Annotated in this window: 224 protein-coding genes and 1 tRNA gene (2 of these 225 running past the window's edge); 119 read left to right on the top strand and 106 right to left on the bottom strand. The window is 64.3% G+C overall.

The genetic code is table 11. The features are described 5' to 3' along the window. The 5 genes in view from BMX43_RS01900 to BMX43_RS01875 are tightly spaced (at most 58 nt apart) and all read right to left on the bottom strand, a layout consistent with a single transcriptional unit that may run on beyond the window. Nucleotides 1-1,321, bottom strand: partial view of a tetratricopeptide repeat protein gene (locus tag BMX43_RS01900; RefSeq protein WP_139201505.1) — the 5' portion only. 794 nt of this gene lie to the left of the window's left edge; the window shows 1,321 of its 2,115 coding nt (coding positions 1-1,321); its start codon is at nt 1,319-1,321; its stop codon lies beyond the left edge, outside the window. Continuing rightward, complete coding sequence (gene motA / locus BMX43_RS01890; RefSeq protein WP_091295962.1) at nt 1,318-2,187, bottom strand: flagellar motor stator protein MotA; 870 nt, start codon at nt 2,185-2,187, stop codon at nt 1,318-1,320. Before motA ends, BMX43_RS01900 begins: the two co-directional genes overlap by 4 nt. Before the next feature lie 58 nt (nt 2,188-2,245). Further along, nucleotides 2,246-2,812: a MotE family protein gene (locus BMX43_RS01885; RefSeq protein WP_091295959.1), complete on the bottom strand. Its 567-nt coding sequence runs from the start codon at nt 2,810-2,812 to the stop codon at nt 2,246-2,248. After that, the gene (locus BMX43_RS01880) at nt 2,809-3,186 is read right to left on the bottom strand and encodes a hypothetical protein (protein WP_091295956.1); all 378 of its coding nucleotides are present in this window, start codon (nt 3,184-3,186) and stop codon (nt 2,809-2,811) included. Before BMX43_RS01880 ends, BMX43_RS01885 begins: the two co-directional genes overlap by 4 nt. A gap of 12 nt (nt 3,187-3,198) precedes the next feature. After that, nucleotides 3,199-3,696: a flagellar basal body-associated FliL family protein gene (locus BMX43_RS01875; protein WP_425431765.1), complete on the bottom strand. Its 498-nt coding sequence runs from the start codon at nt 3,694-3,696 to the stop codon at nt 3,199-3,201. A gap of 103 nt (nt 3,697-3,799) precedes the next feature. On the opposite strand from BMX43_RS01875, the gene fliF reads away from it, so the two are divergent. The 7 genes from fliF to BMX43_RS01840 all read left to right on the top strand — a co-directional run bounded on the left by fliF (nt 3,800) and on the right by BMX43_RS01840 (nt 10,307). Further along, a complete protein-coding gene (gene fliF / locus BMX43_RS01870; RefSeq protein ID WP_091295952.1) occupies nt 3,800-5,407 on the top strand; it encodes a flagellar basal-body MS-ring/collar protein FliF in 1,608 nt (535 codons plus the stop codon). Next, entirely contained in the window at nt 5,407-5,985 is a 579-nt protein-coding gene (locus tag BMX43_RS01865; protein WP_091295949.1) for a FliH/SctL family protein, read from the top strand. The genes fliF and BMX43_RS01865 overlap by 1 nt, the downstream gene beginning before the upstream one ends. Nucleotides 5,986-5,996: 11 nt before the next feature. Then, entirely contained in the window at nt 5,997-6,263 is a 267-nt protein-coding gene (locus BMX43_RS01860) for a FliM/FliN family flagellar motor switch protein (protein WP_091295946.1), read from the top strand. Further along, nucleotides 6,263-6,982: a flagellar type III secretion system pore protein FliP gene (gene fliP / locus BMX43_RS01855; protein ID WP_091295943.1), complete on the top strand. Its 720-nt coding sequence runs from the start codon at nt 6,263-6,265 to the stop codon at nt 6,980-6,982. Before BMX43_RS01860 ends, fliP begins: the two co-directional genes overlap by 1 nt. 173 nt (nt 6,983-7,155) lie before the next feature. Beyond that, nucleotides 7,156-7,443 (top strand): ribbon-helix-helix domain-containing protein, encoded by a 288-nt coding sequence (locus BMX43_RS01850; protein ID WP_091295940.1) that lies wholly within the window; start codon nt 7,156-7,158, stop codon nt 7,441-7,443. Nucleotides 7,444-7,682: 239 nt separating this feature from the next. Further along, a complete protein-coding gene (locus BMX43_RS01845; RefSeq protein WP_091295937.1) occupies nt 7,683-8,174 on the top strand; it encodes a hypothetical protein in 492 nt (163 codons plus the stop codon). A gap of 129 nt (nt 8,175-8,303) precedes the next feature. Next, on the top strand, nt 8,304-10,307 hold the full coding sequence (locus BMX43_RS01840) for a sigma-54-dependent Fis family transcriptional regulator (RefSeq protein ID WP_217643921.1): 2,004 nt from the start codon (nt 8,304-8,306) through the stop codon (nt 10,305-10,307). A gap of 78 nt (nt 10,308-10,385) precedes the next feature. On the opposite strand, the gene BMX43_RS01835 is transcribed toward BMX43_RS01840, so the two are convergent. From BMX43_RS01835 to BMX43_RS01800, 8 genes are all read right to left on the bottom strand, one after another. Continuing rightward, on the bottom strand, nt 10,386-11,429 hold the full coding sequence (locus tag BMX43_RS01835; protein WP_091295933.1) for an NAD(P)-dependent alcohol dehydrogenase: 1,044 nt from the start codon (nt 11,427-11,429) through the stop codon (nt 10,386-10,388). 66 nt (nt 11,430-11,495) lie between these two features. Further along, nucleotides 11,496-13,130: a molecular chaperone GroEL gene (gene groEL, locus BMX43_RS01830; protein ID WP_091295930.1), complete on the bottom strand. Its 1,635-nt coding sequence runs from the start codon at nt 13,128-13,130 to the stop codon at nt 11,496-11,498. A 68-nt stretch (nt 13,131-13,198) separates the two neighbouring features. Continuing rightward, a complete protein-coding gene (locus BMX43_RS01825; RefSeq protein WP_091295926.1) occupies nt 13,199-14,002 on the bottom strand; it encodes an iron-sulfur cluster assembly protein in 804 nt (267 codons plus the stop codon). Nucleotides 14,003-14,007: 5 nt separating this feature from the next. Then, the gene (locus tag BMX43_RS01820) at nt 14,008-15,030 is read right to left on the bottom strand and encodes an amidohydrolase family protein (RefSeq protein ID WP_091295923.1); all 1,023 of its coding nucleotides are present in this window, start codon (nt 15,028-15,030) and stop codon (nt 14,008-14,010) included. Between the two features lie 87 nt (nt 15,031-15,117). Then, entirely contained in the window at nt 15,118-15,489 is a 372-nt protein-coding gene (locus BMX43_RS01815) for an MmoB/DmpM family protein (RefSeq protein ID WP_091295921.1), read from the bottom strand. 12 nt (nt 15,490-15,501) lie between these two features. Next, nucleotides 15,502-16,560 (bottom strand): aromatic/alkene monooxygenase hydroxylase subunit beta, encoded by a 1,059-nt coding sequence (locus tag BMX43_RS01810; protein ID WP_091295918.1) that lies wholly within the window; start codon nt 16,558-16,560, stop codon nt 15,502-15,504. Between the two features lie 52 nt (nt 16,561-16,612). Further along, nucleotides 16,613-17,671, bottom strand: coding sequence for an NADH:ubiquinone reductase (Na(+)-transporting) subunit F (locus tag BMX43_RS01805; RefSeq protein WP_091295915.1), 1,059 nt, complete (start codon nt 17,669-17,671; stop codon nt 16,613-16,615). 103 nt (nt 17,672-17,774) lie between these two features. Next, nucleotides 17,775-19,442, bottom strand: a complete 1,668-nt coding sequence (locus BMX43_RS01800) for an aromatic/alkene/methane monooxygenase hydroxylase/oxygenase subunit alpha (protein ID WP_091295912.1) — start codon at nt 19,440-19,442, stop codon at nt 17,775-17,777. A gap of 761 nt (nt 19,443-20,203) precedes the next feature. On the opposite strand from BMX43_RS01800, the gene BMX43_RS01795 reads away from it, so the two are divergent. Next, nucleotides 20,204-20,650 carry a hypothetical protein gene (locus BMX43_RS01795; protein ID WP_091295909.1) on the top strand — a complete coding sequence of 149 codons (447 nt, stop codon included), beginning with the start codon at nt 20,204-20,206 and terminating at the stop codon, nt 20,648-20,650. A 5-nt stretch (nt 20,651-20,655) separates the two neighbouring features. Here BMX43_RS01795 and BMX43_RS01790 read toward each other — a convergent pair whose 3' ends face one another. After that, nucleotides 20,656-20,928 (bottom strand): hypothetical protein, encoded by a 273-nt coding sequence (locus BMX43_RS01790; RefSeq protein WP_091295906.1) that lies wholly within the window; start codon nt 20,926-20,928, stop codon nt 20,656-20,658. Between the two features lie 37 nt (nt 20,929-20,965). Here BMX43_RS01790 and BMX43_RS01785 point away from each other — a divergent pair, with 37 nt between their 5' ends. From BMX43_RS01785 to BMX43_RS01775, 3 genes are read left to right on the top strand one after another with little or no spacing between them, the layout of a single operon-like run. After that, nucleotides 20,966-21,247, top strand: a complete 282-nt coding sequence (locus BMX43_RS01785; RefSeq protein WP_091295903.1) for a hypothetical protein — start codon at nt 20,966-20,968, stop codon at nt 21,245-21,247. An 11-nt stretch (nt 21,248-21,258) separates the two neighbouring features. Beyond that, nucleotides 21,259-22,383, top strand: a complete 1,125-nt coding sequence (locus BMX43_RS01780; RefSeq protein WP_091295899.1) for a WD40 repeat domain-containing protein — start codon at nt 21,259-21,261, stop codon at nt 22,381-22,383. A 22-nt stretch (nt 22,384-22,405) separates the two neighbouring features. Continuing rightward, nucleotides 22,406-22,588, top strand: a complete 183-nt coding sequence (locus tag BMX43_RS01775) for a hypothetical protein (RefSeq protein WP_091295895.1) — start codon at nt 22,406-22,408, stop codon at nt 22,586-22,588. 11 nt (nt 22,589-22,599) lie between these two features. On the opposite strand, the gene BMX43_RS01770 is transcribed toward BMX43_RS01775, so the two are convergent. Beyond that, nucleotides 22,600-23,565, bottom strand: a complete 966-nt coding sequence (locus BMX43_RS01770; RefSeq protein WP_091295892.1) for a hypothetical protein — start codon at nt 23,563-23,565, stop codon at nt 22,600-22,602. An 86-nt stretch (nt 23,566-23,651) separates the two neighbouring features. Between BMX43_RS01770 and rpoN the strand changes: the two genes are divergently transcribed. Beyond that, nucleotides 23,652-24,923, top strand: coding sequence for an RNA polymerase factor sigma-54 (gene rpoN / locus BMX43_RS01765; RefSeq protein WP_175481994.1), 1,272 nt, complete (start codon nt 23,652-23,654; stop codon nt 24,921-24,923). Nucleotides 24,924-24,950: 27 nt separating this feature from the next. Here rpoN and BMX43_RS01760 read toward each other — a convergent pair whose 3' ends face one another. Continuing rightward, entirely contained in the window at nt 24,951-25,346 is a 396-nt protein-coding gene (locus BMX43_RS01760; RefSeq protein ID WP_091295887.1) for a VOC family protein, read from the bottom strand. 182 nt (nt 25,347-25,528) lie between these two features. On the opposite strand from BMX43_RS01760, the gene BMX43_RS01755 reads away from it, so the two are divergent. Then, nucleotides 25,529-26,482 carry a hydrogen peroxide-inducible genes activator gene (locus BMX43_RS01755; protein WP_091295884.1) on the top strand — a complete coding sequence of 318 codons (954 nt, stop codon included), beginning with the start codon at nt 25,529-25,531 and terminating at the stop codon, nt 26,480-26,482. A gap of 25 nt (nt 26,483-26,507) precedes the next feature. Here the strand turns inward: BMX43_RS01755 and BMX43_RS01750 are convergent. The 4 genes from BMX43_RS01750 to BMX43_RS01735 form a co-directional block, all read right to left on the bottom strand. Continuing rightward, nucleotides 26,508-26,583 (bottom strand) — tRNA-Thr (locus BMX43_RS01750). A gap of 43 nt (nt 26,584-26,626) precedes the next feature. Then, nucleotides 26,627-28,084 carry a heme biosynthesis protein HemY gene (locus tag BMX43_RS01745; protein ID WP_091295880.1) on the bottom strand — a complete coding sequence of 486 codons (1,458 nt, stop codon included), beginning with the start codon at nt 28,082-28,084 and terminating at the stop codon, nt 26,627-26,629. A 13-nt stretch (nt 28,085-28,097) separates the two neighbouring features. After that, entirely contained in the window at nt 28,098-29,165 is a 1,068-nt protein-coding gene (locus BMX43_RS01740; protein WP_091295877.1) for a hypothetical protein, read from the bottom strand. Nucleotides 29,166-29,217: 52 nt separating this feature from the next. Then, nucleotides 29,218-29,958 (bottom strand): uroporphyrinogen-III synthase, encoded by a 741-nt coding sequence (locus tag BMX43_RS01735; RefSeq protein ID WP_091295874.1) that lies wholly within the window; start codon nt 29,956-29,958, stop codon nt 29,218-29,220. A 45-nt stretch (nt 29,959-30,003) separates the two neighbouring features. Here BMX43_RS01735 and tsaD point away from each other — a divergent pair, with 45 nt between their 5' ends. Genes tsaD through BMX43_RS01715 form a run of 4 tightly spaced genes read left to right on the top strand, consistent with a single transcriptional unit; the run spans nt 30,004 to nt 32,711 of the window. Continuing rightward, entirely contained in the window at nt 30,004-31,083 is a 1,080-nt protein-coding gene (gene tsaD / locus BMX43_RS01730) for a tRNA (adenosine(37)-N6)-threonylcarbamoyltransferase complex transferase subunit TsaD (RefSeq protein ID WP_091295870.1), read from the top strand. After that, nucleotides 31,080-32,015: an NAD(P)H-dependent glycerol-3-phosphate dehydrogenase gene (locus BMX43_RS01725; RefSeq protein ID WP_091295866.1), complete on the top strand. Its 936-nt coding sequence runs from the start codon at nt 31,080-31,082 to the stop codon at nt 32,013-32,015. The genes tsaD and BMX43_RS01725 overlap by 4 nt, the downstream gene beginning before the upstream one ends. Before the next feature lie 4 nt (nt 32,016-32,019). Further along, complete coding sequence (locus tag BMX43_RS01720; protein WP_091295863.1) at nt 32,020-32,292, top strand: YciI family protein; 273 nt, start codon at nt 32,020-32,022, stop codon at nt 32,290-32,292. Continuing rightward, the gene (locus BMX43_RS01715; protein WP_091297064.1) at nt 32,292-32,711 is read left to right on the top strand and encodes an EVE domain-containing protein; all 420 of its coding nucleotides are present in this window, start codon (nt 32,292-32,294) and stop codon (nt 32,709-32,711) included. The genes BMX43_RS01720 and BMX43_RS01715 overlap by 1 nt, the downstream gene beginning before the upstream one ends. Nucleotides 32,712-32,919: 208 nt before the next feature. Here the strand turns inward: BMX43_RS01715 and BMX43_RS01710 are convergent, their stop codons facing one another. The 3 genes from BMX43_RS01710 to ahcY form a co-directional block, all read right to left on the bottom strand. After that, nucleotides 32,920-33,261, bottom strand: coding sequence for a DUF2853 family protein (locus BMX43_RS01710; protein WP_091295860.1), 342 nt, complete (start codon nt 33,259-33,261; stop codon nt 32,920-32,922). 107 nt (nt 33,262-33,368) lie between these two features. Beyond that, nucleotides 33,369-33,944, bottom strand: a complete 576-nt coding sequence (locus tag BMX43_RS01705; RefSeq protein WP_091295857.1) for a class I SAM-dependent methyltransferase — start codon at nt 33,942-33,944, stop codon at nt 33,369-33,371. Between the two features lie 135 nt (nt 33,945-34,079). Further along, on the bottom strand, nt 34,080-35,480 hold the full coding sequence (ahcY, locus tag BMX43_RS01700; protein WP_091295855.1) for an adenosylhomocysteinase: 1,401 nt from the start codon (nt 35,478-35,480) through the stop codon (nt 34,080-34,082). Between the two features lie 136 nt (nt 35,481-35,616). Between ahcY and BMX43_RS01695 the strand changes: the two genes are divergently transcribed. Continuing rightward, nucleotides 35,617-36,186, top strand: coding sequence for an HD domain-containing protein (locus tag BMX43_RS01695; RefSeq protein WP_245749342.1), 570 nt, complete (start codon nt 35,617-35,619; stop codon nt 36,184-36,186). Here the strand turns inward: BMX43_RS01695 and BMX43_RS01690 are convergent. From BMX43_RS01690 to BMX43_RS01680, 3 genes are all read right to left on the bottom strand, one after another. Continuing rightward, the gene (locus BMX43_RS01690) at nt 36,183-36,491 is read right to left on the bottom strand and encodes an H-NS histone family protein (protein WP_091295848.1); all 309 of its coding nucleotides are present in this window, start codon (nt 36,489-36,491) and stop codon (nt 36,183-36,185) included. The two genes, BMX43_RS01695 and BMX43_RS01690, sit on opposite strands and share 4 nt — an antisense overlap. A 112-nt stretch (nt 36,492-36,603) precedes the next feature. Next, nucleotides 36,604-37,158: an ActR/PrrA/RegA family redox response regulator transcription factor gene (locus BMX43_RS01685; protein WP_091295845.1), complete on the bottom strand. Its 555-nt coding sequence runs from the start codon at nt 37,156-37,158 to the stop codon at nt 36,604-36,606. A 57-nt stretch (nt 37,159-37,215) separates the two neighbouring features. Beyond that, nucleotides 37,216-37,848 (bottom strand): SCO family protein, encoded by a 633-nt coding sequence (locus BMX43_RS01680; RefSeq protein WP_091295841.1) that lies wholly within the window; start codon nt 37,846-37,848, stop codon nt 37,216-37,218. Nucleotides 37,849-37,941: 93 nt separating this feature from the next. Between BMX43_RS01680 and regB the strand changes: the two genes are divergently transcribed. The 7 genes from regB (at nt 37,942) to addA (ending at nt 49,438) form a co-directional block, all read left to right on the top strand. Then, nucleotides 37,942-39,306, top strand: a complete 1,365-nt coding sequence (regB, locus tag BMX43_RS01675) for a sensor histidine kinase RegB (RefSeq protein ID WP_091295838.1) — start codon at nt 37,942-37,944, stop codon at nt 39,304-39,306. Nucleotides 39,307-39,430: 124 nt separating this feature from the next. Next, nucleotides 39,431-41,002 (top strand): PAS-domain containing protein, encoded by a 1,572-nt coding sequence (locus BMX43_RS01670; protein WP_091295834.1) that lies wholly within the window; start codon nt 39,431-39,433, stop codon nt 41,000-41,002. Between the two features lie 47 nt (nt 41,003-41,049). Continuing rightward, a complete protein-coding gene (gene tsaE, locus BMX43_RS01665) occupies nt 41,050-41,532 on the top strand; it encodes a tRNA (adenosine(37)-N6)-threonylcarbamoyltransferase complex ATPase subunit type 1 TsaE (protein ID WP_091295831.1) in 483 nt (160 codons plus the stop codon). Further along, nucleotides 41,529-42,536: an aminoglycoside phosphotransferase family protein gene (locus tag BMX43_RS01660; RefSeq protein ID WP_091295827.1), complete on the top strand. Its 1,008-nt coding sequence runs from the start codon at nt 41,529-41,531 to the stop codon at nt 42,534-42,536. Before tsaE ends, BMX43_RS01660 begins: the two co-directional genes overlap by 4 nt. Next, nucleotides 42,521-43,213: a nucleotidyltransferase family protein gene (locus tag BMX43_RS01655; RefSeq protein WP_091295823.1), complete on the top strand. Its 693-nt coding sequence runs from the start codon at nt 42,521-42,523 to the stop codon at nt 43,211-43,213. The genes BMX43_RS01660 and BMX43_RS01655 overlap by 16 nt, the downstream gene beginning before the upstream one ends. After that, nucleotides 43,206-46,133, top strand: a complete 2,928-nt coding sequence (gene addB, locus BMX43_RS01650) for a double-strand break repair protein AddB (RefSeq protein WP_091295819.1) — start codon at nt 43,206-43,208, stop codon at nt 46,131-46,133. Before BMX43_RS01655 ends, addB begins: the two co-directional genes overlap by 8 nt. Further along, nucleotides 46,130-49,438 carry a double-strand break repair helicase AddA gene (addA, locus tag BMX43_RS01645; RefSeq protein WP_091295815.1) on the top strand — a complete coding sequence of 1,103 codons (3,309 nt, stop codon included), beginning with the start codon at nt 46,130-46,132 and terminating at the stop codon, nt 49,436-49,438. Before addB ends, addA begins: the two co-directional genes overlap by 4 nt. 9 nt (nt 49,439-49,447) lie before the next feature. Here addA and BMX43_RS01640 read toward each other — a convergent pair whose 3' ends face one another. Together BMX43_RS01640 and BMX43_RS01635 are read right to left on the bottom strand one after the other, a co-directional pair. Then, nucleotides 49,448-50,308 carry a ribokinase gene (locus tag BMX43_RS01640; protein ID WP_091295812.1) on the bottom strand — a complete coding sequence of 287 codons (861 nt, stop codon included), beginning with the start codon at nt 50,306-50,308 and terminating at the stop codon, nt 49,448-49,450. Between the two features lie 15 nt (nt 50,309-50,323). Further along, nucleotides 50,324-52,579 (bottom strand): NADP-dependent malic enzyme, encoded by a 2,256-nt coding sequence (locus BMX43_RS01635; protein ID WP_091297061.1) that lies wholly within the window; start codon nt 52,577-52,579, stop codon nt 50,324-50,326. Nucleotides 52,580-52,732: 153 nt separating this feature from the next. On the opposite strand from BMX43_RS01635, the gene mutS reads away from it, so the two are divergent. Then, complete coding sequence (gene mutS / locus BMX43_RS01630; protein WP_175482011.1) at nt 52,733-55,348, top strand: DNA mismatch repair protein MutS; 2,616 nt, start codon at nt 52,733-52,735, stop codon at nt 55,346-55,348. A 30-nt stretch (nt 55,349-55,378) separates the two neighbouring features. Here mutS and BMX43_RS01625 read toward each other — a convergent pair whose 3' ends face one another. Further along, nucleotides 55,379-55,912 carry a nucleotide exchange factor GrpE gene (locus tag BMX43_RS01625; protein ID WP_091297055.1) on the bottom strand — a complete coding sequence of 178 codons (534 nt, stop codon included), beginning with the start codon at nt 55,910-55,912 and terminating at the stop codon, nt 55,379-55,381. Between the two features lie 26 nt (nt 55,913-55,938). After that, nucleotides 55,939-57,012, bottom strand: a complete 1,074-nt coding sequence (gene hrcA / locus BMX43_RS01620; protein WP_091297052.1) for a heat-inducible transcriptional repressor HrcA — start codon at nt 57,010-57,012, stop codon at nt 55,939-55,941. A gap of 120 nt (nt 57,013-57,132) precedes the next feature. Between hrcA and rph the strand changes: the two genes are divergently transcribed. From rph to BMX43_RS01600, 4 genes are all read left to right on the top strand, one after another. Next, nucleotides 57,133-57,846, top strand: coding sequence for a ribonuclease PH (rph, locus tag BMX43_RS01615; protein WP_091295809.1), 714 nt, complete (start codon nt 57,133-57,135; stop codon nt 57,844-57,846). Beyond that, a complete protein-coding gene (gene rdgB, locus BMX43_RS01610; RefSeq protein ID WP_091295806.1) occupies nt 57,846-58,454 on the top strand; it encodes an RdgB/HAM1 family non-canonical purine NTP pyrophosphatase in 609 nt (202 codons plus the stop codon). Before rph ends, rdgB begins: the two co-directional genes overlap by 1 nt. Nucleotides 58,455-58,519: 65 nt before the next feature. Then, complete coding sequence (gene hemW, locus BMX43_RS01605) at nt 58,520-59,680, top strand: radical SAM family heme chaperone HemW (protein ID WP_091295803.1); 1,161 nt, start codon at nt 58,520-58,522, stop codon at nt 59,678-59,680. A 1-nt stretch (nt 59,681) separates the two neighbouring features. Further along, on the top strand, nt 59,682-60,035 hold the full coding sequence (locus tag BMX43_RS01600) for a YbaN family protein (protein WP_091295800.1): 354 nt from the start codon (nt 59,682-59,684) through the stop codon (nt 60,033-60,035). Here the strand turns inward: BMX43_RS01600 and BMX43_RS01595 are convergent. The 7 genes from BMX43_RS01595 to hemJ all read right to left on the bottom strand — a co-directional run bounded on the left by BMX43_RS01595 (nt 60,010) and on the right by hemJ (nt 67,445). Beyond that, on the bottom strand, nt 60,010-60,927 hold the full coding sequence (locus BMX43_RS01595; protein ID WP_091295797.1) for a ParB/RepB/Spo0J family partition protein: 918 nt from the start codon (nt 60,925-60,927) through the stop codon (nt 60,010-60,012). The genes BMX43_RS01600 and BMX43_RS01595 overlap by 26 nt on opposite strands. 2 nt (nt 60,928-60,929) lie before the next feature. Beyond that, nucleotides 60,930-61,754 (bottom strand): ParA family protein, encoded by an 825-nt coding sequence (locus BMX43_RS01590; RefSeq protein ID WP_091295793.1) that lies wholly within the window; start codon nt 61,752-61,754, stop codon nt 60,930-60,932. Further along, the gene (gene rsmG / locus BMX43_RS01585) at nt 61,747-62,361 is read right to left on the bottom strand and encodes a 16S rRNA (guanine(527)-N(7))-methyltransferase RsmG (protein WP_091295791.1); all 615 of its coding nucleotides are present in this window, start codon (nt 62,359-62,361) and stop codon (nt 61,747-61,749) included. Before rsmG ends, BMX43_RS01590 begins: the two co-directional genes overlap by 8 nt. Further along, a complete protein-coding gene (mnmG, locus tag BMX43_RS01580) occupies nt 62,358-64,226 on the bottom strand; it encodes a tRNA uridine-5-carboxymethylaminomethyl(34) synthesis enzyme MnmG (protein WP_175481992.1) in 1,869 nt (622 codons plus the stop codon). Before mnmG ends, rsmG begins: the two co-directional genes overlap by 4 nt. Nucleotides 64,227-64,237: 11 nt before the next feature. Continuing rightward, nucleotides 64,238-65,530, bottom strand: coding sequence for a tRNA uridine-5-carboxymethylaminomethyl(34) synthesis GTPase MnmE (gene mnmE / locus BMX43_RS01575; protein WP_091295786.1), 1,293 nt, complete (start codon nt 65,528-65,530; stop codon nt 64,238-64,240). 24 nt (nt 65,531-65,554) lie between these two features. Then, nucleotides 65,555-66,826 carry a transcription termination factor Rho gene (gene rho / locus BMX43_RS01570; protein WP_091297049.1) on the bottom strand — a complete coding sequence of 424 codons (1,272 nt, stop codon included), beginning with the start codon at nt 66,824-66,826 and terminating at the stop codon, nt 65,555-65,557. Nucleotides 66,827-66,995: 169 nt separating this feature from the next. Further along, complete coding sequence (hemJ, locus tag BMX43_RS01565) at nt 66,996-67,445, bottom strand: protoporphyrinogen oxidase HemJ (RefSeq protein ID WP_091295785.1); 450 nt, start codon at nt 67,443-67,445, stop codon at nt 66,996-66,998. Between the two features lie 405 nt (nt 67,446-67,850). Here hemJ and BMX43_RS01560 point away from each other — a divergent pair, with 405 nt between their 5' ends. Genes BMX43_RS01560 through dnaQ form a run of 4 tightly spaced genes read left to right on the top strand, consistent with a single transcriptional unit; the run spans nt 67,851 to nt 70,579 of the window. Continuing rightward, nucleotides 67,851-68,462, top strand: a complete 612-nt coding sequence (locus tag BMX43_RS01560) for a Maf family protein (protein WP_425431761.1) — start codon at nt 67,851-67,853, stop codon at nt 68,460-68,462. Then, on the top strand, nt 68,459-69,298 hold the full coding sequence (locus BMX43_RS01555) for a shikimate dehydrogenase (RefSeq protein ID WP_091295783.1): 840 nt from the start codon (nt 68,459-68,461) through the stop codon (nt 69,296-69,298). Before BMX43_RS01560 ends, BMX43_RS01555 begins: the two co-directional genes overlap by 4 nt. Beyond that, complete coding sequence (gene coaE, locus BMX43_RS01550; RefSeq protein ID WP_091295781.1) at nt 69,295-69,888, top strand: dephospho-CoA kinase; 594 nt, start codon at nt 69,295-69,297, stop codon at nt 69,886-69,888. Before BMX43_RS01555 ends, coaE begins: the two co-directional genes overlap by 4 nt. Further along, complete coding sequence (dnaQ, locus tag BMX43_RS01545; RefSeq protein ID WP_091295779.1) at nt 69,881-70,579, top strand: DNA polymerase III subunit epsilon; 699 nt, start codon at nt 69,881-69,883, stop codon at nt 70,577-70,579. Before coaE ends, dnaQ begins: the two co-directional genes overlap by 8 nt. On the opposite strand, the gene secB is transcribed toward dnaQ, so the two are convergent. Together secB and BMX43_RS01535 are read right to left on the bottom strand one after the other, a co-directional pair. Next, entirely contained in the window at nt 70,580-71,059 is a 480-nt protein-coding gene (gene secB, locus BMX43_RS01540; RefSeq protein ID WP_091295777.1) for a protein-export chaperone SecB, read from the bottom strand. A gap of 74 nt (nt 71,060-71,133) precedes the next feature. Further along, nucleotides 71,134-71,616 carry an FxsA family protein gene (locus BMX43_RS01535; protein WP_091295775.1) on the bottom strand — a complete coding sequence of 161 codons (483 nt, stop codon included), beginning with the start codon at nt 71,614-71,616 and terminating at the stop codon, nt 71,134-71,136. Between the two features lie 106 nt (nt 71,617-71,722). On the opposite strand from BMX43_RS01535, the gene BMX43_RS01530 reads away from it, so the two are divergent. The 3 genes from BMX43_RS01530 to BMX43_RS01520 are packed head-to-tail and all read left to right on the top strand — an operon-like array spanning nt 71,723 to nt 74,023. Further along, entirely contained in the window at nt 71,723-72,385 is a 663-nt protein-coding gene (locus BMX43_RS01530; protein WP_091295772.1) for a Tim44/TimA family putative adaptor protein, read from the top strand. Beyond that, nucleotides 72,385-73,416: a murein transglycosylase A gene (mltA, locus tag BMX43_RS01525; RefSeq protein WP_091297043.1), complete on the top strand. Its 1,032-nt coding sequence runs from the start codon at nt 72,385-72,387 to the stop codon at nt 73,414-73,416. Before BMX43_RS01530 ends, mltA begins: the two co-directional genes overlap by 1 nt. 4 nt (nt 73,417-73,420) lie before the next feature. Beyond that, the gene (locus tag BMX43_RS01520; RefSeq protein ID WP_091295770.1) at nt 73,421-74,023 is read left to right on the top strand and encodes a Smr/MutS family protein; all 603 of its coding nucleotides are present in this window, start codon (nt 73,421-73,423) and stop codon (nt 74,021-74,023) included. Between the two features lies 1 nt (nt 74,024). Here BMX43_RS01520 and BMX43_RS01515 read toward each other — a convergent pair whose 3' ends face one another. Continuing rightward, entirely contained in the window at nt 74,025-75,143 is a 1,119-nt protein-coding gene (locus BMX43_RS01515) for an alpha/beta hydrolase (protein ID WP_245749341.1), read from the bottom strand. 58 nt (nt 75,144-75,201) lie between these two features. After that, nucleotides 75,202-76,497, bottom strand: coding sequence for an ATP-dependent protease ATPase subunit HslU (gene hslU, locus BMX43_RS01510; RefSeq protein WP_091295768.1), 1,296 nt, complete (start codon nt 76,495-76,497; stop codon nt 75,202-75,204). A gap of 123 nt (nt 76,498-76,620) precedes the next feature. On the opposite strand from hslU, the gene BMX43_RS01505 reads away from it, so the two are divergent. Further along, entirely contained in the window at nt 76,621-77,226 is a 606-nt protein-coding gene (locus BMX43_RS01505) for a WYL domain-containing protein (RefSeq protein ID WP_139201504.1), read from the top strand. A 4-nt stretch (nt 77,227-77,230) separates the two neighbouring features. On the opposite strand, the gene hslV is transcribed toward BMX43_RS01505, so the two are convergent. Beyond that, complete coding sequence (gene hslV / locus BMX43_RS01500) at nt 77,231-77,788, bottom strand: ATP-dependent protease subunit HslV (RefSeq protein WP_091297037.1); 558 nt, start codon at nt 77,786-77,788, stop codon at nt 77,231-77,233. A gap of 171 nt (nt 77,789-77,959) precedes the next feature. On the opposite strand from hslV, the gene glf reads away from it, so the two are divergent. Together glf and BMX43_RS01490 are read left to right on the top strand one after the other, a co-directional pair. Next, nucleotides 77,960-79,111: a UDP-galactopyranose mutase gene (gene glf, locus BMX43_RS01495; RefSeq protein ID WP_091295764.1), complete on the top strand. Its 1,152-nt coding sequence runs from the start codon at nt 77,960-77,962 to the stop codon at nt 79,109-79,111. Further along, a complete protein-coding gene (locus BMX43_RS01490; RefSeq protein ID WP_091295762.1) occupies nt 79,108-80,103 on the top strand; it encodes a glycosyltransferase in 996 nt (331 codons plus the stop codon). Before glf ends, BMX43_RS01490 begins: the two co-directional genes overlap by 4 nt. Here BMX43_RS01490 and nagA read toward each other — a convergent pair. Both nagA and BMX43_RS01480 read right to left on the bottom strand, forming a co-directional pair. Further along, nucleotides 80,100-81,218, bottom strand: coding sequence for an N-acetylglucosamine-6-phosphate deacetylase (gene nagA / locus BMX43_RS01485; RefSeq protein WP_091295760.1), 1,119 nt, complete (start codon nt 81,216-81,218; stop codon nt 80,100-80,102). The two genes, BMX43_RS01490 and nagA, sit on opposite strands and share 4 nt — an antisense overlap. Continuing rightward, nucleotides 81,215-82,042, bottom strand: a complete 828-nt coding sequence (locus tag BMX43_RS01480) for a glucosamine kinase nucleotide-binding domain-containing protein (protein WP_091295758.1) — start codon at nt 82,040-82,042, stop codon at nt 81,215-81,217. Before BMX43_RS01480 ends, nagA begins: the two co-directional genes overlap by 4 nt. A 161-nt stretch (nt 82,043-82,203) precedes the next feature. Between BMX43_RS01480 and BMX43_RS01475 the strand changes: the two genes are divergently transcribed. The 13 genes from BMX43_RS01475 (at nt 82,204) to ureC (ending at nt 95,340) form a co-directional block, all read left to right on the top strand. Further along, a complete protein-coding gene (locus BMX43_RS01475) occupies nt 82,204-83,391 on the top strand; it encodes an ABC transporter substrate-binding protein (RefSeq protein ID WP_091295756.1) in 1,188 nt (395 codons plus the stop codon). Further along, nucleotides 83,388-85,061 carry an ABC transporter permease gene (locus tag BMX43_RS01470; RefSeq protein WP_091295754.1) on the top strand — a complete coding sequence of 558 codons (1,674 nt, stop codon included), beginning with the start codon at nt 83,388-83,390 and terminating at the stop codon, nt 85,059-85,061. The genes BMX43_RS01475 and BMX43_RS01470 overlap by 4 nt, the downstream gene beginning before the upstream one ends. Then, on the top strand, nt 85,054-85,686 hold the full coding sequence (locus BMX43_RS01465) for an ATP-binding cassette domain-containing protein (protein WP_091295752.1): 633 nt from the start codon (nt 85,054-85,056) through the stop codon (nt 85,684-85,686). The genes BMX43_RS01470 and BMX43_RS01465 overlap by 8 nt, the downstream gene beginning before the upstream one ends. Nucleotides 85,687-85,772: 86 nt before the next feature. Further along, nucleotides 85,773-86,573, top strand: a complete 801-nt coding sequence (locus BMX43_RS01460) for a flagellar motor protein MotB (protein WP_091295749.1) — start codon at nt 85,773-85,775, stop codon at nt 86,571-86,573. Between the two features lie 96 nt (nt 86,574-86,669). Continuing rightward, nucleotides 86,670-87,974, top strand: coding sequence for a flagellar hook protein FlgE (locus tag BMX43_RS01455; RefSeq protein WP_091295746.1), 1,305 nt, complete (start codon nt 86,670-86,672; stop codon nt 87,972-87,974). Between the two features lie 9 nt (nt 87,975-87,983). Next, nucleotides 87,984-89,393 carry a flagellar hook-associated protein FlgK gene (gene flgK / locus BMX43_RS01450; RefSeq protein WP_091295743.1) on the top strand — a complete coding sequence of 470 codons (1,410 nt, stop codon included), beginning with the start codon at nt 87,984-87,986 and terminating at the stop codon, nt 89,391-89,393. Nucleotide 89,394: 1 nt separating this feature from the next. Further along, nucleotides 89,395-90,393 (top strand): flagellin, encoded by a 999-nt coding sequence (locus tag BMX43_RS01445; protein WP_091295740.1) that lies wholly within the window; start codon nt 89,395-89,397, stop codon nt 90,391-90,393. After that, nucleotides 90,390-91,484: a flagellar basal body P-ring protein FlgI gene (locus BMX43_RS01440; protein WP_091295737.1), complete on the top strand. Its 1,095-nt coding sequence runs from the start codon at nt 90,390-90,392 to the stop codon at nt 91,482-91,484. Before BMX43_RS01445 ends, BMX43_RS01440 begins: the two co-directional genes overlap by 4 nt. 143 nt (nt 91,485-91,627) lie before the next feature. Further along, a complete protein-coding gene (locus tag BMX43_RS01435; RefSeq protein ID WP_091295734.1) occupies nt 91,628-92,467 on the top strand; it encodes an urease accessory protein UreD in 840 nt (279 codons plus the stop codon). Further along, on the top strand, nt 92,464-92,766 hold the full coding sequence (locus tag BMX43_RS01430) for an urease subunit gamma (protein WP_091295731.1): 303 nt from the start codon (nt 92,464-92,466) through the stop codon (nt 92,764-92,766). Before BMX43_RS01435 ends, BMX43_RS01430 begins: the two co-directional genes overlap by 4 nt. A gap of 9 nt (nt 92,767-92,775) precedes the next feature. Further along, nucleotides 92,776-93,321 carry a HupE/UreJ family protein gene (locus tag BMX43_RS01425; RefSeq protein WP_091295729.1) on the top strand — a complete coding sequence of 182 codons (546 nt, stop codon included), beginning with the start codon at nt 92,776-92,778 and terminating at the stop codon, nt 93,319-93,321. Between the two features lie 7 nt (nt 93,322-93,328). Further along, nucleotides 93,329-93,634 (top strand): urease subunit beta, encoded by a 306-nt coding sequence (locus BMX43_RS01420; protein ID WP_091295727.1) that lies wholly within the window; start codon nt 93,329-93,331, stop codon nt 93,632-93,634. Then, a complete protein-coding gene (gene ureC / locus BMX43_RS01415; protein WP_091295724.1) occupies nt 93,634-95,340 on the top strand; it encodes an urease subunit alpha in 1,707 nt (568 codons plus the stop codon). The genes BMX43_RS01420 and ureC overlap by 1 nt, the downstream gene beginning before the upstream one ends. On the opposite strand, the gene BMX43_RS19675 is transcribed toward ureC, so the two are convergent. Further along, complete coding sequence (locus tag BMX43_RS19675) at nt 95,337-95,504, bottom strand: hypothetical protein (RefSeq protein ID WP_175481991.1); 168 nt, start codon at nt 95,502-95,504, stop codon at nt 95,337-95,339. The two genes, ureC and BMX43_RS19675, sit on opposite strands and share 4 nt — an antisense overlap. 54 nt (nt 95,505-95,558) lie before the next feature. On the opposite strand from BMX43_RS19675, the gene BMX43_RS01410 reads away from it, so the two are divergent. From BMX43_RS01410 to BMX43_RS01395, 4 genes are all read left to right on the top strand, one after another. Then, nucleotides 95,559-96,032 (top strand): urease accessory protein UreE, encoded by a 474-nt coding sequence (locus tag BMX43_RS01410; protein ID WP_091295722.1) that lies wholly within the window; start codon nt 95,559-95,561, stop codon nt 96,030-96,032. Next, nucleotides 96,025-96,657 carry an urease accessory UreF family protein gene (locus tag BMX43_RS01405; RefSeq protein ID WP_091295719.1) on the top strand — a complete coding sequence of 211 codons (633 nt, stop codon included), beginning with the start codon at nt 96,025-96,027 and terminating at the stop codon, nt 96,655-96,657. The genes BMX43_RS01410 and BMX43_RS01405 overlap by 8 nt, the downstream gene beginning before the upstream one ends. Continuing rightward, complete coding sequence (gene ureG, locus BMX43_RS01400) at nt 96,654-97,274, top strand: urease accessory protein UreG (RefSeq protein ID WP_091295717.1); 621 nt, start codon at nt 96,654-96,656, stop codon at nt 97,272-97,274. The genes BMX43_RS01405 and ureG overlap by 4 nt, the downstream gene beginning before the upstream one ends. A gap of 126 nt (nt 97,275-97,400) precedes the next feature. Continuing rightward, the gene (locus tag BMX43_RS01395) at nt 97,401-97,712 is read left to right on the top strand and encodes a hypothetical protein (RefSeq protein WP_091295715.1); all 312 of its coding nucleotides are present in this window, start codon (nt 97,401-97,403) and stop codon (nt 97,710-97,712) included. Between the two features lie 6 nt (nt 97,713-97,718). Here BMX43_RS01395 and msrA read toward each other — a convergent pair whose 3' ends face one another. After that, nucleotides 97,719-98,345, bottom strand: coding sequence for a peptide-methionine (S)-S-oxide reductase MsrA (gene msrA, locus BMX43_RS01390; RefSeq protein WP_091297034.1), 627 nt, complete (start codon nt 98,343-98,345; stop codon nt 97,719-97,721). A gap of 129 nt (nt 98,346-98,474) precedes the next feature. Between msrA and BMX43_RS01385 the strand changes: the two genes are divergently transcribed. Beyond that, on the top strand, nt 98,475-99,374 hold the full coding sequence (locus tag BMX43_RS01385; RefSeq protein ID WP_091295712.1) for a D-amino acid aminotransferase: 900 nt from the start codon (nt 98,475-98,477) through the stop codon (nt 99,372-99,374). 61 nt (nt 99,375-99,435) lie between these two features. Then, a complete protein-coding gene (locus BMX43_RS01380; protein WP_091297029.1) occupies nt 99,436-100,140 on the top strand; it encodes a sulfotransferase-like domain-containing protein in 705 nt (234 codons plus the stop codon). A gap of 7 nt (nt 100,141-100,147) precedes the next feature. Here the strand turns inward: BMX43_RS01380 and BMX43_RS01375 are convergent, their stop codons facing one another. Both BMX43_RS01375 and BMX43_RS01370 read right to left on the bottom strand, forming a co-directional pair. Then, nucleotides 100,148-100,429, bottom strand: coding sequence for an SCP2 sterol-binding domain-containing protein (locus BMX43_RS01375; RefSeq protein ID WP_091295710.1), 282 nt, complete (start codon nt 100,427-100,429; stop codon nt 100,148-100,150). A gap of 128 nt (nt 100,430-100,557) precedes the next feature. Continuing rightward, nucleotides 100,558-101,787 (bottom strand): argininosuccinate synthase, encoded by a 1,230-nt coding sequence (locus BMX43_RS01370; protein ID WP_091295707.1) that lies wholly within the window; start codon nt 101,785-101,787, stop codon nt 100,558-100,560. A 123-nt stretch (nt 101,788-101,910) separates the two neighbouring features. On the opposite strand from BMX43_RS01370, the gene BMX43_RS01365 reads away from it, so the two are divergent. Together BMX43_RS01365 and ilvA are read left to right on the top strand one after the other, a co-directional pair. Next, on the top strand, nt 101,911-102,651 hold the full coding sequence (locus BMX43_RS01365) for a hypothetical protein (RefSeq protein ID WP_139201503.1): 741 nt from the start codon (nt 101,911-101,913) through the stop codon (nt 102,649-102,651). 36 nt (nt 102,652-102,687) lie between these two features. Beyond that, nucleotides 102,688-103,935, top strand: coding sequence for a threonine ammonia-lyase IlvA (ilvA, locus tag BMX43_RS01360; protein WP_091295701.1), 1,248 nt, complete (start codon nt 102,688-102,690; stop codon nt 103,933-103,935). A gap of 3 nt (nt 103,936-103,938) precedes the next feature. On the opposite strand, the gene BMX43_RS01355 is transcribed toward ilvA, so the two are convergent. Beyond that, a complete protein-coding gene (locus BMX43_RS01355) occupies nt 103,939-104,253 on the bottom strand; it encodes an Hpt domain-containing protein (protein ID WP_342711036.1) in 315 nt (104 codons plus the stop codon). A 208-nt stretch (nt 104,254-104,461) separates the two neighbouring features. Between BMX43_RS01355 and BMX43_RS01350 the strand changes: the two genes are divergently transcribed. Then, nucleotides 104,462-105,694 carry a PP2C family protein-serine/threonine phosphatase gene (locus tag BMX43_RS01350; protein ID WP_281243102.1) on the top strand — a complete coding sequence of 411 codons (1,233 nt, stop codon included), beginning with the start codon at nt 104,462-104,464 and terminating at the stop codon, nt 105,692-105,694. Here BMX43_RS01350 and BMX43_RS01345 read toward each other — a convergent pair. Beyond that, a complete protein-coding gene (locus tag BMX43_RS01345; RefSeq protein ID WP_091295698.1) occupies nt 105,682-106,128 on the bottom strand; it encodes an NUDIX hydrolase in 447 nt (148 codons plus the stop codon). The genes BMX43_RS01350 and BMX43_RS01345 overlap by 13 nt on opposite strands. Nucleotides 106,129-106,200: 72 nt before the next feature. Between BMX43_RS01345 and hslO the strand changes: the two genes are divergently transcribed. The 7 genes from hslO to BMX43_RS01310 all read left to right on the top strand — a co-directional run bounded on the left by hslO (nt 106,201) and on the right by BMX43_RS01310 (nt 114,508). Beyond that, nucleotides 106,201-107,202: an Hsp33 family molecular chaperone HslO gene (hslO, locus tag BMX43_RS01340; protein ID WP_091295694.1), complete on the top strand. Its 1,002-nt coding sequence runs from the start codon at nt 106,201-106,203 to the stop codon at nt 107,200-107,202. After that, entirely contained in the window at nt 107,192-107,782 is a 591-nt protein-coding gene (locus BMX43_RS01335) for a CoA pyrophosphatase (RefSeq protein ID WP_091295691.1), read from the top strand. Before hslO ends, BMX43_RS01335 begins: the two co-directional genes overlap by 11 nt. Further along, nucleotides 107,779-108,921: a CCA tRNA nucleotidyltransferase gene (locus BMX43_RS01330; RefSeq protein ID WP_091295687.1), complete on the top strand. Its 1,143-nt coding sequence runs from the start codon at nt 107,779-107,781 to the stop codon at nt 108,919-108,921. The genes BMX43_RS01335 and BMX43_RS01330 overlap by 4 nt, the downstream gene beginning before the upstream one ends. Nucleotides 108,922-108,984: 63 nt before the next feature. Then, nucleotides 108,985-110,826, top strand: a complete 1,842-nt coding sequence (locus BMX43_RS01325) for an ABC transporter ATP-binding protein (protein ID WP_091297022.1) — start codon at nt 108,985-108,987, stop codon at nt 110,824-110,826. Continuing rightward, the gene (locus BMX43_RS01320; protein WP_175481990.1) at nt 110,823-112,673 is read left to right on the top strand and encodes an ABC transporter ATP-binding protein; all 1,851 of its coding nucleotides are present in this window, start codon (nt 110,823-110,825) and stop codon (nt 112,671-112,673) included. Before BMX43_RS01325 ends, BMX43_RS01320 begins: the two co-directional genes overlap by 4 nt. Beyond that, nucleotides 112,670-113,893 carry a class I SAM-dependent RNA methyltransferase gene (locus BMX43_RS01315; RefSeq protein WP_091295684.1) on the top strand — a complete coding sequence of 408 codons (1,224 nt, stop codon included), beginning with the start codon at nt 112,670-112,672 and terminating at the stop codon, nt 113,891-113,893. The genes BMX43_RS01320 and BMX43_RS01315 overlap by 4 nt, the downstream gene beginning before the upstream one ends. 114 nt (nt 113,894-114,007) lie before the next feature. Continuing rightward, the gene (locus tag BMX43_RS01310; RefSeq protein WP_091295682.1) at nt 114,008-114,508 is read left to right on the top strand and encodes a L,D-transpeptidase family protein; all 501 of its coding nucleotides are present in this window, start codon (nt 114,008-114,010) and stop codon (nt 114,506-114,508) included. A gap of 59 nt (nt 114,509-114,567) precedes the next feature. Here the strand turns inward: BMX43_RS01310 and dalA are convergent, their stop codons facing one another. Continuing rightward, a complete protein-coding gene (gene dalA, locus BMX43_RS01305) occupies nt 114,568-115,167 on the bottom strand; it encodes a divisome-associated lipoprotein DalA (protein WP_091295679.1) in 600 nt (199 codons plus the stop codon). A 163-nt stretch (nt 115,168-115,330) separates the two neighbouring features. Here dalA and BMX43_RS01300 point away from each other — a divergent pair, with 163 nt between their 5' ends. Together BMX43_RS01300 and BMX43_RS01295 are read left to right on the top strand one after the other, a co-directional pair. Continuing rightward, the gene (locus BMX43_RS01300) at nt 115,331-115,903 is read left to right on the top strand and encodes a L,D-transpeptidase (RefSeq protein WP_091295676.1); all 573 of its coding nucleotides are present in this window, start codon (nt 115,331-115,333) and stop codon (nt 115,901-115,903) included. Nucleotides 115,904-116,050: 147 nt separating this feature from the next. After that, nucleotides 116,051-116,230 carry a hypothetical protein gene (locus tag BMX43_RS01295; RefSeq protein WP_091297015.1) on the top strand — a complete coding sequence of 60 codons (180 nt, stop codon included), beginning with the start codon at nt 116,051-116,053 and terminating at the stop codon, nt 116,228-116,230. A gap of 69 nt (nt 116,231-116,299) precedes the next feature. Here BMX43_RS01295 and hemH read toward each other — a convergent pair whose 3' ends face one another. Then, nucleotides 116,300-117,376, bottom strand: a complete 1,077-nt coding sequence (gene hemH, locus BMX43_RS01290; RefSeq protein ID WP_175481989.1) for a ferrochelatase — start codon at nt 117,374-117,376, stop codon at nt 116,300-116,302. Between the two features lie 52 nt (nt 117,377-117,428). Next, on the bottom strand, nt 117,429-118,241 hold the full coding sequence (locus BMX43_RS01285; RefSeq protein ID WP_091297012.1) for a methyltransferase domain-containing protein: 813 nt from the start codon (nt 118,239-118,241) through the stop codon (nt 117,429-117,431). A 35-nt stretch (nt 118,242-118,276) separates the two neighbouring features. Between BMX43_RS01285 and BMX43_RS01280 the strand changes: the two genes are divergently transcribed. From BMX43_RS01280 to BMX43_RS01265, 4 genes are read left to right on the top strand one after another with little or no spacing between them, the layout of a single operon-like run. After that, nucleotides 118,277-118,999 (top strand): ComF family protein, encoded by a 723-nt coding sequence (locus BMX43_RS01280; RefSeq protein WP_091295669.1) that lies wholly within the window; start codon nt 118,277-118,279, stop codon nt 118,997-118,999. A 48-nt stretch (nt 119,000-119,047) separates the two neighbouring features. Then, complete coding sequence (grxC, locus tag BMX43_RS01275; protein ID WP_091295667.1) at nt 119,048-119,305, top strand: glutaredoxin 3; 258 nt, start codon at nt 119,048-119,050, stop codon at nt 119,303-119,305. Between the two features lie 4 nt (nt 119,306-119,309). Beyond that, nucleotides 119,310-120,140 (top strand): carbon-nitrogen hydrolase family protein, encoded by an 831-nt coding sequence (locus tag BMX43_RS01270; protein WP_091295664.1) that lies wholly within the window; start codon nt 119,310-119,312, stop codon nt 120,138-120,140. Continuing rightward, nucleotides 120,140-120,583, top strand: a complete 444-nt coding sequence (locus tag BMX43_RS01265; RefSeq protein ID WP_091295661.1) for a MarR family winged helix-turn-helix transcriptional regulator — start codon at nt 120,140-120,142, stop codon at nt 120,581-120,583. The genes BMX43_RS01270 and BMX43_RS01265 overlap by 1 nt, the downstream gene beginning before the upstream one ends. A gap of 13 nt (nt 120,584-120,596) precedes the next feature. On the opposite strand, the gene BMX43_RS19670 is transcribed toward BMX43_RS01265, so the two are convergent. Then, nucleotides 120,597-121,652, bottom strand: coding sequence for a polysaccharide biosynthesis/export family protein (locus tag BMX43_RS19670; RefSeq protein ID WP_281243106.1), 1,056 nt, complete (start codon nt 121,650-121,652; stop codon nt 120,597-120,599). Nucleotides 121,653-121,833: 181 nt separating this feature from the next. Here BMX43_RS19670 and BMX43_RS01255 point away from each other — a divergent pair, with 181 nt between their 5' ends. The 7 genes from BMX43_RS01255 to BMX43_RS01225 all read left to right on the top strand — a co-directional run bounded on the left by BMX43_RS01255 (nt 121,834) and on the right by BMX43_RS01225 (nt 129,604). Then, complete coding sequence (locus tag BMX43_RS01255) at nt 121,834-122,700, top strand: NAD-dependent epimerase/dehydratase family protein (protein ID WP_175481987.1); 867 nt, start codon at nt 121,834-121,836, stop codon at nt 122,698-122,700. Further along, complete coding sequence (locus tag BMX43_RS01250) at nt 122,697-123,320, top strand: sugar transferase (RefSeq protein ID WP_091295654.1); 624 nt, start codon at nt 122,697-122,699, stop codon at nt 123,318-123,320. Before BMX43_RS01255 ends, BMX43_RS01250 begins: the two co-directional genes overlap by 4 nt. Nucleotides 123,321-123,462: 142 nt before the next feature. Beyond that, nucleotides 123,463-125,373: a polysaccharide biosynthesis protein gene (locus BMX43_RS01245; protein ID WP_091295650.1), complete on the top strand. Its 1,911-nt coding sequence runs from the start codon at nt 123,463-123,465 to the stop codon at nt 125,371-125,373. Nucleotides 125,374-125,467: 94 nt separating this feature from the next. After that, entirely contained in the window at nt 125,468-127,690 is a 2,223-nt protein-coding gene (locus BMX43_RS01240) for a YjbH domain-containing protein (RefSeq protein WP_091295646.1), read from the top strand. Next, nucleotides 127,669-128,340: a YjbF family lipoprotein gene (locus BMX43_RS01235; RefSeq protein WP_091295642.1), complete on the top strand. Its 672-nt coding sequence runs from the start codon at nt 127,669-127,671 to the stop codon at nt 128,338-128,340. Before BMX43_RS01240 ends, BMX43_RS01235 begins: the two co-directional genes overlap by 22 nt. Nucleotides 128,341-128,421: 81 nt before the next feature. Continuing rightward, complete coding sequence (locus BMX43_RS01230) at nt 128,422-128,646, top strand: hypothetical protein (protein ID WP_091297005.1); 225 nt, start codon at nt 128,422-128,424, stop codon at nt 128,644-128,646. 97 nt (nt 128,647-128,743) lie between these two features. Continuing rightward, nucleotides 128,744-129,604, top strand: coding sequence for a YihY/virulence factor BrkB family protein (locus BMX43_RS01225; RefSeq protein ID WP_091295638.1), 861 nt, complete (start codon nt 128,744-128,746; stop codon nt 129,602-129,604). Here BMX43_RS01225 and BMX43_RS01220 read toward each other — a convergent pair. The 3 genes from BMX43_RS01220 to BMX43_RS01210 all read right to left on the bottom strand — a co-directional run bounded on the left by BMX43_RS01220 (nt 129,598) and on the right by BMX43_RS01210 (nt 136,619). Further along, nucleotides 129,598-133,431 (bottom strand): translocation/assembly module TamB domain-containing protein, encoded by a 3,834-nt coding sequence (locus tag BMX43_RS01220; protein ID WP_091297001.1) that lies wholly within the window; start codon nt 133,429-133,431, stop codon nt 129,598-129,600. The two genes, BMX43_RS01225 and BMX43_RS01220, sit on opposite strands and share 7 nt — an antisense overlap. 2 nt (nt 133,432-133,433) lie before the next feature. After that, complete coding sequence (locus BMX43_RS01215) at nt 133,434-135,260, bottom strand: autotransporter assembly complex protein TamA (RefSeq protein WP_091295634.1); 1,827 nt, start codon at nt 135,258-135,260, stop codon at nt 133,434-133,436. 81 nt (nt 135,261-135,341) lie between these two features. Next, a complete protein-coding gene (locus BMX43_RS01210; protein WP_091295631.1) occupies nt 135,342-136,619 on the bottom strand; it encodes an ROK family transcriptional regulator in 1,278 nt (425 codons plus the stop codon). 213 nt (nt 136,620-136,832) lie between these two features. Between BMX43_RS01210 and xylF the strand changes: the two genes are divergently transcribed. The 11 genes from xylF to BMX43_RS01155 all read left to right on the top strand — a co-directional run bounded on the left by xylF (nt 136,833) and on the right by BMX43_RS01155 (nt 148,374). After that, a complete protein-coding gene (xylF, locus tag BMX43_RS01205; RefSeq protein ID WP_091295628.1) occupies nt 136,833-137,858 on the top strand; it encodes a D-xylose ABC transporter substrate-binding protein in 1,026 nt (341 codons plus the stop codon). 143 nt (nt 137,859-138,001) lie between these two features. Next, entirely contained in the window at nt 138,002-139,321 is a 1,320-nt protein-coding gene (locus BMX43_RS01200) for a sugar ABC transporter permease (protein WP_091295625.1), read from the top strand. 13 nt (nt 139,322-139,334) lie between these two features. After that, the gene (locus tag BMX43_RS01195) at nt 139,335-140,093 is read left to right on the top strand and encodes an ATP-binding cassette domain-containing protein (protein ID WP_091295616.1); all 759 of its coding nucleotides are present in this window, start codon (nt 139,335-139,337) and stop codon (nt 140,091-140,093) included. Nucleotide 140,094: 1 nt separating this feature from the next. Further along, nucleotides 140,095-141,534, top strand: a complete 1,440-nt coding sequence (gene xylB / locus BMX43_RS01190) for a xylulokinase (protein ID WP_091295611.1) — start codon at nt 140,095-140,097, stop codon at nt 141,532-141,534. Then, nucleotides 141,531-142,832 carry a xylose isomerase gene (gene xylA, locus BMX43_RS01185; RefSeq protein WP_091295608.1) on the top strand — a complete coding sequence of 434 codons (1,302 nt, stop codon included), beginning with the start codon at nt 141,531-141,533 and terminating at the stop codon, nt 142,830-142,832. Before xylB ends, xylA begins: the two co-directional genes overlap by 4 nt. A gap of 111 nt (nt 142,833-142,943) precedes the next feature. Next, nucleotides 142,944-143,381, top strand: a complete 438-nt coding sequence (locus tag BMX43_RS01180) for an SRPBCC family protein (RefSeq protein ID WP_175481986.1) — start codon at nt 142,944-142,946, stop codon at nt 143,379-143,381. Between the two features lie 86 nt (nt 143,382-143,467). Then, nucleotides 143,468-144,148, top strand: a complete 681-nt coding sequence (locus tag BMX43_RS01175) for a transglycosylase SLT domain-containing protein (RefSeq protein ID WP_091295602.1) — start codon at nt 143,468-143,470, stop codon at nt 144,146-144,148. Continuing rightward, nucleotides 144,145-146,208 (top strand): flagellar biosynthesis protein FlhA, encoded by a 2,064-nt coding sequence (gene flhA / locus BMX43_RS01170; RefSeq protein ID WP_425431760.1) that lies wholly within the window; start codon nt 144,145-144,147, stop codon nt 146,206-146,208. The genes BMX43_RS01175 and flhA overlap by 4 nt, the downstream gene beginning before the upstream one ends. Further along, the gene (locus BMX43_RS01165) at nt 146,205-146,975 is read left to right on the top strand and encodes a flagellar biosynthetic protein FliR (protein ID WP_091295598.1); all 771 of its coding nucleotides are present in this window, start codon (nt 146,205-146,207) and stop codon (nt 146,973-146,975) included. The genes flhA and BMX43_RS01165 overlap by 4 nt, the downstream gene beginning before the upstream one ends. Then, nucleotides 146,972-148,045, top strand: a complete 1,074-nt coding sequence (locus tag BMX43_RS01160) for an EscU/YscU/HrcU family type III secretion system export apparatus switch protein (protein ID WP_091295595.1) — start codon at nt 146,972-146,974, stop codon at nt 148,043-148,045. The genes BMX43_RS01165 and BMX43_RS01160 overlap by 4 nt, the downstream gene beginning before the upstream one ends. Next, the gene (locus BMX43_RS01155; RefSeq protein WP_091295592.1) at nt 148,045-148,374 is read left to right on the top strand and encodes a hypothetical protein; all 330 of its coding nucleotides are present in this window, start codon (nt 148,045-148,047) and stop codon (nt 148,372-148,374) included. The genes BMX43_RS01160 and BMX43_RS01155 overlap by 1 nt, the downstream gene beginning before the upstream one ends. 9 nt (nt 148,375-148,383) lie before the next feature. Here BMX43_RS01155 and BMX43_RS01150 read toward each other — a convergent pair whose 3' ends face one another. From BMX43_RS01150 to BMX43_RS01110, 9 genes are read right to left on the bottom strand one after another with little or no spacing between them, the layout of a single operon-like run. Then, nucleotides 148,384-148,866 carry a flagellar basal body-associated FliL family protein gene (locus BMX43_RS01150; RefSeq protein WP_091295589.1) on the bottom strand — a complete coding sequence of 161 codons (483 nt, stop codon included), beginning with the start codon at nt 148,864-148,866 and terminating at the stop codon, nt 148,384-148,386. Between the two features lie 6 nt (nt 148,867-148,872). Then, entirely contained in the window at nt 148,873-149,592 is a 720-nt protein-coding gene (gene flgH / locus BMX43_RS01145) for a flagellar basal body L-ring protein FlgH (protein ID WP_091295586.1), read from the bottom strand. 7 nt (nt 149,593-149,599) lie between these two features. Continuing rightward, nucleotides 149,600-150,022 (bottom strand): flagellar basal body P-ring formation chaperone FlgA, encoded by a 423-nt coding sequence (gene flgA / locus BMX43_RS01140; RefSeq protein WP_091295582.1) that lies wholly within the window; start codon nt 150,020-150,022, stop codon nt 149,600-149,602. Continuing rightward, nucleotides 150,022-150,807, bottom strand: a complete 786-nt coding sequence (flgG, locus tag BMX43_RS01135; RefSeq protein ID WP_091295579.1) for a flagellar basal-body rod protein FlgG — start codon at nt 150,805-150,807, stop codon at nt 150,022-150,024. Before flgG ends, flgA begins: the two co-directional genes overlap by 1 nt. Nucleotides 150,808-150,816: 9 nt before the next feature. Then, nucleotides 150,817-151,530 (bottom strand): flagellar hook-basal body complex protein, encoded by a 714-nt coding sequence (locus BMX43_RS01130; RefSeq protein WP_091295576.1) that lies wholly within the window; start codon nt 151,528-151,530, stop codon nt 150,817-150,819. Between the two features lies 1 nt (nt 151,531). Continuing rightward, nucleotides 151,532-151,798: a flagellar biosynthetic protein FliQ gene (locus BMX43_RS01125; RefSeq protein WP_091295573.1), complete on the bottom strand. Its 267-nt coding sequence runs from the start codon at nt 151,796-151,798 to the stop codon at nt 151,532-151,534. Beyond that, nucleotides 151,795-152,085 carry a flagellar hook-basal body complex protein FliE gene (gene fliE / locus BMX43_RS01120; protein WP_091295569.1) on the bottom strand — a complete coding sequence of 97 codons (291 nt, stop codon included), beginning with the start codon at nt 152,083-152,085 and terminating at the stop codon, nt 151,795-151,797. Before fliE ends, BMX43_RS01125 begins: the two co-directional genes overlap by 4 nt. 11 nt (nt 152,086-152,096) lie before the next feature. Further along, complete coding sequence (gene flgC / locus BMX43_RS01115; RefSeq protein WP_091295565.1) at nt 152,097-152,477, bottom strand: flagellar basal body rod protein FlgC; 381 nt, start codon at nt 152,475-152,477, stop codon at nt 152,097-152,099. 3 nt (nt 152,478-152,480) lie between these two features. Then, entirely contained in the window at nt 152,481-152,864 is a 384-nt protein-coding gene (locus BMX43_RS01110) for a FlgB family protein (protein WP_091296995.1), read from the bottom strand. An 84-nt stretch (nt 152,865-152,948) separates the two neighbouring features. On the opposite strand from BMX43_RS01110, the gene BMX43_RS01105 reads away from it, so the two are divergent. Further along, nucleotides 152,949-154,259 (top strand): FliI/YscN family ATPase, encoded by a 1,311-nt coding sequence (locus tag BMX43_RS01105; protein ID WP_091295563.1) that lies wholly within the window; start codon nt 152,949-152,951, stop codon nt 154,257-154,259. On the opposite strand, the gene BMX43_RS01100 is transcribed toward BMX43_RS01105, so the two are convergent. From BMX43_RS01100 to BMX43_RS01075, 6 genes are all read right to left on the bottom strand, one after another. Beyond that, nucleotides 154,260-155,096: a DUF1217 domain-containing protein gene (locus BMX43_RS01100; RefSeq protein WP_091295558.1), complete on the bottom strand. Its 837-nt coding sequence runs from the start codon at nt 155,094-155,096 to the stop codon at nt 154,260-154,262. Then, on the bottom strand, nt 155,093-155,497 hold the full coding sequence (gene flbT / locus BMX43_RS01095; RefSeq protein WP_091295555.1) for a flagellar biosynthesis repressor FlbT: 405 nt from the start codon (nt 155,495-155,497) through the stop codon (nt 155,093-155,095). Before flbT ends, BMX43_RS01100 begins: the two co-directional genes overlap by 4 nt. Beyond that, nucleotides 155,494-155,871, bottom strand: a complete 378-nt coding sequence (flaF, locus tag BMX43_RS01090) for a flagellar biosynthesis regulator FlaF (RefSeq protein WP_091295552.1) — start codon at nt 155,869-155,871, stop codon at nt 155,494-155,496. Before flaF ends, flbT begins: the two co-directional genes overlap by 4 nt. A gap of 73 nt (nt 155,872-155,944) precedes the next feature. Further along, a complete protein-coding gene (locus BMX43_RS20335; RefSeq protein WP_091295549.1) occupies nt 155,945-157,162 on the bottom strand; it encodes a flagellin N-terminal helical domain-containing protein in 1,218 nt (405 codons plus the stop codon). A gap of 208 nt (nt 157,163-157,370) precedes the next feature. Then, on the bottom strand, nt 157,371-157,706 hold the full coding sequence (locus tag BMX43_RS01080) for a hypothetical protein (RefSeq protein WP_091295545.1): 336 nt from the start codon (nt 157,704-157,706) through the stop codon (nt 157,371-157,373). Continuing rightward, on the bottom strand, nt 157,696-157,983 hold the full coding sequence (locus tag BMX43_RS01075; protein WP_091295540.1) for a rod-binding protein: 288 nt from the start codon (nt 157,981-157,983) through the stop codon (nt 157,696-157,698). Before BMX43_RS01075 ends, BMX43_RS01080 begins: the two co-directional genes overlap by 11 nt. Before the next feature lie 148 nt (nt 157,984-158,131). Here BMX43_RS01075 and BMX43_RS01070 point away from each other — a divergent pair, with 148 nt between their 5' ends. The 3 genes from BMX43_RS01070 to BMX43_RS01060 are packed head-to-tail and all read left to right on the top strand — an operon-like array spanning nt 158,132 to nt 160,577. Beyond that, nucleotides 158,132-159,058: a flagellar hook-length control protein FliK gene (locus BMX43_RS01070; protein WP_175481985.1), complete on the top strand. Its 927-nt coding sequence runs from the start codon at nt 158,132-158,134 to the stop codon at nt 159,056-159,058. An 11-nt stretch (nt 159,059-159,069) separates the two neighbouring features. Next, the gene (locus BMX43_RS01065; protein ID WP_091295531.1) at nt 159,070-159,717 is read left to right on the top strand and encodes a flagellar hook capping FlgD N-terminal domain-containing protein; all 648 of its coding nucleotides are present in this window, start codon (nt 159,070-159,072) and stop codon (nt 159,715-159,717) included. A gap of 41 nt (nt 159,718-159,758) precedes the next feature. Next, nucleotides 159,759-160,577 (top strand): phosphotransferase family protein, encoded by an 819-nt coding sequence (locus BMX43_RS01060; RefSeq protein WP_091295527.1) that lies wholly within the window; start codon nt 159,759-159,761, stop codon nt 160,575-160,577. A gap of 1 nt (nt 160,578) precedes the next feature. Here the strand turns inward: BMX43_RS01060 and ubiB are convergent, their stop codons facing one another. Both ubiB and ubiE read right to left on the bottom strand, forming a co-directional pair. Next, nucleotides 160,579-162,102, bottom strand: a complete 1,524-nt coding sequence (ubiB, locus tag BMX43_RS01055) for a 2-polyprenylphenol 6-hydroxylase (RefSeq protein ID WP_091295525.1) — start codon at nt 162,100-162,102, stop codon at nt 160,579-160,581. Then, entirely contained in the window at nt 162,103-162,852 is a 750-nt protein-coding gene (gene ubiE / locus BMX43_RS01050; protein ID WP_091295522.1) for a bifunctional demethylmenaquinone methyltransferase/2-methoxy-6-polyprenyl-1,4-benzoquinol methylase UbiE, read from the bottom strand. A 96-nt stretch (nt 162,853-162,948) separates the two neighbouring features. Here ubiE and mutM point away from each other — a divergent pair, with 96 nt between their 5' ends. The 9 genes from mutM to gyrB all read left to right on the top strand — a co-directional run bounded on the left by mutM (nt 162,949) and on the right by gyrB (nt 172,954). Further along, nucleotides 162,949-163,800 (top strand): bifunctional DNA-formamidopyrimidine glycosylase/DNA-(apurinic or apyrimidinic site) lyase, encoded by an 852-nt coding sequence (gene mutM, locus BMX43_RS01045; RefSeq protein ID WP_091295519.1) that lies wholly within the window; start codon nt 162,949-162,951, stop codon nt 163,798-163,800. Between the two features lie 71 nt (nt 163,801-163,871). Next, complete coding sequence (locus BMX43_RS01040) at nt 163,872-164,648, top strand: enoyl-CoA hydratase (protein WP_091295516.1); 777 nt, start codon at nt 163,872-163,874, stop codon at nt 164,646-164,648. A 152-nt stretch (nt 164,649-164,800) separates the two neighbouring features. Continuing rightward, on the top strand, nt 164,801-165,070 hold the full coding sequence (rpsT, locus tag BMX43_RS01035) for a 30S ribosomal protein S20 (protein ID WP_091295513.1): 270 nt from the start codon (nt 164,801-164,803) through the stop codon (nt 165,068-165,070). A gap of 512 nt (nt 165,071-165,582) precedes the next feature. Next, nucleotides 165,583-166,947 (top strand): chromosomal replication initiator protein DnaA, encoded by a 1,365-nt coding sequence (gene dnaA, locus BMX43_RS01030; protein WP_091295510.1) that lies wholly within the window; start codon nt 165,583-165,585, stop codon nt 166,945-166,947. Between the two features lie 142 nt (nt 166,948-167,089). After that, nucleotides 167,090-168,208: a DNA polymerase III subunit beta gene (dnaN, locus tag BMX43_RS01025; RefSeq protein WP_091296991.1), complete on the top strand. Its 1,119-nt coding sequence runs from the start codon at nt 167,090-167,092 to the stop codon at nt 168,206-168,208. 67 nt (nt 168,209-168,275) lie between these two features. Next, nucleotides 168,276-169,373: a DNA replication/repair protein RecF gene (recF, locus tag BMX43_RS01020; protein WP_091295507.1), complete on the top strand. Its 1,098-nt coding sequence runs from the start codon at nt 168,276-168,278 to the stop codon at nt 169,371-169,373. After that, complete coding sequence (locus tag BMX43_RS01015; protein ID WP_091295504.1) at nt 169,370-169,798, top strand: VOC family protein; 429 nt, start codon at nt 169,370-169,372, stop codon at nt 169,796-169,798. The genes recF and BMX43_RS01015 overlap by 4 nt, the downstream gene beginning before the upstream one ends. A gap of 4 nt (nt 169,799-169,802) precedes the next feature. Next, a complete protein-coding gene (locus BMX43_RS01010) occupies nt 169,803-170,423 on the top strand; it encodes a LysE family translocator (RefSeq protein WP_091295502.1) in 621 nt (206 codons plus the stop codon). Nucleotides 170,424-170,503: 80 nt separating this feature from the next. Continuing rightward, the gene (gene gyrB, locus BMX43_RS01005) at nt 170,504-172,954 is read left to right on the top strand and encodes a DNA topoisomerase (ATP-hydrolyzing) subunit B (RefSeq protein WP_091295500.1); all 2,451 of its coding nucleotides are present in this window, start codon (nt 170,504-170,506) and stop codon (nt 172,952-172,954) included. A 33-nt stretch (nt 172,955-172,987) separates the two neighbouring features. Here the strand turns inward: gyrB and BMX43_RS01000 are convergent, their stop codons facing one another. The 14 genes from BMX43_RS01000 to BMX43_RS00935 form a co-directional block, all read right to left on the bottom strand. After that, on the bottom strand, nt 172,988-174,646 hold the full coding sequence (locus BMX43_RS01000) for an amidohydrolase (RefSeq protein ID WP_091295497.1): 1,659 nt from the start codon (nt 174,644-174,646) through the stop codon (nt 172,988-172,990). Nucleotides 174,647-174,698: 52 nt separating this feature from the next. Further along, complete coding sequence (locus BMX43_RS00995) at nt 174,699-175,727, bottom strand: extracellular solute-binding protein (RefSeq protein WP_091295494.1); 1,029 nt, start codon at nt 175,725-175,727, stop codon at nt 174,699-174,701. Between the two features lie 39 nt (nt 175,728-175,766). Next, nucleotides 175,767-176,567, bottom strand: a complete 801-nt coding sequence (locus BMX43_RS00990) for an ABC transporter permease (RefSeq protein ID WP_091295490.1) — start codon at nt 176,565-176,567, stop codon at nt 175,767-175,769. After that, a complete protein-coding gene (locus BMX43_RS00985; RefSeq protein ID WP_091295486.1) occupies nt 176,560-177,471 on the bottom strand; it encodes an ABC transporter permease in 912 nt (303 codons plus the stop codon). The genes BMX43_RS00990 and BMX43_RS00985 overlap by 8 nt, the downstream gene beginning before the upstream one ends. A 5-nt stretch (nt 177,472-177,476) precedes the next feature. Further along, a complete protein-coding gene (locus BMX43_RS00980; RefSeq protein WP_091295483.1) occupies nt 177,477-178,532 on the bottom strand; it encodes an ABC transporter ATP-binding protein in 1,056 nt (351 codons plus the stop codon). Nucleotides 178,533-178,601: 69 nt separating this feature from the next. Continuing rightward, the gene (locus BMX43_RS00975; RefSeq protein ID WP_091295480.1) at nt 178,602-180,056 is read right to left on the bottom strand and encodes an amidase; all 1,455 of its coding nucleotides are present in this window, start codon (nt 180,054-180,056) and stop codon (nt 178,602-178,604) included. A 98-nt stretch (nt 180,057-180,154) separates the two neighbouring features. Beyond that, nucleotides 180,155-181,960 (bottom strand): allophanate hydrolase, encoded by a 1,806-nt coding sequence (atzF, locus tag BMX43_RS00970; protein ID WP_091295475.1) that lies wholly within the window; start codon nt 181,958-181,960, stop codon nt 180,155-180,157. A 12-nt stretch (nt 181,961-181,972) separates the two neighbouring features. After that, nucleotides 181,973-182,320, bottom strand: coding sequence for a cupin domain-containing protein (locus BMX43_RS00965; RefSeq protein WP_091295471.1), 348 nt, complete (start codon nt 182,318-182,320; stop codon nt 181,973-181,975). Further along, nucleotides 182,313-182,981 (bottom strand): cysteine hydrolase family protein, encoded by a 669-nt coding sequence (locus tag BMX43_RS00960; protein ID WP_091295468.1) that lies wholly within the window; start codon nt 182,979-182,981, stop codon nt 182,313-182,315. Before BMX43_RS00960 ends, BMX43_RS00965 begins: the two co-directional genes overlap by 8 nt. Beyond that, nucleotides 182,981-184,516, bottom strand: a complete 1,536-nt coding sequence (locus BMX43_RS00955) for an ABC transporter ATP-binding protein (RefSeq protein WP_091295465.1) — start codon at nt 184,514-184,516, stop codon at nt 182,981-182,983. The genes BMX43_RS00960 and BMX43_RS00955 overlap by 1 nt, the downstream gene beginning before the upstream one ends. After that, on the bottom strand, nt 184,513-185,190 hold the full coding sequence (biuH, locus tag BMX43_RS00950; RefSeq protein WP_091295461.1) for a biuret amidohydrolase: 678 nt from the start codon (nt 185,188-185,190) through the stop codon (nt 184,513-184,515). The genes BMX43_RS00955 and biuH overlap by 4 nt, the downstream gene beginning before the upstream one ends. 7 nt (nt 185,191-185,197) lie before the next feature. Then, nucleotides 185,198-186,121 (bottom strand): ABC transporter permease, encoded by a 924-nt coding sequence (locus BMX43_RS00945; RefSeq protein ID WP_175481984.1) that lies wholly within the window; start codon nt 186,119-186,121, stop codon nt 185,198-185,200. Further along, nucleotides 186,121-187,224 carry an ABC transporter permease gene (locus BMX43_RS00940; RefSeq protein ID WP_091295455.1) on the bottom strand — a complete coding sequence of 368 codons (1,104 nt, stop codon included), beginning with the start codon at nt 187,222-187,224 and terminating at the stop codon, nt 186,121-186,123. Before BMX43_RS00940 ends, BMX43_RS00945 begins: the two co-directional genes overlap by 1 nt. 12 nt (nt 187,225-187,236) lie before the next feature. After that, entirely contained in the window at nt 187,237-188,370 is a 1,134-nt protein-coding gene (locus BMX43_RS00935) for a BMP family ABC transporter substrate-binding protein (RefSeq protein WP_091295450.1), read from the bottom strand. A gap of 167 nt (nt 188,371-188,537) precedes the next feature. On the opposite strand from BMX43_RS00935, the gene BMX43_RS00930 reads away from it, so the two are divergent. From BMX43_RS00930 to BMX43_RS20085, 5 genes are all read left to right on the top strand, one after another. Then, nucleotides 188,538-189,443: a LysR family transcriptional regulator gene (locus BMX43_RS00930; protein ID WP_091295445.1), complete on the top strand. Its 906-nt coding sequence runs from the start codon at nt 188,538-188,540 to the stop codon at nt 189,441-189,443. A gap of 320 nt (nt 189,444-189,763) precedes the next feature. Beyond that, nucleotides 189,764-190,789 carry a DUF1254 domain-containing protein gene (locus tag BMX43_RS00925; protein ID WP_091295443.1) on the top strand — a complete coding sequence of 342 codons (1,026 nt, stop codon included), beginning with the start codon at nt 189,764-189,766 and terminating at the stop codon, nt 190,787-190,789. Nucleotides 190,790-190,998: 209 nt separating this feature from the next. Further along, entirely contained in the window at nt 190,999-192,201 is a 1,203-nt protein-coding gene (locus BMX43_RS00920; protein ID WP_091295439.1) for an efflux RND transporter periplasmic adaptor subunit, read from the top strand. A 5-nt stretch (nt 192,202-192,206) separates the two neighbouring features. Next, the gene (locus tag BMX43_RS00915) at nt 192,207-195,314 is read left to right on the top strand and encodes an efflux RND transporter permease subunit (protein ID WP_091295436.1); all 3,108 of its coding nucleotides are present in this window, start codon (nt 192,207-192,209) and stop codon (nt 195,312-195,314) included. A 238-nt stretch (nt 195,315-195,552) separates the two neighbouring features. Next, nucleotides 195,553-196,473: a transporter gene (locus BMX43_RS20085; RefSeq protein ID WP_245749338.1), complete on the top strand. Its 921-nt coding sequence runs from the start codon at nt 195,553-195,555 to the stop codon at nt 196,471-196,473. Nucleotides 196,474-196,543: 70 nt separating this feature from the next. Here BMX43_RS20085 and BMX43_RS00905 read toward each other — a convergent pair whose 3' ends face one another. The 6 genes from BMX43_RS00905 to BMX43_RS00880 form a co-directional block, all read right to left on the bottom strand. Continuing rightward, nucleotides 196,544-197,812, bottom strand: coding sequence for an anaerobic sulfatase maturase (locus BMX43_RS00905; protein WP_091295432.1), 1,269 nt, complete (start codon nt 197,810-197,812; stop codon nt 196,544-196,546). Nucleotides 197,813-197,887: 75 nt separating this feature from the next. Beyond that, on the bottom strand, nt 197,888-198,277 hold the full coding sequence (locus BMX43_RS00900) for a hypothetical protein (protein WP_091295428.1): 390 nt from the start codon (nt 198,275-198,277) through the stop codon (nt 197,888-197,890). A gap of 59 nt (nt 198,278-198,336) precedes the next feature. Then, nucleotides 198,337-199,050: a hypothetical protein gene (locus tag BMX43_RS00895; protein ID WP_139201502.1), complete on the bottom strand. Its 714-nt coding sequence runs from the start codon at nt 199,048-199,050 to the stop codon at nt 198,337-198,339. A 20-nt stretch (nt 199,051-199,070) separates the two neighbouring features. Then, nucleotides 199,071-199,397: a YidH family protein gene (locus BMX43_RS19665; RefSeq protein ID WP_175481983.1), complete on the bottom strand. Its 327-nt coding sequence runs from the start codon at nt 199,395-199,397 to the stop codon at nt 199,071-199,073. A 131-nt stretch (nt 199,398-199,528) separates the two neighbouring features. Continuing rightward, nucleotides 199,529-200,713, bottom strand: coding sequence for a hypothetical protein (locus BMX43_RS00885; protein ID WP_139201500.1), 1,185 nt, complete (start codon nt 200,711-200,713; stop codon nt 199,529-199,531). A 91-nt stretch (nt 200,714-200,804) separates the two neighbouring features. Then, nucleotides 200,805-203,111, bottom strand: coding sequence for an arylsulfatase (locus BMX43_RS00880; RefSeq protein WP_281243101.1), 2,307 nt, complete (start codon nt 203,109-203,111; stop codon nt 200,805-200,807). A 482-nt stretch (nt 203,112-203,593) separates the two neighbouring features. Here BMX43_RS00880 and BMX43_RS00875 point away from each other — a divergent pair, with 482 nt between their 5' ends. Further along, complete coding sequence (locus BMX43_RS00875) at nt 203,594-204,328, top strand: outer membrane protein (protein ID WP_091295409.1); 735 nt, start codon at nt 203,594-203,596, stop codon at nt 204,326-204,328. Nucleotides 204,329-204,489: 161 nt separating this feature from the next. Here the strand turns inward: BMX43_RS00875 and BMX43_RS00870 are convergent, their stop codons facing one another. From BMX43_RS00870 to BMX43_RS00855, 4 genes are all read right to left on the bottom strand, one after another. Beyond that, nucleotides 204,490-205,956 (bottom strand): mechanosensitive ion channel family protein, encoded by a 1,467-nt coding sequence (locus BMX43_RS00870; RefSeq protein WP_139201499.1) that lies wholly within the window; start codon nt 205,954-205,956, stop codon nt 204,490-204,492. A 65-nt stretch (nt 205,957-206,021) separates the two neighbouring features. Continuing rightward, nucleotides 206,022-207,158, bottom strand: a complete 1,137-nt coding sequence (locus tag BMX43_RS00865; protein WP_091295400.1) for an alpha/beta hydrolase — start codon at nt 207,156-207,158, stop codon at nt 206,022-206,024. A 119-nt stretch (nt 207,159-207,277) separates the two neighbouring features. After that, nucleotides 207,278-207,604 (bottom strand): hypothetical protein, encoded by a 327-nt coding sequence (locus BMX43_RS00860; protein ID WP_091295398.1) that lies wholly within the window; start codon nt 207,602-207,604, stop codon nt 207,278-207,280. 5 nt (nt 207,605-207,609) lie between these two features. Then, on the bottom strand, nt 207,610-208,404 hold the full coding sequence (locus BMX43_RS00855; RefSeq protein ID WP_175481982.1) for a DUF2092 domain-containing protein: 795 nt from the start codon (nt 208,402-208,404) through the stop codon (nt 207,610-207,612). Nucleotides 208,405-208,856: 452 nt separating this feature from the next. On the opposite strand from BMX43_RS00855, the gene BMX43_RS00850 reads away from it, so the two are divergent. Continuing rightward, nucleotides 208,857-209,048 (top strand): hypothetical protein, encoded by a 192-nt coding sequence (locus tag BMX43_RS00850; RefSeq protein ID WP_245749337.1) that lies wholly within the window; start codon nt 208,857-208,859, stop codon nt 209,046-209,048. A gap of 51 nt (nt 209,049-209,099) precedes the next feature. Here BMX43_RS00850 and BMX43_RS00845 read toward each other — a convergent pair whose 3' ends face one another. Next, the gene (locus BMX43_RS00845; protein ID WP_091295392.1) at nt 209,100-209,852 is read right to left on the bottom strand and encodes a Crp/Fnr family transcriptional regulator; all 753 of its coding nucleotides are present in this window, start codon (nt 209,850-209,852) and stop codon (nt 209,100-209,102) included. A gap of 184 nt (nt 209,853-210,036) precedes the next feature. Between BMX43_RS00845 and BMX43_RS00840 the strand changes: the two genes are divergently transcribed. Continuing rightward, on the top strand, nt 210,037-210,273 hold the full coding sequence (locus BMX43_RS00840) for a hypothetical protein (protein WP_091295389.1): 237 nt from the start codon (nt 210,037-210,039) through the stop codon (nt 210,271-210,273). A gap of 2 nt (nt 210,274-210,275) precedes the next feature. On the opposite strand, the gene BMX43_RS00835 is transcribed toward BMX43_RS00840, so the two are convergent. From BMX43_RS00835 to BMX43_RS00825, 3 genes are all read right to left on the bottom strand, one after another. After that, nucleotides 210,276-210,431, bottom strand: a complete 156-nt coding sequence (locus tag BMX43_RS00835) for a DUF3309 domain-containing protein (RefSeq protein WP_091295384.1) — start codon at nt 210,429-210,431, stop codon at nt 210,276-210,278. 301 nt (nt 210,432-210,732) lie between these two features. Further along, nucleotides 210,733-211,968 (bottom strand): saccharopine dehydrogenase family protein, encoded by a 1,236-nt coding sequence (locus BMX43_RS00830; protein WP_091295381.1) that lies wholly within the window; start codon nt 211,966-211,968, stop codon nt 210,733-210,735. 40 nt (nt 211,969-212,008) lie between these two features. Beyond that, nucleotides 212,009-213,103 carry a carboxynorspermidine decarboxylase gene (locus BMX43_RS00825; protein WP_091295377.1) on the bottom strand — a complete coding sequence of 365 codons (1,095 nt, stop codon included), beginning with the start codon at nt 213,101-213,103 and terminating at the stop codon, nt 212,009-212,011. A gap of 194 nt (nt 213,104-213,297) precedes the next feature. On the opposite strand from BMX43_RS00825, the gene mgrA reads away from it, so the two are divergent. Next, nucleotides 213,298-214,344: an L-glyceraldehyde 3-phosphate reductase gene (gene mgrA / locus BMX43_RS00820; protein ID WP_091295374.1), complete on the top strand. Its 1,047-nt coding sequence runs from the start codon at nt 213,298-213,300 to the stop codon at nt 214,342-214,344. Between the two features lie 295 nt (nt 214,345-214,639). Here the strand turns inward: mgrA and BMX43_RS00815 are convergent, their stop codons facing one another. Then, complete coding sequence (locus BMX43_RS00815) at nt 214,640-215,581, bottom strand: Lnb N-terminal periplasmic domain-containing protein (RefSeq protein WP_245749336.1); 942 nt, start codon at nt 215,579-215,581, stop codon at nt 214,640-214,642. A 5-nt stretch (nt 215,582-215,586) separates the two neighbouring features. Continuing rightward, nucleotides 215,587-216,321: a bifunctional 2-polyprenyl-6-hydroxyphenol methylase/3-demethylubiquinol 3-O-methyltransferase UbiG gene (gene ubiG, locus BMX43_RS00810; protein WP_091295369.1), complete on the bottom strand. Its 735-nt coding sequence runs from the start codon at nt 216,319-216,321 to the stop codon at nt 215,587-215,589. A 57-nt stretch (nt 216,322-216,378) separates the two neighbouring features. Here ubiG and pip point away from each other — a divergent pair, with 57 nt between their 5' ends. Together pip and tspO are read left to right on the top strand one after the other, a co-directional pair. Next, nucleotides 216,379-217,362: a prolyl aminopeptidase gene (pip, locus tag BMX43_RS00805; protein ID WP_091295366.1), complete on the top strand. Its 984-nt coding sequence runs from the start codon at nt 216,379-216,381 to the stop codon at nt 217,360-217,362. Nucleotides 217,363-217,365: 3 nt separating this feature from the next. Next, a complete protein-coding gene (gene tspO, locus BMX43_RS00800) occupies nt 217,366-217,863 on the top strand; it encodes a tryptophan-rich sensory protein TspO (RefSeq protein WP_091295363.1) in 498 nt (165 codons plus the stop codon). On the opposite strand, the gene BMX43_RS00795 is transcribed toward tspO, so the two are convergent. After that, nucleotides 217,860-218,540 (bottom strand): response regulator transcription factor, encoded by a 681-nt coding sequence (locus BMX43_RS00795; protein ID WP_091295360.1) that lies wholly within the window; start codon nt 218,538-218,540, stop codon nt 217,860-217,862. The genes tspO and BMX43_RS00795 overlap by 4 nt on opposite strands. Nucleotides 218,541-218,632: 92 nt before the next feature. On the opposite strand from BMX43_RS00795, the gene BMX43_RS00790 reads away from it, so the two are divergent. Both BMX43_RS00790 and BMX43_RS00785 read left to right on the top strand, forming a co-directional pair. Continuing rightward, a complete protein-coding gene (locus BMX43_RS00790) occupies nt 218,633-219,355 on the top strand; it encodes a response regulator (RefSeq protein ID WP_091295356.1) in 723 nt (240 codons plus the stop codon). After that, complete coding sequence (locus BMX43_RS00785) at nt 219,352-222,477, top strand: sensor histidine kinase (RefSeq protein ID WP_091295353.1); 3,126 nt, start codon at nt 219,352-219,354, stop codon at nt 222,475-222,477. Before BMX43_RS00790 ends, BMX43_RS00785 begins: the two co-directional genes overlap by 4 nt. Nucleotides 222,478-222,483: 6 nt before the next feature. Here the strand turns inward: BMX43_RS00785 and BMX43_RS00780 are convergent, their stop codons facing one another. Then, nucleotides 222,484-223,235, bottom strand: partial view of a gamma-aminobutyraldehyde dehydrogenase gene (locus BMX43_RS00780; RefSeq protein ID WP_091296982.1) — the 3' portion only. It continues 673 nt past the right edge of the window; the window shows 752 of its 1,425 coding nt (coding positions 674-1,425); its start codon lies beyond the right edge, outside the window; its stop codon occupies nt 222,484-222,486.

The following is a 223,235-nucleotide window of genomic DNA, read 5'->3' as shown; positions in this document are numbered from 1 at the left end:
CCTCCGGTTCGAGCGCCCCCCGTTCACCGGCAATTGCCAGCAGCTTTTTCTGCGCCTTGGCCGTCTCTCCCCCGCGCATAAGCAGTTCCGCATCTATCAGGGCAGCCCCCGTCACGCCCTGCGGCGACACGCGGTCTGCCGCATCGCTTATTCGCCGGGCAGCTTCGAGATCTCCTTGCTCCAGCAACCGTTCGCCAAGCGGCAATACGAGGGACCGGCGTAACCAAGGCGGCAAGACGGAAAATGCGCGGACGATCGCCGCAGCGTTGATCCTTTCTGACGGTCGCAAATGTGGTCGCGCCAAGACGGACCACATTGCAGCGGCAGTATCACAATTCTCCATACCGCCGAACGTATCCGCAGGATCGTGCTCTCCATCGACAAGTGCGCCAAGAGACATCAAAAGTGGCGCTGAAGTCATTTCCGGCGCAAATTGTGCAATGAGTTGTCGCGCCTCCAGGCCGAAGCCAAGAGACAGATAGCTCTGCGCCGCCTTTTCAACGGCGCCGACATCCGGCTTGTCGAACTCTTTGAGCAAACCCTCGCGCAGACCCGCAATCTCTACCTGCGGGCTTTCTGATCGAGTCCAATCCTGCATCGCAAGCTGCGCGTCCTCGATGCATATGTCAGACTGCGCTGGCATGGGCGCGATCCCACCCCCCTGATGCGGGTCGAAGCCGATGTCGTCGCCGATGCGAATCTGTCCCGTCATCTGCCCGGCCCCGTCGAAGCCAGAAGCTGCAATTGGTTTCATGTCGACAAGGCCGCGCGCGGCACCCAAACTCAGTTCCCGCAAAAGCGACTCGCGCATCATGCTTGTTTGCAGCGCAGCGGCAGGCCCTTCGGCTGCAGCGCCCGGCTTTACCATCGGCTGCGCGTCCGACCAGCCGTAAGCCATTTCAGAACCATGATTTTCCGGAACACTGTCCTCCAGAGCAGTTTCAAACCCGGAGCCATCGGCGGGCGTGCCATCTTTCAAGTCAATCACAAAGATTCCAGGCCGGAACTCGAAGAATTCGGCATGGCATGCACAACTTGCCGTCACAGTCAGGCGGCTTTCACCTGCAGATGCCACTGCGCCGATCCGTGTTTTCGGGATTCGGGTGAATACATGTTCAAGATCGAAGACGATCCCGGCTCGATCAAGACGCAACTCGTATCCATCTTCTGACCGGCCGAACTTCCAACGCGTCGGCTCTGCCAATGTGATCACAAGGCGCGAAAATCCTGCATGCTCCCCTGATCGCACTTTGGCAATTTCTGCCCAGGCAAGCCCCGGCGCAAAAAGCACTACTGCAAGCAGAAGCGCCCGAAGCATCATGCGGCCTCCGGCTTTAACGCGCGCAACGCCTCATCAAGATCGGAAAAACTGGGACGAACGCTATGAGGGGTATTCTGTCGCCCAACCTCGATACAAATGTTGGCGGGGTGATTGTGCAAGTTTGCCACCAGAACCTCTCGGATAAGCTGATAGAAATGCGCATCCTCCTCGACCACCGCCTTCATGCGCGTGGCAAAGGGACCAACGATCCCATAGGCGAGAAACACACCCAGAAAGGTGCCCACAAGCGCGCCGCCAATCATCTTTCCCAGAACCTCGGGGGGTTGATCAATGGCTCCCATAGTCTTGATCACGCCCAAAACGGCAGCCACGATCCCCAAGGCGGGAAGCCCGTCGGCAACAGTCTGCAACGCGTGGCTCGGGTGCATCGCATGGTGCTGCGCCGTCTCCATCCGCTTGTCGAGCACCTCCTCCACCTGATGCGGATCGTCATAGTTCATCGAGGCCGCGCGCAGGGTGTCGCAGATCAGATCGACCGCGTCATGGTCGTTCTGAATCTTGGGATAGCGCGCGAAGATCGCGGAATCGTTCGGCTTTTCGATATGTTCCTCAAGCGCGACGGGGTTGGACCGTGCGACCTTGATCAGTTCGAACAGCAGGCACAGCAAATCACGATAGTCCACCGGTTTCCACTTCGCCCCTTTGAAGACTTTGCCGATGTCCTTCACGGCATGTTTGACCTCGCTCAAGTCATTCGACAGCAGGAAAGCGCCCACCGCCGCCCCCCCGATCATTGCCATCTCGTAAGGCAGCGATTTCAGGATGATCCCGAGCTTGCCGCCCGCCATGACATAGCCGCCAAAGACCATCACAAAGATCACGACGATTCCGATAAGCCCGAACATTGTGGTCTCCTGCCTCTGCCATCCGCCCCCACCCTCGCAGGCGTTTCTTAAGATTCCCTCACTCCTTTGGCGCCAAAGCATTCCGCCCCGCCAGAAGGACGCTGATCATATAGGCCTTGTCCGGCGCCATGCCCGACAGCACGGCCGCTGCGGATTCGGGCCGCATCCGGCCCAGGAAACCGGCGGCAAACTGCGCGTCCATCTTCTCGAATACGGCGGCGGCGTCCTTGGGTTTCATCGCCTGATAAACCTCGGTCAACTGCGCGAGGTCGCCTTCGGCCGCACCATCCGCTATCGCAAGCGTGGCGCGCAGTTTTTCCTCGGCCTCCCTGAGCTTTGCAAGCCGCGATTCGATCACCTTGTCGGCCAGTGCCAGTGCTGCCAGACGCTCTTCGACCGCCGTTTCCTGCGTGCGCACCCGCGCCTCGCGCGCGGACAGGGCTTCGGCAAGGGCAAGAGGAGGTTGCGGGCAGACAAGCGGGGCAGACCCTGCCTCGGTCTTGCTGCCTTCGGCCGCGATCGCCTGGCCGATATTCGCGCCGAGTCGCAGGGCCGCGCTGGCAAGCAAGAGCACAGAGAGCAGGAAAAGTGTCCCCCGTCCGGCACGTTTGCGCCCGATCTTCATTCGGCCGCCTCCAGATCATCACGCAGCGTGCGGCGGCGGACAAAGCGGATGCGCCGGTCTCCCATATCCGGCTCCGGCTCCCGCTTCGGTTCCGGCAGATCGTGCATGGTGGCGAGCAGTACCTCCAGCCGGGCGGCAACCGTCTCTGCACGCACCGTCAGCGACTCGAGTGTTGCCGCCGAAGCGGAGGCCGTTCCGCGCGCCTTTTCCAGCGCGCGGGTCAGGTCATCCACCTGCGCCGAAAGCACGGCAATCGCCCCGCCCATTCCTGATTCAAGGGTTGAAAACCGTTTGAGACGCGCCGCGAGGACGTAGCAGTAAACCGCGACACCGACGGTGCCCGCGATCATGAGAATATTGGCGATCAGATCCATCCGCAGCCTCCGTCAGTTCATCAGAAATTCGGTGATCAGAAGATCACGCACCCGGCCTTCGCCGGTCACGACCTGGATTCGCCGCAGAATCTGCGCCCTGATCCGCACCAGGGCCGCGGGATCCTGCAACTGCGCGATCTCGACCGCCCTGAGATAGCTGTTCAGCACATCCAGAATACGCGGCATCATCGCCGTCACCTCACCGGCATGAGCCGGAGACACCTCCAGATTCGCGACAAGGCGCAGGTTCTGGTTTCGCCCTGCGGGGCCAAGTTGCACAACCACCGGCTCGATCGGCACGAAGGCCACGGCGGGCAGCGGCTGTGCAGTGGCCGCATCACTGTGCTGGGCCGTTTCATGACCGAAAATCAGTCCCTTGTAGGTCGCAAAGAACCCGACACCCCCAAGAACGAGGGCAAGCCCCCCGCCAATCAGCACCGGCATCCTGGATTTCTTTTTCGGCGCCGCATCCTGCGGCTGGGCAGCTTCTGCCATGGTGACCTCCGGCAACTCTCTGACGAAATCTATAGCCGGAAGGTCACTAACCGATTGTTAAGCCCCATCCGCCAAGACTGGGCCCAGACGGGGAGAATCCCTGAATCGGAGGCGTGCCGTGAAAAATCTCGTTTCGCTCTGGGCCAAGCTCGATCTGCGTCGGCGGATCATTGTGATTGGCACCACTTTGGCGATGTTTGTGGCCGTATTCGGCCTGTCGCGCCTGGCGAGCGCGCAGGATATGGCACTGCTTTACGCGGGGCTTGAAAGCGCTGCGGCTGGTGAGGTGATTGCCGCGCTGGACCAGAGGGGAGTTGCTTATGAGGTGAAAGGCGACTCGATTCTGGTTGACGCCTCGGCACGCGATAGCATCCGCATGGCGCTTGCGACCGAAGGCCTGCCCGCCACCGGGCCAAGCGGGTATGAGCTTCTGGATGGCCTGTCCGGCTTCGGCACCACCTCGCAAATGTTCGACGCCGCCTATTGGCGCGCGAAAGAGGGGGAGCTGGCGCGCACCATCCTTTCAAATCCGGGAATCAAGGCTGCCCGGGTCCACATCGCCCATGCCCCGGCGCAGCCGTTCCGCCAGGATAACCAGGCGACGGCCTCTGTCACCGTGACCTCGGCGGCGGGAACTCTGCCAAAAGCCCAGGTCAGGGCGCTGCAACATCTGGTCGCCGCAGCCGTCACCGGCCTGCAACCTGCAGATGTTTCAGTGATCGATTCGGTGGGCGGACTGATCTCGGAAGCCGACGACGCCGATCTTTCGAATATCGCGGGGGCGGATCGGGCAGCGGAACTACGCCGCAATGTGGAACGTCTGCTGGAAGCGCGCGTCGGCGCGGGACATGCCGTTGTCGAGGTGAGTGTCGATCTTGTGACAGACCGGGAACAGATCACCGAACGCATCTTCGACCCCCAGGGTCGGGTGGCCATCAGCTCGGAAACGCAGCAGAAATCCGGCACGTCGCGGGATGGCGAGTCGGATGTTACCGTCGCCTCTAATCTGCCGGAAGGCGATGCAGCGGCGGGTAATACCCGGCAAAGCCAGAACAGCGAAACGCGCGAGCGGGTGAATTTCGAAGTGTCGGAAACACAGCGCGAAGTGCTGCGCGCACCGGGCAGCGTTCGGCGTCTGAGCGTTGCGGTTCTGGTGGACGGAGTTGAGAAAACCGCGCCAGACGGCACGGTGACATGGGAAGCGCGGCCTGAGGAAGAGCTGGTCGTGCTGCGCGAACTGGTCGGATCTGCCGTGGGCTTCGATGCGGCGCGGGGGGATGTGCTGACGCTGAAATCGCTGCCCTTCGAGCCGGTGGGGGCGGAAGGCACATTGGCCGAGGTGGGAATTTTTTCGGAGCTTGGCCAGATCGACGTAATGTCGGTGATCCAGATGGCCGTTCTCGCGCTCGTGACGCTTGTGCTGGGCCTGTTTGTGCTGCGCCCGATTCTGGCAGGCAGCGGGCGCAGTGCCGCAATCGGCCAGGATAGGGCGCCGCTTGCCCTGCCCCCGGCCCTGATGGACGAAGCTGACCCAAGCGGAATCCGTGTGGTCAGCGGAGAGATTCAGGACATCGGCGATCTGCCTGACATGCCGTTTGTCACAACCGATGGCTTTGCGGTTGCGGAGGACCCGATGAACCGGCTGCGCCGCCTGATCGAAGAACGGCAGGCGGAATCGGTCGAAATCCTGCGCGGCTGGCTTGAAGCGGAAGAGGAGCCGGCGTGATGGCGGGGCTGAAGCTTGAAGTCTTTGCAACCGGCGCCACACCGACCGCGGATGTCGTGGTGACGGATCAGGCCGCAATGGAAGACGCCCGCCTGCACGCCTACGAACAAGGGTATACCGCCGGTTGGGAAGATGCCACCGCAGCCCAAGTAAAAGAGCAGGCGCAGTTGCGCGCGGATGCCACCCGAAACATCCAGGCGCTCGGCTTCACCTTTCAAGAGGCACAGGCGCATGTTCTCAAGGCGCTGGCCCCCCTGCTGCAAGAAGTTGTCGGACATCTCTTGCCTGAACTGGCCCGTGAATCGCTAGGCCCGACGGTACTGGAAAGCCTGATGCCGCTGGCTGAGGAAATGGCTGAAACGCCGGTCACACTGGTGCTGAATCCCGTCGCGCGCCCGGCGATCGAGGCCTTGCTGGAACAGGCCACCGGGCTGCCCATAGCCATCGTGGAAGAGCCGACGCTGAGCGAGGGTCAAGTTTACCTGCGCCTTGGCGACAGCGAAACGCATATCGACCTTGACCGCGCCACAGCACAGATCACTGCCGCAGTGCGCGGCTTTTTCGGTATTACAGAGTAGGAAGCCCGCCCATGGACGATATTTCGGATACGCCGTTCAGCCACGTCCCGATCGAGATCACCATCTCCGTCGGCAAGGCCCGTCCGCAGGTCAAGGATCTGCTGAAACTGCAGCGCGATGCGGTGCTGGCGCTGGACCGGCGGGTGGATGACCCGGTGGAGCTTTACGTCGGCGACCGGCTGATCGCGCGCGGCGAATTGCAGGAACTGGAGGGCGATCAGGCGGGTCAGCTTGCCGTGCGCCTGACCGAGGTTGCCAATCTGCGCGGAGGTCTGTAATGCGGCTTCTGGCGCTCGCCGCTCTGGCGGGTCTTTGGCTGGCCGGGCCGGTTGCGGCGCAGGATCTGGGTCTTGATCTGGGGGACAGCGGCGCACTCGGCGCACGGTCGATCCAGTTGATCGCCCTGATCACGGTGCTGAGCATCGTGCCCGGCCTTGCCATCATGGTGACCTGCTTTCCATTCATCGTCACGGTGCTGTCGATCCTGCGGCAGGCCATCGGGCTGCAGCAGGCCCCACCGAACATGCTGATCGTCAGCCTGGCGATATTTTTGACCTGGTTCGTCATGGACCCGGTGCTGACGGCAGCCTGGGACAAGGGCGCCGGGCCGCTGAGCCGCGGCGAAATCGCGCTGACCGAGGCCATTCCCCTGACACTGGCGCCGTTTCGGGCGTTCATGGCAGGCCGCGTTGACCCCGACAGCTTTGCCGCGCTGCAAGCCCTGCGCCCGGGCGAGACGAGCACGCCACCCGACGCGCCGCTTTCGCTGCTCGTACCCTCGTTCCTGCTGTCAGAAATCCAGCGCGCCTTTGAAATCGGCTTTCTGATCTTCCTGCCTTTCCTGATCATAGATCTGGTCGTAGCGGCCATTCTGATGTCGATGGGGATGATGATGGTGCCCCCTTCCGTCGTGTCCTTGCCATTCAAACTGGCGTTCTTCGTCGTCGCAGACGGCTGGAGCCTGATTTCCGGCGCCTTGGTCAGAAGTTACGTCTGACGCCCCCCTGTCGCACAAGCGGCACTGAAATGATGGCTGCGAAGCAGGGGGCGCACGATCCGCAAGCCGGTTCAGTGCCCTTGCACGTGGCGTGCCAAGGGCACTCTGTCGGTGACAGGCGTTTGGATTGACCTATAATGAGGTGACTTTCATAGCGTGAAAGGGGCCAGCGGATGTGCCGCATCCTTGCCAGCGACGACCCGTCCTGCCACGAACGCCAGACCCGCTCGATCCGGATGAACGGTCAAAGCACGTCGATCCGGCTGGAGCGGGCCTTCTGGGATATTCTTGATGCCATGGCCCTCCACCAAGGCTACACCACACCACAGCTTCTTTCAGAGCTGCAAACCGAAATTCTGGAACTCAGGGGAGAGGTGAACAACTTTACTTCGCTTTTAAGATGTACCTGCCTGCGCAGTCAAAGCCTGCTTGGGCAAATCCCGCAACAGGTAGTAAAGTGATACCACCCGGGATCCGAAGTCCGGCTATAGTCTTCGGGATCGAATCAAGATGCCATGGGGCGTTGTGCCAGTGTGACGGTTGGTGTTTGAAGCGCGTTCACCTGTGTCCTGCACACCTTGTGAATCGGAGGAAAAGAGACTGCTATTTGCCCAACTGATCGGGGAGGATCGGAAGAGGCACTTCAAAAGGGCGCAGCAGACAGCCCGGAAACGACATCAGGACATCGGGGAGGATGACTATGGTCGATATCATTTCAAGAAAAGATGGTCCGCGCCGCGAAGATGCTGCGGCGAAACGGCTGATCGAAAACAACCGCGCCACCATCACCCATCTGGCGGACCGGCTGACTCAGGGGGGATACAGCGCCGGAATAGCTGCCAAACGGGCCGCCGCAGCCCCGCCGCCCCTGTCCGGTCGCCTGATCCATGATCTTGCCCCCGGCGACCGGCGCCGCGCTGAGGGCGGCAAACCGCAGATCAAGATCAGCCTGAATGACCGCGTTGTGGCCTATGATGGGGATTCAGGCCGCCAGTTGCACCTGCTGGGCATGATCCGCCACGAGGCACAAACGCGGTATTTTGCCTTGGCCACCAAGGAAAACGGCTTCATTTCGGCGCTGCCTGACGATGTTCTTGCACCCTTGGCGGAGTTGGATGGCCAGATCATCGACAAGGCCTGCCCGGAGTCCCTGCTGGCCGAAGAAATCGCCGAACGTCTGGGATACGCCTGAAGGGCACCCGCAGGCTTTCACGCGGCACCTGCTTGGGCGTAGGCTAGGCATCGGTACCGTGACAATCTTCGGTTGCACATCAAACTTCAGCCTGGGCCTGGGGCCCGAAAGCCAGAATAGATGCCTCGGATGACAGAAACGATCTCAGAGTATTGCGCGCCGGTCGGCCTGCCAGACACTTGGTTCGACCAGCGCACAACCATGCGTGCATGGGAGGATCTGCTCACCTATCGTGATCTGGAACGCACCCGCTCGTCGGGTATTCGTCACGAGATTCTCGAATCCTGGAGCCGCAGTCTGGAGCTGGGGATCGACGCGCTTGCGGATTTCGCCCCGCTCGACATCACCGAAGAACGGCTCGCCCAGGCCCGGCAGGACAGCGCCGCGTTGCGTGCGGCATCGCATATGCCGTTTTCCAAGATCGGCCCACTTTTGGTGGATGCCGATGCCCTGCTGATCCTGACGGATGCCAATGGCCTTATCCTCGACCAGATCGGCGACTGCCGGACGCGGGATGCCGCAGAGGCCATTCACCTGATTCAGGGCGGCACCTGGGATGAGGCAGCGATCGGCACCAATGGCATCGGCACGGCGCTACGTTCGGCCCAGCCAGTCGTTGTGCACGCGTCAGAGCATTTCTGTCAGGGAATTAAAGCCTGGACATGTGCGGCTGCACCGATCCGCGATCCGGTGGATCAGCGGGTTCTGGGCGCGGTGGATCTGTCCGGCCCGCCCGGAATTTTCAGGCCACACAACCTTGCCCTCGCTGCCGCCGTGGCGCGCGAGATCGAGATCGCACTGGCAGAGCGGCATGAGGTGGAACGAGGTCGCCTGCTGGAGGCCTTTCTGGATACTGACAGCGCCCGCATGAAGAATGACAGTGTCATCATCCTCGACCGGATTGGCCGGGTCATGTACCACCGCCCCGCCCCGGCGGCGCGCAGCGCCTGCGATTTCCAGATCGGGCGACAGTTGCTGACCCTGTCGGACAAGATGAGCGATGGCGACATCCTCAAGGCAATGCCGCCGCATATGCGGCCAACCGGCGTGAACCGGCTGTTGCTGGACGGTCGGTTCAGCGGCGCCGTGCTGACTCTGCCGGGCAAGACACATGTCGCAGCCACGACGCCCCCAACCCCGGCGCGGATCGAACCCCGCGCCGGTACCGGAGAAGAAGCCCTCCTGATGATCGGCAATGCACCGAAGTTTCTGGAGGCGATGGCGCTGGCCCGGCGTGCGGCGGCGGCAGGCGCGCCCGTGCTGATTCAGGGGGAAACCGGGGTCGGGAAAGAGCTGTTCGCGCGGCTTGTCCACGCCGAGGCCGGGCGCAAACCGGGTTCGCCTTTCGTAACGGTGAATTGCGGCGCAATTTCCGCCGATCTGTTCGGGTCAGAATTGTTCGGCCATATCGCCGGGGCCTTTACCGGCGCCTCGCGCGAGGGCAAGCCGGGCAAGTTTGAACTGGCGGATGGCGGCGTGCTGTGCCTGGACGAGATCGGGGAAATGCCGCTGGATCTGCAGCCTTATCTGCTGCGCGTTCTGGAACAGCGGGCGATCTACCGCGTCGGCTGTTCGCGCAGGCGGCCTGTCGATGTGCAACTCGTCGCCATGACCAACCGCGATCTGGGCTGTGAGGTGGAGACCGGGCGCTTTCGTCGCGATCTGTTCTATCGCATCGGCACGGTGACGATTGAAGTGCCGCCGCTGCGCGAGCGGATCTGCGATATTCCCCTGTTGGCCGATCACTACAACCAGCGCGTTGCAACGCGACTGCGCCGCGAGCCTTTGGTCCTGGATGCGGCCGCGATGGATTGCCTGATGGCCTATCGCTGGCCCGGCAATGTGCGCGAACTCCGTAACCTGTTTGAACGGTTGCATCTGATGGTGACGGATGGGCGCGTGACACGTGATGATCTGTCCGCACCGATGCGCGCCCAGCCCGAACCGACGCCCAGCGCCCAGATGGCCGAGGCCGATCCGGTCAGCCTGACCGATATGGAATGTCAGGCGATCAAACGGGCACTGGCCAGCGAAGGTGGCAACATGACCCGCGTTGCAGCCGCGCTCGGCATTTCGCGGCCGACACTGTATCGCAAGCTGAAGCTGTACGGCATCCGCCGCGTGTATGAATAGGCGCAAGCCTGTGGGCAGACAGAAACAGCCCCCCGGATCAGCCGGGGGGCGGTTGTGAGCTGATCAGGATCGCGGCTGTTATGGCACGATCACACCGCGCCCGGTGAAGCGGCGGTTCTTGAAATCGTCGATGGCGGTGTTGATGTCGTCCAGCTTGTACTGGGTGTAGTGCATCGTCACCTTGCCGTCGGCATTCAGTTCCATCAGTTCAACCAATTCGGTGTAGTCGCCCACCAGGCTGCCGCCGATCTTGATCTCGTTCGCCACCAGATCCAGCGTCGGCACCTGAATCGTGCCACCATAGCCGACCACGATCACCTCACCACCCTTGCGCAGCAGGCGCCAGCAGATGTTTTCCACCCCCAACTCGCCCACAAAGTCGATGACGACATGGGCGCCGCCGCCGGTGATCGACTTCAACTCTTCGATCAGGTCAGGCCCGCCATCCAGCACGAAATCGGCGCCCAGCTGTTTGGCCAGCAGCCGCGCACCCGGCTCGCGGTCAATGGCGATGGTGCGGCAGCCCGACATTTCGCGCAGCACCTGCAGCGCGATGTGGCCCAACCCGCCGACCCCCAGCACCGCGCAATAGCTGCCGGGGGGCAGCATCTTGGCCGCTCGTTTGGCGGCGCGATAGGCGGTGATCCCGGCATCCGCCATCGGGGCCACATCCAGCGGCGCGATATTGGTGTTCAGCTTGATCAGCGAGCGTTCGTTGGTCAGGAAATATTCGGCAAAGCCACCATTCAGGCCAAGGCCGGGGAACTGGCTGTGCTCGCAATGCATGTCATGGCCGTGGTGGCAGTTCAGGCAGATGCCGCAGGTGCGCAGCGGGTGGCAGATCACCGCATCGCCAGGCTTGACCGAGGTCACAGCGCTGCCCACATCCTCCACCCAGCCCGCGTTTTCGTGTCCCATGACATAGGGCAGCAGCGCGCCATGCGGGTCCATGATGCCCTGCCACACACCTTCGATGATATGCAGATCGGTGCGGCACAGACCCGCAGCGCCGACCTTGACGATCACCTCGTCCGGTTTGGTGATGGTGGGGGATGGAATATCCTCGATCCGCAGTTTCACGTTCATGGCGGGATCGTATTCGTAAAGTCTCGCGGCCTTCATGGGGCACTCCTTTGTTGTTGGCGGAGATTGCGATGGGAAAGGGGGCCGCCTGTCGGCCCCCGCTGGTCAGGGGCGGCCCAGCCGTTCGGCCCCGCCGCCAAGGGCGGCACCGGCCGTCGGATCGACATATTCCTCGCTATGGCCGATCAGCGTTTCGGTGGTCAGGATCAGCGCCGCGACCGAGGCCGCATTGGCCAGCGCCGAACAGGTGACCCGCACGGGATCGACGATCCCCGCCTCGATCATGTTGCAGAAGGTGCCCGTCGCGGCATCAAAGCCATGACCCTCGCCCGAGCGGATCACCTCGGCGATGACCGAATTCGGGTCGCAGCCCGCGTTGATCGCTATCCGCGCCAAGGGGCGCGTCAGCACCGAACGGACGAGTTCAACCCCAGCCGCCACATCGCCGGTCAGCCCCGCCGACAGCGGGCCAAGCAGCGGCACCACATGGGCCAGCGCCGAACCACCGCCGGGCACCACGCCTTCCTCGACTGCGGCACGGATCGCGTGCAGCGAATCCTCGATCAACTGGATTTTGCGCTTCTGTTCAACCGGGGTCAGGCCGCCGGCATGGATCACCGCCGTGCCGCCCGAAAGCTTGGCCAGACGCTCGCGCAGCTTGTCCTGTTCGATATTCGGCGGGGCGATGTCGTATTGGCGCTGCACCTGCGCGCGCCGGGCAGAAATGGCCCCCGGATCGCCCTCGCCCTTGATGACAGTGGTCTGGTTGGCCGAAGACCGCACCTGCCGCGCCGCGCCAAGCTGTGCGCGCGTCACGTTTTCCAGCTTGCGGCCCAGATCGCGGGCCAGCACCTCGCCCCCCGTCAGGATCGCCAGATCATCCATCTGCGCCTTGCGCCAATGGCCATATTCCGGCGGATGCACGATCAGGTATTTGCCGGGCGGGGCCGCTTCCAGCAGGGTCACCACCACTTCGGGTGCAACCTCTTCAGCGACGATCAGCAGCGGGCGGCCTTCGGCATCTGCGATACCCCGCGCGGTATCCAGCGCCGAGGGGTGCAGGATCTTCTGGTCGGTCAGCAGGATCAGAGGGCGCTCCAGATGCACCTCCATCTCGTCCTGATGGGTGACCATGTGATGCGACAGATAACCCCGCTCGAAGGACATGCCTTCGACCACTTCCAGATGCGTTTCGACCGTGACGGAAAACTCCGCCGCGATGATGCCGTCCTTGCCCACCCGCTCATGCGCCTCGGCGACAATGGCGCCCAGCCGCGGATCGGTGGCGGCGATATTGGCCACGGCGGCCAAGATGCGCGGATTGCCCGCAGCGGGCACGGCGCTGGCCTTCAGCGCAGTCACCACCGCTTCGACCGCCAGTTCGATGCCGCGACACAGATCCACCGCCCGTGCGCCGCGTTCGGCCTGCACGACCCCCTGCTGGATCATCGCATTGGCCAGCACGATCGCTGTGGTGGTGCCGTCGCCTGCAACCTCATTGGTCTGCATCGACACTTCGCGCACCACCTGCGCACCCATGTTTTCAAAGCGGTCGGGCAGTTCGATCTCGGTGGCGATGGACACCCCGTCGCGGGTGACAAGCGGTGTGCCCACAGGCCGGTCGATCATCGCATTCATGCCCTTGGGGCCCAGCGTGGGTTCGACGGCAGCAGCCAGACGGGCGACGCCCCGCGCCAGGGCGCGGCGGGCTTCGGCGCTGTGAAGAAGCATATTCGGCATGGTATCCTCCCTGTACCGGCGGCAGATGCCCCGGCCTTCTTGTCGTAATGGTGGGTTTCGCGCGTGCCTCAGCCCTGCGGCGCGCGGTGGGGGGCGGGCGGCACCCGCCCCAGAATGAAGTCGATCAGTTCCGGCTCGCCCGAGCTGAGATCGACCTCCTTATAGCGTGAAGCCTGAAGCCCACGGCACAGCGCGCCATTGAACTCCATGTTGATGCGCACCGACCTCAGGCTCGCCAGATGATCGGCCAGCCCCTCGGCCACGATGCGCTCGCCCTGCCAGGTGACAAAAACCGGATCTTCGGGCAGGCAGGCAAGCCCTTCCTCGATCAGGATTTCGCGGTAGCGCGGCTTTTGCGCGGCAGCTTCGGGCGCGCGGATCAGGCCCAGCGTATCGTAATCCTGCAACGTCATTGCGGTGATGCGGGCGGGCGTCATGCCCACCGCCTTCAGCGCCAGAAGCACCGCTTCCTGCCGCCGCTGAAACGCCTTTTCGCGGAATTTCTCGCGCACTTCGCTCAGGTTGCTGCCATCGGTCAGATCGGCAAACACAGCCTCGAAATTGCGTGCACCGTTCACGCCTTCATTCACCTGATCGGCAAAGCAGTGGTCCTGCAACCGCACCGTTGCCCGTTGCACCCAAGGCAAAGACAGGGCGGCACGGCGGATACCGTCGGCCATCAGAAAGGCGAAATTCGGTGAACACCAATAGGTCGGCAGGCGAAAGTCGATCTCCACCTCGGACCCGGCCACAATGTCCAGCCGTTCGACAAAGCCCATATCGGTGATCGGCTCGTCCAGCTCGGGGTCGGTGACGGCGGAAAGCCGCCGCCACACGTCCCGTGCCAATGCGCCGCGAATTTGCACGGCCATGGCGCTTACTCCGCTGCGATGCGGACGGGGCTTTGCGCAAGCTCTGCGCGCTTGGCCGCCACGTCGATGCCGTAAAGCCGCGCCGCGTTCAGACCGAGGATCTTTTCCTTGATCTCATCGGTCAGCTGCACGCCGCGCTCTGCCGCGATGTCTTCGGGAAGCTGGAAGTTCCAGAACTTTTCGACCAGCCATTTCGGCGTCCAGATCGCATAATCCGACCCGAACAGGATCTTGTCCGGCCCGATCCAGAACAGCAGTTCGGCAATCACCTCGGCAAAGTAGCGCGGGCGGGTGTGGATGAAGGGCAGCGCCACGGCCAGCCCGCCATAGACGTTGGTTTCCTGCGTGGCGATCCAGCAGAAATCATCCAGACGCGGCAGGCCGCAATGTTCGACGATCCAGTTCAGGTTCTGGAAATCGGTCGCGGCGCCATCCACATCCTCGACGCTGAAAGCGTCTTTCGACAGCGGGATGATGGTCGGACCCTTGTGGACATGGATGTTCTTGATGCCCAGCTTCTCGCACAGCTCGAAGCAGCGATAGGCATCGGGGTCGGTCAGCTTCCAGCCCTTGGACGCGCCGTTCCATTCGGCGGTGTACATCTTCACCCCCTGAATGTCGTAGGTTTCCTTCATGTAGTGGATGTATTCCAACGCCTTTTCCCCATCGCGCGGATCGAAGGATCCGTTGACGATGAAGCGCCCCGGATGCCGCTTGGCCATCTGGGTGGACCGTTCGATGCAACCGAAGCCGTTCTTGTAGAAATCCTTCAGCACGGTGGTCTGGATGATCGCCATGTCATCGGGGCCGTTCACGAACAGATCGCGGTAGATGTCATCCTCCGAATACTTCTCGAAACGCGACTTCTCCCACAGCTCTTCCTTGGGGCTGAGGTTGGTGTGATAGGCATAGAAGCATTCCACGAATTGCTTGCCATGCACATTCGCCTGATTGGCCGGGCTGCCGTCCCAGAAATGGGTATGGCAATCCAGCACGAAGACTTCCTTGCCGTCGGGGGTCTTGTACATCTCTCTCTCCCTTGTCGCGCGGGCCATGCCTGCCCGTGATGGTTCAGACGGAAGGGCGGGCCGCGCCGGGTGCGGCCCGCCGGACGGTCAGATGTATTCGAACACTTCGTCCATGTTGCCGAACAGGATCACGGTGTTGTCGTCGATCCGCACCATCCGGCCATAGTGGGTGGAGGTGTTCACCTCGAAGATCTCGGCGGTCATCTCGCGGCCCAGATATTCGCTGATGTCATCCATCTTGAAGATCAGCTTGCCTTCGCCGTCGATGCGGATGGTGGCGGGGTTGTAGGTCACCGTCACCTTCGGATCCTGATCCATGTATTCGGCGATGGCGCGGGCCTCGACCGAGTCATTCATGGTGACGCCGCATTCATGCGAGATCTCGCGGCTGCTCAGGTCGATGTCCTTCATCGACTTGAAGATGTTGCTTTTCGTGCTGTCACGCGCTGTGGTGGACATTCTGAGTTCCTTTCAACGGCTCAGGCCGAGTTCGCCAAGGATCCGACCCACGCGCTCTTGCGAGACGGCACGGGCATCCGCGAAGGACACGGGCTTGGAATGGGGTTGCGACCAGATGGGTTGCAGGGCAGTGGCGGCCTTGTCGGCCAGATCGCCATGCTTCTTGATCCACGCCTGGAACAGGCCGCGGTTGTGGCTTCCATGTTCCGCGTCGTTCACCAGCAGATACATCAGGTCGATGGTGTTCGCGAGATTGCGCTCGTAATCAGCCTCGGCCGCAGAAATCACCGGCGGGGTGATGAAATCGCCATTGGCCGCCGCCGCCTGCATGAAGAAGCCCGAGCGGATGAGTTCGCCCACCATCGGTTCGAAGATGAGGTTGATGGCGAAGTACTGTTCCAGATAGTCCTCGGCGCCCATGATCGCCTCGATGGCGTGACGGGTTCCCTGCCAGATCGGGTCTTCCAGCCAGGCGCGTTTGCCGGCCTCGTCATCCCAGCCTTCGATGTCCATGCCGATTTCGGCCAGATACAGCGTGATGTCCTGCGCCAGCCGCATCTTGTAGGAAGAATTGGTCAGCGTGGCGTTGTTGATCATCTGGGTGTAGCCATAGCGCTGCGCCTGCATGAGCGAGGTGCCGAGGCCGAATTCCGCATGTTTCCACGCGCCCAGATGCACCTGCAGGATGCGCTGCCACGCCTTGTCGAACACCAGATGCGCGCCAGCCTTGCGGGCATTGTTGATGACCGACTGCACCATGTTTTCGATCTTGGCCTGACGCTGGTAATGGGTGCGTTCCCATTCCTGATCCGGCGCCCGGAAGGCGTGCCAGTTCGACGACAGCGCGCGGGTATTGTCCTTGGTATAGGCGCCCTTGCCGTTGCCGAAGCTGATGATCCAGTCCTGGATCAGATAGCGTTCGGGATCGGGCTGCACATCCACCGTGACATCTTCGTAATGGGTGGCCCGTTTGCCGCGCGGTTCGAAGTAGTTGTATTTGCGGCTGGTCGATCCGGCGAAGATCGCGGCGCCGGCGGCACCCGACCTGACCGGGGTGGCAGTTGCTGTCATGGTCTCTCTCCCTGTGTTGTAGTCCGCTTCCCGGACGAGCGATCGGGCCGCCTTAATGGCCCGATGAACCGGACGTCGTGGTGAAACGGTCGAAGAAAATCCGCTCGCTGTCGAAATCGAGCATGAAAAGCGTGGGCTGCAGCGCGTCGATCATCGGCGGCGGGCCGCAGGCATACACATCCCCCTGCCCGGCGATACCCAGCGCCTTCAGGCGACGCGAAACCGCCTCGTGAACGAAGCCACGCTCGCCGGTCCACCCCGAGTCTTCCGGCGCATGGGACAGGACCGGGATGAAGGTGATTTCGGGATGGGCGTCAGTGATGGCCGCGATCTCGTCCAGCAGGAACAGGTCGCTTTCACTGCGCGCGCCATAGAAGAACAGAACGTCGCGCTGTTCACCGCTGGCCACATGATCCTGCAGGATCGACCAGACCGGCGACATGCCGGACCCGGCACCGACCAGGATCACCGGCCCTTGCCGGTCTTCCCGCCGGAAGCACATCCCGAAGGGCCCGTTGACCCGGACGGAGGCTCCGGCGCGGATTCCGCCGCTGTCGAGCTCGTTGGAGAATTTTCCGTCGGGGTACTTTTTGATGATGAAGGAGAGCTTTTGGGTTTCGCTCGGCGGATTTGCCATGGAGAACGAACGCGTGATCGTCTCCCCTTCTTCCGTGGTAACTGTGATATCGACATACTGGCCCGCCCAGAATTTCAGCGGAGCGTCCAGCTCGATCTGCACGCCGCGAATGTCATGCGTCAGCTTTTGGAAATCGGTGATCCGGCCTGCGAATTCCTTGACGGGGATCGACTTCGACAGAACCTCTTCATCATAGTTCAAGAGGTCGATCGTCAGGTTGTCATAGGGCAGCGCCCGGCACATCAGAATCTGCCCGCCGTCGCGATCACTTTCGTTGAGCGCGAAGGTGGAATATTTCAGCATCTCCACCTCGCCGTCGATCAGCACGCATTTGCAGGCCGAACACTGACCCTCCTTGCAGCCATGCGGCAGCGAGATGCCCTGGCGGAACGCGGCATCGAGAACGGTCTCGTTCTCGTTCACCTCGAATTCCACGCCGACAGGCTCCAGCCTTACGTTGTAAACCTCGCCCATTCTGTCCGGCCTCCCTTGCCGTCAGTCCGGCGACCGCGCGGGCCGCCCCTTCGTCATGTGGTTGGGGATGCGGGGGCCGAACCGGCCGGCCCCCGCCCCTGCGTCAGTTGCAGGGATTGATGGTGAAGCCGCGGCGGTATTCGGCCAGATGCGCTTCGCGCGCCTCGGGCGACATTTCGCGCAGCAGGGTCAGCGGCGACATCAGGGTGTGGCCGCGCACGTCGTCGAGCGTCCACATGTCCTTGTTATCGAAGCGCAGGTGCGGTTGCGGGACCAGCGTCTTGCCGTCTTCACGGACAAAGTTCAGATCCTTGATCGCATCGGCCAGATCCCAGCCGTGATACAGGGTTTCCCATTCACGCTTGCCCGAGAACTTGCCCATCGCCGGGGTCGGACGGCCCTGATACTCGCTCGAGAAGGCCTCGACGGCGGTCCAGCGGTCCAGCTCATGGGCGAAGGTGTGCACCTGACCGTCGATCGTGTCGGTCACGATGTCTTCGCGGATGAGGCAGGGCACAAGGCACGACCAGCAGCGATGCGGATAGACGTAGCCGACTTCCTCGTTGAAGGTGATGACCTTCTGACCCGGCTTCGACAGTTTCGCATACCATTTCCAGAACTCGCCGAATTCGGCATACCAGCCCGGATACTTGTGCTCGAACCATTCGAAGTCCTTGTCGGTCTGGGCTTCGATCCGCCAGAAGTTCACCGGCCAGCCCACGGCAAAGAACTGGGCCACCTTGTGGACGTAGTTCTTCTTGGTGATGCGGTTCCAGGCTTCCTGCACGTCGTCGTGGTGCACCTTGATGCCGTATTTTTCCAGCGGCAGCATGTAGGTGCGGTAGTAGTCTTCAAAGATCCAGCGGTGCCACATTTCCGCGTAGGATTCCTTTTCCTTGTCGCGGTTGGTGGTGCCGTATTCGATCAGCGTGCCGATGGCGGCATCGACGATGGCGTGGTTCTGCCAGAACGCATAACGCAGGTCGCGTTCCAGAAGCAGGTGGTTTTCCGGCTCTTTCAGCGCGGCCATCAGCAGCGAGTGGCCGTTGCCGATGTGGCGGCTTTCATCCGACTGCACCGACAGGAACACGGTGGGCAGCGCATAGTCGCCGTTGCGGGCGGCTTCGGACGGCATGGCCACGAACAGCGTGTTGGTGAAGGCGGTTTCGGCAACCACGGTCAGATACATGCAGGCAGAGGTCATCACGTCGCCGGTGATGAAGCCTTCGCCGAACTGACGGCCGATGGTGGTGGCATAGCACTTGCCGAACGCTTCTTCGGTAATGTCGAAGCCCGCCGGGTCGATGTAGTTTTCCATGTACCACTTCTTCAGGTTCATCTGAATGGTGGAGTGGCGGAATTCATCGACCATCTGCATGGTGAAGCCGGTGCGCAGGTCTTCGCCGGGGGCGATGCGCGCCACCATGGCCATCGAGCGCGCCGCCGAGATTTCCGGGAACGGAATGATCGCCAGGAACAGCTTCATCCATTCCACCCAGCGCGGCTGCACGTTGCGGAACATGTCGCCGCGCAGCGCGGCGTCGAGTGCGCCGTAAACCCGGTTGTCCTTTTCTTCCTGCATCGGGAAGTAGGAGCGCAGAACCTGTTTCATCGGGTCGCGCGGGGCCTTGTTGATCTTGTAATCGGTCGGGAAGGTTGCCGCTTCCTGAACATAGGTCGGGTTCCAGCCGAGGTCCGAAATCTTCTTCGTAGCCTCACCAACGGAAATACCGCGCTGGGACGTGATCTTGTTGAGCGTCAAAGACGTCATGCCATGAGCCTCCTTGAGTTGGACGACAAGGGCGGTTGCCCGATGCCGGTGGGCGGAATGGAGCCACCCGGGGATGGGCCGGCAGCCACAGGGGCGGGCCGGGTCTGCGGTTCACGGCAAAGGTTCCGGGGGGAAAAGAGCGAAAATCCCGCAGCCGACCGGCACGCTTCTGGCGTTGCGGCGGTTATGGTCGCCCTCATGTCTCCTCCCATCCTTCGTTCTTGCGCCTGCCCTGCATCGGAGCCCGGCTTCTTCTGTCAGGGATACAAGCAGAGGCGATGCCAACGGGCCGGTTGGCCGTGCAAATAATGCGGGGCCATGGGGCAAATCTTCATCAACCCATTGAAATTGAAGGAATCAAAAAATATGCGCCTGAAACGCGGCTTTCCGGCTGCAGCGAAGATGGCAAACCGGTCAGGTGTTGCGATGTGTTACAGCTGTAACGCGTCTCAGGTGTAAAACCGTGCAGAGTTGAGACAATTGGTGCCTGTTCGGTCTGATACGGCCATCCCGGCTGCGATTCGCCGCGCCGGACCATTGCCGCACCGCGACAAATTGGCGCGGCAACGCGGCATGTAATCCTTGGCAACAGGTGTAACGGACCAGCGTTAAATAACGTTACATCTGTTTCACATGTTTTCATATTTCATATTGAAAATCAGCAAGTTATGAAATTTTCGCCGTTTCTTTGGGCGCGTTTGGGATGGTAGGATGACATCAGTCCGGCATTGGTCCGGTCAGGCAAGCCGAAGGGCCGCGCAATGTCAGATCCCATTCCCCTTTCCCTGCAGGACTCGCGCAAGATCGCGCAGGACGTCGTGGCGCGCGCGCCGCAGGATCTGGTATTCACCATGCGGTTTCTGGGCCAGAGCCAGGAGCTTTTGCACAGCCATTTCCGCGCCTTTCTGGAGCGTGCCCTTGCCGAGGCGGGAGTGACGGTGGCAGAGCATCCGCTGCTGCCGTTCTTCATCGACAGCCACGCGGTTGAATTGCGGGATTTCGTCTTTACCGGCGTATCCTTGGCGCGGCAGTTCCGCCTGCCAGAGATTGAAACCCTGACCGGCGACGCGGAAACCATGCTGCGCGTCGATATCTGGGATGCGCTGGCCAATCATATCGACATGGCCGAAGCGCGGTTTTCCGAAGGGATCACCCGCGTCGTCACCCTTTTGATGGAGGCCGAGGGCCAGATCAGGGGCAACACATGACAGGCTCAGTGCATCCCACCGCCCAGCGCCGCGCCGGGCAACAGCCCCCAGATCGCCGAGATATCCTCGCGCATCTGACGATGAGCGGTCGCCAGCAACCCATCGCGGGTGGCTGCGGGCAGGGCGTCAAGTGCCGCCTGAAGGGCAGCGCCGTGTTCGGGCGCGGGGTCGGTGGCCGCGCGCAATGCGGCGCGCGTCGCGGCATGATCGGCGCCCAGCGCAGCCTCGGCGGCCTGCGCCAATGCAGCAAAAAGACGGGCTTCGGGGGCGGCGATCATCGCGGTCTGCTCCGGTCTGTCGGGAATGGAGGGCAGAATGACGGCGCCTAGGGATGAAAAGCAAGCCCTTCTGACAGAGCAATTCGCCACAACCGCTGCGCTGTCGGCCCTGACTGGCGAGTATCACCGCCTGTTGCAGCGTTGTGCCGCCGCCGGATTCGCCCGGCAGATGCTGGAACAGGGCGATGCCGAAGCGCTGGCCGAAGCGGCGGAAACCGAAGCGCAGGCGCGCAGCATCGCCGAAGCCTGCCACCAGCGGATCGAAGACATGGAACAGCGGCTGAACGCGCTTTCGCGCGAAATCGCCGCCTTGCGTTGAAGGAACAGAACATGGATCAGACCACCCTGCCCCGCCCCTCGGCCCAGCCCGCACTCTATGATCTTCTGGCGCGCGTCTGGCCGACCGAAAGTGCCGTCGTGTCGCATTGCATCGACCGCAACATGACGACGGTCGCCTTTGCGCTGGCCGACGGGCGTGTGGCGCTGGTGCCGCTGGCCGATCCCGAACCGCCGGAAAAGCGCATCCGGCAAGAGCTGGATACCGGGCGCAGCTCGATCCGCCCGCGCAGCAAGGCGCTGCCGCCCCCGACGCTGACCGAACCGCTGGATGACGGGGCGGTGCGGCTTGCGCCCTCCAACACCCATGGGTTTCTGGTGGCGGGGCGGCATGGCCAGATCTTCCGCCTGACACCGCGCGGGCAAGTGCTTCGCCTGCTGAAAGGCACTCAGCCGGTGTTCGCGCTGGCCTCTGACGGGCAAGGCCGCTTCGCCATCGCGCAAGAGCGCGGCATCGTGCTGCATGACGAGGACGATCTGGTGCCGTTTCAGGCGCTGCCCACCCATTGCCGCCCGGACGGGCTGACCTTCCTGCCGCAGTCGCGGCGGCTGGCAATTGCCGGGGAACAGGCGCTGTTTCTGTGGCAGCCGGGCAGCCCGCCCGAAAGCCATGCGGTGCAGACCGATGGCCCGGTCATTTGCGCCCCGGATGAAAGCTGGATCGGCGGGGCGGCCCGCGATGGCGGGCTGTGGCTGATGCAACTGGCGACAGGACGCGTCACCGTCATCGGTAATTTCCGCGCCCCGCCCCGGTCGATCTGCTTCAACACCAAGGCAGGTGCCGTTTTCGCAGCGGGCGCCTTCCGCGTAGCGGGCTGGTCGCTCAGCGATGCGCCCTTCGACAGTGACGCTACCGGCGCGCTGCGCAGCGGGCGGCCCGGGCTGGTGCTGACCGAATGTGTCGCGGCCCATCCGTCGCGTGATCTGGTCGCCGCAGGCATGGCCAACGGCGCCGTGATTGTCGCGCAGGCCGGGCTCCCGGACGAGATGATGCTGCGCCATGCCACCGGCGCAGCGGTCACCACCCTCGGCTGGTCCGCCTGCGGCACTCATCTGGCGATCGGCACCGCCGATGGTGAAATCGCCCTCGCCACCTTTCCGCCCCACCTGTTCAAATAACCGCCCAGACCGGAGAAGACCCATGTCCCAAACCACCGACCTTTCGCCCGAAGACCGCAGCAAGGATGCGTTCTTCGCCCGCATCGCCGAAATCTCGCAAGAGATGATCGGCGCCCATGGCAAGGATTTCGCCATGGGCACGCTGGTTCTGGCCGCCCGCTGGATCGCCGACAACAAGATCGCAGCCGCGAAACCGCCGCACTGACGGCACGCGCCCTAGTGCCAGTGACCCGCGAGGAGCCGTTCCGGCTCTTCCCGGTCTGCCAGCATCCAGCGCATCTGATCCAGAATGATCTCTTTCGAGCGGGCCGCGAATTGCAGCAACCGCGCTTCGGAGTCACCGGTCCCCCGGCCGGATGGATCAGAGGCAATGCGCGCCAGATCCGCTTCAAGCCCGGTATCCAGCACATGCGACCATGCACAGAATTCCTGCAGGCGATGGGTCACGAAGCCCAGACATTCTCTCAGCGCCGCATTCTCGTGCCATGGCGCAACAGGCTGGCCCGCCGCCTGCCCCAGGGGCGAGCTGTGCACCGCGCTGCCCAGCAGCGTCAGCACCTCGCGCCGCCAGCGCCCGTATTCGCTGCGGTCGGAATGGTCGAGCCCGACCTCGTAAAGCTTTTCCGCAACGGCGCGGAAGGCGCGGCCCCCGGCAATATGGCGGCGCCAGAACTCGCTGGCCTCATCCGCCGTGGTGCACGCCATGAATTGCTGCGCCAGCCGTGGACGCAGCAGCAGCGCCAGCGCCATATCCACATCCTCGGACACCGAGCGGGCCAGTTGCAGCGCAGGCACCGGCAATCCGTTCAGTACCAGCAACCGCAGCGCGGCAAGAGTTTCCCCCAGACGCGCGGTCAGCGCGGCAAGGGCGGCAAACTGATCCGGGCTTTGCTGCAGGCCCGGCAGGTTGCGGGCCTTTGTCGCGGCGGTGCGCAGGGCAATCACCCAGATCAGCGCCTGATCGAACAGGCACAGCTGATCATGGGCGCGACTGTCCGGTGCGCGGGGCGTATCGGGCAACCGCGCGAAACCCGGCAGACGTGGCACGCAATCCCCCCAGATCCGGTCCAGATCATGGCCGCGCGCCGACCACATCTGCCGCAGCTTTGCCGCGAGTTGCGGCGAAAGCTCGCGGTAATGGCCTTCGGGGCTGGATCGGGTCGGGCCGGATGCGGGGCACATGCTGCGCTCTTGTGGCTGGGGATGTTTCGATCAGACGCCAGGACGGGCCGTCACGCAATGGCATTTCGCAACCGATGGAGACTTGCATGGCGCTAAGCTCAAGACAGACCCATTCGCTGCGCCAGACGCTTTCTGCGTGGCAGTTGCAGGCCATCAGCTTGCTGCAACTGACCAACGAGGGGTTGCAGGCCCATCTGCAGCGCCGCGCCGAATCGAACCCGTTGATCCGGCTGCGGATGCCGATGGGTGCCGCGCCGCTCGGCTTTGAAGATGATCAGCCGCAGGCGGCATCGGGCCTGCAGGAACATGTGCTGGCGCAGATCCGCCTGATGATTTCCGATCCTGCCACGTTGCGTTTTGCCATGGCCTTTGTCGAGGCGCTGGATGCCAATGGCTGGCTGGACCGCCCGCTGTCAGACATCGCGCAGGCAGCCGGGCGCAGCCAGCCCGAGGCCCGTGCCCTGCTGACCCGCCTGCAAACGGTAGAGCCGACAGGGCTTTTTGCCCGCGATCTGCGCGAATGTCTGGCGCTGCAGGCAAGCGAACGGGGGCAACTGACCCCGGCCATGGCAGCCGTTCTGGATCGTCTGCCGCTGCTGGCCAGTGGCGGATTGCGCGCGGTTGCCGATGCGACCGGCCTGCCCCCCGAAGAGGTTCAGCTATGCCTGGGCCGCATCCGCCGCATGGACCCGAAGCCGGGCGCGCAGTTTGGCGGCGACACCCAGCCACTGCGCGAACCTGATCTGCTGGTGACGCGGGGCGCCGAGGGCTGGAGGATCGAGCTGAACCGCGCCACCCTGCCTGCCATCAGCCTGCCGCCCCGCAGCACGACGCAAGCCGACGCCAAGCTGCGCGCCGCGCGGGCCGAGGCGGAATGGCTGGCCAATGTGCTGGAACGCCGCAATCGCACCGTGTTGAGCGTTGCAACCGAGGTGCTGCGCCGGCAAGAGGCGTTCCTTGAAGAAGGGCCGGGTGCGCTGATCGCGCTGCGGCAGGCCGAGGTTGCCGCAGTTCTGGGCCTGCATGGCAGCACCATCAGCCGGGTTTCGCGCCATCTGCTGATCGCCACGCCACACGGGATGCGCACCCTGTGCAGCTTTTTCGACGCGGCCCCTCTGGCCGCCCGCGATCTTGTGGCGGCGCCCTCATCGGATGCGATCCGCCACCGCCTGCGCCAGATCATCGCCGCCGAAAGCCCCGCAGCTCCGCTCAGCGATGCTGCTTTGGCCACAGCCCTGGCGCGCGAAGGCAAGCCGCTTGCGCGCCGCACCGTCACCAAGTTCCGGCAGGAACTGGGTATCCCGACCATGCTGTCGCGGCGCGGCGGTGCGGCGCCTCTGGCTGGCCTGCGGCTCTGATCGGTGATGCAGAGCCATATTTTCGGGTCACTGAAACCGCCCCGCGCGTTGCAGAACCTCGATCTGATAGCCATCCGGGTCGGCGATGAAAAAGAATTTCGCCACCGGCACATCACCATTGCGAAAATCCACCAGCTTGCGCGGGTTCAGCCCCGCCGCCGTCAACCGCGCGTGTTCCGTCTCCACATCTGCGACGGAAACAGCCAAATGGCCGTAGCCATCGCCCAGATCATAGGGTTCGGTGCGACCCTTGTTTACGGTCAGCTCCAGCTCGAACGTGGATTCGGGATTGGACAGGTAAATCAGCGTGAACCACTCGAACTCCAGCCGATCTGCCACCTTCAACCCGAAGGCCGCGTCATAGAACGCAACCGAACGCGCCTCTTCCAGCACGCGGATCATCGAATGTATCGCCTTGGCCATTTTTCCTCCGAAGTCTCTGCTTTGGTAAGCCTGACAAACCAATTCATATTGCAGGTAGGAGGGGGCGACTACTGTCCAAGTTTCACGCGAGCCACCCGTTTGACTGCCATGCCCATCCGATCTGACAAAGCATGTTCATTGGTATAAGCCATTCTTGGCGAACACCACCATAAGGGCTTCTTATGATCAACCTGACGCTCAAGCAATTCCGCTATTTCGAGGCGTTGGCACGGCATGGCCATTTCGGGCGCGCGGCAGATGCCTGTGCCATCTCGCAGCCCGCCCTGTCGATGCAGATCAAAGAGCTGGAAGAATCGCTGGGCACCGAGCTGTTCGAGCGCAGCCATCGGCAGGTTCGGTTGACCAGTTTCGGAGGAGAGTTCGCGCTCCGTGTCCGTGGTATCCTGCGCTCGGTTGACGAATTGGAAGATCTGGCGCGCGCCTCGCATCACCGGCTGGTGGGGCGGCTGCGCATCGGGGTGATTCCGACGATAGCCCCCTACCTGCTGCCCACCATCATCGGCAACCTGACGCGCGCCAATGCCGGGCTGGATCTGCAGATCCGCGAAACGGTTACGCCGAAACTCCTGCAAGAGCTTGCCGAAGGGCGGCTGGATACGGCTATCGTGGCACTGCCCGTTTCGGAACCCTCACTGACAGAGGTTGCACTGTTTTCCGAAGATTTCGTTCTGGTGCGGCCAAGCGAAGACGAGGGAAAGCCCGTACCAGACCGCGAAGCGCTGCGTGAAATGCGGCTGCTGTTGCTGGAAGAGGGGCATTGTTTCCGCGATCAGGCCCTGTCGTTCTGCAATGTTCACTCTGCGCTGCCCCGGGAATTGCTGGATGGCAGCTCGCTGACAACCCTGGTGCAGATGGTCAGTTCCGGGATAGGTGTGACCCTGATCCCGGAAATGGCGGTGCCGGTCGAGACGCGTTCCGCCTCGGTGTCGGTTGCGCGCTTCACAAGCCCACGGCCCTCGCGCACCATCGGCATGATCTGGCGCAAGACCAACCCGCTTGCCAAACAGCTTCAGCAGATCGCGGATGTGGTCCGCCAATCTGCCGAAAGCCTGTCAGCCCGGGACAGCTGGCGCAATGTCACCAGTGGCAAAAACGCCGAAGCCGCGAAACCCTGACAGGTTCGCGGCTTCGGCTGGAAACTGGTGCCGCTGAAGGGACTCGAACCCCCGACCCCATCATTACGAATGACGTGCTCTACCAGCTGAGCTACAGCGGCTTGGTGGCGGGCTGATAGCACCTCTTTGCGGCGCTGTGTAGCCCTAATTTGCACGCCTTGCGATGGCCGCAAGATCAATGACTTCCGGCTCTTCTGCGGGTTCGGGCGCTGGCGCTGGCGGGGCCGGGGGGGTCACCAGCAGTGGCAGCAGTTCGGATCCGGTGGGGCTAGGAGTCGCGGTCTGCGGCGGTTCGCGCCAGCTCAAGGTATCAAAACCACCGCAGTTTTCACAGATCGGGCCCCATTCGGCATGGATCGCGTGGCACTTGTCGCAGCACCATTGCGGGCCGCGCGGTGCGACAAGCGCCTTCGCCAGCCAGCCGCGCACTGCGGCTTCGTCGCCGCCCTCGCCGCGTTCCACCGCCGCCATCAGCGCCAGCGCCCGCCCGGTCGGCTTGGTATCTACCAGATCGCCCAGCGCACGACGGGCACCGGGAAAATCTTCGGCGGCAATAAGAAGCTCGGCTTTCAGCATCCGGGTTTCGGGATGATCAGGATGCAGCTCTGTGAGAACCCGAAAGCGCTTCAGCCGCGCTTCGGGGGTTTCTTCCGGCTCGATCCCGGCAAAGGCGGCGGCAAGATCGGGGTGCGGCTGCATCTCCCATGCCTTGCGGATGACGCGCGTGGCGCCTTTGGTGTCACCCGCCAGCGCCATACTGTGCGCCGCCATGGCCGCAGCCGGAATCAGATCCGGGGATTGCTTGTTGGCGGCAATCGCTGCCTCGCGTGCCTCGATCGACGTGCTGGCATCCATCACGGTCTTCGCTTCCTGCAAGGCCAACACAGCATCACGGCGGCGGAACAGGTCTTTCGACAGCCCGCCCGCCCGTGCCTTTGCGCCCAGCGTGGCCCGCGCGCCTTTCCAATCCTGCGCATCGGCCTGCAGTTTCAGCAGGATATCCTGCGTTTCCAGATGCCTGGGCTTCAGCGCAAAGGCCTTCTCGGCCAGCTTCAACGCGGTTTCAGTGTCGCCCTCGTGCACTTTCTGCGCCAGCAGGCCCCGGATGCCAACAAACCGCGTGGCCTCGTGTTCCAGCAGCGCCTTGTAAGCAGCAGTCGCGCGTGCGCCATCGCCAGCAGCTTCGGCCGCCTGGGCGACAAGCAGCGTTGTCAGTTCGGGCTTCGCGAGCAGCTTTTCGGCCTTCACCGCGCGCGACATCGCCACCCGATTCTCGCCCGAGGCCAGCGCCACCAACCCTTCCGACAGCGCCTGATAGCCCCGCCGTTCGCGGTTGCGGTCAAAATAGCGAGACAGCGCCGTTTCATCACCATTCAGAAAGCGCAACGTGGCGGTCAGGAACCCGATCACCAGCAGCAAAAGCCACAGCGCCAGCATCAGCAGCAGCAGCCCGACCACCGCCTGCAATGGGCCGAGCGTGAATTCATACCCCGCAGCAGTGATATGCAGCCCGCCATCGGTTTCCAGCAGCAGCGTCGCCCCGTAAGTGATCCCCGCCACCGCCGCGAAGAACAGAAGCACCTTGACCAGTGTCCAGATCATCGTTCCGCCCCCCTCAATTCGCCAAAAGCGCAGACAACGCAGCCCGCCCCGCAAGATAGCGATCCGCCTGCGCGCCCCAATCAGCCAAAGCAGCCTGCCCCGCTGCGGGCAGGCTGCCCAACATCTCGCGGGCCGCAGCCACATCGCCATCGCGCAACCGCGCCTCGATCCGCGACAGCACGGCGTCAGGGTCGTCGCCCTCTTGCGGGGTCAACGACCGGGCGCCGGTCTGGGTGCGCAGGAAGGTGGTCAGCCGGTCGCCCAGCGTGTCGCCCATATCCGCCTGAAGCGAGGCCGCCAGCGCCAGCCGCGCCGCATCGGCAAAGCCTTGCTGCAAGGCGGGCAAAGAAACCGGGCTGGCGACCAGTTGCGCCAGCGGCTCTGGCAGGTCGATCCCCACCGCGCCGACCCGTGCGGCCGACTCTGCCGGATCGGTGCCGGTGGTCAGCGCGGTGTCCAGCGCCAGCAGGGCCGCCCGGCGTTCTGCTGTCTGTTGCAGGGCAACAGTTTCGGCGCGCAGCTTTTCCGCTTCGGTCACGGCGCTTTGCAACTTGGCCTTGACCTGAGAATCAATCTCGGCAGCGATCTGGGTGGTGGTCGTCTGTTGCTCCGCCAACCGGGTGGCCAAAGTGCCAATCTCTGCCTTCAGCGCCTCAAGGGCCTGCGGATCACCTACCCCTGCCGGACGGGCCTCCAGCGCGGCAAGGCGCTGCTCAAGCGCCTCGATGCGTTTTCCATCCACCGCAGAAGGCAGCGTGGCGAGCTTTGTTTCCAACGCATCCAGACGGCTCAGATCAGGTTCGCGCGCCGCAACTTCGGCAAGCTGGCTGCGCAGGGCAGCCATTTCACCTTCCAGGGCAGGGCCCTGCGGTACCAGCAAAGGCCAGCCTTCGCGCGCGCCATAGGCAGCAAGCCCGAACCCCAGCCCTGCCGCAATAACACCACCGGCCAGCAGCCCGACAAACCGCCCCGCCCCACCGCCGCGCGCGACTGGTTCAACGGGCGTTTCCGCCGGAGGAATCGCGTCGCGCTTGGGATCTTCGGTATCCGGCGCTGCGATAGGCGTTTCCTGATCCGTCATGCACCGTCTCCCCTCAAGCTCTGCCCGTTTGGGCAGGGTAGTCGCTCTGCTCTCATGGCTCAAGCCGCGTGGCTGCGGCAAAGAGGTGTTCTACGGCATCCAGCATCGCATCGGCATCGGGCCGGGCTGCGATTGTCAGGCTTGCAAGAGGCAAACGCGAAACCGGCGCTGCGGTTGCCTGCGATATGGCAACAAGATGAAGTGGCGCCCGCGCATCGGCCAGATCAGCGGCCAGCAAGTCCGCCGTGCGGGGTGAAAAGACCGGAAGGATCAGCGGCGTGTCGCCGCGCAACGCGGTTTGCACATCGCCGGACAGCGGGCAAACCAGTTGATCGTAAAGCACGACGCCCGATGCCTCGATCCCCGCCTCTGTCAGACATGCGGCAATATCCCCCCGCGTCTCTGCCCCATGCAGATGCAGCAATGGCGGCTGCGGCGCTTTCGCAAGGATGCAGCGGATCAGCGCTTCGGCATCGCCATTGGCAGAAATCGTCTCGAACCCCGCCATTTTCGCCAGTTCCGCCGTTCTATGCCCGACACAGAACGCCAGGCGTGGCAAGCGCTGGCGCAGCGGCGCAGGCAGTGCCTCGCAAGCAGCAACCGCGGTGCCCGAAGTGAAGATCACGGCTGACCAAGCCCGGTCGGGCACATCAGGCACACGGAACTTCGGCTGTATCAGTGGCGATTGCAGTACCACCACCGGGCCAAGCCGTAGCCGCAAAGCCTTGGCAAAGCGCGCGCCCTGATCGGCGGGCCGGGTGAGGATCACCATGGGGCGGGATTGCTTGGGCATGGTTCCGGTGTTACCTGCGGGAAGCCCCTGTTTCAACCGGAACCCATGCAAAGCCTCACCTTCCTTGGCATCGAAAGCAGTTGCGACGATACGGCCGCCGCCATCGTGCGCCAGCGCGATGGTGCCGCGCCCGAGATTCTGGCCTCGGTGGTGGAAGGGCAGACGAGCCTTCATGCGGCTTTTGGCGGTGTGGTGCCCGAAATCGCAGCCCGCGCCCATGCCGAACGCATCGACCTGTGCATCGAGCAGGCCATGACGCAGGCTGGGATCGGCTTTGCCGGGCTGGATGCCATTGCGGTAACGGCGGGGCCGGGGCTGATTGGCGGCGTGCTGTCCGGTGTGATGTGCGCCAAGGGGCTGGCGGCAGCCACCAGCCTGCCGCTGATCGGGGTGAACCATCTTGCCGGCCATGCGCTGACTCCGCGCCTGACCGATCAGGTGGCCTATCCCTATGTCATGTTGCTGGTGTCGGGCGGGCATTGCCAGTTTCTGCGGGTGGACGGGCCAGAAGCCTTTACCAGGCTGGGCGGCTCGATCGACGATGCGCCGGGCGAGGCGTTCGACAAGGTGGCGAAGGTTCTGGCCCTGCCGCAGCCGGGCGGGCCTGCCGTGCAGGCCGAAGCTGCAAAGGGCGATGCCAAGCGCATTCCCCTGCCCCGCCCGCTGCTGGACCGCCCGGGCTATGACCTGTCCTTCTCGGGGCTGAAAACCGCCGTTCTGCGCGCGCGCGACGGGCTGATGGCCGGGCTGGGCGGGCTGCGCAGGCAGGATCGCGCCGATCTGTGCGCCGCATTCCAGCGCGCCGTGGCCGATGTGCTGACCGAGAAATCCCGCCGCGCGCTGACCGATCACCCGGTGGGCACCTTTGCCGTCGCCGGGGGCGTGGCCGCGAATACCGAGATCCGGGCGCGGTTGCAGGCGCTGTGTGACAGCCTCGGCATCCGCTTTCTGGCGCCACCGCTGGCGCTCTGCACCGATAACGCTGCGATGATCGCCTGGGCCGGGATCGAACAATTCCGCCAGCGCGGCGCCGATGACCTGACGCTGTCGGCACGCCCGCGCTGGCCGCTGGATCAGACCAGCCCGGCCCTGCTCGGCTCTGGCAAGAAGGGGGCCAAGGCATGAAGATCGCCATTCTGGGCGCGGGCGCTTTCGGCGCGGCGCTGGCTGTCGCCTTGGGGCGCGAAGGCCCGGTGACGCTGTGGGGGCGCGGGCAGACCAGCCGCGAGATTGCCCGGCTGCCGGGCATCACCCTACCCGAAACAGTCTCTGTCACGGCGGAAATCGCCGATATTGCCCCGGCAGATGCGATTCTGTTGGCGCTGCCGATGCAGGCGCTGGCGATGTTCGCACAGGCCCATGCGGCCAATCTGGTGGACAAGGCACTGGTCGCCTGCTGCAAGGGCGTCGATCTGCGGTCGGGCCTTGGCCCGGTGGAGATTCTCGCGCGCCTGTCCGGCCCCGCCCCCGCCGTGCTGACAGGGCCAAGCTTTGCCGCCGACATCGCGCGCGGCCTGCCCACCGCGCTGACGCTGGCCTGCGCCGATGAGGCGATGGGCGAACGGCTGCAACGCGTACTGTCCACCCCCGTGCTGCGGCTGTATCGCACCACCGACGTGATCGGGGCCGAATTGGGCGGGGCGTTGAAGAACATCATGGCCATCGCCTCGGGCGTGGTGATTGGCGCAGGGCTTGGCGATTCCGCCCGGGCCGCGCTGATGACGCGCGGCTATGCCGAAATGCAGCGCTTTGCGCTGGCCCATGGCGCCAAGGCCGAAACGCTGGCCGGGCTGTCCGGCTTTGGCGATCTGGTGCTGACCTGCACATCAGACCTGTCACGCAATTTCCGCTTTGGCCATGCGCTTGGGGCTGGCCAAAGCTTCGATCCAACCCAGACCGTCGAAGGCGCTGCCACAGCCAAGGCCGTGGCACAGATCGCCGCGCGGGAACAGATCGAGATGCCGATTTCCTGCATGGTCGCCGCACTGATCGACGGTAAGGTAACCCCGTCAGAGGCCATGCAGAGCCTTCTTTCCCGCCCCCTGAAACAGGAATGACCCGATGCGTGTAGCCCTGATCTGCAAAGACAAACCCGGCGCCCTGCAAATCCGCCTCGACACCCGCGCCGCCCATCTGGACCATATCCAGACCTCGGGCGTGGTGGAAATGGCCGGGCCGTTTCTGGATGCGGCGGGCCAGATGAACGGCTCGCTGGTGATCCTGTCGGTTGACAGCCTCGCCGATGCGCAGGCCTGGGCCGATGCCGATCCCTATGCCAAGGCGGGGTTGTTCGAAAGCGTCACGATCACCGAATGGAAGAAGGTGATCGGCTGATGGCCTATTGGCTGTTCAAATCCGAACCCGATAGCTGGAGCTGGGACCAACAGGTCGCCAAAGGGCCCGCAGGGGAAGAATGGGGCGGCGTGCGTAACTATCAGGCCCGCAACAACATGCGGGCCATGAAGCTTGGGGATCTGGGCTTCTTCTACCATTCGAATATCGGCAAAGAGATCGTCGGCATTGTCGAGGTTTCTGCCGAAAGTGCGCCCGACAGCACCACAGACGATCCACGCTGGGATTGCGTGCATATCCGCGCGGTGAAACCGCTGCTGACGCCGGTCAGCCTTGAAACCTGCAAGCAGGAGCCGGGGTTGGAGAAGATGGCGCTGGTAACCAACATGCGCCTGTCCGTTCAGCCGGTCACGGCCGAGGAATGGCGCATCATCTGCAGGCTTGGCGGGGTATCGGGATAAATTGGAGGGCCCCGACCCCAACGGGACCCTCCATCCACCCCACGTGCTCCCATAGCACCACACGTGTTCTGATATTGGTCCCGGGCGTCCTGCCCTGAATTTCAGGCTAGCGCGGCGCGGCGCATTTCGCAAAGCCAAAGCCAGCGGCATTTTAATCGAATATGCCCGCCAGAGGCGGGCATATACAGGGGTTCCGGCTCAGAGCGGCTTATTTGTAGACTGCTTCCTTGCCGAAATGTTTGACCAGCATGTAATAGACCACCGCACGGTACTTGTTGCGCTCGGACTTACCGTAAATGTCAACAACGGCGGTGATCGCCTCCATCAGCGCCGGGCTGTCTTCCAGACCCAGCTTCTTGATCAGGAAATTCTTGCGGACCGTCTCCAGCTCGTCAGAAGACGATGCGGCAACGGTCTCGCTGTCAGCGTTATAGATCGCGGGGCCGCAGCCGATGGTGACCTTCGTCAGAAGATCCAGATCCGGTTCCATCCCGCATTTGCTGCGCAGGTCTTCGGCGTACTTGGCGATCAGTTCGTCTCTCTTGCTCATGTCCAGCCCTTCCTGAATGTCCCGACGCCGGTTTGATCCGGCATTGGGCAAAAGACTAGGACAAGCCAGCAGAGCGACAAAGGGAATTATCGTCGCAACTTCGCCGCTCAGGCGGCAACTGGCGCAGGGCGTTTGAGCGTGATGATATACTGGTTGGCCATCAGCTTCAGTTCCGCCTGATCGCCCAGTTCCGCCAGCACCGCTTCGACCGCGCTTTTGACCGGGGCACCCTGTGCATCCGACATCCAGTTGAAATCGTCGCCGCAGATCAGCCCGTCATGCTTCACCTTTTGCAGGCACAGCGCCAGATCCTGACCGACGAAGGGCTCGTTGTGGTTTCCGTCAATATAGACCCAGTCCAGCGAGGCGTCAGGCAGTGCGCTCAGCGCCGCTTCGGAGGTCGCGCGGTGAATCTTCACCCGCGGCTCGTCCTTGAACATGGCGACGACATCCTGATATTTCACTTCCATCAGGTTTTCATTCTTCTTGCGGCCAAACCCGGTATTGCCGAATTCCGGCTGATAAAGCCACGGGTCGATCAGATGAAGCTCGCTCGGCTCGCAGATTTCCATGATCCGCTTGCTGAATGCGCCTTCCCAGACACCGATCTCTGCCGCCTTTGCGCCTTTGGGCATCAGCCCCAGCAACCGGCGGCGTACACGCTCTCGCTTCGTTTCTTCCATTCTGCTGCCCTCACACACGACGAAACACTTCGGCTTCGGTTCATTGTTGCCGAATTATAGACGCTCACTTGGCGATCTGACAAATGGAAGGCCCCGCAATGGCAATGGCGGGGCCTTCTCTGGTGCAATAGCGCCTCAGTAGCGATAGTGATCGGATTTGAACGGCCCTTCGACCTTCACGCCGATGTAGTCGGCCTGATCGGGACGCAGTTCCGTCAGCTTCACGCCGATCTTCTTCAGATGCAGGCGGGCGACCTTCTCATCCAGCGCTTTCGGCAGGATATAGACGCCCGGCGCATAGTCCTGCCCCTTGGTCCACAGTTCGATCTGCGCCAGAACCTGATTGGTAAAGCTGGCCGACATCACGAAGGACGGGTGGCCTGTGGCGTTGCCGAGGTTCAGCAGACGCCCTTCCGACAGCAGGATGATCCGCGCGCCCGAAGGCATCGTGATCATGTCCACCTGGTCCTTGATATTGGTCCATTTGTGGTTCTTCAGCGCGGCGACCTGAATTTCATTGTCGAAATGGCCGATATTGCCGACGATCGCCATGTCCTTCATCTCGCGCACATGCTCGATGCGGATCACGTCCTTGTTGCCGGTGGTGGTGATGAAGATGTCGGCATCCGCCACCACGTCTTCCAGCACCACAACCTCGAACCCGTCCATCGCCGCTTGCAAGGCGCAGATCGGATCGACCTCGGTCACCTTCACCCGCGCGCCCGCGCCGCGCAGCGAGGCGGCAGAACCTTTGCCCACGTCGCCATAGCCGCAAACCACGGCGACCTTGCCGGCCATCATCGTGTCGGTCGCCCGGCGGATGCCATCGACCAGCGATTCCTTGCAGCCATATTTGTTGTCGAATTTCGACTTGGTGACCGAGTCATTGACGTTGATCGCGGGGAAGGGAAGCTGGCCCTTCTTGTGCAGATCATACAGGCGATGCACGCCGGTGGTGGTTTCTTCCGAAACCCCCTTGATCGCTTCGCGCTGCTTGGTGAACCAGCCGGGCGAGGCGGCCAGACGCTTCTTGATCTGGTTGAACAGGCAGATTTCCTCTTCCGAGGTCGGCACTTCGATCAGGCCGGTTTCACCCGCCTCGACCCGCGCGCCCATCAGGATATACAGCGTGGCATCCCCGCCATCGTCGAGGATCATGTTACAGGTGCCACCCTCGCCGCCGAACTGGAAGATACGGTCGGTGTAATCCCAATATTCCTCAAGGGTTTCGCCCTTGATCGCAAAAACAGGCGTGCCGCTGGCCGCAATGGCCGCCGCCGCGTGATCCTGCGTCGAGAAGATGTTGCACGAGGCCCAGCGCACATCCGCGCCCAGCGCCTTCAGCGTTTCGATCAGAACGGCCGTCTGGATCGTCATGTGCAGCGACCCGGCAATGCGGGCGCCTTTGAGCGGTTGCGCCGCGCCGTATTCCTCGCGCAAGGCCATCAGGCCCGGCATTTCGGTTTCCGCAATATCCAGTTCCTTGCGGCCGAAATCGGCCAACGCAATGTCCTTGACGATGTAATCCTTCGGCATTCGCCGCACTCCTTGCCATGTCGATTGCCGCTGAGATAGCACTCTGACGCGGGGCGGACAATGTTCAGGGAATTCGGGTCGAATTATGGCGAGAGATGGAAACAATCGCGGAAAGCAACCCCGGGCCTGGCAACGGATGCTGTCCGGGCGGCGACTCGACCTGCTGGACCCGACGCCGATGGATATCGAGATCGAAGACATCGCCCACGGCCTTGCCTTCGTCGCGCGCTGGAACGGGCAGACGCGGGGCGATTTTCCCTATTCTGTCGCCGAACATTCGCTGCTAGTGGAAGATATCTTCGACCGACAAAACCCCGGCATCGCCGCCTGCTGGCGTCTTGCGGCATTGCTGCATGATGCGCCTGAGTATGTGATCGGCGACATGATCAGCCCGGTGAAATCTGCAATCGGCCCTGCCTATGGCGAATTGGACCTGCGCCTGACAGCCGCGATCCACATCCGCTTTGGCCTGCCCGCCACCCTGCCCGCGCCCATCAAGAAGGCAATCAAGGCCGCCGACAAGGTTTCTGCCTGGCTGGAGGCCGTCCAGATCGCCGGGTTTTCCGAAGCCGAGGCCAACCGGCTGTTTGGTCGCCCTGCGGATGAACTGCTGGCCAATCTGGCCATCCGCTTGCGTCCCCCTGCAGCGGCGCGGGCGGATTACACCGCCCGCCACCACGCGCTTCTGTCAGAGATGGATGCTTAAAGCACCATATCTTCCACCGATCTCCCGCTGCGCAGCGCAGCCTCGAACCAACGCGGCTTGCGTCCGCGGCCCGACCAGGTTTCAGCCGGATTTTCCGGGTTCGCATATTTGGCAGAAGCCGGTGCCCGTTTGCGCACAACCTGAACGCCCGTCAACTCTGCCAATGAAAACCCAAGGGCGCGCGCGCGCTCTTCCAGTTCGGCCAATGCGTCTTTCTTTTTACGATCTTCATAAGATGTGATCGCTTTTGCAACCTGTACCTGAAGATCCTTGAGTTCTTTCAACGAAAGCGCGTTGAGATCCATTGTATTCCCTTTGCCAGTTGTTGCTCTGTGCAGTCGTCCGACAAAAGCGCCGGTATAACCTGCAATCACACAAGGTAACTCTGGCTATAAGGAATGAGAGTTAATTCAGCAACTATTTTGGGCTGCGCTTTGCGAGAATTCGCTGAAGGGTACGCCGGTGCATATTCAGTCGCCGCGCGGTTTCCGAAACATTGCGGTCGCACATCTCGTAGACCCGCTGAATATGTTCCCACCGAACGCGATCCGCCGACATCGGATTTTCTGGCGGGTCGGGCAGCAACTCCCCCCGCGACAGCAGCGCATTTGTCACTTCATTGGCATCCGCAGGTTTGGACAGGTAATCCGTGGCCCCGATCTTCACCGCCGCAACCGCCGTCGCAATCGCGCCATAGCCGGTCAGCACAACGATGCGGCAATCGGGGCGTTTTTCGCGCAGCACCTCGACCACATCCAACCCGTTGCCATCTTCCAGCCGAAGGTCCACCACGGCATAGGCCGGCGGTCGCGCCAGGGCGATGGCCTTGCCCGCCGCAACGCTTTCTGCCGTTTCCGGGATAAACCCGCGCTTTTCCATGGCCTTGGCCAGACGTTTCACAAAAGGCTCGTCATCATCGACAAGCAGAAGCGACCGATCCGCCCCGAGTTCGGCACCCAGATCTTCAGCCATTCATTCTTCCCCTGTCCTGCGCTATCCGCGCAAACCTAGGCCGCTTTATGCCGCAGGTCAATTTTGCGCAACGGTCTTTGCCGCATCGACGAAACAGGCCACGCGATCCGCCATTTCTTCGGCCGTGGCTTCGCGCTTGAAGAAATCGGCAAACCCGCTGCCGGGCAGCATCAGATAGGTGAACGTGCTGTGATCGACGAGGTAAAACTCCGGGTCGCCCTCCTGCACCTTGAAATAGGTCTTGTAGGCCAGAGACGCAGCTTTCACCTGTTCCGGCGTGCCGGTCAGGCCGATCATGCGTGGATGCAGATTATCCGTGAAATCCGCCACAACCTCTGGTGTATCGCGGGCCGGGTCGATCGAGATGAACACCGGCGTCACGTCATAACCGCGGCTTTCCAGCAGATCGACAGCTTCGGCATTGCGCGTATTGTCCAGCGGGCAGACATCCGGGCAGAAGGTGTAACCGAAATAGACCAGCGAGGGTTTGGTCAGCACATCCTTGTCGGTTACGGTCTTGCCGGTTTCATCGACAAGCGTGAACGGCCCGCCGATCGCGCCACCGCCCACAGCCCCGGCCCGACATTGCGCAAAGGGGTCGGTTTTCTGGTTCAGCTGAACCCAAACATAGCTGCCGCCCACCACCGCGACCGCCGTCGCAACCGCCAGACCTGCAAAAAGCTTCGACATCGGAGTCCCCTGTGCTGTGCTGGCGCATTGATCCCGCAACCCGCCGGACTTAACAATGGCAAAAGATCAGCCTGCGACAGCATGGGCCACGCAATGCATTTCTCCAACTTCGCCGCACCTTCGCGCGAAACGCGCACCGATTTTCTACGCCTGCGCACGCTGATCCTGTTGCGATGGGCCGCCATTATCGGGCAGATCACCGCTCTGGTCGCAGCCGATTATTCCTATGGCATCGGGCTGCCTTTCGGCTTGTGCTATCTGGTGGTGGGCACCTCGGTCATTGCCAATCTTGTCTCGGTCTTCGTTTTTCCCGAAAATACCCGGCTGACCGAACGACAGGTCTTCTTCACCCTGCTGTTCGATCTGACACAACTTGCCGCCCTGCTGTTGCTGACCGGCGGCATGACCAATCCTTTTGCGTTGCTGATCATTGCGCCGGTCACCATTTCGGCCACGGCCCTGGACGCGCGGGCGACCCTGCTGCTGGGCGCAACCGCAATCGTCTTTGTCACGCTTCTGGCGCTGTTCGGCATCCCGATGACCCTGCCCGATGGCGCCGTTTTCACGGTCCCGCCGCTGTTCGGTTTCGGCTTCTGGCTGGCCGTGGTGATCGGGATCGCCTTTCTGGGAAGCTATACCCATCGCGTGGCCGAAGAGATCCACGCGATGCAGGATGCGCTGCTGGCCACCCAGATGGCGCTGGCCCGCGAACAGAAGCTGACCGATCTGGGCGGTGTTGTCGCGGCGGCGGCACATGAACTGGGCACCCCGCTTGCAACCATAAAACTGGTCAGCGCCGAACTTCTGGAAGAGCTGGAGGACCAGCCGGACCTGCAGGCCGATGCGCAGCTGATCCGCGATCAGGCGGATCGCTGCCGCGACATCCTGCGGTCGATGGGCAGGGCGGGCAAGGATGACCGCCTGCTGCGCCAAGCCCCTTTGTCCGCTGTGCTGCGCGAGGCCGCAGAGCCGCACATGGGCCGCGGCAAGACGATCCATTTCGCCTTGCTGGGCAACGACGACACCACGCCAGAGCCCACGATCCTGCGCCAACCTGAAATCATCCACGGGCTGCGCAATCTGATCCAGAACGCCGTCGATTTTGCCCGCGCACAAGTCTGGGTCGAGGGCGAATGGGCGGCAGGCCGTCTGCAGATCCGCATCATTGACGATGGTCCGGGCTATCCGCCGCAACTGATCGGGCGCATCGGCGATCCTTTCATGCGCAGCCGCAAACCCGCGCCGGATACCGCGCTGCGCCCGGAATACGAAGGGATGGGTCTTGGCCTGTTCATCGCCAAGACCCTGCTGGAACGGACAGGCGCCGAACTGAGCTTTGCCAATGCATTGACAGAGAATCAGTCCGAGCGCAGCGGCGCCATCGTCGAAGTCATCTGGCCGATGGCCCGGATCATCGCGCCTGTTGGCGGATTGGGTGAAAATACACCGAACAGGTGAGATTTTATTGCTGCAATCAGCCGCAATTCCCATGCGGGGTGCGACTCTGCCATACATTTAACGAATGATTAACTTTCTCTTCCCACGGTTGCACAAAAGGACGCAAAGCCCTTGGGGATAAGAAATGGAAATAGATCTTGTGCTGGCGGCGACATTGCTGCTGAGCGCGACGCTGGCGGCAACAGCCGGAGTACTTGCACTGGCGGCCCTTCAGGCGCGGATGACACGCGCAAAAGGTGCGATCTTTGTTGATATGCAGGCTGGCACGACCTTCCTGTTCGATGGCGACATGCTGGTCGATGCAACGCCGGGCGCACGGGCCCTCCTGTCGCTGGGCGGGCTTTCGGGCTCGCCCTGGGTGCGCCTGCTCAGCTATCTTGCGCCGCGCTTTCCCGATTTTGAAACGCAACTTCTGCGGCTGCAACAAGAGGGGCGCCTGACGCTGGCCTCCTCTGGCGAAGGCGCTTCGCTGCTGTTGCGCGCCGAAGCGCGGGGCGGGTTGACCCGGATCAGCCTGCTTGACCCCGACGAACAGGCGGCCAGCGCAGGCCCTGACCTGCTGACCCAACGCGCCGTGCAGGAAGAGCTTACAAGCCTGCGCGGCACCGTGGCGCAGGCGCCGATCCTGATCTGGCGCGAGGGGCGCGAAGGTGAGGTGATCTGGGCGAATGCCGTCTATCTCTCCCTTGCAATCGACCGGCTGGAGGCTGGGCAGGATCTGGCCTGGCCCCTGCCCCGCCTGTTTGATCGCATCCACAGCGCGCAGGACAAGACTCACCAGCGCCTCGCAGTGCCCGGGAAACCGGATCGCTGGTTCAATCTGACCGTCAAACCCGATGGCGAGGGTTGGCTTGTCTTCGCCCTGCCCGCCGATGCCGTGGTGCAGGCTGAAACCGCGCTGCGCGATTTCACCCAGACATTGACCAAAACCTTTGCGCATCTGCCCATCGGACTGGCCATTTTCGACCGGCAGCGCCAGCTTGTACTGTTCAACCCCGCCCTGCTGGACCTGTCCAGCCTGCCACCGGATTTTCTGTCGGCCCGGCCAACCCTGTTTGCCTTTCTCGATGCCATGCGGGATCGCAACATGATCCCCGAGCCGAAGGATTATCGCAGTTGGCGCAAACAGATGTCCGAACTGGAACGCGCCGCCGCCTCGGGCCTGTTTGAAGAGACATGGGCCCTGCCCTCGGGCCAGACATACAAGGTAATCGGCCGGCCCCATCCGAATGGCGCGCTGGCCCTGATGTTCGAGGATATCTCGACCGAGATTTCGCGCATCCGCCGCTATCGCGCCGATCTGGAGCTGAGCCAGGCGGTGATCGACGCGGTGGATCAGGCACTTGCGGTGTTTTCCCCGGCGGGGCTGCTGGTGATGACGAATGCCGCCTATTCCGAACTTTGGGGCCATGCGCCTGCGGAAACCATTGCCGGAGATACGCTCCGCTCAATCTGCGACCACTGGCGCAGCCGCAGCGGAACGACGCAGATCTGGGCCGAGGCAGAGCGGTTCGGGTCGCAGCCGGAAGACCGCACGCCGGTTGATGGCGAAGTGCGCCTGCTTGACGGGCGGCTGCTGGAATGCAGCTTTGCGCCTCTACCCGGCGGTGCCACCCTCGCACGGTTCAAGCTGCTTGCGCAGGCCGAGGGGCAGACCGCGGCCCTCGCGCTCAGCTTCGGGCGCAAGCTTGCCTGACAACGGGCGGGCTTGCGGCGGCAGGCAGGGGCGGTAAAACTGCGGCCATGGAAGCCCCCGCCCCGATCTCGTTCTTTCTGCCCGATGATGCCGCCACCGAACGGCTGGGCCAGTGGCTGGCCGCGCGGCTGGGCCCCGGCAGCACCGTGTTGCTGTCCGGCCCGATTGGCGCGGGCAAGACCCACCTCGCCCGCGCCCTGATCCGGGCACGGCTGGGTGCGGCAGTCGAGGTGCCCTCGCCCACCTTCACGCTGGTGCAAACCTATGAAGACCCGGCGGGCGATCTGTGGCACGCCGATCTTTACCGCCTTGGCCACCCCGACGAGGTGATTGAACTGGGGTTGGAGGCCGCCTTTCGAAACGCGATCTGCCTTGTCGAATGGCCCGACCGGCTTGGCGATCTGACGCCACCCGACGCCATCCATCTGGCACTGACCCCCGAAGGGGAAGGCCGCCGCGCCCGCGTCATGGCCCCCCACCACCCCGACCTGCGGACTGCGCTGGCCCACGATTGGCAGGTGCCCGCATGACCATGCGCAAAGACCTGTCGCAGGCCTTCCTCACCCACGCGGGCTGGGGCAGCGCTGCGCGCGCCTTCCTGTCGGGCGACGCCTCGGATCGCAGCTATGACCGCCTGCACCGGGGCGATGAAACCGCTGTTCTGATGGATGCCCCGCCCGGAAAAGGCGACGACCCCGCCGATTTCATCGCCATTGCCGACCATCTGCGCGGCCTCGGCCTGTCTGCCCCGGCGATCCTTGCGCGCGATCTGCCCAACGGCTTTCTGCTGCTGGAGGATCTGGGCGACGCGGTCTATGCACGGGTGATCGACGCCGACCCCGCGCAGGAACTGCCGCTGTATCAGGCCGCCGCCGATGTGCTGCTGCGCCTGCAAGCCGCCCCGCCGCCGCCCGCCCTGCCCGATCTGCAGGCCGCAGACTGGGCCGAGGCCGCCGCCTTTGCGCTGGATTGGTATCGCTGGAGCATCACCGGCGAGCGGGTGGAGACTACCCCCTTTATCGCCTGCCTGACCGATTGCCTTGCCCGCCATGCCGATGGCCCGCGCGTGATGATCCTGCGCGACTATCACGCCGAAAACCTGCTTTGGCTGCCTGAACGGGCGGGCCTTGCGCGGGTGGGTCTGCTGGATTTCCAACTGGCGCAGATGGGGCAACCCGCCTACGATCTCGTATCGCTGCTGCAGGATGCGCGCCGCGATGTCTCGGCCCAGATTGAGGCCGCGATCTGCTCCCGCTTCCGCGACGCAAACGGCACAACCGACGCGGCCTTTGCCGCCAGCTATGCCGCGCTTGGCGCCCAGCGCGCCTTGCGCATCCTTGGCATTTTTGCGCGGCTCTGCATCCATGCGGGCAAGCCCGGCTATCTGCGGCTGATGCCGCGTGTCTGGGGCCAGTTGCAGCGCAATCTGGCGCATCCGGCACTGGCACCGCTGGCCACGCTCTGCGCCGATCTGCTTCCGCCCCCCACCCCGGACCGCCTTGCAAGGATCGCCGCACAATGCCCCACGCCCTGATGCTGTTCGCGGCCGGTCTCGGCACCCGGATGGGCGCGCTGACCGCCAGCCGCCCGAAACCGCTGATCGAGGTGGCAGGCCGGGCGCTGATCGACCATGCGCTGGATCAGGCGCGCGGCGTGCCGCTGAGCCGCATCGTGGCGAATGTGCATTACCTGCCCGACCAGATGCGCGCCCATCTGCGCGCCAGCCCCGACATCCTGCTGTCGGATGAAAGTGGCGAGATTCTGGAAACCGGCGGCGGGCTACGCCGGGCGCTGCCGCTGCTGGGCGACGGGCCGGTGTTCACCCTGAACACCGATGCCGTGTGGACGGGCGACAATGCGCTGGCCCAGCTCGCCGCCGCCTGGAACCCGGCGCAGATGGACGCGCTACTGCTGCTGCTGCCTGCGACACAGGCGACCGGCTATCGCGGTGCGGGCGACTTTCTGCTGGATGCGCAAGGGCGGATCACCCGCGCCAAGGGCGCCCCCGGTCTGGCTTATCTGGGGGCGCAGATCCTGAAAACCGAACGGTTGCACGATATTTCCGAACAAGTGTTCTCTTTGAACCGGATCTGGGATCTGGCGATTGCCGAAGGCCGCGCCTTCGGTATCGTCCACAATGGCGGCTGGTGCGATGTGGGCCGCCCCGAAGGCATTGCCGAGGCCGAAGCCCTGCTGGCCAACCATGTTTGACACCGGCCCCCCCCGCCTGTTCGCCCTGCCACCCGGCGCCGATTTTCCGGCAGAACTGGTGCGCGGGCTGCGCCTTCGCCTTGCCGGGCACCCGCCCGAGGCCATGGCGCGGGTGCAGCTTTTCGTGAACACCCAGCGGATGCGCCGCCGCATCACCGATCTGTTTCTGGCGCAAGGCGCCACGCTGCTGCCACGCATCCGCCTCGTCACCGATCTGGGGCTAGAGGCGGCAATCGAAGGCATCCCCGCCGCCATCCCGCCGCTGCGCCGCAGGTTGGAGCTGACACAACTGGTATCGCGCCTGCTGGAGGCCCAGCCCGATCTGGCACCGCGCACCGCGCTTTACGATCTGGCCGACAGCCTCGCCACACTGATGGACGAGATGCAGGGCGAAGGCGTTGCGCCCGAAACGGTCTCGGCGCTTGATGTCTCCAACCATTCGGCGCATTGGACACGGACGCAAAGCTTCATGCAGATCGTGCGCCCGTTCTTCGGCACCGATGAAGCCCCCGACCCCGAGGCCCGGCAACGCCGTGTGGTCGAGGCGCTGGCGACCCGCTGGGCCAATGATCCGCCGCAGGGTCCGGTGATCGTGGCAGGCTCCACCGCCTCGCGCGGCACGACGCTGCGCTTCATGCAGGCAGTGGCGGCGCTGCCGCAGGGGGCGCTGGTGCTGCCCGGCTATGACTTCGATCTGCCCGCCCCGATCTGGGACACGATGGGCGATGCGATGACCGCCGAGGATCATCCGCAGTACCGCTTTCGCCGCCTGATGGATGTGCTGGGCCGCGTGCCCACCGACATCGACAGATGGACAGATGCCCCCGGCCCCTGCCCGGCACGCAACCGGCTGGTATCCCTGTCGCTGCGCCCCGCGCCGGTGACGGATCAATGGCTGACCGAAGGCCAGCGGCTGGACGATCTGGCCGAAGCGACAAAGGCCATGACGCTGATCGAGGCCGAAAGCCCGCGCGACGAGGCGCTGGCCATCGCGCTGATCCTGCGCGACGCGGCAGAGCGGGGCACCACCGCCGCGCTGATCACGCCAGATCGCGGGCTGACCCGGCAGGTCACGGCGGCGCTGGATCGCTGGGGCATCCTGCCCGACGATTCCGCCGGCAAGCCGCTGGCGCTTTCGGCGCCGGGGCGGCTGTTGCGGCATGTCGCGCGGCTGATGGGGCAGCGGCTGACCGCCGAGGCGCTGCTGACCCTGCTCAAACACCCCTTGGTCGCCACCGCTGCGGACCGTGGCCCGCATCTGAACCTGACGCGCGATCTGGAACTGAAGCTGCGCAAATACGGCCCGCCCTTCCCCGAACCTGATGCCCTGCGCATCTGGGCCGACAGCCGCAAGGAACAGACCGCGCGCCCATGGGTGGAATGGATCATCGCCACGCTGGCCGGGCTGGATACGCTCGGCCCGCGCCCGCTGGCCGACCATCTGCGCCACCACCTTGCCGTCACCGAAGCCTTGGCACGCGGCCCATGGGGCGAGGGCAGCGGCGAACTTTGGCTGAAACCGGCCGGGATCGCGGCACTCGGCGCCGTCACCGATCTGGCCGCCGAGGCAGAGGCGGGCGGCACGCTGGCCGTGCAGGATTACCGCAACCTGTTCGAGGCGATCCTGAACAAGGGCGAGGTGCGGGACGAGGTTCTGGGCCATCCGCATCTGATGATCTGGGGCACGCTGGAGGCGCGGGTGCAGGGCGCTGAACTGGTGATCCTGGGCGGGCTGAATGATGGGATCTGGCCGCAACTGCCGCCGCCCGATCCTTGGCTGAACCGAAAGATGCGCAAGGATGCCGGGCTCTTGCTGCCTGAACGCCGCATCGGTCTGGCCGCACATGACTATCAACAGGCCATCGGTGCGCCGCAGGTGGTTTTGACCCGCGCCCACCGCGATGCCGAGGCGGAAACCGTGCCCTCGCGTTGGCTCAACCGGCTGACCAACCTGCTGGGCGGGTTGACCGCCAAGGGTGGCCCGGCGGCGCTGGCACAGATGCGCGCACGGGGCCAGCACTGGCTGGCCCTTGCCGACGCGCTGGAACGGCCCGAGGCCAGCACCGCCTCTGCCCCCCGCCCGGCACCACGCCCGCCGGTGGCGCATCGCCCGCGCGAACTGGCGCTGACCCGCGTCGCCACGCTGATCCGCGACCCCTATGCCATCTATGCCCGCTATATCCTGCGGCTGAAAAAGCTCGATCCGCTGCATCGCAGCCCGGATGCGCGGCTGCGCGGCTCGATCCTGCACAGCATCTTGGAAACCTTCGTGAAAACCCGCCGCCCCGAAACGCGCCCCGAAGCCCGCGCCCGGCTGATCGCCATTGCCGAGGCGGTGCTGGGCGCCGAGGTGCCTTGGCCCGCCGCCCGCGCCCTTTGGCTCTCGCGGCTGGATCGGGCGGCAGATTTCTTTCTGGACCATGACGGAATCGACGGCGGCACCCCCGTGGGGATCGAGGAAACCGGTCGCGTGACGCTCGCCCCGCTGGATTTCGCGCTTTACGGCACGCCCGACCGGATCGACCTGCTGCCCGATGGCAGCCTGCATATCCTCGATTACAAGACCGGCACCCCGCCCACCGAAAAGCAGCAGCAACAGTTCGACAAACAGCTTCTGCTCGCCGCAGCCATGGCCGAACGCGGCGGGTTCAAGCAGCTTGGCCTGGCCGATGTGGCGCGGATCAGCTATGTCGGCCTCGGCTCCACCCCCAAGATCGTGGCGACCGATATCACCCCCGCGATCACCGGCAAGGTGTGGGAGGATCTGCACCGCCTGATCACCCGCTATCTGAGCGTTGAGACCGGCTACACCGCCCGCCGCGCCATGTTTGAAAGCCGCTTTCCCGGCGATTACGACCACCTCGCCCGCTTTGGCGAATGGGAAATGACCGACCGCGCCAACCCGGAGGATGTGGCATGACCCGCAACGCCGCCAGCGAACGGCAGGTGCAGGCCGCGCATCCCCGCGCCTCCACCTGGCTGGCCGCCAATGCCGGTTCGGGCAAGACCCGCGTGCTGACCGACCGGGTGGCGCGGCTGTTGCTGGCCGGGGTGGAACCCGCGCGCATCCTGTGCCTGACCTATACCAAGGCGGCGGCGTCCGAGATGCAGAACCGCCTGTTCCGCCGTCTGGGCGAATGGGCGATGAAACCCGACGCCGATCTGGGCGCCGCGCTGGCGGATCTGGGCATCGAGGGCGGGGTTTCCCGTGAAACGCTGGCCGATGCCCGCCGCCTGTTCGCCCGCGCGATTGAAACCCCGGGCGGGTTGCGCATCCAGACGATTCACAGCTTCTGCGCCAGCCTGCTGCGCCGCTTTCCGCTGGAAGCCGGGGTTTCACCGCAGTTCACCGAAATGGACGACCGTGCCGCAAAACTGCTGCGCGAGGAAATCGTCGAGGAAATGGCCGAACGTCAGGCCCCCGGGGCCGTGGCCGCACTGGCGCAGCTTTATACCGGCGAGGATTTCGGCCAGTTGACCGCCGAAATCGCCCGCCAATCCGCCGCGCTGACGCCGCCGCTGTCCCCGGCCGCCTGCCGCGCCCTGTTCGGCGTGCCCGAGATGCTGACCCGCGATGCCCTGATCGCGCAGGTTCTGCTGGGCGGCGAGGCCGAGCTTCTGGCCGAAACCGCCGCGATCCTGCTGGGCGGATCGACCAATGACGCCAAGGCCGGGCAAAAGATGGCCTCTGTCACGCTGGATGCCCCGTCGCTGGCCACCCTCGCCGCATTGGAAGGCGTGCTGCTGTTCGGGGAATCGAAGGTCGAGGGTAAAAGCTACACTGCCAAGGGCGCCGCGCTGGCAACCAAGGCCACCGCCCCGAAACTCGCCCTGCTGCAAGACCGGGTCGATGCGCTTGGGCTGCGGGTCGAGGCCGCCCGTCCGCTGCGCCTTGGCCTGATCGCCGCCGAACGCAGTGCCGCCCTGCACGCGTTCGCCGCCGCCTTCCTGCCGCTGTACACCCAGCGCAAAATGCTGCGCGGCGCGCTGGATTTCGACGATCTGATCGCCCGCGCCAAGGCCCTGCTGACCGATCCCGCCGTGGCGCAATGGGTGCTGTTCCGGCTGGATGGCGGCATCGACCATATTCTGGTGGACGAGGCGCAGGACACCTCGCCCGACCAGTGGCGGGTGATCGAACTGCTGGCGCAGGAATTCACCTCGGGCGCCGGCGCGCGCGAGGTGGAGCGGACGATCTTCGTCGTCGGCGATCAGAAACAGTCGATCTATTCGTTTCAGGGCGCCGATGTCTCCGCCTTCGCCAAGATGCGCGCAGTGTTCCGCGACCGGCTTTCGGCCATCGAGGCGCCATTCCAGACGCTGGAACTGGAACACTCGTTCCGCTCCTCGCCCGCGATCCTGCGGCTGGTCGATGAAACCTTCCCGCCGCATCTGCACCCCGATCTCGGCGGCGCCTCGCATCACATCGCCTTCCGCGAGGCGATGCCGGGCCGGGTGGAAATCTGGCCGCCCATCGCCGCCTCGGCCAACCCCGAGGACGAGGATTGGACAGACCCGGTTGACCTGATCACCGGCGAACACCACGCCGCCGAACTGGGCCGCCGCGTGGCTGCCCGGATCAAGCAGATCCTTGAGGCTGGCACGCTGATCCCCGGCGAAACGGGGCCACGCCCGGTTCATGCAGGGGATTTCCTGATCCTCGTGCGCCGCCGCTCGCCCTTGTTTTCCGAAATCATCCGCGCCTGCAAAGCCGCCCGCTTGCCGATTGCCGGGGCAGACCGGCTGCATCTGGGCGGCGAAATGGCGGTGAAGGACATCACTGCCCTGCTGGCCTTTCTCGCCACGCCCGAAGACGATCTGGCGCTGGCCGAACTGTTGCGCTCGCCGCTGTTCGGGTGGAGCGAGGCGCAGCTTTACGCGCTGGCACAGCCCCGCAAGGGCTATCTCTGGGCCGCGCTGCGCGATAGCGGCCCGTCGGACACCCTGACCATCCTGCAAGATCTGCGCGATCAGGCCGATTACCTGCGCCCCTTCGATCTGATCGAACGCGCGCTGACCCGCCATGATGGCCGCCGCCGTCTGCTGGCCCGTCTGGGCGCCGAGGCCGAGGACGGGATCGACGAGTTGCTGTCGCAGGCGCTGGCTTACGAGCGCAACGATGTGCCCAGCCTGACCGGCTTTCTCACCTGGCTGCAAACCGACGAGGTGCAGGTGAAGCGGCAGATGGACAGCGCGGGCCAGAAGATCCGGGTGATGACGGTGCATGGCTCCAAGGGGTTGGAAGCGCCGATCGTCATCCTGCCCGACACCGCCGATTACACAGCGCCGGACCGGGACGAGCTGTTCCGCATGGGCGAAACCGCGATCTGGCGCACGCCCACCGCCGACAGCCCGCCCGCCATCGCCGCGATCCGTCGCGAACGGCGCGAGAAAGTGCGGGCCGAAAGCATGCGGCTGCTCTATGTGGCGATGACGCGGGCACAAAGCTGGCTGATCGTGGCGGCGGCAGGCCCGCTTGGCTCGCAATCCGACAAAAAAAACGAGGATCGCCTGCCCGCCTGGTATGACCTGATCCGCGCCGGGGCCGAACGGGCCGGGGCAGAGGCCGGGCTGGAGGGGCGGCTTGTGCTGGGCTTTGGCGATTGGCCGAGCGGTGAAACCGTCTCTGATAGTGCTGAAATCGAGGGCAATCCGCCCCTGCCCGACTGGCTGCGCCGCCCGGCGCCCGAAGCGCCGCGCCCGCCGCAGCCGATCAAACCATCGGATCTTGGCGGCGCCAAGGTGCTGCCCGGCGACCATGAGGGCGAAAGCGCAGGTGCCCTGCAGCGCGGCACCTGGCTGCACGCCCTGCTGGAGCATCTGCCCGCCTATGATCCCACGCATTGGCCCGCCCTGGCCACCTCGCTGATCCCCGACGATGCCCAGCGCCCGGCTTTGTTGGCCGAGGCAGAACGGGTGATCCGCGCGCCCGAACTGGCCGCGCTGTTCACGCCGGATGCGCTGGCAGAGGTGGCGATCACCGCCAGCCATGACAACCAACCGCTATCGGGCGCGATTGACCGGCTGATCGTCCGCGAGGATCGCGTTCTGGCGGTGGATTACAAATCCAACGCCCTTGTCCCCAGCCGCCCCGAGGATGTGCCCGAAGGGCTGCGGCGCCAGATGGCCGCCTATCGCGCGGCCTTGCAGCAGATCTATCCGGGGCGAAAGGTGGAAACCGCGATCCTCTGGACGAAGACCGCGACCTTGATGCCGGTGGGTTGAAAACAGTCTCTAACGCTGCAGAAATGCGTCCACTTCAGCCGCCGTGGGGATCGCCTGCGCCGCCCCCTGCCGCGTCACCTGAAGCGCCGAGGCGGCGGCGGCGCGGCGCATCGCGGCCTCGCGCGGCAGGCCAAGATCCAGCGCTGCCGCCAGCGTGCCGATGAACGTATCGCCCGCGCCGGTGGTATCAACCGGGGTCACCTTGAACGCGGGCATGAACAGCGGCTCGGCCCCTGCCGAAAGCCACTCCGCCCCCTGCGCGCCCTTGGTGATCAGGCAATCCAGCGGCGGCAGCGTGCCTTCAGCAGCACGCAGTTGCGCCGCCTCCCCCTCGTTCATCACCAGCAGCGAGACCTGCGGCAACACCGCACGCACGGCGGCAATTTCAAACGGGGCGGCGGAATAGATCACCCGCATCCCCCGCGCCGCTGCCAAGGCCGCCGCCTCGACCTGCGCCGAGGTTTCATTCTGCACCAGCAGCGTATCGCCCGCCCGGGCCCCGGCCAGCGCCGCGCCCGCCATGTCACCGCTCAGAACCCGATTGGCGCCGGGATAGATGACGATGCTGTTTTCCGCCGCCGGATCGACATTGATGATCGCATGCCCGGTCGGCTCCACCCCCACCGCGACATGCCGCAGATCGACACCATATCCCGCCAGTTCGGCCAGCACCCCGTCGCTGCCCGGTCCCACCGCGCCGATATGGTACACGCAGGCCCCGGCGCGGGCGGCGGCGACCGACTGGTTCGCCCCCTTCCCGCCCAGACCCTGCGCATAACCCAGCGCCGAGAGGGTTTCCCCCGCCGCTGGCAGATGCGGCACGCGATACACATGGTCGATATTGATCGAGCCGAGATTGTAGATCGCCATGCCGCCCCCTCCGTTTCAGCCGATTTTGCAGGCAGCCAGCGCCGCCATGTTCAGAATGTCGTTCACCGTGGAATTGCTGGAACAGATCTGGATCGGTTTCTTCACGCCGGTCAGAATCGGGCCGATCACCGTTGCCCCTGCCATTTCCTGCATCAGCTTGACCGAGATCGAGGCCGAATGTCGCGCCGGAACGACCAGAATATTGGCCGGGCCCGACAGGCGACAGAACGGATAACCCGCCATCGCCGTCGGGTTCAGCGCCACATCCACCGTCATTTCGCCCTCATACTCAAAATCCACCTTCATGCGGTCCAGCACCTTGGGCGCCTCGTGCATCTTGGTGGCGCGTTCCGACACCGGATAGCCGAAGGTCGAGAAGCTGACGAAAGCCACGCGCGGCTCCAGCCCCAGCCCACGGGCAACGGCAGCGGCGCGCACAGCGATATTGGCCAGATCTTCCGGTTCCGGCCATTCCTGCACCAGCGTATCGCCCATCAGCACGATCCGCCCCTTGTGCAGCAGCGCCGTGATCCCCACGGCCCCATCTGCCGCCGTGGCATCGAACACATGGTTGATCAGGCTCAGCACATGCGCCGATTTGCGCGTGGCGCCAGTAACAAGCCCGTCGCCATGCCCATGGGCCAGCATCAGCGCCGAGAAAACGTGCCGGTCCCGCGCCGCAAGGCGGTGGATGTCGTGCCGGTCAAACCCTTGGCGTTGCAGGCGGTTATAGAGGAAATCCTTGTAGGTATCGAGGTGGCGGGAATTGGCGGCGTTCACGATTTCCAGCTCGCGCACGGCATCATGCAGGCCCGCCGCATCCAGCTTTTCGCGCACGTCCTGTTCGCGCCCGACCACCAGTGCCTTGCCCAGCCCGGCACGCTGATAGGCCACAGCCGCACGCAGCACGCGCGGGTCATCGCCCTCGGCAAAGATCATCCGCGCCTGCGCCTGCCGCGCCCGGGCATGAACGCCCTGCAGGATCGAGGCCGTCGGGTCCATCCGCGACTTGAGGCTCAACTCATAGGCCTTCAGGTCAATGATCGGGCGGCGGGCGACGCCGGTATCCATGCCGGCCTTGGCGACCGCAGGCGGGATCACATAGATCAGACGCGGGTCGAAGGGCGTGGGGATGATGTAATCGCGCCCGAAGCTGAGCTTGCGGCCATAGGCCATCGCCACTTCGTCCGGCACATCTTCGCGCGCCAGCGCGGCCAGCGCGCGGGCGCAGGCGATCTTCATTTCGTCATTGATCGCGCGGGCGTGGATGTCCAACGCGCCCCGAAACAGATAGGGGAAGCCCAGCACGTTGTTCACCTGGTTCGGATAGTCCGACCGCCCGGTGGCCACGATGGCATCGGCGCGCACGGCGTGGGCTTCCTCGGGGGTGATTTCCGGGTCGGGGTTGGCCATGGCAAAGATGACCGGGTTTTCGGCCATCGAGGCCACCATTTCAGGCGTCACCGCGCCCTTGGCCGACACACCAAGGAACACATCGGCGCCCATCATCGCATCTTCCAGCGTGCGCGCATCGGTGCGCGCGGCATGGGCCGATTTCCACTGGTTCATGCCCTCGGTGCGGCCCTGATAGATCACACCCTTGGTGTCGCACATGATGCAATTGTCATGCCGCGCGCCCATGGCCTTCAGCAGTTCCAGACAGGCAATCCCCGCCGCCCCGGCCCCATTCAGCACGATGCGGCAATCTTCGATCTTCTTGCCGCTGATCTCCAGCGCGTTCAGCAGACCGGCGGCACAAATCACCGCCGTGCCATGCTGGTCGTCATGGAACACCGGGATGTCCATCATCTCTTTCAGCCGCTGTTCGATGATGAAACATTCCGGCGCCTTGATGTCTTCAAGGTTGATGCCGCCAAAGGTCGGCCCCATCAGGGACACCGCCTTGATGATCTCCTCCGGGTCTTCGGTATCCAGTTCGATGTCGATGGCATTCACATCGGCAAAGCGCTTGAACAGCACCGCCTTGCCTTCCATCACCGGCTTGGACGCCAGCGCCCCCAGATTGCCCATGCCCAGAATGGCAGTCCCGTTGGAAATCACCGCCACCATGTTGCCCTTGACGGTATAGTCATAGGCGGTTTCGGGCCGGTCGGCGATCGCCTGCACCGGCACGGCCACGCCGGGGCTGTAGGCCAGCGACAGGTCGCGCTGCGTGGCCATCGGCGTGGTGGCAACGATCTCGTATTTGCCCGGTTTCGGCTCCAGGTGATAGGCGAGCGCTTCTTCCGGGGTGATCTTGTTCTTGGTCATCAGGGGGCCATCCTGCATTGAATTTGCAGCCGTCATAGCGCCCCCACTCTCGCCTGCCAACGACGCACTTGGCGCTTTTCGCGGTCAAAGCGGTTTTGTAGGGTCGCAGGGTTCACAGGAGGACAGTTGGTGACCGAAGAAACCGTCACGCCGATGATGGCGCAGTATCTGGAGATCAAGGCGCAGTATGCCGATGCGATCCTGTTCTACCGGATGGGCGATTTCTACGAGATGTTTTTCGCCGATGCCGTCGCCGCATCCGAGGCGCTGGACATCGCGCTGACCAAACGCGGCAAGCATCTGGGCGAAGACATCGCCATGTGCGGCGTGCCGGTTGTCGCGGCCGAAGGGCATCTGCTGGCGCTGATCCGCAAAGGCTTTCGCGTGGCAATTGCCGAACAGATGGAAGACCCGGCCGAGGCGAAGAAGCGCGGCTCAAAATCGGTGGTGCGGCGCGATGTGGTGCGGCTGGTCACCCCCGGCACCCTGACCGAAGACAGCCTGCTGGAGGCACGGCGCCACAACTACCTTTGCGCCTTTGCCGAGGTGCGCGACGAGGGTGCGCTGGCCTGGACCGATATTTCCACCGGCGAGTTGCGGGTGATGCCCTGCCCCCGCCCGCGCCTGTCGCCCGAACTGGCCCGCCTCGCCCCGCGCGAAGTGCTGGTTTCTGAAACCGCAGAGGCCGAGCTTGACGGGCTGATCCGCGATCTGGGGGCCGCGATCACCTCGCTGTCGCGGGCGAGCTTTGACAGTGCCGGCGCCGAGAAGCGGCTTTGCGCCTTGTGGCAGGTGGGCACGCTGGAGGCGTTTGGCAGCTTTGGCCGCGCCGAACTGGCCGCGATGGGCGCGCTGGTGGATTATCTGGAGCTGACCCAGCGCGGTAAGCTGCCGCTGCTGCGCCCGCCGCTGCGTGAGGCACTGGGGGGCGCCATGCAGATCGACGCGGCAACCCGGCGCAATCTGGAAATCACTGCGGCCCTGTCGGGTGGGCGGGCCGGTTCGCTGCTGGATGCGGTGGACCGCACGGCGACGGCGGGCGGGGCGCGGTTGCTGGAACGGCGCCTCGCCGCACCCTCGCGCGATCTGTCGGTGATCGCGGCGCGGCTGGATGCGGTGGACCTGCTGGTGGACCGCGCCCGCCTGCGCGACGATCTGCGCGAGGCGCTGCGCCGCGTGCCCGACATGGACCGCGCGCTGTCCCGCCTTGCGCTGGACCGTGGCGGCCCGCGCGACCTTGCCGCGATCCGTTCCGGCCTGTCGCAAGCGGCATTGATTGCCGATCTGATGTCGGGGCTGGAACCCGGATTGCTGACCGATGCCGCCTTGGGGCTGCGCGGGCATGATCAAATTATTTCCTATCTTTATCAATCACTTGTCGAAGAACCGCCGCTTCTGGCCCGCGATGGCGGCTTCATCGCGGCAGGGTTTGACGCCGAATTGGACGCCACACGCCGCTTGCGCGACGAAGGCCGTGGCGTGATCGCTGCCATGCAGGCCGATTACATTTCACAAACCGGCATCCAGAGCCTGAAGATCAAACATAATAATGTGTTGGGATATTTCATCGAAACCACCTCGACCCATGCCGAGCGGATGCTGGCGCCGCCGCTGAACGAAACCTTCATCCACCGCCAGACCACCGCCAACCAGGTGCGCTTCACCACCGTACCGTTGAGCGAGATCGAGACGAAGATCCTCAACGCCGGCAACCACGCGCTGGAACTGGAAAAGCGCCACTTCGCCGATCTGCGCGCGGCGGTGCTGGCCGAAGCCGGGCGGATTGGCGTCGCGGCGCAGGGGCTGGCGGAACTGGACGTGGCGGCGGGCTTTGCCGATCTGGCGGTGGCCGAAGACTGGGCACGCCCGCACGTCGATGCCAGCCATGCGTTTCATGTGGAACAGGGACGCCACCCGGTGGTGGAGCGTGCCCTGCGACGGCAGGGCGCCGGGCCTTTCGTCGCCAATGACTGCGCACTGACCGATGAACGCACCCCGGCGATCTGGTTGCTGACCGGGCCGAACATGGCCGGTAAATCCACCTTCCTGCGGCAGAATGCGCTGATCGCCCTGCTGGCCCAGGCCGGTGCCTTCGTGCCTGCCCGCGCGGCGCATATCGGGCTGGTCAGCCAGTTGTTCAGCCGTGTCGGCGCCTCCGACGATCTGGCGCGCGGGCGATCCACCTTCATGGTAGAGATGGTGGAGACGGCCGCGATCCTCAATCAGGCCGACGACCGGGCGCTGGTGATCCTGGATGAAATCGGGCGCGGCACGGCGACCTATGACGGGCTGTCGATCGCCTGGGCCACGCTGGAGCACCTGCACGACGCCAACCGCTGCCGCGCGCTGTTCGCCACCCATTACCACGAAATGACCGCGCTGGCGGGCAAGCTGCCGGGGGTCGAGAACGCCACCGTCACGGTGAAGGAGTGGGAAGGCGAGGTGATCTTCCTGCACGAGGTGAAGAAGGGCGCCGCAGACCGCAGCTATGGCGTGCAGGTGGCCCGACTGGCTGGCCTGCCCCCCGCAGTGATTGACCGCGCCAAGGTGGTGCTGGAAGCGCTGGAGGCGGGCGAGCGGCAGGGCACCCGGCAGAAGGCACTGATCGACGATCTGCCGCTGTTCCGCGCCGCACCCCCTGCCCCGTCAAAGGTGGTAACAAAACCCTCAGCCGTGGAAGCCCGGCTGCGCGACATTCAGCCGGACGAGTTGACCCCGATGCAGGCGCTGAAGCTGATCTATGAAATGAAACAGGCGCTGGCGGAATAGCCAGCGCCTGCGCGTCATGGAATATGGGGCTCAGCCCTGCGTGTTGGACGACACGCCGACCTGCGCCGGGCGCAGCAGGCGGTCATGCAGCAAGAAGCCTTCGGTCATCACCTGAATGATCTGCCCCGCCTTGGTGCCGGGCACCGGCGCCTCGAACATCGCCTGATGCTGCTGCGGATCGAAAGTATCGCCAATCTCGGGCATGATCGGGGTCACGCCGTGCTTGGTCAGCACCGACAGCAACTCGCGCAGCGTCAGTTCGATGCCTTCGATCAGCGCGGGCGACTGCGCGCGGTTTTCATCCGTCACCACATTCAGTGCGCGGCGCAGGTTGTCATAGACCGGCAGCATGTCGCGGGCCAGACGTGAGCCACCAAACTGCTCGGCCTCGCGCCGGTCGCGTTCACCGCGTTTGCGGGCGTTTTCGGCATCGGCCAGCGCACGCATGAACTTGTCGCGCATCTCGTCGCGTTCGGCGCGCAGCGCCTCCAGCTCGCCCGCCTCGATGAATTCCTCGAATTCTTCCAGCTTGAGATCGTTCGACCCTGCCTGATCCTGCGCCATATCTTCTTCCTCGATCCTCTGTCTGCTCATCCCACCCCCCGGTCGGCAACCATCCGCCCGACGAGTTGCGCCGTGTAATCGACGATGGGAACAACGCGCCCGTAATTGAGTCGCGTCGGCCCGATCACCCCCACGGCACCGATGATCTTTCGATCCGCGTTCATATAGGGAGAGACCACCAAAGAGGAACCCGAAAGTGAAAAGAGTTTGTTCTCTGACCCAATAAAAATACGCACCCCTTCGCCCTGTTCGGTCAGATCCAGGAAATCGGCGATGTCGCGCGTGCGCTCCAGATCATCGAACAACTGGCGCACGCGATCCAGATCGGCGGCTTCGGCGGTATCATCCAGCAGATTGGCCCGACCGCGGATGATCAGCCGCTCGCTCTGCTCGCCCGCGTCCTGCCACAGCGCCAGACCGCTTTCCACCAGACTGCGCGCCAGCGAATCGATTTCCTGCCGCCGCCGTGTAATCTCTCCCCGGACCGAACCGCGCAGATCCGACAGCGTTTTGCCGCCCGCCAGCGCATTCAGAAAATTCGCCGCCTCACGCATGGCCGAGGGCGTCAGCCCCGGCGGTGGGGTGAAAAGCCGGTTCTCGACATGGCCATCAGCAAAGACCAACACCACAAGTGCGCGCTGCGGCGCCAGATTGACGAATTCGATATGGCGGATCGGCGCCTCTTCGTGCTTCGGCGTCAACACCAGACTGGCACCGCGGGTGATCCCCGACAGTGCCGACCCGACTTTATCCAGCAGCGCCGCCACATCCGGCGTATCCCCGCCCAGTGTGGCATCCAGCATTTCGCGGTCTGCCGCCGTGACGCTGCCCACCTCCAGCAATCCATCGACAAACATCCGCAGGCCCAGATGAGTCGGGATACGCCCTGCCGATACATGCGGGCTGTCCAGCAGCCCGAGATATTCCAGATCCTGCATCACATTGCGGATGGTCGCGGCGGAAATCTTCTCGCTGAAATCCCGCGTCAAGGTGCGCGACCCCACGGGATCGCCCGACACCAGATAGCCTTCGACCACGCGGCGGAACACCTCGCGCGAGCGGTCGTTCAGTTCGGCAAGCAGTCTCGCCCTGTCAGACATCATGTTCACCCAAGTTCCGGCCTAGCACGTTACGGCGCGCGGCCGGGCAGCGTCAATGAGGGTTGCATCACGCGGGCTGCGATGGGTATCTGGGTCAAACTTATACACAAGGATACACACATGCGGCCCTCTGGACGGAGCTTGAACCAACTGCGCACGGTTTCCATTGAAACGGGCGTGACCAAACATGCGGAAGGCTCCTGCCTGATCCGCATGGGTGACACGCATGTGCTCTGCACCGCCACGATCGAAGAAAAGGCCCCGCCCTTCCTGAAGAACACCGGGCTGGGCTGGGTGACCGCCGAATACGGCATGCTGCCGCGCGCCACAAACACCCGCACCCGGCGCGAGGCTGCCGCTGGTAAGCAAAGCGGGCGGACTCAGGAAATCCAGCGCCTGATCGGTCGGGCGCTGCGCGCGGGCGTTGACCGTTCGGCACTGGGAGAGCGACAGATCGTTGTCGATTGCGATGTGATTCAGGCCGATGGCGGCACGCGCTGCGCCTCGATCACCGGCGGCTGGGTGGCGCTGCGGCTGGCGATGAACAAGCTGCTGAAGGCGGGCGCGATCAGCTCTGACCCGATGCTGGATCATGTCGCTGCGGTGTCCTGTGGCATCTATGCCGGGCAGCCGGTGCTGGATCTGGACTATCTGGAGGATTCGGCGGCAGGCACCGACGGCAATTTCATTCTGACCGGCGCGGGCAAGCTGATCGAGGTGCAGATGTCGGCAGAGGGCGCGACCTTCTCGCGCGGTGAAATGAACGAGTTGCTCGATCTGGCGGGCGAAGGTATCGCCGCGCTGGTGGTCGCCCAGAAAGCTGCGCTGGCGTGATGCGCAAGTTCGCGGACAAAACGCTGGTTGTGGCCACACACAACAAGGGCAAGCTGGAGGAGATCGACGCGCTTCTGCGGCCCTTCGGCATCGCAGTAACCTCGGCCGGGGCGCTTGGGCTGGCCGAACCCGCAGAAACCGAAACGACCTTTGTCGGCAATGCCCGGATCAAGGCCCATGCGGCGGCACAGGCGACCGGCCTTCCTGCGCTGGCCGACGATTCGGGCATCATGGTCGATGCACTGGACGGGGCGCCGGGGGTTTATACGGCAGATTGGGCCGAAACCCCTACAGGTAGGGATTTCGACATGGCGATGCGCAAGACATGGGAAGCCCTGGAACAGAAGGCCGCCCCCTACCCGCGCACTGCCGCCTTTTGCTGCACGCTGGTTCTGGCCTGGCCCGACGGGCATGACGAGGTGTTTGAAGGGCGGATGCCAGGGCAGATCGTCTGGCCGGGTCGGGGTTCGCAAGGGCACGGCTATGATCCCATCTTCCAACCCGAAGGCTATGCCATTACCTTTGGTGAAATGGATCGCTGGGAAAAGAACCAGATCAGCCACCGGGCTGATGCGTTTCGCAAACTCGTGGCAGGTTGTTTCACGTGAAACATTGCAGCGCGCGGCGGGCAGAAGGCGTCGCGCGCATCAGACGCTAGGCAAAGGCGGTCGGTATGGAAGATTGGCAGGCGGCAGGCTTTGGCCTTTATGTGCATTGGCCGTTTTGCCAATCCAAATGCCCCTATTGCGATTTCAACAGCCATGTCGCAGCGCAGATAGATCAGCGCCGTTGGGCCGAAGCCTATATCGCGGAAATCAAGCGCACCGCCGCCTTGGTTCCGGGCCGCACCTTGCGCACCATCTTCTTCGGCGGCGGCACCCCGTCGCTGATGGAGCCGGAAACCGTTGAAGCGGTCATTCAAGCCGCACTGTCGAGCTGGAACGCTGCAAATGACATCGAGATCACGCTGGAGGCCAATCCCGGCTCGGTCGAGGCTGCCCGCTTTGCGGGCTATCGGCAAGCGGGGGTGAACCGGGTATCGCTCGGCGTGCAGGCGCTGAACGATACCGATCTGCGACGGCTGGGGCGGATGCACAGCGTCACTGAGGCCCGCGCCGCACTGGACATTGCACAAGCCAGCTTTGATCGCGTCAGTTTTGACCTCATTTATGCGCGCCAGGATCAAACGCTGGCCCAATGGGAGGCTGAACTCACCGAGGCCCTGCGCCTGTCCAGCGGCCATTTGTCGCTCTACCAACTGACCATCGAAGACGGCACGGTTTTTGGCGAGCGCCATGCCCGCGGCCTGCTGCGCGGCCTTCCCACCGAGGATCTGGGTGCGGATTTCTTCGACCTGACGCAAGATCTGTGCAATGCCGCCGGAATGCCCGCCTATGAGGTTTCAAACCACGCAAAGCCGGGGCAAGAGGCCCGGCATAACCTGATCTACTGGCAGGCGGGCGACTATGCCGGAATCGGCCCAGGCGCCCATGGCCGCCTGACCCGTGATAGCGTGCGCTTTCCTACCGCAGCCGAGCGGACACCCGGGCTTTGGCTGGCCGCTGCCGAATCTCCGTTGGGTGTGACTGACATGGAGCACGCCCTAACCCCGGAAGAGCAGGCCATCGAATACCTGCTGATGGGGCTGAGACTGTCTTCCGGCATCTCGCTGGCACGGCTGAGCGCAATGCTCACCCACCCCTACCCTGCGACGGCGATTGACGACCTGGAGTCCCTCGGACTGGTTCATGTGCAAGAAGACGTGCTGTCGGTGACCGCCAAGGGGCGACCGTTGCTGAATGCCGTTCTGGAAAAACTCGTGGGGGCACTGTGACATGCGCCTGATCTGGCTGATTGCAGGCGGGCTGGCCACGCTTCTGGGCATCGTAGGCGTCGTGACGCCCATCCTGCCGACCGTGCCTTTCCTGATCCTCGCCGCCTTCTGCTTTTCAAAATCGTCAGAGCGATTGCACAACTGGCTGATCAACCATCCGCAATTCGGCCCGCCCATCCTCGCCTGGCGGGAACGCGGCGCCATCAGCCTGAGGGCGAAGCAATTCTCCACCCTGTCGATGCTGGCGGTCTGGCTGATCTCGGCTGTGCTGGGCTTGCCAATCTGGCTTCTGACGCTTCAGGCCGCAGCCCTTGGGGCCACGGCACTGTTTATATGGAGCCGTCCCTCGGCATAAGCGACAGCACCCGGCACAGCAGGTCCAGATCTTCCAGTGTATTATAGCGGATGGACAGCGTGCCCCGTTCGCCGCCCGGTTCATGCGCGATCATCACCGCCATGCCAAGATTGGCGCTCAGATCCGCCTCCAACGCACGCGTATCCGCATCCTTTTCTGCCCCAGCAGAGCGGCGAGCCGATTCCCCCTTGCGCCCCTCAGAGGCAGGTTTGCGCACCAGCTCCTCTGTTTCCCGCACGTTCAGCCCACGCGCGACGACCGCCTTTGCCAGTTCCGACGCATCGGGCGCCGTAATCAATGCCCGCGCATGGCCAGCACTCAACTGCCCCCCCCGCACCAGACCCTGAACATCCTCGGGCAGGTTCAGCAAGCGCAGAAGATTCGCGATATGGCTGCGGCTTTTCGACAGAGCTTCGGCCAGCTTTTCCTGGGTATGGCCAAACCGATCCATCAACTGACGATAGGCCAGCGCTTCTTCGATCGCATTCAGATCAGCACGCTGGATGTTCTCGATGATCGCGACTTCAAGAACTTCCGTGTCGTCGAAATCGCGGATCAGCACCGGCAATTCATGCAGTTGCGCCAGCTGCGCCGCGCGCCAGCGCCGCTCACCGGCAACAATCTCATAGCTGTTCGTGCCCGCGATGGGCCGCACAATCAACGGCTGCAACACGCCCTTCTGTTGCAGGGAATTGGCAAGTTCGCGCAGATTTTCATCCGTGAAGCTGCGCCGTGGCTGCAATGGGTTGGGCTTGATCCGCTCAATCGGCAAGACATCCGATGCCCGCGCAGCCCCGGGGGCAGCGGCCACCGGCGCCGGATCCACGCTGATATCTGCCATCAATGCCGAAAGCCCGCGCCCCAAACCCCGGCGCTCGATCTTCTTTTCCATGCTCAGCTCTCTTTTCCGGCGCGTTCCGCCATTCCATGATGCGCCGCGATTTCGCGCGCCAGGGCCCGATAGGCCTCGCTTCCCTTGGACGCGCTGTCATAGGTCAGCACCGGCATGGCATAAGACGGCGCCTCGCTGACCCGCACATTGCGCGGAATCACTGTGGCAAACACCAGATCGCCCAGCGTTTCGCGCACATCTTTTTCAACCTGAAGCGACAGGTTGTTGCGCCCGTCATACATGGTCAACACCACCCCCTCGATCCGCAACTGCGGGTTGGCGGATTCGCGCACCTTGCGAATGGTCAGCATCAGTTGCGACAGGCCCTCCAGCGCAAAGAACTCGCTTTGCAACGGGATCAGCACCGAATGGCTGGCGCAAAGGGCATTCACGGTCAACAAGCTCAGCGAAGGCGGACAGTCCAGCAGGATGAAATCCAGCTGCAATCCGTCAATTTCACGCTGCCGCAACGCATCATGCAGCAAGAAGCTGCGCTTCTCGTTTGACACAAGTTCGATGTCGGCCGAGGCCAGATCGGCATTTGCCGGGCAGATCAACAGATTCTGGATCAGAGTCTGCTGAATCGCGTCGGTGATCGCCACGTCTTCCAGCAGCACATCATAGCTCGTCAGATCCCGCTGCGAGACATCTACCCCAAGGCCGGTGGAGGCATTGCCCTGCGGATCCAGATCCACAAGCAGAACACGCGCCCCCATTTCTGCCAATCCTGCCCCAAGATTGATCGCAGTGGTGGTCTTGCCCACACCGCCCTTCTGGTTCGTGACGGCAATGATGGTGGGCTGGCGCGGGCGGGTGGGATCAGACATGGCGGATATTCTTCACTTTGATCACTTCGGCATCAGCATTGGTAAGGCTGGGATATGTCTCGACCGTGAAATCCCAGATTGCACGCGCCTCGTCAATTTCCGCCGCAGCATGGCTGCCTTTTGGGAAAATGGCAAACCCGTCCGCCGCCATATGCCGGGCCGCATGGCTGCACAGCACCTTCAATGGCGCAAGCGCACGCGCCGAGATGACATCCGCATTCTGCGGCGCCAGCGACTCGATCCGCACCGCTGAAACTGTTACCGGCAACTCAAGCCGCTGCGCGACCTGCCGCAGAAAGGTCGCCTTGCGCAGATCGGATTCCACCAGATGGAAATGCAGATCCCGGCCCTGCCCCTGCGCGATGATCGCAAGAACCAGGCCTGGCAAACCACCACCGCTGCCCAGATCCAGCCAGGTTCCGGTCACATCGCCAAAATGCTCCGCCAATTGCGCGGAATCAACAATGTGGCGCTGCCACAAATCCTCCAGCGTGGATTTGGCGACCAGATTGATCGCCACATTCCACTTGCGCAGCATTTCGACATAGATCTCTAGCTTTGCCAGTGTTTCACGTGAAACATCCAACGGCAGATCTCCCGCCATCATGCGCCAACCGCCTTCTGGCCGAGCCCCCGGCGCAACCGCGCCAGAATCAGCACCAGCGCGGCCGGTGTCATCCCCTCGATCCGGCTTGCTTGTGCGAGGTTGGCAGGGCGCGCGCGCTGCAACTTCTGCGTCAACTCACCCGACAGACCGGAAAGCGCCGCAAAATCGAAATCCACCGGAATTTCCATCGCCTCATCCCGGCGAATCGCTGCCGCATCCGCTTTCTGGCGGTCCGCAAATTGAGCATAGATCGCATCGGTGCGAATCTGCGCGCGCAAATCCACATCCAGCGCATCGAACTCGACACAACACCCGGCGAAGGCTTCAACGCTGGCATCGGGAAAAGCCAGCAGTTCCAGTACCGATCGCCGTCCGCTGTCCTTGCTGACCACCACCCCGCTCTCTCCGGCTTCTTTCGGGGTCAATCGAAGGGCATCCAGCGCAGTTTTCGCACGGTCAAGCTTCATCATCTTTTCAGCAAAGATCTGAGCCCGCACTTCCCCGACGCAACCAATACGAATCCCTTCTTCGGTCAGCCGCTGATCCGCATTGTCCGCGCGAATCGAAAGACGGAACTCCGCGCGCGAGGTGAACATGCGATACGGCTCTGTCACGCCATAGCTCAGCAAATCATCCACCATGACGCCGATATAGCTCGACGCACGCGAAAAGATCACCGGATCCGCTTCTTGCACCGCCCGGGCTGCGTTCAGCCCGGCAACCAGACCCTGCGCCGCAGCCTCTTCATAGCCCGTCGTCCCATTGATCTGACCGGCAAAATACAGCCCCGGCACCGATTTGCTTTCCAACGTCGGGCGCAAACCACGCGGATCGAAATAGTCATATTCGATCGCATAAGCGGGCTGCAGGATGCGCACATCCTCCAACCCTTCAATCGACCGCACATAGGCCTCTTGCACTTCAACCGGCAGAGAGCTCGAAATTCCGTTGGGATAGACCGTGCTGTCCTCCAACCCCTCCGGCTCCAGAAACACCTGATGGCTGTCCTTGTCAGCGAAGCGCACAACTTTATCTTCGATCGAGGGGCAGTACCGCGGGCCGACCCCCTCGATATGCCCGCCATACATCGCCGAGCGCGACAGGTTCTGCCGGATGATGTCATGGGTACGCGGGTTGGTATGGGTGATACCGCAAGCGATTTGGCGCACAAAAGGCCGCTTGTTCAGGAAAGAAAACATCGTTGGCTCATCGTCGCCCAACTGCCGGTCCAGCTTTTCCCAGGCAATTGTCGTCCCATCCAGCCGCGGCGGCGTGCCGGTTTTCAGCCGCCCCCGCGCCAGATCAAAGCTTGCAAGCCGTTGCGCCAGCGCAATCGACGGTTTGTCCCCCATCCGCCCGGCACTGTGCCGCACATCCCCGATATGGATAATGCCGTTCAGGAAAGTGCCTGCCGTCAGAATCACCGCTCCGGCGCGAATCTCGCTGCCATCTGACAGACGAACCCCGACAACCCTCGCACCGTCCTGAACCAGATCGCTGACCTCGGCCTCCAGAATCTCCAGCCCGGCCTGCGCCGCCAGCGCAACCTGCATCTCGGCACGGTAAAGCGCCCGGTCCGCCTGTGTGCGCGGCCCCTGAACCGCTGGCCCCTTGCGCCTGTTCAACAGGCGGAACTGAATCCCCGCCCGGTCGGCAACCTGGCCCATCACGCCGTCCAGCGCATCAATCTCGCGCACCAGATGGCCCTTGCCCAGGCCGCCAATCGCTGGGTTGCAAGACATCGTACCGATATCGCGCCGCCGCAGCGTCACCAGAAGCGTTGCCGCCCCCATCCGTGCCGAAGCTGCAGCCGCCTCGCAGCCCGCGTGGCCCGCACCAATCACAATGACATCGAAATGTTTCACGTGAAACATCCTCACTTCCCGATACAGAAACTGGAGAAGATCTCGCCCAGCACATCTTCCACGCCGATCCGCCCGATCACAACATCAAGGGCACGGGTGGCCTTGCGAAGATACTCCGCCGCCAGCTCGATTCTTTCACTTCCCATCAATATCTCAACCCGCGCCGATTCCAAACCCTCGATCGCACCAATCACTGCCAAGCGGTGCCGTTCCCGCACCAGGCTCGAGGCTCCGGCGCTCCGCTCCATCAGCCGCGCGGTAATCTCGGCCACCAGCCGATCCACGCCTGCCCCGGTCTGACCGGAAATCGCCATCCCATCCGCAGCGCTGCGCAGATCGGCCTTCCCCAGCACCACCAGATCCTCTGCTTCCGGCTGGATCGGCAATTGCTCACCCGGTTCGGTCAACAGAAACACCCGCAAATCGGCCTGTCCAGCCCGTGCCAGCGCCCGCGAAACACCGATGGCCTCAACCTGATCCTCGGTTTCCCGCAGCCCTGCCGTATCCAGCAAGGTCACCGGCAGCCCGCTCAGCTCCATGCGCACTTCGATCACATCCCGTGTCGTCCCGGCAATTTCCGAAGTGATCGCAGCATCACGCCCGGCCAGAGCGTTCAGCAGCGTGGACTTGCCGGCATTCGGCGCACCGACAATCGCCACCTCGAACCCGTCGCGAATCCGCTCGGCAATCCGCGCGCCTGCCACTTCGGCCCGCATCTCGATCAGCAGCCCGTCGATCAACTGCAACACTTCAGGCGTCACATCGACCGGAACATCCTCGTCCACAAAGTCGATCACCGCCTCCAGCAGCGCCGCCGCGCGCAGCAGGCGGGTCCGCCAGCCCTCGATCCTCTGTCCGACATGGCCTGAAAACACCCGAAGCGCCTGCTTGCGCTGTGCTTCCGTCTCGGCGTCGATCAGATCAGCCAGACCTTCGACCTGCACCAGATCCAGTCGTCCGTTTTCCAGCGCCCGCCGGGTAAATTCCCCCGCCTCGGCCAACCGCAAACCCGGCTGATCGGCCAGCAACCGCAGCACCGCACCCACAACCGCCACCGATCCATGAAGCTGCAATTCGGCCACCGGCTCGCCGGTAAAGCTGCTGCCGCCGTCAAACAGCAGCACCAGACCTTCATCCAGCACATCGCTGCCCCGCCAGATCCGGCGCAGCGCGACCTGCCGCGCCTCGGGCAAGGGTCGCTGCGTCACCGCAGCTACAACCTCATGCGCGCGCGCCCCCGAAATGCGGATAACAGAAACACCCGCACGGCCTCTGGCGGTTGCCAGAGCGTAGATCGTATCCATCACCCACCCCGTGCGGTTGCAGCGTCAGGTATTCATCGAATCGAAGAACTCGGCGTTGGATTTGGTCTGCTTCAGCTTGGAAATCAAGAACTCGATGGCGTCCGTCGTGCCCATCGGGTTCAGGATGCGGCGCAGAACATAGGTTTTCTGCAGGTCCGACTTCTCGACCAGCAGATCTTCCTTCCGCGTGCCGGATTTCAGGATATCCATCGCCGGGAACACACGCTTGTCGGCCACCTTGCGGTCCAGCACGATCTCGCTGTTGCCGGTGCCCTTGAATTCTTCGAAGATCACCTCGTCCATGCGGCTGCCGGTGTCGATCAGCGCCGTCGCAATGATGGTCAGCGAGCCGCCTTCCTCGATGTTCCGCGCCGCGCCGAAGAAGCGCTTCGGGCGTTGCAGCGCATTCGCATCCACACCGCCGGTCAGCACCTTGCCGCTCGACGGCACAACGGTGTTGAAGGCACGGCCCAGACGGGTGATCGAATCGAGCAGGATCACCACATCGCGCTTGTGCTCGACCAGCCGCTTGGCCTTTTCGATCACCATTTCCGCCACAGCCACGTGCCGCGTCGCCGGTTCGTCGAAGGTCGAGGACACAACCTCCCCCTTCACCGAGCGCTGCATGTCCGTCACCTCTTCCGGCCGCTCGTCGATCAGCAGCACGATCAGATAACATTCCGGGTGATTGACCGCGATCGAATGCGCGATGTTCTGCAACAGAACCGTCTTACCCGTGCGCGGCGGCGCGACGATCAGCGCCCGCTGGCCCTTGCCGATGGGCGAAACCAGATCGATGATCCGCGCCGAGCGGTCCCGCACGGTCGGGTCTTCGACTTCCATCTTCAGCCGCTCATCAGGGTAAAGCGGCGTCAGGTTGTCAAAGTGCACCTTGTGGCGCGCCTTTTCCGGGTCATCGAAGTTGATCTTGGTCGCCTTGGTCAGGCAGAAATAGCGTTCGCTTTCGCGCGGCGCCTGAATGACACCTTCGATCGTGTCCCCCGTCCGCAGCGAAAACTGGCGGATCATCTCGGGGCCGACATAAATGTCATCCGGGCCGGGCAGATAGTTGGCCGAGGGAGAGCGCAGGAAGCCGAACCCGTCCTGCAACACCTCCAGCACACCGTCGCCGCCGATTTCCCAGCCTTCTTCGGCATGTTCCTTGAGGATCGAGAACATCATCTCGCCCTTGCGCATCGAGGGCGCGTTCTCGATCTCCCATTCCTCCGCCATTGCCAGCAGATCGGCCGGCGTCTTGGCTTTGAGATCGGAGAGGTTGAGCCGTTCGGTGTTCATGCAAAAGCCGTTCATCGCTTGGTGTCGCACCGCAATCGCGGGGCACCGGGTCACTGTCAAAATGGGAAACGCTTCGGACCGGACGGCCCAGCTTTCTGCCCTTTATGCGCAGCGAAGGCCCGAGTCAATCTTTTCAGGGCTGGCAGGGCGGTTCAGCCCCAGACCCACCTCAGAACTTCACGATCACCGAGGCGACAATCACCACCATCAGCAGCGTCGGCACCTCGTTCATCATCCGGTAGCGCCGCCCTGTCCGGGTGTTGCGCCCTTCCGCAAACTCCCGCCGTCGCCCCGCCAGCCACATATGGAACCAGGTCATTCCCAGCACGGAAGCCGCCTTGCTCCACGGCCAGATCATCGACCAGTCCACAATCCCCGGCGTCAGCACCAGCGCAAGCCCGAAGATCCAGGTCGCAATCATCGCCGGGTTCATGATCCCGCGCAGCAAGCGCCGCTCCATCACCTGAAACAGCCCATCCGTCTTCGTCCCGGCTTCGATCTGCTCTGCATGGTAAACGAACAGGCGCGGCAGGTAGAACAGCCCCGCCATCCAGCTGATCACCGAGATCACATGCAGGAATTTCACCCAGGCATAGCTCTCTGCCAGAAAGTCACTCATCACCGATCTCCGTTTGGATCTTCTTCTTCTTAAAGAAAGAGAAAGAAAAGAGAATGATGCAGTAGGGGCTAGGGATAACAGGATTTCCACTTTCCCCCACGAAGTTCCCCACATCCCGCGCACCGTGGATAAGTTGTCGTGGGCAGTTTGGTCCGATCCGGTCTTTTCGTGGTTTTCCAAAAGGATTCCAGCGTTCTTTCGCCCTGTTCTCTTTCCCACCGATCCGGGACAAGTTTTCCACGACCTGTGGATGGCACATTTTTCCCGACCCGGCTTGTCGCCTTTCTCACAGGTGGATAACAGTCGCGCTCATCTTGACAAGTCGGCCTTCCAACGGTCCCCTCTCCTCTGCACCCCGACTTGCCCAGAAATGGGCGTCAGGAACAAAACGGGATTTTCCACAGAGTGACCCCCATACCCAACCGCCCGCTTCTGCTTGCTTCCGCCTCTGCCACCCGGCTTGCGCTGCTGCGCGCGGCAGCGCTCGACGTGACCGCCCACGCTGCGCGGATCGACGAGGAAACCATCCGCCGCGCGCTGGAGGCTGAGGGCGCCCATCCCCGCGACATTGCCGATACCCTGGCCGAAATGAAGGCCCGCAAGATCGCAGACCGCAACCCCGAGGCGCTGGTGCTCGGCTGCGATCAGGTGCTGGAATTTGACCGCCGCGTCTGGGCCAAACCCGAAACGCCAGAGGAGGCGCGCACCCAGCTTTGCGCCCTGCGCGGCCAGACGCATCGCCTGCTCTCTGCCCTTGTGCTCTATGACGCTGGCGAACCCGTCTGGCGTCATGTCGGCCGCGCCGATCTGACGATGCGCGACTTCTCGGAGGCTTGGCTCGACAGCTATATCGCCCGCAACTGGGATAGTATCCGCCATTCCGTCGGCGCCTATAAGCTGGAAGAAGAAGGCGTGCGCCTTTTCACCCGCGTCGAAGGCGATTACTTTACCGTCTTGGGCCTGCCGCTTCTGCCGTTGCTCGGCTATCTGGAACTTCGAGGATTTATCGCCACATGACCGACCATCCGCGCATCCCGCTCGCCGGTGTCATCGGCTCGCCCATCGCGCATAGCCGCTCGCCCGCCCTGCATGGCTTTTGGTTGAAGCGTTACGGCATCAAAGGCCACTACGTCCCGCTGGACATCGCGCAGGCCGATCTGGCCGAGGCGCTGCGGATGCTGCCGAAAATGGGCTTCGTCGGCGCCAATGTCACCATTCCGCACAAGGAAACCGTGCTGCGACTGGCCGATGTGGTGACAGATCGCGCCGCGCTGATCGGGGCCGCAAATACGCTGATCTTCCGCAAGGATGGCAAGATCCATGCCGATAATACGGATGGCGCGGGCTTCATCGCCAACCTGCGCCAGCATGCGCCAAACTGGAACCCGCAGGCTGGCCCTGCCGCCGTCTTCGGTGCCGGTGGCGCCGCCCGCGCCGTGGTGGCCGCGCTGATCGAGGTTGGCGTGCCAGAGATCCGGCTCGCCAACCGCACCCGCACGCGGGCCGAGGTGTTCCGGTCGGATTTCGGCGCCAAGGTTACCGTGCATGACTGGATTCATGCCGGCGACATGCTGGAAGGCGCCGCGACCGTGGTCAATACCACCGCCCTCGGGATGACCGGCAAACCCGATTTCCGCATCCCGCTCGACGCGCTTGCCCCCGGTACGCTTGCCACCGATATCGTCTATACCCCGCTGAAAACCCAGTTCCTGATCGAGGCGGAAGAGGCGGGCGCCACCGTCGTCGATGGTCTGGGCATGTTGCTGCATCAAGCCGCCCCCGGCTTTGAACGCTGGTTCGGCCAACGCCCCGAGGTGGACGAGGCGACGCGCAAAGCCGTGCTCGGCGCATGACTCCGTTCCGCCTCGGCCTCACCGGCTCCATCGGTATGGGCAAATCCACCACCGCCGGGTTTTTCCGCGCGCAGGGCCTGCCGGTCTGGGATGCCGATGCCGCGGTGCATCGGCTCTACGCTCCCGGCGGCGCGGCTGTTGCCCCCATCGCCGCGCTTTGCCCCGAAGCGGTCACCGAGACCGGTGTTTCACGTGAAACGCTGAAATCCGCCCTGCAACGTGACCCCGCGCTTCTGCCAGCGCTGGAATCCCTCGTTCACCCGCTGGTCGCCGCAGATCGCGCCGCTTTCCTGGCCCAATGCACCGCCGACATCGCTGTGTTCGACATTCCGCTGCTGTTCGAAAAGGGATCGGAGGCCGAGATGGACGCCACCCTCCTCGTCACCGCCCCGCCCGCGCTGCAACGCGCCCGCGTCCTCGCCCGTCCCGGCATGACCGAGGCGCAATTCGCCCTGATCCTGTCGCGCCAGATGCCCGACCGTGACAAACGCGCCCGCGCCACGCATATCATCGAAACGCTGGGCCTTGCTGCCGTCGAGGCCGCCGTGCAGGCCCTGATCGCCTATCTGAAGGAAAGCCGCGATGCGTGAGATCGTTCTGGATACCGAAACCACCGGGTTCGAGCCGGCCGAAGGCCATCGCATCGTCGAAATCGGCGCGGTGGAGCTGTTCAACCACCTGCCCACCGGGCGCACCTATCACCAATACCTCAACCCCGAACGCATGATGCCGAAAGAAGCGTTCGAGGTTCACGGGCTGGGCGATGATTTCCTGCGTGACAAGCCGTTGTTCAAGCACTGCGCCCAGGCGTTTCTCGATTTCGTGGGCGATGCGAAGCTGGTCATCCACAACGCAGCCTTCGACATGAAATTCCTGAACTGGGAGCTGCGCAGCCACGGCTTTCCGCAACTGCCGAATGATCAGGCGATTGATACCGTGATGATGGCGCGACGCAAATTCCCCGGCTCCCCGGCCTCACTGGATGCGCTGTGCCGCCGCTTCGGCATCGACAATTCGATGCGCGAAAAGCACGGCGCGCTGCTCGACAGTGAAATTCTGGCCGAAGTCTATCTGGAACTGATCGGCGGTCGGCAACCCGATCTCGTGTTGGCGCCCTCACAGGCGCAGCCGCAAAAAGGCTCTGTGCAGGCCGAAACCGCATGGCGCGCCCGTCCGCGCCCCGAACCCCTGTCGCCCCGCATCACCGAGGCGGAAGCCGCCGCCCATGCCGCCTTCGTGGCAAAGCTGGGCGACGGCGCGATCTGGCTCAAACGTGGCTGATCACTGCACGGTTTCGGGTTGGGGCGCCTGGGCGCGGCGTGCCAGCTCCTGCCGATACAGCGCCAGATAATCCACCGTGTCGATGTTCAGCGCCGGGAAGCCGCCGTCGCGCGTCACGTCCGACACGATCCGCCGCACGAAGGGGAACAGCAGCCGGGGGCACTCGATCAGAAGGAACGGATGCAACTGCTCGTCCGGCACGCCTTCCACATGGAAGATCCCGGCATATTCCAACTCCAGCAGGAACAGCGTGTCGCCGGTTGTCTTGTTTTTCGAGGTGACGCGGAACTTGTTGATCACTTCGAATTGATGTTCCGGCCCACGCTTGCGCGCATCCAGGCTCACCGCCACCTGCACATCGGGCTGCACATCGCCGCCGGTCAGGCCCTTTTGTGCCACCATGTTTTCAAAAGACATGTCGCGCACATATTGCGCCAGCACGCTCATCTTCACCTGCGGCGCTGCATTTGCCTCGGTCATATCTGGTCCTCCTGCTGAAATCCTTGGGTCAATCCCTTGGCGCCATGTCTATCAGCACATCTGGCACGCCTCAATCACCCCTGATGTCGCGTCCAGCCCGAGGGCCGGTCACGCGGCACTTGCGGCGCCTCGCTGTCGATCTCGATGAACTCGCCGTCGATCACCACATCGGGGCGCCCGGTGGTATGGACGCCGAAATGCGCCTGCTGCACCGGAAAGCGTCGGGCCACAGCCGCGATCAGAAGATGGCGCAGCGGAGGCACCAGCAGCAAAAGCCCGATCATGTCGCCCAGAAACCCCGGCAGGATCAGCAGCAGCGCCGCGACCACCTTCACCGCATGATCGGCCAGCGGCGCCGCCGGGCTGCGCATCCCGTCCATCGCCGTCCGCAGATCCAGCGCTGCCCGCGCACCTTGCTTGCGCAGCAACACGACCCCCAGCAGCGCCGTGCCAAAAATCACCCCCAGCGACCCCATCAATCCGATGGCCCCGCCCAGCGTGATGAACAGCGCGATTTCGATCAGCATCAGCGCAATGAATGGGCCAAACAGCCGCATGACAACCTCTCTGCAAAACATCGGGGCCTCTGCCGGTGGACTTGTCGGGACCCCTTCCCTACATAGGAACGAAAGGTGTGCGAAACCAACCCCTGTCGAGGTCCGAATGAACAATGCGCTGATCCAACTCCTGGTGCTTGCCGGGGTCGCGGTCTTTCTCATCATCAAGCTGCGCAGCGTCCTTGGAACCCGTGAAGGGTTCGAAAAGCCGCCGCTGCCGGTTGAACCCGATGCCGTGAAGCCGGTGCTGCGGGACATGGATCCGCCAGACAACGCGGCGGATATGGACATCACCGACCATGTGCCTGATGGCAGCCCTGCCGCCAAGGCGCTGGCCGCGATGAAACTGGCCGAACCGAGCTTTTCGGTGAACACGTTCCTGCAAGGCGCGCGCGGCGCCTATGAGATGATTCTCATGGCCTATGAGCGTGGCGACATTGATACCGTGCGCCCCTTCCTCGCCCCCGAGGTGCAGGACAGCTTTGCCGAAGCCTTGGCGCAGCGGGCGGCGCAGGGTCTGACGATCGAGGCGAACTTCGTGGGCCTTGCCGAAATGACCCTGCAGGATGCTACCTTTGACCGGAACACCCGCGAGGCCGAAGTCACCGTGCGGTTTGGCGGCGAGTTGACCTCGGTCGTGCGCAACGCCAATGGCGAGATCATCGAGGGCAGCCCCACCTCTGTCAAACGCCAGCGCGATGTCTGGACCTTCGGGCGTCGCATGGGCGCCGCCGATCCCAACTGGCAGCTTGTCGCGACCGGGGAATGATGCGTGGCCTCGCCCGTCTTGCTGCCGCAGCCGTCCTTCTGTGGGTGGCAGGTATGAGCGCGGCCCCCGCGCAAGTCCTCGCCTTCGAGGAGCTTGACGGCTGGGCCGAAGACGACCAGCGCGAGGCGCTGACGGCCTTTCTCGAAACCTGCGACAAGCCGAAGGCGCCGGAATGGGGCCCGCTTTGCGCGCTGGCCGCCGATGCGGGCGCCACGCCCGAATCCGCCCGCGCCTTTTTTGAGCTGTTCTTCCTGCCGGTGATGATCGGCCACCCCCCCGCGCTGTTCACCGGCTATTACGAGCCGCTTCTCGACGGTTCGCCGGTGCGCACGCCGCGCTTTGCCTATCCGATTTATGCCCGCCCACCGGAACTGCGCGACGGCATCCAGTTTCATCCGCGTTCGGCCATTGAAAGTGGCATCCTGCGCGGGCGGGGGCTGGAACTGGCCTGGCTGGAAGACCCGGTCGATGTATTCTTCCTGCAGATTCAAGGCTCTGGCCGCATCCGTATGCCGAATGGATCGGTGATGCGCGTGGGCTATGCTGGCAAGAACGGCCACCCCTACCGCTCGGTCGGGTCGGAACTCGTGCGCCGGGGCACCTATACAGCCGATCAGGTTTCGGCGCAGACGATCCGCGGCTGGGTGAAGCAGAACCCCGCCCCCGGCAATGCGCTGCTGGATCATAACCCCTCTTACGTCTTCTTCCGCAAGCTGCCGAACCTTGCGGCGCATAAGGGCCCGATTGGTGCGCTGGGTCGTTCGATCACGCCGATGCGCTCGCTCGCCGTCGATCCGGCCTACAACCCGCTTGGTGCCCCGATCTGGATCGAGAAGAACGGCCGCGATCCGCTGCGCCGCCTGATGGTCGCGCAGGATACCGGCGGTGCGATCAAGGGCGCGCAGCGCGCCGACATCTATTTTGGCACTGGCGATGCGGCAGGCGATGCCGCAGGCATCGTGAAGGATGGCGGGCGCATGGTCGTGCTGCTGCCGATCGACCTCGCCTTCGCGACGCTTTCCGACGGCTGACGCCATGGCCCGCCGCCGCACGCTCCGCCCCGAAGAACAGGAACTCTGGCAGGCCGTCGCCCGCACGGCCAAGCCGATGCACGCCGCCGTGCAGCACCGCAAACCCGTGGCGGATGCCACCCCCCCGGCCCCCCGCGCCGATGGCCTGCCGACCCCGCCACCGCCCGGCCTCAACCGCTTTCGCGTGGGCGAGCGGGCGGAAAAGGCGCCAAAGCTCGACGTGCTGCCGCCCTTGGCCGAACGCCTCGCCACCGCGCCGGTGCTGATGGATCGCAAACATCACGACCGGATGCTGCGCGGCAAGCTGGCGCCCGAGGCCCGGCTTGATCTGCATGGCATGACGGTGGCCGAGGCACACCCGGAACTCATCCGCTTCATCCTGAACGGCTGGAGCGGCGGGTTGCGGCTTGTGCTGGTCATCACCGGCAAGGGCAAACCCGGCCCCGATTTCGGGCCGATCCCGCAGCGCTATGGCGTGTTGAAACATCAGGTGCCGCAATGGCTGCATATGCCGCCGCTTGGCCCCTGTGTGCTGCAGGTGACCGAGGCGCATCTGAAACATGGCGGCTCGGGCGCCTATTACGTTTACCTGCGCCGCCCGCGCTAGGCTATCGGTTCAACTCGCCCGCCACCGCCGTCACTGGCGTCAGGATGATCGCCGTGGCGCTCTGCACCGTCAGCACCACGCCCGGCAGCAACCCGATCCGCCCGTTTTGGTCTGCCCCATAGGCGCGATCCACCTCGCCCACCCGGCGCACCAGTTGCAGCAGCGCCGGGCTGTCCCCCAGATTGAAATGCCCCGATCCTTCCGAAAACGCCTGCGTATCCAGAAATGTCACCTTCAGATCCGCCACGCGCGAAATGTCCGACAGGTTTCCCAACCGCTCCGGCTGGCCGGTGATGCTGGCCGAAAGTGTCAACAGCGTATCGCGGTTGGACCCGAAGATCAGAAACGGCTGCGGCAGCGCGCCATAGGTCCGCGCCTGCATCCGGAACAGATCCACGTCCAGATCCGGTGAAATCAGGATCACCCCGGCCATCTTGCGTTGCATGGTTTTGTCGCCACGGATCGCGATCTGGCGCAGCGTCTCCATCGTCAGCGCCGATCCCATCGAATGGGCGACCAGCAGGATATGTTCCGCCCCCGCGGCCGAGACCTCCTGCATCAGCGTCTCCAGCCCGTCGCGCGCGAACATCGCGGAATCGCGGTCGCTGACATAGCCCAGCGGATTGCCCGCCGAGGGCCAGGAATAATGCAGCGTCACCCCCGGCATTTCCAGATCATGGCTCAGCTGCGCAATGCGATACAACCCTTCCGAAAAGGTGTTGTTGAACCCGTGCACATAGATCACCGCCTCGCGGCTGCCCTTCGGCATCTTGGCCAGGCTCTGGCGCAATTCGCGGCGGAAATCGGCGGGGTCGGGCATGATATCCTGTTCCACGGTCAGGAAATCGGTCTGCGGGTCCGGCTTGGCATGGCGGCGTGGAAAGCTGATCTCGCCCAACTCGCGCTGCGGCGGCACCGAAATCTCATAGCGCGCGAAATGTGCCACCTCTGACCGTTCGGCGCCGAAGGTGCCGGTTTCCGCGTCCAGCACCCGCGTGGTGCCCACGAAAATCTCGCGCACATTGCCCACGGCGGCGGCTTCGGGCATCACGGTCATCGTGCCGCGCGGGGTGCAGGCGACAAGGGCGATCAGGCAAAGGGCAAGGAACGGGCGTGGCACGGCATACTCCTGAAACTCATCAAGCCTTCGACGATTTCCCTGCCCGCGCCAAGGGCGCTTACAGAACGTAGCGGCTCAAATCCGCCGATCGGGCCAGCGCACCGACATTCTGCTCCACAAACGCCGCATCCACCACAACTTCCTCGCCGCCCCGGTCCGGCGCGGTGAAGGACAGTTCTTCGAACACCCGTTCCAGAATGGTGTAAAGCCTGCGCGCCCCGATATTCTCGACAGAACGGTTCACATCCGCCGCAATCCGCGCCAGCGCGCCGATGCCCTCTTCGGTAAAGCGCACCGTCACTTCCTCGGTCGCCATCAGCGCCGCATATTGCCGGGTCAGCGCATTGTCCGTCTCGGTCAGGATGCGCACGAAATCCTCTTCGGTCAGCGCCCGCAATTCCACCCGGATCGGCAGACGGCCCTGCAATTCCGGCAGCAGGTCCGAAGGTTTGGCGATGTGGAACGCGCCCGAGGCGATGAACAGGATGTGATCGGTCTTCACCGGCCCGTATTTGGTGGACACCGTGGTCCCCTCGATCAGCGGCAGCAGATCGCGCTGCACCCCTTCGCGCGACACATCGGCGCCGCGGGCATCGCTGCGGGCGCAGATCTTGTCGATCTCGTCCAGAAACACGATGCCATTCTGCTGCACCGCCTCCAGCGCCGCCGCCTTCACCGCCTCGTCATCCAAGAGCTTGTCTGCCTCCTGCCCCAGCAGGATGTCATAGCTGTCGGCCACGCTCAGCCGCTTGCGAGTGGTGCGCCCGCCAAACGCCTTGAACAGATCCTGCAGGCCCTGCATCTGCATTTCCATGCCGTTGCCGCCCATCATCGGGAAGGGGGACGCGCTGTCCTGCACCTCCAGCTCGATCATCGTGCCGTCCAGCTCGCCGGTTTTCAGCTTGGCGCGGAACATCTCGCGCGTCTGCTCGCGCGCATCCTTGCCGGCAATCGCCTCGATCACCCGATCTTCGGCGGCTTTCAGCGCCTTGGCTTTCACATCATTCCGCATCCGCTCGCGCGTCTCGATCATCGCGGCATCGACAAGATCGCGGATGATGCTGTCCACATCGCGGCCAACATAGCCCACTTCGGTGAACTTCGTGGCCTCCACCTTCAGGAACGGCGCCTTTGCCAGCTTGGCCAGACGGCGCGAAATCTCGGTCTTGCCGACCCCGGTTGGCCCGATCATCAGGATGTTCTTCGGATAGACCTCGTCGCGCAGATCATCGCCCAACTGCTTGCGCCGCCAGCGGTTGCGCAGCGCCACCGCAACGGCCCGTTTGGCCTCGGCCTGGCCGATGATGAAACGATCCAGCTCCGAGACGATCTCGCGCGGCGTGAGGTTGGTCATGTCGCCTCCGTTGCTTGTGCGCCTCACATAAAGCCCGGCTTGCCACGTTTCAAGCAAGGCGGCTGGACTCGACTCGGGCTTGGCGGCAGTTTCGTGCCCTTGTTTGATAAAAGAGGTTTCGCCATGCGCCCCCGTCGCGCCCCGCCCGCACCCCAGATGCTGACCCGCCGTGCGCTGGCCCAAAGCCTTGTCGCCGGGGCCGCCGCCGTGGGTCTGCCGGTGCAGGTTGCGCAGGCAGCGCCGGCGCCCGACCCTGTGCTGCGCGATGCCACCCTGCGCGGGCTTGCGCTGGCGGGGTATCGCGGCGATCCGGTGACGGCCGGCGCAGCTTCGGCTGCCATTGCCCGGCTGGCTGAAACCGACCCGGAGGGGGCGCTGCTCGCCCGGCTTTATCGCGCGCTGGATGTGCGACCGTCGCAATACTACCCGCAAGACCGGCCCGAGGCTGCGCCCGCCGTGCTGTCGCTGCTGCATGATGCCATTGCCGCCACGCAGCCGGTGTTCTTTGGCTATTCCGACCTTTCGGATCAGCTGTCGGAACGACTGGTGCTGCCTTTGGCGTTGGTGCATCCGCCGCAGGGGGTCAAACTTCTGGCCTGGTGCGAGGCGCGGCAGGGTTACCGTCAGTTCTTCGTACGGGCGATGCGCGGTCTGGCGCTGCAGCCTGGCAGCTTTGCCGCCCGCCGCATGGCGTTGCTGCAGGGTTTGGTAGAAAAGGAAGGCGCCTGAGCAATCAGGCGCCGATCCGTTCCACCGTCAGATTGCCATTGGTGTACACGCAGATATCCGCCGCAATCGCCATGGCGCGGCGCGCGATCTCTTCGGCGCCCATCTCGGTTGCCATCAGGCCGCGCGCCGCGGCCAGCGCGAAATTGCCGCCCGATCCGATTGCGGCCACGTCATGTTCCGGCTCCAGCACATCGCCCGCGCCGGTCAGCACGAACATGTCGCGGCCATCCGTCACGATCAGCATGGCTTCCAGATTGCGCAGATACTTGTCCATCCGCCAATCCTTCGCCAGATCGACACAGGCGCGCGCCAATTGCCCCGGCGCCGCTTCCAGCTTCTTCTCCAGCCGCTCCAGCAGGGTGAAGGCATCGGCGGTCGATCCGGCAAAGCCACAGACCACCTCGCGCCCGCCGGGGTTCAGCCGCCGCACCTTGCGCGCCGTGCCCTTGATCACCGTCTGGCCCAGGCTCACCTGCCCGTCGCCCGCGACCACCACTTCGCCGCCGCGCCGCACGCCCAGAATCGTCGTGCCGTGCCAGCCGGGAAACCGCTCTTCCGCCATATCCGCCTCCATGCTCGCCCCTATATGGCGCGCGGCCCGCAGCATCACAAGCAAAGCGCGGCGCCCCGGCGACATTCGGCCAGACTTAAGTCCGGCCTTCCCCCGGCGTCTTTACTTTGCAGCCCCCTGTGGTAGTGGCTGGCCAATTGGACCAGCGAAGGATGCGTTTCGATGACTAAGCATTGCCTGATGGTGGGCGCAGGCCTTTCCGGCGCGGTAATCGGGCGGATGCTGGCCGAGGCGGGCCATCGCGTGACCGTCCTCGACGCCCGCGATCATATCGGCGGCAACTGCCATACCGAACGGGACGCGGAAACCGGCGTGATGGTCCATATCTACGGTCCCCACATCTTCCACACCGACGATGCCGAGGTCTGGGACTATGTGAACCAGTTCGAGACCTTTCTGCCCTACAAGAACCGGGTGAAAACCACCTCGCAAGGCGCGGTCTATTCGCTGCCGGTGAACCTGCACACGATCAATCAGTTCTTCGGCCAGACCCTGCGCCCCGACGAGGCGCGCGTGTTCCTTGAATCGAAGGCCGACACTTCGATCACCGACCCGCAGACCTTTGAGGATCAGGCGCTGCGCTTTGTCGGCCCGGATCTCTATGAGGCGTTCTTCAAGGGCTATACGATCAAGCAATGGGGCTGTCAGCCGTCCGAGCTTCCGGCCTCGATCCTGAAGCGCCTGCCGGTGCGCTTCAACTATGACGACAACTATTTCTTCCACAAATTCCAAGGGATGCCCGAAAACGGCTATACCGCGATGATCGCGCGCATCCTCGATCACGCCAATATCACCGTCACGCTGGGCACCACGGTCAGCCGCGAACAGGCGGCGGAGTATGATCACGTCTTCTATTCCGGCCCGATCGACGGCTGGTTCGGCTATGATCTGGGTCGCCTCGGCTATCGCACGCTGGATTTTGAACGGTTCGAGTATCAGGGCGATTATCAGGGCTGCGCGGTGATGAATTACGGCGATGTGTCGGTGCCCTTCACCCGCATCACCGAACACAAACACTTCGCCCCGTGGGAAAGCCACGAAGGGTCGGTGCTGTATCGCGAGTTCTCGCGTGCGTGCGGCCCGGACGACATCCCCTATTACCCGATCCGTCAGGTGGCTGAAAAAACCCTGCTGGCCGATTACGTCGCCAAGGCCGAGGCGGAACCGAACGTCACTTTCGTCGGCCGTCTTGGCACCTACCGCTATCTCGACATGGATGTGACCATCCGCGAGGCGCTGGATTGCGGCCGCCGCTTCCTGCAAACCGTCGAGACGGGCGAGGCGATGCCCGCCTTCACGGTGAACCCGCTTTGACCACCGCCGCTGCCAGACGCCCGGCCCGGATCTGTGCGATTGTCGTCACCTTCAACCGTCTGGATCATCTGCGCCAGACGGTGGCCCGTCTTCTGTCCGAGGCGCTGGATCATGTGATCGTGGTCGAAAACGCCTGCACCGATGGCACGCGCGACTGGCTGCGGATGCAGAACGACCCGCGGTTGCATGTGGTGGAACTGCCGGAAAATATCGGCGGTGCCGGCGGGTTCGAGGCGGGGATGCGCGAGGCCCGCGCGATCTACCGCCCCGACTGGTATCTGCTGATGGATGACGATGCGCGCCCGCTGCCCGGCGCCGTTGCCCAGTTCCGCGATCAACTGCCCTATTGCGCGCAGACCGGCGTCGTCCTTGCCGCCGCGCGCTTCCCGCAAGGCGGGGTGTGCGAGATGAACCGCCCGTGGCGCAACCCGTTCTGGCACAAAAGCATCTTCCTGCGCACCCTGTTCGGCGGCGGGCGAAAGGGCTTCCATATCTCGGATGCCGATTATGAACGTCAGGCACCGATGCCCGTCGATGGTGGGTCTTTCGTTGGCCAGTTCATCTCTGCCGCTGCGGTCGATCGCTGCGGCTTTCCCGACGGGCGGCTGTTCATCTATGGCGATGACGTGCTCTATTCGCTGGAGGTGGCGCGCGCCGGTTTCGCCAACTGGTTCGATCCACGCCTGCATTGGGAACATGATTTCGGCACCTTCGACCGTGCCCACCAGCGCGCCTATTACCCGCTGTGGAAGGTTTACTACAACTTCCGCAACGGGTTGATGCTGTATCGTGCCGCCGCTGGCCCGCTCCTGTTCTGGGGCGTGCTGCTGCTGGTCGTCCCGAAATGGGCGCTCAGCGCCCGCCACTATGGCGAACACAGCCGCACCTTCCTGCGCATCCTCGCCCGCGCCGTCTGGGATGGCTTGCGCGGCAAGCGCAATGTCAGCCACCCCGAGGTTCTGGCGCTGACCGAACGCGCCGCCCGCCGCTAAAGCCAGCGCCCGTCCAGGCACACGCCTGCCAGCGCGCCATCCGCGCCCAGATGCACCAGATCGGCGCGCCGCCCTTCGGCAATCCGCCCGAAGCGGTCGCCCATCCCGATCAGCTCTGCCGGAACGCGGCTGGCCATGGCCAGCGCCCGCGTCTCTGGCACCCCCACCTGCTCGACCAGCACCCGCACCGCGCGCGGCAGCGTCAGGTCGGCGCCCGCCAGCGTGCCATCCTCCAGCGTCAGCCGCCCGTCCCGCCGCAGGATGCGCCGCCCGCCCAGCCGAAACTCGGTCGCTTCGGTCCCTGCCACCGCCATGCAGTCGCTGACCAGAAACACCCCCTCGGGCCGCGCCGCCAGCGCCAGACGCATCACCGCCGGATGCACATGCACCCCGTCGGCGATCAGCCCTGCCGCGCAATCCCCGGCCAGCACCGCCCCCGCCAAGCCCGGCGCGCGGTTGCCGATCTGGCTCATCGCGTTGAACAGATGGGTGGCACAACGCGCGCCCGCCGCAAACGCCGCCTGCGCCACCTCGAAGCTGCAATCGCTATGGCCCAGCGACACAATCGCCCCCGCCGCAGCCAGCGCCGCGATCTGCGCAGGCGTCACCGCCTCGGGCGCCACAGTCAGCATCAGCACCGGCAGTTCCCGCGCCGCCGCACACAGCCGCGCCAGATCGTCCTCGCCCATCGGGCGGATCAGCCCCGCGTCATGCGCGCCCTTGCGCCGTGGGTCCAGATGCGGGCCTTCCAGATGCAGGCCCAGAAAGCCCGGCACACCCGCCCGCGCCGCCGCGATCCCCGCCGCAATCACCTGCGCCGTGGCCTCTGGCGTGTCGGTGATCAGCGTCGGCAAGATGCCCACCGCGCCCAGCCGCGCCTGCGCCGCACAAATCTCGCGCAGCGCTGCCACATCGGTCGTCCCGTCCACCATCCACCCGGCGCTGCCATTCACCTGCAGGTCGATGAACCCCGGCGCCAGAAGCCCCGGCAGCGCCGTGCCGCCCGGCACTTCCTCTGCCGCGACCACCGCGTCAATGCGGCCCCCGGTCACAACAACCGCCATCCCCTCGCGGATCGCCGCGCCATCGAACAACCGCTGCGGTTTCAAAATCATGCCAGCACCCCCGCCAGCGCCAAAGCCCCGTCCAGCGCCGAACCCTGTGCCGCCCGCACTGCAAACCGCCCCGCCAGCCGCCCGGCATAAAACGGCCCCAGCCCGCCGATAAAGGTCACCGGCGGCAGCGCATCCGCCTGCAAGGCGCGCAGGATTTCCGCCACTTCTGTCACTTCGGCGCCGACGATCTCCACCGCCGCCGCATCATCACTGTCCAGCAAACGCGGCGCAAATCGCGCGAAATCGGCAGGCCGCGCGGTCAGCGCAAAGGCCACCGCCGCCTCCGCCCCGCCCAGTTCACCCAGCACCTGCGCCAGCAGTGGCGTCATCGCGCGAAACCCGTCATCCGCCCGCAGCGCCGCGCGCAGCAGCGCCCGGCCCAGCACCGCGCCGCTGCCCTCGTCCCCCATCAGAAAGCCGCGCCCGCCATGCAGCCGGATCGCGCCGCCTTGCTGCACCGCAAACACCGATCCGGTGCCCAGCAGCGCCAGAATCCCGTCCTCCGCCCCCAGCGCGCCTTTCGCCGCGATCACCGCATCCGACACGATCCGCACGTCGCCAAAGGGCAGCATCCCCTGCAACCGCGCCGCCTGCGCCGTCACATTGGCCCCGGCCAGCCCCAGCACGGCGGCCCGCACTTCGCCGCCGCCCGCCTCGCGCAGCGCCGCCTCGCAGGCCGCAAGGATATTCGCCGCCGCCCCCTCCAGATCGATCGAGATATTGGCCGGCCCCGCCGCCCCCCGGCCCAGCACCGGCCCGCCAACCCGCGCCACCGCCGCCCGGCACCCCGTGCCCCCGCCATCCACCCCGAGAACAAGCGCCATCCCGCACCTCCTGCTTTCCGCATGAATATCAGGAAGCCCCGTCGGGAAAAGCGCCTTCCGCTCAGGGCTTTCCGCGCGGGCCCTTGCGATCACCTTGCCGTGTTCCCGGATGACGCAGCCCCCCGCGCGGGCTACACCATGGGCAAATGACCGGAGGACATATGCGATTTCTTTCCGCCCTGGCGCTTGGCGCCGCCCTTGCCAGCCCCGCTTTTGCCGAAGACTGGCAGGCCACACTTGATGCCGCCAAGGGCCAGACCGTCTATTTCAACGCCTGGGGCGGCGATACCCGCACCAATGATTTCATCGCCTGGGCCGGGCAGGAAACCGAGCGTCTTTATGGCGTGAAGGTCGAACAGGTCAAGCTGACCGATACCGCCGAGGCGGTGACCCGCGTCCTGTCGGAAAAGACGGCAGGCAAGGACAGCGGCGGCGCGGTCGATCTCATCTGGATCAACGGGCCGAACTTTCTGGCGATGAAGGAACAGGGCCTGCTGCACGGCCCCTTCGTGGCCGATCTGCCCAATGCCAAATATCTTGATCTGTCGCCCGGCTCTGCCGCCTCGGTCGATTTCACCGTGCCGGTGGATGGGATGGAAAGCCCGTGGCGGCTGGCGAAATTCGTCTTTGTGGCCGATACCGCGCGGGCGGGCGATCTGCCCGCCTCGATGGCCGGTTTTGTCGATTGGGCCGCCGCCCATCCGGGCCGGATGACGCATCCCGACCCGTCGAATTTCATGGGCGCCACCTTTCTGAAACAGGCGCTGGTCGAACTCGCACCCGATCCTGCCGTTCTGCAACAGCCGGTCACCGATACCGCGTTTTCTGCGGCGTCAGAGCCGCTTTGGGCCTGGTATGACGCGCTGCGCCCCAACCTGTGGCGCGAAGGCGCGGCCTTCCCCGAAGATGAAACCCGGCTGACCCAGATGCTCAACGATGGCGAGGTTGACATCGCCATGAGCTTCGATCCCGCCTCCACCGCCGCCTATATCGAACAGGGCCTGCTGCCCGAATCCGCCCGCGTCTTCGTGCCCAAGGCGGGGACCATCGGCAATATCAGCTTCGTCGCCATTCCCTATAACGCCGCCCATACGGCCGGGGCAAAGGTCGTGGCGAACTTCCTGCTCGATCCCGCCACGCAGGCCAAGGCGCAGGACATCTCGATCCTCGGCAGTTTCTCGGTGCTCGATCCGGCCAAACTCGGCGCAGCGGAACAGGCGGCGTTCACGGCCCTGCCCTCCGCCCCGGCCCTGCCGCGTCTGGAAGACCTCGGCCCCACCCTGCTGGAACCGCACGCAAGCTGGATGACCCGCCTCACCGAGGAATGGGCGAAACGCTATATCAAATGAGCCGCGCCGGGCGGGGCCTTCGCGGGGTGGTGCTGGTCACCACCCTTGCAGGCTTCGCCCTGCCGATCCTGGCCGGTCTGGGCCTGACCGCCGCCGCCGCCTTCGGCTACCTGCCCGCCATCGGCGCCAGAACCGTCTCTACACAGGCCTTTTCGCAGCTTTTCGCCCAACCCGGCCTGGCCGAAAGCCTGCGCCTGACGCTGCTTACCGGCCTCGCCTCCACCCTGCTGTCCCTGATCGGTGCCTGCGCCCTGCTGGCCCATGCCCCGCGCGTGACGCGCCTTCTGCCGCCACTGCTCGCCACCCCCCACGCCGCCCTTGCGCTGGGTCTGGCTTTCCTGCTCTCCCCCTCTGGCTGGATCGCGCGTCTGCTGGCGCCGCTGGCCGGGTGGGATACCCCGCCGCCGCTGGCCACGGTGAACGACCCGCTGGGCCTCGCCCTCACCCTCGGGCTTGTGGCGAAGGAACTGCCCTTCCTCCTCCTGATGCTCACCGCCGCGCAAAACCGCCTGCCGGTCCGCAAATACCTGACGCTCGGCGCCGCGCTCGGCCATTCTGCCGCCTCGGTCTGGCTGAAGGTGATCCTGCCGCAGCTTTACCCGCTGATCCGCCTGCCGGTGTTCATCGTGCTGGCCTATGCCATGTCGGTGGTGGACATGGCGCTGATCCTTGGCCCCGGCCAACCGCCCCCCCTTGCTGTCGCCCTCACCCGCTGGTTCACCGACCCGGACCCGGCGATGATCCTGCCCGCCAGCGCCGGGGCGCTGCTGCTGGTCGCACTGATCGCCGCCGCCATTGCGGCCTGGCTGCTGGCCGAACGGGGCCTCGCCCGCCTCGGCCTGCTCTGGCTGCGCCGGGGCCAGCGCAACCGCCACCTCTCGCTTGCCCCCGCCGCGTTGCCCGCCGCAGTGCTGATCGGCGCGGGCCTGTTCGCGCTGCTCCTCCTCGCCCTCTGGGCCTTTGCCTTCCGGTGGAGCTTCCCGGATCTGCTGCCCCAATCCCTGACCCTGCGCGGCTGGATGCGCGGCCAATGGGCCGCCCCCGCCCTCACCACCCTCGCCCTCGCCCTTGCCACCACCACCCTCTCGCTCCTCCTCGCCATCGCGTGGTTGGAGGGCGAGGATCGCGGCCACCTGCCCCGCGCCCGCTGGGCCACTGCCCTGTTGCTGGCGCCGCTGCTGCTGCCGCAGATCGGCTTCCTGTTCGGCCTGAACACGCTGTTCCTGCGCCTGAACCTCGCGCCGCTGCCTGCGGTGATCTGGGCGCAGATGCTGTTCGTCTTTCCCTACGTCCTGCTCACCCTGTCAGACCCGTGGCGCGCGCTGGACCCGCGCCAGATCCGCGCCGCCGCCGCCCTTGGCGCAGGCCCGCTGCGCCGTCTGCTGCGCATCAAGTTGCCGCTGCTGGCCGCCCCGCTGCTCTCCGCCGCCGCCCTCGGCATCGCCGTCTCCACCGCGCAATTCCTGCCCACCCTGTTCATGGGCGCAGGCCGTGTGCCCACCCTGACGACCGAGGCCGTGGCCCTCGCCTCCGGCGCCGACCGCCGTGCCGCTGCAATCTCGGGCCTGCTGCTGGCCGCGCTGCCGCTGCTGGCCTATGCGCTGGCGCTCTCCCTGCCGCCCCTGATCTTCCGCCACCGCCGCGACATGAAGGCCCATTCCGATGCTTGAGCTTGCCGCCCTCTCCATCACCCCACGCGGCGGCCTGCCCCTGTTCGCCCCGCTCACCCTCGCCATCCCACCGGGCGAGGTCTGCACCCTGATGGGCCCCTCCGGCATCGGCAAATCCACCCTGCTTGATGCGATCGGCGGCCATCTTTCCCCCGATTTCACCCTGACCGGCGACATCCGCTTGAACGGCCAAAGCCTGCTGCCCCTGCCCGCCGAATCCCGCCGCGTCGGCCTGATGTTTCAAGAGGCGCTGCTGTTTCCCCATCTCAGCGTCGGCGACAACCTCGCCTTCGGCCTTGACCCTGCGGTGAAACCCCGCGCCGCCCGCCGCGCCGCCATCGAGGCCGCTTTGGCCGATGCGGGCCTCGCGGGCTTCTACAGCCGCGATCCCGCCACCCTGTCGGGCGGTCAGCGCGCCCGCGCCGCGCTGATGCGCGCCCTGCTCGCCAAACCCCGCGCCCTGCTGCTGGATGAGCCCTTCTCGCGCCTTGATGCCAGCCTGCGCGCCGACATCCGCCGCTTCACCTTCGATCACGCCCGGGCCGAGGCGATCCCCACCCTGCTCGTCACCCATGACGCCAGCGATGCCATGGCCACGGGTGGCCCCGTCCATCACCTCGCCTGACCGGAATTTCCAACGTCTTTTATCCTTTAAGCCGCTGTTCACCCCGATCCGCTAGCCTGAGCCTGGGTGTAAGATATGGGTGTGTGATGGCCGGCAAACCAAATGCCGCGCCCGTCATCATCAAACGGAAGAAGGTCGTCGCGGGCGGCGGGCACCACGGTGGGGCGTGGAAAGTGGCCTATGCTGACTTCGTGACCGCCATGATGGCGTTCTTCCTGCTGATGTGGCTGCTGGGTGCGACGACGGAAAAACAACGCAAAGGGGTGGCGGATTTCTTCAACCCCAACATCTCGCTGACCCGCGCGGCGGCGGGGGGCGACAATGTGCTCAACGGCGATTCCATGTTCCCGGACGAGGCGCAGGCCAAATCCGGCACCGGTATCGCCAATGGCCGCGCGGCGGGCGAGGAACAGGCGCTGCGCGAGGCGAAATCCGATATCGACAAGGCACTGAAGGCCTTCGGTGGTGAAAGCATGACGATGGAAACCGCGCTGCGCCATGTCGTCACCCGCGTCACCGACGAAGGCATGGTGATCGAGATTTTCGACCTTGAAACCACCCCTTTGTTCGATCCCGAAACCGCGCAACCGCGCCCGGTGCTGCGCGATGTCGCCCGGATGCTGGCCGAGGTTCTGCCGATCACCCGCAACGGCATCGCCGTCAACGGACATGTGCGCGCCTATCCTCTGGCGCTGCGTAAAAACCCCGCCTGGGATCTGTCTGCCGCACGGGCCGAGGTGATGCGCCGCCTGTTGCAAGAATCCGGTCTGCCGGGCGACCGCCTGCGCCGTGTCACCGGCCATGCCGACCGCAAGCCGGTGACCGCCGATCCGATGGCGATCCGCAACAACCGGGTGGAGGTGGTTCTGCTGCGGCGCGACAGATAGTGCAGGAATCATCGCGGGCATTAGGCCAATCTTAAGGGGAAGCGCGCAGCTTTGGTCCTGATCCAGGAATCGAAGCTTAGAAAGGCGCTCTCCCCCATGACGATTTCTTCTGCCCTCAATGCAGGTGTCGCCGGGCTCAACGCGAATGCGAGCCGTCTGGCCACCATTTCCGACAATATCGCCAATTCCGGCACCTATGGCTACAAACGCGCCATGACGGATTTCGAGGCGCTGGTGATGTCGCGCTCCAGCGGCGCCAGCTATGCGGCGGGCGGGGTGCAGGCCAGCACCATGCGCCTGATCGACCAGCGCGGTTCGCTTGTCTCCACCACCAGCGCGCTGGATCTTGCCGTGTCCGGGCGCGGGATGCTGCCGGTCAGCCGCGAGTCCGATCTGGGCGCAGGCGGCACGCCGGATTCGCTGCTGCTGACCACGACCGGCGCTTTCAGCACCGATGAAAATGGCACGCTGCGCACCGCGTCGGGGCTTGTGCTGATGGGCTGGCCTGCCAATCCCGATGGCACCATTCCGGTGATGCCGCGCGATTCCGTGACCGGCCTTGTGCCGGTCACCGTTCCGGCCAATCAGCAGGCGGGGGATCCCACCACCACGCTCAACCTCGGTGTCAACCTGCCCGCCACGGCCACCGAACCCGGCGCCACGGGCGAGGCACTGCCGCTGACGGTGGAATATTTCGGCAATCTCGGCACCTCCGAAACGCTGGATTTCACCTTTACCCCCACGGTTGGCGCCACCGAAGGCAGCAATGAATGGACGGTAACGATCACCGATTCCGCGCAAGATGGCGCCACTGTGGGCGAATATGTGCTGACCTTCGACGATTCGCGCGAAAGCGGCGGTACGCTGGCCTCGGTGACCATGGTTTCTGGTGGTGACTATGATCCGCTGACCGGGGCGGTCACGCTCGATCTGGGTGGTGGCCCGCTGGACATGACGATCGGCAAGATCGGTGAATCCGGTGGCCTGTCGCAGCTTTCCGATACTTTCTCCCCCACCTCGATCACCAAGGACGGCTCGCCCGTCGGCAGCCTGACCGGGGTCGAGGTGGATGCGAAGGGCATGGTGGTTGCCACCTATGACACCGGCTTTACCCGCACGCTCTATCAGATCCCGCTGGTCGATGTGCCCAACCCCAATGGCTTGGCCGCGCTGGACAATCAGACCTTCGGCATCTCCACCGACTCCGGCGGCTTCTTCCTGTGGGATGCCGGCGATGGCCCGACCGGCACGGTCGCGGGCTATGCGCGCGAAGGCTCCACCACCGATGTCGCCGCCGAGCTGACCAACCTGATCCAGACGCAGCGCGCCTATTCGTCCAATGCCAAGGTCATCCAGACGGTGGACGAGATGCTGCAGGAAACCACCAACATCAAACGATAAGGCCACAGCATGAGCCTCTCTTCCGCCCTGTCCTCCGCGTTCAGCGGGTTGACGGCCGCCTCTCGCGCCGCCGAGGTGATTTCCAACAACATCGCCAATGCCGCGACCCCCGGCTATGGCCGCCGCGAGATCCAGCTTTCGGTGGCGGGGCGGGGGCAGGGGGTCATGGTCACGGGCATCACCCGCAGCCTTGACCGCTATCTGCTGTCCGACCGGCGCCTTGCCGATGCCGCCTCGGGCGCCGCCCAGACGCGGGTCAGTTTCTTCAGCACGGTCGAGGCGGCGCTGGGCACGGCGGATAGCGCGGTCAGCCTTACCAGCCGGATCGACCGTTTTGATGCCGCCCTGATCACCGCCGCCGGTCAGCCGGGGGCGGACTCTGCGCTGACCGGCGTGCTGAACACCGCGCAGGATCTGGTGGCGCAGATCAATCAGGCGGGCAGCACGATTCAGACCGCCCGGGTCGAGGCGGATGCCCGCATTGCCGCGCAGGTCGAAACGCTGAACACAACGCTGGCCCGCGTGGCCGCGCTGAACACCCAGATCCAGTCGCTGGGGGCCGGGGGCAGCGATGTTTCCGCGCTGATCGACCAGCGCCAGCAGCAGATCGACAGCCTCTCCGCCATTCTCCCGGTGCGCGAGATTGACCGCGGCGATGGGGTTATGGCGCTCTATACCCCCAGCGGCGCCGCGCTGGTCGAGGGCAAGGCCTCGGTCTTCGGCTTTTCCGCAAGCCGCGACATCACCCCCGACATGACGGCGGCCAACGGCGCCCTGTCGGGGCTGGTGCTGAACGGGCGGGCGGTTTCCACCGGCGACAGCGGCCTGCTGGCCGGGGGCAGCCTCGCAAGTGATTTCGCTCTCCGCGACACGCTGGCCCCCGCCGCGCAGGCGAAACTCGATGCGCTGGCGCAGGATCTGGTGGCGCGCTTTTCCGCCAGCGGGCTGGACCCCACGCTGACCAGCGGCGCGCCCGGCCTGTTCACCGATGCCGGTGCCGCGCTGGACCCGGACGCGCTCCCCGGCCTTGCGCAGCGGTTGCAGGTCAATGCCGCCGTGGTGCCTGCCGAAGGCGGCCTTGTCACCCGCCTGCGCGACGGGCTGGGCGCGGCCACCGTCGGGCCCAGCGGGGACAGTCGCTTTCTTGTGCGGCTGCAATCGGCGCTGTCGCAGGGCGGCAGCTTTTCCACCGCCGCCTCCGCCTTGGTTTCCGCGATTGCCACCGACAGGCTCGATGCCGAAAGCGATGCCAGTTTCGCCAGCGCCCGCGCCACGGGCCTGCAACAGCAGGAACTGGCGCAGGGCGTGGATACTGACCAGGAGATGCAGCAGCTTTTGCTGGTCGAACAGGCGTTTTCCGCCAATGCCCGCGTGATGCAGGTGGCGGGCGATATGATCAACACATTGCTGGAGATCTGACATGTCGATGATTTCACTCGGGGATCTGGCGCAGTCTTTCCTGTTGCGCCGCAGCATGGGGGCGGTAAAATCCTCCATAGCCACCTTGTCGCAAGAGGTGACGACCGGCCGTGCCGCCGATACCGCCCGCCATCTGCGCGGCACTCTTGGCCCGCTGGCGGCACTGGACCGATCACTGTCGCAGCTTTCGGCCTATGCGCGCACCACCACCGACATGCAGGTGCGCGCCTCTGCCACGCAAACCGCGCTGGGCACGCTGGCCACGCAGGCCGATGCGCTTTCGACAGATCTGCTGGCCGTCAGCGCGGGGCAGACCGGCACACTCACGGCGCTGGGCAATCGGGCGGAACAGGGGTTCCTGTCGGCGGTTGCGGCGCTGAACACCTCGATTGGCGGCTCTGCGCTGTTTTCCGGCATGGCGGTGGATCAGCCGCCGCTGATCGCGGGCGAGGCGCTGCTCAGCCGGATTGTCGCGGTGACCAATGGGGCCAGTACCGCCCGCGATGCGGCAAACGCGCTGGAGGTCTGGTTTGAGGATCCGGCCGGTTTTGCCACCGAGGCGTGGCGCGGTGCGGCGGCAGGGGGTGGCGTGCCGATTGCGGCGGGCGAAACGGCAAGGCTGGATGTGACGGCGCTGGACCCGGAGCTTCGCGAAACGCTGAAGGGGCTGGCGCTGGGCGCATTGATCAACCGCAGCGACCAGACCAGCCCCGATGCGCGGGCCGCCTTCGCGGGCTTCGCGGGCGAGGGTTTGCTGGCGGCACGCAGCGGCCTTGCGACCCTGCAGGGCCGCGTGGCCCGCGTCGAAGGCCAGATTGCCGAGGCGCAAAGCCGGAACAGCAGCGAATCCAGTGCCTTGCAGATCGCGCGCACCAGCATGGTTGCGGTTGATGACTATGACGCGGCGACGCGGCTTTCCGATGCCGAAACCCGGCTGGAAACCCTCTATGCGGTGACGGCGCGGCTTTCTTCGCTTTCGCTGACGGAGTATCTGCGATGATCCGCCTTGTCCTTCTGCTCCTGTTCCTGCCCGTCGCCGCCCTGGCCTCGCCGATCCGCATCAAGGATCTGGTGGAATTTGACGGGGTGCGCGGCAATGATCTGGTGGGGTATGGCCTTGTCGTTGGCCTGAACGGCACTGGCGATGGCATCCGCAACACGCCCTATACCGAAGAAATCATGTCCAATCTGCTGGAGCGGCTGGGCGTGAACGTCACGGGTGAGGATTTTCGTCCCAAGAACGTGGCGGCAGTGTTCGTTACCGCCACTTTGCCTCCTTTCGCGCGGTCTGGCGGGCGGATCGACGTGACGATCTCGGCAATCGGCGATGCCAAAAGCCTGCTGGGCGGCACGCTGGTGATGACGCCGCTGAACGGCGCCGACGGGCAGATTTACGCCGTGGCGCAGGGCACGATCATCGCCGGGGGCGTTCTGGCTGAAGGTGATGCCGCGCGTGTGGTGCAGGGGGTGCCGACGGCAGGTGTCATCCCCTCCGGCGCGCGGGTGGAGCGGGAGGTGGAGTTTGATTTCACCACAGTCTCCGCCCTGCGGCTGGCGTTGCGCCAGCCGGATTTCACCACCGCGAGCCGGATTGAAGACGCGATCAACCGCGAATTTGGCCGCACTATCGCGCTGATGCAGGATGCGGGCACGGTGACGCTGGATGTCAGCCGGGCGCGCATGGCCTCGCCCGCGCATGTGCTGGGCCGCTTGGAGAATATCCTGGTGGAGCCGGAAACGCGGGCGCGGGTGGTGGTGGATCAACGGTCGGGCACCATCGTGATGGGGTCGGATGTGCGGATCAGCCGGGTTGCCGTGGCGCAGGGCAACCTGACCCTGCGGGTCGAGGAGGCGCCGGTGGTCGTGCAGCCCAACCCGTTCAGCGCGGGCGAGACGGTGGTGGTGCCGCGCAGCACGGCGGGCATCGACAAGGCACCGGGCACCGGGCTGGCCGAGATTGCCGAGGGCACCAACCTCTCCAACATCGTGGCAGGGCTGAATGCGCTGGGCGTGGCGCCGCATGACATGATCGACATCCTCAAAAGCATCAACGCGGCAGGGGCGCTTCATGCCGAGTTCCTGGTGCAATGAGGTGAGTATTTCGCCCAATTAATGCGCAATAAGCCTGATTTTCGGGCTTGTGCACAAGATACGCGCAGGATGGCAAGGTGCGGGGATGCGACAACTTGTTCCGCCGCCGCAGTGATGCACTCTCCCGGTGAAGGGAGACGCGGATGCTTGATATGCGGGATCAGCCAGCCTTGCAGCGCAGCCATGGCACAGCCAGGCTTGGCATTGTCGCGCGCCACGGGCGGCCCGCCTTGGCCGATCTGTATCAAGCCGGTTCCGCCAAGGTGTTTCTGCCGCGGGGCGGCGGGGCGCCGGACGAGGCGGTGTTTCTCAATACCTCCGGTGGGTTGACGGGGGGGGATCGGATCAGTTTCGCCCTGACCCTCGCGCCCGGCCTGCGGCTGACGGCCACCACCCAGACGGCGGAACGCGCCTATGCCTCGCCGGGCCCGGCAGCGGCGCTGGATGTCGATCTGACGGTGGGCGCGGGCGCCCGGCTGGACTGGCTGCCGCAGGAAACCATCCTGTTCGAAGGCTCGCATCTGCGCCGCACCACCCGCGTGTCGCTGGCGGCGGATGCAACCTGCCTGCTGTCCGAAACCCTCGTTCTGGGTCGTCTGGCCATGGGCGAGGATGTGACCGCCGCGCGTCTGCTGGATCGCCGGTCGGTGCTGCGCGACGGGCGCCCGGTGTGGAGCGATGCCGTGACGATTGACCGTGAGTCCCTGGCCTGTCGCACGGCCCGTGCCAGCCTCGGCCCGGCGCGCGCCCTTGCCGTGATCGCCCTCATCGCTCCCGGTGCCGAGGATGCCGCCGGGGCGCTGCGCCCCTTGCTGGAGGCGCCCGATTGCGAGACGGCACTTTCCGCTTGGAACGGGCGGCTCATCCTGCGTCTGACGGCGCGCGACAGCTGGCCGCTGAAACGGCAGATGGCGCGGCTTCTTGGCCAATTGCGTGGCTCGGCCCTGCCCAGGGTCTGGCAAATGAATGGAGACATCGCATGAACCTCACCCCCCGCGAGCGGGAAAAGCTCATGGTCAGCCTGGCCGCCATGGTGGCGCGTGGGCGACTGGCGCGTGGCGTCAAGCTCAACCACCCCGAGGCCATTGCCCTGATCACCGATTTCGTGGTCGAGGGCGCGCGCGATGGCCGGTCGGTCGCCGATCTGATGCAGGCCGGGGCGCATGTGATCACAGCCGAGCAGTGCATGGAGGGCATCCCCGAAATGATCCATGCCGTGCAGGTTGAAGCCACCTTTCCCGATGGCACCAAGCTTGTCACCGTCCACCACCCGATCCGCTAAGAGGCCAAGATGAAACGCATTCTTCCCCTTCTGCTTCTCGCCCCCTCTGCCGCCTTCGCGCATCCCGGGCATGTCACCGCAACGCCTTTCCTGTCGGGCCTGTCGCATCCGGTTGGCGGGGCGGATCACCTTCTGGCCATGATCGCCGTCGGTTTGTGCGCGGCGATGGCCGGGGGGCGGGCGCTTTGGGCGCTGCCGCTGGCCTTTCTGACCGCCATGCTGGGCGGGGGCGTGATGGGCGCGCTGGGCTTTGCCCTGCCGGGGGTGGAGCCGATGATCCTCGCCTCGGTCATCGCCCTTGGCCTGGCTGCTGCGCTGGCGCTGCGCCCGGGGCTTGCGGCCTCGGTCGCCATGGTGGCGCTGTTCGGGCTGTTTCACGGCCATGCCCATGGCACCGAAGGGCAGGCCACGGCGGGTTATGCGCTGGGCTTCCTGATCGCCACCGCCGCGCTGCATGGCGCGGGCGTGGCGCTGGGCCTTGGCCTGCAATCGCGGCTTGTCCGCGCTTTGGGCGGGTTGACCGCCGCTGCGGGCCTCGCGCTCGCCTTCGCCTGAGGGTGCCATGATTCCCGGAGAGATCTTTCCCGCCGATGGCAGCCTGACCCTGAACGCAGGATCCGAGGGCCTGACCCTCATGGTCGCCAATACCGGCGACCGGCCGATCCAGGTCGGCTCGCATTACCATTTCGCTGAAACCAATGCCGGGCTCAGCTTTGATCGTGCCGCCGCGCGCGGGATGCGGCTCGACATCGCGTCGGGCACCGCGGTGCGGTTTGAACCGGGGCAAAGCCGCGAGGTGCGTCTTGTGCCGCTGCTGGGTCTGCGCCGGGTGTTCGGCTTCAACCAACAGGTCATGGGGGATCTCTGATGGCCGTGAAAATCTCGCGTCCCGCCTATGCGGCGATGTATGGCCCGACCGCGGGCGACCGGCTGCGCCTGGGCGACACCGATCTGATCATCGAGGTGGAGCGCGATCTGACCACCTATGGCGAAGAGGTGAAGTTCGGCGGCGGCAAGGTGATCCGCGACGGGATGGGCCAATCTCAGGTCAGCCGGGCGGGCGGCGCGGTGGATACCGTGATCACAAACGCGCTGATCGTCGATCATTCCGGCATCTACAAGGCCGACATCGGGCTGCGCGACGGGTTGATCGCCGCCATCGGCAAGGCGGGCAACCCCGATACCCAGCCCAATGTCAGCATCATCATCGGCCCGTCCACCGATGTGATCGCGGGCGAGGGGCGGATCGTGACCGCGGGCGGCATGGATGCGCATATCCACTTCATCTGCCCGCAACAGGCCGAAGATGCGCTGCATTCCGGCGTCACCACCATGCTGGGCGGCGGCACCGGCCCGTCGCATGGCACGCTGGCCACCACCTGCACCCCCGGGCCCTGGCATATCGGGCGGATGCTGCAGGCGGTGGATGCGATCCCGATGAATTTCGGCATCGCCGCCAAGGGCAACGCCTCCCTGCCCGAGGCGCTGGTCGAAATGGTGAATGCCGGCGCCTGCGCCATGAAACTGCACGAGGATTGGGGCACCACCCCCGCCGCCATCGACTGCTGCCTTTCGGTGGCCGACGACATGGATGTGCAGGTGATGATCCACACCGACACGCTGAACGAATCCGGCTTTGTCGAAAACACCCTCGCCGCGATCAAGGGCCGCACCATTCACGCCTTCCACACCGAAGGCGCGGGGGGCGGCCATGCGCCCGACATCATGAAGGTGGTCAGCAGCCAGAACGTCATCCCGTCTTCCACCAACCCGACGATGCCCTATACCGTGAACACGGTGGAAGAGCATCTCGACATGCTGATGGTCTGCCACCACCTTGACCGCTCGATCCCCGAGGATGTGGCCTTTGCCGAATCCCGCATCCGCAAGGAAACCATCGCGGCAGAGGACATCCTGCACGACATGGGCGCCTTCAGCGTCATTTCGTCGGACAGTCAGGCGATGGGCCGCATTGGCGAGGTGATCACCCGCACCTGGCAGACCGCGCACAAGATGAAGGTGCAGCGCGGCAGGCTGGCCGAGGAGGTCGGCGCGAACGACAATTTCCGCGTGCGCCGTTATATCGCCAAATACACCATCAATCCGGCCATCGCGCATGGGCTTTCCCGTCATATCGGTTCGGTGCAGGTCGGCAAACGCGCCGATCTGGTGCTCTGGTCGCCCGCGTTTTTCGGGGCCAAGCCCGACATGGTGCTGATGGGCGGCATGATCGTGCTGGCGCAGATGGGCGATCCCAACGGCTCGATCCCGGTGCAGCCGATGTATTCGCGCCCGATGTTCGGCGCGCTGGGCCGCGCCCGGCACATGAGCTGCGCCACCTTCCTGTCAGGTGCCGCCATCGCCAACGGGCTGGGCGCCGAACTGGGGCTGCAAAAGCAGCTTTATGGCGTGTCCAACACCCGCAGCATCGGCAAATCCGACATGATCCTGAACGCCGCCACCCCAAAGATCGAGGTCAATCCCGAAACCTACGAAGTGCGCGCCGATGGCGAGATCATCACCTGCGAACCGGCGCAGGAGCTGCCTCTGGCCCAGCGGTATTTCCTGTTCTAATGCAACGCCTCGCCCAGCCTGCGGATCGGCCAGCCCGGCCGCAGGCCCGGGCGGGGCAAACCCTCCACCTCCAGCATCAGCGCGGCTTCCTGCGATTGCAGGCGGCTGATCCGGGCGCGCAGCGCCTCCAACTCCTCCTCGGGCGTCAGCGTCTTACCCTGCATCCCTGTTCCTCCTATGTTCATGCAGCCAGACTGCGCCCGGAAAGTTAACGAATCATGGATCATCTCACAGCCCAAACCATTCTCCGCTCCGGTCAGTGGCTGCGCTCTGACAGCCGCGTCGTGCTGGGCTATGACGCGCGCTTTCTGCGCCGCAAACGGCTGGTGGCCGAGGATGGCAGCAGCTTTCTCGTGGATCTGGCCGAAACCACCAGTCTGGACCAGGGCGATGCCTTTCAGCTTTCCGATGGCCGGTTGATCGTCGTCATCGCCGCCGAAGAGCCGGTGGTCGAGGTGCGGGGCGATCTGCCGCGTCTCGCCTGGCATATCGGCAACCGCCACACCCCCTGCGAGATTGCCGGGGATCATCTGGTGATCCGCCGCGATCATGTGCTGGAAAAGATGCTGGCGGGCCTTGGCGCCGCGCTGACCCTGACCAGTGCGCCGTTCAAACCCGAAGGCGGCGCCTATGGCCATGGCCGCACCATGGGCCACGATCATGGCGACGGGAATTTTCATTTCCATGGCTGAGGACCGGCTTCTCCTCTGGCAATGGCTGTCGCCCGCCTTCCCGATCGGCGCCTTCGCCTATTCGCAGGGGCTGGAGCAGCCGATGGCCACCGGCGCCGTGCGCAACATCGCCGATGTCGAGGCCTGGGTGACCACGACCCTGCGCTTTGGCAGCCCACGGATGGATGCGATCTTCCTTGCCCAGGCCCGCGCCGGGGCAGACCCGGATCTGCTGTCCGACCTGCTGCTCAGCTACGCCACCTGCCCGGAACGCGAAACCGAACTGCTGGATCAGGGCCGCGCCTTTGCCGCACTGATCGGCACCATTACCGGCAAAACCGTCTCTATCCGGCCCTATCCGGTGGCGGTCGGCCTCGCCACGCGCGCGCTGGATGTGCCGACCGAGGAGGTGCTGTCCCTGTTCCTGCACGGGGCCGCCGCGCAGATGATCTCGGCCGCGACGCGCTTTCTGCCGCTGGGCCAGTCGGAGTCCCAAGCCCTGCTCAGCCGCCTCGCGCCTCTCTTCACCCAACTCGCCACCGAGGCGGCAACCGCCAGCCTTGACGACATCGCCACCTTCACGCCCGGCGCCGATATGGCGGCGATGCGCCACGAAACCCTCGAAGTCAGGATTTTCCGCACATGACAAGCCCGCATGGCCCCCTTCGTGTCGGCATCGGTGGCCCGGTGGGCGCCGGCAAGACCACGCTTACCGAAAAGCTGTGCGCCGCGCTGGCGAACCGCTGTTCAATGGCCGTGATCACGAATGACATCTACACCCGCGAGGATGCCGATTACCTGACCCGCGCGCAGGTTCTGCCCGCCAGCCGCATCCGCGGGGTCGAAACCGGCGGCTGCCCACATACTGCGATCCGCGAAGATGCCAGCATCAACCTCGCCGCCGTGGCCGATCTGCGCACCACCTTCCCCGATCTGGACCTGATCCTGATCGAAAGCGGCGGCGACAACCTTGCCGCGACCTTCAGCCCCGAACTGGCCGACCTGTCGATCTATGTGATCGACACCGCCGCCGGGCAGGACATTCCGCGCAAGAAGGGGCCGGGGCTGGCACGATCCGACCTGCTGGTGGTCAACAAGACCGATCTCGCCCCCCATGTCGGCGTCGATCTTGCCTTGCTGGAATCCGATACCAAAGCCGCCCGTGGCGCCCGCCCCTACGTCATGGCCCGCCTGCGCCAGAACCATGGCGTCGAGGAGGTGGTGCGCTTTCTGCAACAGGAGGGTGGCCTGATCCTTGCCTGACCGGCCTTTCCGCGCCGGATAATCCGGTATCGGAAATTAATACTTTTGTGTCATTGACCCTACGTCAGCCTTGTATGGGGGGGCCGTGGTGCCAATGTCACATAGAGCTGTAGCAAAGGAACCACAATGTTCGTTACCCCCAATCAGGCCGTCAGGCTGTCGATGCATACCGGCCTCATGTTGGCCGAGGCACAGATGGTCATCGCCATGCGGCTTTGGGGCATGGCGGGGTTCTGGAACGTGGCGCCGGAAGAAAATTCCCGCATGGTCCATGAAAAGACCGAAGCGATGACCGAAGCCGCACTGTCGGTCGGGCGTGCCATGCTCGGTGGCAAGGGCATCGCGGCGATTGCCATGTCGGCGCTGAAGCCGGTCCGCAGCCGCACGCGTTCCAACCTCAAGCGCCTGCAGGGCCGCGGGCCAGACCTGCCTTACTGACCCCGGTCAATGCGCGCTCCAGGCGTCCTTGCCCCACAGCGCCTTCAGCCGCGCATCCCGACCGCAGCCTTCGCGGTAAAACGTGTAGGCGTTCTTCTTCTGCATCGGCCCGCCGCGCGTCAGCACGATATCTGACGACTGGTAATAGCCCTGATGATAATCCTCCGCCGGCCAGAACGGCGCGGCAGGCAGGATCTTCGTCGCAATCGCCTGCCCCAACTGCTGCCCGGCCTGCGTCACCGCCGCCTCGGCCACCGTCTTTTCTGCGGCGTCAGAGACGAAAATCGCCGTCCGGTAGGTGTCGCCCCGGTCACAGAACTGCCCGCCCGCATCGGTCACGTCGATCGACCGCAGAAAGCGCGCCACCAGATCGGCATAGGGCAGCACCGCATCGTCATAGGTGATCTGCACCACCTCGTAATGCCCGGTATCGCCGCGCGACACCTCCTTGTAGGTCGGGTTCTCGCCCTTGCCGCCAGCAAAGCCCGACACCACGTCCTGCACGCCTTTCACCGCCTCGAAATCCGACTCCACGCACCAGAAGCAGCCGCCCGCCACCACTGCCTTGCGAATTTCGGCCTGCGCCGCGCCCGCCGCAAGGGCCAGGCCCATTGCCAGAACCACTGTCTTCATCACCATTCCTCCTGTTCGCCCAAAATCTGTGGCGCAGGTGCCGCCCGGGCAAGACACGCCTGCGTGATGCCGCCCCTTGCACCCGGCGCGCGCCCCGGCATAGCCTGCCCCGGCACAGGAGTTCCGCGCATGACAGATCACGTCACCACCCATCAGGCCGAAGATGACGCCCGCAACGAGGCGATCCTTCTCTACCTCAACGGGCGCATCCTGCCCAAGGCGCAGGCGCTCGTGTCGGTCTATGACGCGGGCTTCATGCTGGGCGATGGCGTGTGGGAGGGGATCCGTCTGTATAACGGCCGCTGGGCCTTCATCGAAGAGCATATCGAACGCCTGTTCGAGGCGGCGAAAGCGATTGATCTGACCATCGGGATGACGCCCGAGGCGGTGATTTCGGCGGTATTAGAGACGCAAAAGGCCAATGGCATGGAAACCGATGCCCATGCCCGGCTGATGGTCACGCGCGGCGTGAAATCGCGCCCGTTCCAGCACCCGTCGCTGTCGCGGCAGGGGCCGACGGTGGCCATCATCATGGAACATTCGCGCCCGAAGATCCCGCGCCCGATCCGCCTTGCCACCGTGCCGCATCTGCGCGGGTTGCCGATGACGCAAGACCCCAAGCTGAACAGCCATTCCAAGCTGAACTGCATCCTCGCCTGCATCGCCGCCGAAAAGGCTGGCGCGGACGAGGCGCTGATGCTGGATGTTCATGGTTTCGTGAACACGACGAACGCCTGCAATTTCTTCATCGTGAAGAAGGGCGAGGTTTGGACCTCGACCGGCGATTACTGCATGAACGGCATCACCCGCCGCAAGGTGATCGACCTGTGCCGCGCCAATGGCATCCCGGTGTACGAACGCAACTTCAGCCTCGTCGATACCTATGCGGCGGACGAGGCGTTTCTGACCGGCACCTTCGGGGCGCAGACCCCGGTCGGCGTGATCGACGGGCGGCAGATCGGCACGGGCGAGATGGGGCCGATGACCGCCCGCCTGCGCGACTTGTACAAAGACCTGGTGGGGGCTTGAGATGGAAAAACGCAGCACAGGGGGTGTACAGGGGGCGCACGCCGGCACGACGCATGTCGCCATGTGGTCCGGGCCGCGAAACCTGTCCACCGCGATGATGTATGCCTTCGCCGCCCGTGGCGATTGCGCGGTGTGGGACGAGCCGTTCTATGCCGCCTATCTGCGCGAAACCGGCCTCGATCACCCGATGCGCGAGGCGATCATCGCCACCCATGACGCCGATCCCGCCCGCGTCGCCGCCACTTGCGCCGGGCCGGTGCCAGATGGGAAAAGCCTGTTCTATCAAAAGCATATGACGCTGCACATGATCGAAGGCTTTGATCGCAGCTTCATGCGCGCCTGCGCCAATGTCTTCCTGATCCGCCATCCGGCACGGGTTGTCGCCAGCTATGCCAAAAAGCGCGAGGGGCCGACCTTGGCCGATATCGGCTTTGTCCAGCAGGCCGAACTGTTTGACGAGGTTGCAGGCTGGCTCGGCCAGCCGCCGCTGGTGATCGACAGTGCCGACATCCGCGATAACCCACGGGAAATGCTGGAAAAACTCTGCGCTGCGCTGGGCATCCCCTTCACCGAACGGATGCTGACCTGGCCCGCCGGGGGCCATGCGGCGGATGGAATCTGGGCCAGCCACTGGTATGGCGCCGTCCACCGCTCCACCGGGTTCGAAGACCCGGAAGGGCCGCTGCCCGATCTGGCGCCGGAATATCAGGATCTGGTGGAACAGGCCCTGCCCTTCTACAACCGATTGCGTGCCTTCACCCTGTAGCGCTGGGTCACCCCAGCAGCTTGGCCAGCCCCATGGCAACCCCCGGGTTGCCAGACAGCTTCAACTTGCCCATCGCCAGTGCCATCATCGGATTCAGCTTGCCTTTCAACAGGTTGACCAGATTTTCCTGGCTCAGCCGCAAGGTGCAATCCGTCTCGCGGTCTTGCGTGGTGGCGGTGCCATCGGCCAGTACGATCACCCCGGCCGCGCCACAATCGAATTTCAGGCTGCCCGAAAAGCTTTTCGTTTCCAATGCCTTGCGAATATCCGCCGCGATCTGTTCCATCATGCCATCCCCCTCGCTTGCGCTGCAGGTTGACGTTTGCGGCCCGCGCGTCAATCACGCCGTTGCGTCACAACGCAAAAGGCCGCGCCCGTTGCCCGGCGCGGCCTGAATGTTTCATGTGAAACAGTGGGTTACTTCTTGGCAACCCGCGCATTGCGCGTGGCGATCAGTTTCAGCCGCAGCGCGTTCAGGCGGATGAAGCCCGCCGCGTCCTTCTGATCGTAGGCGCCTGCATCTTCTTCAAACGTCACATGTTTTTCGCTGTACAGCGAGTGTTCCGACCAGCGGCCCACGCAATGGACCGAGCCTTTGTACAGCTTCAACCGCACGGTGCCGGTCACATGCTCTTGCGATTTGTCGATCAGCGCCTGCAGCATTTCCCGCTCGGGCGAGAACCAGAAGCCGTTATAGATCAGCTCGGCATAGCGCGGCATCAGGCTGTCTTTCAGGTGGCCCGCCCCGGCATCCAGCGTGATCTGTTCGATGCCGCGATGCGCTTCCAGCAGGATGGTGCCGCCGGGGGTTTCGTAGATCCCGCGCGATTTCATGCCGACAAAGCGGTTTTCCACGAAATCCAGCCGCCCGATCCCATGTTTGCCGCCGAATTCGTTCAGTTGGGTCAGGATCGTGGCGGGAGACAGCGCTTCGCCATTGATCGCCACAGCATCGCCGCGCTCGAAGGTGATTTCGATATATTCCGGGGTGTTGGGCGCATCTTCCGGGGCGACGGTGCGCTGATACACATAATCGGGTGCTTCCTCGGCAGGGTTTTCCAGCGCCTTGCCTTCAGAGGAGGTGTGCAGCAGGTTCGCATCGACCGAGAACGGCGCCTCGCCGCGCTTGTCTTTCGCAATCGGAATCTGGTTCGCCTCGGCAAACTCGATCAGCTTCGTGCGGCTGGTCAGATCCCATTCCCGCCACGGCGCGATCACGCGGATCGAGGGGTCCAGCGCATAGGCCGAAAGCTCGAACCGGACCTGATCATTGCCCTTGCCGGTTGCCCCATGTGCCACGGCATCGGCACCGTGTTTATGGGCAAGATCAACCAGATGCTTGGAAATCAGCGGCCGCGCGATCGAGGTGCCCAGCAGATACAGCCCCTCATACACCGCGTTGGCCCGGAACATCGGGAAGACGAAATCGCGCACGAACTCTTCGCGCACGTCCACGATATGGATGTTTTCCGGCTTGATCCCCAGCAGTTCGGCCTTGGCGCGGGCCGGTTCCAGCTCTTCCCCCTGCCCCAGATCGGCGGTGAAGGTGATCACCTCGCAACCATATTCGGTTTGCAGCCATTTCAGGATGATCGAGGTATCGAGACCGCCCGAATAGGCGAGGACGACTTTCTTGGGCTTGGACATGTCAGACGCTCCATCGCGGTTTCGCCCGCGATTAAAGGGAAAACGGCGGAAGGGCAAGCGCTGCCCGGTTGACAGGACGGCGGCTCTCTGACTGTTTCGGCACAACCCATGCAGGAGCACGAAATGAAAGCCTGGCAGATATTGACCCATTCGGTGCGGCAGGTCTTTGGCAACCTGCAGGCGGCGCTGCGGGTTTCCTGGGTGATCTTCCTTGCGGAAATGGCGCTTTCGGTGCTGTTCGGCGCATCGGGTTTTTCGATGCCGCTCTCGGCAGAGTCGGACATGGCCACCATTCTGGCGTCCGGTCTCATGGCTCTGCTGTTGCTGATGGGCTCGCTCTGGATTGCGGTGGCTTGGCACCGCTATGTGCTGCTGGTGGAAGAACCCCAGAGCCTGCTGCCGCCGTTCCATGGGCCGCAGATGCTGGACTACCTATTGAAATCCTTGGGGATTGCGCTGGTCATCGTCATGATTGGTGTGGTGATGTCGCTGCTGTCGGCCTTGTTGCTGGTGCCGCTGCTGGGCCCGCTTGCCGGTTCCCTGTCCATTTTTGCCGTGCTGATTCCCTGCCTTGTGGTCGGCTATCGCTTCAGCGCGATCCTGCCTGCCGCCGCCTTGGGTCGGCCCATCCGCTTCACCGCAGGGTGGGAGGCGACGATCGGCGAGTCCGGCGTCATGTTCGGGCTTGCTGCGATTTCCACGTTCGCCACGCTGCTGCTCAGCCTGCCGGGCGTGGTTCTGGGGCCGATTCCGGTTCTGGGCCTGCTGTGGGAACTGGCTTCGGGTTGGGTGCAGCTGATGGTCGGAATTTCCATTCTCACCACGCTTTATGGCCATTACATCGAAAAGCGCGCGCTGGTCTGATCTTGCCATTTCGGCCCGCGCGGGTCTAATCGGCACATGACCCAGTTTGCCCAAGCCGCCCGCCGCTCGACCCTGGCACTGCGTGACCTGTTCGAGGCCACGCCGTTGCAGCGCAATGACCACCTCTCCAACCGCTATGGCGCCGAGATCTGGCTCAAGCGCGAGGATCTGTCGCCGGTGCGCAGCTACAAGCTGCGCGGCGCGTTTACGGCGATGCGGAAGGTGCGCGGATCGAACCCTGACCAAAGGCATTTCGTCTGCGCCAGTGCGGGCAATCATGCGCAGGGCGTGGCCTATGCCTGCCGCCATTTCGGGGTGAAAGGCACGATTTTCATGCCGGTCACCACCCCGCAGCAGAAAATCGACAAGACCCGCACCTTCGGCGGCGATTCCATCGAGATCGTGCTGACCGGCGACTATTTCGATCAGACTCTGGCCGCCAGCCAGGCCTATTGCCGCGAACAGGGCGCACATTTCCTGTCGCCCTTCGACGATGCCGATGTGATCGAAGGGCAGGCGAGTGTCGGGGTCGAGATCCTCGATCAACTGGGCACCCCACCGGATCTGGTGATTCTGCCGGTGGGCGGGGGCGGTCTGGCTGCAGGGGTGACAACCTATCTGCGGGACGAGGCGCCGGGCATCGACTTTCGCTTTGTCGAGCCGCTGGGTGGCGCCAGCATGACGGCGGCGCTGGAGGCCGGGCACCCGGTCACGCTGCCGCGGGTGAACAGCTTTGTCGATGGCGCGGCGGTGGCGCGTCTGGGGGAACAGACCTTCTCCCGGCTGAGCTGGGCCGCGCCCGCGCAGGTGCTGCTGGCCCCCGAAGACCGTATCTGCGTCACCATGCTGGAGATGCTGAACGTCGAAGGCATCGTGCTGGAACCGGCAGGGGCGCTGTCGGTCGATGTGCTGCCGGTGTTGGCCGACGAGATTCGCGGCAAGACGGTGGTCTGCGTCACCTCAGGCGGCAACTTCGATTTCGAGCGTCTGCCCGAGGTCAAGGAACGCGCACAGCGGTTCGCCGGGCTGAAGAAATACTTCATCCTGCGGATGCCGCAGCGGCCCGGTGCCTTGCGCGAGTTCCTGACCATGCTCGGCCCCGAAGATGACATTTCCCGCTTTGAATACCTGAAGAAATCGGCGCGCAACTTTGGCTCGGTGCTGATCGGGATCGAGACGAAATCGGCCTCCAGCTTTGCCCGGTTCACCAACCGGATGGACGAGGCAGGCTTTGCCTACCGCGACATCACCGGCGATGATGCCCTGGCAGAGTTTCTCGTCTGACGGTCAGGCCGCGTCTGTTTTGGCCAGGGCTGCGTGAAACGCGGCCTTGGATTTGCGATAAAGCGCGGCCAAGGCCCTGAGATCGACCTCTTCCACCGCGCCGAGGGCAATCTTGCGTTCGCCATCCTGACACAGCTGCGCCATCTCGCGAAACCCGAGATTGAGGGCGCTTCCCTTCAGGAAATGCAGGTCGCGCCCGACCTGCAGGGCATCACCGCTGGCAGGCAGCCTTGCAACCACCTCGTCCGTTTCCTCCAGAAACAGCGCGATCACTTCATCGAAGCCATCCACCCCGACCTCGGCCTTCAGATCGGCCACCCTTTCCCAGTCAATCATCATAACCCCCAGCCTGCGGCCTGTTCCACACAGCCCCAGCCTGACCGTGGCGGTTTAACAATCCGTTAGGCGCTGCCAGCCTTTTCCGCGCAATTTTAGGTTTCACTCTCTCTTAAGCTCCGCCGCCGATTTTGGTGAAATTCGTTTGCGGAGTTGGGTCGTGGTGAGTGTGGGCAAGATTGAAAGAAATGTGCTTCGGGCGCCGCTGACGCCGCGCCGGGTGCTTGTCGTCGATGACAGCAAGGCGCAGCGCAAGGTTCTGTCGCTATCGCTGATGCGCTGGGGCTATCAGGTGATGGAGGCGGGAACCGGCGAGGAGGCGCTGGAGATGTGTCGGCGTACCGATTTCGACATCGTGCTGTCGGACTGGGTGATGCCGGGCATTTCGGGCCTGGATTTCTGCAAGGCGTTCAGGGCCTTGCCGCACGAAAGATATGGGTACTTCATCCTTCTCACCTCCAAATCCGAGAAGGGCGAGGTGGCGCTGGGGCTGGATGTCGGGGCGGATGATTTCCTGACCAAGCCGGTGAACGCCGATGAGTTGCACGCAAGGCTGCGCGCGGGGGAGCGTATCCTCGGGATGCACCGGGAATTGATGGAGAAGAACCGTCTGATCGGCAGCACCTTGGGCGAATTGCAGAAGCTGTATGATTCGCTGGACCGGGATCTGATCGAGGCGCGCAAGCTGCAACAGACGCTGGCGCGTGACCGGCACCGCGATTTCGGGCGGGGGACGGCCTCGATCCTGCTGCGGCCCTCGGGGCATGTGGGCGGGGATCTGGTCGGGTTCTTTGAAATCAGCGCCCGGCGGGTGGCGCTGTATTCGGTCGATGTGTCGGGGCATGGTGTGGCTTCGGCGATGATGACGGCGCGGCTGGCGGGGCTGTTGTCAGGCGCCTCGCCCGATCAGAACATCGCGCTGACCGGCGGGGTAGAGGGCGCGCGCGATGCCTGGCCGCCCGAAATGGTCGCGGCACGGTTCAACCGCATGATGCTGGAAGACATGCAGGTGGAACAGTATTTCACCATGGCCTATGCCGAGGTGGATCTGGAAACCGGCCGGGTGCAACTGGTGCAGGCCGGGCATCCACACCCGATGGTCATCCGTGCGGCGGGCGGGGTTGAACAGATCGGCCATGGTGGCCTGCCGATCGGGCTTTTGCCCAATGTCGCGTTCGAACGGATCGAGGCGCGGCTGCATCCCGGCGACCGGCTGTTTCTGGTGTCGGACGGGGTGACGGAATGTCCGGCGCTGGATGGCGGGGAGTTCGGGTCAGAGGGGTTGGAGCGGTTCTTGCGGCGCAATGCCGATACCGAAGCCCAGGCCCTGCTGGAGGCATTGGTCTGGGAACTGAACGGTCATACCGGCGGTGCCGATTTTCCCGACGATGTGTCGGGCGTGCTGTTCCACTATCGCGGCTGACGCAGCGCCCGGGCCAGAAAGGCGCGGTCTCCGGGGTTGCCCAGCATGTCAACGGCGGCCGCGGCGGGCAGCCAGACTGCGCTGTGGCCCGGCTCTGTCGGCGGGCAGATCTGCCGCGCGGGGCGTGCCAGATAGACGGTGCATAGCTTTTCGGCCCAGAGATCATATTCCGGCATGTAGCAGAACCGCCGAAACGCACCGAGCCGCCGCGTGATGGCGACATGCCAGCCGGTTTCCTCCATCACCTCGCGGTGCAGGGCGGCGATCGGGTGTTCGCCCCGGTCGATCCCGCCGCCCGGCAGTTGAAACTCCGGCGTCGGGGCTTCCTGAAAGGTGGCCAGCACATCTGCGCCTTGCAGAAGCACCGCATAGACCCCGGGCCGCAGCCGATAGCGCTGCCCCGGCCTTACCGCTTCGCCCACTCGTCTGATCATGCTCTTGGACCCCGAACTTGCCGCGCCTATATAGTCGCGGTATGCCAAGACTGGCACCGTTAGGAAACCCCCATGACCATTGGTTCGCAAATCGCCTGGGACGATACTGTCCTGCCATTCCAACTCGATCTGTCCGACATCCGCGGCCGGATTGCGCGTCTGGATGGCGTGCTGGATCAGGTGCTGAAGCAGCACGCCTATCCGCCGCAGATCGAGGCGCTGGTTTGCGAGGCCGCGCTGCTGACCGCGCTGATCGGGCAGACGATCAAGCTGCGCTGGCGGCTGTCGCTGCAGATCCGTGGTCTCGGTGCGGTCAAGATGATCGCCACCGATTATTATGGCCCGACCGATGATGGCGAGCCCGCGCGCATCCGCGCCTATGCCAACTTCGTCGCGGAAGAGCTTGATCCGCAGGCCAAACCCTTTGACCTGATCGGCGAGGGCTATTTTGTCATCGTGATCGACCAAGGCGCCGGGATGGTGCCGTATCAAGGCATCACGCCGTTGGACGGTGGCTCGCTTTCCGCCTGTGCCGAGACGTATTTTGCCCAGTCGGAACAGTTGCCGACCCGCTTTGCGCTGACCTATGGCCGCAGTCAGGAACCTGGGGTGGCGCCGCGCTGGCGCGCTGGGGGCGTGATGATCCAGCATATGCCGAAAGCCTCGCCCTTCGTGGCGCAGGGTGGTGGCTCGGGTGAGGGGGGGCTGCTGCAGGCGGGTGATATTGTCGAGGGCGAAGTGGGTGAAAACTGGCGACGGGTGAATCTGCTGCTGGATACGGTGGAGGAGCTGGAGCTGATCGGCCCGGTTGTCACGCCGACCGATCTGCTGGTGCGGCTGTTCCACGAGGAAGGGCCGCGGGTCTTTGAGACGCAGCCGGTGCGCTTTGGCTGTTCCTGTTCGGCCGAGAAAGTGCGGTCGTCCCTGTCGATCTATTCGGCCAAGGATCTGACGCATATGACCACACCCGAAGGCATCCTGACCGCAGATTGCCAGTTCTGTGGTGCGCATTACGAGTTTGACCCGAAGACGCTTGGCTTCGAGGCGGAACAGGCGGCGCGCGATGGGGCCTGAGGCGCTGATCCGGGCGCTGGCTCGGCCGGCGCCCGCAAGCTCCGACTATGACCTGAACCCCGAGGTCGTGTTGCCGCCGGGACGAAAACTGCGCGCCGCCGCCGTTCTGGTGGCGGTGTGCGCGGGGCCGGGCGGCCCCTCGGTCTTGTTGACCAAGCGGGCCTCGGGGTTGAAGCACCATCCGGGGCAGATCGCCTTTCCGGGCGGAAAGATCGACGCGGGCGATGCCTCGCCCGAGGCGGCGGCGCTGCGCGAGGCGCATGAGGAGGTGGGGCTGGAGGCCGGGCTGGTGACGCTGCTGGGGCGGCTGCCGGTGCATGAAACGGTGACCGGCTATACCGTGACCCCGGTCTTGGGCCATATCAGAGGCGATTTTGCTACCCGTGCCGAGGCGGGTGAGGTGGAAGAAGTGTTCCGTGTGCCGCTGGCGCATCTGGCCGATCCGGCGCAGTTCCGGGTGGAGCGGCGGATGTGGCGCGGCCAGTGGCGGCGCTATTACGCCGTGCCCTACGGGCCTTATTACATCTGGGGCGCCACGGCGCGCATCCTGCGCGGACTGGCCGACAGGCTGGCGCCGTGAAGGTCATCGGCGGCTGGATCGCGGCGGAGCCGACACAGCGGGTTTGCGCTGCGCTGACCGGGGCCGGGTTCCGGGCGCTGTTCGTGGGCGGCTGCGTGCGCAATGCGCTGCTGGGCGTGCCGGTTGCGGATATTGACATCGCGTCGGACGCGGCGCCGGGCGAGGTGACGCGGCTGGCCGAACGGGCCGGGCTGAAGGTGGTGCCGACTGGCATAGACCACGGCACGGTGACGGTGATTGCCGAGGGCATCGCGCATGAGGTCACCACCTTCCGCCGCGATGTGGAAACCGACGGGCGCCGCGCGGTCGTGGCCTTTTCTGCGCGGATCGAAGACGACGCCGCGCGCCGCGATTTTACGATGAACGCGCTTTATGCCACGCCCGAAGGGCAGGTGATCGACCCGCTGGGCGGCTTGCCGGATCTGCTGGTGCGGCGGGTGCGGTTTGTCGGCGATGCCGAGGCGCGCATCCGCGAGGATTACCTGCGCATCCTGCGTTTCTTCCGGTTTCATGCGATTTATGGCGACCCTGAGGGGGGGCTTGATCCCGAAGGGCTGGCCGCCTGTGCCGCCCATTCCGCAGGATTAGAGACACTTTCGGCCGAACGGATCGGCGCCGAGATGCGCAAGCTGCTGTCGGCTGCTGACCCTGCGCCTGCGGTGGCCGCGATGGCCATGGCCGGGGTGTTGGGGCATGTGCTGCCGGGTGCCGACCCGCGCGGGCTGGCGCCGCTGGTGCATCTGGAGGCCGGGCGGGCACCGCATTGGCCGCGCCGCCTGCTGGTGCTGGGGGGCGAGGATGTCACCGACCGTTGGCGTCTGTCACGCGCCGACAGCCGGGCCATGGAGCGGTTGCGCGCCGCCTTGGGTGACATGTCGGCACCGGCAGAGCTGGGCTATCGTCTGGGCGCCGAACAGGCAGCGGATGTGATGCTGGCCCGCGCCGCCCTGTTCGCGACGCCGCTGCCCGAGGGCTGGCAGGCCGAGATTGCGCGCGGGGCTGCGGCGGTGTTTCCGGTGCGTCCTGCCGATCTGATGCCTGCGCTGCAAGGGGCGGCATTGGGTGCGCGGTTGAAAGAGCTGGAGGCCGCCTGGATCGCCTCGGGCCTGCGGGCTTCCCGTGCGGAACTCTTGGGCTGATCGGTTTTCCTTTCGGTCAAAATCGCCTATATCTTGGGGCGCAAGCATTCCAAGGCCTTCCTCATGTTTCGTTTTTTTGAAGGGCTCGTTGATCCCTATCGGCCCTATGTGCATTCGGATACTCCGCCACGCCGGCTCTGGCCGTTTCTGAAAGAGTATATCCAGCCGTTCCATGGCGTGTTTGCCGTGACGGCGGCACTGTCGATCATCGCGGCTTCGGCGGATGTGGCGCTGATCTGGTATGTCGGGCGGATGGTCGATCTGCTGGCCAATGGCAGCCCGCAGGAGGTGTGGGCCAGCCATGGGGGCGAGATCATCCTTGTCGGTCTGGCGGTGTTGATCCTGCGCCCGGCGCTGCTGGTGGCCAATGTCGCGCTGCTGCACAACACGATCCTGCCGAATTTCGGTACGATGATCCGCTACCGCGCGCATGACCATGTGCTGCGCCAGCCGGTGGGCTGGTTTGAAAGCGATTTTGCGGGGCGTATTGCCAACCGCATCATGCAGACGCCCCCGGCGGCGGGGGATGCGGTGTTCCAGACTTTTGATGCGGTGGCCTTCGCCTCGGTCACCATTGTTGGCGCCGGGGTGATGCTGGCGGATGCGGATTTGCGGCTGCTGCTGCCGCTGCTGATCTGGTTCGCGCTGTATGCGGCACTGGTGCGCTGGACCCTGCGGCGGGCGGGGCCTGCGTCGAAGGCCAGCAGCGATGCGCGCTCGGCGGTGACGGGGCGCGTGGTGGATGCCTATTCCAACATCCACTCGGTCAAGCTGTTCGCCCATCACGATCTGGAAATGCGCCATGCGACCGAGGCGATCGAGACGGCGCGGGTGAAATTTCAGCACGAAATGCGCGTCGTCACCAAGATGGATCTGGCGCTGACCGTGTTGAACGGGTTCCTGATCGTGGCGGTGACGGGCTGGGCCTTGCTGCTGTGGTATCAGGGCCAGGCCAGCGTGGGCACGGTGGCGGCGGCCACCACGCTGGTGTTGCGGCTGAACAACATGACCTACTGGATCATGTGGGCCACGACATCGCTGGTGCAGGCGCTGGGCGTGGTGCAGGAGGGGATGGAGACGATCACCCAGCCGATCGGCCTTGTCGATGCGCCGCGCGCGCAGCCGCTGCGGCTGACCAAGGGCGAAATCGTGCTGGATCATGTGTCGCATCATTACGGGCGCGGGTCGGGCGGGTTGCGCGATGTGATCCTGACCATCCGACCGGGCGAGCGGATCGGGGTCGTGGGCCGTTCGGGCGCCGGGAAATCGACACTGGTGAAGCTGATGCTGCGCTTCTACGACACCGAGGCGGGCCGCATCCTGATCGACGGGCAGGATATCGCCCGGGTCACGCAAGACAGCCTGCGCCGCGAGATCGGCATGGTTCAGCAGGACAGCAGCCTGCTGCATCGGTCGGTGCGCGAAAATATCCTTTATGGGCGGCCCGATGCGACCGAGGCCGAGATGATCGCCGCCGCCAGGCGGGCCGAGGCGCATGAGTTCATCCTGACGCTGCAAGATCCGGAAGGGCGCACAGGCTATGATGCCCATGTGGGCGAACGCGGGGTGAAACTCTCGGGCGGGCAGCGGCAGCGCATCGGGCTGGCGCGCGTCATCCTGAAGGATGCGCCGATCCTGATTCTGGACGAGGCGACAAGCGCCTTGGACAGCGAAGTGGAGGCGGCGATTCAAGAGGCGCTGTATGGCGTGATGCAGGGCAAGACGGTGATCGCCATCGCGCACAGACTTTCCACCATTTCGGCCATGGACCGCATCGTCGTGCTGGAGGATGGTGCGGTGGCCGAAGAGGGCAGCCATACTGATCTTCTGGCGCAAGGCGGGCTCTATGCCCGGTTCTGGGCCCGCCAGTCCGGCGGTTTCATCGGCACGGAGGATGAGGCGTGAAGGCTTTACGGGCGCTTGCGGGATTTATCGACGCGTTCCGCCCGGCGGAAGGTGCCCCACCGCAGAGCCTTGGCGGGTTTTTCAACTGGTGCCTGCGCGGCGCCTGGCCGCCCCTGATCTTGGCCGGGGTGATTTCATCCCTCGCGGGCACGACCGAGGTGGTTTCGGCGCTGATCCTCGGCTGGGTGGTGGATGCGGCGGTTTCCACCGGGCCTGCGGGCTTCTTTGCCAACCACCTGCACCTGCTGCTGTGGTTCGTCGCCTTCTACCTGTTCTTCCGCCCGTTGGCCTTCGCCTTCTCCTCTGCCTCCAACGCGATCATCATCGGGCCGAATGTCATGCCGCTGGTGCTGAGCCGGTTGCATCGCTGGACGCTGGGGCAAAGCGTTACCTTCTTTGACAATGATTTTGCCGGGCGGATCGCGCAAAAGCAGATGCAGGCGGCGCGGGCGGTGACGGATGTGGCGACAGAGGTGATCAACACCGTCTGTTTCGCGCTGGCCTCGGTGATCGGATCGGCGATCTTCCTGATTGCGATTGATGCGCGGATCGCGGTGGCGCTGATGGTCTGGCTGGTCAGCTATCTGGCGCTGATCCGGTTCTTTCTGCCCAAGGTGAAGGTGAACTCGTCGGCACGGGCCGCGGCGCGGGCGATGGTGTCGGGGCAGGTGGTGGATACGATCACCAATATCAAGACGGTGAAGCTGTTCGCCCATGCCGCCTTCGAGGATCGCGTCGCGCTGAAAAGCATGGAGGTGTTTCGCGCCCGCAGTATCGAGTTTGGCGAGATTTCCACATGGTTCCGCTTTTCGCTGATGACGCTGGCGGGGGTGCTGCCGGTGCTGCTGATCGGTGGGACGGTGGTGCTGTGGCAGCAGGGGGCGGCGACGGCGGGGGCGATTGCCGCGGCGGGGGCCGTGGCCATGCGCATCGCGCAGATGACCGGCTGGGTCAGCTTCACGCTGATGTCGATCTATACCAGCGTGGGCGAGGTGGAAGACGGGATGCGCACGCTGTCGGTGCCGCATCAACTGGCCGATGCGCCGGGCGCGGTGGAGCTGCCGCGTGTGGCGGGGGCGATCCGGTTCGATCACGCCTCTTTCGCCTATGGGCGCAAGCGGGGTGGGGTGGATGATCTGACGCTGGATATCCGGGCGGGCGAAAAGCTGGGGATCGTGGGGGCTTCGGGGGCGGGGAAATCGACCTTGGTTTCGCTGCTCTTGCGGCTCTATGACTGCGAAAAGGGGCGGATTCTGGTGGATGATGCCGATGTGCGGGGTGTGACGCAGGAAAGCCTGCGCCGCCAGATCGGCATGGTCACGCAGGAAACCGCGATGTTCAACCGATCTGCCCGCGACAATATCGCTTACGGTCGCCCCGATGCGTCCGAGGCCGAAATCATCGCCGCTGCGCAGGCCGCCGAGGCGCATGAGTTCATTCTGGCGATGGAGGATCATCAGGGCCGCAAGGGTTATGATGCCTTTCTGGGCGAGCGGGGGGTGAAGCTGTCGGGCGGGCAGCGGCAGCGGATCGCGCTGGCGCGGGCCTTTCTGAAAGACGCGCCGATTTTGGTGCTCGACGAGGCGACCAGCGCATTGGACAGCGAGGTGGAGGCCAGTATTCAGGAGGCGCTGGGCCGGGTGATGGTCGGCAAGACCGTGCTGGCCATCGCGCACCGGCTTTCGACCATCGTGATGATGGACCGGATCGTGGTGCTGGATGCGGGGCGGATCGTCGAACAGGGCAGCCATGATCAGCTTCTGGCGCTGGGGGGGCTTTACGCGCGCTACTGGAACAGGCAATCCGGGGGCTTCATCGGCGTGGAAGAAGCAGAGGCGGCGGAATGAAACTGACCATCGAGCGGCTGGGGCATCTGGGCGACGGGATCGCGCAGGGGCTGGACGGGCCTGTCTATGTGCCGCAGACGCTGCCCGGTGAAGAGGTGGAGGGCGAGCTGCAGGGGGATACGCTGCGCGGCGTGCGGATCCTGACGCCCTCGGCTGACCGGGTGAAACCGCCCTGTGCCCATGCCAAAAGCTGTGGTGGCTGTCTGATGCAGCATGTGCGCGATGATGTGGTGGCCGACTGGAAGCTGGGCATCGTGAAGGGCGCGCTGGCGGGGCAGGGGTTGGAGGCGGTGCTGCTCCCAATCATCACCTCGCCGCCCCGATCGCGGCGGCGGGCGGTGATCGCCGGGCGCCGCACCAAGGGTGGCGCGATGCTGGGCTTTCACGCGCGCGGGTCGGATCTGCTGATTCCGGTGCCGAACTGCCAGTTGCTGCACCCCGATCTGATGGCCGCCTTTCCGGCGCTGGAGGCGCTTGTGGTGGCGGGCGGGTCGCGCACGACGGAGCTTTCACTGACCATCACCCGCACGCTGGCTGGGCCGGATGTGGCGGTGGCGGGCGGCAAGCCGCTGGATTCCGCGCTGCGGCTGGATCTGGCGCGGATCTGCGAGGCGCATGGCCTGTCGCGTGTGACATGGGAAGATGAAACGGTCGCCCTGCGCGCTGCCCCGATGCAGCGGTTTGGCAAGGCTCTGGTCGCCCCGCCGCCGGGCGTTTTTCTGCAGGCGACCGCCGAGGGCGAGGCTGCCTTGCTGGCAGCGGTGCGCGCGGCGGTGGGGCAGGCGGGCCGAATCACCGATCTGTTCGCGGGGGCGGGCACCTTCAGCCTGCCGCTGGCCGAACAGGCGGATATTCACGCGGTTGAAGGCGATGCCGCAATGATCGCAGCGCTCGACAAGGGCTGGCGGCAGGCGCAGGGCCTGCACCGCGTGCGGGCCGAGACGCGCGACTTGTTCCGCCGCCCGCTGGAGCCTGACGAGTTCAAGGGCGTGGAGGCGGTGGTGATCGACCCGCCGCGCGCCGGGGCCGAGGCGCAGACGGCCACATTGGCCCGATCCGGGGTGCCGGTGATCGCCGCCGTATCCTGCAACCCGGCCACATTCGCGCGCGATGCCAAGGTGTTGCTGGCGGGGGGCTATCGGCTGGACTGGGTGCAGGTGGTGGATCAGTTCCGCTGGTCGGCGCATGTGGAACTGGCGGCGCGCTTCAGCCGCGTCTGAAGCTGCGCACGTTTCTTTTGTTGCTCTGTGGATTTCTGCAGGGTTAACGCCCCTAGGCAGATCATGCTATTTTGCGTATGGGCAGGAAAAAGAAACAACAAATACAGGCGTTCCATGACCATCCTTCGGGTTCTTCTGGCCCTTGTGCTTGCTTTTGGCATCACCGCTTGCGGGCAGAAGGGGAAATTCCGCAGCTATGACGGGCCTTCTGTGACCTCGATCCAGGTGCACAAGGCAGCGCGGAAGATGTATTTGCTGCACAATTCCGAGGTGCTGGAAGAATACGACGTGGCGCTTGGGTTCACTCCGGTCGGCCACAAGCAGTTCGAGGGAGACGGCAAGACCCCGGAAGGCACCTATTTCATCAACCGCCATAATCCGAACAGCCGGTATCACCTGTCGCTTGGCATCTCCTACCCCAACCGGGAGGACAAGGCCTTTGCCGAGGCGCAGGGCAAATCGCCGGGCGGCGATATCATGATTCATGGCCGGTCAGACTATAAGGGCCGCAACAAGGGTGACTGGACCGCAGGCTGCATCGCCGTGACGGACAAGGAGATGGAAGTGGTCTATTCCATGGTCCGCCGCAGGACGCCGGTTTACATCCTGCCCTGAGCCGGGATGCAGAAAGGGGCCCGAAGGCCCCTTTTGTGTCATTTTTTTGTCCGACGGCGTTACTGGCCAACGAGATTGTCCATCTCGGACGTGGTTTCGCGGCCAAGCGCGGTGATGTTCACATTGGCGACCGGCGGGCGCGTGCTGTCGCCGGTGACCAGCGTCCACCAGATCTTGCCGTTCGGCTCCTGATACCAGGCGAAGCCAAGTTCGTTCACTTTCGGCTCCAGCAGCACGCCGCGCGTCTCGGCCTGGGTGGACCAGTCGGCCAGCGTCTCCATCTCGGTCTCGTAGGTTTCGGCGATCAGCTCGCCCATGAAATGGCCAGCGTAACCGGCACGCTGGGCGCGCAACAGCGGCGAGGAGCCGTCGGAGCCGAAATGCCACGGGCGGTTTTGCGCAGACATGTCGCGCGAATGGGCGGCGGCGGCGGCGCTGAGCTGGGCGTTCAACTGCACAGGAGACACGCCCTTGGCAGAGCGCAGCGCGTTGAGCGAGTCGAGCACCCGGTAGGGGATTTCTGCCTCGTCCGCTCTGGACATCTTGTAGACGCGCGGCAGCGGGCGCCCGTCGGCGCCAAACTGCTCTTGCGGGATCGGGCTGCTGCACGCGGAAAGCAGCGCCACGGCGCAGAGGGCCAGAACCGGAAATCTCGTCATCTTCTGTTCACCAAAGCGTATATGATCGCCCGTCCTTAGCCAATTCATTGGGCAGGTTCAAACGCAAGTCTGCGTGATCCCGCCGAATGACGTGTGTTTGATTTGCGAAGTGGCGCTGGCGCCGCTAATAGACGCGCATGTCAAACCGCAAGGAGTTCAGCGGATGTCTGCTGACGATACGTTCATGCCCAGCCGTCGCGCGGTTCTGGGTGCTGCGGCAGCCGTGATGGGCACGGCCGCCCTGCCGGCCTTCGCCCAGAGCGAGGGGTCGGTGCGTGCAAATATCTCCAGCTTCCGGATGCTGGATTGGCAACCCTATTTCACCACTCTGGCGAAGGGCGCCATTCTGGTCGATACCGAATCCCGCGCGTTGCATTTCTGGTCGGAAGACCAGACGATTTACCGGCTGTACCCGACTTCGGTGCCGGTTTCTGCCGATCTGACCCGCAAGGGCCGGACCGAGATCATCAAGAAGGTGGTCGGCCCGGAATGGCGCCCGACGCCTTCGATGCTGGAACGCAACCCCGACTGGCCGGAATACATTGGCCCGGGCCCGGACAATCCGCTGGGCACCCGCGCGCTTTGGCTGTCCTGGACCTATTATCGCATCCACGGCACGCATGACACGCGCAAGATCGGGCGCAAATCGTCCAATGGTTGCATCGGCATGTATAACGAACACGTCGAAGAATTGTTCGAGATGGCACAAATCGGGACACAGGTGTTGCTAATTTGACGCCATGGCGCTGTGGAGGCTCAATGGCGCTTGGCTGTCATTGCGTGTATGTGCGTTCAAGATTACACAGCGATCTACGAGGTACAGTCTTGGGTGCGTTACGTCGCCTCTGCAACATTCGACGTGACGCAATATCTGGAGGTTAACATGAAGAAACTTGCACTCGCAGCCGCCCTGTCGGTCGCCGCTTCCACCGCTTTCGCTGGCGGCATGGTTGAGCCGGTCATGGAGCCGGAAGTTGTTGAAGCGGCGACGTCGTCGTCGTCGGGCGGCGTGATCATCCCGCTGCTGCTCCTGCTCGTTGTGGCCGCTGTCGCTGCCAACTGAGCCGGGTCACCCCGAAAAGAAAAGGGCGGCAGGGAAACCTGTCGCCCTTTTCGTTTTGTCTGGCCGGGTTCAGACCCAGCCAGACAGATTTTCGCGGATCACCGCCGTCAGCGCAGCAACATGCGCCGCATCATCGTTCAGGCAGGGAATATAGGTGAAGCTTTCGCCGCCTGCGTGTTCAAACGCTTCGCGGATCTCGCCGTTGATTTCCTCCAGCGTCTCGATGCAGTCGGCGGAAAAGGCCGGGGCAATCACTGCGATGCGTTTCTTGCCCTGTTTCGCCAGCTCGGCGACATGTTCCACAGTATAGGGCTTCAGCCATTCTTCCGGCCCGAAAACCGACTGGAAGGTGGTGATGATCGCCCCCTTCTCCCAGCCCAGCCGTTCGCGCAGCAGGCGCGAGGTTTTCTGGCACTGGCAGTGATAGGGGTCGCCCGACATCAGATAGCGCTTCGGCATCCCGTGATACGAGGCCACCAGCACGTCGGGCCGCTGCTCCAGCCCGGCATAGGCGCGTTCCACCGACTGGGCCAGCGCCTCGATATACAGTGGATGGTCAAAATATTCGGCCACGGTGCGCGCAGCGGGCTGGCGCTTTTCCTTCATCAAGGCGCGAAAGAAGGCGTCATTGGCGGTGGCCGAGGTGGCACCTGCGTAATGCGGATACAGCGGGAAGAACAGGATCTTCTCGCAGCCCGCCGCGATCATCGCCTTCACCCTGGATTCGGTGGAAGGGTTGCCGTAGCGCATACAGAAATCGACCATAACCTGATCGCCGTAAGCCGCCTGCATCTGGGCGGCGATGGCGGCGGTCTGGTCCTTGGTGATGGTCATCAGCGGGCTTTCGCCCTTGTCGTGGTTCCAGATCAGCTTGTAATTCGCCCCCGAGGTGAAGGGGCGCTTGGTCAGGATGATCAGCTGCAGCAGCGGCTGCCATTTCCAGCTGGCATAGTCGATCACCCGTTTGTCGGACAGAAACTCGTTCAGATAGCGCCGCATCGACCAGTAATCGTAATGGTCCGGCGTGCCGAGATTGGCCAGCAACACGCCGACTTTCGCGGCTTTCACCGGCGGATGGTCGGTGGGGGCATGGGCCAGCCGGCCTTCGCCGGGGCGGATCGCCTGATCGCGGGCAGCGTCCAGCATTGTCTCTCTCCTGTCTGTCATCCCGCCCGAGATAGCCTTGGCACAGCCGGGGTCAATCGGCTTTCGTGGCGGCTTTCAATGCGTCTTCCAGTCGCTGGATCGCCGAACCGGGGCGCAGCGGTTTTTGCTGGCTGTCATGCGGGGCCCAGCCGGTCAGGCAGATCACCTCGAAACTGGCACTGACGCGGCCGTCCGGCAGGGCATAGGCCTCGTGATAGCGGCGCGCGGCCTCGGCCAGCACGGCGCGGCGGGTGGGGTGGCGCTGCCGGGCGGCCAGCGCATTGCCCTCGCCCATCGCGCGCAGATCGTGCATCAGGTGAAAGGCGTCGCGGTAGCTGACGGTTTTGGTGAAACTGTCGGCCACCGGCAGGTTCAGCCCGGCCCGCTGCAACAGTGCACCCAGATCGCGAATCTCGCCCATCGGCAGCACGCGGGGGCTCAGGCCACCCGTCACCGTCGCCTCGGCCTCGGCCAGTGCGGCGCGCAATTCGTGCAGCGTCTGCCCGCCCAACGAAAATCCAAGGAACAGCCCGTCCGGCCGCAGTGCCCGGCGGCATTGCACCAGTTGCCCCACCGGATCGCTGGCCCAGTGCAGCGCCATGGCATGAATCACCAGATCATGCGCCTCGGGCGCCAGATCCAGCACCTCGTCATCGGGCACGATTTTCGCGCCGGGCAGCACATTTTGCCAGATTTCCGGGAAACCCGTGACGATGGCGGGTGCGGTGAACGTCCTGTTAACCGGAATCAGTCTTTCCTGAACCTCGAAGACCGTCTCCTCGTGCAGGAACAGCGCGTCGCGGCGGGCGCGGGCGCGGTTGCGGGCAAGGGCGGTGCGGTCGGTGAGCTGAGGGGGGGTCTGCATCATGCCTCCGTTTGGCGGGACCATAGGAGGGTCGGATGAGAATGCAAGCGGCTGTGCACCTGGTTTTTCCGCCACAATGCCTGAGTTGCGATGCGCTGGTGACCACCGATTTCGGGCTTTGCGCCCGCTGCTGGCGCGAAACGCCGTTCATCGCCGGGCTGACCTGCGATTGCTGCGGGATGCCGCTGCCGGGGGACGACCCGGGCCATGCGGTGCAATGCGACGATTGCCTTGCGATTGCCCGCCCGTGGAGCCGGGGGCGCGCAGCGATGCTTTATCGGGACAACGGGCGGCGGCTGGTGATGGCGCTGAAACATGGGGATCGGCTGGATCTGGCGAAACCTGCTGCGGGCTGGCTGCACCGGGTGGCCGCCCCGCTGCTGGCGCCCGATACGCTGCTGGCGCCGGTGCCGCTGCACTGGCTGCGGATGTTGAAACGGCGCTACAACCAGTCGGCGCTGTTGGCCGGGGCGCTGGCGCGGCGCACCGATCTGCCGCATTGCCCCGATCTGCTGATCCGCGCCCGCAACACCCGCAGCCAGGAGGGGCGGGACCGCGAGGGCCGCTTTGCCAATGTCGCCGATGCGTTCAAGGTGAACCCGAAGCGGCTGTGGCAGGTGCAGGGGCGCCCTGTGCTGCTGGTGGATGATGTGATGACCTCGGGCGCGACGCTGGCGGCCTGTGCCGAGTCCTGTCTGGCGGCAGGGGCGGCGCGGGTCGATGTCGTTGTGCTGACGCGCGTTGCGAAAGACGGCTGAAGCCCTATAGTTGCTGCACCCGCGAAGACTGACCCCGAGAGTGCGCATATGAAGCCCGTCGAAATCTACACCACCCCGACTTGCCCCTATTGTCTGGCGGCGAAGCGCCTGCTGACCAAGAAGGGCGCCGCTTTCACCGAGATCGACGTGAGCCGCGACCCGGATCTGCGCATGGCGATGATGCAACGCGCCGCCGGTCGCCGCACCGTGCCGCAGATCTTCATCGGCGGGCAGCATGTCGGCGGCAGCGATGACATCCATGCGCTGGATCACGAGGGCAAGCTTGACGCCCTGCTGGCAGGGTAAGGCGATGCGCATCGGTCTTGTGCAACTGACGGTCGGGGATGATCCGGCGGAAAACCTGCCGGAAACGCTGGCCCTGATCCGCGCTGCGGCGCAGGGCGGGGCAGGGTTTGTGCTGACGCCTGAATGTACCAATGCGCTCAGCTCTGACCGTGCGCATCAGCGCAAGGTTTTGCGGCTGGAGGAGGACGACCCGACACTGGCCGCACTGCGTGCCGAGGCGCGGGATCTGGGCATCTGGCTGCTGATCGGCTCGCTGGGTCTATTGACCACGGATGCCGACGGGCGCTTTGCCAACCGGTCTTTCCTGATCGACCCACAGGGGGAAATTGTCGCGCGCTATGACAAGATCCACATGTTCGATGTGAACGTGACGGAAACCGAGGTTTACCGCGAATCGGCGGGCTATCGGCCCGGCACGCAGGCGGTGGTGGCCGATACGCCCTTTGGCAAGATCGGCATGGCCGTGTGCTATGACCTGCGCTTTCCGCATCTGTTCCGCCGTCTGGCGCAAGCGGGCGCGCAGATCCTGACGGTGCCAGCCGCGTTCAACCATCTGACCGGGCAGGCCCATTGGGAAACCCTGCTGCGCGCCCGCGCGATCGAAACCGGCTGTTTCGTGCTGGCCCCGGCCCAGACCGGCTTTCACCCGGAACGCGAGGGCAAGGGACGCCAGACCTACGGCCACAGCCTGGCCATTGCCCCCTGGGGCGAGATCATCGCCGAAGCGGGCGTGAAGCCCGGCGTGACCTTCGCCGAGATTGATCTGGCCGAGGTGGAGAAAGCGCGGGCGCGCGTGCCCTCGCTGACGCATGACCGCGCGTTCGACGGCCCGTAATGGCAGAGAAAACCGACGATATTGCCATCGCCCTGTTCGGCGAGCTGTTCATGGCGGATCAGCTTGCCCGCAACCGCATTTCCAAGGTTCTGCCCAAGGGGATGGAGATTTCGCATTTCGGCGTGCTGAACCATCTGGCCCGTATCCAGGAAGAACGCACACCCGCGCAGCTCGCTTCCAGCTTTCATGTGACGCGGGGCGCGATGACCAACACGCTGGCCAAGCTGGAATGGGCGGGGCATGTGCATATCCGCCCCGACTGGGATGATGCGCGGCGCAAGTTCGTGGCGATCAGCCCGGCGGGAAGGGCGGCGCGCGATGCGGCAGTGCAGGCCATCGCACCGCTGATCGGCGAGGTTGTCACCTCGCTCGGCGCGGATCGGGTCCGCGCCGTGTTGCCGGTGCTGCGTGAATTGCGCACAAAGCTGGAAGGCGACGACTGAGCGCCGCCTTCTGTTAATTGGTCACGTTGTTGATGCGGGTCGGGATGCCCAGCAGCTCGTAAGCCATCTTGATCGCCGCATTGGTCTGCATCAGCGAGCTTTCGGTGACCAGAACCAGATCGCGGTCCATGATCTCGAACTCGCCCGCACTGAACAGGCCGTCGGCGGTGGTCAGATCCAGGGCAAAGATCATGCGTTCCTTGCTGGGGCCGGAACTGTCGCCGCGCAGGTCTGCGGGGTCATAGTTGCGCAGCACCAGTACGCCTTTCGGGTTGGCGCGGTTATCCTGCACCCCGCCGATCAGCGTGGCCGCATCAAGCGCGTTGATCTTGTCGCTGGGGAAGGGGATCTGGGCTTCCTTGCCCGCCGCGCCAAGCGACAGGAAATAGCGCCCGTCCTTTTCGACATAAACCTTGTCGCCGCCGCGCAGGGTGGTGTCCAGCGACGGGTTTTTCAGAAGCTTGTCGGCGGAGACACCGTACAGCTTGCCGCCACGCATCAGACGGACCTGCGGGTTTTCAACCCCGTCAACGATGCCACCGCCCATGGCGAGCAGGCCCAGAACCGTGAAATCGCGATCCGGCATCACATAGTTGCCCGGCTTGGCCACGCCGCTGACCAGATCGACCGAGCTTTCGCGCCCCGGCGTGTGGGTGATCTGCACCTGCGCGCTGGGGATGATCGCAGCAAAACGGTTTTGAATCGTGTCGCGGGCCTTGTCGGGCGACATCTTGGCGACGCTGACCTGATCGACATAGGGCAGGAAAACCTTGCCCTCGGGCGAAACCCTGATCCCGTTCAGCTGTACAACCTTTTGCCCGGTCTGGGTGATCAGCGAGCTTTCGCTGTTGTCCCAGATCGCCAGATCCATCGTGTCTCCCGGCTCCACGATCTGCGATGACGGCCCTTTGGCCCGCGAAATCCAGCCTGATACGGGCGGTTGTCCCTTGCGGGGCCAGGTTTTCAGCCTGGGCAGAGTTTCGCGTGTCACCGGATATATGGCGAACGTCGCATCCTCTTCGGTGGCGCCTTTGGTAATCTGGGCAGCACTCGGTGCACCAGCAGGCATGTCAGCACAGGCCGAAAGAAACGTAAGGCTGGCTGTCAGCAGAAACAGCCTCCCGGCGGGAATGCGCATATGGAGCTCCGATAATGTCACACCTGGCAGAGTGGACTTGGCAGTCGCAGAAAGATACTTGGCACAAATGGCCCATTCAACACCAGAGTTCATCGCAGGCGGAGCGGCGCCCATGACGACAAATACCCTTGTGTGCGGTGCAACCGGGCGGATCGGGCGCATATTGCAGATGGCTTGGGCGCAGCGACAAGGCGTGCTGTGGCAAGCGCGTGGCGAGATGACGGGCCCGTGGCTGCAGTGGGATATCCTGTCGGCGCCCTGGCCGGGCCTCCGCCTGCCGGGTGTGGTGATCTTCGGGCTGGCCGGGGTTGTGCGCGGCGATGAAGAGGCTTTGGCGCAGAATACCACACTGGCTCTGGCCATGTGCGAGGCAGCGCTGCGCTGCGGCGCTGCGCATGTGTTTCTGGCTTCTTCGGTTGCGGTTTACGGCTCGGGGCAGGGCGAGGCGGTGCCGGTGGACGAGGATGCGCCGCCCGCGCCAATGGGCGCCTATGGCCATGCCAAGGCTATGATGGAGACAGCGGTCCTGGACTGGCAGGCACGGCAAGGGGCGGGTGTGCCAGGGCTGACGGTGCTGCGAATCGGCAATGTCCTTGGGGCAGACGCGCTGTTCGGGGCTGCGGCCTCGGGCCGCGCTGTCACGCTGGACCCGGTACATGGCTCGGACGCCGGGCCGCAACGGGCCTATATCGGGCCGGGCCGGTTGGCTGCTGTGCTGGCCGGGCTGGCCGATCTGGCGCGGGCTGGGCAGCCCCTGCCCAAACTGCTGAACATCAGCGCGCCCGGGCAGGTGCGGATGGGCGACTTGCTGGACGCAGCGGGGTTCTGCTGGCAATTCGGGCCAGACAATCCGCAGGTTCTGGCGGGTTTGCCGATCAATACACAACGGCTTGAAGCGCTGCTGCCCGGCGTGGCAGGAAGAGGCGAGGCTGCCGATCTGGTGGCAGACTGGCGTGACTTCGGCGCGGAGCACACATGACACCGCAGAAGCGGCTTTTCGATCTGGTGCTGGCCCTTGTTTTGGCCGGGATTCTTGCCGTGCCCTTCTTACTGTTGCTGGGCTATTTGCTTTGGCGCGAAGGGCGCCCGGTTTTCTATGTCTCCGAACGGATGCAGGCCCCGGGGCAGCCCTTCCAGCTTTGGAAGCTGCGCACAATGACGGTGGTGCAGGATGACAGCGGCGTGTCCGGCGGTGACAAGGCTACGCGAATCACCCCCATGGGGCGTTTCCTGCGCCGGGCGCGGCTGGACGAGATTCCGCAGCTCTGGAACGTCATCCGGGGCGACATGAGCTTTGTCGGGCCGCGCCCGCCGCTGCGCAGCTATGTGGAGCGGTTTCCAGATGTTTATGCGCAGGTTCTGCGTAGCCGGCCGGGAATCACTGGGCTTGCGACGCTGAAGTTTCATGCGCATGAGGATTGGCTTCTTCGCAGGTGCAGCACAGCGGCAGAGACGGATGCCGTCTATGCGCGCTGCTGCGTGCCCAAGAAAGCGCATCTTGACTTGATTTATCAGCAAAACCAGAGCGTTTGCCTTGATCTGAAGCTGATTGCGGAAACATTTGGCAGGGTGCTGGTGAAGAGGCTGTTCAAAAAATAGGCAAGGCGGCGCCGAGTTGGGCGAGGGCCGTCGCTGTTGCCTTGCTGCAGGCGCATCTTTGCGCTAGCTTGTGGTCAGTTGAACATTTTTGATCGCTTTTGTCAGTAAGCACTTTGCGAATCCGCGTGGAGCAAGGAAGCAAATGGGTCTTGTCAGGCACGGGCTGTATGAACTTGTGCAGCGCTTCTCACGCAAGAACAAGCAGTTCACATTGTTTGTTATTGATGCGTTGCTGCCGCCGCTGGTTCTGATCGCGGCGGTGATCGTCGCACACAACGGCACGGCGCCGTTCGTCCGCTATCCCAACGTGTTCTACATGCTGCCCGCCATTTCGTTGATCGGCGGCGCTGTATCGAGCTGGCTTGGCCTGCCGCGGATCCAGCTGAAATCCTACGAGACTACGGCGGTCCTGCGCACCGGGGTCTATGCGGCGGTGGTCACGCTGTGCTTTGCGGTGATGACACGCTTTGCCCTGCCGATCTTTCCGGTTGCCGGTGTGGTGATCTATGGTCTGATGCTGTTCCTGCTGTCGGCAGGGATGCGCACGGCGATGTTTCACATCCTGCTGTGGGTGCTGCGGCAGGGCCAGCCGAAGCACCGCGTGCTGATCTATGGCGCGGGTACAACCGGGGTTCAGCTGGTTGCAGCATTGCGTTCGCACGAGCGGATCGTGCCGATTGCCTTTGTCGATGACAATACGGCGCTGCATTCCTCGACCATCGCAGGGCTGCGCGTGCTGCCCCCTTCGAGCCTGAAAACGCTGGTTGAACAGCGCGACATTGACCGGATCATCCTTGCCATGCCTTCGGTTTCGGCGCCGAAACTAGCGCGGCTGACGCGCCAGTTGCGGGGCATGGGCCTGACCGTGCAATCGCTGCCGTCCTTCTCGCAGCTGGTGGGCGAGGAAGAGCTGATCGACAATCTTTCTCCCGTCGTGCCGGGCCAGTTTCTGGGCCGCGCGCAGGTGGGGGATACGCTGCCGCAGGGCGAAGAGGTCTATGAGGGCAAGTCGATCCTCGTCTCTGGCGCCGGTGGCTCTGTCGGGTCCGAGCTTTGCCGCCAGTTGCTGCACTGCAAGCCGCGGAAGCTGGTGTTGTATGAGGTGAGCGAGGTTTCGCTCTATTCCATCGACAAGGATCTGCGCGACCTGAGCGAGGCGCAAAATGTGGAAATCATGCCTGTTCTGGGGTCTGTTACAGATTCCCGGCTGACCCGCATGGTGATCAATGATCATGCGGTGGATGTGGTCTTCCATGCCGCTGCCTACAAGCATGTGCCGCTGGTCGAATGCAATCCGATCGCAGGCCTTGCCAACAACGTGTTGGGCACGCGCACCATTGCCGAAGCGGCGAATGATGCTGGGGTGGAGCGGTTCATCCTGATTTCCTCTGACAAGGCGGTGCGGCCCACCAACGTCATGGGCGCCTCGAAGCGTCTGGCGGAACTGGTGGTGCAGGACATGGCGAAACGCTCACGCGGGACGGTGTTCTCGATGGTGCGGTTTGGCAATGTGCTGGGGTCGTCGGGGTCGGTCATCCCGTTGTTCAAGGAACAGATCGCCAAGGGCGGCCCGGTGACCCTGACGCATGAGGATGTGACCCGCTTTTTCATGACGATCTCCGAGGCGGCACGGCTGGTGCTGATGGCGGGCAGCTTTTCGGATGTGCAAACCTCGCGCGGGGGGGATGTGTTCGTGCTGGACATGGGCAAACCCGTGCGCATCCGCGATATGGCGGTGCAACTGATCACCGCGGCGGGCTATTCGGTGCGCGATGCCGATCACCCGGATGGCGATATCGAGATCAAGGTGACCGGCCTGCGCCCCGGCGAGAAGCTGCATGAAGAACTGCTGATCGGCGCGGGCCTGCTGACGACGCCGCACAGCAAGATCCTGCGTGCCCGCGAGGAAAGCCTGTCAGAGCTGGAAATGGCCAGCGCCCTGCGGGCCCTGCGGTCGGCGGTCGCGGTAGGGGATCAGAGCGCCGCCCGTGACGTGATCACCACCTGGGTGCACGGCTATCAGCCGCCGATGTCGGCGGTAGCGCGCCGTTGATCTGCAACACTTGGCAGGCTTTGGCTTTTGCTGATTGTTGCAAATGGGCCTTTAGCCTAGAGTGACGCAAAGAAAATTGAAGGCGAACCGGACGATGCAGCCATTCTCGGCACCGAAGGGCAGGTTTCTTCTTGCCACCTCCGTTCTGACCCTGTGTTCCGCCCTGTCTGTTCAGGCGCAGGACGTTTCGACCCCCTCGCTCAACTTCTACGGTGCCACCGGGTTGATCGACATGCCCTCGGGCGAAATGCAGCCAGACGGGTTCCTGACCGGGTCTACCGCGCATTTCGGGCCGATCAGCCGCACCACGCTCAGCTTTCAGTTGACGCCGCGCATTTCTGCCAGCTTCCGCTTTCTGGGCATCCGCGACTGGAACGCCAATTCTGCCTGTCAGCCCGATTGCGCAGATGCCGGGGTGGACAGCTTTGAAACCTATTATGACCGCTCTTTCGATATCCGCTATCAACTGCTGGAGGAGGGGCGCTATGTGCCCGCCGTGACGGTGGGTTTGCAGGACTTCGTGGGCACCGGCATCCTGTCGGGCGAGTATATCGCCGCGACCAAGAACTTTGGCCCGACACTGAAGGCAACGGTCGGTCTTGGCTGGGGGCGGCTGGGCAGCTATGGCAGCATCGGCTCGCCGTTCGGGGATCGTGATCCGGTCGATGTGGGCGAGGGCGGTAATGTCAATTTTGACCAGTGGTTCCGCGGTCCCATGGCCCCTTTCGGTGGTGTGGAGTGGTCTCCGAACGAGAAGTGGACGCTGAAGGCCGAGTATTCCTCGGACGATTATGAGATCGAGGCGCAGAAGCGCGGCACATTTGATCGCGCCAGCCCGTTCAACTTTGGCATCGAGTATCAACCGCAGCCGATGATGCGCTTCGGCGCCTATTACCTTTATGGCAACGAGATCGGCATTGCCGCGCATTTCTCGCTTGATCCGCGCAAACGCCCGCTGGGGGAAGTGGGGCGCCCGGCACCCGAGCCGGTTCTGTTGCGTCCGACCCGCAGTTCCGATCCCGACGCTTGGTCGCCGGAATGGGTGACGCAGGACGGCGCTGCGCCGATCCTGATGAAGAATATCAACAAGCGACTGGAAGCTGACGGCATCGTGGTTGAATCGCTGGGCTATACCAGTGCTGTGGCGCAAGTCCGGCTGCGCAATACCCGGCTGGATGCCGAAGCACAGGCCATTGGCCGCACGGCGCGGGCGATGGCGGCGGTGATGCCCGCCTCGGTCGAGACGTTCGAGATCGTTCCGCTTGCCAATGGCATTCCGGCGTCGAAAGTCACGATCCGGCGCAGCGATCTGGAACGGCTTGAGACAAGCCCGACTGCCATGGAATCGATGCGGGCCAGCACGGTGATCAGTGGCGCGGGGGAAATGCTGCCGGGTACCGTCCGCAATAACGAGGTCTATCCGACACTGCGCTGGTCACTGGCGCCGTACCTGCGGTTGCGGCTGTTCGATCAGAACGAACCGCTGAAATACGGCATCGGTGCCCGCTTCGCCGCTGAATACGAGATCGCGCGCGGCCTGACGCTGGAGGGCAGCGTGACGAAAAACATCGGTGGCACGCTGGATGACCGGCCGCCGGTGCCGGGCCGTACGCTGCAGCCAGTGCGCTCGGCGAACTATGTCTATGATACCGAGGGCGACCCGGCGATGGAGAAGCTGGCGCTGCACTGGCGCACCGCTTTTACCGACGATCTGTATGGCCGCGTTTCGGTGGGGTATCTGGAACGGATGTTCGGCGGGATTTCGACCGAAATTCTTTACAAGCCGGTGAATCAGCGCTGGGCGATCGGGGCCGAGGTCAACTATGTCGCGCAGCGCGCACCTGATCAGGGCTTCAGCTTCACCCTGCCGCAAAGCATCTACCAGACCGATGACAAGGGCACTGAAACCGGGCCGTCCTCTTATAATGTGCTGACGGGGCATGTGTCGGGCTACTATGCCTTCGACAATGGCTTCAATGTGGAGCTGGACGTGGGCCGCTATCTGGCTGGCGATGTCGGTGCCACGCTGACGGTGGAACGCGAATTCGCCAATGGCTGGCGCATCGGTGCCTTTGCCACCAAGACCGATGTCTCTGCGGAGGATTTCGGCTCTGGCTCCTTTGACAAGGGCATCATGATCAAGATCCCCTTCGCCTGGGCCACAGGCAGCGACACCCGTAAATCGGCCAGCACGGTCATCCGCCCGTTCGGGCGGGATGGCGGGCAACGGCTGGAAGTGGATGGCCGTCTGTACGAGACGATCCGGGACTATCACGAAACCGGAATCGACCAGCAATGGGGGAGGTTCTGGAAATGATGCCGATGCGAATGATCCTCGCCGGGCTTTTGCTTGGCAGTGTCGCGGGTTGTGGCTCGCTTGATCGGGGTGAGGCGGGTTGGCAACATGTGTCCGGCATGGCCAAGACGATCATCAAGCGCAAGTCCGAAGCCGCTACCCCGCTGGCCGAGCCAACCCGCGCTGAACTGGCTGCCTTCAAACAGCCGATTCTCGAAATTCTGTCGCCAAACGGCAGACTGTTCCTTGTTCCGGTTGCGCGCCGGGACGGGGCAGAAATCTGGTCCACGGCGACTCGGCAGACTGTATTGCTGCGCAGCGGCCAGATCCGCGCCACACGCGGCTTTGGAGATGCCGACATCATCGAGGCGACTGGCCCCGATCTTGCGCGACTTTCCGCTGGTGGCCGGTATGATCGCAGCTTCACCAAACTGGATGGGGCGGATCAACCGATTCGCACCGTCATGGCGTGCCAGGCCAAGCCTGTCGGCGCCGAGACCGTGGACATCAAAGGCTTGGCTTATAACACGCGGAAAATTGAGGAAACTTGCGAATCCGACGGCGAGGTTTTCGAGACTGTCTTTTGGCTGGATGCCTCTGGGGTGCGCAAGTCGCGCCAGTATCTGGGCGATGATATCGGATATGTCACAGTCTCGCATGTAATCGACTGAAACGACCGTGTTCCTGCTTTCTTGAAAGCCCTGCCTGTGCTATCCAAAAGTCTGATGAAAATCCACCCGACGGAGATTTACATGAAGAAGCTTTCCACCCTCCTCGCTGCTGGCGCTGTTCTGGTGTCGGCATCCACCGCTTTCGCTGGCGGCCCGGTTGTCATCGCTGACGAGCCGGCTCCGGCTGTTGCTGTTGCTCCGGCTTCCTCGGGCAGCCTCGGCGGCAGCGCCCTGCTGATCCCGGCTGCGCTGGCTGTGGCGACCATCGCCATCATCGCTGCTGACAATGGTTCGGGCAGCCACTGATCTGTTAAGGCGTCTGGTTCTGCCAAGCGCCTGCAAAAGGGCCCGCTTCTTGCGGGCCCTTTGACTTTTCTGCCCGCCCTCATCTCTATGGCACCGCATGTTCAAAGCCCTGAAGATCCGCAGCGAGCGTATTCTGGCCCGCGCCGCCCGTGCGAATCTTGGCATGACCGCCGCCGGGGTGGCGTTTTTCAGCTTTCTGTCAATCTTTCCGGCGATTTCGTCGGTGATCGCGCTGTGGAGCTTTTGGGCAGATCCGGCGATCATCCGACAGGAAATGGCCATCGCCGCAGATGTTCTGCCCGCAGACGCGTTTTCGCTGCTCAATACCCAGCTGGAGGCGCTGCTGGCGGCCAATAGCTCTGACTTGGGTTGGGCAACGGTGCTTTCGCTGTGTCTGGCGCTCTGGTCTGCACGGGCCGGTGTGGCGGGGCTGATCTCTGGCCTGAACGCGGTGCACCACCACCCGGAACGCGGGAATGTGCATCATCTGGTGCTGGCGCTGGTGATGACGCTGGTGCTGGTGGCGATCGCGCTGGCAGCCCTGCTGGCGGCTGTTGTGGTGCCGGTGGTGCTGCGCTTCCTGCCTCTGGGCACGATGACCGCGCTTGTGCTGGATGTAGCGAACACCCTGCTGTCATTGGCGCTACTGGTGCTGGGTCTTGCGCTGACCTACAGGTTCGGCCCCAATCGCCCCGATCATCACGACAGGCCGAAGCTGTTCACCCGTGGCCTGCTGGTGGCACTTGTCCTGTGGTTCGCAGTGTCGCGCGGGTTTGTGTTCTATCTGGCCAATTTCAACAATTACAATCAGGTCTATGGCTCCATCGGTGCCGTGGTGATCCTGCTGATGTGGCTTTACCTCAGCGCCTATGCGGTGCTGATCGGCGCGGCCGTCGATGCCGAACGGGCGATGATCCCGGAAGAGGGGCTGCCGCCAGAGCCTTTACCCGCTCAATAGTCCTTTTCCTTGAAGATGCCGATACTGGTTTCGCCATCTGCACCGGCCGCGCCGCGCAGGGTGACCGAATCCGTAAGATCAAGATTCAGGCTGATGCTCGCTTGCCCGTCCTGATCCACCTCGACCTCGGTATAGGTGTTGGCAGACAGGTACTTGCCAGCCTTCAGCGAGGTTCCGCCTTCAGCATCGGTGCTGATATCCAGATCGTCGAGCCCAAAGCCCTTGCGCAGTTTGCCGATGATCCCGTCGCCGCCCTTGCCTGCCAGCGTTGCCACGGCCGAGGCCAGTTGCGCGGCCTGAAACGCGGAAAGCGAGGTCAGATCGCGCCCGAACAGCAGTCGCGCAAGCACTTCTTCCTGTGGCAGTTCGGGTTGCGAGACGAAGCTCACCGTGGGATCGGTGGCCCGGCCCTTGATCTGTACCGAACTGATGATCCCGTCGCTTTCGTTGGAGGCAAGGATGTCCAGATAGGGATCGAAATCTCCTTCCAGTTGCATCAGCGCCTGAGACAGGGTCAGCCGCTTGCCCAGAATATCCAGCCGGCCGCGCACCAGATTGAACGCGCCCGAAGGGACAACGTTGTCGGTGGTGCCCTGGAGATGAATCTCGCCACCGAGCTCGGCATCCAGGCCGCGCCCACGGATGAACAGCCGCTGTGGCGCCGAAACGCGCAGGTCCAGCGCATAAGACGGACCCGAGGTGCTGCTGCCATCGGCTGCCGTTTCGGCGATCTGTCCGGCACGTTGGCGCGTGGCGTGAACATCGGCGGGTTCGGCAACATGGCGCAACCCGTCCAGCCCCGCAGCGGCACCGATGCCGGTATCAGGGACGCGCAGCTCGGTTTCGCTCAGCACGATGTCGCCGCCGATGCGCGCACCGCGCAGCAGCCCACCCTGAACTGTTACTGTGCCATTCACCCGCGTCTCATACAGTCGGGGGTCTTTCAGCTCCAGTTGCCGCAGTTGCGCGGTCAGGTTGGCGTCATAGGGGGCTGCGGTGCCGATTGTGCCTTTTGCCGTGATGTCTCCGCCGGAAGAGAGGCGCGCCGAGGCGTTGAGCGTTGCCCGTCCGCCTGCCAGATCGGCGGTGGTGGCGATGCCTTCCAGCGCGAAGGGAAGGGCGGGATCGGCCAGCCGCCCGTCTGACAGTTGCACACGCCCGCTCAGCGAAGACACCTGCAGCGGACCCTTCAGCCGCAGGTCGAAGCGCAGGCCGCCAGATACGTTGCGCGACCCAAGAAAGGCATTGGCCAGCGCGGCCTGCGCCGTTCCCGCCACGGCCAGATCACCCGAAGTGAGGCCCGGGGCCAGCCGCCCCTTTACTGTCGCGGCGATCTGCCCCGGCCCGGTTCCTGACAGATCGAGCGTATAGCCCTTGCCGTCGTCAATAGCCGTGCCGGTGATCGACAGGCGCCCCGGAAACTCTGGCACCAACAGCGCCATGTTGGCCAGCGCAGCCTGCAGTTTCACCTGCCGCGAGGTGGCACCGATATCCCCTTGGGCTTGCGCCGAAAGTTGGGGGTTGGCAAGGCTGGCGGAGTTGATCTTCACCAGACCCTTGTCGAGTGTGAGATCGGCAGCCAGACGGGTTTCGCCGGCCAGCACCCGGTCTGCCTCGGCTTGGCCAATGGCAAGGTTGCGCCCGGTGGCGGAGGCGGTCAGCTTGCCCGCCGCAGCTGTGCCGGTAAAGGCAGCCTCGGCCTGCAGGCTGCCGCGATAGCCGCCGCCCAGGGTTTTCAGATCGCTGAAGGCAAGGGTTGCGGTCACGTCGCTGCCGGTTTCGGCAAGAGTGCCCTGTGCCCGCAGGTTCAGCGTTGCGGCATTAACCGTCAGCGCGCGCAGGTCGATCACCCGATCCTTGATCCCGGCATCGGCAGAAATCACCGAGGCGCCCCGCAGCAGGGAATCGACCTCGGACACGCCAATGGCCAGCCCGTCGCCTTTCAGATCGGCTTTCAGATTGCCATTCGCAGCCGTGCCGGTGAAGCGCGCCGTGCCGGTGGCCTTGCCGCGATAGGCACCGCCAAGTGCCGAAAGATCGCTGAAATCAAGGGTCGCCCCGATGTCGCTGCCCGCAGAACTGAGTTTGCCGGTGATCTCTGCTGTTAGGCTATGTGCGGCAATATCCAGTTGCCGCAGCATGGTTCCCGTCTCGTCACGCGCTACCGAGAAGGTGATTGCGGAAGGGCCCGCCAGCAGACTGTCCACCTCGGCCATGCCGATGCGCAGATCCTGCCCTTCGATCTGCCCCGTCAGATCGAAACTGCCACCCAGAACCGAGGCAGATCCTGACAGGGTGACCAGCCCCGAACCGCTGACCGGCTGCCCGGCGAGGTCGGCAAAGCGCGCCAGATTGCCCAGCCGCGCCGTTCCGGTGCCGTTCAGGGTGATGCCCGTTTCCAGCCCGGCAATGCCAAGGCTACCATCCAGCCCATAGTCAGCGCCATCAAGGTTGATGCGCGGAAAATCCACCTTTCCGGCGCCTTGCTGCCACAGCAGGCTGACGGTGCCACCGAAGCGTTCGCCCACGGCCTTTGCCAATGCCGGATCGGCGAAGGCGATGCCCGACGCCAGCAGATCGAAATCACCTTCGACTTTTGGCTTTTGTATGCCATCGGTGCTTCGCACAATGCGCCCGGTTCCTGCCAGCGTTGCCGCCTCCAGCGTCAGGTCTGCGCGGTCCAGACCCGACAACCGAAGATTGGCTGTCCAGCCTTCGCCCTTCGCCACATCATAGCGCAGCGCCAGATCGGCCGAGTTGAGCGCGGTCACCTGATCGGTGGACAAGGGCAACACGACCGGCGTGCCGCCATGCCCCAGATGCCCCTGCAGGTCGAACCGCTCGGGCAGCCCGTCCACCCCCAGCACCAGATTGCCCGTCAGCGTCATTGCCTGCGTCTTGAAATCGAGCGCGTCCAGCATCAGCCGCCCGCTGGCCTCGCGCGTGCCATGGGTGACGAGGGTCAGAGAGTTTCCAAAGAAATCAGCGTATTCCGGCAGGAAGAGCGGCGCCAGATCGCCCCCCAGATCGGCGGCAAATCGCATGACCCCGGCCTCGCCGCTGCCCAGCGTCACCTTGCCCGCCAGCCGTTCTGCCCCATCAGAGGCCAGCCGCAGATCGGCGGTATAATCGCTCAGCGGTCCTTCACCCTTCACGGTCAGCGCAATTGCGGGTGCACCTGGCAGGCCGATCAGCCGCGTCACGATGCCATCGGCGGCTTCCGACATATCAAGGTCGATGGCGAGATTCTGTGTCGCATTGGCATAGCCAGCGACAAGGGCCACCTGCCCCGCGGGCCCGGAATCCGTGCGCTTCAGTTTCAGATCGGCCTGCCCTTCGCCATTGGCGAGCGACATCCTGGCATCCAGCGTGCCCTCGAGTGGCTCACCCAGCAGGGGCGCGCCAAGTTCGATGCGGGCGGCGGCCAGTTTGCCGATGTTGATCGACACCGGCAGATCGGGCAGCGCAAAGCCCGAAGCCTCGGCGGCAGGCAGGCTGTCAGAGGCGGCTGTCTCTGGCGGGCGCGCCACGATGATCTCGCCTGCGGTCAGTTCGTTGACCGACACTTCGCCCCGCAGCAGCGCCGCGCGGCTCCAGTCCAGCGAGACATCGCGCAGGGTCAGCCAGATCCCGGCATCGTCGGCGATGGTCAGTTCTTTCAACGTGGCGCGCGAGGACAGCGCCCCTTCAAAGCCGGTGATGGTGACGGCACGCCCGGCGCCGGACAGATAGCCTTCCAGCAGACCGGCCAGATAGCTCTTGTCGTCTTCCTGCGCGAAGGCGGTCACCGGCATCAGGCACAGGGCGAGCGTAAGAAATCGTTTCATCATCAGAAAGCCTGTCCGATCCCGATATAGATCTGCACCCCGTCGCCCGTATCGCCTGCCACCGGCGTTGCCACGTCAAAGCGGATTGGGCCAAAGCCGGTGTCATAGCGCAGGCCAAGCCCGGCACCGGCGTGCCAGTCGCCCGTTTCGTCACCGAAGTCGATCGCGCTGACATAGCCGGCATCGGCAAAGGCCACGATGCCGATCTTGGGTGTGACCCGCGCCCGGAGCTCGGTCGAAAGGGCGGCAAAGGCCATGCCACCGATCTGTTCGGAGTAGAGGCCTTTCGATACCGGAATCCCCAGCGATTGATAGGGTTGCCCCCGCACTGTCCCGCCCCCGCCAGAGTAGAACAGATAGTCGCGCGGTGTGCCCAGAAGACTGCTGCCAAAGACGGCGCCCAATTGGCCGCGTGCCGCCAGCGTTACCGGGCGTGTCTCGCCATAGGTTACATAGCCGCGCCCGTCGGCTTTGACGCGCAGCCCGCTGTCCGTGGTGCCGAAACCCAGGAAGGGGCGCAGTTCCGCATCCAGATAGGTGCCCTTGCGGGCATCCAGCTTGTTGTCGCGGTTGTCCCATGTGGCCCCCAGCGGCAGGGCGAGGTGGCGATAATTATAGCTGCCGCTGCCATCCTGCACATCGGCATAGGCATATTCCAGCCCCACGCTCAGGGTCAGCCGGTCTGACATGTATTGCGTGATATTGGTCCCGAGCGAGAAACCGTCAGAGGTATAATCGGCCTCGTCAAGATGGACGACCTCTGTCGAAAACCCCAGTGTCGTGTCGGGCGTGAAGGTGGCCGGGCGTTCCAGCGTGACGCCAAGGGAGTAATCGGTGCCGCTGTTCTGCGCGCCGATATTGGTGATCTCGCCTTCCACCTTCAGCCGTTCGCCGCCGCCCAGCAGGTTGCGGTGGAGCCAGTAGCCGGTCAGGTCCAGCCCTTCGAAGCTGGCGACCTCGGCGCCCAGCGAATAGCGGCGCGGCAGTTCTTCGACCACGGTTGCGTTGATATCCAGCAGGTCCGGCGGAGTGATCGTTTCAGCCTCTGCCAGCGTGACCGAACGGAACACACCGCTACGGCGCAGCCGGTCTGCCGAACGGCGCAGGTCTTCTGGGTCGTAGATGTCGCCTTCGGGAAGGCCCGCAATCTCGATGATCCGCTCGGGGCGCATCCTGTCCTGGCCTTCCACCGTCAGGGTGCCGAACCTCAGCCGTGGCCCGGGGTCCAGCGCGATGCGGGCGGCAAGCTGGTTGCTGCGGTGATCGGCAATGATGTCCTGCGCGGCAACATCCGCTTTGGCGTGGCCGATGTCGCGCCAGCCATCCACCCCGTCCTGTACGGCTTCCTTGATCAGATCACTGCGCGCGCGTTTGCCGGGCGCGAACTGGTCGGGCAGGTGGGTGTCACGGGGGATCGGCGCGACCGTCGCTTCGGAGAATTTGAAGGCTGGCCCGGTATCGATCGTAACCTCGACCCGGTCGATGCGGGTGGGCGTATCCAGCGGCGGGATCGTTGCGGCCTCGCGGCCATCCACCAGCACATGCACCACGGGTGCATAATAGCCCAGAGCATACAAGGTATTGACGATGCGACCATATTCCGCCCGCGCCGCGGAAAGGATGTCTTCCGGCGCGGTGCGCCCTTCGCGCTTGGCTGCGCTGACCAGCGACGCGTCTCTCAACGCGCCGCGCAGTTCGGTCTCGCCGCCGACGATCCGGAATTCCAGCTTGTCGAGCGCATCCGAGGGCGCGGCGAAAGCACCGATTGCAAGGCAGGCGGCCCCGGCAAGGCCAAAGGCGGGCCGGAAACGGAAATCAAACACGCGCATTCCCCCGAAGCAATACGGGTGGAGTATTGCAGCTTGCCCCTGCAACCACAATCGCTTGCGCTTGCTCCGCAGGCCAAACTGCTACTGTGCCGCGATCTCGCGCGGGGCGGTCAGCAAACGTTCGGTCACCATTGAAAGCGCCAGTGCCGCTGCGCCATGGGCCCAAAGCAGATCGCCCCAGGCGTGGATCTCGATCGGCGGTTTCGGGCGCCCGGTCGAAATGGCCAGATGCTCCATCTCGGCCAGCGTTTCGGCGGCATAGAGATAATCATAGCGCATCCGCTCGCCCGACAGGATGATCAGCGACGGGTCGAACAGGTTGACCACATTTGACAGCCCGACCGCAAGATAGCGCCCTGCCCGTCGAAAGATCGAACGCGCGGCGGTATTGCCCGCCTTAGCATGGTCATACAGGCTTTCCAGCAGCACGTTGATCGACTGGCCGTCCTTGTGGCTCCAGTTCAGGGCGGTGGTTGCCTCGCGCGCAAGGGCGTAGTCGGCGACATAGGCCTCAAGGCAGCCACGTTGTCCGCAGCGGCACAGGGCGCCATCCAGTTGCACCTTTGTATGACCGAGCTCCATGCCCAGACCTTTGGCGCCGCGATAGATCCGATGGTTGAACACGAACCCCATGCCGACCCCATGTTCGATCGTCACCACGGCAAAATCCGACAGGGCCCGCCCGGCGCCGAACCACAGTTCGGCCAGCGTCACCAGATTGGCGTCGTTGTCCACATGCACTGGCACGCCGAACCGCATCGAGGCAGCGTGCCCCAAGGCCACCCCCCGGTCCAGCAACACCGAGGACCACAGGACCATCCCCTGTTCGCAATCGACAAAACCGGGCACCCCAAGCCCCACCGCCTTCAGATCATGCAGATCCAGCCCCGCTTTCTGGCAGACCTGCGCCAGTAACGTCTCCATCGCGGACAGAAGCTCGGGCAGGGTCATGGCGCCCGGGCGCCGTGCAATCACCGCATCGGCGATCAGATTGCCCGCGAAATCGACGATTACTGCCGTATGCTCACGGTCAGAAAGCTTCATCCCTGCAACGAGATGCGCTGATGCCCGCACCCCCAGCGCCACCGCCGGACGCCCGCGTCCCTGATCTCCTTCGCGCTGCGCCGAAACCTCTTCGATCAGCCCCACCTCGATCAGCTCCTGCGTGATCGTGGTGACTGAAGCGGGCGAGACCCCCAGATCCTTGGCCACCTGCACCCGGGCAATCAGCCCTGCGGCGCGGACACGCTCGAACACCTGCTGGCGCAGCGGGCGTGTCTGTTCCGTCAGCGGTGCGATCAGCGGGCCACAGCCCAGCCGTTCTTCCATCCGCGCATCGCCTGGTCCCTGCGGCCGCATTACTTTTTTCTCCGAAGAAAATATTGCCCATCACGCATCCGACATACCCTCTAAATGCTGCATAGCGGCGATAAATTGCGGATATGCTGAGCACGTCCAGTTTTGAACGATATTTTTATTTTGACAACTGAATTTAATGGCGGCATTTTCAGGGCGTACCGGCGAATCCGTCGGACAGGCCATGCGCTGGCCGCATCCATAGGGAGGATACACATGCGTAACGCACTGCTCGCCGCGGTCATCGCGGCTGCCGGTTTTTCGTCTGCCGCGTTGGCCGAGGGCCTGACTGTCGGTGTCAGCTGGTCGAACTTTCAGGAGGAGCGCTGGAAGACCGACGAAGCCGCGATCAAGGCCGCACTGGAAGCGGCAGGCAATTCCTACATTTCGGCCGATGCTCAGGCTTCGGAAGCCAAGCAGCTGACCGACATCGAAGCGCTGATCGCGCAGGGTGCCAACGCGCTGATCGTGCTGGCCTACAACAAGGACGCCATCGGCCCGGCCATCGAAAAGGCCGCTGCCGAGGGGATTCCGGTTGTTGCCTATGACCGCCTGATCGAAGATCCGCGCGCCTTCTACCTGACCTTCGACAACAAGGGCGTCGGCAAGATCATCGCCGAACAGGTGGTGGCCGCCGCGCCGAAGGGCAATTACGCGATCATCAAGGGCGATCCGGGCGATGCCAACGCCGGCTTCCTGCGTGAAGGCATGGAAGAGGTTCTGGCGCCCAAGGTGGCTTCGGGCGACATCAAGATCGTGGGCGAGCAGTTCACCCAAGGCTGGAAGCCTGAAGGTGCGCAAGAGAACATGGAGCAGATCCTGACCGCCAACGGCAACGCTGTGGACGCGGTTCTGGCGCAGAATGACGGCATGGCGGGCGGTGCGATTGCTGCATTGTCGGCGCAGGGCCTGAACATTCCGATCGGCGGGCAGGACGGCGATCTGGCCGCGCTGAACCGTGTGGCCCGTGGCACCCAGACCGTTTCGGTGTGGAAAGACTCGCGCCAGCTTGGCAAGTCGGCGGCTGAAATCGCCTCGGCTCTGGCCGGTGGCACGGCGCTGGACGCCATCGAAGGCGCAACCAAGTTCTCGGGCGGGGAGAAGGGCGTTGAAATGAACGCGATCTTCCTTGCGCCGACTCCGATCACCAAGGCGAACCTGAATGTCGTCATCGACGCGGGCGTGATCTCGAAAGAGCAGGCCTGTGAAGGCGCTGCCGCCGACGTGGCGGCCTGCCAGTAACGGCTTGGCGCCCGGCACATAACCTGTGCCGGGCGTTTCCTGTCGCGGCCTTGCGCCGCCTTCATCTGCGACAAAGGCCCGGCGGGGATTGGCCCCTTCGCCTGCCCGTCTGCACCCTTCACCCCGTAGTGCCGGACGCCCCAATGACCACATCCCCCACACCTTCCCAAGCGGCTGACCGCAATCTCAGCCCCGTCGCACGTTTCCTGAAAGCCACCGAGATCGACACCCGCCTTCTGGGCATGGTCGGCGCGTTGCTGCTGATCTGGATCGGCTTCCATCTTTTCGGCGTCGCCTTCAAGGGCGCGGGTTCCTTTCTGACCCCCCGCAACCTGTGGAACCTGTCGGTTCAGACGGCCTCCATCGGCATCATGGCCACGGGGATGGTGCTTGTCATCGTCACCCGCCATATCGACCTGTCGGTCGGCTCGGTTCTGGGCTTTTGCGCCATGGCGATGGGCATTTTGCAGGCGCGCATCCTGCCGGATGTCTTCGGTCTGGGCAGCCCGATGATCTGGATCGTCACCGCCCTGGCGGGCATGGCGCTGGGCATGTTGATCGGGGCCTTCCATGGCTGGCTGATCGCCTATCGCGGCATCCCGGCCTTTATCGTCACGCTGGGCGGGCTGCTGGTCTGGCGCGGCGCGGCCTTCCTGCTGGCACGGGGCGAGACAATCTCGCCGCTGGACTCCACCTTTTCGCTGCTGGGCGGCGGGCCTTACGGCTCGGTCGGCGCTGTTGGCAGCTGGATCGTGGCGCTGATCGCCTGTGCCGCTATCCTGTGGATGATTTTCGGCGGCCGCAAGAACCGCGCGCGCCATGGCTTTGCCTTGCGCCCCATGTGGGCAGAATACTTTCTGACGGTGCTGGGCTGCGGGCTGGTTCTGGGCGCCACGCTGCTGGTGAATGCCTATCCTTGGCCCAAGGGCATCGTGACCCAATTTGCCGCCGCCAACGGGCTGACTGTGCCGGAAGGCGGAATGTTCATCTCGCATGGCTGGGCGATCCCGGTGCTGATCCTGATGGGTGTCGGCGTGGTGATGACGGTGCTGGCCACCCGCACCCGCTTTGGCCGCTATGTCTTTGCCATCGGCGGCAACCCGGATGCGGCAGAACTGTCGGGCATCAACACCAAATGGATGACCGTCAAGATCTTCGCCCTGATGGGGTTCCTGACCGGGCTGTCCTCGGTCGTGGCTTCGGCCCGTCTGAACTCGGCCACCAACGCCCTGGGCACGCTGGACGAGCTTTATGTCATCGCCGCCGCTGTCATCGGGGGCACCTCGCTGGCCGGGGGCGTGGGCACGATCTATGGCGCCATCATCGGTGCGCTGGTGATGCAATCGCTGCAGACCGGCATGGTGCTGATCGGCTTTGACGCAGCGCTGCAGAACATCGTGGTCGGCACCGTGCTGGTTCTCGCCGTCTATCTCGACATCGTTTACCGCAAGAAAACCAAATAAGGGGGGCTGAGACATGAGCAACAAGGGCACGCCCCTCGTCGAACTGCGCGACATCTCGATCTCTTTCGGCGGGATCAAGGCGGTGGATCATGTGACCGTCGATCTGTATCCGGGCGAGGTTGTGGGCCTGCTAGGCCATAACGGCGCAGGCAAATCGACGCTGATCAAATGCCTGTCGGGCGCCTACAAGGCCGATAGTGGCGAGGTTTATATCAACGGCCAGAAGGCCGAGATCAACAACCCCCGCGATGCGCGCAGCTACAACATCGAGACGATCTACCAGACGCTGGCGCTGGCCGATAACCTCGATGCGGCGTCCAACCTGTTTCTGGGGCGCGAACTGGTCGGCCCCGGCGGTTTCTTGAACGATGCCGCGATGGAGGCCGAGACGCGCAAGATCATGGGCCGTCTGAACCCCAACTTCCACAAGTTCAACGTGCCGGTTTCGGCCCTGTCGGGCGGGCAGCGGCAATCGGTGGCCATCGCGCGGGCGGTCTATTTCAACGCCAAGATCCTGATCATGGATGAACCCACCGCCGCACTTGGCCCGCACGAGACGCAGATGGTGGCAGAGCTTATTCAGGAGCTGAAGAAGCAGGGCCTCGGCATCTTCCTGATCGAGCATGACATCCATGCCGTGATGAACCTGTGCGACCGTGCGGTGGTGATGAAGAACGGCCAGCGCGTCGGCACGGTGAACGTGGGCGAGGTAACGGATGACGACATCCTCGGCATGATCATCATGGGCAAGAAGCCCCCGCAGGCCTATTGAGATGTATATCGGGCTTGATCTTGGCACCTCGGGCCTCAAGGGCATCCTGATGGACGAGGCGCAGGCGGTGGTGGCGGAAGCAACCGCCCCGCTCAGCGTCAGCCGCCCGGCGGAAGGGTGGAGCGAACAAAGCCCTGCCGACTGGATCGCGGCGGCGGAAACCGTGATGGATGCGCTGGCCCGCAAGGCCAGCCTTGCAGCAGTGCGCGGCCTCGGGCTTTCGGGCCAGATGCATGGCGCAACGCTGCTGGACGCGGCGGACGAGGTGCTGCGCCCCTGCATCCTGTGGAACGACACCCGCAGCCATGTCGAGGCGGCTGTGCTGGACGGTGACCCGATGTTCCGCCGCATCAGCGGCAACATCGTCTTCCCCGGCTTCACCGCGCCCAAGCTGGATTGGGTGCGCGCGCATGAACCGGCGCTGTGGGACAAGGTGGCGAAGGTTCTGCTGCCGAAGGACTATCTGCGCCTCTGGCTGACCGGCGATCATGTCGCTGAAATGTCGGATGCGGCGGGCACGAGCTGGCTGGATACCGGCGCGCGCGATTGGTCCGATGATCTGCTGGCGGCGACCGGGCTCAACCGCAGCCACATGCCCCGGCTGGTCGAAGGCTCTGCCGTGTCGGGCACGCTGCGTGCCGAACTGGCCCGCCGTTGGGGCCTGCCTGCGGGCGTGGTGATCGCGGGCGGCGGCGGTGACAATGCCGCCTCGGGGGTCGGTGTCGGCGTGGTGAAGGCGGGCGATGCTTTCGTCAGCCTTGGCACCTCGGGCGTGCTGTTTGCCGCGAATGACGGCTATCAGCCCGCGCCGGAAACCGCCGTGCACACCTTCTGCCATGCCCTGCCGGGCACCTGGCATCAGATGGGGGTGATCCTCGCCGCGACCGATGCGCTCAACTGGTATGGCCGTTTCGTGGATCGGGACGCAGCGGCGCTGACCGGCGAACTGAACGCGCTGCAAGCCCCCGGCAAGACCCTGTTCCTGCCCTATCTGGGCGGCGAGCGCACACCGCTGAACGATGCCGCCGTGCGTGGCGCCTTCACCGGGCTGGAACACGCGACCGACCGCGCCGCCGGCACCCGCGCGGTGCTGGAAGGCGTGACCTTCGCCATCCGTGATTGCCGCGATGCACTGGCCGCCACCGGCACGCGACTGGAACGGCTGATCGCGGTGGGTGGCGGCACGCGGTCCGATTACTGGCTGCAGGCCATCGCCACCGCGCTGAACGTGCCGGTGCTGCTGCCCAAAGCGGGCGATTTCGGTGGAGCATTCGGCGCCGCACGCCTCGCACTCATGGCCGCCACCGGGGCGGGGGCCGAGATCGCCACACTCCCCCCCATCGCGCGGGTGATCGACCCCGTTGCCGCCCTTTCTGACGCATTCGACGCGGGCCATGCCCGCTTTCGTGCCGCCCAATCCGCAATCCGAGGACTGACATGACCGACTTCTTCAAGGGTATCCCGGCCATCCGCTATGAGGGCCCTGAAAGCACCAACGAATTTGCCTTCCGCCACTACAACCCGGATGAAATCCTGTTGGGCAAGCGGATGGAAGATCACCTGCGCTTCGCCGTGGCCTATTGGCACAGCTTTGCCTGGCCGGGCGGCGATCCGTTCGGCGGGCAGACCTTTGATCGCCCCTGGTTCGGCGACAGCATGGCACTGGCCAAGCTGAAAGCCGATGTGGCCTTCGAGATGTTCGACATCCTCGGTGCGCCCTTCTACTGCTTCCACGATGCCGATGCCCGCCCCGAAGGCGCGACCTTCGCCGAAACGCTGCGCAATCTGCAGGAAATCGTCGATTACCTGGGCGAGAAACAGGCCAGCCACAAGACGCAGCTTCTGTGGGGCACCGCCAATATGTTCAGCCACAAGCGCTGGATGTCTGGCGCCGCCACCAACCCCGACCCGGATGTCTATGCCTATGCCGCCGCCAATGTGAAGGCGAACATGGATGCCACGCTGAAGCTCGGCGGGCAGAACTATGTGCTCTGGGGTGGGCGCGAGGGCTATGAGACGCTGTTGAACACCGACCTCAAGGCCGAACGCGCCCATGCGGGGCGTTTCCTGCAACAGGTGGTGGAATACAAGCACAAGATCGGCTTCAAGGGCGCCATCCTGATCGAGCCGAAACCGCAGGAACCGAGCAAACATCAGTATGACTATGATGTAGCCACGGTTTACGGCTTCCTGAAGGATTTCGGTCTGGAAGGCGAAGTGAAGGTGAATATCGAACAGGGCCACGCCATCCTTGCCGGGCACAGCTTCGAGCATGAAATTGCCACGGCTGCGGCACTGGGTATCTTCGGGTCCATCGACATGAACCGGAACGATTACCAATCCGGCTGGGATACCGACCAGTTCCCGAACAACCATGCGGAAAAGGCGCTGGCCTTCTATGAGATCCTGCGCGCGGGTGGCTATACCACCGGCGGCACCAATTTCGACGCCAAGGTGCGGCGTCAGAGCCTTGACCCGGAAGACCTGATCCTCGCCCATGTCGGTGGGATGGATACCTGTGCCCGGGCGCTGAAAGCTGCCGCTGCCTGCCTCGACTCCGATGAACTGGAGGCCAACCGCCGCGCCCGCTATGCCGGGTGGCAAACCCCGTCGGCGCAGGCAATGCTGGCCGGGTCACTGGATCAGGCGGCCGCCCGCGTGACCGCCGAGGGGCTGGAGCCGCAGCCGACATCCGGGCGGCAAGAGCGACTGGAAAACCTCTGGAACAGGTTCATCTGAACCGGACGGGGCCGCGTGACCTTGCACGCGGCCCCGCTTCCGCCATACTGTGCGTTCCGACCGACGCGGGCATAAAGGGCGCCCGTGGCCATGCCAGACCGGGAAGCACCGATGCAGTTTGAAGATTCGATTTTTATCGCAGCGCCGGTTCCGGCTGTCTGGAAATGCCTCATGGACAATGACAGCCTGCAAAGCGCCATCCCCGGCTGCAGCAGCATTACCCGCAAGCCAGAGGGTGGGCTGAATGTGGCGCTCGATCTGAAGCTGGGCTTCGTTCAGAAAAAGGTCGTGGCCCATTTGCAGCGCAAGGATATGGACAAGCCCAAGAGCCTGACCTTCCACGGCAAGATCGGTGCCAAACATAGCGGAAAATGCGCTGTCAGCCTGACGCCAGAGGGAGCGGGCACGCGCCTTGCCTATGGTGTCAGCGCCGAAGTCGGGATCGGCAAAAGCGGGCTTGGCGCATTTGTGCTGAAGAACACCGCCAAGAAACTGATCGGTGATTTCATCGGGCGCTTGGGCAAACTTGCTGCGACGACCGAGGTCTGACGCAAGAATTTTCGCGCGCTTACCGATTGGAAAGATTCGGCTCCTAAGGTGGCAGGCAGACCTGCGCCATCGGAGAATCCGAATCCATGCTGTCCGGCCCAACCAGATTTCTGGCGCTGCTGCTGGCCCTGTTGCCGGCACCGCTGTTCGCCCGCGCCTCAGCCCTGTGCGATCAGGCGGCGGAACGGGCCTCCTTCGCCACAGGTGTTCCGGTCGAGGTGCTGCGCGCCCTCACCCGCACCGAAACGGGGCGATCCGGGCCCATTGGGCTGGAACCCTGGCCTTGGGCCGTCAATCAGGGCGGCAGCGGCTATTGGTTTGATACTGCGGCAGAGGCTGAAAGCTTCGTAGCCATGAAGGTTGCGGCGGGTATCGGCAATATCGACATCGGGTGCTTCCAGCTCAATTACCGCTGGCACGGCGCCGCGTTTTCCTCGCTGACCGCGATGTTCGACCCTGAAATCAACGCCCATTACGCGGCCGGGTTTCTGGCCGAAAAATACCGCGAAACCGGCGATTGGGTCACGGCGGCGGGCGCCTATCACTCGGCCACCACCGAACATGCCGACCGATACGAAGCGCGCTTTGCCGAGGTGCTGGAGGGCCTGTCCCCCTACCGCGTCGCCGATCTTGGCCCCGCGCCAGAGGCCGAAGTGCCACGCGAAAACCTGTTTCCGCTGCTGACAGCGGGCGAAGGGGCAGGCACGCGTGGCTCGCTCGTGCCGCAACTGGCGGCGCGCGCCGCGCTGTTCAGGGGGGCGCCATGATCCGCTTGCCGCAGATGCTCCGGCCTACCGTCCTTCTGGCGCTGGCACTCATGGCGGTGATCGCGATGATGATTCTGCCGGTGCCGACATGGATCGTCGATCTGGGCCTCGCCGTGTCGTTCGCGCTGGCCATCCTGATGTTCACCGTAACGCTGTTCGTCGAGCGCCCGCTGGATTTCTCGGCCTTCCCGACGATCCTTCTGGCCTCGCTGATGCTGAGGCTGGCGCTGAACGTTTCCTCCACCAAGCTGATCATCGGGCAGGGCCATACCGGCACCGATGCCGCAGGCCATGTGATCGAGGGGTTTGCCAGTTTCGTCATGGGGGGCAACCTGCTCTTGGGCCTCGTGGTGTTCTGCGTGCTGCTGATCGTGAATTTCATGGTCATCACCAAAGGTGCGGGCCGCATGGCCGAGGTCGGCGCCCGTTTCGCGCTGGACGGGATGCCGGGCCGCCAGCTTGCCATCGACGCCGACATGGCGGCGGGCGCGATCAACCACACCGAAGCCAAGGCGCGGCGCGAACGCGAATTGGCCGAGACGAACTTCTTCGGCTCGCTGGACGGGGCATCGAAATTCGTCAAGGGCGATGCGGTGGCCGGGCTGATGATCACCGGGCTGAACATCGTGATGGGGCTGGTGATGGGCATTCTGATTCACGGGATGCCCGTTGGCGAAGCCTTTGAAACCTATGCGATCCTGACCGTCGGCGATGGTCTGGTCAGCCAGATCCCCGCCGTCATCATTTCTGTTGCGGCGGCGCTGCTGCTGGCGCGGGGTGGATCGAAAGGCGCGGTGGATGTGTCGTTCTTCCGCCAGTTGGGCCAATATCCCGCCGCGCTGGCAACGGTGGCGGTGCTGCTCGGGCTGTTTGCGCTGGTGCCGGGCCTGCCTTTCCTGCCCTTCATGCTGGGCGCCGCAGGATTGGGTTATGCCGCCTGGCGGGGCGGGCGCAAACCTGCGGCTGCCCCGGCGGCCGAGGCCGTAGCGACCGCGCCGCAGCGCAAATCCATGGGGGACGTGCTGGATTTCGACGAGATCCACATCGAATTTGCCCCGAACCTCATCACCATGGTGCTGGATCCGGCCACCGGGCTGGATGCGCGCATCCAGAACATGCGCAGCCATATTGCCACCAGTTTTGGTCTGATCCTGCCCGAAATCCGGCTGACCGACGACGCCGCGCTGTTGCCCGGCAGCTATCGCATCCGCCTGCAGGGCGTGGAGCGGGTGCGCGACCGGCTGATCCCCGACCGGGTTCTGGTGCTGCTGAGCGACGGCACCCCCGCGCCTGACGGCATCGACGTGCGCGAGCCGGTCTATGGCGCGCCCGCCCGCTGGGTTCTGCCCGATGCGCAGGAAGAGGCCGCGATTTCCGGCCTGACCGTTGTTTCCCCGCCCGAGGTTCTGGCGACTCATCTGCTCGAAGTGCTCAAATCCAACCTCGCGCGGCTGCTGACCCTGCGCAACCTGCGCCGGTTGATGGATGAATTCTCCAATGTTTCCGACAGCGCCCGCGCCGAGGCGAACCGCCGGTTGATGGACGAGCTGGTGCCCGACAAGGTGCCGGTGGATCTGCTGCTGGCCGTGCTGCGCCTGCTGCTGGAAGAGCGCGTGTCGATCCGCAACCTGCCGCTGATCCTTGAATCCATCGCCGAGGCGCGCAGCCTGCATATGCCCGAGGCGATCTGCGATCATGTGCGCCAGCGTCTGGGCTTCCAACTGGTGGCCGAACTGAAACGTGAGGATGGCACGATCCCCTTGATCCAGCTTGCGCCGGAATGGGAAAAGACCTTCGCCACCTATCAGATCGAAGGCGAACGCGGGCAGCGCGACGTGGCTTTGCCGCCCGACCAGTTCAGCCGCCTTGCCAATGCCGTGGCCGAAAAGCTGGCGCGCGCGGCCGAGGGCGGAGTCTATCCGGCACTGATCACCTCGACCCTGCGACGGCGGTTTTTGCGCACCGTTCTGGCCGCCAAGGGCCTGCCTGCGCCGGTGCTGTCGTATGAAGAGGTCGGGATGGAGGCGCGGCCTGCGATGGTCGGGCAGGTTCCGGCGTGAGTGGGTTGATCGCCACGCTGGCCGGGCTGTTCGGGCTAACCCAGCCGCTGCTTCTGGCCGGGTTTCTGGTGTTCCTGCGGGTCGGCGCCGCGATTTCCGTGATGCCTGCCTTTGGCGAACAGTCCTTGCCGCCGCGTATCCGTCTGGCGCTTGCGCTGGCCTTCACGCTGATCGTGGCCCCCGCCGTCATGGGAGCCGAGCCGGGGGGCCACCTGCCGCCCCTTGCGCTGCTGACCGAACCCGCTACCGGGCTGGTGCTGGGCCTTGGCCTGCGGTTCTTCATCTTTGCCCTGCAGACCGCAGGGATGATGATCGCTCAATCCACCTCGCTTTCGCAGCTTTTCGGTGGCACGGCGGGCGAGCCGCAGGCGGTGATGGGGAATTTCCTGACCGTGGCTGCTCTTGCCCTGGCGGTGACGAGCGGCCTGCATGTCCGCATGGCGGAACTCCTTATCCACTCCTACGCATTGCTGCCGGTCGGCAAGATGCTGGCGGCGCCGGATCTGGCGGAATGGGGGGTGCTACAGGTGGGGCGCACCTTCTCGCTGGCCTTCTCGCTGGCACTGCCTTTCGTCATCGCGGCGTTGCTCTACAATCTCGCGCTGGGGATCGTGAACCGGGCGATGCCCGCCCTTGCTGTTTCGTTCATCGGCGCCCCAGCGCTGACGCTGGGCGGGCTGATCCTGTTCGCGCTGGCCGCGCCCCTGTTGCTGGCCCATTGGCACGGCGCCTTTCTTGGCTTTCTGGCGGACCCCTTCGCGCCATGAGTGGGGAAGACAGCGACGACAAGCAATTCGACGCCACGCCAAAGCGGCTGGAGGATCTGCGCAAGGAAGGGCGGGTGCCGCGTTCGCCCGATCTGCTGACGGCTGCCGCCTATGCCGGGCTGCTGCTGGCCATACTGGGCCCCGGCGTCTGGGCAGTGCAGCGGATCGGGGCGGCGCTGCTCATGCTGCTGGATCAGCCGGACCGGCTGGCTCGTGCGGGGGGGGCTGCGCCCCTGGCGGGAGTGATGGGCGGGGTTCTGGGTGGGCTTGCGCCCTTTGTGCTGCTGCCGGCGCTGGCGGTGATTGCGATGCTGGTGGTGCAGCGCGCCATCGTCCTTACGCCCACCAACCTGATGCCCAAACTGTCGCGCATCTCGCCGTTGCACAATGCGGGGCAGAAGTTCGGGCGCGCGGGCCTGTTCGAATTCGCCAAGAACACCGTCAAGATGCTGCTGATCGGCATGATCCTCGGGCATTTTCTGCTTGCACGGCAGGATGCGATCCTGGGCACGCTGGGCCTTGCCCCCGGTGTGGGGATGGAAATCCTGATGGATCTGGCGGTGGATTTCCTGACGATCGTACTCTTGCTGTCGGTGGTTCTGGGCGGCGCGGATTACCTGTGGCAGCGCCTGGAACATGCCCGCAACGCCCGCATGTCCCGGCAAGAGATGATGGACGAGCACAAGGAGTCGGAAGGCGATCCCCATGCGAAATCGCATCGGCGACAGAAGGGGCAAGAGATTGCACTGAACCGGATGCTGCGTGATGTTGGTGAGGCTGATGTCGTCATCGTCAACCCCACCCATTACGCGGTGGCGCTGCGCTGGGATCGGGCGGCCAAGCGCGCGCCGGTCTGCGTGGCCAAGGGGATGGACGAGATCGCCGCCCGGATCCGCGAGCGGGCGCAGCTTGCCGGGGTGCCAATCCACAGCGACCCGCCAATCGCCCGCGCCCTGCACGCGACGCTGGATCTGGGTGCCGAGGTGCGGCGCGAGGATTACAAGGCTGTCGCGGCGGCGATCCGCTTTGCCGAATCCATGCGCAAACGCGCCAAACGCAAGGGGATGTGATGAAGGACAGGGCGAAATTGCGGGCTTTGCAGGGGATTGCGGCGCTCATGAAGGATCAGCGTCTGGCGCAACTGCACCAGGCGGCAGAAGCGCGGGCGAAAACCCTGGCGCGGCTCGATGGTCTTGCGGTGCCTGCTGCGGTCGATCTGCCGCTGGTCAGCGCGGCGCAGGTCACGCTTGGCTATCAACGCTGGGCCGATCTGCGCCGGTCCGAACTGAATCTGATGCTGGCGCGGCAGACCGCAGACTGGATGGAACGGCAAGCCGAAGCCCGCCTTGCGTTCGGCAAGGCGGATGCGCTGGGCCAACTGGCGGAAAAGCGGCGATAGGGCCGGGGGTCAGGAATCCTGACGCGCGATGTCGGTGATCAACACATCGGTGATCGTGTCCGGCATCGCCTTCTGCGCGGTTTCCAGCAGGGCCTTGCGCAGGGATGATAGCTGCGCCCCATCGGTAAAGGCGCCCCGGAAGCCGCCGGTATTGGCGTGGTCGAACAGGATCTGTAGAAAGCTGTCCCGCAGCTTCGGCTCCTTGGCGAAGACCGCCTCGGTCGTGCCAGGCGCCACCTCAAGGCTCAACGACAGCACCACCATCGAGCTGACCCGGCCATTCTCGACCAGCGGTATGATGAACTGATTGTTCAGTTTCACATATTCCGGCGCGTGTTCCAGGTCGGCATGGGGGTCTTCGGCAGGCGCCGCCGCGTCATGGGCTGCACCTGCGGTTTCGGGATCGGGGGCCGGGCGCAGGAACAGGCCGGCGCCGATGCCGCCGCCGATACCGAGAAGGACGAGAAGAAGCGGAAGGATCAGGCGTTTCATGGCACCTCAGAAGGGCAGGATGATGTCGGCGACCTGCTGGCCATAGCGCGGCTGCTGCACGTCGCTGATCTGACCGCGCCCGCCATAAGAGATGCGTGCGCCGGCGATCTTGTCATAGGTAATCTCGTTCTGGCGGGTAATGTCGGCCGGGCGGACATAGCCGTTCACGATCAGCTCGCGCAGTTCATAGTTCACCCGGACCTCTTGCTGGCCCTCGATGCGCAGCACCCCGTTCGGCAATTCTTCCACCACCGTCGCAGCGACCCGGAGCATCAGCTTTTCCTCTCGCGCCACCGAACCGCTGCCGGTATAGCTTGAACTGGATCCGGTGTTCACAGCATCTGCCATGCTCGCCCCCTCGGGCAACTCGGCGTCGAGCCGTTGCGGGATGCCGAAGAACGAAGGGATGCCCATCTGATCGCTGCCCGCCCGGTTCCGCCCGCTGGAATTGGAGATTTCGGCCTTGTCGTCGATCTCGATCACCACGGTCAGGATGTCACCCTTGCGTTGCGCCCGCTGCTCGCCAAACAGCGAATCGCGGTTGGCGGACCAGAGCGAGGAGGCGTCGGTCGGCGTGGCGGGCGGCACGTCGCGGGGCAGCGGTGTCGAATACATCGCGTGGTGTTGGTAGCTGCCTTCCAGCGGCGAGAAGGCCGGGGCGCGGCCCACCTCGTTCAGGCGGCCGCAGGCAGACAGGCTCAGGGCGATCAGGATCAAACGGCGCATCGGGCTCTCATGGGGCAGGGCCGACAACCACGGTGCCGTCCGGTGTCACATGGCCGGTCACGGTGGTGCGGGAGGACAGGTTCATCACGCGGATCACATCGCCCGCGCCGCCGCGCGACAGGGCGCGGCCTTCGGTCTGGATCTGCAGCGGGCCGGCGGCATAGAACAGCGGCACGATCTGGTTGCGGTCAACCAGCGCAGGCGGGCCGAAATCGCCCGGGCGCAGCGGGCGGTTGGGGTAAAGCGTCACGCGCGCCTCCATCCCCACGGCCGCGTCCGGGGTCCGTAGCGCGCCGGGCAGATCGCCAGAGCGCAGCGCCAGATCCTCGGGGGCGATGATCTGCTGGGCGCGGATGGTGCGGGTGGGGACCACCGTGTCCGCCACAGCCGTCCCGCCCAGAAGGGAAATCGCACAGAACATTCGCCACATCACCGCACCTGCGCGGTTGCAGACAGCATCTCGTCGGCGGCGGTGATCACCTTGGCATTCAGCTCGTATCCGCGCTGCGCCTTGATCAGTTCCGTCACCTCGCGCACGGCATCGACCGAGCTTTCCTCCAGATAGCCCTGCCGCAGCGTGCCCAGCCCCTCTTGCCCCGGCGTTCCGACCAGCGCCGGGCCTGAAGCCGCCGTTTCAAGAAACAGGTTGCCACCCACGGCCTCCAGCCCCTTTTCATTGGTGAAGCCCACGAGGTTCAACTGGCCCAGCAACTGCGGCTGCACCTGATCGATGAAATAGGCATAAACCTCGCCACTTGCGTTGATCGAGATGCTGCGCGCGTCGGCGGGAATGGTCAGCCCCGGCGCGACCTCGTGCCCGGCCGAGGTGACGATCAGCCCGTCGCCCGTGCGTTTCAATGCGCCATCCCGTGTATATCCCGAGGCACCTGAGGGCAGCGTGACCTCGAGATACCCTTTCCCCTCAATCGCGAGGTCGAGATCGCCGCCGGTTGCGGCCAAAGACCCCTGCGCCAGCACGACCGATACGGCAGCGGGCCGCACGCCCAACCCAAGCTGCACCCCGGTCGGCAGCATCGCGCCATCCTGGGCCGATACCGTGCCGGGCCGCGCCTCCTGCTGATAATGCAGGTCGGCGAATTCGGCGCGGCGGGCGTTGTAGCCGGTGGTGGACATGTTGGCGAGGTTGTTCGACACGACATCGACCCGCATCTGCTGGGCCGCCATGCCGCTTGCCGCGATCTGAAGCGCTTTCATGGCTCTCTCCTATCGACCGAGTGTCTGGATGACACTGCGGGCCCGTTCATCTTCCTTGTCGAGAAAGCTCTGCCCGGCCTGATAGGCGCGCTGCACCTCGATCATCCGCGAGATTTCCGAAAAGGCGTTCACATTGCTGTCTTCGATCTGGCCCTGAAAGATGCTGCTGCCCTCCACCGGCACTTCCCCGGCATCCGACACGAACAGCGTGCCGCCCTCGTGGCGCAGCGCCGTCGGATCTTGCGGTGCCCAAAGGCCGATGCGGGCAATCGGTGTGCCGCCTGCCGACAGCGTGCCATCCGTGGCCAGCGCCACCGGCCCCGCGTCGGGTGGCACGAAGATCGGTGCGCCGCCCGCGTCCAGCAGGCGATAGCCGTCGGGGTTCACCAGATTGCCATCGGCGGCGGGCATGAAGCTGCCCGCGCGGCTCAGCCGGTTGCCATTCGGTGTTTCCAGCAGAAAAAACCCCTCGCCCTGAATGGCAAAATCGTAGCTGCCCCCGGTGATGTTCAGGTCGCCTTGCGTCAGGTCGATATTGCGCCCCGAGGCGCGGGCCATCGACAGCGAAGGCGAATCGTCCAGCCGTTGCACATATTCGGAAAACACCACGCCCTCGCGCCGGAAGCCGGAGGTGGAGCTGTTTGCAATGTTGTTGGCAATCGCCTGAATCTCGCGCATCAGGCCGGATTGTCGGGTCAGGGTGGTATAACCGGCGGCATCCATCTCAGCCTCCTGCGATCTGCGGGACGATCTGTTCGGTGAAGAACCCGACCAGCGTTGCGGTCATGAAGCTCATCGACACCCAGAAGACGATCAGCATGGCACCGACCTTGGGCACAAAGGTCAGCGTCATCTCCTGCACGGAGGTCAGGGCCTGAAACAGGCCGACGACGACCCCGGCGACCAGCGCGACGGTCAGCAGCGGTGCCGAAATCTGCACCGCGATCCATAGCGCGTGGCGCAGGACATCGTAGATCAGCTCCTCGCTCATACCGGCATCCTCAGGATTTCCTGATAGGCCTCCACGACCTTATCGCGCAGGGTGACGGCAGTTTCGACTGCCAGTTCGCTTTCCGACAGCGCCTGAACCAGCGCATGGGGGTCCGCGCCGCCCAGCATGGTGGCGCGGGCCGTCTGTTCCGTCTGGGCCAGTACGTCAGAGAATGCCTCTGCCGCGTCGGTCAGCCCGGCGCCCAATGTGCCGCTTCCGGGCTGGGCGGCCGCTGCCGTTCTGGCATTGGCATAGGTCTGGGCGGCGATATTCGTACGCATATCCATTCTGGATCTCCTTATCTGCGCAGAAGTTCCAGCAGGCTTTGCGACATCTGCCGCGCCTGATCGAACATCCGGAGGTTTGCCTCGTAGCTGCGCTGCGCTTCGCGCGCGTCAGCGATTTCGATGACGAGATCGACATTCGATCCGTCGTAATGCCCAGTCTCGTCGGCCAGCGGGTGGCCGGGATCGTAGATCTGCGTCAGCGGCGTGCGATCCAGCCGCACCGGGCCGGGTTCCACGCCTTCGCCCTCGACCGCGCTGCGAAAGCTCACCGTCTTGCGGTGGTAGCCGGGGGTGTCGGCGTTCGCGATATTCTCTGACACATGGCGCAGCCGCGCGGATTGTGCCTCCATCCCCGAGGCAGACAGCGAAAGGGCGCCCAGAAGATCGGCCATGGCTTACCCCCGTCCCAGGCTGGTGCGCAGGATGCGGGCAGAGCTGCGATAGATCGACAGCGCCAGATCATGCTGCTGGCGCACTTCGGCGCTGCGCATCATTTCGGCTTCCAGCGACACGGTATTGCCATCGGGCGAGGCTGCGCCGCGGGGGCGGCGGGTCTGCGTCTCGGTCCCTGGCGTGCTGTCCACGCCAAGATGCCCTGTGCGTGTCGCCCGCAGCGTGCCGCCATCCGCGGCATAGGCTTCCGCGAATGGCGCCAGATCCTGCGCCTTGTATCCCGGCGTATCGGCATGGGCGATATTGCGCGCGATTTCCGCCTGCCGGGCCGCCGCATGCGACGCCATGGCCTGCGCCATTCTGACGATTTCGAGTTTTTCAAACATCGGGGCTTCTCCCTCGATCACCTTCACCAAGGCTTAAGGGTGATTCCTTTAGAAACGGTAAGCAGCGAACAAAGGGAGAAAGCGATGCGCGAGATTTTTGCCGCCCTGCGGGCCGAAATCGCCTCTGTCACCGTGGCGCGGCAGGTCGGGCGGATCATCGAGTTGGGGCGCGGTACGCTGCGTGTCACTGGGGTGGAGGGGGGAGCAGGGCTGGGAGATCGGGTGATGATCCGTACGCGGCAGGGCGATGTGGGGGGGGAAATCGTGCGCCTGTCGCGTGAAGGGGCCTCGGTGCTGGCAGATAGCGCGCCAGAGGGTGCCCTGCTGGGGGACGCGGTGGAACTTGTGGGGCGCGCCACCATAGCCCCGGATGACAGCTGGGTCGGCCGCATCGTCGATCCCTATGGTCAACCTCTTGATGGAAAGCCAATTTTCCGTGGTACTGCAACGCGTGAATTGCGTGCACCGGCGCCCGCTGCGGCCAAGAGGCGCCGCCTTGGCGGGCGGCTGGCCACCGGAACGGCGGTATTCGATACGCTGTTGCCGCTGGTGCGCGGCCAGAGGATCGGGCTGTTTGCCGGCTCGGGGGTAGGCAAGTCTTCGCTTCTGGCGGGTTTTGCCCGCGGGGTCGAGGCGGATGTGGTGGTCATTGCGCTGATCGGGGAACGCGGGCGGGAGCTGCGTGAATTCACCGAACGCGTGCTGGGGCCGGCAGGCATGGCGCGCAGCGTTGTGGTGGCGGCAACCTCGGATCAATCGCCGCTGACTCGCCGCCGCTGTGCCTGGACGGCAATGGCGGTTGCCGAATATTTTCGCGATCAAGGCCTGCATGTGCTGTTTCTGGCCGATTCGATCACCCGCTTTGCCGAGGCGCATCGTGAAGTGGCGCTGGCCTCGGGCGAAGAGGGCAATCTGCGGGGCTTTCCGCCCTCTACCGCGCACAACATCATGGCTTTGGCCGAGCGGGCAGGGCCTGGGCCGGAAGGGGCGGGCGACATCACGGCGGTCTTTTCAGTGCTGGTCGCAGGGTCTGACATGGAAGAGCCTGTTGCCGACATCCTGCGCGGTGTGCTGGATGGCCATGTGGTGATGGACCGGCGTATTGCCGAGCGCGGGCGCTTTCCGGCGATCGACCTGTTGCGCTCGGTTTCGCGCAGCTTGCCAGAGGCCGCCACGCCAGAGGAAAACGCCCTGATTTCCGAAGCGCGCCGCCTTCTGGGCGCCTATGATCGGGCGGAGATGATGATTCAGGCGGGGCTCTATGCCAAAGGCTCCGACCCTTTGGTTGATGCCGCGATACGGGTCTGGCCCGCGCTCGACGGTTTTCTGGCCGAGGCGGCGCCGGATGGGGTGGCGGATAGCTTCCGCCGTCTCGCGGCCTGCCTGCAAAGGTGATCAGCCCGCGAGAATGCCCAGAATCGATGCGCTGCTGCTTTGTCCGGCCTGCAGGATCTGCAACGCCGCCGCAGCTTTCGTGCCGGTCGACCCCAGCCCTGAGGTCAGTTCGGCGCGCAGCAGAAAATCCCGGATCAGCTTTTGCTGGGCCTCGGGTGCGGCGAATTGGGACAGGCTGGTATCGCCAAACCGGGCATCGGCCTTTTGCTTCATCACCGAAAGCTGCTGATCAATGTCGAGCGTGCCGAAGCTTGCGGGCAGGCCGAAAGCTGTTTCGAACAGTGCCCGCAGGGGTTCAGACCCCAGAACGGTGTACCATTTTCCATCCTCGCTCAGGCTTTTTGCGGCGAGATCGGGCAATTCATGTTCCGCATAAAGCGTGATGCGCAGGCTCGAGTCGGCCGCGCCAACGGCCACCTCGAACTGTTGCTGCTCGTATTTCGCAAGTATCTTGTCGGCAAAATCCGACAATTGGGTGCTGGGCGTCGTGTAGTCGCCAAAGCCGAAGGCCGAAGACAGCGCGGCATATTGCTTGTTGGACAGCTTGTTCGCCAGCGCGGCAGTGTCCAGCGTGCCATCCTCCAGCACCTTGCGGATGAAGTAGGTGCTGTTCAGATCATCCGACAGACCGAACGCTCCCAAAGCCACCCGCAGCAATCGCTTGTCCGAGACCAGCTCTTCGGCAGTCTTGATGCCGCCGATCTTGGCCCGAAAATAATCTTCGTCGCGTTTTAGCGCGGCATCGGTGGCAAGCCGCTGCTTTTGGCTGTCTTCGGTGCGTTTGAGAAAGGTCCAACCCGCATAGCCGGTGGTCGGAAGGATCACGGAATAGGTCATGCCGGTCGCGCGGCGAACAGCCGTTCCTCGCGTGGCAGCAAGGACCGAAGCGCCTTGAGCGCCTGATAATGCTGATCTTCCATCACGGCACTGGTGGCGAGCGCCAGTTGGCTCCGGCTATCGGCATCGGTCAGCACCTGGCTCAATTGTTCGATGCCGCGCAGAAGCTGCATCCTTGCATCCGCCGCATCCGCATCTCCCGACAGGATGAGTTGCGCAATGTAGCACACGCGCCGCACCGGGGTGTTCACCTCTTCCGGGTGGATGGCGTCGCGCAGGCGCAGGATATTGGCATTGGGCGTCATGATCGCCAGCCGCGAGCGGCGGTCGCCATTTTCCACCACGGCGCCGTTGATCAGCACCCGTTCAAACGGGCCAAGCTTGAGCACGAGGCCGGTCATTTCGCGTCCCCCTCGCCACGCAGGCCGCGCATGATCGCGGTGTTGATGTCGATCAGCACCTCGGCGCTGGCATCTTCGCTCAGCACCTTGCGGCTGTGGGTGGCGGTGAACTCGTAAAGGTAGAACAACTGCGCGCGCAGCTTTTCGGGCAAGCCGTTGCCGGGCCCTGCAACATCGGCGGCCAGTGTGGTCCAGAGCTTGGCATTGTCATGGATCGCCTTGGCGAGCGTGGGGAAATCGCTGCGCCGTCGCTTGCTGGCTTCGGTCAGTTGCCGCGTGATGCGGGCAAAAAGATCGTATTCGATCTGGCGGTTAGAGCGGACAGGGGTTTCAGGTCGGCCATAAGCCGTTCTGGCAAGGTGGATGGAATGCACGGCGTATCCTTCCGGTGCTGTGGTGCTTTAGGGAAACGCGGCGCGCTGTTCGGGCGCGCCGCCAGGGTCTTCCTTAGCGGAACAGCGACAGAATGCTCTGCGGCGCCTGATTGGCAATCGACAGTGCCTGGATGCCGAGTTGCTGCTGTGTTTGCAGCGCTTGCAGCCGGGCCGAGGCCTCTTCCATATCGGCATCGACCATGCTGCCGATCCCGGTTTTCAGCGAATCCGTCAGGTTGCTGACGAAATCAGCCTGAATGTCGATGCGCTTCTGGACCGAACCGAAGGACGCGGCGGAATCCACGGCCGTCTGGATCATGCCTTCGATCGCTGTCAGGGCGTCGGAAGCTCCGGAAGCGGTGGTCACGTCGATCGTGCTCAACGCGCCGAGACCGCCGGAGCCCGCATTCGAATACTGGCCGCTGACCGACAGATCGCTCGTCCCGTCATTTGTGAAGACCAGTTGCCCCGCATTGGCGCTGTCGAAATCCACGGTCAGCCCATCGATCCCCAGCGCGTCGATCGAGTTTTTCATGCCCACGGCGATCAGGTCCGGCACGGTATTGGCGCCGCTGGCGACATCGGATTCCGTCACCGTATAGGAGGCGGTCTTCTCGCCGATCCGCATGGTGACCTTGTCCCCTGCCGCCCAGGCCTGGGTGCCGTCGGCAATCGTGATGTCATCCGAACCGCCAGCGGCATCAAGCGACAGCACGAAAGTATCACCCGCCCCGGAGATCGTGCCGCCGGTCGAAGCGCTGAACACGTCATTGGCAACATAGCCGCCAATGGCGAGGTTCTGCGCGGTCACGGTGATCTTGGAGGCGGCGACCCCCGAGGCACTGCGATCCAGCGAGGACAGCACATCGACCGAGGTTTGCGAGCCGTCGACGAGGTTCAGCCCGTTGAACTGCGCGGCCCCCACAACCGAAGAGATCTGGTCGCGCAGCGCCACGATATCAGCCTGAATCTTGGTGCGATCGACATTGCCTTCCTGCGAGGCGACGATCTTGCCTTTCATCTCGGTCAGCAGATCGGTCACGGTTTCAGCCGCCTGACGCGCCACACCCACGGTGGAAGACCCGAGCGAAAGGCTGTCCGAAATCCCTTCGAACCCCTCAACATCCGATTCCATCACCTTGGAAATGGCCCAGACGGCCGAGTTGTCCCGGGCATTGGCCACCGACTTGCCGGTCGAGATCTCCGACTGGACCTTTTCCAGATTCGAGTTGATGCCCTTCATGGTCTGCAGGGCGATCATGGCGCTGGTGTTGGTCAGAATGGACGACATGTCCTGATACCTTTCGAAATGCCCGCACTTTGGCCAGGCAAGAGAGCCGCACGAGGCGACGGTTCCGGGCGTTTTATCCCTGCGGAAGCCGCTCCGGCTGCCGCGCCACCCCACCATGGGATGCCCTCTGATTTCTGCCGGTCATTCTCTAACAGAGTGCTAAGATCGCCTGCCGTGCTTGCGCCAACTGCATGGCATTTGAATCGCTTCAGAATCTTTTGCTCAGTGCGCCCCGATCCTGCGGGTGGCGGTGTTTCAGCCCGGCGCCGTCATAGGTTGAAAATCCTTGCTCAAGGCTGCGCAGTTCGGCGATGCGCCGTTGCGCTGCACGCAGGCCGCACAGGCTGGCTGCCAGCAGCGTATCATTGCGCGCAGCCTTGCGGCGCAACCGTTCCAAGGTTGCCCGGCTTTGTGGCGGCGCCAGCGTGGCGCCTGCATCGGCCAGCGGCCCGGCTAGGGATTCCAGCGCCGCAAGGTCACCGCCCTGCAGTGCCTCGTGCATTCGGTCAAGCAGCGCCTCCAGCGCGAGGGGGTCAGCTGTCATTCCGTGCCTCCTCCTTCACAAGGGCACGAAACAGCGATTCGCTGAGCCCGATCCCGCCATGGGCCACGATGGCGCGGGCCTGTTCCTGCCGCAGGAACGAGGCAAACTGCTCTTCCCCGATTCCGCCACCAAACCCGGTGCTGACCTCGCCGAGTCCGGCTTCCCCCAGCATTTCGGCCAGAAAAACGCTTTCCAGCTCCGTCGCCTTTTGCCGCAAAACGGCCAGCCGTCCACTCTCCCGCTGCAGGGGGGGTGGGGCCGTCACACCATCCGTCATCCGAACTCTCCTTTCGGTTTCGATGAGGCCATGATGCGGGCAGGCGGTAAACACCCGGTAACCAGTTGCAGCGATAATGGGGCAGTTGCGGTTGAAATCGAGGTGTGCAGTGATTCCCCAAACCCTTCCGGCGCCGGTTGCGCCCCTCATGCCGACCGCAGCCTTTGCCCCAGCGGGCTGCGACAGCGCGACAGAGGGTTTCGCGGCCTGTCTGAAGGAGAAAGAGGCGCCGGAACCCGACCCTGCGCTGGCCGCTGCGATGCTGCGCCCCCCGGCTGCGCCGCTGGTGGCCTTTACCCTGCGGCTGGGCGGGACGGTTTACGAGATTTCCGTGGCCCGAGGTGACCCCGCCCCGCTGCCCGACTCCGGTCCTGCCGAAGCCACGCTGACCGAAACCCGGATCATGCCGGAGCCAGAGGAGGCAAGCCCCTCTGCCGATGCCGCGCCCCCCGCTCCTCCGGAGGGTGATTTCACCGATCTGCCGCTGCGCAATACCCGGCAAATACCGGAACAGGCGCCCGGAGGGTCTGGCCTGGTCGCGCGGCTGGTGGTGTTTCAGGCTGCAGAGGAAGCCCTGCCCCCAACCGCTCTTCCCGGGTTCGTCGCGCAGATGGCAGGGCCGCCTCAACCTGCGGCTCCGGTGGCGGACCATGAACCCCCTCCCCCCCCGGAGCCTGAGGCCATGACCCCTGAAACTGCCGCTTCGCCCCCGGATAGCGCAGCGGAATGTGGCCAGACCGACAGCCGGATGGAGCTGACACTGGCGCCCGAAGACCTTGGGCCGCTGCATTTTTCGATGGAAACGCAGGGTGATGTGATCCGCGTGCTTCTGTCGGCAGAACAGCCGGTATCGCTGGAGTTGTTGCGGCGCCATGCGGCAGAGCTGGTGCAGAACCTGCATGATGCCGGCTACCGTGAGGCCCGGATGTCCTTCGGGCATTGGCAGCAGGCCCGTGCATCGGACACTCGCGCCCCGCCCCGGATCGTGGCCACCCCGCCCTTGCCCGAACCGGCAGACTCGCCGCCGCAACCGACCCGCCGCGCAGGGCGCCGCGGGCTCGACATCAAGTTCTGAAAGGATAGCCCATGCAAGTTTCCGGTGCCACCGCGGGCAGGACGACTGCCGCCGGCTCTGGCGGTTCGGCCATCGTGTCGGATTACACGACATTCCTGAAACTGCTCACTACCCAGATGCAGAATCAGGATCCGCTGAACCCCATCGACAGTTCTGATTATGCGGTGCAACTCGCCACCTTTTCGGGGGTTGAACAGCAGACCAAGACCAATGATCTGCTGACGGCGATGCAATCGGGTTTTGGCCTGTTGGGCATGGGTCAGATGGCGGGCTGGGTGGGGCGCGAGGCGCGGTCGCTTGCGCCAGTGCAGATCACCGATGCCCGGCCGGTAACGCTTCTGGCCACCCCGCCCAGCGGCGCCGACCGGCTGGTGATGGTGGTCGAAGATGCCGATGGCACCGTGGTCAACCGCGTCGATCTGCCTGCCGATACCACGGAATTTATCTGGGAGCCGGTCGATCTGGCCGATCAGCCGCTGGTGGACGGGCGCTATGTCTTCACTCTCGAAAGCTATCGGGACGAGACGCAACTCGGCGCCGCTGAAATGGCCTCTTACCAGCGGGTGACAGAACTGCGCAGCGGTCCGACCGGGCTGTCGCTGCTGTTGGAAGGGGGGGTGGAAATCGGCATCGGCGAGGTGACGGCGGTGCGGGGCTGACTTGCCAGATCCGCGCCATGCGCATAGCGTCGCGCGCTGCCATGACCCTTGTTGCCACGCCCCGATCCGATCTGCCAGACCCGCTTGCCCCGGCGCGGGCAGCGCTGCCGCATCTGGCCGGGCTGGTGGCGCAGCCGCTGACCGGCGGGCGCAGCAACCGCCTGTGGCGGTTGGCCGAAACAGTGGTGAAGCTGTATGATCCCGCTGCGGCGCGCCCCTTGTTCCCCAACGATCCACAGGCCGAGGTGACGGCGCTGCGGGCGCTGGCGGGCAGCGGCCTTGCGCCCGATCTGCTGTATCGGGGCGATGGGTGGATCGCCTATCGCTTTTGCCCCGGTGCGATCTGGCAACGCGATCCGCGCCCTGTGGCGCGGGCGCTGGCCAGGCTGCACAGCCGCAGCGCACCGCCCGGCCTGCGCGTACTGCCGATGGGGGCCACCGCCATTGCCGCCCATGCGCAAAGCTTTGCGCCGCCGGGCCTGCCGCCATTGCCCCCGCTGGCAGATGTGGCGCCCGCACGACCTCGGCTTGTGCATGGCGACGCGGTGCCCGGCAACATGATCGCCACCCTTGCCACGCTGACCCTGATCGACTGGCAATGCCCCGGCGCGGGCGATCCGGTTGATGACCTTGCGCTGTTCCTGTCGCCCGCCATGCAGCAGCTGTATCGCGGCGACCCGCTGACAGCTGAAGAAACTGCGGCCTTCCTCGCCGCCTATCCCGATCCGGTCGTTATCGCCCGCTACCACGCCCTGCGCCCGCTGCTGCACTGGCGCATCGCCGCGCATTGCGCCCTGCGTGCGGCAGAGGGTGACGCCGATTACGCCACCGCCCTGAAACTGGAATGTGCCGCGCTGTAACCTAAAGCAGCGCGCCGAGTGCCACGCCCACCGCGACCAGCGCGCCCCCGGCGGTCATCCAGATCACCGGATGCACCGCATGTGGCGCGGGCTTTGGCCCCGCGTTCTGCTGCACCAGCCGCGCCTCCACCATGCCCGGCAGTTTCGGCCCGAACCGCGCGACCACCTGCAGCGTCTTGCCCAGATCGCGCAGCAGCGCGCGCGGCCCGACATTCTGCGCGATGTAAGCCTCGACCACCGGATGGGCGACCTGCCAGATGTTGATATGCGGATCAAGCGAGCGCGCCACGCCCTCCACCACCACCATGGTGCGTTGCAGAAGGATCAGCTCCGTCCGTGTTTCCATCCCGAATCTCTCTGTGACTTCAAAGAGATAGGACAAAAGTCGTGCCATCGAGATTCGGCTGGCATCCATGCCGAAGATCGGCTCGCCCACCACCCGCAAGGCGCGGGCAAATTCGTCGATTTCGCGGTCGGCTGGCACATAGCCCGCCTCGAAATGCACCTCGGCGACGCGGCGGTAATCCTTGCGGATGAAGCCGAACAGGATCTCGGCGTAAACGCGGCGGGTATATTCATCCAGCCGCCCCATGATGCCGAAATCATAGGCGATGATCGCCCCGTCTGCCCCGACCTTCAGGTTGCCCTGATGCATGTCGGCGTGAAAATAGCCATCGCGCAAAGCGTGGTTCAGGAACAGTTGCAACACCCGCGCGCCCAGCACCGTCCGGTCATGCCCCGCCGCGTCGATCGCCGCGTTATCGGACATCGAGACGCCCTCGGCCCAGCCCAGAGTCATCACCTGCCGCGCCGACAGATGCCAGACCGGCTGCGGCACGCGGAACCCTTCGTCCTTGGCCGTATTCGCTGCAAACTCTGCGGCCGCCGCCGATTCCAGCCGCAGATCCAGCTCGCCCAGCACCACACCCTCGAAATGCCGGATCACATCCATCGGCCGCAACCGGCGCGAGGCGGGCGACAGCGTTTCAATCGCGCGCGCCGCGAAATAGAAAGCGTCGATATCCTTGCGGAAGGCCTTTTCGATGCCGGGCCGCAGCACCTTCACCGCCACATCCTCGCCCGTCTCGGCCAGCCGCGCCCGATGCACCTGCGCGATGGAGGCGGCGGCGACGGGTTCGGAAAAGCTGCTGAACATCTGATCGACCGGAAGCGACAGCTCCTCCTCGATCATCCGTTTTGCCACTTCCACGGGGAAGGGCGGCAGCTTGTCCTGCAGGTATTTCAACTGCAGCGCCAGTTCGTCACCCACGATGTCGGGGCGCGTCGAAAGGATCTGGCCGAATTTGATATAGGCCGGCCCCAGCGCGGTCAGCGCCCGCGTGGCGGGGGGTAGTGCCGGGTCACCCTTCAGCCCCAGCCATTTGAACGGCCAGCCCAGCACCCGGGCCACGGCCCGCAGCCGGGGCGGGGCATCCATCGCCTCCAGCACCACACCGATGGCGCCGGTGCGTTCCAGCGTGGCCAGGGTGCGGATCAGGCGGATGATGTTGTGGGGGCCGCGCACTTAGATCTTCCACCCGGAATGCAACGCCGCGATCCCCATCGAAAGGTTGCGATAGCTGACCTGCCCGAACCCCGCCTTTCGGATCATCGCGGCAAATGTCTCCTGATCCGGGAATTTTCGAATGCTTTCGACCAGATACTGATAGCTGTCGCGGTCACCTGCGATAATCTTGCCCATCACCGGGATCACGTTGAAGCTGTACAGGTCATAGGCCTTCTGCATCGCCGCGTTGGGCAACTGGCTGAATTCCAGCACCATCAGCCGCCCACCGGGGCGCAGCACGCGGTAGGCCTCGTTCAGGGCGTCTTGCACCCGCGTCACGTTGCGGATGCCGAAGCTGATCGTGTAAACGTCGAAGGTATTGGCCGGGAAGGGCAGGGCCATCGCATCGCCCACCACCCAGTTCAGCCGGTCGGCCATATGGTCGGCCTCGGCGCGCTGGCGGCCTTCGACCAGCATGGATTCCGTCATGTCCAGCACGGTGGCATGGGCGCCCGGCGCCCGTTTCAGAAAGCGGAACGACACATCGCCGGTGCCCCCCGCCACATCCAGCAGTTTCGCCCCCGGTCGTGGCGCCAGCCAGTCCATCATCGCATCTTTCCAGACACGGTGAATCCCCATGCTCATCACATCGTTCATGATGTCGTATTTGCTGGCCACGCGGGTGAAGACGCCATGCACCATTCCGGCCTTTTCGGCCTCGTTCACCGTCTGGAAGCCGAAATGGGTCTTTTGCTGTTCGTCGCTCATGCCGGGCTCTTCCGCTCTTGCCGCCGCGCGGCTTTGGGACTCCTTATAGGCCGCAACGCGGGCGCTGCAATGCGCCGAACTGTCCAAAGGTGCCGAATGCCTGAACTGCCAGAGGTCGAAACCGTCCGCCGCGGGCTGGAGCCGGTGATGGCGGGCCGCGTGATCGCCCATGCGCAGGTGAACCGCGCGGGGCTGCGCTGGCCCTTTCCGCCACAGATGGCGGAACGGCTGACCGGCGTGCAGGTCCTGGCGCTGCGGCGCCGGTCGAAATACATCCTTGCCGATCTGTCTTCGGGCGAAAGCCTGCTGATCCATCTGGGCATGTCGGGGCGGATGCTGATTTCCGGTGCGCAACTGGGCGATTTTCACCACGACCATCCCGCCCCGGCCAAACATGACCATGTGGTGCTGGATATGGAGGGCGGCGCCCGCGTCACCTTCAATGATGCCCGCCGCTTTGGCGCGATGGATCTGCTGCCCACCGCCGGGGCCGAGGCGCACCCGCTGTTGGCGGTGCTCGGCCCCGAACCGCTGGGCAATGCCTTCGACGCGCCCTATCTGGCGGCCCGTCTGGCAGGGCGCAACACCCCGATCAAGACGGCGCTGCTGGATCAGCATCTCGTGGCAGGGCTTGGTAATATCTATGTCTGCGAGGTGTTGTATCGTGCCGGTATCCACCCCGAACGCCGCGCGCTCAGCCTTTCTGCCGACGAAACCGCCCGCCTCGTACCGCTGATCCGCGATGTTCTGGCCGAAGCGATCGAGGCCGGCGGCTCCAGCCTGCGCGATTACCGGCAGGCCGATGGCGAACTGGGCTATTTCCAGCACAGCTTCCGTGTTTATGGCCGCGAGGGGCAGCCCTGCGCGACGCCCGGTTGCGCGGCACTTGTGCATCGTCTGGTGCAGTCAGGTCGCTCCAGTTTCTTCTGCCCGCACTGTCAGCGGTAACGGCGGCAAGGTGGCTTGCGCCGCGCGACGAGACTGCTAGGAGTCTGGCCAGACCAAAGGGGAGCCTCCGCATGGCCTATGAAACACTGATCGTCGAGATCGAGGATTATGTCGCGCTGATCCGGTTGAACCGGCCCGATGCGCTCAATGCCCTCAACAGCAAGCTTCTGTCCGAACTGGCCACCGCGTTGCACGCGGCCGATGCCGATGACGCCGTGCGCTGCATCATCATCACCGGCTCGGAAAAGGCCTTTGCCGCCGGGGCCGACATCAAGGAAATGTCGCAGAAAAGCTTCGTCGACATGTTCTCGTCCGATTTCTTTGCGGGCGATTCCGACGCCATCCTGCGCACCCGCAAACCGATCATCGCTGCCGTGTCCGGCTATGCGCTGGGCGGCGGCTGCGAACTCGCCATGGCTTGCGATTTCATCATCTGCTCCGACACCGCGAAATTCGGCCAGCCCGAAATCAATCTCGGTGTGGTGGCAGGCATCGGCGGCACGCAGCGGCTGACCCGCTTTGTCGGCAAGTCCAAGTCGATGGACATGCACCTGACCGGCCGCTTCATGGATGCCGCCGAGGCAGAGCGTTGCGGGCTGGTGTCGCGCGTCGTGCCCGCCAAGGATCTGCTGACCGAGGTGAAGAAGGTCGCCGCCAAGATCGCCGAGAAATCCATGCTGACCACCATGGTCGTCAAGGAATGCGTGAACCGCAGCTACGAGACGACGCTGCGCGAGGGCATCCTGTTCGAGCGTCGGGTGTTCCACGCCCTGTTCGCAACCGAGGATCAGAAAGAAGGCATGGCCGCCTTCCTTGAAAAGCGTCAGCCGCAGTTCCGCGACCGCTGATTTCCGCTTCCCTTCGGCTGGTTCTTGCCCTATAGGCCCAATCCACATGCGCGTGGGCCCGCTATAGGCAAGAATCAGTTCCGCTATTATGGGCGGGGGTCTTGGGTCTTTTGTGCAAATGAAACGCAAACGATCCGATAGGAACCAGACCAATGGCAAATTCGCCCCAGTCCAAAAAGCGCGCCCGTCAGTCGGAAGCCCGCTATGCCGTGAACAAGGCCCGCCGTTCGCGCATCCGCACCTACCTGCGCAAGGTTGAAGAGGCGCTGGCCTCGGGCGATCAGGCTGCCGCAGCCACCGCGCTGGCCGCTGCCCAGCCGGAAATGGCCCGTGGCGTCACCAAGGGTGTGCTGCACAAGAACACCGTGGCCCGCAAGATGTCGCGCCTGTCGTCGCGCGTGAAGGCTCTGGCCACCGCCTGAGATTCGGTCTCAAACCCGTTTGAAAAGCGCGTCTTCGGGCGCGCTTTTTGCGTTCCGCAAGGGCAGTTTCGCCCGCTGAAATGGCGCGCCGTGGCGCTTTTGCACAGGCTTCGGGATTCGCTGCGACAAACATGTGTCAACAGTGAAGATCGGTTGCAGGCGCCTGACCCAGCTTGGTAGCTTGGCCCTGCGATTCACATTGTCCTGGGGGACTCACCGTGATTGCGATCCGCGTACCGGGCTGCCACCCTTCGTGCTGCCGCTGAAGGTTCCGAAACGGGTTCGTAATCAACGGGTTATTATTGGCGCCGCTTGGCGCTGCAAGGGTTTTGCATCGAACGGCATGACCGGGTTTTCCCGGGCGTGCTGGTTGTTGCGTGCCCGTTCCCAGACATGCGGAACCGCGTGTCCGATCCCGCCAAAGCGGGGCCGGGCGCTGTGCATGTTTAGCGAAATGGGCGGTGTATGCGCCCCAATCAGGCCAAGAATGGCGCGGGACGGGTTGACTGGGAATGACAAACGAAACTTGGGGCGAGATTCGTGAGCAACTGCAAAAACGTGTTGGAAAGAACAACTACACCACCTGGATCGAGCCGCTGAAGCTGTCGCAGCTCAAGAACGGTGTCGCACGATTCGAAGTGCCCACCTCGTTCTTCGGGGACTGGGTGTTGCGCAACTATGGCGATCACATCCGCAATCACCTCAACGCAGCGGGCCAAACCGTGGATCGGCTGGAATTCGCGGTGACCACCGGCGGGACGGTCGCCCCTGTGGCCGCTGCAAAACCCGTGGCCCGCGCCAAAGCCGCGCCGAAGTCGCGTCTGCCGGATGAAGAGCTTCCGGGTGCGCCGCTGGATTCGCGGTTCACCTTTGACAGTTTCGTGGTCGGCAAGCCGAACGAGCTGGCCCATGCCGCCGCCCGCCGCGTGTCCGAAGGTGGCCCGGTCAGCTTCAACCCGCTGTTCCTCTATGGTGGCGTCGGGCTGGGCAAGACCCACCTGATGCACGCCATTGCGCATGAATTGCAGACCCGCCAGCCGCATCTGCGCGTGCTGTATCTGTCCGCCGAACAGTTCATGTATCGTTTCGTGCAGGCCCTGCGCGAACGTCAGATCATGGATTTCAAGGAACTGTTCCGCTCGGTCGATGTGCTGATGGTCGATGATGTGCAGTTCATCGCCGGCAAGGACAGCACGCAGGAAGAATTCTTCCACACCTTCAACGCGTTGGTCGATCAGAACAAACAGATCGTCATTTCCGCCGACCGCGCCCCGGGCGAGATCAAGGATCTTGAGGAGCGCATCAAAAGCCGGTTGCAATGCGGCCTTGTGGTCGATCTGCACCCCACCGATTACGAATTGCGCCTTGGCATCCTGCAGCAGAAGGCCGAATTCTACCGCGAACAATACAAGGGCCTGAAGATCGCCGACGGCGTTCTGGAATTCCTCGCCCATCGCATCACCACCAACGTGCGCGTGCTGGAAGGCGCGCTGACCCGTCTGTTTGCCTTCGCCTCGCTGGTCGGGCGCGAAATCACGCTGGATCTGGCGCAGGACTGTCTGGCCGATATCCTGCGCGCCTCGGACCGCAAGGTCACGATCGAGGAAATCCAGCGCAAGGTGGCGGAACACTACAATATCCGCCTGTCCGACATGATTGGCCCCAAGCGCCTGCGCACCATCGCGCGGCCGCGTCAGGTGGCGATGTATCTGTCGAAACAGCTGACCCCGCGCAGCCTGCCGGAAATCGGGCGCCGCTTCGGCGGGCGCGATCACACCACCATCATGCATGGTGTGCGCAGGATCGAAGAGCTGATGGCGACCGACAGCCAGTTGGCCGATGACCTTCAGCTTCTCAAACGCCTGCTTCAGGCCTGAGCCGCTGGCGCGCGCGGGCTTGACGGCCCGTGCAAAGCAATTGAAAGTCCGCGAAAAGGCTTGATGATCAGCGGGAACCGGATAGTTTCGGTTTCCCGCCGATTGGCCCCTTTCGGGCCGCAGAATGCAAGGGATGACAGGGATGAAGATCAGCATCGAACGCGGCACGCTGCTCAAGGCCGTGGGACAGGCGCAGTCGGTGGTGGAGCGTCGCAACACGATCCCGATCCTTGCCAATGTGCTGATCGAGGCGGAGGGCGCGCAGGTCAGCTTCCGCGCCACTGATCTGGACATCGAGGTGGTGGACCGTGCGCCCGCCATGGTCGAACGCCCCGGAGCCACCACCGTATCCGCAGTGATGCTGCATGAAATCGTGCGCAAGCTGCCCGATGGCGCGCTGGTCACGCTGGCCGAGGATGGCGCGGCGGGACGGTTGACCGTGACGGCGGGCAAATCGACCTTCAACCTCGCCACGCTGCCCAAGGAAGATTTTCCGGTGATGGCCAGCAGCGAATATGCCACCAATTTCTCGGCCCCCGCGCCGGTGTTGCGCCGCCTGTTCGACAAGGCGAAATTCGCCATTTCCACCGAAGAGACCCGCTATTACCTGAACGGCGTCTATATGCATGTCGCGACCGGCGAAACCGGCCCGGTGCTGCGCTGCGTGGCGACCGATGGCCATCGTCTGGCCCGAATCGACGCGCCGCTGCCCGAAGGCGCGCAGGGGATGCCCGGCGTCATCGTGCCGCGCAAGACGGTGAACGAACTGCGCAAGCTGCTGGACGATGACGAGATGCAGATCGCGGTGTCCGTGTCGGAAACCAAGGTCCGCTTCGCCACCCCGGCGATCACCATGACCTCCAAGGTCATCGACGGCACCTTCCCCGATTACACCCGCGTCATCCCGATGAACAACACCCGCCGGCTGGAGGTGGACGCCTCCGATTTCGCCAAGGCGGTGGACCGTGTGGCAACCGTCTCCTCCGAACGCTCGCGCGCGGTGAAGCTGAGCCTGGACGAGGATCGGCTGATCCTGTCGGTCAACGCCCCCGACAGCGGCGCTGCCGAAGAAGAACTGGCCGTGGCCTATGCGGATGAGCGGCTGGAGATCGGCTTCAACGCCAAATATCTGCTGGAAATCGCTTCGCAGGTGGATCGGGAAAATGCGGTGTTCCTGTTCAACTCGTCCGGTGATCCGACGCTGATGCGCGAAGGCAATGACATGTCGGCGGTCTATGTCGTCATGCCGATGCGCGTGTGACCGGCCCCGGGGGTTTCACACCCCCGGACCCCCGTGGGATATTTTTGCCAAGATGAAAGTGTAACATGTGAGCGGTCTGGCGATCCTCTCGCTTGCGCTGTCGCATTTCCGCAGCCATCGCGCGGCGCGGCTGGTGTTTGACGGGCGGCCCGTGGCGCTGTTCGGGGCGAACGGGGCGGGCAAGACGAATATCCTTGAGGCGGTGTCGCTGCTGTCACCGGGGCGGGGCTTGCGGCGGGCGGGCGCCGAAGATCTGGCGCGCCGGCCTGAGGCAATCGGCTGGAAGGTGGCGGCCCGTGTGGCCGGGCTGAGTGCCGCGCATGATGTGGAAACCTGGGCCGAGCCGGGCGCCTCGCGCCTTGTGCGCATTGACGGCAAGTCCGCGCCGCAGGCCGCGCTGGCGCGGATCACCCGCATGGTCTGGCTGGTGCCCAGCATGGACCGGCTGTGGATCGAGGCCGCCGAGGGGCGGCGGCGCTTTCTGGACCGCATGACGCTGAGCTTTGCCCCCGATCATGCTGAGGCGGTGCTGACCTATGAAAAGGCGATGCGCGACCGCAACCGCCTGCTGAAGGATCAGGTCGCCGACCCGCATTGGTATCGCGCGCTGGAGGCGCAGATGGCTGCCGCAGGCGCGCAGATCGCCGCCAACCGGGCAGAGGCCGTGGCACGGCTGATGCAGGCGCAGGACGGGGCGGAAACCGCCTTTCCCCGCGCCGATCTGGCGATCACCCATCCCGAGGGCGCGGCGGCGGATCTGGCGCAGGCGCTGGCCGAGGGGCGGCGGCGCGACATGGCCGCCGGGCGCACCTTGGCAGGCCCCCATCGCGCCGATCTGGCGGCGGTGTTCAGCACCAAGGGGGTGGCTGCCGATCAATGTTCCACCGGCGAGCAGAAGGCGCTGCTGATCAGCCTGATCCTGGCCAATGCCCGCGCGCTGTCTGCCGATCTGGGCAGCCCGCCGATCCTGCTGCTGGACGAAGTTGCCGCCCATCTGGATGCCGGACGCCGCGCCGCGCTGTATGACGAGCTGTGCGCCCTTGGGGCGCAGGCGCTGATGACCGGTACCGAGCCGGGTCTGTTTGACAGTCTGGGCGCGCGGGCGCAAAACGTCCTTGTCGCCGATGAGGGCGGCCAGTCCATGATTACCGAGGTGCAGCCATGACCCCGCAGCGCGTAACGCTCATCACCCTAGGCGTGGCGGATCTTGCCGCCGCCCGCGCCTTCTATGCGCGCTTGGGTTGGCAGGAACACAAGGACAGCCAGCCCGGCGTGGCCTTCTTCCAGATGCATGGCGCGGTGTTGGGCCTGTTCGGGCGCGCGGATCTGGCCGCCGATCAGGGCAGGCCGGGTGCCACACTAGGCACCGGCGCCGTGACGTTGGCGCAGAATTTTACCACCGAGGCCGAGGTTGATGCCGCCTTCGCCGCTGCATTGGCCGCCGGGGGCACCGCGCTCAAGGCGCCCGAAAAGGTGTTCTGGGGCGGCTATTCCGGCTATTGGGCCGACCCGGATGGCCATGTGTGGGAACTGGCGATGAACCCGTTCTGGCCGCTTGCCGCCGATGGCAGCCTGACCTTGCCGGAGTGAGCTTATGACCATCGCCCCGTTCGATCTTCTGCTTTACGCAGGGGGGATGTTGTTGCTCTGGGTCATCCCCGGTCCGGTCTGGGTGGCGCTGGTGGCGCGCGCGTTGTCGGGTGGCTTTGCCGCCGCCTGGCCGCTGGCGGTCGGTGTGGCGCTGGGGGATCTGATCTGGCCACTTTGTGCCGTGTTCGGGCTCAGTTGGGTGCTGTCGGTCTATGGCGGGTTTCTGGATGCGCTGCGCTGGGTGGCGGCGGCGACCTTCATCATCATGGGGGTGCTGCTCATCCGCAAACCCGCCGCCACGCTGCAGGCCGATAGTCGGCTCACCCGGCCCGGCATGTGGGCGGGCTTCGCGGTGGGGGTGGCGGCGGTGATCGGCAACCCCAAGGCGATCCTGTTCTATATGGGGGTGCTGCCCGGCTTCTTCGACCTCAGCCGCGTCACCGCGCTGGACATCGCGGCGATCCTGCTGATTTCGGCCACGGTGCCGATGCTGGGCAACCTCTGCCTCGCCCTGTTTCTTGATCGCGCACGGCAAGTGCTGGCCAGCCCGCAGGCGATTCACCGGCTCAACCTTGGTTCCGGCATCCTGCTGGTGGGGGTTGGCTTGTTCATCGCGCTGGGGTGACGGCATTTCTTCTGCCCAAGGCGTGACATTCCCCCCCCCGCCCGCTATAACTCGCGAGTAATTCGAGGGATGCAGGATACATGGCCGAAGCCGCGAAGAAGAGCCAAGAATACGGCGCCGATTCCATCAAGGTTCTCAGGGGGTTGGAGGCTGTTCGCAAGCGCCCCGGCATGTATATCGGCGATACCGATGATGGCTCTGGCCTGCATCATATGGTCTATGAAGTCGTCGATAACGGCATTGACGAGGCGCTGGCCGGTCATGCCACCGCTGTAACCGTGATCATCCACGCGGATGACAGCGTTTCGGTGCGTGACAACGGCCGCGGCATCCCGGTGGACATCCATCAGGAAGAGGGCGTTTCCGCGGCCGAGGTCATCATGACCCAGCTTCACGCGGGCGGTAAATTCAACAACACCGATGACAGCGGCAACGCCTACAAGGTGTCGGGCGGCTTGCATGGCGTCGGTGTTTCGGTGGTCAACGCCCTGTCGGAATGGCTGGAGCTGACGGTCTGGCGCGATGACAAGGAATATCGCGCCCGGTTCGAAGATGGCGAATGTGTCACCCATGTCTATGAATACGGCCCCGCGCCGGGGATGCGCGGCACGCAGGTGCGCTTTCTCGCCTCGGCCAAGGTGAACCGGCCCGACGGCACGTTTTCCAATCTGGAATACAGTTTCAAGGTGCTGGAAACCCGGCTTCGTGAACTGGCGTTCCTGAATTCCGGTGTGCGCATCATCATCGAAGATGAACGCCATGCCGAACCGCAGCGGACCGAGCTGTTCTACGAAGGCGGCGTGCGGGAATTCGTGAAATATCTCGACCGGTCCAAATCCTCCATCATGGCCGAACCCATCTATATGGTGGGCGAGCGTGGCGGGATCGGCGTCGAAGTGGCGATGTGGTGGAATGACAGCTACCATGAAAACGTATTGCCGTTCACAAACAACATTCCGCAGCGCGATGGCGGCACCCACCTTGCGGGGCTGCGCGGCGCGTTGACCCGGACGATCAACAATTACGCGCAATCCTCGGGGATCGCGAAGAAGGAAAAGGTCGATTTCACCGGTGACGATGCGCGCGAAGGGTTGACCTGCGTGCTGTCGGTGAAGGTGCCCGATCCGAAATTCTCCAGCCAGACCAAGGACAAGCTCGTCTCGTCCGAGGTGCGCCCGGCGGTCGAGAACATGGTCAACGAAAAGCTGGCCGAGTGGTTCGAGGAAAATCCGGCCAACGCGAAGATCATCGTCGGCAAGATCATCGAGGCGGCGCTGGCCCGTGAAGCCGCCCGCAAGGCGCGCGAACTGACCCGGCGCAAGACGGCGATGGATGTGGCCTCCTTGCCCGGCAAGCTGGCCGATTGTCAGGAAAAAGACCCGGCGCTGTCTGAATTGTTCATCGTCGAGGGTGACAGCGCGGGCGGTTCGGCCAAACAGGGCCGGTCGCGGAAAAATCAGGCGGTGCTGCCCCTGCGCGGCAAGATCCTGAACGTGGAGCGCGCCCGGTTTGACCGGATGCTGGCGTCGGAAACCGTGGGCACGCTGATCACCGCGCTGGGCACCGGCATCGGCCGCGATGAATTCGACATCAAGAAGCTGCGCTACCACAAGATCATCATCATGACCGATGCCGATGTGGATGGCGCGCATATCCGCACCCTGCTGCTGACCTTCTTCTATCGGCAGATGCCGGAGATCATTGACGGCGGCTATCTCTACATCGCGCAGCCGCCGCTCTACAAAGTCGCGCGCGGCAAGTCCGAGGTCTATCTGAAGGATCAGGCCGCGTTCGAGGATTACCTGATCGAGATGGGCACCGATGGCGCCGTGCTGCGCCTTGGTTCGGGCGAGGAAATTGCTGGCGCCGATCTGCAGCGCGTGGTCGAAGGCGCCCGGCAGTTCCGCCGCGTGCTGGAGGCGTTCCCGACCCATTACCCGCGCGGCATTCTGGAACAGGCCGCGCTGGCCGGGGCCTTTGACGCGGGCAAGGCCGATCTCGATCTGCAGGCGGTCGCCGATACCGTGGCCAAGCGGCTGGATGGTGTGGCGGTGGAATATGAACGCGGCTGGACCGGGCGCATCACACAGGATCACGGCATCCGCCTGAGCCGCGTGCTGCGCGGGGTTGAAGAGCTGCGCACGCTGGATGGCGGCGTGTTGCGCTCGGGCGAGGCGCGGCGGCTGTCGCATCTCGCCGGCACCACGCGCGACATCTATGCCCGCCCCGGTCAACTGGTGCGCAAAGAGCGTGAGGTGCCGATCCATGGCCCGGTCGATCTGTTGCGCGCTGTGCTGGCCGAAGGGGAAAAGGGCCTGTCGCTGCAACGCTACAAGGGCTTGGGCGAGATGAACCCCGAACAGCTTTGGGAAACCACGCTGGACCCCGAGGCCCGCACCCTGTTGCAAGTGAAGGTGGATGACGTGGCCGATGCCGACGACATCTTCACCAAGCTGATGGGCGACGTGGTCGAACCCCGGCGCGAATTCATCCAGCAGAATGCGCTGAACGTCGAGCATCTGGATTTCTGAAACAGGGCGGGGGAAACCCCGCCCTTTTCAGTTTCAGATCCCCGCGCGATGGGTGATGCGCCCGCCGCAGATTGTCAGCGCGACCGACATCGCGCCGATCTCCTCCGCGGCCACCGCCTCCAGATCGCCGTCGATCAGCACCAGATCCGCCGCCAGCCCCGGCACCAGCCGCCCGGTGATATCGTCCAACTGCGCCGCCCAGGCCCCGCCCGCCGTATAGGCATACAGCGAGTCCATCAGCGACAGGCGCTCGTCGGTGGCGCCCGCGTAAGGCTGCCGCGTCAGCGCCGCCTGCAGGCCGCGCAGCACCGAAACATCCGTCACCGGCCAGTCAGAGGCGAAGGCGACAGGCGCCCCCGCCTCGACCAGCGTGCGCCACAGATAGGCATCGGCCCAGCGGTCCTTGCCGATCTTGTCCAGCGTCGGTTGCAGCGGAAAGTCCATCGCGCCCGGCGGGTGCGGCGGTTGCAGGCTGGCGGTGATGCCCAGCGTGCCAAGGCGGGTAATGTCGGCCCGGTCGATCAACTCGATATGTTCGATCCGGTGGCGGCTGTCGCGCGTGCCATTGGCCTGCTGTGCCGCCTCGTATCCGTCGATCGTGGTGCGCACTGCGCCATCGCCGATCGCATGAACCGCGATCTGCAAGCCGCGCTTGTCGATCTCGGTCGCGATCTCCTTGAACCGCTCCGGCGCGAACAGCGGGTCAGAGGTATGCCCCGGCATCCCCGGATAGTCGTTCAGCATGAACGCCGTGCCGCTATCCACCACGCCATCCATGAACATCTTCACAAAGCCGCAGCGCAGCCAGTCATCGGCAAAATCGCGGGTCATCGCATCGGCGCGGTCCAGTTCCGCCAGATCCATATGCGGCTTGAAATGGAAGGGCACCTTGACCCGCGCGGTCAGCCGGCCCTCCGCCTGCATCTCGCGCAGCAGTTCCAGCGTGAAGCGGTTGCCATCCATGTTCACCATGGAGGTGATGCCATGCGCCGCGCAATGGCGCAGGCCCAGTTCCACCTTGTCCTTGTCCACCGCGCGTTCTTCGGCGGTGGGCCAGGGGTCCGGCTCGGCGCCGGTGGCGATGCCAAGGTTCAGCCGCGCCTCGCCACCCAGCGCGATGACCGGGCCGAACGCCTCGAACTCGCGCAATTCGCCGGTGGCAAGGCCATCGGCCCCCATCACCACCTCATGCCCATGCGGGGTTTCACGCCCCTGCAGCAACCTCGCCGCCGTCAGCGCCGCCGTATTGGCCCAGACGGTGTGATGGTCATGCGAGGTGACGGCAATCGGCCGGTCGGCAATCATCGCATCCAGATCATGCCGCGTCATCGGCCGGCCCAGAATGCCGTAATCCGCCCCCTGCGCCATCAGCAGCGCCCGGTCGGGGTGCTTGGTGGCAAAGGCCAGGAAGGCGTCGCGCACCGCGTCGAACCCGTGCAGCCCGGCGATGTGCAGATGTGCCAGCTCGGCCCCGCCCAGCACCAGATGCAGGTGGCTTTCCACGAAGCCGGGCAACAGCGTGCGCCCACCCGCGTCAATGACCTGCGTGGCAGGCCCGGCCAACGCGGCAATCTCGGCCCCGCTGCCCACGGCAAGAATTTGCCCGCCTGCCAAGGCCACAGCCTCAGCACGGGGGTTTGCCCGGTCCATCGTCAGGACGCGGGCATTGGTCAGGATCATGTCGGCGGTCATGGGAATTCCGAAGGGAAGGGGGCGGGCCCGTCACAGGCCCGCCCGTGTCAGATCATTTCTGCAGTTCAGTCCAGATCGCGGTGATATATTCCAGCGATTTGCCGGTGCAGGTCGGCAGGAACACGCCCGCCGCCTTGAACTGTTCCGGGATCACCACTTCAGGCGCGGTCTTCATGTCTTCGGGCATGAACGCCTCAGACCCGGCGATACCATTGGCATAGCGCGCAAAGGCCGAAATCATCGCGGCATTTTCCGGCAGCATCACGAAGTCGAGGAACTTGTAGGCCTCTTCGACATTCTGCGCATCCTTCAGCAGCGCGACCGAATCCATGAACAGCGGATAGCCTTCCTTCGGATAGCCATACTGCACATCCCCATTGGTGGCGACGCGCGCCCGCATGGTCGAGCCGTTCCAGTTGACCGAGGCCGCCCAATCACCGTTCGACAGTTTCTCGGTGGCGCCGTAATCCATCGCAACCCAGTCCGGCTTGGCGGCCAGCAGCGCATCGCGGGCCTTCTTCAGCACAGCGGTATCTTCGCTGCACGGCTCGCCACCCGCCCACATTGTCGCCATCGAAACGATGTCGTTCATCTCCGGCACGACGTTGATCTTGCCCTTCAATTCGGCGGGCACGTTCAGGAAGATTTCGGCGGTGTTGATGTCGCCGCCATAAACCTTGGTGTTCACCGCAACCCCGGTCGACCCCCACTGCCACGGAATGGTGAACTTGCGGCCCGCATCCCACGCAACATCCTGCCATTCCGGCGCGATATTGCCGTGGTTCGGCAGTTTCGCCAGATCCAGCTCGGTAATCAGGCCCTTCTCGATCCAGATCGGCACATAATTGGCCGAAGGCACCACCAGATCGAACCCATGCCCGCCCGCCTCAACCTTGGCCAGCGCCACATCGTTGCTGTCGTAATCGGTGACGGTGACCTTGATCCCGGTTTCTTTCTCGAACTTCGCCAGCAACTCGGGGCTGGTGTAATTGCCCCAGTTATACAGGTTCAGAACGCCCTCGGCGCTGGCAAGGCCGGTGGAGGCAAGCAAAAGGGCCGTGGCAGTAAACAACTTTTTCATTGTAGTCCTCTGTTGGTGGATGTGGCGTCGGGCTGTTGGTCAGCCCCGTTTTCTGGTCAGCAGGAAGAAGGCGGTCAGCAGGGCCACGGTCAGGCCCAGCAGCAGGGTCGAAATCGCATTGACCTCGGGCGTGATCGCCCGGCGCATCTGGCCAAGCATGTAGGTGGGCAGGGTGTCCTGCCCGCCGGATTTCACGAATTCGGTGATCACCACGTCATCCAGACTGATGACGAAGGCCAGCATCGCCCCTGCTGCGATCCCCGGCCCCAGCAAGGGCAGCGTGACATGGCGAAAGGTCTGCCAGGGCGAGGCGTAAAGATCCGCGGCGGCGGTCTCAAGGCTCAGGTCCATCCCCTCCAGCCGGGCGCGGATCGGCAGATAGGCGAAGGGGATGCAGAAGGCCGCGTGCGCCAGAATCAGATAGCCCAGCCCCTGATAGCCGGTCACCTGTTTCAGCATCCCGAAAAAGATCATCAGCGCCACGGCGGTCACGATTTCCGGCACCATCAGCGGCTGGTTGATCGCCACATAGATCAGCGTCTGCCCCTTGAAGGCCCGCCGGCGCGTGGTGCCGATGGCCGCCATGGTGGCAATCACCGTGGCAATGGCCGAGGCCAGCGTGGCAATGCTCAGCGACCGCAGCGTCGCCGCCTTCACCGTCTCGTTGGCCCAGGCCGCCGAATACCAGTGCAGCGAAAACCCGCTCCATACCGCGACGGAATTGCCCGCGTTGAACGAATAGCCGACCAGCGTGAAGATCGGCAGATACAGCGCCACGAAGGACAGCAGCGCGATGGGGGCAAAGCCCGGCAGGCGGGCGATGTCAAAACGCTTAGCCATGCGGGTTGCTCCCCTTGTTGGCGGCGCGCACATAGACCAGCAGCGCCACCATCACCACGATCAGCAGCAGCAGCGACAGCGCCGCCCCCAGTGGCCAGTTGCGCCCCTGGGTGAACTGCAATTCGATGAAATTGCCGATCATCATGTTCTTGCCCCCGCCCAGCACGCGCGGCGTGACATAGGCGCCCAGCGAGGGCACGAAGACGAGGATCGACCCCGCCACGATCCCCGGCTTCACGATGGGCAGGATCACATGGCGCAGCACCTGCCAGCGGCTGGCATACAGATCATACCCCGCCTCCAGCAGCTTCATGTCGAACCGGTCAATCGCGGCGAACAGCGGCAGCACCATCAGCGGCAGATAGACATAGGCCATGCCGATCAGCACCGCCGTATCGGTATACATCACCTGAATCGGCGCGCTGATCAGCCCAAGCTTCATCAGCACCGTGTTCATCAACCCTTCGCTGCGCAGCACCTCGTTGATGGCGAAGGTGCGGATCAGCAGGTTGGTCCAGAACGGAATGGTGATCAGAAACAGCCACAGCGCCCGCGCTTTCGGCGGGCGGGTGGCGATGAACCAGGCCGTGGGAAAGCCCGCCAGAAAGGTCAGCACGGTGGTTTCCAGCGACAGTTTCACCGACCGCCAGAAGATCGTCAGATGTGCATCCGCCAGCCCCAGCGTGTCGTCGAAAATATCGCGGGTGAACAGCACGCCGATCCAGCCATCGGGGCTGAACCCCCAGACGACATTGCCATACTGGCCCGGCGTCAGGAAGGAATAGACGATCACGATCACCAGCGGCCCGCTGGCCGCAAACAGCAGCAACAGCAGCGCCGGAACTGACAGAAGCCAGCCGTTGCGGGTGGAGGCGCGGGCCTGCCGGTCTTCAGCACGGCTCATGGCGCTCAATCCCGGATCAGGCGCGCGGCGCCGGGCAGGAAGGTCACGCCCACGGCCTGCCCCATGGCAAAACCGGCATCGCCGGTCGGCGGGCTTTGCACCCGCGCCACCAGCGCCTCGCCATCGCTCAGCCGCAGGTTCAGATGGGTATCGGTGCCGAAATAGACGAGGTTTTCCACCGTCGCCGCAATCGCCCCCGGCTCGTTCGCCGCCACCAGCCGCAACTGTTCGGGCCGCACGGTCAGCGTATGGCCCTCGCCCTCGGCCTCCACCACCGCGCCACAGCCCAGCTTCACCCCGCCTGCAACCGGTTTGGCGGGCAGGAAATTCGTCTCGCCGATGAAGCTGGCGACAAAGCGGTTCACCGGGCGGGTATAGATCTCGCGCGGGCTGCCCACCTGTTGCAGCTTGCCCGCGCTCATCACCCCGATCCGGTCGCTCATCGTCAGCGCCTCCTCCTGATCATGGGTCACGAAGACGAAGGTGATGCCGGTTTCCATCTGCAACCGCTTCAGCTCCACCTGCATTTCCTTGCGCAGCTTCAGGTCCAGCGCGCTCAGCGGTTCGTCCAGCAGCAGCACCTTCGGATGCGGCGCCAGCGCGCGGGCCAGCGCCACCCGCTGTTGCTGCCCGCCCGAAAGCTGCGCCGTCTTGCGCCCCGCCAGATGTTCCAGCTTCACCAGCGCCAGCATCCGCGCCGTCACCTCGGCCACTTCCGCCTTGGGCCGCCCCAGCATTTTCAGCGCGAACCCCACATTCTCGGCCACGGTCAGATGCGGGAACAGCGCATAGCTTTGGAACACCGTGTTTACCGGGCGCTTGTTCGGCGGCAGGTCCGTCACCTCGGCCCCGTCGATCAGAATATCGCCCGCCGTTGGCATCTCGAACCCGGCGATCAGCCGCAACAGCGTGGTCTTGCCACAGCCCGAGGGGCCCAGCAGCGTGAAGAACTCGCCCTTGCGGATGGTGATCGACACGTCATCCAACGCACGATGCGCGCTGTCTCCCTGGCCGAAGGCCTTGATCGTGTGGCGGGCTTCGATTGCGTTGGTCTGGCTCAAGGTGACTCGCCTCCAATACTTTTGATCATATTCTGCGGTTGATTCATATGCGTGCAATCAAAACCTGCGTCACAGCGCAATTTTTCCGAAATACGCAATCCAGGGTTGCGATTGCTCAAGTTCCGCGCACAAAGCGATTAATTCTTCATCGCTGCCAAAGCGCGCCGCCAGATGCACGCCGATCGGCAACCCGCTGGCCGACCAGCCGAGCGGCACCGAAGCCGCCGGTTGGCCCGAGGCGTTGAACACCGCGCAGAAGGGCGAATAGTCGAAAATCCCGCCCGGCCCGGTGCGATAGGCCACATAATCTTCGGTATCATGGGAAAACCGGCCCACCTCCGCCGGGGGCTCGGCCAGCGTGGCCGACAGGATGATGTCGCAGCCCGCGCCCTTTTCGGGGTCGAACACCGCCGCCATCTCGCGGCCAAAGGCATGGATCGCCCCCACCGCCGCCAGATAATCCGCGCCGGAAATCGTGGCGGCATGGGCCATCGCGCCGCGCGTCACGCCCTCCACATCGCCCGGTTCCAGCCCGCGCCCCTTGGCGGCCAGCGCCTTGCGCACCCCCAAAGCCGTGCCGCAGGCCACCACATCAGTCCAGGCGCGCATCATCGCCTTCACATCGGCGCGGGGCAGGCCGGGCACCACCTGATGCCCCAGCGATTCCAGCAGCCGCGCGGTATCCAGCACGGCCTTGCGGCAATCGGGGTGGATCGGATCGCCGGTAAAACTGGTCTCGCAGACCATCACCCGCAAGCGGCGCGGCGGGCGGCTGATCGCCTGCATATGGCCGCGCGCCAAAGGTGGTGCCCAGTAGGGCGCCCCGAGGTCGGCCCCTTCGCAGGCATCCAGCATCGCCGCCGTATCCCGCACGCTGCGCGTCAGAAACCCGTCAATCGCCATCCCGGCCCAGCCTTCGCCGGCATAAGGCCCATCCGGCAGCCGCGCCCGCGTCGGCTTGAACCCGAACAACCCGCAGCTTGAGGCCGGAATCCGCACCGACCCGCCGCCATCCGATCCATGCGCAAAGGGCACGATCCCCGCCGCCACCGCGGCCCCCGCACCGCCAGATGACCCGCCCGAGGTATGGTCCAGGTGCCACGGGTTGCGCGTCGGCCCGCCATAGACCGCGGCCTCGGTCGCGGCGCCAATCCCGCCTTCGGGGCTGGTGGTGCGCCCATAGGTCACCACGCCGGTTGCCCGGATCCGCTGATAAATCGCTGAATCCTTGCCGTAACGCGTGTTCGCCAGCAGGCGAGAGCCGTTATGCGACGGAAACGCCACCGCCTCGCAGCCCAGATCCTTCAACAGGAACGGCACGCCGCGAAACGGCCCGCGCGGCAGCCCCGCCGCAATCGCCGCCCGCGCCACCGCGTCCTGCACCAGAACCACCGCGTTCAGCTTGGGGTTCCAGCGCGCCACCGCCGCAAGGCTGGCGTCCAGCAATTCCCCGGCGCTGACAGCGCCCCGCGCCACCAGCGCCGCAAGATCGGTGGCATCTTTGGCATCAAATTGCGCCAGCATCGCAGACCCCTCATCGGTTTCCTGCGAAGCCTAGCCACACTTTTGATCATATTATGCACCGGGAGCGACAGCCAAGGTCGCTCCCGGCCCGCCCTGCCTCAGCGCGCCAGATAGGCGCGCCAGCCTCCCAGGGCAGTGATGTCTTCGGCGCCGTCAACGCCTGCGCTTTCCACCAGAAACCCGGTTGCCGTGCTGCCATCGGCCAGCCGCACCGTGCCCAGCCCCAAGGGCGCCGGGATTGTCAGCAAAAACTCTCCCAGCCGCGCGATGGGCATCGCCCAGACCTCCACCGCCAGTGCCGCGCCACCGGTGCTGACCCGCAGCAATCCGGGCCGGAACGGCGGCCCGCCCGCCAGCGCAAACAGCCGATAGTCCGGCGCTGTCGTGGTCGCCGCCAGAAACCGCCCGCCGCGTGACGTGACATCGCCGTTCAGCGGCAGCCCCGACATATGCGCGCCCACCAGCACCAGCGCCGCTTCGCCCGGCGCCAAAGCGCCCACAGGTGCCGCTGCCACAGGCAGCGGCTTGCCCGTCGCCCCCAACACCGGATGTGCGGCCTGCTGAATCTGCTGTGCCAGCGCCGCGGCCAGCCCATCCTGCCCGGCGCGTGCCAGCAGCGTCACGCTGCCCGGCCGCCCGTCAGACCGCGGCCCGGTCGGCACCGCAATCCCGCACATATCCATCAGGTTCACGAAATTCGTATAGGTGCCAAAGCGGCTGTTCGGCCCGATCGGGTCAGCCTCCAGATCGGCCAGACTGTAGAAGGTCGGGATCGTCGGCACGCACAGCAGGTCCAGCCCCGCCAGCATCGGTTCTGCCGCGCGTTTCAGATCGGCCAGCCGGTAGAAGCCGCGAAACGCATCCGCCGCCGAAAGCTTGTCGGCCCCGCCGATGATCTTCGCCGTGGTCGGATGGATCGCCTCGGGGTTGGACCGGAACAGCGGTTCAATCGCCGCCATGCGTTCGGCCACCCAGGCGCCCTCATACAGCATCTGCGCCACCTGATAGAGCGGCGTAAAGTCGATCTCGCGGATCTCGCAGCCAAACCCGCGCAGTTGGTCCAGCGCCGCCGCAAAAGCCTCGGCCTGCGCGGCATCGCCGAAAAACTCGCGCGTCGCGGCATCCGGCACGCCGATCCGCAAGGTGGGCGGCACCGGGGCCAGCGGCGGGGCCGCAATCGGGCGGGCATAGGCATCTGCCGCGTCATAGGCGCAGGCCACGCGGAAGGCGCGATGCGCATCCGCCACCGTCAGCGCGAAGATTGAAATCGTGTCCAGCGTCCGGCAGGCCGGCACCATGCCGCTGGCCGACAGCGCGCCCAGCGTCGGCTTCAGCCCGACGATATTGTTCAGCGCCGCCGGCACCCGGCCAGACCCGGCGGTATCGGTGCCCAGCGAAAAGCTGACGATCCCGCGCGCCACCGCAACGCCCGATCCACTGGACGATCCGCCCGGCACGATCAGCGGATCAATCGCATTGCGCGGCACGCCATAGGGCGACCGCACGCCCACCAGGCCGGTGGCGAACTGATCCAGATTGGTCTTGCCGATCCAGATCGCCCCGGCCTTGCGCAGCATCGCCACCACAAAGGCATCCTCGTCCGCCAGATAGGCAAAGGCCGGACAGGCGGCGGTGGTCGGCGCCCCGGCCACGTCGATATTGTCCTTCACCGCGAAGGGGACCCCCCACAGCGGATAGGCCGCCGCGTCAAACGCGGGCAGCGCCGCCGCCTCGACCTGCGCCTCGTCCAGATCGCGCAGATACAGGAACATCGCCGGATCATCCGCCGCTTTGTGGCGGGCAAAACTTTCGGCCAGCACGGCGGCGGGCGAAAGCCCCGCCGCATAGGCCGCATGAAGCGAAGCAATGTCGAAGGAAAGATCGGCAGCAGCAGGCAGGGTCATCTTGTTACTTTCTCAGTCTTGCGCGTCCGGCAGAAACGCCACCGGGCGTTCCCACTGAATCAATACGACACAGCCCTCGTCCGACCAAACGGAATGGGCGGTGCCTTCCGGGTTCAGCACCAGGGATCCTGCCGGGTAATCGCCCCGTTCGTCGCTTTGCGTGCCTTCCAGCACAAGGATCATCTCAAGCCCGGTGTGAAGATGGCGTGGCACCCCTGCTTGGGGGGCATAGCGCAGAAGCGCCACGCCGGGGTTCCCTTCGTTGAGCGGGCAAATATCGACCCCCTCGCGGAAGGGTTGGTAATTGGCAGTCCGCCACCAACCTTGCAGCAGGCCCGGCAGGTGGAAAGGGTCAGCCATGCAGCGCCTCCACGATCTCGGCGGTGCGGGCTGTCCATCCGACAATCGCGCCCTGCGCGCGGATCATCTCCAGCGCGGCGGCCTTGAAGGCGGGGAAATAGCTTTCGGTGGCATCTTCGGCCAACAGGCAGTCAAAGCCCCGGTCATTCGCTTCGCGCATCGTGGTCTGCACGCAAACCTCGGTCGTCACCCCGGCGAAGATCAGGGTCTTCGTCCCCAGCCCCGCCAGAATCTCGCTCAGCGGCGTGGCGTAGAACGCGCCCTTGCCCGGCTTGTCGATCACCACCTCGCCCGGCAGCGCCGCCAGTTCCGGCACGATCTCGGCCCCCGGTTCGCCCGCAATCAGAATCCGCCCCATCGGCCCCGGATCGCCGATCCGCAGCGCAGGTGCCCCGCGCAGCCGCTTGGCGGGGGGGCAGTCGCTCAGGTCGGGCAGGTGGCATTCGCGGGTATGGATCACCGGAACCCCTGCCGCCCGCGCCCCGGCAATCAGCGCCGCCACCGTGGGAATGATCGCCTGCAACAGCGTCACATCATTGCCCAGCGCCGCGCCAAACCCGCCCGGCTCGACGAAATCGCGCTGCATGTCGATCACGATCAGCGCCGTGCTGGCGGGGTCGAACCGCAACGGAAAGGGCAGGGCGCCCGCAAGCTCTGCCATCACGCGTGCCCTCCCATATGATGCCCGATCTCGGCCAGAGAGGCCTGTGCCGCCGTCACCTCGTAACTGATCCGGCCCTCCGACATCACGACGATGCGGTCTGAAAGTTCCATCACCTCGTCCAGATCCTCGCTCATCAACAACACCGCCGTGCCCGCATTGCGCGCCGCCATGATCCGCGCCCGAATCTCCGCCACAGCCGAGAAATCCAGCCCGAAACAGGGGTTTGAAATCACCAGCAACCGCACCGCCCCCGTCAGTTCCCGCGCCAGCACCGCGCGCTGCACATTGCCACCCGACAGCGCCGCAATCGGCCCGTCCGGCGCCGCCACCTTCACCTTGAAGGCGGCAATCAGCTCCGTCCCCCGTGCCCTCATCTCCTTGCCCGAGGTCCAGAAGCGCGGGCTGTCGCCCTTGCGGTCAAAGCTGCGGAAAGCGATGTTCTCGATCACGCTCATCCGCCCGGCACAGGCATTGCGCAACGGCTCCTCCGGCAGATAGCGCACCGCCAACCTCTGCGCTTCGGCCCGCGTCGCGCTGTAGGGCGCGCCCTCCACCTTGATCGCCCCCGCCATCAGCGGGCGCTGGCCGGTCAGCACCTCCATCAGCTCCATCTGGCCATTGCCGGAAATCCCGGCGATGCCGACGATCTCGCCCGCGCGCACGGTCAGGCTGCGGATGTCGATTTCCTTCAACCCCGAACGGTCCAGCGCGCGGATGCCGTCAATCTCCAGCACCGGCGCCCCGGTCGTGCCGCTGCGGGGCGCGGGCGTCGTGTCCTTTTCGGCGCCGATCATCATCGCCGCCATCTGCGCATGGGTCAGATCGGCCACCTTGCCCTGCCCGACCAGCTTGCCCCGGCGCAGCACCGAAACTTCGTCGGCAAAGGCCGTCACCTCGCGGAACTTGTGGGTGATCATCAGCACCGAAATCTCGCCCGCCTCGCATAGCGCCCGCACATGGCCCAGCACCTCGTCGGCCTCGTCCGGCGTCAGCACGCTTGTCGGTTCATCCAGAATCAGAAACCTGCGGCCCAGGTAAAGCTGCTTCAAAATCTCCAGCTTCTGCTTTTCCCCCGCCGCCAGCCGCGCCACCGTCTGATCCAGCGGCACCCGGAACGGCATGGATTGCATGAAGGCATCCAGCCCCGCGCGCTCTTTCCCCCAGTCGATCACCGCCGGCGCATCCTTGCGCGAGATCACCAGATTCTCGGCCACGGTCAGCGAGGGCACCAGCGTGAAATGCTGATACACCATGCCCAGCCCCATCGCATGGGCATGGCGCGGATCGGCGATCCTCGCCTCGCGCCCGCCCACCAGCAACTCGCCACTGGTGGCGTGGTAAAAGCCCATGATGCACTTCACCAGCGTCGATTTGCCCGCGCCATTCTCGCCCAGCAGCGCATGAAAACTGCCCGGCGCCACGCGGATCGACACATCGTCCAGCGCGGTAAAGGCGCCGAACCGCATGGTCATGCCCAGCGTCTCCACCTCCAGCGCGCCGGGGGGCAGCGGCTCTTCCCCGATGATGCTCATGGCAGCACCGCGATCAGGCTGGCACTGTCCGACACCGCGCCGAACACGCCGCCCTGCATCGTCACCATCTTCAGCGCGGCCTCATGGTTGCCCGGATCGGTGGCACCGCAGCAATCCGACAGGATCAGGCATTCAAAGCCCCGGTCATTTGCCTCGCGCATGGTGGTGGAGACGCAGACATCCGTGGTGATCCCGGTCAGGATGATGTTCTCGATCCCCTGCACCCGCAGCATCAGCTCCAGATCGGTGGCGCAGAAACTGCCTTTGCCCGGCTTGTCGATGATCGCCTCGCCCGGCAGCGGGTAAAGCTCGGGGATGATGTCCCAACCCGGCTCGCCCCGGATCAGGATCTTGCCGCACGGCCCGGCATCGCCGATCCCCGCGCCGATCTGCCGGCTGCGCCAGCGCTTGTTGGGCGGCAGGTCGCTCAGGTCCGGGCGGTGCCCTTCGCGGGTGTGGATGATGGTATATCCCTTCGCCCGCATCGCCGCCAAGACCGCCTTGATCGGCTCGATCGGCGCCTGCGTCATGCTCAGGTCATAGCCCATCATGTCCACATAGCCGCCCGTGCCGCAGAAATCGGTCTGCATGTCGATGATGATCAGCGCGGTATTCTCGGGCCGCAGATCGCCATTCCAGGGCCAGGCATAGGGGGTGGAGGAAACCGTGGTCATCTTGCCCTCATTTCGTGATGGAAAGCTCGCCCGGCGCCCCGCTCAGCGCGCGGGTGGTCGAGGAGGTGGCGATCAGAACGCCCAGCGTCAGCACATAAGGCGCGGCATAGAACAGGTAATATCCCTTGGTCACGCCCACCGATTGCAACGCCGGGCCCAGGGCGCCCGCACCGCCGAACAGCAGCGCCGCCCAGAAACAGGCCACCGGGTTCCAGCGGGCAAAGATCACCAGCGCCACCGCCATCAGGCCCTGCCCCGATGAAATCGCCTCATTCCAGCTTCCGGGGTAATACAGGGACAGATAGGCCCCGCCGACCCCGGCAAACGCCCCGCCCGCCGCCGTGGCCAGCGTGCGGATCACTGCCGGGCGCAGGCCCATGGCGCGGGCGGCATCGGTGCTGTCGCCCACCACCCGCAGCGTCAGCCCGACCTTGGTCGAGCGGAACATCCACGCCATCACCAGCGCCAGCGCCAGCCCGATCAGGAACAGCACATTCACATTCAACGCCGCCTGCACCTGCGGCAGGTCAGACCACCCCCCCAGCGCAATCGCGGGCAGATCGGGCGCCGTGGGCTGGATGAACGGCTTGCCGAAATAGAAGGCGAGGCCAGAGCCCAGCAACATCATCGCAATGCCCACCGCGATGTCATTCACCTTGGGCAGCGAACAGATGATGCCATGCACCAGCCCGAACACCACCCCCGCCAGCGCCGCCACCAGCACCCCGGCCCAGGCCGATCCCGTCAACACCGCCGTGCCATAGCCCGCCATGGCGCCAAACACCAAGGTGCCTTCCAGCCCCAGATTGATCCGGCCAGACCGTTCCGTCAGCACCTCGCCCAGCGAGACGAACAGGAACGGCGTCGAAACCCGGATCGCGCCGCCGACAATGGCGACCGGAATGCCCCAAAGACCCAAATCGCCCGCCATCAGCGCGCCCTCCGTTCCGGGTGAAAGATGTCGAACCGGCCATACAGCGTTTCCGAAATCAGGATCGCCATGAACACAAAGCCCTGCAGCACCACCACCGCCGCATCCGGCAGGTCCATCCGCCGCTGCACCAGCCCCGACGAGGCATCGAACCCCGCCAGCAACAGCGCCACCGGCAGAATCGCCAGCGGGTTATGCCGCGCCAGAAAGGCGATCAGGATGCCGGTATAACCATAGCCCGCCGCCAGCGAGGCATTGGCCGTGCCATGAATCGCCGTCACCTCGAAGAACCCCGCCAGCCCGGCAAACGCCCCGCCCAGCGCGGTGAAGCCGATCACCAGCCGCCCGACCGGCAACCCCTGCACCTGCGCCGCCTTCACATTGGCCCCGGCGATGCGGGCGCCAAAGCCCCAGCTCGTCCGCTCGATCAGCACCCAGCTCACCACGCAGCCGATGATCCCGAACAGCAGCCCCCAATGCACCTCCATCCCCGGCAGATTGCCGACGCGCAGCCCCTCGACCAGCGGCGCGGTGGACGGCTTGTTCAGGCTGGCCGGGTCGCGCAGCGGCCCTTCGACCAGATGGTTCATCAGCGCAATCGCGATGTAAGACAGCAGCAGGCTGGCAATCGTCTCGTTCACCCCGCGATAGAACCGCAGCGCGCCCGAGGCGCCGATCCACGCCCCGCCCACGATCATCGCGGCCAGTGCCAGCAGCGGCAGCGCGATCACCGGGGTCACCCCGGCCAGCGGCCCGGCCAGCGCCCCCGCCGCCACGCCGCCCAGCACGATCGCGCCTTCGCCGCCGATCACCACCAGCCCCAGCCGGGCCGGCAGCGCCACGCACAAGGCGGCCATCAGCAAGGGCGCCGCCCGCGACAGCGTATTCTGCCACGAAAACGCCGATCCATAGGCGCCCTGCCAGACGTAATAAAGGAACGAGAAGGGCGATTTGCCCTGCGTCAGCAGAAACAGTCCAAACACCACCAGCCCCGCAAGCAGGGCCAGCGCCGGAATCACCACCGCCTCGGCGCGGCGGGCGAGGGTGTCGCGCAGCCCTTCGCTGCGCGCGCTCCCCTGCATCAGGCTCTCTGCCACCGCCATCCGCCCAACCCCTTACGAGGTGGAGCCGATGACACCCTCAACCAGATAGCTCATGCTCTCCAGCGCGGGGTCGGTTTCCAGGAAAGACTGGCCGGCGGCGGCGATCTCGGCCCCGGTATTGTCCTTCAGCGGGCCCTTGATCGCGGCAAAGCCGCCTTTCAGGATCTCGGCCTGCACCGCCTCGAATTGCTTGCGCCCGGCTTCGGGCACGGCGGGCCCCAGCGGCGACATCTTGATGAACCCGTCCGCCAGACCGCCGCGCACGAAATTGTCGATCACCCCGCCCGCCATCGTGGTTTCCACCATCTTGGTATAGACGGCGGCCCAGTTCCATTCGGCCCCGGTCAGATACAACTCCGGCGCCAGCGCCGACTGGTTGGCGTGATAGCCGCACACGAAAGACCCGCGCCCGGCGGCGGTTTCGATCACCACTTTCGGCCCGTCCACATGGCAGGTGATCACATCGCAACCCGCATCGCACAGCGCATTGGTGGCTTCCGCCTCTTTCACCGCCAGCGACCATTCGCCGGTGAAGATCACCTGACAGGTGATCGTCGGGTCCACCGACCGCGCGCCCAGCAGGAACGAGTTGATGTTCAGCAACACCTGCGGAATCGGCTTGGCGGCGACGAAACCGATCTTCTTGGTCTTGCTGGCATGGCCCGCCGCCACACCGTTCAGATACTGCCCCATGCCGATATAGCCGAAATAGCTGCCGACATTCATCGGATGCTTGTCCTTCGTCCACATCCCGCCGCAGTGTTCAAACCGCACCTCCGGGTATTTCCCGGCCAGTTCAAGGATATGGGGGTCGAAATAGCCGAACGAGGTCGGGAAGATCAGCGCCGCCCCATCCAGATTGATCATCGATTCCATGGATTTCTGCACATCCATGGTTTCCGGTACATTTTCTTCTTCCACCACCGTCACGCCCGCCATCGCCTTCACGGCGGCGGCGCCTTCGGCATGGGCCTGATTATAGCCGAAATCGTCACGCGGGCCGACATAGATGAAACCCACGGTCAACTCGGTCAGCGCCTGCGCGCGGGCGCCGAAGGGCAGGCCGCCAAGCGCGGTGGCGCCGGTCAGCGCCGCCGCCCCTTGCAGGAAACCACGGCGCGAGAAAGGCGAACGGAAAGTCGTCATGGTGCACGTCTCCGGGGGATGGGGGTCAGGAGGCGCGGACCGCCGAGGGGACGGACAGCCCGCGCCGAGGGGAACTTCTGCATCGCAGCATGACCCGTTGCACTGCTGCTGTCTCGTGCTAAGTTTGCACCGAACCGCTGCAAATTCTGCACCACATCCGGAACGCCATGCACCAGCTCACCCCCCACTTGTTCATCGACGCCATCGCCCGGGCGGGTTCCATCCGCAAAGCCGCGGAATCGCTGGCCATCACCTCCACCGCGCTCAACCGCCGCGTGCTGGCGCTGGAGGATGAACTGGGCGTGCCGATCTTCGAACGCCTGCCGCGCGGGGTGCGGCTGTCCACGGCGGGCGAATTGCTGATCTCGCATCTGCGCGCGCAGGCCGCCGATTTTGAAAAGCTGAAAAGCCAGATCGCCGATCTGGCGGGCGAACGGCGCGGCAATGTCACCATCGCCTGTTCGCAGGCCTTGCTGCCCTATTTCCTGCCCGATCACATTGGCCGTTACCGCCGCGATCACCCCGGCGTCACCTTTTCCGTCCGCGTGCGCGACCGCGCCGCCGCCGAGGCCGCGCTGGTGGAACATGATGCCGACATCGCGCTGATCTTCGAACCCGTGCGCATGTCAGAGGTGCAGATCCTCGCCGCCGTGCGCCAGCCGATCCACGCCGTCATGGCCGCCGATCACCCGCTGGCGGCGCAAAGCGTCATCCGCCTGCGCGAGTGTCAGCAATACCCCATCGCCTTGCCCACCGTGCAATATGGCGTGCGCCACCTGATCGACCACGCGCTGCTGCGCTCCTCCGTCCGGCTGCGCGTCGTCGTCGATTCCGACAATTTCGAGTTTCTGCGCCACTACCCGGCGCAGGAGCACCTGATCAGCTTCCAGATCCCCATCGGCCTTGCCGCCACCCCGCAACCCGAAGGCATCGTCTCGCGCCCGGTGGACCCGCGCGACATCCCCGAAGGCCGCCTCTACCTCTGCCAGTTGCGCGGCCGCACCCTCCCCGTCGCCGCCGCCAAATTCGCCGCCCAGATCGAACGCGACCTGGACAGCAGGTTCCCGGAGTGAGGGGGGGCGGTCGTTCGTTGCGCGATCAACGAGTGACAGGCTTGGGTCCGCAAACGGAAAGTCAGGATCATTCCGGGGCGGCCATGGCGACGCATCGACGCCATCAGGATTTTCAATTCTGCCTCCCGGTCGCAGGTCTTGGTGGCATGGGCCCGCTACTTCGACTTCAACTCCATGCCGGTGACATTTTTCTTTGCGGGCCCAAAGGTTCATGGCATGGTCCGCGAAGCAGCCGCACCCATGCGCCGCTCAAATAATGCCTGCGCGATGACAGCGCCAAGCAAGCTACATTAAGCGCCAAACTACATTAGGAGAAACATATGCGTGCGACCTTTATTCTTGCTTTTGCGTTTCTTACGGCTTCTCCATTTGGGTTTGCTGCCGCTGAAACCAAACCTGTCAACGCGGTTACTTTCATCCGCGCGGAGAGCGACAACTACATGCGCAACATCGTCGCTCAGAATGGCGGGCTTGGCGTTCTGGTACACCAGCGCGAAGTCGTGCCGCTCGACAAGCAGACAATCATTCGTATGAACCGGGATACGTTGTATTCCTCGGCGGTGGTCGACTTGGCCGCTGGACCGGTCACTGTGACCATGCCAGAGGTAGATGAGGGCCGCTATGTTGCACTTCAGGTTGTCAACCAGGACCATCTGACACCCATGGTACTGCATGATGGCTCCGCCGTGCTGACGCAAGAAAGCGTGGGCACGCGATATGCCGCACTGCTCGTGCGCGTGTTCGTAAATCCGTCCAGCCCAGAGGACATCACCAAGGCTCATGCAGTGCAGGACGCCATTAAGCTGGAACAGACTTCGCCTGGTTCGCTTGAGATGCCTGAATGGGACAAGACATCGCTCGACGCGGCACGAAAGGCGCTGCTTGATCTCGGTGCGCTTGGGTCAGAAGGGTTCGGCGTGCAGATGGGGAAGATGGGTGAGGTCGATCCAATCGCCCACCTCGTGGCAACAGCCGTTGGATGGGGGCTTAACCCCCCGTCCGAAGCGATCTATCTGAATCCAGCACTCACGACCAACGACGCCACAACAGTGCATCGCCTGACCATGAAGGACATCCCGGTCGATGCGTTCTGGTCGATCAGCGTTTACAACAAAGCAGGATTCTTCGAACCGAACGCCTTGAACCGTAACTCGGTGAACGGCGTTACAGGAACCAAGGATGCTGATGGATCAATCACGGTTCAATTCGGTGGCTGTTCATCCGACGATCAGGCGAACTGCATTCCGATCACCGAGGGTTGGAACTATATCGTCCGACTGTATCAGCCTCGGGCCAATGTACTTGACGGCTCCTGGACGCTACCGACGGCAGCGCCACTTCAGTAGGGCGGATAGAAGGAGTTCGCGTTGGCAAGCACGAATGGCCGGTTCGGGCCTGCCGCCGCACTCAATGCCCCTCTCTCCTCACAGAAAATTTCCCCTCCCCTCCCCCATCTTCCGACGGAACAGGGCTTGTCTGTCGTAAGAATCACGTCACCGTCTGTGCAAGAAGGCACCCAAGCGGTGCCACGACAAGAACTGGACGGAGAGACAGGATGACAGACCTCGGCTTGGGCGGCGCTGCGGCGCGGATGAAGGTGCGCCTTGGCGTGGCCCTGCTGTTTCTGGCCGCGCTGCTGCCCGCCGGGGCGCAGGCGCAGACCGCCGGGGCGGAGCGTCCGCCCGCGCAGGTCGGCGTGATCACCGTCGCCACGCAGGACGTGCCGCGCAGCTATACCCTGCCGGGCCGGGCCATCGCCTATGAACAGGCCGACATCCGCCCGCGCATCAGCGGCGTGATCACCGAAGTCCTTTACGCCCCCGGCCAGCCGATCAGCGCCGGGGCGCCGATGTTCCAGCTGGATGACGTGACCGCCCGCGCCGATCTGCGGTCAGCCGAGGCCACCGTGGGCTCGGCCCGCGCGCAGGTCAATGTCAGCAAATCCGCGCTGGACCGGGCGGAACGGCTGGTCAATTCCGGCGTCACGCAGGCCGATCTCGATGCCGCCCGCGCCGATCACGAAAAGGCGCTGGCCGATCTGCAAAGCGCCGAGGCCGCGCTGGAAGTGGCGCAGACGCAACTGTCCTGGACCCGGATCAGCAGCCCGATTGCCGGGGTGGCCGGGCTGGCCAACCTGTCGGTCGGCGATCTGGTCACCGCCAACCAGACCGAGGCGCTGGCCACCGTCACCCGGCTGGATCCGATCGACGTGGATGTCTTCGCCCCTGCCGCCCGGATGCTGCAACTGCGCGACGAGATTGCGCTGGGCACCCTGCGCGCCGCCGATCAGATGAACCTGACCGTCACGCTGGAAAACGGCCAGACCTATGCCTCGCGCGGCACCCTCGTCGCCTCGGGCTCCGAGGTGTCCACCTCCACCGGCACCGTCGATTACCGCTTCCGCGTCTCGAACCCCGACAACCGCATCCTGCCCGGCATGTTCCTGCGCGGCGAGCTGGAGGTGGGCACCGCCCCGGCGATCCTCGTGCCGCAAATGGCCGCGATCCGCGACCGGCAGGGCGCGCTGACCGTCTGGGTGGTGCAGGATGGCAAGGCCACGCAGAAACCCATCACCTCGACCGGCAGCTATGGCGCCGCCTGGGTGGTGATGCAGGGGCTGACCGATGGCGAAACGCTGGTGGTGGACGGCATGTCCAACCTCAAACCCGGCGATGCCGTCAGCCCCGTGCCTGTCACCATTTCCGACAGCGGCGTGGTGATCGACCAACCCACCCAAGCCCCCGCCGCGTCGGAGTAAGCGGTATGGCAAAATTCTTCATCCACCGCCCGGTCTTCGCCTGGGTTCTGGCCATCGTCACCATGCTGGTTGGCGGTTTCGCGGTCTGGAGCCTGCCGATCTCCAAATATCCCGATATCGCGCCAACCACCGTGCGCATCTCGGCCAGCTATAGCGGCGCCTCGGCGGAAACCGTCGAAAACTCGGTCACCACCACCATCGAAGACGGGCTGACCGGGCTGGACGGCCTGCTGTACATGACCTCGACCTCGCGGCAGGGCCGGGCCTCGGTCTCGCTGGTGTTCGGCGATGATGTGGACCCGGATGTGGCGCAGGTGCAGGTGCAGAACAAGCTGCAACTGGTCAATTCGCAACTGCCCGATGTGGTGCAGGAAAACGGCGTGGACGTGTCGCGCTCTTCCTCCTCCATCCTGCTGGTCGGCGCGCTGGTGTCCGAAGACGGCGCCCGCGACACGATCGAGCTGGGCGACATGGTGGATCAGTTCATCATCGACCCGGTGAAGCGGCTGGAAGGCGTCGGCTCTGTCGATATCTTCGGCTCGGGCTATGCCATGCGCATCTGGCTCGACCCGCTGAAAATGGTGCAATATCAGGTCACCACCGCCGATGTGACCAGCGCCGTTGCCAACCAGAACACCAATGTCACCGTGGGCAACCTTGGCGCGCAACCCACCGTGCAGGGCCAGCAATTCACCGTCGCCGTTTCGGCCCAGTCGCAATTGCGCAGCGTGGACGAATTTGAACGCATCCTGCTGCGCGTGCGCGAAGACGGCTCGACCGTGTTCCTCGGCGATGTGGCCAAGGTGGAAATCGGGCAGGAAAGCTACGGCTCCGCCGCGCGGTTCGATGGCAAGACGGCGGCGGGCTTCGCCGTCAACCTCGCCACCGGCGCCAATGCCGTCAGCACGGCCGAGGCGGTGCGCGCCCAACTGGATCAGATCGCCACCACCCTGCCGGCGGGCGTCACCGTCACCGTGCCCTATGACACCTCGCCCTTCGTCAAGGAATCCATCACCAAGGTCTATCACACGCTGATCGAGGCGGTGGTGCTGGTCTTCCTCGTCATCCTCGTCTTCCTGCAAAGCTGGCGCGCGACGCTGATCCCCACCATCGCCGTGCCCGTCGTGCTGCTGGGCACCTTCGGGGTGCTGTCGGCCTTCGGCATGTCGATCAACACGCTGACCATGTTCGCCATGGTTCTGGCCATCGGCCTTCTGGTCGATGACGCCATCGTGGTGGTCGAAAACGTCGAACGGGTGATGGAGGAAGAAGGCCTCGGCCCGGTGGAGGCGACCGAGAAAAGCATGACCGAAATCTCGGGCGCGCTGATCGGCATCGTGCTGGTGCTGTCGGCGGTGTTCCTGCCCATGGCCTTCATGTCGGGGTCAACCGGGGTGATCTACCGGCAGTTTTCGGTCACCATCATTTCGGCCATGGTGCTGTCGCTGGGCGTGGCACTGATCCTGACACCGGCGATGTGCGCCAGCCTCTTGCGCCCGCGCAAGCATGGCGACGGCATCGCCCCCGCCCGCTGGTTCAACCGCCAGCTTGACCGGCTGACCCGCGGTTATGGCAGCAGCGTCGGCTGGATCTCGCGCCGGGCTTTGCGCGCGCTGATCGTGCTGGTCGCCATCGGCGGCGGCGTGGTGGCGCTTTATGATACCCTGCCCAGTTCCTTCCTGCCGCAAGAGGATCAGGGCGTGATGATGGTCATCATCGAACTGCCCGAAGGCGCCACCGCCGACCGCACGCTGGCTGTCGTGGAAAAGCTGGAAACCTATCTGCTGACGGAAGAAAAAGAGACGGTGAAATCCGTCTTCGCCGCGCTGGGCTTCGGCTTCAGCGGCACCGGATCGAACCGCGCCATGATGTTCGTCAGCCTGCGCGACTATGACGAACGCGGCGCCAATGACGTGGCCTCCTTGGTGCAACGCGCCAATGGCCGCTATTTCGGCTCGCGTCTCGGCCGGGTGATCTTTCTGCAACCGCCCGCGATTCAGGGCCTCGGCTCCTCCTCCGGCTTCACCATGCAGTTGATCGACCAGTCCGGCGCAGGCAGCGCCGCGCTGTCACAGGCCGCGACCGATCTGATTGCCACCGCACAGGCTGATGGCAAGGTGGAAGGGCTGCGCGGCGAGTCTTCGCCCACCGAAACCACCCTGCGCCTTGACCTTGATCAGCAGAAGGCCACCGCCTTCGGCCTGTCGGTGTCCGAGGTGAACGCCATGCTGTCCGTCATCTTCACGGGTCGCAGCGTCAATGATTTCGTCTTTGGCGGCGAATTGCGCCCGGTGATCGTGCAAGGCGCCGCCGAGGCGCGGATGCAGCCGGAAGACATCGAACAATGGCACGCCCGCAACTCTGCCGGGGAAATGGTGCCCTTCTCGGCCATCACCACGCAGGTCTGGGAACAGCAGTCGAAAAGCCTCGCCCGCTATGGCGGCACCCGCGCGACAGAGATCAGCGGCTCTGCCGTCAAGGGCGTCTCCTCCGGCGATGCGATGACCCGGATGGAAGAGCTGGTGGCCGAAATGCCCGGCGGCTATGCCGTGGCCTGGACCGGCCTGTCCTATCAGGAACGGCTGTCGGGCAATCAGGCACCCTTGCTTTATGCGCTGTCGGTGGTGGTGGTGTTCCTCTGCCTCGCCGCGCTGTATGAAAGCTGGTCGGTGCCGCTGGCGGTGATGATGACCGTGCCGATCGGCGTCGCCGGGGCGCTGGCCGCTGCGCTGATGTTCGATCAGCAGAACGACGTTTACTTCAAGGTCGGCCTGCTCACCACCATCGGCCTTGCCGCGCGCAACGCCATCCTGATCGTGGAATTCGCGCATAGCCTGTATGAAAAAGGCACCCCGCTGGTCGAAGCCGCCACCCTGGCCGCCCGCCAGCGCCTGCGCCCGATCCTGATGACGACGCTGGCCTTCATGCTGGGCGTGCTGCCCTTGGCCATCGCCACCGGCGCGGGCGCCGGGGCGCAGCGTGCCATCGGCACCGGCGTGCTGGGCGGCATGACCGCCTCTGCCGTCATCGGCATCTTCTTCGTGCCCGCCTTCTATGTGGCGGTGATGAAACTGGTGGCGATGACCGGCCGCAAACCTGTGGTGCGCGGCTGAGAGCAAGGGGGCCGCGCCAGATCCCGGTCAGGCGCGGCCCCCTGAGAGGCAGACACTTGCCTCAGGTCAAGGGTGACGCGCCCACGGTATCAGCCGCGCATCGTGCGACAATCGGCGGGTGAAGTGTGGCGGCGCCGAACACCTCTTGATTTTCCACCTTCCACTGGATTTTCAATCTTGCATTTGGCCCGCCGCTGCGTGGAACTGTTGAACAGGCACCGCAGAAAGGAATTGTATCATGAATCCGACGGATGGTGACGATCTGCGGCTTGGCAAGGCGGAAGGCACGTCCCTTGTGCGCGGCCGCAAGACCGGGAACACCGCAATCTTGCCACGCCTGCACGATGCGCATGTGACGCACGGCCCCAACCTGTGGAAGCGCTGCGTGACCGGCCTGCTGGCAAGCTGCGCGCTGGTCGGCATGGCCCGGGCGCAAACCGCCGACGAGGTTGCCAAGCAGCTTTCCAACCCCATCGCCTCGCTGACCAGCGTGCCCTTTCAGGGCAACTTCGATTTTGGCGGAGGGCCTGATGGTGACGGCTTTGGTTTCACACTGAACGTCCAGCCTGTGGTGCCGATCCCGCTCAATGCCGATTGGACCGTGATCTCGCGCACGATCATCCCGCTATCCTATCGCGATTACACCTCGGTCCCGGATCATGACGTCTCGGGTGTCGGCGACATCACGCAAAGCTTCTTTTTCTCCCCCACGAACAGCGTCAACGGCGTGACATGGGGGGTCGGCCCGGTGTTCCTGTTGCCGACGGCGACCGACGACAGTCTGGGTTCTGGCAAGTTCGGCGTCGGCCTGACCGGCGTGGTTCTCAAACAGACGGGGCCGTGGACAGTGGGGGCGCTGGCAAACCACATCTGGTCCGTTGCGGGCGAGGATGACCGGCCCGATGTAAACGCAACCTATATCCAGCCTTTCCTGTCCTACGCCCTTGGGAAAGGTCAAACCCTCTCACTCAACGCCGAGTCGAGCTATAACTGGGAAACCGAGCAGTGGGTGGTTCCGATCAACGTCGGCTATTCCAAGGTGTTCAAGGCGGGTGACCAGCTCATGAGCTTTCAGGTCGGCGCAAAATACTACGCCGACGGCCCCTCCGGCATCCCCGACTGGGGGCTGCGCACCACACTGACCCTGCTGTTCCCATAAGGCCGAAGGTCCGCAAACCAGCTGGTCACGACACCCACATGGCACCACCGGCCCGGTCGGCGGTGCCGGGCTATGTGCGGTTCTCGCTGACCTGTTGGCGGATGCGGTCCACCTCCGGCATGATTTCATCGGCAAACTGGCCGTTCTGGATCAGCTCCACCATCCGGCGCATATAGGGCGAGATATGGGTGAAGAAGGCCTTGTAGCCTGAACACAGCCAGTTCAGGTTCTCCTCCCCATCCGGCGTTTTCAGAAAGCGGTTGCGCGGACATTCCCCATAGCAGGCAAAAAGAACCGGACATTCCTTGCAGTATTTCGGCAAGGTCTCGAACTTGGCATCGCCAAAACGGCGCTGCTTTTCGGAGGCGACCAAAGCCGCCAGTGGCGTGTCGGCAATATTGCCGAGCAGATAGTCCGGTTCCACGAAGTGATCGCAGGAATAGACATCGCCATTATGTTCCAGCGCCAGCGCTCGCCCGCAGGTCGGCGAGATGACACAGGCATTGTGCTGGCCAAACCAGCTTCCCAGCGCAACATCGAAGGTCGTGACGAAAACCCGGCCGATATCTTGCCGGATCCATTCGTCAAAAATGCCGATCAGAAACTGGCCAAAGGCATCGCCGCTGACCGTCCGGTGCGTCACCAGCTGCCCTTCCTGCCGGTACAGGGGCCGGTCCTTGCCGCGCAACCCACCCCAGCCGCTGTTCGCGGCGTCGAGGGTTTCGGGGGTCGCGCGTTCGACGATCGGGATAAGCTGGATATATTCCGCCCCGAGGTCGTCGCGGAAGAAGCGGTAAACCTCCTGCGGGTAGGCCGCATTCATGGAATGTACGGTGCACAGCACGTTCACATCCACGCCATGCCGCCGCAGAATGTTCCAGCCGCGGATCACGTCGTCAAAGCTGCCCTGACCGCGTTTGGTAACCCTGAAGGCATCGTGCATCGCGCGCGGGCCATCAATGCTGATCCCCACGAGATAGCCGTTTTCCTTGAAGAAGGCGGCCCAGGTGTCGTCGATCAGGGTGCCATTGGTCTGGATCGTGTGCAGAATCCGCTGATGGGGCTTGCGGTACCGATTGGCCAGTTCGACAGAGCGGCGGAAGAAATCTATCCCGCGCAGGGTGGGCTCCCCGCCCTGCCAGGTGATCTGCACCTCTTCGCCCGCAGAAGAGTCGAGTAGCTGCCGGATATACCGTTCCTGCATCTCTTCGGTCATCAGATAGCTTTCGTCAGGATAAAGCTGTTCCTTTGACAGGAAGAAGCAATACTGACAGCCCAGATTGCAGGCCGCGCCGGCGGGTTTGGCCAGCAGGTGATAGTCAAGCTGCGGGATCGACATTCCGGTCATTCCTGTAATTCGGGGCGAGATGCGCCATGGCTTCGATCAGCCGCACATGATTTTCCTGCCGGGCGTTCAGGCCGCGCCGGTGAACAGGTTGACGATCCGCGTAACGATGCCGCGCAGGAACAGATAAGGCAAAATCGCGAGGATGAAGGCCACAACAACAACCTCGATCGGGAAGACGGCTTTCTGCACGATGATCTGGTAAACGACATCCAGAACCATCGCAAGAATGAAGACCGTGCCGACATTCTTCCACCCGTCGCGCAGTTGCGCGCGGCGATGTTCCTTGCCCGAGAACAGGCTCCAGAAATAGGGGGGATTGCCTTCCCGCGCGTCCTTCAGCCCCGATCGCGTGGCAAAAAATGCCGCCATCAGCGGTTGAACATAAAGCCGCACGCTCATCGGGCCGCTCACACGTTCGGCCATCGCGTCACCGACCAAGCTCAGGAATTCCAGCATGTCCAACCTCTCTGGTGGATATTGAAAACAAGGATAACACTCCCGCCCGCCCCCTGTTTTCAGGAGATCAGGCCGGCCCCCAACAACAGGGCCGCATACAGCACGCTGCCCAACACGAAGGGAAGGAACCGCCCGCCCGCCCCTTCCGACAATTCGGTGAAAACACTGTTCACGGTCAGTGCACCAGAGACGAAGCCAAGCGCAAGGGCCGTCATCGTGGCGGAAAGCTCGACGATCTGGGCGGTGCCCCATCCCAGAACGACGCACAAGCCCAGCAGGTAGCGGCCGCGCCGGTCATAGCGCGCGCCCCGTTTCTCGCTCAGCGAATGGTCGATCGTCAGGAAGTGGCAGCACATCGCGATGGCGTACCAGAGTGTCGCCCGGGCCGACTCTCCGGCCTCGACAACCATCACATAGGTCATCAGCCAGATATAGGGCACATAGCCGTAGACCCGCGCTTCCGACTCCCCGTTCGCTTCCTGGCCTCCGATGGTGGCGCGGGTGAAATGGTCAAGCCCATAGAAGACCACGAAACCGAGCAGGGCAACGACATAGACCACAAGGCCGGACGGCCCGCCCGCCCCCTCCATGCTGTCAAGCTTGACCATGGCCTCGGCAAGCTCGGGCATCATGCCGACGAACAGATAGGCCGCTGCAATGCCGGACCCGAACGAAACCAATGTGCGCCGGTCACGCAGGATCGACTTCAGCGGATGGATACTGCGGCCCAGCACAAAGGTCATCGCCATCAGGCTGACCGCCAGCCACGTCACCAGACCGTCCGGAAGTCCGGTCAAAGGACACCGGCCATGATGCTGAAGAATATGGTCAGGGCGACCATCATCAGCAGCATTGCGATCAGCAGCGGGTGGCGCCAGTACGGAATCGGCATGATGACCCTGACCTGACGAAGCACCATGTAATACTCAAGGCTGCCGACGATGAGGCACAGGATACCTAGCCCCGTCAGCACCATCCCCGCGCGCGCGGCATGAAGATCAATGGGCAGTTGCGTGGCGCCGTCCTGCAGCCCCTGAATGACCTTGTATATCGTGAACCCAAAGCTGATCATGGCCATTGCGGTCCTGATCCAAGCCATCAGCGTGCGGGTTGCGGCCATGGTGGTCCGACCAACGGCAAGTCGGGTTGTCGTACCTATTTCAGCCATCCTACAGTCCTCATGTGCCGTGCCGCCTTGGCGCAGGCCCGACTGGAAATCAATTGCATCACCCGGGCGCGCGCACCCGGGGGTCAGATCCCGATGATGTTCTGGACCAGGCCTGAAATCAGGTCCGTCATCGGGTATTTCATCAGCAGCAGCGGGGCATGCGGCACCGCTGCGGCGCATAGGATCAGAAACAGCAGGGTGTTGGTCACCGGCAAAACCCGCATGGTCCTGACATTCTCATAGCCCGTCGCAAGATCGGCGAGCGACTGGATGTCGCCCGTGCCGAGCAATTCGCTGAGATCCGGCTTGGCGGGCCCGATCCATCGTTGCTGGAATTTTACGGAATACGCGTTTGCAAGCGCGCTGAAGTCGATCATGCCCCTGCGACGGCAGCGAAATAACGGCGAAACCAGCAGCAGAAGCGGGCCGCACACAACCAGCACGCCCACCAAGGCAACAAGAAAGACATGCACATAGATCTGCGCCTCGTTCGGCGCGACATGCTGGAAGGTTTCTGCCAAGGCGGCGGCGTCGAGCGCGGCAATCCCCAGAACGAAGACCACAAGCTGGGCCTGCGCGACCTCCAGCAGGCCCAGCCCCCCTGCGCGGTCGGGATGAGAGGCGGTCAGCGCCAGGGGCTGGCGTGACAGCCGCCAAATCAGATAGACCCAAATGCCCAGAAGCCAAAACATACGGGCCATGACAAAGCGGAACAGTGGCAGGCAGACAAGCCAGTACCATTTCCCGGCAAGTGACACCGATGTCATATTGGACTTCGCGGCGGATTCTCCGGGCAAATACTCGCTCGCGGCGGAAAAGCTGAAGATCACAACCGCGAACAGCAGTCCGAATTGCAACCACCACGAGTCGCTGATCCGCTCAAGCCTCGTGGCGTCGCTGTCCAGCGCCGCCTTTGCCTCGCCAGTCACAACGCCTGTGCTCACCAGCCCCGCGCAGGCGTCGCGGGTCGCCTGAGCCAGAAGCTTCTCGCACCAGAAGATCAACGGAATGGCCACAAGGAACCGCCCGTGGACGGCGGTTGTTCCCAGAGAGAAGAATTTGTCCGCATGGCCTTCAACCGTCGCCAGCAAGGCGAGGACCAGCCACACAAAAACGCTCAGCCCGGTGAAGAAAACAAGGCTGTCGCCACCCGTGACGCGGGTGGCGGCCTTGGTGGCGAAATCATGAAACGGCCCGCCCAGAAGCGAGAACTGCGCAAAGGGGCTGTCCTTGTCGGCCTGTGGCCGACCCGAAGGATTTGCCGTCATCGAAGTTTCCCCCAGCACGCCCGCGCCCCGGCCATGGCTTCCCGTCACCAATGCAGCGAGGCGCCTGGGCCCCATCTCAAGGCTTCACGCATTACTGGCGTGCCATGGCCACCCGGATCGCTTCTTCCGGGGAAACCAGATGGTCCTCGGCAACGGCCCCTTCCGCGATTGCCAGTTGCACGCCCTTGATCCGCCCGGTGAAGCGGTTCCCCCTGGAGCCGTACTCCTCGGAGACCGGCGCCCCGCTGTCCTCGCCCACGTCCAGCCCGTCATCGGCGGAGAAGACCATCGCGAGCGTTGCATTCACGCGGCCTTCGCCAACCGGCGCGCCATCGACGAAAAGCATGACATTGCCGCCCTTGCCAAGCCCGCCGCCATCATAGGCAAACTCCATGCGGACCTGATGCTCACCCGACGGAAGCGCCGCTGCCGACTCGACATAGAACCGCTCGAACCCGCCGAAATTGTAGCAATACTTCAGCTTGCCGTCTTTGCAGTACAGGCTCCAGCCGCCGATATTGGCCCCCTGCGAAATGATGACACCCTCTGCCCCCCCTTCCGGGACCACGATCTCTGCCGTGACCGAATGGGACTTGTTCTTCAGGTTCAGCGCGGTGTTTTCGGACAGTCGCCCCATTCCGGGGAACAGAAGCTGGGTATTGCCGCGGATCAGCACGGGCCGGCCAGCAATTGCCGGGTCGAATTTTTCGACCGTGCGGTCGTCGATCGGCAACACCTTGTAGCGCGCGGCCTCGATCAGCCAGAGCCGTTGCAGCTCGTGCAGCTTTTCCGGCATTTCCTTGGCAAGGTTGCGGGCCTGGCTCCAGTCCGTGTTCGTATCGTAAAGCTCCCAGACGTCATCATCCAGCGCGGGCGTGGGGGCCTTGACCCAGGGCGTCGAATGTTTCGTCACCGCGGTCCAGCCCTTGTGATAGATGCCGCGATTCCCCATGATCTCGAAATACTGGGTTTCGTGACGTTCGGGCGCAGCGGCCTCGTTGAAGGCATAGATCATCGAGACGCCTTCGATCGGGTCTTGCTGGATGCCGTTCACCGACACCGGCTGGGGCAGACCCGCCGCTTCGAGGATCGTGGGGGCCACGTCGATCACATGCGAGAATTGCGTGCGGATCTCGCCCTGCGCCGCGATCCCTTTCGGCCAGTGAACGATCGTTCCGTTCCGGACGCCGCCAAAATGCGAGGCAATGACCTTCGTCCACTGGTAAGGGGTGTTCAGCGCATGGGCCCAGCCCACCGAATAGTGGTTGTAGGAATCCGGCCCGCCGAACTGGTCCAGCCGCTCCATCAGATATTCCGGCGTCTCGAACTGCAGGATGCCGTTGAAGAAACTGGTCTCGTTGAAGCAGCCGTTGATCGACCCTTCGCCCGAGGCCCCGTTGTCGCCGATGATATAATAGATCAGCGTGTCTTCCATCAGACCCAGTTTTTCAACGGCCTCAATGATGCGGCCGATCTGATGGTCGGTATATTCCATGAAGCCCGCATAGACTTCCATCTGGCGGCGCAGCACCGGCTTGAACGCTTCGGGCATGTCGTCGAAGGCGGGGATTTCGGCCGGGCGGGCGGTCAGTTCTGCATCTGCGGGAATCACGCCCAGTTTCTTCTGCCGCGCAAAGATTTCTTCGCGCAGCTTGTCCCAGCCGCCGTCGAACTTGCCCTTGTATTTGTCGGCCCAGTCTTTCGGCACATGATGGGGGGCATGGGTCGCACCGGGGGCGAAATAGACGAAGAAAGGCCGGTCGGATGCCAGGGATTTCTGCTGCCCGATCCACTGGATGGCCTTGTCGGCCATATCCTCGATCAGGTGATAGCCCTCTTCCGGGGTCCGGTCGATCTCGACCGGCCGGGTGCCCTCATAGATCGAAGGATACCACTGGTTGGCCTCGCCGCCGATGAACCCGTAGAAATACTCAAATCCGCCGCCGCCGGTCGGCCAGGCGTCGAACGGCCCGATGGAGCTTGACTGCCAGACCGGCACTTCATGGCATTTGCCGAACTGCGCCGTGCAATAGCCATTGAGCTTGAGCGTCATCGCCAGCGGCGCCATCGAATTCGGCAGCACCGAGCAATAGCCGGGCGCGCCGGTGGCAAGCTCGGTGATCGAGCCCATGCCGGCAGAATGGTGGTTGCGCCCGGTCAACAGCGCCTGCCGTGTCGGCGCGCAAAGCGCCGTCGTGTGAAAGCGGTTGAACTTCAACCCCTTGGCGGCAAGCTTCTCGGCAACGGGCGTCTGGCACGGGCCACCGAACGGGCTGGCGGCACCAAAGCCTGCATCGTCCAGAAGGATGAGCAGAACATTGGGCGCCCCCGCTGGCGGGCGCAGCTGTTCGATCGGGGGGAACTTGCTGTCGGGGTCTTTTGCATCATATGTGATCAACCCGCTCCGCTGCGTGTTGCGCATCGGCAGATGAGAACGCGGCTTTCCGTCCCGATTGTCCAACTTGTCTCTCCCCTGTGTCGTCACCCGGCGGCCTCGACGCGAAGGGAGGCCGTCGCCCGGCAAGCATATGCCACCAAATCTTTATTTCTACTTTATCTGTGGCGCCAGACTCATGTCCAGCCCGGCTTTGTAACATAGTGCCAGATTCGCCGCGATGCTGTGCTTGGCTTAATTACATATTTGAAATACACATATTCTGGACGGGGGCTTTTCAGGCCGTTTTCCTTTGTTTCCCTGACAGGCGCAGCGATAACGTCGCTTGCCGCTGTGTTTGAAGCCCCGAATTCCGGTGGCGTCCATGTTGTCGGAAGACCTCACCCCCTGCCATTTTGATTGCAGGGCAGGATCGCCGCTTGCATGCGCCAGTCGGGTGGCGCAAACTTGATTAACACTTTAAATATCACCTCATGGGGTAAGAAATGAAAACCATTCTCGCAGCTATTGCATGTGCCGCTCTGGCGTCGCCCGCCGTCGCGCAAAGCAGTGAATGGCAATACAGCCTTACTACCTATATCTGGGCAACCGACACGGGCATTTCCGCCGAAACGCCGTCAGGCGAAACGGTCGAGGCTGAACTGAGCTTCAGCGATGCGCTGAAAGAGCTTGATTTTGCCTTGATGGGGACGTTCGAGGCGCGCAAGGACAAGCTGAGCCTGTTCACCGACGCGATGTATTTCAAGCTGTCCCCGACCAACGATACCCCCGGCCCCCTGTCCGACAAGATCCGGATGGAATCGCAGATGACGGTGATCAGCGCCTATGCGGCCTACCGGGTATATGAGGAATCCAACTTTGCCGTTGATGTTGCGGGCGGTCTGCGCTGGGCGGACCTGACTTCCGATGTCACCATCATCGGTGGGTCGCTGGATGGCACGGCGTTCAGCAACGGCGACAGCTGGGTCGATCCGGTCATCGGCCTCCGTCTGAGCGGGAAACTGTCCGACAAGGTTTCCGCAAGCTTCTTTGCCGATTACGGCGGCTTCGATGGCGGCAACTCCACCTGGCAAGGGGTCGTCACCGTGGGCTATGCCCTGAACGATCGCTGGACGCTGCGCGGCGGCTATCGCTACATGGAGTTCAATCGTGAAATCGACGGACGCGATTTCTCCATGGACCAGTCCGGCCTGCTGGTCGGGGCGACTTACAACTTCTGATCTGAACCGGATCTTGCGGATGATCGGCCCCGGGCGCTTGCCCGGGGCCGATGTCGTTCTGGCCCTGCATCGCACAATATGTCTGCCCACGGTCAGCTTGCGGGCGCCGTGTTTCACCGCCGTGTTTCACCGCCGTGTTTCACCCTTGTCAGGGCGCCGGATCATTGATCCGGCTGGCCGGATGGCGGGGTTCGGATATTGGTGATGGCGGATGCCGACAGGGCGCCATTCGGGATGGTCAGCGTATGGCCATCCAGCGTCTTGATGCGGCAGGACCGCGCCCCGATATCGGTGACCACACCTTCGCCTGCGGTGATCTTGATGCGATCGCCAATCCGGAACGGCCGGTCAATCAGCAGAACGAAGCCGCCGAACAGGTTTTCCATCGTCACCCGGGTTGCAAAGGCAATCCCGACCCCGCCAACGCCAAGGCTGGTGATAATCCCGGCGGTCGGAATACCAAGTGTGCCCAGCCCATAGGCAACGACCGCGATCACCCCGACCACCCCGAATGTCTGGCCGATGAGCCGCGCCAGATGCGTATCCATGCCCCGATCCGGGCCCGTTTTGGACCGGATGTGGATCTCGGTGCCAATGTTCGCAAGCGCCAGCACAGCCCAGGCCCCCGACCCGATCAGGAACAGGTTGCGCAGCACCGCCACGACAAGCGCCGCATAGCCCTGAATGATAAGCTGTGTCTGGCAAAAGGCCGCCAGCGTGACAAAGCTGCCCGCAAGCAGCAAGGGCCCCGACAGCTTCAGGCTTGCAGCGACAACCGCCGAATGGCGACCTGTCGCCGCTTTCACGAAACGATGCACGGCAATATTGCCCCCGATCGTGAACAGCGCCGCAAGGAATGCCACAAGCAGCTTCCATGACGGTGCCCCGAGCAGGGGCGCGTCAAGCCATTCCGAAAGCGCCCGGGCCGCGGTCTGGGGCACCAGCGGGCCGGTGAGGTTGGCCTGAACCTGCCGCATCCTCGGGAAATCGGTTTCGTGCAGCAGCGGCAGGTCCATGGCTCTGCGATGGTAGTCGGGCAGCTTTACGATCACCTCCCGCGGGATGACATAGTTGCCGGCGTCAGCGCCTTCCATCCGGCGGATCAGCACGATGTCGGTGGCGGGAATGGCCCATAGCGGCTTTGGATCCACAGCAGCGCCGGGCGGCGCAGTTTCGGCGGAGATCTGGGTGTCTGGCAGCCGGTTCAGAATGTCGATCATCTGCGCCACGGCCTCGTTCCCGACCGTCGTCTGGAAGGCGGCGGGAACCGTATTCAGATCGAAAAACTGGCGAAGAACCCCCTGCTGGCTGGAATAGGCCAGAAGGTTTGCATTGGTGGCGTCGGATGCGTAGGCCCGCAGCAGAAGCTCCAGCGTCGCGGCTTCTGCGGTGAAGGAGGCAATCCACGCCTGCGGCGAAGACCTGTCAGGCCCTTTCAGCAGCGACACCACCGAACCGCTCTCCTGCGCGACAGCGGGCTGTGGGGCCAACAGGCTGGCCGTCAGCGCCATGACCGCCACGATTGCGTGAAACGAGGCCCGCTTGTGCAAGGCGAAGTCGCGCTGAAGGGGCGCGGCTCCGGCCCGGCGATACAGGGCAAGGCAAACCCAGGCTACGATCTTGAACATGCCACCCTTCTCTGCCCGCAGAATCGAGCCGATCAAGCCAAGAGTCGTTCCGCGTGCCTTGCCGGTTATTGCGAGGCCAAAGGCCCGATCAACTCATCCGTTCCGATGCGGATCAGACCCACACTCGCCCCGATCAGGCCCGGCTGTTCGCCATTGTTGAGGATGCTCAATCCCTGCGCGCGCAGCGCCTGAATCATCTGGATGAGTTCCGGCGAGGTGCCGACCTTCAGGTGCCCCGCCATATCCTCGGATTCGACGGCGCTCAGGTCCACGACGGTGACATCCAGCCCGCCCAGTTCGTCAACCGACCGGATGGACCCCAAACGGTCTTTCTGCCCCCGCAGGCGTGCGGAAAATGCCAGCGCCTTGTCGTCAGAGGAAACGATCAGGTAAATCGGGATACCCGCTGCCAGAACCGGCGGGGCCTGCTTGAGGAACACATCAATTTCGATGTCCGCCGAAATCAGCAGGACGGCATTGACCTTGCTCAGGGCGGCCGTCTGGTGCGACAGCGCCATGGTGCGCAGCGCTTCCATCACCAGAAAGGTGCCCATGGAATGGCCGACGACATTGAACCCCTTGAGGTTCGATTTCGACATTGCCGCAATCGTATCGGCCATGGCATCGCGCGAGAACAGGGCGCTTTCCCGGTCCGTCAGATAGGCCGTCAGCTTGGCTTCGGATGGCCAGGAGAACAAGACATCCATCCCGGGCGTGCGCAGGTCATAGCTGAGCTGCACCTCACGGTAGAGCCCTTCGGCGAAGTTGGTGTTGTAGCCATGTACAAACACCGTGCCCAGCCCGGTATGCGCCGGGTCTTGCCGCGATGCGGCGTTGACCGCCTGAATGAAGGCCTTCTCGCCCGCAAGGGCCTTGTGCGAGGTCACAAGAAAATCGGTGCTCGGGTCCGGCGTGTCCTTGGGAAACTTGACCTCGCCGGGCGCCCTGTCCGGCGGGATCGCAACGTCAAAGCTGGCATAGTTCACGCCATAGGACCGCTGGGTCGAAAAGAAATCAGGGGCGGGCGCAGGCTTGCGCGTTGTGGCGACAATGACTTGCGACACCGGGCCGGTGGTTTGCGCATCGGGGGGCATCAGGCCGATCTGGCCGCGTCCGCTGCAACCTGCGAACAGAATGACAGAACATCCCAGCAGCATCTGCCGCGCCGCGCCGCCGAAGACTGTCCTTTTAAGTGCCCGCATCGCGCATCCCTCTCGATTTATCCGATTCCTACGTGGCGCCCCCCCGGAAGGCAAGTGCCGCGCATGAAACCGCGTGGCGACCCATGGGGGGATCGCCACACAGTCCTACGCATCGAATGTTAATCAATCACGACGACGACATACTGGTTCTGGTAGGGCTGGTAATAAACGCCGCCACAGGAATAAAGCGACATGTTGTCGATCACGACGGTCACACAGCCGACAGGCAAGGTCGCGATATAAACCGTTGTCCGGCGGACCACACGCCGCGTCGAACGCCGCGCGACCCCGGCTGCGCTGACTGGCGTTGCCGGTCGGCCCACCCGCGCCTCGACCTGCGAGGTCAGGTTGCCCTCAATCCAGCGGAGTGGCTCCGTCTCGACAACCAGTCCCATCAGACCGGCCATGACCCCCAGAAGTATCCGCGACCGCATCAGTTTCTGCATGGCTTTCACTCCTCAGCCAAAAGGTCGAACTCCGGAAGCTGGTCCGGCGTGATTTCCCGGGCGCCAGCCGGCGCGGTGAAAACGAACGTCTCTGCCGCCGTTTCCGTCAAGGGCGTGAACTCGGAAATATCGACAGAAAATTGCGGCGCCGCAGTCACCCATTTGCTGGTGATGACATACTTGACCGGAACCGGCTCTTCCCCGCTGCGCACCCAGAGCTGCCAGTCAATATCTTCGGCGCGATAGGACAGGTGATCGGTCAACACACCACCGACCCAGGCTTTCCCCATATAATGGCCCGACTGGACGTTCAGCATCAGGCCGTCATAGGGCTTGGTATAAAGCAGGTCCGCCCCGCCCGCCACTTCGGTTCCAAGCGCAGTCCGCACCTCATCCAGCGCCCCGTCGATGCCACCCTCGGCGGGCAAGGACAGATAGACCCCCTCGCGCTCGCTGGCGATCGACACCTTGCTGCCATCGAACACAAGATATGTGCCGCCCACCGGCCCCTTGCGATCGACCCGGATACCCTTTTCCCGATCGACAACCATCTCGGATGCCGCAGTCAGCTGAATCTTGCGGCCATCGCTCATCAGGATTTCGGTCGATGATTCGGCCGACAGGCTGAACATGCGCTGGCTGCTCATGTAATCCGACATCGCGTGCAGCACGGCATCCGCCTTCGGATCAATATCGCTCTCCGCCGCCCAGCCCGGTGCCGCGAGAAAGACTGGCAGGATCACGGGCGCCAGCAGGCGCAGGCCTGATCGCCCCATATTCACAAAGACATTCCGGCGCATGATAGTTGCTCTCCCTCTCAACTGCGGATGCACGAGGCCGTGTACATTAAGACGTATCACTTGGCGCATACCCCACACGCAAGGATAATCACCCGACCATTGCCCTCTCATGCCTATCGTCCTGCACAGCACCCCGCCTTGATTTGAATCAACACTGGCCCGCCGTGCCGCCTGCGGCTTGTGACCCGCCGCCCAGCCGGGGCCGCAGCAGGGGGCCACCCGGCGGATGGCCGCCACCCTTGCGGGTGCCGGGGCAGGATCGCACCCAACGCAAACCTGCATCAGTCCGGGCCTGTGTGAATCGCAGGAAGATAGGCCATGGTTCGCGATCATCGCGGGCCAGTCTTGCAGCGGATCCCCGTTCAACCCCTGTGCCTGTCCGCCACACCTTCCGACGGAAGATGCGGATAGGGGGGCATGCCCGGCTCTGGCTGCAAAAAAAGGATACGATCATGACCATGACCAATTCCACCTCGACCGCCGACAAGATGAAATCCGTCAAGGCAGCCTGGGACAAAGCCCCGGCCGGCCCGAAGAAGGACGCGGCGCTGATCCACTATCAGGCGGCCGAAAAGGCCCAGACCGCGAAGAATGATGCCGATTGCCTGAAATCGCTGGAGGCCGCGACCCACGCTCTGGCATAAGCCACGCCCGCCCTTCCGGGGACAGACCTGCCCCGGAAGGGCACCCGTGCGTCACATCAGCAGCGGGCCCTCGTGATCCAGATAGGATCGGTCAAACCCCGCGAATGTAACCAGCCCGTCATAGTCCTCGAACGTCACGCGCCCCTTCTGGAACGTCACCAGACCTTCCTCGCGCAGTTCCCGCAGCACGCGGTTGACATGTACGGCGCTCAGCCCAAGCGCATCGGCCAGCAGGTATTGTGACAGCGGGCACAGATAGCCGGTCCTGTCGCCCATCCCCACCAGACGCAGGCGCGCGCCCAGTTCCAGCAGGAAATGCGCCATCCGTTCCGTTGCGCTGCGCCGCCCCAGATCGACCAGATGCTCCACCACCATCGCCTCATCGCGCGATGCGGCCCACAGCACCGCCGTCGCCAGCCGTGGCGTTTCGGCAAAGGCCGCCAGCAGATCGCGCTGCGTGACCTCCGAGGCATGAACCGGCGTGATCGGTTCCACATTATGGTCCGCCGTGCGGAACAGCACCGAGCGCAGCCCCAGAAAATCGCCCGGAATCTGGAAATCCACGATCTGGCGGGTGCCTTCGGGCAGGATCTTGTACGAACAGGCCCAGCCCGAGGCCAGCACATAGGCACATTGATCGGTCTGCCCCTGATGAATCACGTCAACGCCGACCGGAAACACGCGGCGGCGGCGATACAGGTCCGACATCACCGCAAGATCGGTCTGCGACAACCGCACGAAGGCAGAAAGCTTGCGGGCAAACGGGCTGTCCTGAATCGGCAGCCCGGCGTTCGGCTCTGTCATGGGCTACCTCTCCGGGGGGGCAAAGGCGTGCCTGTCCCCGTCCTGTTCATGTTCCGCAAATGATGCGGGGGGATGCTGATCCATATCAGCCCGCCGCCGGATTTTCCTGCAACGATCATGCGCATGTCGCAGATACAGGCAAGCGCCGACTGAGTGGCAGACCCCTTGCAGAAAGTCGAAACCGATGACCGTCACGCCCGATACGGCCGGAATTGCAGCCCTTGCCATCTGCGAGTCGCTGTTGCTGGCGCTGAACGACCGCAACATCCTGCCAGAGCGTGAAATCGTCGGCATCCTGAAGGACGCCGCTGCCGCGCATGAACATGCCCCGCCCGGCGATGGCGCCGAGGCGATGCACAAGGACGTGGCAATGTTGATCAACAAGATCATTGACGGCGGAAATTCAGTCCGCCGCCGCTAGGGTCAAAGCCGCCCGGTCAGCAGCAGGATAATCAGGATCACAACCAGAATCCCCAAGGCACCGCTGGGCATGTATCCCCAGGATGCACTGTGCGGCCAGCGCGGCAAGGCGCCGATCAGCATCAGGACAAGGACAATGATCAGAATATTGGTCAGCATCGGACATCACTTTCTTTGATAGGAGGACTGGCGCAGGGCCGGTGTTCTGGCGCTGAAGTGCCCCACCCCGCAGCACAGGGCGCAAGACGCACGTGATGCAGTCTAGCCTGCTGACATGCGACCGGGCACTAACCTGCGACAGTGCCGTCGCCGCCTGCCTGAAACGGCCCGGGTCTGATGCCCATGAAACTGGCCCGATATCTCGTCCCGGCAAGGGAAAGCCCCGCCGCAGCATCCTGCAACGGGGCCAATCTGCGACGGGCCAATCTGCGACGGGGGCCAGTCTTTCCGCGATCCGGGGTCAGAACGTCAGCAGGCGGTCGCCCTCGGCATCCTTGATCCGGCTGGGCAGGCCCATCGTGTTCAGCAGGTTGATGAAGGGCTTCGGGTCCAGATCTTCGACATTGACCATCGTCCCCACATCCCAGGTGCCGTCCGCGATCAGCAGCGCCGCCACCACCGGCGGCACGCCTGCGGTATAGCTGATGCCCTGGCTGCCCACTTCCTCATAGGCTTCCTTGTGGTCGGCCACGTTGTAGATCAGCACCTCGACCGGCTTGCCGTCCTTCACGCCCTTCACCACATCGCCGATGCAGGTCTTGCCAGTGTAATTCGGCGCAAGGCTGGCCGGATCGGGCAGCACCGCCTTCACCACCTTCAGCGGCACGACCTCCAGCCCCTCCGCCGTCTTCACCGGCTTTTCCGACAGCAGGCCAAGGTTCTTCAGCACGGTGAACACGTTGATATAGTGATCGCCGAAGCCCATCCAGAACCGCACATCCGCGTCCTTGTAACGCGCCGACAGCGAATGCACCTCGTCATGCCCGGTCAGATAGGCCTTCTGGTCGCCCACCACCGGCAGGGTCCACACCTGCCCGACCTCGAACATGGTGTTGCTCTGCCAGCCGCCATTCTGCCAGCTATACACCGTGCCGGTAAATTCGCGGAAGTTGATCTCGGGGTCGAAATTGGTGGCGAACCACTTGCCATGGCTTCCGGCATTGATGTCCACGATGTCGATCGAGGTGATGGAGTCCATCATCCCTTCGGCCACCCGCGCCCAGGCATTCACCACGCCGGGATCGAACCCGATCCCCAGAATCGCCGTGACCCCCGCCGCCTTGCAGCGATCCCGCCGCTGCCATTCGTAATTGCCATACCACGGCGGCGTCTCGCAGATCTTTGCCGGGTCTTCATGGATCGCGGTGTCCATATAGGCCGCGCCCGTCTCGATACAGGCTTCCAGCACCGTCATGTTCACGAAGGATGACCCCACGTTGATCACGATCTGGCAACCGGTCTCGCGGATCAGCGCCGCCACCGCCGCGCTGTCGGTCGCATCCACCGCATGGGCCGCGAACACGCCCGGCACCTTCATCGCGCCCTTGGCATGAACGCTGGCGATCACCGCCTCGCATTTCGCCTTTGTGCGGCTGGCGATATGCAGCTCGCCCAGTTTATCGTTATGCTGCGCGCATTTATGCGCCACAACCTGAGCCACGCCACCGGCGCCGATGATCAGAACGTTCCGTTTCACTTCGAACCGTCTCCTTTAAGGACAGAGGGAAGGGAGAGTCTCAGCCGAGGCTGCTCTCATAGTCGGCATAGCCGAATTCGCGTTTCAGGGTCAAAGACCCGTCCAGTTCCCGCACGACGATGCTGGGCATCTTCACGCCGTTGAACCAGTTCTTCTTGACCATGGTATACCCCGCCGCATCCGCGATGCTCAGCCGGTCGCCCACGTTCAGGGCCGCAGGGAAGTTGAACTCGCCGAAAATATCCCCGGCGAGGCAGCTTTTGCCGCAGATCATGTAGGGGTGATCGCCATCCGTCTCCATCCGCGCGGATTGCCGATAGATCAGCAGATCCAGCATATGCGCCTCCACGCTGGAATCGACGATGGCCAGATCTTTGCCGTTGTTCAGGATGTCGATCACCGTCACCTCAAGGCTCGCCGATCCGGTGATCGCTGCCTCGCCCGGCTCCAGATAGACCTGCACCCCGAAGCGATCCTGAAACGCGCGCAGCCGGTCGGCCAGCTTGTCCACCGGATAGCCCTCGCCGGTGAAATGGATGCCACCGCCCAGGCTCACCCATTTCAGCCGCCGCAGCAGCCCGCCAAATTCGTCCTCGATCCGTGCCAACTGGCGGTCGAACAGATCGAAATCGGCATTCTCGCAATTGTAATGGATCATGAAGCCGGAAATCCGCTCCATCACCGTCTCGATCTTGCCCGCATCCCATTCGCCAAGGCGCGAGAACGGCCGCGCCGGATCGGCCAGATCGAAACCGCTGGTCGAAAACCGCGGGTTCAGCCGCAGCCCCCGCTCGATCTGCGCCGACTGGTTGTCGAACCGCTCCAGCTGCCCGATCGAGTTGAAGATGATCTTGTCAGCATAGCCCACCGCCTCGGCGATCTCGTGATCGGCCCAGCCGACCGAATAGGCGTGGGTCTCCTTGCCGAACTTCTCGCGCCCCAGCCGCAGCTCGTACAGGCTGCTCGACGTGGTGCCGTCCATATGCTCGCGCATCTGGTCAAAGACCGGCCATGTGGCGAAACATTTCAGCGCCAGCAAGGCCTTCGCACCGGAGCGCGCGCGCAGCCGGTCGATGATCGCCATGTTGCGCGAAAGCTTCGCCCGGTCGATCAGGTAATACGGTGTCTGGATCATCAGAATCCCCCCCGGGGCCAAAAGGGACAAGAGCGGCCCCACATAGGCCCTAACCCCCGGAAGTGCAAGGGATGTGACAGTAGCGCAAGGGCGGGCGCCGGGTCCATTGCAGGCGCGTCGGGGCCGCGTGCCTCCGCGCGCACCCTTCCCACCCCCGCCCGTTAGCGCTACCCTGCCCGCAGCAGGAGGATCCCATGCCCAATTTCCCCAAACCCTACACACCCGCCGAAACCCGCTATGACCGCATGGTCTATCGCAAATGCGGCAAGTCCGGCCTGAAACTGCCCGCCATCAGCCTCGGCCTCTGGCACAATTTCGGTGAAGATACCCCCCACGCCACCAAACGCGCCATCTGCCAGACGGCGTTTGACCTCGGCATCACCCATTTCGATCTCGCCAACAATTACGGCCCGCCCTTCGGCAGCGCCGAAACGGCGTTCGGCCAGATCCTCGCCACCGATTTCAAGGGCTACCGCGACGAGCTGATCATCAGCTCCAAGGCCGGCTACGACATGTGGCCCGGCCCTTACGGCGAATGGGGCAGCCGCAAATACCTGATCGCCTCTTGCGACCAGAGCCTGAAGCGGATGGGCCTCGATTATGTGGACATCTTCTATTCCCACCGCTTCGATCCCGAAACGCCGCTGGAAGAAACCATGGGTGCGCTGGATCATATCGTGCGCTCGGGTCGGGCGCTCTATATCGGCATTTCCAGCTACAACAGCGCCCGCACGCGCGAGGCGGAGGCGATCCTGCGCGATCTTGGCACGCCGCTGCTGATCCACCAGCCCAGCTACAACATCCTGAACCGCTGGGTGGAACATGACGGGCTGAAAGACACGCTGGCCGAACTGGGCGTCGGCTCCATCGCCTTCACCCCGCTGGCGCAGGGCATCCTGACCCGGAAATATCTGAACGGCATCCCGCAGGGCAGCCGCGCCGCGCAGGGCAAATCGCTGGCGCCGGAAACCATCACCCCGCGCGCGATTGCCAGCGTCAAGGCGCTGGACGATCTGGCACAGGCACGCGGTCAGACGCTGGCACAAATGGCCATCGCCTGGGTGCTGCGCGACGGCGGCATCACCACCGCGCTGATCGGCGCCAGCAAGCCCGAACAGGTGGTGGATTGCGCGGGTGCCATCGGCAACCTCGATTTCACCGCCGAGGAACTGGCCGCCATCGACCGCATCGCCGCCGAGGAAGACATCAACCTCTGGGCCCGGTCGTCCGAGTCGGCGTAACCGCCCCCTCACCCCAACCCTCTCCCCCGCAGGGGAGAGGGGGCGCCCGCCCCGCGCAACGCACAGCCAAGGGGAAGGGCCGCCACTTACCACGCACACAACGCCACCCTCTCCCCTTGGGGGAGAGGGCAGGGTGAGGGGGGGGGCCACAGCGCCCCCTCTCCACCCCCGCGCAACGTGCCCCCTCCCCCTGTCAGGGGGAGGGCTGGGGAGGGGGGAACCCCCCCCAAAAAAACGCAGCACCGATGCGGTACACCCGGTGTACAGGGGGTGCCGCAATGTCACCCCCCCCTTTTTACCGCCCCGCCCGGATCACCGCCGAAAAATCCGCCCCCTCCGGCGCCGCCCGCGCCCGCTCCGAAATCCGCGCCGCCGCGCGAATCTCGTCCAGCGTCCCCGCCCCCTCCAGCACGCCCAGCCGGTGCAGATACTCCGGCAGGCGGCCCGACAGAAGCAGGCTCATATCCAGCCCCAGATCGGGTTTCAGCGCCTTGGACAACTGCCAGACGACCGTGGTGCAATTGGTCGTTACCGTATTGTAAAACCTAGGGTTTTCGGCGATCTCGTTGCCCAGCTCCAGATATTGCAGGAACATCACGCGCAACTGTTCCGGCGTCAGCCGCAGATGGTAAAGCCGCACATCCTCGCCCCGGTAATGTGTGCGCAGCTTGACAATATCCTCTTCATCCGCCGCGATCAGCGCCAGCTCGAACTGCCGGAAAAACCCGCCGACCGAGCTGAATTTCTCGCCGCGCTCTTTTCGAATTTCAACAGAAAAAACAATACGTTGACCATCGTCAAACCCAAAGCTTACCAACAGATGCGCAATCTCGGGGTTGTCCCAGACCGAGGTGATCATGTCCGCAGAGGCCAGCTTGTGCAGGTCCACCTGCCGTTCCACCCAATGCTCTGCCGCATGATCGGGGTCCGTCCAGCGAAACGCCCGTATATTGTGTAGGGTTACCGTATCCCCCCCCACATCTGCCGTGACGATTCGCGCCACATCCGGCGCCCAGTCCCGGTCCAGCCGGGGCTGCAGGCTCAGATACCAACCGCCCACCACCACAGATAGGGTAAGCAAGGCCGCCCAGCCCCAATCCGTAGCGACTCGCGCCCAGATCACCGCCAGTATCGCCGCGCCAAACGCCAGCACAACCCAGCGCGCCGCCGGAAACTGCACCCACACCGCCACGCTGCCCCACACGGTGCCCAGCCCCAGCACCACCCAGAACAGCACGAATCTCACCGTTTCACACTGGCGGTGACATAGTTCACCGACAGATCCCGCACCGACAGGCTCCAGCTCCAGCCGATGGGGTTGAATACCATCCCCTTGCGATCCACCGGATCAAGCCCCGCACGGCGGATCAGGTCGTAAAGCTCTGTCGGCGTTATGAATTTCTTCCAGTCATGCGTGCCCTTGGGCAGCCAGCGCATCACATATTCCGCCCCCACAATGGCCATGGCAAAGCTTTTGGCATTGCGATTCAGGGTGGAGCAGATCATCAGCCCGCCAGGCCGCAGCAGGTGCTGGCAGGCGGTCAGATAGGCCAGCGGATCGGCCACATGCTCCACCACCTCCATGTTCAGCACCACGTCGAACTGCTCGCCCGCCTCGACCAGCGACTCGGCGGTGCAGTTGCGATAGTCGATCATCAGGCCCGATTGTTCGGCATGAAGCTGCGCCACCGGGATATTGCGGGGGGCGGCATCCGCCCCCACAACATCTGCCCCCAGCCGCGCCATCGGTTCCGACAACAGCCCGCCACCGCAACCGATATCGAGCAGGCGCAGCCCGGCAAAAGGCCGCTCTTCGCGCAGGTCGCGGTCAAATTCGGCGGCAATCTGGCTGGTGATATAGTCCAGCCGGCAGGGGTTCATCTCGTGCAGCGGCTTGAACTTGCCCGCCGGATCCCACCATTCGGCCGCCATTGCCTCGAACTTCGCCACCTCTGCGGGGTCGATCGTGGTGGTCATGGCGTCTCCTTCCGGTTTCTGTGGCAGCTTCGGCTTTGGGCGTTATATAGTGCGGATATGGATCACAGATCAGGCCAAAAGCGCGCAGTCGAATATCTTTACCCGCCGGTCGAGCCCTTCGACCAGCGCGTGATCGACATGGGCGATGGCCACCGCGTGTATATGGAGCAATGCGGCAACCCCACCGGCATTCCGGTTCTGGTGCTGCATGGCGGGCCGGGGGGCGGCTGCAGCCCGGCGATGCGGCGCTATTTCGATCCGGCCACCTATCGCGTGGTGCTGTTCGATCAGCGTGGCTGTGGCCGGTCGCGCCCCACCGCCAGCGTGATCGGCAATACCACATGGCATCTGATTGGTGATATCGAGACGATCCGCGAAAGCCTCGGCATCGACCGTTTCATCCTGTTTGGTGGCAGTTGGGGGGCCACGCTGGCGCTGATTTATGCGCTGAGCCATCCCGAGCGGGTGCGCCATCTGGTGCTGCGCGGGGTGTTTCTAGGCCAGCAGGCCGAGCTGGACTGGTTCTATGGCGGCGGCGCGGGGGCCTTCTTTCCCGAGTTGTGGCAACGCTTCATCGACCCGATCCCCGTGGCAGAGCAGGACGATCTGGTCGCCGCCTATCACCGTCGCCTGTTCTCGGGCAACATGGTCGAGGAGATGCGCTTTGCAAGGCTTTGGGCGCAATGGGAAAATGCCTTGGCTGCCATCGCATCGGACGGGGCGCATTATGAAAGCCCGTCAGAATATGCCCGCGCGTTCTCTCGGCTGGAGAACCACTATTTCCAGAACAAGATCTTTCTGGACTGTGACGGCTGGATCCTGCGCGAACGCGCCCGGATCGAGCATCTGGGGGCAACCATCGTGCAGGGCCGCTATGACATGATCTGCCCGCCGCTGGGGGCCTATACGCTGGCCAAGGGCTGGCGACGTTGTGATTTGCGTATGGTGACGCTGGCAGGTCATGCCCTGTCAGAGCCGGGAATTTCGGCAGAGCTTGTTCATGTGATGGATGGCCTGCGCCCGCTGATGAAGGATGATTGACGCATGGAAACCACCGCCCTTGCCGCAGGGTTCGACTGGCAGCTTGCCGCCCTGTTCCTGATTGCCAGCGTGGCGGCCGGTCTGACGGGCGTGCTGTTCAAGCCCGGCGCCTGGTATGAAAGTCTGGTGAAACCCGACTGGCGGCCAAGGAACTGGATGTTCCCGGTGGCCTGGACCACGATCTACATCCTGTCCGCGCTGGCGGCGACGCGGGTGGCGGTGCTGCCGGGCAATGCCTTTGCCATGGGGTTCTGGGCGATGCAGATCGCGCTGAACACGCTGTGGACGCCGGTATTTTTCGGCGCGCGCCGCATGGGGCTGTCGGTGCTGGTGATGGGGCTTTTGTGCGCGGCGGTGCTGGGGATGATCGTCACCTTCTGGACGCTCGATTTCTGGGCCAGCGTGATGTTGCTGCCCTATGCGCTGTGGCTATCGCTGGCGGCACCGCTGAACTGGCGGGTCTGGCGCGACAATCCGGGCGCTGGCGGCACAGCCGCCTAATCGCGCCACGGCGGGCGGAAGCAATAGCCATGCCCGCGCACCGTTTCGATCCAGCCGGTATCCAGCTTGCGGCGCAGGCGGGCCACGCGCGCATCAACCGCCCGATCCAGCGCTGCAGCATCTTCGGCGGGGGCCTGCGCGATCAGATCCTCGCGCGTCAGCACCCGGTGGGGATGGGCGGCAAAGGTGCGCAGCAGCGCCACCTCGCCACCGGACAGCGTTTCGGTCGTGCCATCGGCGCGCAGCACGCGGGCCAGCGCCAGATCGGCGGAGGTCGTCTCGAACGTCAGCAGCGCCCGCATGCCCCGCCCCCGCCGCGCCAGAACCGAGGCGGCGCGGGCGGCCAGTTCGCGCGGGTCCACGGGTTTGGACAGGAAATCGTCGGCGCCCAGTTCCAGCCCGATCACCCGATCCACCGTTTCGGCCCGGCCCGACAGGAAGATTACCGCCACCTCGCGCAGCGCCTCCATTTCGGCCAGCAGATCGAAGCCAGACCGGCCCGGCAGGTTCAGATCCATCACCACCAGATCGACGGCCCGGCTGCGCAGCAGTGCCTCCAGCGCGATGCCATCGGCGGCGACCAGCGCCTCATGCCCCAGATCGGTGAAATATTCGGCCAGAGCCGCGGCCAGATCGGCTTCGTCATCCAGAAAGACAATGCAATGGCGCAACGACATGGCCCCCGTCCGCCTCGCGCTTGACATGATCCCCACGCATTGGACTATACCCGAAGCGTTGCCGCCTGCGTCAAGCAAGGACAAGTTATTTCATGCCGACCACCATCGCCATCGTGGACGATGAAGACCACCTGCGCGAGGCGGTCGCAGAATATCTGTCGGGCCACGCCTTCCGTGTGCTGACCGCTTGCAATGCCGCCGAATTTCGGGCGCTGGCCGAGTGCGAGCAGATTGACATCGCGCTGCTGGATATTGCGATGCCGGGCGAGGATGGGCTGTCGCTGGCACGCTGGTTGCGGCGGCGCGGGCCGACCGGGATCATCTTCGCCACGGCCTCGGGCACGGCGATGGACCGGATCGTGGGGCTGGAGATCGGCGCGGATGATTACCTGACCAAACCCTATGACCTGCGCGAATTGCTGGCGCGTATCCGCAGCCTGGTGCGGCGGCTGGATCGTGGCCCCGCAGCCGAACCTGCCGCGCCGGTGGAGCAGGTGGCGCGGGCGCACAGCTTTGGCCCCTTCACCTTCGACCCGGCGCTGCGGCGGTTGACCGGGCCGGAGGGCGCCGCCGTGCCGCTGACCGCCGCCGAGTTCGATCTGCTGGAGGTGCTGGTCAGCCGCCCCAACCGCATCCTCAGCCGCAGTCAACTGGCCGATCTGTGTGGCGCCGAGGAAAGCGACAGCGACGGCGAGCGGCGCATCGACGTGCGCATCGCCCGGCTGCGCCGCAAGATCGAGGCTGATCCGGCCAGCCCCCGCTTCATCCGCACCATCCGCGGCGAAGGCTATGTGTTCGAGCCTGCCACCCCATGACGCCCCCCGACACCCAGAACCATGACCCGAGCGCCGCGCAGTTGCAGCGGCGCTTTCTGGCGCTGATCCTGTGGGCGGTGGTGCCGGTGGTGCTGGTGTTGTGCGTGCTGATCTGGCGCGGCTATGACGCCGCACAGACCGAAGTACTGGATCGCCACGCCGAGGCACAGCGCAGGCTGGGCGCCGAACTGGCGGAACTTGCGGGCGATGTGCGCACCCATGTTTCGATCCTGCGCGCCTTTACCGAGGGGCGGCTGGCACGCCGTGGCGTGACCGAAACCTATCTGGGGCCGGTGGAATGGCTGACCCCGCTGCCTGCCGATCAGGTCAGGCTGGGGCTGGTGATGGCCGACCCGGCAACGCTTTTGCCGAACGACCGGCAGGAAATCGCGGCGGTTCTGCCGCTGTTCGACATTTCGCAGGCGATGCACGCGGCGGCGCCGGGATTGAAGTGGAGCTATTTCTTCAGCGGGACCAAGCGGTTTGTTGCCATCTATCCCCGCGTGCCCGCTGCCGCGATGCTGGCGGGCGAGGATCCTTCGGGGGTGTTTCGCAGCTTTTTCGACTATGATCTGTTCACCTTTGGCGCGCCACAGAACAACCCCGACCACACCGCCTATTGGACGCCGGTCTATCTGGATGCGGGCGGGGCGGGGCTGATGGTCACCCATGGCACGCCGGTCTGGGCGAATGGCCAGTTTCGCGGCATCGTTGCGGCGGATCTGCTGATTTCCGATGTGGCAAAGCGGATTGCTGCCGCACCAGAGCCACAAGGCGATGTGGCGGTGCTGGACCAGAAAGGAAATGTCATCGCGGCAACCGGCCAGCCACTGGTGGCTCAGGTCGAAGCGCCGCCTGCCGAAACCGTGTTGCACGGGGCGCGGCTGGATCAACTGGGGCCGGGGTTCCGCCACGTTGCGGACCGCTGGATGGCGCGCCGCAGCATTGCGGGTACGCCATGGCATCTGGTGGTCACCGTGCCTGATGCCGTCACGCAGGCCGCCATTGTGCAGCGTGTCATGCCGCTGCTTCTGTTGCTGGGCTGTGTGTTGGCGGGGGTGTTGCTGCTGGTCTTTCTGGTGAGGCGGCAATTCGTGCTGCCTGCCGTGACGCTGGCCCGCTATGCTGCACTTGCCCCGGCAGAGGCGGCGGTGGCGCCCGATCTGCCGCGCCCGTGGCAGGCGCTGGCCGACCGGATTCAGGGCGCCGCGCGGGCGGAACTGGCCAATATCCGCCAGATGCGCGCGATGATCGACGGGATTCCGCTGCGTGCCGTCTATGTCGATGCGGATTTCGTCTATCGCGATGCCAACCGCGAGTTTCTTGATTTCGTGGGGCTGGAGCGCGAGCAGTTGATCGGGCGCAGCGTGGCCGAGGTGCTGGGGCCGAAGGTCGCCGCCGAATATGCGGGGCTGGAGCCGCAGATCCTGCGCGGCGAGGTGGCGCGCTTTGAGGGCTGGATCGAGTTTGCCAGCAAGGGCCGCCGCTTCCTGCAGGTCTCGGTCCTGCCCTTTCTGCGCGAGGGCGAGACGCGCGCCGGGTTTCTGACCTTCACCCGCGATCTGACCGAGTTGAAGGAGGCGGAGACCGAGGCCGAACGCTCGCATTTCGCGCTTCGTGAACGGGAGGAGCGCTATCGCGCGGTGGTGCTGGCGGCGCTGGATGCCATCGTGGTGATGGACGAGGACGGGCGGGTGCTGGAGTTCAACCCGGCGGCCGAGCAGACCTTCGGCTATACCGCCGCCGAGGCGATCGGTCAGCCGGTGGCCGATCTGATCGTGCCGCCCACCATGCGCGAGGCGCATCGGCGCGGTATGGCGCGGTTCATCGAAACCGGTGTGCCGCATGTGATCGGGCGGCGGGTCGAGGTGGAGGGGATGCGGCGCGACGGGTCCACCTTCCCGGTGGAATTGACGGTGACCGAGGTGCCGACCGGCGGGCCGCGCATCTTCACCTCGCATCTGCGCGACCTGACCGAGGCGCGCAGGCTGGCGCGCGAGATGGAAGACAGCCGCAACCGCCTGCATCAGGTGGAGAAACTGTCGGCCATGGGGTCACTACTTGCCGGGGTGGCGCATGAGCTGAACAACCCGCTGGCGGTGGTGGTGGCGCAATCGACGCTGCTGGCTGACAAGGCGCCGGATGCGGCGACCAACCAGCGCGCCGAAAAGATCCGCGCGGCGGCGGATCGATGCGGGCGGATCGTGAAAAGCTTCCTCGCCATGGCGCGGCAAAAGCCGCCGCAGCGCGAACGGCTGCAGGTGGAGGCGGTGCTGCAGGGCGCGCTGGAGGTGGTGGGCTACGGCCTGCGCTCGGCGGGGGTAGAGGTGGACCTGGCGCTGCCCGAGGGCCTGCCCGCCATTGAGGGCGACCGCGATCTGCTGGGGCAGGTGTTTTCCAACATCCTGATCAATGCGCAACAGGCGATGACCGGCGCGCCCGCGCCGCGCCGCATCCGGCTGTCGGCCAGTGCGGCGGGCGGTTGGCTGCGGCTGCGGTTCGAAGACAACGGCCCCGGCGTGCCCGAGGCGCTGCGCAAGCGCATCTTCGACCCCTATTTCACCACCAAGGCGGTGGGGGTGGGCACGGGGATCGGCCTGTCGATCTCGCGTTCGGTGATCGAGGCGCATGGCGGCGCGCTGTCGCTGGTGGACAGTGCGCTGGGCGGGGCAGGGTTCGAGTTGCGGCTGCCAGCCTTGCCCGACGCGGTGCCGGCGGCAGCAGGGGCCAGCGGGGTTGCGCGCGGGCCATCAGGCCACCGGGCGCTGATCGTGGATGACGAGGCCGATGTGGCGGAAAGTCTGGCGGAAATCCTTGGCCTGCACGGGGTGGAGGCCGAGGTGACCACCGATGCGGCCAGCGCGCCGGAGCGGCTGGCCGCGGGCGGGTTTGACCTGCTGTTCACCGATCTGCGGATGCCGGGCATCGACGGCGTGGCGCTGATCCGGCTGATCCGCGAGCGTGTGCCGGGATTTGCCGGGCCGTTCGTGCTGGTCACCGGCGATACGGTGGCAGGCCCGGCGCATATGGCGGCCACCGGGTTGGAGCGGGTGGAGACGCTGGAAAAACCCTTTGGCACCGAGGATGTGGCCGCGCTGCTGCGCCGCATCCTCGGGTCCTGAGGGCGCTTAGCCGTGCTTGATCATCACATGGCGGATCACGGTGTAATCTTCCAGCGCATAGGATGACATGTCCTTGCCATAGCCCGACTGTTTCAGCCCGCCATGCGGCATTTCATTGACCAGCATGAAATGCGTGTTGACCCAGGTGCAGCCATAGCGCAGCCGCGCCGCCGAGGCCATGGCGCGACCGACATCCTTGGTCCAGACCGAGGAGGCGAGGCCGTAATCGCTGTCATTGGCCCAGCCGATTGCCTGATCGACATCCGAGAAGGGCGTGATCGACACAACCGGGCCGAACACCTCGCGCCGCACGATTTCATCATCCTGCCGTGCCCCGGCGATCACGGTGGGGCGGTAGTAGAAGCCCTGACCCATCACCTCGCCGCCGGTCGTCACCTCGATATGGCTCAATTCGCGGGCGCGGTTGACGAAACTGGCCACGCGGTCGCGCTGGCGCAGGCTGATCAGCGGGCCGATTTCGTTGGTGCTGTCATCCTCGTTGCCTAGGGCGATGGTGGACACGGCAGAGGAGAGATCGGCCACCAGCCGGTCATAGACCTTTTTCCCGGCATAGATGCGGCAGGCGGCAGTGCAATCCTGCCCGGCGTTGTAATAGCCGAAGGCGCGCAGACCTTCGACAACCTCGCCCACATCGGCATCGTCGAACACCACGACCGGGGCCTTGCCGCCCAGTTCCAGATGGGTGCGCTTCACCGTCCTGGCGGCGGCATCCAGCATCTTGCGTCCGGTGGCCACAT

This window comes from Gemmobacter aquatilis (assembly GCF_900110025.1).
Lineage (GTDB): Bacteria > Pseudomonadota > Alphaproteobacteria > Rhodobacterales > Rhodobacteraceae > Gemmobacter > Gemmobacter aquatilis.
The sequence above is the reverse complement of the archived record's forward strand: the minus strand, read 5'-3'. Positions and strand labels throughout refer to the sequence as shown.

Excerpts from the sequence above, each read along its gene's own strand:
- BMX43_RS01860 (WP_091295946.1), top strand. The coding sequence starts at position 5,997 with ATGGACGATATTTCGGATACGCCGTTCAGCCACGTCCCGATCGAGATC.
- flgK (WP_091295743.1), top strand. The coding sequence starts at position 87,984 with ATGAGCCTCTCTTCCGCCCTGTCCTCCGCGTTCAGCGGGTTGACGGCC.
- BMX43_RS01070 (WP_175481985.1), top strand. The coding sequence starts at position 158,132 with ATGCCGACCGCAGCCTTTGCCCCAGCGGGCTGCGACAGCGCGACAGAG.
- BMX43_RS01690 (WP_091295848.1), bottom strand. The coding sequence starts at position 36,491 with ATGGATCTCAACGCGCTTTCGTTGAAAGAACTCAAGGATCTTCAGGTA.
- hemH (WP_175481989.1), bottom strand. The coding sequence starts at position 117,376 with ATGCTGGACGCTGCCCGCGATCAGGCGATCCGCCCCGGCGAAGGCCGG.
- flgA (WP_091295582.1), bottom strand. The coding sequence starts at position 150,022 with ATGTGGCGAATGTTCTGTGCGATTTCCCTTCTGGGCGGGACGGCTGTG.
- motA (WP_091295962.1), bottom strand. The coding sequence starts at position 2,187 with ATGTTCGGGCTTATCGGAATCGTCGTGATCTTTGTGATGGTCTTTGGC.
- BMX43_RS01465 (WP_091295752.1), top strand. The coding sequence starts at position 85,054 with ATGCTTGAGCTTGCCGCCCTCTCCATCACCCCACGCGGCGGCCTGCCC.
- flgC (WP_091295565.1), bottom strand. The coding sequence starts at position 152,477 with ATGGCCGATCTTCTGGGCGCCCTTTCGCTGTCTGCCTCGGGGATGGAG.
- BMX43_RS01365 (WP_139201503.1), top strand. The coding sequence starts at position 101,911 with ATGAAAGCCTGGCAGATATTGACCCATTCGGTGCGGCAGGTCTTTGGC.
- BMX43_RS01235 (WP_091295642.1), top strand. The coding sequence starts at position 127,669 with ATGGGGGAGGTTCTGGAAATGATGCCGATGCGAATGATCCTCGCCGGG.
- gyrB (WP_091295500.1), top strand. The coding sequence starts at position 170,504 with ATGGCCGAAGCCGCGAAGAAGAGCCAAGAATACGGCGCCGATTCCATC.
- BMX43_RS00835 (WP_091295384.1), bottom strand. The coding sequence starts at position 210,431 with ATGCTGACCAATATTCTGATCATTGTCCTTGTCCTGATGCTGATCGGC.
- BMX43_RS01705 (WP_091295857.1), bottom strand. The coding sequence starts at position 33,944 with ATGGAAGAAACGAAGCGAGAGCGTGTACGCCGCCGGTTGCTGGGGCTG.
- BMX43_RS01770 (WP_091295892.1), bottom strand. The coding sequence starts at position 23,565 with ATGTGCCCCGCATCCGGCCCGACCCGATCCAGCCCCGAAGGCCATTAC.
- BMX43_RS00955 (WP_091295465.1), bottom strand. The coding sequence starts at position 184,516 with ATGAGCATCATCGGGGAAGAGCCGCTGCCCCCCGGCGCGCTGGAGGTG.
- BMX43_RS01325 (WP_091297022.1), top strand. The coding sequence starts at position 108,985 with ATGTTTCGTTTTTTTGAAGGGCTCGTTGATCCCTATCGGCCCTATGTG.
- BMX43_RS01745 (WP_091295880.1), bottom strand. The coding sequence starts at position 28,084 with ATGATCTGGACACTGGTCAAGGTGCTTCTGTTCTTCGCGGCGGTGGCG.
- biuH (WP_091295461.1), bottom strand. The coding sequence starts at position 185,190 with ATGACCACGGTTTCCTCCACCCCCTATGCCTGGCCCTGGAATGGCGAT.
- BMX43_RS01080 (WP_091295545.1), bottom strand. The coding sequence starts at position 157,706 with ATGACAGCTGACCCCCTCGCGCTGGAGGCGCTGCTTGACCGAATGCAC.
- mltA (WP_091297043.1), top strand. The coding sequence starts at position 72,385 with ATGCGTGGCCTCGCCCGTCTTGCTGCCGCAGCCGTCCTTCTGTGGGTG.
- hslU (WP_091295768.1), bottom strand. The coding sequence starts at position 76,497 with ATGACCAACCTCACGCCGCGCGAGATCGTCTCGGAGCTGGATCGTTTC.
- BMX43_RS20085 (WP_245749338.1), top strand. The coding sequence starts at position 195,553 with ATGAATCCGACGGATGGTGACGATCTGCGGCTTGGCAAGGCGGAAGGC.
- dnaN (WP_091296991.1), top strand. The coding sequence starts at position 167,090 with ATGAAGATCAGCATCGAACGCGGCACGCTGCTCAAGGCCGTGGGACAG.
- BMX43_RS01345 (WP_091295698.1), bottom strand. The coding sequence starts at position 106,128 with ATGATCAGACGAGTGGGCGAAGCGGTAAGGCCGGGGCAGCGCTATCGG.
- BMX43_RS00870 (WP_139201499.1), bottom strand. The coding sequence starts at position 205,956 with ATGTTCAAGATCGTAGCCTGGGTTTGCCTTGCCCTGTATCGCCGGGCC.
- BMX43_RS00845 (WP_091295392.1), bottom strand. The coding sequence starts at position 209,852 with ATGACAGAGCCGAACGCCGGGCTGCCGATTCAGGACAGCCCGTTTGCC.
- mnmE (WP_091295786.1), bottom strand. The coding sequence starts at position 65,530 with ATGGATACGATCTACGCTCTGGCAACCGCCAGAGGCCGTGCGGGTGTT.
- BMX43_RS01435 (WP_091295734.1), top strand. The coding sequence starts at position 91,628 with ATGCTTGATATGCGGGATCAGCCAGCCTTGCAGCGCAGCCATGGCACA.
- BMX43_RS01755 (WP_091295884.1), top strand. The coding sequence starts at position 25,529 with ATGATCAACCTGACGCTCAAGCAATTCCGCTATTTCGAGGCGTTGGCA.
- addA (WP_091295815.1), top strand. The coding sequence starts at position 46,130 with ATGACCCGCAACGCCGCCAGCGAACGGCAGGTGCAGGCCGCGCATCCC.
- BMX43_RS01455 (WP_091295746.1), top strand. The coding sequence starts at position 86,670 with ATGACGATTTCTTCTGCCCTCAATGCAGGTGTCGCCGGGCTCAACGCG.
- BMX43_RS00990 (WP_091295490.1), bottom strand. The coding sequence starts at position 176,567 with ATGGCTAAGCGTTTTGACATCGCCCGCCTGCCGGGCTTTGCCCCCATC.
- hemW (WP_091295803.1), top strand. The coding sequence starts at position 58,520 with ATGGAAGATTGGCAGGCGGCAGGCTTTGGCCTTTATGTGCATTGGCCG.
- msrA (WP_091297034.1), bottom strand. The coding sequence starts at position 98,345 with ATGAAGACAGTGGTTCTGGCAATGGGCCTGGCCCTTGCGGCGGGCGCG.
- BMX43_RS01520 (WP_091295770.1), top strand. The coding sequence starts at position 73,421 with ATGGCCCGCCGCCGCACGCTCCGCCCCGAAGAACAGGAACTCTGGCAG.
- BMX43_RS01780 (WP_091295899.1), top strand. The coding sequence starts at position 21,259 with ATGGATCAGACCACCCTGCCCCGCCCCTCGGCCCAGCCCGCACTCTAT.
- BMX43_RS00905 (WP_091295432.1), bottom strand. The coding sequence starts at position 197,812 with ATGTCGATCCCGCAGCTTGACTATCACCTGCTGGCCAAACCCGCCGGC.
- BMX43_RS00995 (WP_091295494.1), bottom strand. The coding sequence starts at position 175,727 with ATGAAAAAGTTGTTTACTGCCACGGCCCTTTTGCTTGCCTCCACCGGC.
- BMX43_RS01555 (WP_091295783.1), top strand. The coding sequence starts at position 68,459 with ATGACCGACCATCCGCGCATCCCGCTCGCCGGTGTCATCGGCTCGCCC.
- hemJ (WP_091295785.1), bottom strand. The coding sequence starts at position 67,445 with ATGAGTGACTTTCTGGCAGAGAGCTATGCCTGGGTGAAATTCCTGCAT.
- BMX43_RS00985 (WP_091295486.1), bottom strand. The coding sequence starts at position 177,471 with ATGAGCCGTGCTGAAGACCGGCAGGCCCGCGCCTCCACCCGCAACGGC.
- BMX43_RS00915 (WP_091295436.1), top strand. The coding sequence starts at position 192,207 with ATGGCAAAATTCTTCATCCACCGCCCGGTCTTCGCCTGGGTTCTGGCC.
- BMX43_RS01590 (WP_091295793.1), bottom strand. The coding sequence starts at position 61,754 with ATGTCTGATCCCACCCGCCCGCGCCAGCCCACCATCATTGCCGTCACG.
- BMX43_RS01215 (WP_091295634.1), bottom strand. The coding sequence starts at position 135,260 with ATGCGCGTGTTTGATTTCCGTTTCCGGCCCGCCTTTGGCCTTGCCGGG.
- BMX43_RS00930 (WP_091295445.1), top strand. The coding sequence starts at position 188,538 with ATGCACCAGCTCACCCCCCACTTGTTCATCGACGCCATCGCCCGGGCG.
- BMX43_RS01535 (WP_091295775.1), bottom strand. The coding sequence starts at position 71,616 with ATGCGGCTGTTTGGCCCATTCATTGCGCTGATGCTGATCGAAATCGCG.
- BMX43_RS01380 (WP_091297029.1), top strand. The coding sequence starts at position 99,436 with ATGTGGTCCGGGCCGCGAAACCTGTCCACCGCGATGATGTATGCCTTC.
- BMX43_RS01425 (WP_091295729.1), top strand. The coding sequence starts at position 92,776 with ATGAAACGCATTCTTCCCCTTCTGCTTCTCGCCCCCTCTGCCGCCTTC.
- BMX43_RS01790 (WP_091295906.1), bottom strand. The coding sequence starts at position 20,928 with ATGATCGCCGCCCCCGAAGCCCGTCTTTTTGCTGCATTGGCGCAGGCC.
- BMX43_RS01505 (WP_139201504.1), top strand. The coding sequence starts at position 76,621 with ATGCGCCCCCGTCGCGCCCCGCCCGCACCCCAGATGCTGACCCGCCGT.
- BMX43_RS01460 (WP_091295749.1), top strand. The coding sequence starts at position 85,773 with ATGGCCGGCAAACCAAATGCCGCGCCCGTCATCATCAAACGGAAGAAG.
- BMX43_RS01040 (WP_091295516.1), top strand. The coding sequence starts at position 163,872 with ATGGCCTATGAAACACTGATCGTCGAGATCGAGGATTATGTCGCGCTG.
- BMX43_RS01395 (WP_091295715.1), top strand. The coding sequence starts at position 97,401 with ATGTTCGTTACCCCCAATCAGGCCGTCAGGCTGTCGATGCATACCGGC.
- flgH (WP_091295586.1), bottom strand. The coding sequence starts at position 149,592 with ATGCGCCGTTTGATCCTGATCGCCCTGAGCCTGTCTGCCTGCGGCCGC.
- BMX43_RS01475 (WP_091295756.1), top strand. The coding sequence starts at position 82,204 with ATGCGATTTCTTTCCGCCCTGGCGCTTGGCGCCGCCCTTGCCAGCCCC.
- BMX43_RS01885 (WP_091295959.1), bottom strand. The coding sequence starts at position 2,812 with ATGAAGATCGGGCGCAAACGTGCCGGACGGGGGACACTTTTCCTGCTC.
- BMX43_RS01295 (WP_091297015.1), top strand. The coding sequence starts at position 116,051 with ATGAAGAAACTTGCACTCGCAGCCGCCCTGTCGGTCGCCGCTTCCACC.
- BMX43_RS00790 (WP_091295356.1), top strand. The coding sequence starts at position 218,633 with ATGCCGACCACCATCGCCATCGTGGACGATGAAGACCACCTGCGCGAG.
- BMX43_RS01760 (WP_091295887.1), bottom strand. The coding sequence starts at position 25,346 with ATGGCCAAGGCGATACATTCGATGATCCGCGTGCTGGAAGAGGCGCGT.
- BMX43_RS01370 (WP_091295707.1), bottom strand. The coding sequence starts at position 101,787 with ATGTCCAAGCCCAAGAAAGTCGTCCTCGCCTATTCGGGCGGTCTCGAT.
- BMX43_RS01530 (WP_091295772.1), top strand. The coding sequence starts at position 71,723 with ATGAACAATGCGCTGATCCAACTCCTGGTGCTTGCCGGGGTCGCGGTC.
- mutM (WP_091295519.1), top strand. The coding sequence starts at position 162,949 with ATGCCTGAACTGCCAGAGGTCGAAACCGTCCGCCGCGGGCTGGAGCCG.
- BMX43_RS01715 (WP_091297064.1), top strand. The coding sequence starts at position 32,292 with ATGGCCTATTGGCTGTTCAAATCCGAACCCGATAGCTGGAGCTGGGAC.
- coaE (WP_091295781.1), top strand. The coding sequence starts at position 69,295 with ATGACTCCGTTCCGCCTCGGCCTCACCGGCTCCATCGGTATGGGCAAA.
- BMX43_RS01710 (WP_091295860.1), bottom strand. The coding sequence starts at position 33,261 with ATGAGCAAGAGAGACGAACTGATCGCCAAGTACGCCGAAGACCTGCGC.
- BMX43_RS01200 (WP_091295625.1), top strand. The coding sequence starts at position 138,002 with ATGACCACATCCCCCACACCTTCCCAAGCGGCTGACCGCAATCTCAGC.
- BMX43_RS01110 (WP_091296995.1), bottom strand. The coding sequence starts at position 152,864 with ATGTTTGAAAAACTCGAAATCGTCAGAATGGCGCAGGCCATGGCGTCG.
- BMX43_RS00840 (WP_091295389.1), top strand. The coding sequence starts at position 210,037 with ATGACCGTCACGCCCGATACGGCCGGAATTGCAGCCCTTGCCATCTGC.
- hrcA (WP_091297052.1), bottom strand. The coding sequence starts at position 57,012 with ATGTCTGACAGGGCGAGACTGCTTGCCGAACTGAACGACCGCTCGCGC.
- xylA (WP_091295608.1), top strand. The coding sequence starts at position 141,531 with ATGACCGACTTCTTCAAGGGTATCCCGGCCATCCGCTATGAGGGCCCT.
- BMX43_RS01130 (WP_091295576.1), bottom strand. The coding sequence starts at position 151,530 with ATGGATGCCGCCGGTTATACCACCCTGACCCGACAATCCGGCCTGATG.
- BMX43_RS01060 (WP_091295527.1), top strand. The coding sequence starts at position 159,759 with ATGACCCTTGTTGCCACGCCCCGATCCGATCTGCCAGACCCGCTTGCC.
- BMX43_RS01725 (WP_091295866.1), top strand. The coding sequence starts at position 31,080 with ATGAAGATCGCCATTCTGGGCGCGGGCGCTTTCGGCGCGGCGCTGGCT.
- dnaQ (WP_091295779.1), top strand. The coding sequence starts at position 69,881 with ATGCGTGAGATCGTTCTGGATACCGAAACCACCGGGTTCGAGCCGGCC.
- BMX43_RS01175 (WP_091295602.1), top strand. The coding sequence starts at position 143,468 with ATGCTGTCCGGCCCAACCAGATTTCTGGCGCTGCTGCTGGCCCTGTTG.
- BMX43_RS01815 (WP_091295921.1), bottom strand. The coding sequence starts at position 15,489 with ATGTCCACCACAGCGCGTGACAGCACGAAAAGCAACATCTTCAAGTCG.
- fliP (WP_091295943.1), top strand. The coding sequence starts at position 6,263 with ATGCGGCTTCTGGCGCTCGCCGCTCTGGCGGGTCTTTGGCTGGCCGGG.
- dnaA (WP_091295510.1), top strand. The coding sequence starts at position 165,583 with ATGACAAACGAAACTTGGGGCGAGATTCGTGAGCAACTGCAAAAACGT.
- BMX43_RS01635 (WP_091297061.1), bottom strand. The coding sequence starts at position 52,579 with ATGACCAAGAACAAGATCACCCCGGAAGAAGCGCTCGCCTATCACCTG.
- xylF (WP_091295628.1), top strand. The coding sequence starts at position 136,833 with ATGCGTAACGCACTGCTCGCCGCGGTCATCGCGGCTGCCGGTTTTTCG.
- ureG (WP_091295717.1), top strand. The coding sequence starts at position 96,654 with ATGACAAGCCCGCATGGCCCCCTTCGTGTCGGCATCGGTGGCCCGGTG.
- BMX43_RS00940 (WP_091295455.1), bottom strand. The coding sequence starts at position 187,224 with ATGGCGGTGGCAGAGAGCCTGATGCAGGGGAGCGCGCGCAGCGAAGGG.
- BMX43_RS01805 (WP_091295915.1), bottom strand. The coding sequence starts at position 17,671 with ATGGGCGAGGTTTACAACGTAAGGCTGGAGCCTGTCGGCGTGGAATTC.
- BMX43_RS01240 (WP_091295646.1), top strand. The coding sequence starts at position 125,468 with ATGCAGCCATTCTCGGCACCGAAGGGCAGGTTTCTTCTTGCCACCTCC.
- BMX43_RS00785 (WP_091295353.1), top strand. The coding sequence starts at position 219,352 with ATGACGCCCCCCGACACCCAGAACCATGACCCGAGCGCCGCGCAGTTG.
- BMX43_RS00875 (WP_091295409.1), top strand. The coding sequence starts at position 203,594 with ATGAAAACCATTCTCGCAGCTATTGCATGTGCCGCTCTGGCGTCGCCC.
- BMX43_RS01655 (WP_091295823.1), top strand. The coding sequence starts at position 42,521 with ATGCCCCACGCCCTGATGCTGTTCGCGGCCGGTCTCGGCACCCGGATG.
- BMX43_RS01010 (WP_091295502.1), top strand. The coding sequence starts at position 169,803 with ATGACCATCGCCCCGTTCGATCTTCTGCTTTACGCAGGGGGGATGTTG.
- BMX43_RS01265 (WP_091295661.1), top strand. The coding sequence starts at position 120,140 with ATGGCAGAGAAAACCGACGATATTGCCATCGCCCTGTTCGGCGAGCTG.
- BMX43_RS01420 (WP_091295727.1), top strand. The coding sequence starts at position 93,329 with ATGATTCCCGGAGAGATCTTTCCCGCCGATGGCAGCCTGACCCTGAAC.
- BMX43_RS01015 (WP_091295504.1), top strand. The coding sequence starts at position 169,370 with ATGACCCCGCAGCGCGTAACGCTCATCACCCTAGGCGTGGCGGATCTT.
- mgrA (WP_091295374.1), top strand. The coding sequence starts at position 213,298 with ATGCCCAATTTCCCCAAACCCTACACACCCGCCGAAACCCGCTATGAC.
- BMX43_RS01785 (WP_091295903.1), top strand. The coding sequence starts at position 20,966 with ATGACGGCGCCTAGGGATGAAAAGCAAGCCCTTCTGACAGAGCAATTC.
- BMX43_RS01595 (WP_091295797.1), bottom strand. The coding sequence starts at position 60,927 with ATGGAAAAGAAGATCGAGCGCCGGGGTTTGGGGCGCGGGCTTTCGGCA.
- ilvA (WP_091295701.1), top strand. The coding sequence starts at position 102,688 with ATGACCCAGTTTGCCCAAGCCGCCCGCCGCTCGACCCTGGCACTGCGT.
- BMX43_RS01315 (WP_091295684.1), top strand. The coding sequence starts at position 112,670 with ATGAAACTGACCATCGAGCGGCTGGGGCATCTGGGCGACGGGATCGCG.
- BMX43_RS01800 (WP_091295912.1), bottom strand. The coding sequence starts at position 19,442 with ATGACGTCTTTGACGCTCAACAAGATCACGTCCCAGCGCGGTATTTCC.
- BMX43_RS00860 (WP_091295398.1), bottom strand. The coding sequence starts at position 207,604 with ATGCAGAAACTGATGCGGTCGCGGATACTTCTGGGGGTCATGGCCGGT.
- BMX43_RS20335 (WP_091295549.1), bottom strand. The coding sequence starts at position 157,162 with ATGTCGTCCATTCTGACCAACACCAGCGCCATGATCGCCCTGCAGACC.
- BMX43_RS01820 (WP_091295923.1), bottom strand. The coding sequence starts at position 15,030 with ATGTACAAGACCCCCGACGGCAAGGAAGTCTTCGTGCTGGATTGCCAT.
- pip (WP_091295366.1), top strand. The coding sequence starts at position 216,379 with ATGGATCACAGATCAGGCCAAAAGCGCGCAGTCGAATATCTTTACCCG.
- BMX43_RS00945 (WP_175481984.1), bottom strand. The coding sequence starts at position 186,121 with ATGGCGGGCGATTTGGGTCTTTGGGGCATTCCGGTCGCCATTGTCGGC.
- atzF (WP_091295475.1), bottom strand. The coding sequence starts at position 181,960 with ATGACCCTGCCTGCTGCTGCCGATCTTTCCTTCGACATTGCTTCGCTT.
- BMX43_RS00825 (WP_091295377.1), bottom strand. The coding sequence starts at position 213,103 with ATGATCCAGACACCGTATTACCTGATCGACCGGGCGAAGCTTTCGCGC.
- BMX43_RS01865 (WP_091295949.1), top strand. The coding sequence starts at position 5,407 with ATGGCGGGGCTGAAGCTTGAAGTCTTTGCAACCGGCGCCACACCGACC.
- BMX43_RS01825 (WP_091295926.1), bottom strand. The coding sequence starts at position 14,002 with ATGGCCGTGCAAATTCGCGGCGCATTGGCACGGGACGTGTGGCGGCGG.
- BMX43_RS01105 (WP_091295563.1), top strand. The coding sequence starts at position 152,949 with ATGCGCGAGATTTTTGCCGCCCTGCGGGCCGAAATCGCCTCTGTCACC.
- BMX43_RS00965 (WP_091295471.1), bottom strand. The coding sequence starts at position 182,320 with ATGGCTGACCCTTTCCACCTGCCGGGCCTGCTGCAAGGTTGGTGGCGG.
- regB (WP_091295838.1), top strand. The coding sequence starts at position 37,942 with ATGCATTTCTCCAACTTCGCCGCACCTTCGCGCGAAACGCGCACCGAT.
- BMX43_RS01600 (WP_091295800.1), top strand. The coding sequence starts at position 59,682 with ATGCGCCTGATCTGGCTGATTGCAGGCGGGCTGGCCACGCTTCTGGGC.
- BMX43_RS01220 (WP_091297001.1), bottom strand. The coding sequence starts at position 133,431 with ATGAAACGATTTCTTACGCTCGCCCTGTGCCTGATGCCGGTGACCGCC.
- BMX43_RS01835 (WP_091295933.1), bottom strand. The coding sequence starts at position 11,429 with ATGAAGGCCGCGAGACTTTACGAATACGATCCCGCCATGAACGTGAAA.
- hslO (WP_091295694.1), top strand. The coding sequence starts at position 106,201 with ATGACCATTGGTTCGCAAATCGCCTGGGACGATACTGTCCTGCCATTC.
- BMX43_RS01775 (WP_091295895.1), top strand. The coding sequence starts at position 22,406 with ATGTCCCAAACCACCGACCTTTCGCCCGAAGACCGCAGCAAGGATGCG.
- BMX43_RS01880 (WP_091295956.1), bottom strand. The coding sequence starts at position 3,186 with ATGGATCTGATCGCCAATATTCTCATGATCGCGGGCACCGTCGGTGTC.
- BMX43_RS00900 (WP_091295428.1), bottom strand. The coding sequence starts at position 198,277 with ATGCTGGAATTCCTGAGCTTGGTCGGTGACGCGATGGCCGAACGTGTG.
- BMX43_RS00795 (WP_091295360.1), bottom strand. The coding sequence starts at position 218,540 with ATGTCGTTGCGCCATTGCATTGTCTTTCTGGATGACGAAGCCGATCTG.
- BMX43_RS01625 (WP_091297055.1), bottom strand. The coding sequence starts at position 55,912 with ATGGCGCAGGATCAGGCAGGGTCGAACGATCTCAAGCTGGAAGAATTC.
- BMX43_RS00935 (WP_091295450.1), bottom strand. The coding sequence starts at position 188,370 with ATGACGACTTTCCGTTCGCCTTTCTCGCGCCGTGGTTTCCTGCAAGGG.
- BMX43_RS01480 (WP_091295758.1), bottom strand. The coding sequence starts at position 82,042 with ATGGCGCTTGTTCTCGGGGTGGATGGCGGGGGCACGGGGTGCCGGGCG.
- glf (WP_091295764.1), top strand. The coding sequence starts at position 77,960 with ATGACTAAGCATTGCCTGATGGTGGGCGCAGGCCTTTCCGGCGCGGTA.
- ubiE (WP_091295522.1), bottom strand. The coding sequence starts at position 162,852 with ATGAGCGACGAACAGCAAAAGACCCATTTCGGCTTCCAGACGGTGAAC.
- rpoN (WP_175481994.1), top strand. The coding sequence starts at position 23,652 with ATGGCGCTAAGCTCAAGACAGACCCATTCGCTGCGCCAGACGCTTTCT.
- BMX43_RS01180 (WP_175481986.1), top strand. The coding sequence starts at position 142,944 with ATGCAGTTTGAAGATTCGATTTTTATCGCAGCGCCGGTTCCGGCTGTC.
- tsaD (WP_091295870.1), top strand. The coding sequence starts at position 30,004 with ATGCAAAGCCTCACCTTCCTTGGCATCGAAAGCAGTTGCGACGATACG.
- BMX43_RS19675 (WP_175481991.1), bottom strand. The coding sequence starts at position 95,504 with ATGCAGGGTAAGACGCTGACGCCCGAGGAGGAGTTGGAGGCGCTGCGC.
- BMX43_RS01255 (WP_175481987.1), top strand. The coding sequence starts at position 121,834 with ATGACGACAAATACCCTTGTGTGCGGTGCAACCGGGCGGATCGGGCGC.
- fliE (WP_091295569.1), bottom strand. The coding sequence starts at position 152,085 with ATGGATATGCGTACGAATATCGCCGCCCAGACCTATGCCAATGCCAGA.
- BMX43_RS01280 (WP_091295669.1), top strand. The coding sequence starts at position 118,277 with ATGAGAATGCAAGCGGCTGTGCACCTGGTTTTTCCGCCACAATGCCTG.
- BMX43_RS01100 (WP_091295558.1), bottom strand. The coding sequence starts at position 155,096 with ATGACCTATTCCGTGATCCTTCCGACCACCGGCTATGCGGGTTGGACC.
- addB (WP_091295819.1), top strand. The coding sequence starts at position 43,206 with ATGTTTGACACCGGCCCCCCCCGCCTGTTCGCCCTGCCACCCGGCGCC.
- BMX43_RS01125 (WP_091295573.1), bottom strand. The coding sequence starts at position 151,798 with ATGAGCGAGGAGCTGATCTACGATGTCCTGCGCCACGCGCTATGGATC.
- BMX43_RS19670 (WP_281243106.1), bottom strand. The coding sequence starts at position 121,652 with ATGCCTGCTGGTGCACCGAGTGCTGCCCAGATTACCAAAGGCGCCACC.
- BMX43_RS01685 (WP_091295845.1), bottom strand. The coding sequence starts at position 37,158 with ATGGCTGAAGATCTGGGTGCCGAACTCGGGGCGGATCGGTCGCTTCTG.
- BMX43_RS01445 (WP_091295740.1), top strand. The coding sequence starts at position 89,395 with ATGTCGATGATTTCACTCGGGGATCTGGCGCAGTCTTTCCTGTTGCGC.
- BMX43_RS01735 (WP_091295874.1), bottom strand. The coding sequence starts at position 29,958 with ATGCCCAAGCAATCCCGCCCCATGGTGATCCTCACCCGGCCCGCCGAT.
- BMX43_RS00855 (WP_175481982.1), bottom strand. The coding sequence starts at position 208,404 with ATGCGCCGGAATGTCTTTGTGAATATGGGGCGATCAGGCCTGCGCCTG.
- grxC (WP_091295667.1), top strand. The coding sequence starts at position 119,048 with ATGAAGCCCGTCGAAATCTACACCACCCCGACTTGCCCCTATTGTCTG.
- flgG (WP_091295579.1), bottom strand. The coding sequence starts at position 150,807 with ATGAAAGCGCTTCAGATCGCGGCAAGCGGCATGGCGGCCCAGCAGATG.
- rho (WP_091297049.1), bottom strand. The coding sequence starts at position 66,826 with ATGAACACCGAACGGCTCAACCTCTCCGATCTCAAAGCCAAGACGCCG.
- BMX43_RS01160 (WP_091295595.1), top strand. The coding sequence starts at position 146,972 with ATGAGTGGGGAAGACAGCGACGACAAGCAATTCGACGCCACGCCAAAG.
- BMX43_RS01640 (WP_091295812.1), bottom strand. The coding sequence starts at position 50,308 with ATGGCGATCTACAATCTCGGCTCGATCAATATCGACCATGTGTATCGC.
- BMX43_RS01375 (WP_091295710.1), bottom strand. The coding sequence starts at position 100,429 with ATGATGGAACAGATCGCGGCGGATATTCGCAAGGCATTGGAAACGAAA.
- BMX43_RS01680 (WP_091295841.1), bottom strand. The coding sequence starts at position 37,848 with ATGTCGAAGCTTTTTGCAGGTCTGGCGGTTGCGACGGCGGTCGCGGTG.
- secB (WP_091295777.1), bottom strand. The coding sequence starts at position 71,059 with ATGACCGAGGCAAATGCAGCGCCGCAGGTGAAGATGAGCGTGCTGGCG.
- BMX43_RS01065 (WP_091295531.1), top strand. The coding sequence starts at position 159,070 with ATGCAAGTTTCCGGTGCCACCGCGGGCAGGACGACTGCCGCCGGCTCT.
- BMX43_RS01150 (WP_091295589.1), bottom strand. The coding sequence starts at position 148,866 with ATGAAACGCCTGATCCTTCCGCTTCTTCTCGTCCTTCTCGGTATCGGC.
- BMX43_RS01470 (WP_091295754.1), top strand. The coding sequence starts at position 83,388 with ATGAGCCGCGCCGGGCGGGGCCTTCGCGGGGTGGTGCTGGTCACCACC.
- BMX43_RS01660 (WP_091295827.1), top strand. The coding sequence starts at position 41,529 with ATGACCATGCGCAAAGACCTGTCGCAGGCCTTCCTCACCCACGCGGGC.
- BMX43_RS01410 (WP_091295722.1), top strand. The coding sequence starts at position 95,559 with ATGGATCATCTCACAGCCCAAACCATTCTCCGCTCCGGTCAGTGGCTG.
- BMX43_RS00960 (WP_091295468.1), bottom strand. The coding sequence starts at position 182,981 with ATGGCAGAGCTTGCGGGCGCCCTGCCCTTTCCGTTGCGGTTCGACCCC.
- BMX43_RS01695 (WP_245749342.1), top strand. The coding sequence starts at position 35,617 with ATGCTGTCCGGGCGGCGACTCGACCTGCTGGACCCGACGCCGATGGAT.
- BMX43_RS01075 (WP_091295540.1), bottom strand. The coding sequence starts at position 157,983 with ATGACGGATGGTGTGACGGCCCCACCCCCCCTGCAGCGGGAGAGTGGA.
- BMX43_RS01210 (WP_091295631.1), bottom strand. The coding sequence starts at position 136,619 with ATGCGGCCGCAGGGACCAGGCGATGCGCGGATGGAAGAACGGCTGGGC.
- BMX43_RS01850 (WP_091295940.1), top strand. The coding sequence starts at position 7,156 with ATGTGCCGCATCCTTGCCAGCGACGACCCGTCCTGCCACGAACGCCAG.
- BMX43_RS01720 (WP_091295863.1), top strand. The coding sequence starts at position 32,020 with ATGCGTGTAGCCCTGATCTGCAAAGACAAACCCGGCGCCCTGCAAATC.
- BMX43_RS01840 (WP_217643921.1), top strand. The coding sequence starts at position 8,304 with ATGACAGAAACGATCTCAGAGTATTGCGCGCCGGTCGGCCTGCCAGAC.
- BMX43_RS01845 (WP_091295937.1), top strand. The coding sequence starts at position 7,683 with ATGGTCGATATCATTTCAAGAAAAGATGGTCCGCGCCGCGAAGATGCT.
- BMX43_RS00885 (WP_139201500.1), bottom strand. The coding sequence starts at position 200,713 with ATGACGGCAAATCCTTCGGGTCGGCCACAGGCCGACAAGGACAGCCCC.
- rph (WP_091295809.1), top strand. The coding sequence starts at position 57,133 with ATGCGGCCCTCTGGACGGAGCTTGAACCAACTGCGCACGGTTTCCATT.
- BMX43_RS01250 (WP_091295654.1), top strand. The coding sequence starts at position 122,697 with ATGACACCGCAGAAGCGGCTTTTCGATCTGGTGCTGGCCCTTGTTTTG.
- rpsT (WP_091295513.1), top strand. The coding sequence starts at position 164,801 with ATGGCAAATTCGCCCCAGTCCAAAAAGCGCGCCCGTCAGTCGGAAGCC.
- BMX43_RS01430 (WP_091295731.1), top strand. The coding sequence starts at position 92,464 with ATGAACCTCACCCCCCGCGAGCGGGAAAAGCTCATGGTCAGCCTGGCC.
- ubiG (WP_091295369.1), bottom strand. The coding sequence starts at position 216,321 with ATGACCACCACGATCGACCCCGCAGAGGTGGCGAAGTTCGAGGCAATG.
- flbT (WP_091295555.1), bottom strand. The coding sequence starts at position 155,497 with ATGACCGGCCTCGTGCTCAAGCTTGGCCCGTTTGAACGGGTGCTGATC.
- tspO (WP_091295363.1), top strand. The coding sequence starts at position 217,366 with ATGGAAACCACCGCCCTTGCCGCAGGGTTCGACTGGCAGCTTGCCGCC.
- BMX43_RS01000 (WP_091295497.1), bottom strand. The coding sequence starts at position 174,646 with ATGACCGCCGACATGATCCTGACCAATGCCCGCGTCCTGACGATGGAC.
- BMX43_RS01195 (WP_091295616.1), top strand. The coding sequence starts at position 139,335 with ATGAGCAACAAGGGCACGCCCCTCGTCGAACTGCGCGACATCTCGATC.
- BMX43_RS00850 (WP_245749337.1), top strand. The coding sequence starts at position 208,857 with ATGACCATGACCAATTCCACCTCGACCGCCGACAAGATGAAATCCGTC.
- BMX43_RS01405 (WP_091295719.1), top strand. The coding sequence starts at position 96,025 with ATGGCTGAGGACCGGCTTCTCCTCTGGCAATGGCTGTCGCCCGCCTTC.
- BMX43_RS01245 (WP_091295650.1), top strand. The coding sequence starts at position 123,463 with ATGGGTCTTGTCAGGCACGGGCTGTATGAACTTGTGCAGCGCTTCTCA.
- nagA (WP_091295760.1), bottom strand. The coding sequence starts at position 81,218 with ATGATTTTGAAACCGCAGCGGTTGTTCGATGGCGCGGCGATCCGCGAG.
- BMX43_RS01300 (WP_091295676.1), top strand. The coding sequence starts at position 115,331 with ATGTCTGCTGACGATACGTTCATGCCCAGCCGTCGCGCGGTTCTGGGT.
- flhA (WP_425431760.1), top strand. The coding sequence starts at position 144,145 with ATGATCCGCTTGCCGCAGATGCTCCGGCCTACCGTCCTTCTGGCGCTG.
- BMX43_RS00920 (WP_091295439.1), top strand. The coding sequence starts at position 190,999 with ATGACAGACCTCGGCTTGGGCGGCGCTGCGGCGCGGATGAAGGTGCGC.
- BMX43_RS01335 (WP_091295691.1), top strand. The coding sequence starts at position 107,192 with ATGGGGCCTGAGGCGCTGATCCGGGCGCTGGCTCGGCCGGCGCCCGCA.
- BMX43_RS01740 (WP_091295877.1), bottom strand. The coding sequence starts at position 29,165 with ATGACGGATCAGGAAACGCCTATCGCAGCGCCGGATACCGAAGATCCC.
- ahcY (WP_091295855.1), bottom strand. The coding sequence starts at position 35,480 with ATGCCGAAGGATTACATCGTCAAGGACATTGCGTTGGCCGATTTCGGC.
- BMX43_RS00975 (WP_091295480.1), bottom strand. The coding sequence starts at position 180,056 with ATGCTGGCGCAATTTGATGCCAAAGATGCCACCGATCTTGCGGCGCTG.
- BMX43_RS01225 (WP_091295638.1), top strand. The coding sequence starts at position 128,744 with ATGTTCAAAGCCCTGAAGATCCGCAGCGAGCGTATTCTGGCCCGCGCC.
- BMX43_RS01440 (WP_091295737.1), top strand. The coding sequence starts at position 90,390 with ATGATCCGCCTTGTCCTTCTGCTCCTGTTCCTGCCCGTCGCCGCCCTG.
- rsmG (WP_091295791.1), bottom strand. The coding sequence starts at position 62,361 with ATGATGGCGGGAGATCTGCCGTTGGATGTTTCACGTGAAACACTGGCA.
- BMX43_RS01155 (WP_091295592.1), top strand. The coding sequence starts at position 148,045 with ATGAAGGACAGGGCGAAATTGCGGGCTTTGCAGGGGATTGCGGCGCTC.
- BMX43_RS01385 (WP_091295712.1), top strand. The coding sequence starts at position 98,475 with ATGACAGATCACGTCACCACCCATCAGGCCGAAGATGACGCCCGCAAC.
- BMX43_RS01670 (WP_091295834.1), top strand. The coding sequence starts at position 39,431 with ATGGAAATAGATCTTGTGCTGGCGGCGACATTGCTGCTGAGCGCGACG.
- BMX43_RS01310 (WP_091295682.1), top strand. The coding sequence starts at position 114,008 with ATGACCATCCTTCGGGTTCTTCTGGCCCTTGTGCTTGCTTTTGGCATC.
- BMX43_RS01795 (WP_091295909.1), top strand. The coding sequence starts at position 20,204 with ATGTCAGATCCCATTCCCCTTTCCCTGCAGGACTCGCGCAAGATCGCG.
- rdgB (WP_091295806.1), top strand. The coding sequence starts at position 57,846 with ATGCGCAAGTTCGCGGACAAAACGCTGGTTGTGGCCACACACAACAAG.
- BMX43_RS01230 (WP_091297005.1), top strand. The coding sequence starts at position 128,422 with ATGAAGAAGCTTTCCACCCTCCTCGCTGCTGGCGCTGTTCTGGTGTCG.
- ureC (WP_091295724.1), top strand. The coding sequence starts at position 93,634 with ATGGCCGTGAAAATCTCGCGTCCCGCCTATGCGGCGATGTATGGCCCG.
- groEL (WP_091295930.1), bottom strand. The coding sequence starts at position 13,130 with ATGCCGAATATGCTTCTTCACAGCGCCGAAGCCCGCCGCGCCCTGGCG.
- BMX43_RS01285 (WP_091297012.1), bottom strand. The coding sequence starts at position 118,241 with ATGCAGACCCCCCCTCAGCTCACCGACCGCACCGCCCTTGCCCGCAAC.
- BMX43_RS19665 (WP_175481983.1), bottom strand. The coding sequence starts at position 199,397 with ATGGCCGCAACCCGCACGCTGATGGCTTGGATCAGGACCGCAATGGCC.
- dalA (WP_091295679.1), bottom strand. The coding sequence starts at position 115,167 with ATGACGAGATTTCCGGTTCTGGCCCTCTGCGCCGTGGCGCTGCTTTCC.
- BMX43_RS00865 (WP_091295400.1), bottom strand. The coding sequence starts at position 207,158 with ATGCGGGCACTTAAAAGGACAGTCTTCGGCGGCGCGGCGCGGCAGATG.
- tsaE (WP_091295831.1), top strand. The coding sequence starts at position 41,050 with ATGGAAGCCCCCGCCCCGATCTCGTTCTTTCTGCCCGATGATGCCGCC.
- mutS (WP_175482011.1), top strand. The coding sequence starts at position 52,733 with ATGATGGCGCAGTATCTGGAGATCAAGGCGCAGTATGCCGATGCGATC.
- BMX43_RS00925 (WP_091295443.1), top strand. The coding sequence starts at position 189,764 with ATGCGTGCGACCTTTATTCTTGCTTTTGCGTTTCTTACGGCTTCTCCA.
- hslV (WP_091297037.1), bottom strand. The coding sequence starts at position 77,788 with ATGGCGGAAGAGCGGTTTCCCGGCTGGCACGGCACGACGATTCTGGGC.
- BMX43_RS01270 (WP_091295664.1), top strand. The coding sequence starts at position 119,310 with ATGCGCATCGGTCTTGTGCAACTGACGGTCGGGGATGATCCGGCGGAA.
- BMX43_RS01810 (WP_091295918.1), bottom strand. The coding sequence starts at position 16,560 with ATGACAGCAACTGCCACCCCGGTCAGGTCGGGTGCCGCCGGCGCCGCG.
- xylB (WP_091295611.1), top strand. The coding sequence starts at position 140,095 with ATGTATATCGGGCTTGATCTTGGCACCTCGGGCCTCAAGGGCATCCTG.